This window comes from Sphingomonas sp. GV3 (assembly GCF_031082075.1).
In the GTDB taxonomy this organism is placed as follows: domain Bacteria; phylum Pseudomonadota; class Alphaproteobacteria; order Sphingomonadales; family Sphingomonadaceae; genus Sphingomonas; species Sphingomonas beigongshangi.
Window position 1 is genome coordinate 425781 of the sequence record NZ_JARWLE010000001.1, and the last position, 230686, is coordinate 656466.

The window sequence follows — 230686 nt, forward strand, 5'->3', positions numbered from 1 at the left end:
TTCAGGGCCTCGGAGGCGACGACCGGCTGACCGGGCACGAAGGTGCCGACGTTCTCACCGGCGGGGCCGGCTCCGATACTTTTGTCTATCTTACGCGTACCGACAGCGGCAACACCCGCTCAAGCGAGGACCTGGTCTCGGACTTCTCCCAGGCGGAAGGGGATCGCATCGACCTCTCGGCTCTCTCGGTACAACGACCGCTGCTCTTCAATGGCATCGGGACGCCTGCTGTTGGCCAGGTCGGGGTTCGATACGATAACGGCGAGACACTGGTGCAGATCAATCTGAGCGGAAGCGGGGCGCCGGACATGATCATTAGGCTCACCGGACTGGTGAGCCTCACGTCGAACGATTTCGTACTCACCGCACTCGGGCGCAGCTGAAGCTGCCCGTGGCGGCCAATATCTATGTGCCGATGATGGCGTTCCACCGAGAGGAGGTGGGGAAGTGCCTGACTTAGGGGGTAACCTTCTTCCTGTTGGCTTCGCCACCTATCTAACCTGTATGACGACCCCGACCATCCAATCGATTATCCCAAGAAATCCACCGACAATGCAGCGCGTGCAGCAAGTGCGGGGCCGGTTCGTAGTGAAGGACAGTTCAAAGCAGCCGGCTTGACGTTTGACTTCAAGATTGTCGGTTATTTCGACGTTGCAGAACAGCTCAGAATCGGGAGGCCCGACGGCCAACACGCCCGCGCCCTTCAGGAGGGCTACCCGTACTGCTATCGATTGTTGGCCGTTGGCCCGACGGGGGCTGTCTATGCGGTTTGGGAAGTCTACTCAGCTCATATAGGTACGCTGGCGCAATCCAAATCGCGGACGGTCGAAGTCGACGCAGACTGGATCGGAAAGGGCATCGGCAGCGCTTTCGTGAAGGCGGTTCGCGTTCGTCATCCCGCTCAATGGAGCGGTGAATATAGCCCCGCCGGGGCAAGGCTCAAAGATCGCGTCGAGGCCGACCTCGCAGGGTAGCTATGCGGTGCCACATTCGTCGTCAGGCCCTGCCGACGTCACTCTCGAATACATCGCTGATCGATTTGGCGAAATGGGCGTCCATCAGCGCCTCTGCCGATTGGGCGTCCCTATCCGCGACGGCTTCCGCGATCTGACAATGTATGATGAGGACGGCGTCCCTTTCGGCGGGCGTCGAACGCGTATTCCATGCCGTCGGGACGGCGATCCGCATCAGCTGCTCGAAGGAGCGTACGATCTGGTGGAACAGCGCATTGCCACCCGCGCGGGCGATCGCCTGATGGAAGGCAATGTCGTGGCCGATCAAGCGATCCACGTCGCCATCGCTGGCCGTCATCTCGCGGGCGTGCTTCGTGATCTCGACCGCATCCGCATCGCTGCGGTTGGACGCCGCGAGGGCGACGGTGCGCAGCTCCAGCGACCGGCGAACGTCCCAGACTTCCGCCGTCGTGATCTGCGCCGTCGCGACCGCATGATCGATCGACGCCGCCATCACCGATCCGTCGATCGCGCCGACGCGGGCCTTGCGCCCGTTGCCGACGTCGATCAGCCGCAGCGCGGCCAGCGCACCGAACGCCTCGCGCATGACGGCGCGGCTGACGCCGAGGTCAGCGGCGAACTGCCCCTCGCCGGGCAGCGTGTCGCCGACTTTCAGGTCGCGCTCGCGAATGTGCTGGCGGACCCGCCGGACGGCCTGGTCCACGAGCGATCCGGTGACGGCTGCGGTCATGCCGCGAGACGCCCGGTCCGGAAGTGCGACGGTGTCTGGCCGAAGCGCTTAGAGAAGGCGCGGCTGAAGCTGGCGTTGTTAAGATACCCGCATCGGTAGCCAATCGACGACACCGGAAGATCGGTGGCCAGAAGCAGCTCGCGGGCACCGCCCAGCCGCCGTTCCAGGATCGCATCGGCGACGCTCATGTCGAACATGCTCCGGAATCCCCGGGTCAGCTTGACCCTGTTGATGCCGCAGGAGCGGGCGATGGAATCGAGAGTGAGCTTCTCGTTCCAGCGCTCGTCGATCAGACGGCGAGCGGCGGCGATGCGCTGAGCCTCCATCGCGGAGAGATCGCCTGCGCCGTCTGCGGGGATGAGGCTACCACCCGACAGCTTTTCGAACGCAATGCAGAGAAGTTCTATGCTCTTGGCCATCCGCAGGGTCATGCTGGCCATGCAGTCCGATCGCCCCTCGAGGATCGCTATCGCGATCGTGCGCATGTCGCTTGGAAGATGCCACGTCGAGCCTTCCCCTGGAGTGCCGCCGAACACCCGCCGACATCCGTCGATCGTCACCATGAAGACAATGTCGAAGTCCGCAGCGTCCTCATCCGCAACGAGTTCCGGGCAATATGCGAAGATGGCATCGGAGAGCCGGAAGCCGAAGAAGACCGCATCGTCAAGGCGCTCGCCGGCAGGCAGCTGACCTGCACCAAAAAACGCCTCCATCTCCGAAGAGACCTCAATCCGCGTCTTCATCGTCACCTCTCGACTCCTGCTCTCGTCAGGTTGATCGAGGCATACAGCTATCAGATAGCTGTGGCAACAGCTTTCAGATAGGCTCGGCAGTCGCAGAGCGTGGCGCACTGCGCATCGCGAGTGCGAAAGCGAGCAGCGACATGGCACTGGTGATGACGCCAACAGTCGCCAGCCCCTGGTCGAGATGTCCTTCACCACCGAGCAGGCCGCTGGCTGCGGCGACCAGCATCGGTGCGATCCCAAAGCCGATGAGACCGGCGATGGCGATGAAGGCGCCGATGCACAGACCGCGCAGCTCATTGGGGATGAGTACGGTCAGCGCGACGGATGTCACGACCCCCGTGATCGATCCGCAGAGGATCAGCATCCCGAGCGCCATGGCGAACAGCGGGACAGAGGGCGCGACGGGGAAGAGCGCTGCTGGTATGCCCACGGCCGCGGCCGCGACGGCGCCCAGCAGAAGGCCGCCAGGCTTCGCCCGTCGCTGACCCCAGTCGGCAGACACGCCACCGACGATCGTTCCGACGACCCCCGCCGCGAAGATCAGCGGCCCCATCCAGGCGGCGAACTGGTCGGGCTGCAGATGAAAGCTGCGCGATAGCACCGGCGCCGCCCAGATGCCCGCCGCCGCATCCGCCATCACGACGCTCACCTGACCCAGGAACAGCGGCACCAGAAAGGCGCGCCGCGCCCAGAGTTCGGCAACGACGATGTGAAAAGGAGCATGCGTGCTGGCGGCAACCTCGTGCCGTGGCGGTTCCCGCATGAGGAAGAGCGGCAGTGCCGCGACGACACCGATCAACGCTAAGGCAAGGTGGGCACTACGCCACGGTGCGCCGTAGTCGAGCCAGTTGGGCGCGGCCTTGTGCACGAACAGGCCGAACAAAGCGCCGGTTAGGCCGAAGGCCATCGCCTGGCCGAGCGACTTGCCCAGGTTCACGACGAGCAGCGCCCGCCCACGCTGCGTTGGCGCGCATAGGTCGGCGCACAGCGACAAAGCGGCGGTCAGCGCCCCCGTGGTGCCTATGCCGGTCAGCATGCGGCCTACGAACAGCGTCCATACGCCCGGTGCGACCGCGGTGAGCAGCGTCCCCGCCACGAAGGTGGCGACGAGGGCGATCATGATCACGATGCGGTTGCGCCGATCGATGAGGATGCCGATCGGGATGGAGAAGAGGGCGAGGGGCAGGGCGGCGCTGACGCCCTGGATCAGGCTCAGCGTATAGTCGCTGAGATGAAGTTCGGCCTTGGCGCCCTCCTGCACCGTGCCGAACGACCCCATCATCGTGAAGCCCAGCGTCATCGCCAGGGCGAGCGCGAGCAGGGGAAGCAGCGACGCTCCGAACGATCGCTCCGTCGTCGTCATGCGGTCACCTGGAAGCTGATCCGCGGACAGGATGCGGCCGTCCCAGCCCTGGCGGTGGGGAACCGGACGCAATCACGATGGGAACCGCTGGGGGTCATAGGCTGAAGATCTTCCCGGGATTGAAGAGATCCTGAGGGTCGAGGGCGCGCTTCAGCGTCCGCATGACGTCCACGGACTCGCCCAGCTCCTGCACCAGCCAGTCCTGCTTGCCGATGCCGATGCCATGTTCGCCGGTGCAGGTGCCGTCCATCTCCAAGGCGCGCGCCACCAGGCGGGCGTTCAGCGCCTTCACCTCCCTCATCTCGTCGACCGAATCGGGATCCATGGCGAAGATGACGTGGAAATTCCCGTCGCCGACATGGCCGAGGATCGTCGCGGGCATGCTGGCCCCGGCAAGATCCCGCTTCGTCTCGATGATGCATTCCGGCAGGCGGCTGATCGGCACGCAGACGTCGGTGGTCCAGCCGACAGCGCCGGGACGCAGCGCGACCGCGGCATAATAGGCCTCGTGCCGCGCCTTCCACAGCCGGGCGCGCTCTTCGGGAAGGTTGGACCAGTCGAAGCTGCCGCCGCCGTTCTCGGCCGCCAGCATTCCCACCAGCTCGATCTGCTCGGCGACGCCGCCCGGCGAGCCGTGGAATTCGAAGAAGAGGGTGGTGACCTCGGGCAGGGAGAGCTTGGACCAGGCGTTGACCGCGCGGATCTGCATGTCGTCCAATATCTCGACGCGTGCAAGCGGCACGCCGGACTGGATCGACTGGACGACGGTGGTGACGGCGCCCTCCAGTGTCTCGAAGCCGCAGACCGCGGCGGAGATCGTCTCGGGGATCGGGTGGAGCCGTAGCGTCACCTCGGTGATGATGCCCAGCGTGCCCTCGCTCCCGACATAGAGGCGGGTCAGGTCGTATCCGGCCGCCGACTTGCGGGCGCGGCGGGCGGTCGTGATGACCTTGCCCTCGGGGGTGACGACTTTGAGGCTGAGCACGGCCTCGCGCATGGTTCCGTAGCGTACGGCGTTGGTGCCGCTGGCGCGGGTCGAGGCCATGCCGCCGATCGTCGCATTGGCGCCGGGATCGATCGGAAAGAACAGGCCGGTATCGCGCAGATGCTCGTTCAGCTTCTCGCGCCGGCACCCCGCCTGCACGGTGCAGTCGAAATCCTCGGCATGGACCGCGAGGATCGCGTCCATCTCCGACAAGTTGACGCTGACGCCGCCGCGGATCGGCACTGCATTGCCCTCGATGGACGTGCCCGCGCCGAAAGGGACGATGGAAATATGCGCGGCGACGCAGAGGTTGACGAGATCGACGACGTCCTCTGTCGACCGCGCGAAGACCACCGCATCCGGCAGCACGACGTCGAAATGAGCCTCGTTCGATCCATGCTGGCGCAGCATCGCCTCGCCGAAGTGCAGGTCCTTGCCGAACCTGCTCTGCAGCCGCTCGATGAAGGCGGTGTCGAGCGGCTGGCGGGTGACGGGGGTTCCCAGGTCCATGACCGCTCCTAGAATTTGAAGCTCGCGCGGGCGCCGTAGCGTCGGCGGTCGCCCTGGATCGCGAGGTTCGAGCCGATGATCGGCCCGAGGGCCGGCCCGAGCGCCCGGTCGAGGGCAGAGCGGTCGATGTAGCTTTCGATATACTTCTCGTTCAGCAGGTTGGTGCCGAACGCGGCGATTTCGAACCCGCCCGAGAAGCGCAGCGCTACCGATCCGTTGACCAGCGCATAGGGCGAGAGGCGCGGCGCTACGTTGGGATTGAGAGAAGCGCCGATGCGGCTGCCCTTGCCGACCACGCCACCATCAAAAATCAGCGCGCTGCTGCCGATCGGCACGGTGTAGGTAGTGCTCGCGTTGAAGTTGTAGTCAGGGGTGAAGATCACGCGGTTCGATGGGACGTGGACGCCCGTCGTGGCGAAATACTGGCTGTCGTCGGTGATGCGCGAATGAAGATATGAAGCGCCAGCATCGATCCGCCACTGATCGGTCAGCCGCAGATGCGCCTCGAGCTCGGCGCCGTAGCTTTCGACATGGCCGGTGTTGAGGTTGATGGCGACGAAGCCGGCGCCGGTCGAGCTTGGCGCCAGCGAATTCTGGCCGATGAAGTCGTTGTAGTCGTTGTAGAAGACGTCGGCATTGACGGTCAGCCGGCTGTTCATGCCGCTGAACTTGGTGCCGAGCTCGTAGGTCCAGACGTAGTCGCCCCGGTAGGTGGAGTCCTGAGGACGTGTGCCCGGACCGTTCTGGCCGCCCCCGCGAATGCCCTTCGCGACCGAAGCGTAGGTCATGAAGTCCGGGGTCCACCGTTCGGTAAGGGTGACGCGCGGCTGGAAGGCGTTCTTGTTGTAGTCGGGGGCGGTGTAGAAGGAGGGCGTGCCACCGATGGTGGTCCGGCTGACCTGGCTGGCCTCGAGCGCCTGATGGTCGTACCGGCCGCCGACGGCGAGATCAGTCCGCGAACCCAGTTTTACGAAGATGGTCCCGAAGATGGCGCGGGTGTCGTTCCTGGCATAGGTGCTGCTCGGCGACCGCTGGGCGGGCAGGGGTAGACCGAGGGCGGCGAAGTTCAACGTGCTCAGGTTGTCGGCCGTCTGGACGTAACGGTTCCCGTAGACGCCGATCAGGGTGGAGATGGCGTCCGACCACTGAGTATCGAAGCGCGCCTCCACCGTCTTGGTGACGAGCCGCGATCCACCGGAGGTTCGCAGCAGATCGATCGGGCCGAAGTCTCCGTCACCGACCGCGGAAAAGTCCTTACGATTGTAGGCGAGGATCACGGTAGCCTTGGTGTTGAGCGAATCCGACGTGAACTCGCTCTTCAGGTTCGCGCCGTAATAGTCGATGGTGGCGAGGCTGCGCTGATTGGTCGCGCCGTTGAGGGTGTAATCCGTCGGACCCGCGACGTGGATGTAGCCGGTGTTGCCGCCGAAGGTGCGGTCGTAATTACCGTTGGCGGTGAAGGTGGCCCAGTTCGCCGGCGTGAAGCGCAGCGTGCCGTTGACGCCCTTCTGCTCCAGCGGGTTCTGGTTGCCGATATCCAGCGTGTTGCGCATGAAGCCGTCCTGGACGTGGTAGGACGCACCGACCCGGAAGGCGAGCACGTCCTTGACCAGCGGGCCGCTGATGCTGCCCGATACGGAGGCGTAATTGTCCGGCCCGGCGACCGCGGAATCGAAACGGCCTTCCCAGACGTTGCCCGGCTGGCGCGTGACGATGTTGATCGCGCCGCCGAGCGTGTTGTTGCCGAACAGCGTACCCTGCGGCCCGCGCAGCACCTCGATCCGGGCGATGTCGACGATCGGCGAGTTCAGATAGCTGGTGTTGGGCTGGTAGATGCCGTCGATGAAGATGCCCACGCCCGGCTGGACGGTATCGATCAGCGTGGTGCCGATGCCACGGATGGTGACGAAGGCCCGGCCGACGCTGTCCGAATTGATGCTGAGGCCCGGCGTATAGTTGGCGATGTCCTTGACGGTGTTGACCTGCAGCTCCTTCAGCCGGTCGCCCGTGATCGCGGTCACCGCGATCGGAACGTTCTTCAGCGATTCCTCCCGCCGCCGCGCGGTGACCACGATGTCGTCCGGGTTCGCATTCGCGCCGACCTGCGCGCTGGTGTCCGGGCTGGTCTGCGCGTCTCCCGGAGTGGTCTGCGTATTCGTCGGCGCCGTCTGCGCTGCGACTACCATCGGCAGCGCGACGGAGATCGAGGTCGATAGGGCGAGCAGCGAGATTAAGCGCATTGATGATCCTCTCGAGTTCGATGGATCTACGTCCACCTGTCTGAAAGGTACCATGCGCTGATCACGACCTGTCCGAAAGGTAATCGAGTGTGCCGATCGGATCAGAAAGTTGATCTGTCGAGGCTCCGGAGCTTGAGGCTCTCGCCCTTGGCGCGGCGGATTACACAAAGCGTCCACTAAGTCGCGCCGTAGATATTGATCCACCGAGCTCTGCAGCGAGGGCGGGAGCTGATGAGTTGAAAACGCTCATAGCTGACGCGATTTCGGGCGTACCGGCACGCAAGCATCCAACAACAAGGCAGATGCATAAGGGAACGGGGTCGGCTTTTACCGCTACCTGTGATCCGTCAGCGCGCAGAGGGATAGACGAGAGCCACCACTTTTGCGCGGCCGTGATCTTCAAACACGAGGTGTAAGCCGCTTAGCGGGTCTAGGCCGCCTTTTAACGGGTCTATTTCGCTCTCGAGCGAGTTTGGTCATCAGCTGAAAGGTTGATCGCGCACATCAACGATTGCGCGTTGCCCACTTAGAGCCTTGAGGGAGACACAGCAACAAATGTGGGCGAAAACACATCAACGGACGCCTGCATTATGGCGAGACACATCAAGGGACGTCGCCCCCTTACCTCGACTGATCTAAAAAGGCGCCGCGACCCGCCCCGCAGGGATCAACGGCGGACGGCTCGGTCGATCCGCCACGCGTTTGCGACGAGGCGGTTGGCTATCATGCGGAGGGCAGGCCACCGCCGACCGGGTCAATCTGGCGTCTTGAATCCAACGTGGCCATCACGCCGACCTGATCGAGAAGCTGGCTCGAGTAATGCGAACGTGGCAGCTCGATCCGGCATGACGTGACCCCCGGCTTTCATCCAGCCGGGACCAGAGACCGGCGTTTGTTTGAGCCTCACCCCGTCTCTGGTCCGGTCTTTATGAGAAAACCGGCTCTCTTTTCGTCAGGGCAGGCATGCCTGCCCTGACGAAAAAGCGCGCTCCATCGGGGTCTGGTTGCCGAGGGAGCTATGCGGACGGCGCTCATTGTAATCGCGTCGCCACGCCTCACATTTTATCCGTGCGTCGTCCAAGCTCAAGAACCAGTATGCGTTGAGGCATTCGGCCCGCACCCGGCCATTGAACGCCTCCGCGAACGCATTGTCGGTCGGCTTTCCAGGCCTGCTGAAGTCTAGCACTACATCATGCTGGTAGGCCCACAGGTCGAGATCCTTCGAGATGAATTCCGGGCCATTATCCAGGCGAATGCGCTTGGGGCGACCGTGTACCGCGGCAATACGGTCGAGCGTCTCGACCACGTCAGAGCCGCGGTAGCTCGTCCGTACGTCGAGCGCTGGCGACACACGGGTGAAGTTGTCGATGATCGACAGCACGCGGATCTTGCGCCCGTCGAACAGCTGGTCCGACAGGAAATCCATCGACCAGCACTCGTTGGGGGCCGTCGCCGGCGTCCGGTCATCGCGCAACTTTGCTTTCACCTTGCGCTTGGGTGTCTTGTTGCGCAGCTGCAGCCCGAGTTCGCGATACAGCCGATGGGTACGCTTGTGGTTGATCTCCCAGCCCTCCCGTCGGAGCAGCACGTGGATGCGTCGGTACCCGTAGCGAACACGGGTCGCAGCCAATTCCTTGATCCGCATCTTGAGGCCGGCCTGATCGAGGCGGCGGGACTGATAGCGCTGGGTCGATCGATTGATCGGAAACGCGCCGCAAGCTGGCCGTTCGCTAACCTGGTAGCTCGCCTGCAAATAGCCGACGATCTCCCGGGCTCGACCAGGCCCTACATTTTTCGGCGGATGACGTCCTGCAGCATCTCCTTGTCCAGGCTGAGGTTCGCCACCAGCCGCTTCAACCGGACGTTCTCCTCTTCCAGCACCTTCAGACGCTTCATCTCCGACGGCATCAGCCCACCGTATTTGCTGCGCCATCGGTAATAAGTCTGGATGGAAATGCCGGCCTTCCGGCACACCTCCTCAACGGTCGTTCCATCCTCAGCCTGCTTGAGAATGAAGGCTATCTGCTGCTCGCTGAACCTCGACTTCTTCATCGGCGGATTCCCTCGTCTGGCATCTGCAGACCTAACCGGGAATTCCTCACAAAGAATGGACCAATCCGAAGGGCTCAGGTCAAGCGTTCACGCGGCAGCCAGTCTCATTGCCGCGCTGGCGACCATGACACCTGTCCGGGCTGGAGCCGCACCACGTCCGCCACTCACTCTGCCTGACACGCGATCCCATCCAGCTTCGCCATCGTCGCGTCCGACAACGTGAGGTTCGCCGCTGCCAGGTTCTCGCGCAGGTGCCCGATCGACGACGTGCCCGGGATCAGCAGGATGTTGGGCGCCCGGCGCAGCAGCCAGGCGAGCGCGATCTTGAGTGGCGTCGCATCCAGGCTCCGCGCGACCATCTCGAGCTGCGAGGATTGCACGAGGCTTAATCCGCCGAGCGGAAAGAAGGACACATAGGCAATGCCGTCCGCCGCCAGCGAGTCGATGAGCGCGTCATCGTTGCGGTGGGCGATGTTGAACTGATTTTGCACGCAGACGATCGGCGCGACCGCACGCGCCTCCGCAACTTGATCGGCAGTCACGTTGCTGACGCCCAGATGCTCGATCAGCCCTTCCTGCTGCAGCTTCGCCAGCGCTTCGATCGGCGCGGCAATCGATCCGTTGACCGGACCCGCGCGGCTTCCACCCAGCATTGCCCTGAAGTTGACGACTGCGAGCCGGTCCAGACCCAGATGCTGGAGATTGTACTCGACGGCGCGTCGTAGCTCGTCGGGCGAGGTCGCGACCTCCCACGAGCCATCGTCGCCCCGCGCCGCGCCGACCTTGGTCGCGATCACCAGCCCTTCGGGATAGGGGAACAGCGCCTCCCTGATGAGATCGTTGACAACATGGGGCCCGTAATAGTCGCTGGTGTCGAGGTGATCGACCCCGGCGGCCACCGCCTCGCGCAGCACCGCCAGCGCGCCGTCCCGATCCGCCAGCGGTCCGAAGGGCCTGCGGACCGGACAGGCGCATTGTGCCATAGCCCATGCGCCGGACCCTGCGGTTTCCGAAAGGGAAGAAATCCATATTGCGCAGGGGTGTCACTCCTTCGTTGCCGAGAACAGTCGCCTCAATCAACGATCGAGAACCTTGTCGAGCGCAGCGGCTATGGCGTTCATGCCGGCCTGGTTCGGGTGATATGGGACGGGCGTGGGCCATCCGGGATTGGCCGCGGGGTGGAAGCCGGCGACGAAAGGCTGCGGTGCGCATGCGTCATGTCCTTCGCCGACCAGCGTCGAGCGCACGACGTCAACGCCATTGCGCTTCGCGGCGCCGCCAATCGCTTGGGCGAGGCGGATCGCCACCCCCCGCATTCGCGATGCATCGGCCGGTGTGAGCGGAACCGCCGCACAGTTGCCGGGGCCGCTAGCCGGGATGGCGGGTAGATAGCCGACGAGGACAATCCGCGCTGCAGGGGCGCGTTGCCGCACGGCGGCGATCACGCGGTCGAGTGAGGTGGGAAGCGCGGCGAGCCGGGCCTCGACGTCGCCGGCGTCGCGAACATGGCAATTTGCACCGCCGGTGTCGCGGCAGGTCAGCCCTCCCAGATTGCCGACATAGTCTATATCGTTGCCGCCAATCAGGACCGTCACCAGTCTTGTGTCAGAGGTCACCGCCGCGATCTGCGCCGAAAAGCCGTGCTGGCCATGGTCGAGGATGTTGGCGGTCGTTGCACCAGAACAGGCGGCGTCGACCAGTCGTAGGTGGCGACGCGCCGCCACTTGCCGGGCATAGTTGGACATCGACCGCGCACAGGCGCCGCTTGCGGGATCGGGTATGCCCACGCCGGGCCCGGCGGCATAAGAACTGCCGAGCGAGACGTAACGGCTGCCGACTGGAAGGTCGGCGGAGGCAGCGGCAGCGAGCGCGGCCATCAGGGGCAGGATCACACGGTCCTCCTATTGGTTCAGCGGCACCACTGCTGGCCCCGCCTCACGGTTGGGCCGCACCGCTATCGTGTTACTATCGGCGTCGAACAGCACGTCATAGGCGTAGAAGGGGAGCGTGCCCGCATGGATAGTGACGCGGTCGCTGCCGCCCGGCTTGAACGTGGCGTGCGCACCATGCGCCTTGTCGCCAGTCACGAAGCCAAGCGCCGGCGGCGGTCCGCCGCGCTTTGGAGCGAAGTCGATCCTTGCCCGGCTTCCCTCCTGCCACCGCGGCGGCGCCGACGCATCTAGCACGGTCAGCCCCGGCGCGCCGGTATCGAGCAGGGTCGGACCGCACAGCCGCTCTGCCCCGGGGATGGCGAGCGAGACGCAGCCCGCAACGGTGCCGCGCGGATTGGCCGCGCCGGGCTGCAGCGGCACGAAGCCGGTAAGGTCACGCGCGTCGGGATTGAGGACCAGCGCGCCCGCTCCACCGCCGCGCTGAGGCAGGTGGACGATCCAGCGACGGACGCCCAGCGCCCGGAACGGGTTGTCTACGCGTTCCGACATCAATCGGATGCCGATGATCGCGGGAAATCCTTGCCCCGGCTGCCCGGACCCCATCAGGCCGTAGGCATTCGCGGGCACGCGCGCGGCGGGACAGTCGGGCTGGCGGGCCACGCACGTCACGTGATCGATCGCCTGGATTGCCACGCGCCCGCGTGCGCCACCGATCGCGACATCGGCCTCGACGCGCCGGCCGTCGAGTTCGACGCCGCTGCCGTAGGAATAGGTTTCCGCCTCTCCACCCGGCGCGACCCGTGCCCGGGCCGCGGCACGAGGCAGCAGCCGCAACCCGGTCGAGCCGGTATCGAGCCCCGCCATCATCGGCGCGCCATTGACGACAACCTCGATGATGTAGCGCGGCGTACCGACTGGGCGGATGTCGACCTCGCGGATCGGGACGATGCTGCGCAGCGCCTCCTGCGCCTGCACGCCCGTCGCCGTGAGCATACCCGCAGCGATGACAGCGACATGACGGATCATGGCAGCTTGGCCTTCATCTCGGCGACAGCCTTGCTCGAGCCTGCCAGTGCTCGGGCGACCAGCCGCCCATTGGGCGATGCGGGATTGGTGGCATAGTCGCTCGACCAGCTGCCGATCGCGGCATTGGAGAAATTGAGGGCCGCCAACTTGTCGCCGACCTGACGCGCGGTCAGGAAACGGCGCGCGTCTGCGGCGCCCATCGTCTTGGGGTCGGGATCGAGCCGATAGTCGCCGTTTCCGATCGACTTCCCCGGACGGCAATTGATCAGCCGCACGACCTGCCGGCCGCGGACGCGCTCGGGCACGCACGTTCCGCCGTGCGCGCAGTAGGAGACGCCGTGCGCGTCGCGGCGCAGAATATCGGCTGGCAGGATCGTCCCCGCCGGGTTGCGATAGCCGCCGTCATCGGTGACGGGTGCCAAGGTACGCACCTTGCACTCGGGAAAGTCGGCGGCGCTGGCCGCGCCGGCGGTCGTCATAAGGATGAGCATCGCAATCGTCTTCATGCGCAGTCTCCGGGCTGAGTGAGGCCATATCAGCTCTCGCCTTCACCGGCTTGTGACACGTTGCCCGGCTAGCGTAACAATTTGTAACGCCGCTTGCTTCCACACGCGGCCGGGCGCTTGATGCGCCGATGCCTGACCAGCCGCTCATCGCCGTCTGCGAGGACGATGCGGACATCCGCGAGTTGCTGGCTGCCTTTCTCGCAGCGAATGGCTTTACGGTCGCGACCGCGCGTGACGGGGCGGCGCTCGATGCCGTGCTGGCCCAACGCAGGGTCGCGCTCGTCGTGCTCGATTGGATGCTGCCCGGCGAAGACGGCCTGGCGATCTGCCGCCGGGTTCGAGCGGGCGGCGGCCCGCCGGTCGTGATGCTGACCGCGCGCGACGAGGACGGCGACCGGATCGCGGGGCTTGACGGCGGCGCCGACGACTATGTGTCAAAGCCGTTCAACCCGCAGGTCCTGCTTGCCCGCATCCGCGCGGTGCTGCGCCGTGGGGCACCGATCGAGGGCGAGCGGCTGATCCTCGCCGATCTCGCGATCGACCCAGCCGCGCGGCGCGTCCTGATCGGCGACGCCGAGCTCTCGCTGACCGCCGCCGAGTTCGACCTGTTGCTCAGCTTTGCACACGCGCCGCAACGCGTCCTGTCGCGCGATCGGCTGCTCGACCTGACCCGCGGCCGCGCCGCCGATGCTTTCGATCGGTCAATCGACATGCAGGTCAGTCGCCTGCGCCGGCGGCTGGAAGAGGCGGGCAGCGAAGTCGCGGGTCTGATCCGCACGGTGCGCAACGCCGGCTATATCCTGGCCGCTGCGGTCCGCCGAGGATGATCCGCCGGCTCGATCTGTTCGGACGGCTGATCCTCATCCTGCTCGGCGCGCTCGTTCTGCTCGGCACGCTGGGCGTCACGCTATTCTACATGCGCGAGCAGCATCGCCCGACCTTCAGGCAGGGGCCGTTCCCGCGTCTGCAGCTCGCCGCCGGCATTATCGATCTTGCCGCGACTGAACCTCCGAACAGGCTGCCGCTCGTGTTGCGCAGTGCGAACGGGCTCGATGTCGTGACGAGGATCCTTGCCGCCGAACCGGCGACCCCCGACCTGCGCTACGCGCCGCGGCTCACCACGCGTCTGCGCAGCTTCATCCGCAGCGGCATCTCGGTGCGGGCCTTTGTCAGTACTGTCTTCATACCCCGCGACAGCTCTTCGGGGGTCGAGGGTTTCCTCGCCCGGGCATCCGCCCGGCTCCCCGATGGCCGGTTCATCGTGATCGACACAAATTCGACCGGCGACAAGGACGCGCCGCGCTTGCTCGGATGGCCGGCAAGTCAGTGGATGGGTGCCGCGGCGACGCTGCTGGTGCTGCTCGCGCTCTGGGCCACCGCGCGCGAGACACGGCCGCTGCGTCGGGTCGTTCGCGCCATGCTCGACTTCGACGGAACACGGGTGACGATCGCCGGCTCCGTGTCCGCAGCCGCTGATATACGCCGGACCAGCGAAGCCGCCGCGGCGATGCAGGAGCGCGTCGTGACGTTGCTCGGCGAGCGCTCGCTGATGATCGGCGCGATCTCGCACGACCTGCGCACCGTGCTCACGCGAATGCGCTTGCGGGTCGCGGCGCTGGGTGACACGGCCGCGCGGGCACCGCTTGAACGCGATCTCGAGCGAATGGACGCGATGCTGTCCGACGCGTTGGCGTTCGCGCGTGGCACGGCGACCGGTCCCGAACGCGTGCCGGTCGACCTTGCCGACATCGCCGCCAGCGAGGCGGCGGAGCGCGACGCTCGCGGCCAGCAGGGCGCCATCGACCTAGCGCTCGACGACGCCCCCTGCCTCGGCGACGCGCTCGCGCTGCGCCGGGTCGTCTCCAACCTCATCGACAACGCCATCAAATACGGCGGCGGACGCGTTCACGTGGCGACCGGCTCGACCGCCGATCACGCCTGGCTGAAGGTCGAGGACGATGGGCCGGGTATCTCGCCCGATCAGCGCGCCGAGATGCTCCAACCCTATCGCCGCGGCGAGCAGGCGAGGCGGGCAGGGCTTGCCGGCTCGGGGCTAGGGCTCGCGATCGTTCAGCAGATTGTCGAGGGACATCGCGGGACGATTGAGTTCGGAGTCTCGAACTATGGCGGCGCGCAGGTGACGATCAGCCTGCCGTTGACTGCACGCGCGGTGGAGCACCTCAATCGATTTTGAGCGCGCGCAGCGTGTCCGCTACGGCGACCCGCAGTGGCGTTCGCGGTTCCTCGCCGAGGAACGCGACGAGCTTGCGGTTGTCGAGGCGCAGGGGGACGCGCCAGAGATGACGCATGCCATACAGACCGCGTAGCGTTTCGTTGAACAGGCCGAGGACGGCGAACAACGGCCATGGCAGCGGCTTCATTCGCGTCTCTAGCCGGCCCACCGCCCTGGCGATGGCGTCGACCATCACCGTGCCGTCGGCGTCCCACACCCCCTCGGCATGGAATCGCGCGAACCGCTCCAGATCGTTCTCCTGATCGAGCAGCCGCGCGATCGTCTCCGCGGCGTCGGGCAGATAGATCCAGCTATGGCCGACGCCTCTGCGGCCCGGATACGTGATCGAGGCGAGCCGCCGGCCGGGCGTCACCAGCCCCTGGCTGAACCAGTTGTTGCCGGCATGCGGTCCAAAGAAATCGCCGAAGCGGACGATGAGCACCCGGCCTCCTCGATCGACGGCGCGGGCGAGGCGCTGCTCCAGCTCGACACGAAGCCGTCCCTTTTCGGTCGCGGGGTGCTGCGGCGCGTCCTCGGCCACATCGGCCGGCACGTCGGCCCCGTAATTGTAGACGGTGCCGGGCAGCACGATGCGTGCTCCGGTCGCTTCGGCCGCCGCGATGGTGTTGTCGATCATCGGCAGTACCAGCTCGCCCCAGCCGCGATAGGCGGGCGGGTTCACCGCGTGGACGATCACGTCCACCCCGTGCGCTGCACGCAGGACGTCGGCCGCAACCATCGCGTCGCCTTGCGTCCACGCGACCCCGCGCAGTCGCTCTCCCGATGCTGCGGCGGCCCGCTCCGGATCACGCGCCATCGCCACGAGCTTCCAGCCGTGCCGCAACAGCGCCGCCGCCGTCTCCCCGCCGATGCCACCCGTCGCCCCCAGAACCAGCGCGGTTTTGCCTTGTTTCATGACCATTCTCCTTCCGGGATGGATTTGGCGTGCTGGGTGATAGAAGGTAATTGAGGAACTGCGTTCAGCTGCTGGAGCATTTTTGATGAAGAGCCTCGATTGGGAGGACCAGCGCGCCTTTCTCGCCGTACTCGAGGAAGGCAGCCTGTCCGCCGCCGCACGCCGGCTTGGCGTGACGCAGCCCACGATGCGAGCTCGGCTCGAGGCACTGGAGCAGGCGCTCGGGACGGTGCTGTTCACGCGATCGGTACGCGGGCTGGTCCCGACCGAGCAGGCGCGATCGCTCGGCGCCGCGGCACGGGCGATGGCGCGCGCGTCGGAGGCGTTTGTCCGCGCGGCCTCCGCCCCGCCGGATCGCGTCGCGGGGCGGGTCAGGATCAGCGTCCCCCAGTTCATCGGGCAGGAGGTGCTACCGCCGATGGTGGCGGAGCTGCGTCGCCGGCACCCCGACCTCATCCTTGAGATCGAGCTGAGCGATGCCGTCGCCAATATTCTCGAACAGGAGGCGGACGTCGCCGTCCGTATGCAACAGCCGTCGCAAGGGGCGCTCGTCGCCCGAAAGGTGCCGCCGATCGAGCTCGGCTTCTTCGCCCATGTCGATTACCTCGCCAAACACGGCCGACCCGACACCGTCGGGGACCTTGACGACCATGATCTCATCGGCCCCGATCGCCACCGGTACGACCTCGCCATGCTGGAGGCGCACGGTAGCGACATCCCGCTCGAGCGGTTCGTCGCCCGCGTCGACAGCCACCCGGCCCAGCTGGCGCTCATCCGCGCCGGCGTTGGCATCGGCGTAACGCAATGCGGCGTGGGTAGGCGCGACTTGTCACTCCGCCAAGTTTTGCCGGAGGTAGGCCTGCCTCCACTGGAGACTTGGATAGTCACGCATGAGGACTTACGGTCTCTGCCGAGGATTGCCGCCGTGTTCGATTATTTAGTCGGCACATTCGACAGGCTAGCTATGACGTGATGTGATCGCGCCCGGCGGCCGGTGGAATTAAGAACGGCTCCGGCCGCAGGCGTTCCTGAGGCAGCATGACCGCAAACATCTCCAACGACCGGGATGAACGGACATCATCCTCAACGCCTGCGCTGGCACCGCGGGATGGCCTCCGCATCGGACTACCGAAGCTCGAGTGCCGCCTTCCGGTTCAGCGTTACTTCTAGGGTATCATGAACTGGTGTCCGCTTTCGGGAAGGCAGACAAGCTCGTTCCATGTCCGACGTTTAGGTCATGGCATCGTCCGCAGCGCACCAATAATCGTGCGTGCTAGACCCTGCACGTAATACCGATCTGCTCGCTGTCCCAACACCGCGATGCGCCAGTAGATTGGGGCGGCGAGCAAATCGCCGACTAGGTTGCGGTCGATCGTCGCTTGCAGCTCGCCTCTCTTGATCGCCCGGTCGATGATTTCATACGCCCGCGCCCGACGCGCATCCTGGAACGGACGCATTGCTGCTGCCAAGCTGGGGTTGCGTTCAAGCTGTGCGTGTATGTCCGACACTATCCGTCGGATGGTGGGATGGCGAAGAACGCGACGTACCGCAAAAAGAAACGCTAACACGTCATCCTCCAAAGATCCTTGGTCATTGATCATCGTGAGGGAGAGGCCGATCCGCGAAAGCAGGTCTGCCATCATCGCCGCCTTGTCCGGCCAACGGCGGTAGAGCGCCGCCTTGCCTGAGCCGGCCAACCGCGCAACCCGCTCTAGGCTGATGTCGGCATAGCCAACGCGCGCCCATTCCATGAAGAACGCCCGCGTCAGCGCTTCCGTCACGTCGGCTCGCTGAACGGCAGCACCCCACGTCTGTGATGTCACGTTTTCGGCGGAACGCTTGCGTTCCATCGACGAACTCCTAAATGGACGAGACGATGGCGTCTCGACGAAAGGACATAGCCGATGTCTGATAGTGTTCAAGACTTTCCGAAAATGCTGCGCGAGGCCCTAGGCAATCGCGTGGTAGCCGATGCCGTCAGCTTCACGGACATGCTCGCGGACGATGCCGTCATGGAGTTCCCCTTCACGCCGCCTGGCATGCCGGAGCGACTAGAGGGCCGGGACGCGGTGGCCGAACACCTCGTGAAACTCGCACGCCTCATCTCCTTCGACAGGATCGGTCCGGCCACGGTGATCGCGAGCGACGCTCGCACGTCCGTACTGGCGTTCGAGGGCATCGGGCGCGGGATCCACACGGGCGTCCCCTACGAACAGCGTTACCTTTCGGTCATCACTACCTGCGGCGGCCGCATAGTGCGCTACGTCGACTATTGGAATCCACTGGCTGTCGTGCGCGCCGTGCTGTAGATGAACAAACGGCAGAAAGTGGGTAGCGGAAGGGGCCCTCTGAATGGCCGCTTTTGGGTGGTTCAGTATCCTGAGCGATCAGCGCTAACGCCTCGTATTCGAGCGCCTGGCCCAAGCTCCATTGGTCACGACCTTAATGCAACATTGCGTCCGATCCGGCACCTCGCTTACGATCTTTAGCGGGGGAAACGAGTCGGGGGAAGATGATGAGAACGTTGCTCGCTGTCGCACTATTTGCAGCCGCCGCGACAACGGCGCAAGCCGCCGAGCGACCGATCATCGCCACCCGATCGGATCTGCCGCCGACCCGTTTCACGTTCGCCGCGCCGCCCAGCGCGCTCATGGACAAGCCGGAATTCGCCGCGATTTTGCCGGCGATCCGCAGCGAGGCCGAGCGCCTGCTGCGCGACTATGATATCAGGGACGCGACGATCAAAGCCGATCTCGCGTTTGGCCTCGCCGCAATCGCGGTGCTCGACGGGCGGAAGGCGGACGCGGACCGGTTCGTTGCAAACTATCGCGCCTTACAGACCAAGCCACAGGGCAAGGCGATCGGCGCGCTGTCCATGGACCTTGCCGCCGCGACCCTAGCGCCGGGTGGCGGGTGCGATGCCGCGGCGGCGCGACTGACCGAACGATTGCGGGACGTCGATCCGGTCACGGTGCGGGACCAGATCCTGCAGAGCTACAGCGGCCTGCAAACCGTCAGCGTGGCCTTCATGGCCGGCACGGCGGTCGGCCTATTCGATCCGGTCGTCAAGGAACGCGGATCGCTCGACGTGCTGCAGGCCATACGGCTCGCGGCGTTTCGGGCGTTGGCAACCAAGATTCCGCCCTGCCGCGCGCCGCTGGTCGCGGCCGCACGCGCGTGGATCGACGCGCCCGCCAATCGCCCGGTTGATATCTGGCAAGACCGCCAGCCTCCCGCCGCCGCCTTTGCCACGGCGCGGCCGGTCACCGTTGCGGTCTGGGACAGCGGATTCGACGACACGCTGTTCCCGGGCCAGCTCGCGCGTGATCCGGCCGAGCCGCTCGACGGTGTCGACAATGATGGCAACGGCGTCATCGACGATACCAATGGGCCGACGTACGATACCGCGCTGAAACCGCGTGCTGGCGCGATCATGCAGCCCACGCAATGGCTGCGCACGCGCCTCGGCTCAACCGTCGCGCTCGCGAAGGGCGAACTCGACCTGAATTACGGTCTGGACACGCCGGAGGCGACCCTGTTCGCCTCCTTCTCCCGATCGGCGTCGAGCCGTGAACAGGGCGATGCGTTCTTGGCCGTGCTGGAAAATGGCGGCCGGGTCCACGGCACCGCCTGTGCGAGCGAGATTGCGGATGGCGCGCCCTATGTCCGGCTCTACAACATCGCTGCGCTGCCTTGGGGACGGGATGAGAACCGGGAAGACATCCCCTACGACGAAGCGACCGTAACGCGCTGGGCAGCCGCGATCGACCGGCTTGCCGCCCGCCTCAAGGGGGCGGATGTGCGGATCGTCAGCATGAGCTGGGGGTTAACCGCAGACGAGATCACGGAAGAGCTGCTCGATCATAAGCTGGAGAGCGATCCGGCCAAGGCGAAGGCACGCGGGATCGCGATGCAGAAAACGATCGGCGATGCACTCGAACGGCTGCTGCGGGCGGCATCGAACACCCTCTTCGTGGTCGCCGCGGGCAACAGCAATCAGGCGGACGACGTCCAGTCCGACTCTGTGCAACGGCTCAAGCTGCCCAATCTCATCATCGTCGGGGCGACCGGCACGAACGGCCGACCCACGAACTTCACGGTTTTCGGTCCTTCGATCGGTGTCTACGCGCAAGGCGAGGCCGTGCCTTTGCGCTGGCCGGGCGATATCGCGGTGCACATGTCGGGCACGTCGATGGCGGCCCCGCTCGTTGCGCGCGCAGCCGCGCAGATGGTCGCGGTGAATGCGAAGCTGACGGCCGCCCAAATGCGGATTGGCTTGGTCGAGACGGCGACGGGCGAGGTGAAGCTGCTTCATCCTGCCGCGGCGGTCGCATGGGCAGTGCGGCACTGAGCACCGAATGCATGGGTGCTGCGGCTGTCGGAGACGGAGAGGGCCGCTGCCTGCCAACGCGAAACGGATGCCGCAAGATCAGACCTATCGCGACATTGCGTGCTGGACCTTCGCGGGCGTCGTCCCGAATTCGCGTCTGAATGCCTGGATGAAGCCCGCATAGGTCGTGAAGCCCGCAGCAAGCGCGATGGTGAGCAGCGCTGCCTGCTCGTCGCGCATCAGCAAGGCGATCTCAAACGATCGCTTGCAGAATGCGCGCGCAAGAACCTCTACGTCACGGGCAGCGGCATGTGGAGCGAGACCTATCTACAGCGCTGCATGGAAATCTCAGGGCCGGAACGCCTGCTGTTCTCGACCGACTTCCCTTACCAGTACCGGCCCGGCGGCAAACCTCGCCGCTTTCTGGAGGCAGTCAAGCTCGACGACGCCGCGCGCGACGGCTTCGCGCACGGAAATTGGGAAAGGCTGAGCGGCGATGCGAGAAGCCAGCGAGATCGAATTTACGACCAAAGCGATCCCGACCTGAACCGACGTCTGCTTCCAAGCGATGACAGGTTGGTTTTGAACGTCCGTTTCTGGATCATTGTGGCTGGCCCGGCTCGACGGGCCAGCCACCACAGCGTTTATGCTAAGGTACGAACGCTTGGCTCTCGGTTCCAATAGCGTTTCTTGGCCGCTTCCACAAAGTCAGACAGGTCGGTAATGCCCTCGTCTGGTTGAACACCGGCCTTGTCGAGCAGAGGCTTGGCGTCCGCATTGTGCCCGATCGCCTTCAAATGGCCGAAGGCGTCCATCACCCATTGGACCGCGGCGCCTTCCTTGACGAGCTTGGTGCAGGCCGCGTCCGCCAGGATCACCGCGCAGGCATCGACCGTCACTGAAGGTTGGCCGAACAGCTGAGCGTCCGCGGCGATGGCGGTGCCGTCGGACAGCGGCACCTTGCCGACCTTGGGTGCTATCGTCATCGGTGTCCCGCCGGCGGCCTTCACCGCGTCCCTCACCGTCTTGAGATCGTCGGCGTCCGTGCCGTCGGCGATCAGGATGCCGATCGTGCGGCCTTCCAGCGTGTGCTTTTCGAGCGGTCCGCGGATGATCCGCAGCGCCGGCGAAGGATCCATGTCGAGCACGGGCGCAGCGGTCTTCGACGCCGGCGGCAGCTCCATGGCGAGCCCGTCGGCGACGCGTTGTGCCAGACCCTCATCGACGTTGCGCAGATTGGCCATCATCGCGACGCGGATATGCTCCAGGCTGACCTTGCTCAGCTCGAACACCAGCGCTGAGGCGATATGCGCCTGTTCGGCTGGGTCCATTGATCGAAAGAACAAGCGCGCCTGGCTGTAATGGTCCGCGAAGCTTTCCGGGCGGATGCGCAGCTTCTGGCCCTGCTCGTCCGATGGGAAGGTCTTGTAGCCGCCCCCCGGGTCCTCGCGCGCGCCGGCTTCCTCGCCGGCCTGCGCCAGGCTGTTGGGCTCGTAATTGGCGCGGCCCTTGGGCACTGCCATCTGCATGTGTCCGTCGCGCTGCTGGTTCATGAACGGACAGCCCGCCGCGGCGGCACGGCCCTTGGCGCTGTTGATGGGAAGCTGGTGGAAATTGACCGAGCCCAGCCGCGACATCTGCGTGTCGGTATAGCTGAACAGCCGGCCCTGGAGCAGCGGATCATTGCTTAAGCCGATCCCAGGCACGACATGGCTCGGCACGAACGCGGCCTGTTCGGTCTCGGCGAAGAAATTGTCCGGGTAGCGATCGAGCACCATCCGACCGACGATGCGGACCGGGAGCACTTCCTCGGGAATGATCTTGGTCGCATCGAGCACGTCATAGGGCTGGCTATCGGCGAACTCTTCGTCGAACAGCTGGACCCCGAGATCCCAGGTCGGAAAATCGCCACGCTCGATGCTTTCGAACAGGTTGCGGCGCTGGAAGTCGGGATCGGCGCCGGCGATCTTGACCGTCTCGTCCCAGATCGTCGAGGCAAGCCCTGCCTTCGGCTTCCAGTGGAACTTGACGAAGGTGCTCTTGCCCTCCTTGTTGATGAAGCGGAAGGTGTGGACGCCGAACCCCTCCATAGTGGCGAAGGTGCGCGGCAGCGTGCGGTCCGACATCGCCCACATGATCATATGGGTGGATTCGGGCATCAGGCTGATGAAGTCCCAGAAGGTGTCGTGCGCGGTCGCCGCCTGGGGATAGCCGCGATCGGCCTCCATCTTCGCGGCGTGGATCAGGTCGGGGAACTTGATCGCATCCTGGATGAAGAAGACGGGGATGTTGTTGCCGACGAGATCCCAATTGCCCTGGCGGGTGTAGAACTTGACCGCGAATCCGCGCACGTCGCGCGGCGTGTCGACCGACCCCGCACCGCCGGCGACGGTCGAGAAGCGGGTGAACACCTCGGTGCGCTGGCCCTTCTTCTGGAACAGGTCGGCGACGGTGATGTCGGCCAAGCTTTCGGTACATTCGAAATAGCCGTGCGCCGCCGATCCGCGTGCGTGGACGATCCGCTCGGGGATGCGCTCGTGGTCGAAGTGGTTGATCTTCTCGCGATAGATTTCATCTTCCAGCAACACAGGGCCACGAGGGCCCGCCTTCAGCTGGTTCTGGTTGTCCGCGATCGGGGTGCCATGGTTGGTGGTGAGCACCGGATGCGCGTCGTCGGCGACCTGATGGGTCTCGCCGCCCGAACCCGGCTTGTGTGGCGTGAAATCAGTCATGGACGCTCCTTCAATTTTGACGAAGCTAACGTGCATAGATACGGATCGGGTGCGATGATGATCTGGATCAATACGATTGCAGGTATCACATACCGGTGCAGTTGATCCCGTGACGATGACGATGGACCGAACGTCCTGTCGTCTATCATTGTGCTCCTTGATCCGTATCAATGGCATGGATTGAACGGCTCGCTAAACACGGCTTATGAGAGCAGGCTCGCTTTGACTGTCCCCACGAGCCCGGTTCCGATCGCCATCTGCGTGCCGGCTCGTAATGAAGCAGCGTCGTTGCCCGTGCTGTTCACGGCCCTGGATCGCCTCGACCGGCGCGGCGTGGACCTGAAAATCTGCCTGCTTCTCGATAGCTGTCACGATGCGAGCGTGCAGGTGGCGCAGGCGTATGCGGCCCATACCGTGCTGCCGGTGATCGTCGAGCAGATCGTGCAGGCAGATCCGAACGCCGGCCGCGCACGCCATGCGGCCGTGCGGCTCGGTATGGTCGCGCTCGCCGGGCCGGGGCTGCTCCTCAGCACCGATGCCGACAGCGTGCCCGACGCCGGCTGGTTGCAGGCGATGGTCGTCGGATGCCGGGCGGCCGAGGTCGTCGCGGGCAGGGTGGTGCGCACGGTCACGCAGGCGCATGCGGTGCAGGATCGGATCGAAGCCTATTACGACACTCTGCATGCCCTGCGCCGGACCCTCGATCCGGTGAGCTGGGAGGCGAGGGCGACCCATCATCACGCGAGTAGCGCCAATCTGGGCATGTCGGTGGACAGCTATCAGGCGCTGGGCGGGTTCCTGCCGCTGACGCATGGCGAGGATGGGCGCCTGATTGACGATGCGACCCGTGCGGGGCTGCGGGTGCGGCGCGATGCAGCGAGCGTCGTCTATACGTCGGACCGCCGTGTCGGCCGTGTCGCGTTGGGCTTTGCTGGCAGTCTTCGGGCGCTCGATCGGGGCGACGAGGCGGTCGAAGTGGCGCATCCCCGCGATGCGATTTGGCAATATCGTCGTCATGCAATCGCGCGCGCCGCCTTCGCCACCGGCGACTTCACAGCGCTGGCGATGGCGATCGGGCTGACTGACGACCATGTCCTGGGCGTCGCCCGCGACTGCTCCAATGCCGAAGCGTTTGCGATGCGCGTCGTTCCCACGCCACCGGCCGGCATGCGGCGCGTGCCGCTCGCCGTCGCGGAGGCGGAAGTGTCTGTCCTGTGCGCGGCGATGCCGCCCGGGCGGCGTGCGGCATGACCGACCTGCGTCGCGCCATCGCCGCGCGGTCCACGTTGCTGCCCTGCCTCGGCGATCCGGCCGATCATGACTCGCTCCTGCACCTGTTGCGCTTGCTGTACGAAACCGGGCGAGCCGATCTGCCGCTCGGCCGCTTGTTCGAAGGGCATGTCGACGCGGTCCAGATCGGGCTGCGGTATGGGACGGCGGATCAGGCCGAGCGGGTCGTCGCGGCGGTGGCGGACGGCGCGGCATTCGGCGTATGGAACGCCGATCTGCCGGGCGAGGCGCTGCACCTGCATGACGGACGGCTCAGCGGTGGGAAGAGTTTCGCGAGCGGAGCGGGGCTGCTGACGCACGCGCTGGTCGGCGTCGACCTCGCCGGGGGGCGCCAGTTGCTGTTGCTCGACCTTGCCCGCACACCGCCAACGATCGACCGGTCGTTCTGGCGCGTGACGGGGATGCAGCGATCGGAAACCCATGTCGTGCGCTGGTGGGATACGCCGGTCGCGCCGGGCGATCTGATCGGCGCGCCTGGCGATTACGTACGCGAGCCCTGGTTCAGCGGTGGCGCGCTGCGCTTCGCTGCGGTGCAGGCCGGAGGCATCGCCGCGCTGCTCGACCATTGCACGGCGCATTTGGCTGCGGCGGGGCGCGCCGACGATCCGCATCAGGCGGGTCGGTTGGCGGCGCTTTATGGCCTTGCCGAGACGGCGGCGGGCGCGATCCGCACCGCGGCGGCCGGCTGGTTTGCCGATGACGCTGCCCGGCTGCCCCTGGTCGCCGCCGCGCGCGCTGCAGTCTACGCGGCAGGCGGACTGGCGATCGAGATGGCTTCGCAGGCAGTCGGCGTGCAGGCGCTGTTTTCCGCGCACCCACTGGCTGCCGCGATCACCGACCTGACGATGTACCTGCGCCAGCCCGCACCGGACGCGCAGCGGATGCGCGTCGGCGCTGCGGTTGCGGCGGGCGTGCTGACGGCGGGGCTGTGAGGACATGAGGTGATGAGGCTGCACCTCGGCGCGCCGCGCCGGCTTCTGGTCGTCGCACCCCATCCGGATGACGAGGCGATCGGTGCCTATACGCTGATACAGCGGCTGCGGCGGCGCGGCGTGTCCGTGCGCGTCGTCGTAGTGACCGATGGCGCTGCTTCGCACCCGGCGAGCGAGCGGTGGCCGCGCCGACGGCTGGTGGCGGAACGGCAGCGCGAAAGCCGGGGCGTGCTTCGACGGATCGGCGTGGCAGCCGGCGCGGTGGCGTTTCTCGGGCTGCCCGACGGGCGCCTCCACATCCGCACCGCCGCGGCGCGACGCGGCCTCGCCAAGGCGATCGGCCATAGTCGTCCGGCGCTGGTCGTGCTGCCCACAGGACACGACGATCATCCCGATCATCGCACGGTGGCAGCCTGTGTTGCGGCCTTGCGCCGACCGGGCCTCCGCATGCTCGCCTATCCCGTCTGGCCCGCTGGCCAGCGGCCCGCCGGGGCGCGGGTCGTGTCCCTGACGGCGCAGGAGCGGCTGGCCAAGCGCCATGCGGTGCGCCGCTATCGAACGCAGTCCGGGCTGATCGCCGACGATCCGCATGGCTTTGCGATGACGCCCGCGCAGATCACGGCCTTCACGCGCCCCTACGAAACGTTCGTCGAGCAGCGCCGGTGAGGCCGATCACCCTGGCAGGGTTCGACCGCAAGTTCGCCAGCGATGCAGATCCGTGGTCGACCTTCTCGAACCGGGACGAGGCGGTGAAGCGTTGTGCCATTCTGCACGCGATCGGACCGGGGCCTTCGGGCCGCGTGCTGGAGGTCGCGGCCGGTAACGGTTCGAACAGCGCCGCCATCGCTCCGCGTGCGCTCAGGCTCGATGCCACCGAGGCGACGGTGACCGGCACCGCCCTCGTCGCCAAGGCGCTCGGAAATAACCCGCGCGCCCGGGCCCTTACCCTCGCCGTTCCCGGTCGATGGCCTCGACCACGATATGATGTCGCCGTCGTGGCGGAAGTGCTTTACTATCTGCGCGGACGAGACATGGCGCGGACCGCGCGTGATCTTGCCGCCGCGCTTCGCCCCGGGGGCGTGCTCGTGCTGGCGCACCACCGGGTCGACTACCCCGATTTCGCGCAGCACGCCGGGCGGCTGCAGCATGCGTTCCTTCTGGCGACACGGCGCCGCTGGCAGGTTCGGGTCGTCCGGCGGACTGGAAGATGGGTCGTACTGTCCTGTCGTCGCGCGACGCGGAAACAGGACCGGGACGTGGTTCCGGTTCAGACGGCGAAGCGCGGGCGCTAATCCCTTAGCGCTGCTCCAAACGCTCCGTATGTTGCCGGTGACGCTTGGGCCGGACGTCAGCCTCGTAAGGACGCTGCATGCTCGTGCGGCGTAGGCATTGGCGTTTCTAGATCACTGCTGATCAAGCGCGGCGGGATCAGCGAAAGCGGGAGAGCCATGTAATCCGCTGTTCCGTCTGTTTAGCCAGGCACGCTGGATGGTTTGACATGGTCCTGTCGGAGCAACGTGCCGGCCCGCCCCAAAAGGCCTGTAGGCTGGCGACATTGGTGGTCAGTGTTATACGGACCCTGCTGTCAGTGCCGCGAACCAGCTTGGTATTTCCCGAGATCAGTCGTCGTTTGCCTGCTGATTAGTAGCCAAACGGTGAAGCGGCTCGCCTTCAAGCAGCCATGTGCAATTGCTTTGACAGCACCGGCTAGGGGGTTGGCCAGGCTATTCGCCCCTTCTTGATCAGGCTGCTCGGGTCGGCCAGCCAAGCGCTGCCTTTCTCGTTCAACCGTGCTGTTAGGAAACGGCCGCGATCGGACCGGCGTCTGCTATTGCGACCCGTCTTTGCCAATAGCGGCCGTTCCGCTTCCCCCCCCCAGTGCCAGACGTTCGGTCATTTGAATGCGCGGTGGAAGAGGCGCCTCTTGCACGGTGAACGAACGGCAGAAACCGGGAAGCGGCACCTTCGAGATGAATGACCGCTACTGGATCACGTTATCCAGCTGTTGATCGAATCAAACACCCAACGTCGGTTTACCAAGCGCAGCCGGTAGGTACCTCCCGCCCAACCTGTGGACCAACGCGCGAAACCGCGATCTCCGGTGCGGTTGAACACGATCGGCGGCAGCTCGAAGGCGTGGAAGTCGGGCGTCATCCGCGTGATGGCCGCGATCTGCTCGTGGCGGTAGACCAGGATCGGTCTTGCCGCGCGCAGGCATCCGAAATCTGCGGGGTTTCCGAGGAGGAACAGCGGCTGGTCGTCCGGTGTGCTCGCCCGCGTCACCTTGCCGACGATCATGGCTGGCGGTCGGTCGACTGGCTCTACTATTGCCTTCCCGCTCGGGTCCACCAAGCGCTGCAGCAGCGCTATGCGCGCCATCGTTGCCGCCGTCGTCGGCCCGCACGGAGCCGAAGCATCGCTACCGACCCGGAACGGCCGTTCAGGCGCGGGCCGGTCGAGCAGCAGATGGTGGGCTGCAACATCGGAGATGCCATCGCCGTCGCTGTCGCGGGCCATGGCGATGAGCGGAATTGTCAGCAAGAGACCGTGCGCCCGCCGTCGTGTGCGTAAAGCCACGGGCGGATAGGTGATGCTTGCGGTGTCGATCTCCGCAACGCTGACCGCAAGTTGAAGTGTTTCGTCGACCAGCAGCGGCGCAGATGCTCGTTCTTCAACCACATAGGGGAAGCGCTCGGCGAGACCGGTGTACATCGGCCGCGCCCAATGGCGCCCACCGTCAGCCGATAGATGAACCCAATACCCTCCGCGCGACACCTCGCCGGTCGGATCGAGTGCCTGCGATACGCTGATCGCGACCGCTCGGGAGCCCTGCTGCTCGGCGCGGACGAGCTGAAAACCCGGCGGCAGCGGTGCCAGTGCCACCGCGGCCGCGGCCGTGGCGGGGGTATGATCGGCGGCGGTGATCGAACGTTCGGCGAACGGCGGCGGTTCAGCGATGATCGTTGCGCGCAGGGTGGACGCAGGGGAATGAACTGGCGGGGCATCCCGCTGCAGCGCAGCCCTAGCGGCCGCGAAGCCGGGAACAGCGGCGACGAGGGCCTTGCTCTCGAGTACGCGCATGTCGGCCGTGTCGCCAGAAGTGAACTGCTCGTCGAGGTTGTTCGGTCCGCTGAGTTCCGCCTGTTTGCACAGGCCGGGGTAGTCAGCGGCTGGGTAGACACGGCAAACGATTGCCGCGCTCGGCGACGGCTCACCGACGTAGCCGCCCGAAAGCGCCGCTTCGGCCACCGGGTAGGGGTCGCCTTCTGGGTCGTTCAGCAGGTGATCGAGCACGAGCGCCCCGGTGGGCAGGTCTCTATTCCCCGACTTCGGACAGGCCGGCTGTTTGCCAGTCGAACGATAGATGCACGCCGCCGCAGCCCGCGCACCGTCCAGCCCAGGCAAGGTCTGCAGCAAGCGGCGAGCCTCGGTCGTACGTCCCGCTTCGGTCAGCGCCTCCGCTACCGCGTAGATCGGCGCTTCCGTGGGTATAACAGCGGGCGGCGGTGATTGATTCGCCTCGCTGCCGAACATCAACTCGACACCGTCCATTACCACCGGCCGGGCAGTGATGCCCTTCGGAGACAGCACCGCCGCGCGCAGGTCGGGCGCCATCGCATCGAGCACTGCCAGGGCGCGGCTTGCCATTCCCGCCTTGAACAGCACCGAGAGGTAACGCTGCGAAAGCAACGCTGCGACCATTGGTCGATTGGCCTCGCGCACGCGCGCCAGGGCGGCGGGGCTGGTAAGCCAAGCATACACCGCGATGCTGTCCCCCAGCGACAGTCCACCGTAGTGAGACAGCCGTACCAATGCCGGCAGTGCGCGATCGGGGGCGGCGAGCACGGCGCGCACCCAGTTGCCGTTGCACGTCGCCGCAGCCGCGACGTGGTAGGCTTCCGCCGCGCGATCCGGAGCAGCTGCTACCAGCGCTTCGAAGTCGTCGGCCTGGCACTCTTCGATCGCATCCAGCGTCTCCGCTAGCACGCCGACGCCCAGCCTCGAGCGGCTTAGGACGGGCGCCATCGTGCGCAGCTCCGCTCCTGCCGGCCTCTTCCAGCTCGCATGATCCTGGCCCGGCGCATATTGACGCGCGTGTGCGACGATCCACAGTTCGACTAGCCGTCGCATCACCGCCGGGTCGACTTCGAACCGCGTCGCCAACGCCGCCGCGGCGACGTCAGGCGCGCCGCGGGCCAGCCGCTCACGCAAGTCCGTCTCCCAATCGGCGGATGCGTCCTCCGGATAGGTTCGAAGGTTGGGACTGCTTTCGCGCACCTCTCTTAAGTCTGCCGCGGTCGGATGGACCGATTGCGGCGCGGTCGCCGATACGGCCAAGAGCGCTGCCACCGCGACACTAAATTTCATCGCTTGGCTCTTTCGGCTCAACGCTTGAAGTCCGCCCGTCATTGTCGCTGCATCCCCCCTTACCGAGGCGGGCTTGCCGTTGGCGGCCCTTCGGTTTCAGGCGACAGAGTACCTTGATGAGCGTCGGACTCCAGCCTGCTCAAGAGCAAACGTCGAAGTGGGATATCATCAGACTGTACTGGTCTAACGGACGGGCGGGTTGCGGGGCGGATCGGCTGGCTCGCGTCGTTACGGCCGAACAGTGCGATCGCGCATTGTTGGCATGAACGAGTGACCGGTTTCGGTCAGCGTCTGGTGATCGCTTAACGCCCGGAATTGGGTCTTTCAGTTCCACAGTCTCTCCTCGTCGAAGGCTAACCACGCTGCCCCGGCGCCAGCGCACGTCTAGTTTTCCCTTGTGTCCAGCGCCCATACGGCGGCGGCTTCCAGCGCCGGATCGGCGCCTGCGGCTATCGCCGCCGCGGTCGTCGGGATGGAAACATCGGGCGCAATGCCGGCGTCGGGTTGCGGCTTATCGGGAAAGTAGCCGATCAGCGGAAGATCGAACTCTATCGCGCTCCCAGGCAGCTTGGTGAAGAAGAAGCCGCCACCATTGATGCCGCGTCGATTGCCGCCGGTAGGTTCGCCGAACAGGCGGATACGACCACTGTTCCGCGCGGCGTTAACGAAGCCGAACGTTGCCGAGCTGTTGGCGGGACCAATCAAGGCAGCGACGGGCACGCGCAGTCTCTTGGTATCCGGACGAATGGGTGCGAGCGCTTCGCGCTTCGGCAGGGCGAACCACCCGTCGCCCAGGTCTTCCCCGCCAACGCCCAGACGGCGGAAACGATCGTCCCAGGTGGTCACGAGCGGCGCGAGCGATGCAGGCACCTCGCGAAAACGCACCTTGGGCGTGAAAGGCCAGCCTGCGAGATCGCGATCGATCAGCCGCGCCAGGATCGGGTCGCCGCAGTCGTCGCCTCCCTCGTTGCGACGCAGGTCGATGATCAGCCCGCGCGTGTGGGCGGCATCGTCCAAGCGATCGGACAGCCAGCTCCGCCAGTCCCACTTGCTGTTCCACATCGCCCAGCCGGGCATGTCGAGCACGGCGACGCCGTCGGCTCGAACGGCATACGACCATCGTGCCGAGTCGCTCGTCTCGCGCACGCGGGTCATCGTGGCCTGGCGAGCGGCAAGCCCGATCGCGGGCACTTCCACCTGCGTCTCGCGCCCGTCGGGCCGGGTGGCGGCGATATGGTGGACGCCGCCGGCAGGCGGCATCAACAATCCTTGGAAGACATCGAAATATTCGATGTCCTCGGCACCGCGCACGCCGAGCAGCGAGCGCCGCTTGCCATCATTGTGACCGTCCGCGCGCGTAAACGGCATGAGCCGTTCGAGCATCCGAGCCGTCGAGCCGCCGTTCACCGCGGTAATCCGGGTGCCGCGCGGCAGCGCACCCGTGTCGCTGTGATCGGCCGTGACGACCATCTCGCTGCCTAGCCACTCGAAGTCGAACGGCAGGCGGGTGGGACGGTCGAACAGCGCCTTCACCGTGGGATCGGTCTGGTTGAAGAAGTTCGGGTAGCTGTGGCCGCAGCGCAGCGCCGTCAGGAAACGCGACAGAGCCAGATAGCAAACATCGAGGGAGCCCCTTTGCATCCCCGCAAGATAGTCGTGCTCGAAGGCGGCGAACGCACGTTCAACGTCGTGGGGCGTAAGATACCGGTATAGGCCGGGGTGTATCGACATCGCGGCACGCAGCACGGCGACGTCGTCGGCCGCCGGTGCGGCCGGGCGCTCTGCAAAAACGCGGGCGGGACGGGCGAGGAGCGGCATCGCGACGATGCCGGCGAGCAGGATGCGTCGATTCATGCCCCGCTTGTGGGGGGCGGCCGGTCCGTGTGTCGTCTCGTTGCCGATGAAGGCCTCACCTTTTCGGCTTTTGAGACGCGTGCCCGGTAGGCCGATGGGGTCATGCCCGTCGCGGCGCGGAAGGCGCGGTTGAAGCTCGCCTTGGAGGCGAAGCCCGCATCGAGCGCCAAGGCGAGCACATCCTGCGAGCTGCCCGCTTCCATCGCCTCGACCACGAAGCGGCATCGCAGATCGTTGACGAACGTCGAGAAGTTCACCCCCAGCCCCTCGTTGAGCGCACGTGACAGATAACCGCTGTTGGTACCGAGCCGACGGGCAAGGCCGGTGATGTCCAAATCCGGATCGCGCACCCACCCCGCCTCCGCGACCTGATCCGCCCACAGGCGTCCCTGGGTCGACCAATCCCGAGCGGCCTTGGTCGGCTGCCCGGCGGCTTCCAGCATCGCGAGCGTCGGGAAGGGGTCCGTCGCGTGCCGCCAGCCTTCGATCGCCAGGAACAGCGCGACCGCGGCGATCAGCAGGTACAGCCACATGAGCCCGGTATAGCCGAGCGGCCACAACCAGTCCCAAAGGAGGACCACGCCCCAGACGCTCCACAGGAAGGCGAACGTGACCAGCGCGGTGGCTAGCCACCGGGCAGCGAAGCGCCCTTCGTCGCTAATCGCGTTGTTCAGGGACAGTCGGTAGCGGCGAAGAAGGCGGAGGGAGGCGGTGACGTGCCACCCGAAGCTCGCCACCAGCGCGAAAGCGAACAGCGGCCCTGCGATCGGCAGCGCGGCCGTCGCCCAGCGATCCTTGGCGGCAAGTGGCAGGCAGAAGCTTACCGCCTGGAACGCGAACTCGACTAAACCCGGAAGCAGCATCCAACGCCATCGAGGCGGCAGCGCGCCCGTGGTCAGCGCGGTCACGTAGAAGCGCAGCACGGCTGGAACGAGCAACGGCACGGCGACCGGCAGGAAGGTGAGCCAGCGCCAGCGATCGTAGAAGCCGGCGAAGCCGATCAACCAAGGCGTGAAGACGCCGATCAAAACCAGGATCAGCAGGGCGAGCGTCCGATTGGCCAGCCGGTTCCGAAGTGTGACGAGCAGCGCGAAGGCTAACGGCACCAGTACCGCTGCCGCGGTCAGCAAGGTTGCGCTGCGCCAGCCGAAAACAAGATCCATGCGCCGAGGCTAGCAAAGGCAGACCTGCTGGCTAGAGGGGCGCTGTCGCGATCGCCTCGTCATTGCGGTGTAGAGCGCGATCGCCAGCAGGCATCCCAGCGTTAGCGCGAGCCAGAAAGGCAGGCCGTGGCGCAGCATCGCAGGAATCGCGAGGAACATCGGCAGCGACGGCAGGACGTACCAGAAGGTCGCGGCAGAATGCGCGGCCATGTTCTCCGCATCGGGCTTCGCGTTCCACAACCAGATCATCCCCAGCACCGATACGAGCGGCAGCGACGCGATCAGCGCGCCGAAACCGTGGTAGCGCTTCGCTAGTTCGGAAGCGGCGGCGATGAGGATGCCCGAGATCGCCGCCTTGAGAGCCAGATAAATCACGATTTACTTCCCCGAGCCGGCGCGCCCGTCTGCGCCAGTTTCGTCAGTCGGCGCGGCAATTCGTCGAGCACTCGGCGCACATCACCGGGGCGCAGATTGCGCCAGCGCCGCACTTCGTCACGCGACCGGCCGCACCCCCGGCACCAGCCGCTGCGACCATCGAAGCCGCACAATTCGACGCACGGCGACTTCATCGCTCCGTTCGTCCGGCCAGCGTCATCGGTCGCGCTACTTCGCGTAGCGGCGGATCACCGCCAGCAGTTCGTCGGCGCCCTCGGCGCGTTCCGCGTCGGTCAGCCCGGCACGCGCGACATGCGCCTCCAGATGCTCGGCGATAATCTCGTCCATCAGGCCATTCACCGCCCCGCGGACGGCTGCGACGAGGTGCAATACCTTCGTGCAGGAGGCGTCGGCGGTGAGCTCGCGTTCGACGGCGTTCACTTGCCCCGCGATGCGGCGAACGCGCGCGACGAGATCGGCGTTGGTTCCAGTAAGTTGTGACATAGGGATACCCCCTATGATTATTTTTTGCGTCATGCAATCGGATGGGATTGATCTGATTACCCCGTCCCGCTAGATGCCGCCCCGTTCCTTGGGGAGTAGCCACCCGCTGTGCGGGGTCCTCGTCAACATGATCGCCGGCGTCCTTGGATTGCCGTCGTGGCGTGGACAGCAAGCCGTTTGGCTTGCCCGGCAAGACCAACGACGTGTCGCCTCTACGTGGCCGGAGGTGGGCTCGTCGTTGTTCATCAGGCCTTCGAGAAACGTTCAATGACCGGTATCCTCACGCTCGGCGCGCTCGGCGCCAGCCTGTCCGTCGACGCGTTCGCCGCATCGCTCGGCAAGGGCGCAACCGAGCAGCGCAGCGGGTGGTCGGACGCGATGCGCGTCGGCATCGTCTTCGGCTTCTTCGAGGCTCTGACGCCCGCGATCGGCTATCTTCTGGGCTATCTGCTGAACGACTGGATCGCGAGCTACGACCATTGGGTGGCCTTCGGTCTTCTGCTGGCGGTCGGTGCGTACATGATCCGCGAGGCGGTCCAGCACGACGACGTGGCCGCTGCGGAAGGACCGTTGCGTCCAGGGTTCTGGCGTCTGGCGGCGACCGCCATCGCGACCAGCATCGACGCCGCGGCCGTCGGGGTGTCGCTCGCGCTCATGGACGTCAACCTGTGGATCGCCTGCGCGGTGATCGGCGGGATCACGACCATAGTCGCGACGAGCGGCATGATCCTCGGCCGTCATGTCGGCCCGTATCTCGGCCGCTACGCCGGTATCCTGGGTGGTTTCGTCCTCGTCGCGATCGGCGGTTCGATCCTGTTCCAGCATCTGTCCGGCGCGGCGTAAGAGAGGGCATATAACCGTGGCAGAGATGCGAAACGATGGCCGTGCAAGGGGCGGCGATGGGCATAAGCAAGCGCCAGTGGCGGGTGAGGCAGCGACAAAGCCAACGAACATCCTCAAGCTGGCAGCTGGAAGCATCCTCATCAGTCTGATCGTTCTCGGTCTTAAATACCTCGCTTACGCTCTGACTGGCAGCGTTGCGCTCTACTCGGATGCGATCGAGAGCATCATCAACGTCGTAACGGCCGTGGCCGCGTTCTTCGCAATACGAATCAGCATGAGGCCTGCTGATGCTGATCATCCCTACGGTCACTCGAAGGCGGAATATTTTTCGGCGGTTCTGGAAGGTGTGCTGATCCTTGTCGCTTCGCTCGCAATCCTACGCGAGGCGTATGGCGCGTTCCGCGATCCGCATCCGTTGCAAGCCCCTGCGCTGGGACTGGCGGTGAGTGCGGGTGCCTCCGCATTGAATGGCCTGTGAAGCTGGCTGCTCATCCGCACCGGGCGGCAGCGTCGATCACCAGCACTGGTGGCGGACGGCAAGCACTTGCTGACCGACGTCTACGCCTCCGGCGGTGTCATTGCCGGCGTGCTGTTGGTGGCACTTACCGGTTGGGAGATACTCGACCCCATTCTTGCTGCGCTGGTGGCGCTCAACATCCTGTGGGCCGGTTGGCAACTCATCAAGGAAAGCGTCGGAGGTTTGATGGATACGGCACTGCCGCCGGAGGACCTGGCGGTCGTAGAAGCAACGATCAATGCGCATATGGCCGGGGCGCTGGAGGCACATGACCTTCGCTCCCGGCATGCTGGCCGTATGACGTTCATAGACTTCCACTTGATCGTGCCCGGATCGATGACCGTCGATGCCTCGCATGCCATCTGCGATCGGATCGAAGCGGCACTGAAGGTTGACCACCCAGACAGCATCATCTCCATTCACGTCGAGCCGGAAGCAAAGCGGAAGCACGGCGCGATGACGATCGGCTCGACTAATTGAGAACCGGGGCTCGCTAGTAACAGCCTCCACAATGGCCATTGTGTTCGACAGTCGTCGGTGTCACAACCGTGCGAGGCTGTTGAAAAAGGCCTGCGCGAAAACGGCTTGACGGATGGCTGGTGACGCCGGTCACCGGAGGATACGCCGCGTATCAGGCCGGCCCGGCCTGCCGGGCGAGCAGCTGAAGGTTGTATGCCGCGGCGGCCATGGTGAACTCCTCGGCGGCTCCTGACAGGCCCCGCAGCTTGAGCGTTCGTAGCCCCAGGTTGCGTTTCAGGTGGCCGAACACGCGCTCGATCCGCTGTCTTCGACGCCGTGCGTGCACATAGGCGTCGGTGCCGGCAAGGGCACGCACGGTATCGCGGGCTTCCTCGCTGATGAGCCGGGTGACGCCCCGCTTTGGACTGGAGGTGCATTGCGGCTTCAGCTCGCAGGCGGCGCAATCGGCCGGCCGGCTTCGGTAGACGCGCACCTGCTTGGTCCGGTTGGTGCCGCAATAGCCGAGCAACTTGTCCGCCGGACAGCGGTAGGAATCAGCCTTCCGGTCGTAGCGGAAGGCATCCCGAGTGAAGAAGGCGTCCCGCTGGCGGGTTCGGTCGATGACCGGGATGTATGGCGTGATGTTCCGGTCGATCAACCAGCCGAGCAGTGGACCGCTACCATACGCCTTGTCGGCCGAGAGACTGGCGGGTTCGATGCCCAGCCTGGTTCCGGCGCGTGACACCAGCGTCCGGGTCGCCGCCACTTCGGCTGCGAAGCGGGCGGGCGTGGCCTCCACGTCGAGGATGCAGTCGGTGTCGAGGTCAAGCAGGGGGTTGATGGCGTATGCGTAGCGCGCCGGTCCGTGCTTACAGGTGAGTGCCGCCTGCGGGTCGGTCGGCGAGATGCTGGTCGGATCGACGGGCGCCGGTTCGTCGGGGTCCGGCGGCAACGCGGCATCGAGCGCTGCCAAGTATTCGGCGACGGGCCGCGATACGGTATCCTTGGCGCGGAGTTCGTCTGCGGCGTCTGCGCCCTTCAACCTCCGCTCCCGACTGGCGTCAGCCATGATCGTGCTGCCGTCCACCGCCAAGTCGCGCCCCGTTACCAGCCCGGCCGCGGCGCACCGCGCGACCACCTGCTCGAATAGCAGACGATGTAGGTCGCAGGCGCGGAAACGGCCGTGCCGGTTCTTGGAGAAGGTGGAATGGTCGGGCACTCGGTCAGCCAGATCGAGCCGGCAGAACCAACGATAGGCGAGGTTGAGGTGCACCTCGTCGCACAGGCGGCGTTCCGAGCGGATGCCGAACAGATAGCCAACCAGCAGCATCCTAAGCATCAGCTCCGGATCGATCGACGGTCGCCCACTCGCGCTGTAGCTCGACGCCAGCGCCTCGCGCACGAAGCCGAAGTCCAATACGCCGTCGATGCGTCGGAGCAGGTGATCAACCGGCACATTCTCATCGAGCTGGAAGCCGTAGAACAGCGCGCCCTGTGCCACCTGCCGACCCATCATGTCCGTGATCCCCTGCCGCCTTGCAGGAGTGAATCACGCCCTCGTCACCGTCGCAAGCAGCCGTTTTTCAACAGCCTCGTGCGGTTCTGACACCAACGTTCAAACGGCCGTTTCCCGCAAGGTTCGAGGCGTCAGAACCCCACGTTAAATCGGCTACACGGGAAGATCATCGACCATCCGGCGCAAACAGACCATCTGCACCTTTTTCGTACATGCCAAGATGAACAAGCGTCGCTTCCGGAAAGGGGAAAGATGCCGCTTGGTAACCGCAACTGGGTCTTAGCCATCGCTTCCAGCCGCTTCCACGATTTCGATAAGGGAGTGCTTCTCAGCGTCGGCTAACAATGCGTGATGAGCGCCGCATGCAGCCGCCATCGTGCACCCGGAGCATAATGCCTTTCCATCGCTCAGCAAACGACATTTTTCCAGATGAAAGCGAAACATGACCTCGTGAAGAGCTGCGACAGCTCCTTTTGAAGTTCATTTCATGCCAAGCTCTTGCGTCGCGCGCCGGTGGTGGTGATTGCGATTTCGCATTGTCACCTCTAGCTAAGTTCCATTAGAAAATCTCTTTTTCTTTGAGATGCTGATGCGCTGTTCCTCAACGGAGGCCACGGCCGTTCCAATATGTGGTGATGAAGCAGGTTTCTCCTGCGCCTATGGCATTTTGCAAGATTGGCCTGAATTCAAGCCGTGGCGTCCTTCGAATGCCCTATCGACGAACATCCTAAATTTTCTGGCTATTCTTTCGCTCGGTCGTTCAGTGTTGCTGTCGGGCGTGGTGCCAAGATGGGTGAATCGCTGAAGCCAGTAACCTGTTTGGCGTTCATAAATGACCGCTTCTGGAGTATTCGCTGCTCTGCGATGCTCGGCTCGCGGGCGACTTCTCGCCGCCCGTGAGGTCCGAGATCGCCTTTACTTTAGATGTTGCGCCGGCTGCATCTCTAGCGCACGCGATCGGCGGCGGAGGACCAGCCCGGCAACCAGCATGCCCAGCAACATAGTGGCCCAAGTGGCGGGTTCGGGCACGGCACCCGCCGCCAGTGTCGCATTCTCGGGCGCGAAATCGGTAATTTGATTATTGTTGCCCGTGCCGATCCGCGGCCAAAGGTTGAAGCCATATTGTTCCGGGGTGAAACCGGTGCTGGGGAGTAACGACAGCGCGATCCGTGCGGTGATGATGTTGCCGGCAATGCTGATCAAGTTCGGGTCGAGGACGGTGGCGCCGATCGAACCGGTGCCGTCTTTGCGGAGCGTTATCGCCTGGTTGAAGATGACGTTGCCCTGCCCGATCGAGGCGAATGGCCGGATCGTTCCGGTGCCCGTGTTGACGCCGATGACGTAGATGCCCGCGGTGGTCGGATCGATGTCGCCGGCGAGCACCGCGCCCAGCGTAAAGAATTGGCCGACGTTGCTGTAATTTACAGAGAAGCTTGCGACGTCAAGGTCGGCGAGACGCGGGCCGGCGGTATAGCTGGGAAGGAAATCGCCGATTGCGTCGACAACCGTCGCAGCTTGGGCGGGCGCCGCGAACGTGGCGGTCAATGCTGCGGCGGCGAAGATGATGGTGCGCATGTCTTGCTCCCTGGTCCGAAGGCCGAGCAAGCCGGTCGCCTTGCCCGGGATCGATCCCGTCGAGCTCGAGGCGATCGATCCATGCGTGAGTGTGCCGCAGCGGCAGTAAGGTTCATCCTCAACGATAGATTTACCGACCTGTCGATGGCGGCCATGGCGGCACGCCTCATTCGACGACGATCTCGCCCTTCATGCCGAAGGTCGTACGTAGGAAATGGCTGCAATGGACCTCGTAGCTTCTGGTGGCCGGCGCCGTCAGGCGCAGATCCACCACCTCTCCGCGCCGCAGCGCTACGCCGCCGGCAGCGATCCGGCCCGCGTCCCGCGGGTCGATCGTGGCAGCGGCGAAGAATGCTTTAGCCGTGAAATCATGGCTGCCGCTGCTGCCATTCGAGAGGTGGAGTAGATACCGCTGACCGGCATGCAATACGATGCGCTCGGGCCGGAACCGGAAACTCGACAGTTCTATGTCAATCCGATGGGGAGACTGTCCCTCCGGCACCTGCGCGGCGACCGGGGAGAGACTGAGGATGGTGGTGAACACGATCGATCGAAGTGGCATCGTTCGTTTGTCCTCGGCTTTTTATGCGGATGACCGGTTGGGCACTATTCGGGCTTGAGCGGTTCCGACCACATCTCTGCGGTATGGATGTTGGCCGATTCAGCCACGGACAATTGTCTCGGGGCCTCCGGCCGCGGAAGCATTGGCGCAGGCTGCGCAGCGGTCGCAGGGGCGGCGATCATCCGCGCCGCGGGCTTCGTCGTGCTGCCGGCGATCACCGCGACCGCATCGGACCGCGCCGTTGCCGGGGCGCGATCACAAGCCCCAAGCGACGCGAGTGCGGCAAGAACGAGCAAGTATCGAAGCATTAAACGTCTTTCGAGGGCGGGTTCGACGGGCGCCCCGGTTTCGTGCCGAAGCGCCCGATGGCTGGTTCAGGGGAACATCGGTTTGAGACGCGACGGTTCCGGCACCATGGCCGGAAAGCCGAGGACGGTCGATTGCCCCTTCACCTGGTTCTGCGCCTGGCACTTGTGGGTGCAGATGGTCGGCGGGGGCGCTACCTCGGTCGCATCCTCGCCCGTCACGAAGCCCATGCGGCCACCGCTCGAAACGTCCCAGCGCGATACCATGCCGCAATGGCGCACGATGCCGACACCGCCGCTGCGCGTGGCGATGGTGTTGGAACAGGTCGGATCGTTGACGCGGGTCGCGACCTGGGCGCTGTCGCGCGCGATTAGGCGCGGTGCCGCATCGGAACCGATGTTGATACGCGGGGTGACGGCGATACTGGTGTCCTTGAAGGGTACGGCGTCGCCTTCGCGCGCGCGGAAGTTGGGATTGTCGTAGTAGAAGACGCCCGGCGCGAGCACATGCGTGACGCGCGTCGCGCTGTTGTCGGCGCGCTCGACCTCCATCTGGAAGATGCCGCCCGCCGCGCAATCCTTTGCCTGGATCTGCATAGAAAGGCCCGGGCCGGTGCGGGTCAGCACGATGCTGTCGCCGTCGATCTCGATCGTCACTGCCCCGGTCAGCGAGAGGCCGCGGTGATCGGGTGTCTTTTCCGTCCAGATGACCGTCCGTCGGCCGCCAGTCATGTCCTCCGCGCTGGCCGCGCCGGTGAAGGCATAGTTGCGGATTCCGAAGCTCGCGGCATTCACCTCAAAACTGTTGAAACGCCCCGTCACGACCAGGGTCTGCCCTACGACGGCCGGCTGCGCGGTGGTCTTGAGCCCGTTTGTGCCGATCTGCGCGCCGTTGGTGAACCCACTCACGACGAACCCGCCTCCCGTGCAGCCCTCCGACGTGGCGGCATGCGCCGTTCCCGACACGGCCATCCCAACCATCGTCGCCGCGACGGCGGCCCAGCGCCGGCCCGTGTTCCAATAAGTCACTATGAAATCCCCCGTGTTACGCGCGGCCGATCCCTGCGTCGGTCGCAGGGCTTGAGTGGCCCGCCGCGTCCGTCCGGTTCAACGGTGAGGAAATTTTTGCAGGTATCAGCGGGTTGTGAGCCATTGCCGGCTGATTTGCCTATGCCGATGAACCATTTCCGTATCGGACGGCACTCATCATGGATACGCAGGGGCAACACAGGCAGGCAGGCCGATTTTGGCGAGCAGGGAGAAGGTCACGGCACACGGTGAGGCAGAGTTGCTCGAACGGATTCAGGCGGGCGACCGGCGGGCGTTCGAGGCCCTCTACCGGTCGTATCACAGTCGTCTGAGCCGGTTCCTGCTACGGCTACTGCGACGCCCGCATCTGGTGGAAGAGGTGCTGAACGACACGATGATGGTCGTGTGGCGGCGGCTCGACCGGTTCGACGGGCGCAGCCGCTTTTCGACATGGCTGTTCGGGATCGCGTATCGGCAGGGCTTGGCAGCTTTGCGCAGGCTCGACGAGCCGGTTGACGACGAACGTCAGGATTCGGTTGACGACGCCGCGGCGGGGCCTGGCGCAAGTGCCGAGGCGGCGATGGTTCAGCGAGGTCTGGCGGAAGCTCTGGCGACGCTGTCGCCCGCACACCGAGCCGTGGTCGAACTCACGTACTTCCAGGAGTTCGGATATCGGGAGATCGCAGAGATCATGGACTGCCCGCCCGATACGGTGAAGACGCGGATGTTTCACGCGCGGCGCAACCTGCGCGCAGTATTGCCGGGTGCTCCCGGTGATTGGTATTGAGGAAAGCGCACGGTGGGACAGGTTATCGCGATGCCCAAGGACCAATGCGATGCTGTGGCGCTGCTGCTGCCCTGGCACGCGGCCGGCACGCTGGATTCGCATGACGCGGCGATAGTGGAGCGGCATCTGGCGCAATGCGAGCGCTGTCGCGCCGATCTTGTCGTCGAACGCCGGCTCGTCGACGCGATCGCAGCGGATGGCGTCACGGCCGACGGCGGCTGGTTTGCCCTGGACGCGCTTCTCGACTCTCAGGGCGATAAGGCGGAGCACGAAGAGGCGATCACGATCGCGCCGCTGCCGCCGCGTAGAATGGCGCGTTCCTCACGACGCCGAGGTGCACCGCTGCGCGCGCTGTCGAAGGCAACGACCCTGCGTTGGGTCGTGGGGGGGCAATTCGCGGCGCTGCTTGTCCTCGGGACGATCGTCGCACTACCGCTGGAGCGCGAGGGTCCGTATCGAGCGCTCGGCGAAGCCCCAGCCACTGGGACGCGACCGGGCAACACATTGGCCATGTTCCGCCCAAACCTGAGCGAGGCAGCACTGCGGCGGGCGTTGATCCGTGTGGACGCGCGTGTCGTCGACGGCCCGACCGCAGCCGGCGCCTATGTGCTCAACGTGCCGGGCGGCGCGACCGGCCCGCAGCTCGCGATCTTGCGCGCACAGCCTGGGGTGACCATGGCCGAGCCGGTCGGCGAGGGGGCGGCTGAATGACCCTTCGGCCCGCCATTCTCACATGGTTGGCGCTGATTGCGGTTCCAGAGAGCGGGGCTGCTCAGAGCCGAAACCCTGCGCCGGCCGCGGTGGTTACGCCCCTCACAGCGGACGAGCCGCAATCAGCGAATCCGACCGTCATCGATCGTCGTATATTGGTGATGCTCGACATGCCGTCCGAACATTATCGGCCCGGTTCGGATTACGGCGCGACGGGCGGGTACGGCGATCCGGCCGCGGCGGGCGCGCGCCGACGTCTGGCCGCCCGGATCGCGCGCGACCAAGGACTGACCCTCGGCGACGCCTGGCCGATGCCGGTGCTCGGTATCGATTGCGTCATCATGACGGCGCCGGGTGATGAACCACTGGCAGCCGTGATCGAACGGCTGTCGCACCTGTCCGGCGTCGCCTGGTCGCAGCCTCTGAACGAATTCGTCGCGCGTGGTGATCCGGAACCAGCCAATATGCGCCAGCCGAACGACCGCCTTTTTGCGGCACAGCCCGCGGCACAGGCCTGGCATCTTGCGGACCTTCATCGAATGGCGACCGGCGCCGGGATCAGGGTCGCGGTGATCGACAGCTTGGTAGATGCGCACCACCCCGATCTGACCGGGCGGATCATGGTGGTGCGCGACTTCGTTGGTGCGCCCGCGGCTGGTGCACCGGAAACGCATGGCACGGCGGTTGCCGGGATCATCGCCGCGGATGCGGACAACGGCGTTGGGATCGCCGGCATAGCTCCAGGTGCACACTTGATGGCGTTGCGCGCCTGCTGGCAGCAGACCGTCTCGGCGACCGTCTGCGATTCGCTCAGCTTGGCACGTGCTCTCGTCTTTGCGGTCGAGAACGGGGCGCAAGTCATCAACCTCAGCGTCACCGGCCCCGAGGACCAGCTGATCGCCCGGCTGATCGCCGCGGCGCGGCGGCGCGGCGCCGCCGTCGTGGCCTCTGTCGATCCGCGCACCGGCGCTGGCTTTCCCGCGTCGGCGGCCGGCGTCGTTCGCGTGTCGCAGGAAGGATTGTCGAGAAACGAGCCGGGCGTCTACAACGCCCCCGGTCGCGATGTGCCGACGACGGAACCGGGGGGGCAATGGCATCTGGTGAGCGGCAATTCCTATGCCGCCGCGCATGTCAGCGGCCTCCTGGCGCTCGCCCGGCAAATCGGGCGGACTGATCGTGGCCTGGTTTCGACCCGCCCGGATGGCGGCACGGTGGACGCCTGTCGCACGCTGCTGCGCGCGGGAGCGAAAGGGCGCGGCTGCTGATCGCCGGGCTTTCGGCGCGGCTTTCCTGCTGTGTTTTGGACTGGTCGCGCCTGCAGCCCACGCCGAGCTCGGCTACTCGCTGACCGTCGCGAGCGACGATCGGTTCCGTGGCACGTCGACGAGCGACCATTTGCCGGTCGGCACGCTCGCCATCTCCTACGACGACATCAGCGGCCTTTACGGCGGAGCATCGGCGAGCATCGGTCCGGTTCGCGGTGACGGCGTGCGGGTACTACGAACCGTAGAATTCATAGGGTTCGCGCGGCGGATCGCGCCGATGGTGTCGCTAGACGTCGGAGTCAGCAATCGGCTCTATGACCGCCACGCGACGGTGGAATATGCGCATCGGTTCGCACAATTTTATGCCGGCGTCATCGGGCGGCGGGTGTCATCCCACATCTTCTATGCGCCCGATTACGACGGTTCAGGCAACGCGGCCACTTACGCCCAGGTCGACGCGCTGCTCGTCGAACGCAGGCGCCTGTCGCTCACCGGCCACGTCGGCGCACTGCGCCCGCCCCGCAGCGAACGCTACGGCCGGCCCCTCGAATTCGACTGGCAACTTGGAGCCACGCGCCGGATCGGCGCTCGCTCCTCGATCGGACTGAACTGGGTAGGTGGCGGCCCTGAGGTGGACGAGGAGCGTACCGCGCCGCGATGGCGAGGGACGCTCCTTGTTACCGCAAGCCACAGCTTTTGAGAGGGGACTCCGGCGGTCGCCCTCGTCGACAGGATCGGGGATGCTGGCACCCATGCGTGCGTTCAGCGAGATCGTGCTCGCGCATTGCTTAGCCATAATGGCTTGGTCGTCCTTGGACCCAGTCCATGTGCCTGATGAACGAGCAACCGGAAGCAGATCGCGGGACGATGGAGCACTGCGTCTGCTTGTGCGTCGGCTAGGCTGCGCTCCCGGTGAATATCGCACGCTGAGCATCGAACGCGCGACCAAAGGCGGGTCGCGCTTCGCCTCTTGCGACATAGGAAGCGACCGTCGGCTGCTCGTCCAGAAGCGCTGACCCGCTCAATCGGCGCAGCACCGTCACCATCACGATGTCGGCCGCACAAAAGTCGTTTTCCAGCCAATCGCGATCAGTGAGCCAGCGGGACAGATCGGCAAGCCTTGTCCTCACTCGTTCATCTAGCATTGTGAGGCGCTCGGCATGCCACGGCCGATCTGCCTCGAGCAGCAAGGCCATGCTTCGTTCGACGATCGGCGGCTCGACCGTGCTCTTGGCGGCGAACATCCATGCGATCGCCCGCGCACGGCCTTTGGCATTCTGCGGCAGATGGAGCTGATGGGGCTCGGCAACGTGGAGCACAATAGCAGCGGACTCGAACAGCGAGAGCGTCCCCTCCTCGTATGTCGGAATCTGGCCAAACGGCTGAAGCGCGATATGGCTCGGCTCCTTCATTGCCGCGAAGGAAACGAGCCGCACGTCATAGGGCTGATCCACTTCTTCAAGCGCCCACCGGACTGCCATGTCTCGCGCCAGTCCTTGGCCACGGTCGGGCGATTGCGCAAAAGCGGTGATAGTCGGGATCATGCGGTTCTTCCGGGCAACTTGCGACGTGATGCGTCGGAGGAGGCGTGACGACAAGAACATCGATATGGAACGGGGAGGCCGATGGCAGAGCGCCCGACGCCGCCTCCGGGGGGCATTCCTCGTCCGACTATCAACAGTTCGAGAATCTTGTCCGGCGCGCGACGGGGCTGGTGCCCACCGCAGTGCACGCCGCAGTTCCTGTTCGTCGCCAAAGCCCGATTGCGTCGCGATGCCCTCCAGCGGCGGGTCGGTTTCAAGAAGCCAGCATTGCCGCGAGCAATATGCATTGTGAGATGAACGAACGGCAGGAAGCGAGAAACGACCTGGCAGCCTCGAATGGCCGGGTATGGGTCGAGTGCGTGCATCATAAGCACGGACTTAGCGCAGGCACGGCGTTCCTGAGCGCTGCGCTCCTACGCACGCAGCTGGGCGGCCGAACTCGCACCCCGTGGCATCCGTGTCAACGTCGTCGCGCCGGGACCGACGGACACCGACATGATGGCCGCGGTGTCCGAAGAGATGCGCCAAGCGCTCATCGCCCCCATCCCGCTCGGCCGCATGGCGCGCGTCTAGGAGGTCGCAGCCGCCGCCCTGTTCCTCCTGAGCGACGAGGCCGGCTTCGTGACGGGGGCCGAACTCTGCGTCGATGGCGGCATGCGGCAGGTCTGATCCAACGCCCCCGGACGGACGCCCGCAACGGCTCATCGGTCTTAGGTCGGTTCTCTCCGTTCAGGTGCCGCAGAAGGTCGCTGCGACACGCTCGTGGGGGAGGGGGGGCTGCGCCAGATCCTCGGCCGTCAGCTGCTCGTCGTAGGGCCTCGACAGCACATCCAGCATGCGCCTGAACGGCGCAAAGTCGGCGTCGCTGACGGCGGCCGCGATCATCGCCTCGACCTGATGGTTTCGGGGGATGAGGGCGGGATTGACGGTGTCCATGTGGGCGCGGCGGTCGCCTGCGTCCTGCCGCTCGCGATCCAGACGCAGGCGCCAGTCATCTGCCCAGGCGTCGAAGGCGGTGGGATCGATGAAGAGCGCGCGGGCGGGTTCGTCATCGCCTTCGACTGCCCGTCCGAGCGCGCGGAAGAACAGGGTGAAGTCGACCTGGTTCGCCGTCATGCGGGTCAGCAGGGAGTTGATGAGCTCGACGTCGCCGTCCTCCTCGATAGCGAGACCGACCTTCCGGCGCAGGCCGCCGAAGTAGGCGCGCTCGAAGATGTCGCCGAAGGCGGCGAGCGCGTCCTGCGCCTGTTCGATCGCCGCCTCCTGACCGCCGTCGAGCAGCGGCAGCAGCGTCTCCGCGAACCGCGTGAGGTTCCACTGCGCAATGCGCGGCTGGTTGCCGTAGGCGTAGCGTCCCGCGCGATCGATCGAGCTGAAAACCGTCGACGGATCGTAGACGTCCATGAAGGCGCAGGGACCGTAGTCGATCGTCTCTCCGGCGACCGACACGTTGTCAGTGTTCATGACGCCGTGGATGAACCCGACCAGTAGCCAGCGGGCCACGAGATCGGCCTGTGCCGAGATCACCGCATCCAGAAGCGAACGGTAGCGGTTCTGTGAAACCGCAGCGGACGGATGGTGCCGAGCTATCACATGATCCGCTAGCACCCGGATCGCCTCGACGTCACCGCGCGAGGCGAAGTACTGGAACGTACCCACCCGGATGTGGCTCGACGCGACCCGCGTCAGCATGGCGCCCGGGAGGAGGGTCTCACGGGCGACCGGCTCGCCCGTGGTCACGGCGGCGAGGGCCCGGGTCGTCGGCACGCCCAGCGCCGCCATGGTTTCGCTGACGAGATACTCGCGGAGCACCGGACCGAGCGCGGCCCGACCGTCGCCACCGCGCGAGAACGCCGTGCGGCCGGCCCCCTTGAGTTGAATGTCCCGTCGGCGGCCCTGGCCATCCATGACCTCACCGAGCAGAATGGCGCGCCCGTCGCCAAGCTGCGGCACGAAGTTGCCGAACTGGTGACCGGCGTAGGCCTGGGCGATCGGCTCCGATCCCTCTGCGATGGTGTGGCCGGAGAGCACGTCCAGACCTTCGGCGCTTCTCAGCCAGGCCGCGTCGATGCCGAGATCGGAAGCGAGGCGCTCGTTGAGCTCGATCAGTTGCGGCGAAGGGCTCCTCAGGGGCCGCGCGGCCGCGAAGAACCTGTCGGGAAGCCGTGCGAAGCTGTTGTCGAAGGGCATCGCCATTCTGGCGTCAACCATCTGCGATCCTTGCGGTTTCTTGAAGACGACCCATATCGCGGTTCCTGTTCAACAACGGAAAGGAGGTGGTCGAATGTCTCATTGTCACGTGCCGCAGAAGGCGGATCGTCAGGGCTCGGCCGACCTCGTGGCGGGTCGCAGCCTTTAACGAACCGGCCGTGAGCGGCTGGCAATGGAAGGGCCGCTCCAGCGATGGAGCGGCCCTTCGTGCATCCGCGCGTATCCGCCCGGTGATCCCCCTGGGAACGATGGGCGAGTGGAGATGGCGGACCGAGGGACCGGGCGGCCGCCGCTACGCCGGCGCGACCCCCTCGGCGACGACGGGGTCGCGGGCGACGACGAGGTCGCGGGCGACGAGCGTGCCCCGCAGAAGCACCCGCTTCTCCGCCAGGTCCACCGGGGTGCGCTGGAGCTCCAGTTGATAGCGGCCGCCCGCATCGCGACGCAGGTAGAAGGCGCCTCCGTCACGGATCAGGGTGCCGGTCTCGTCCACGCGGCTGCCGATCGCCGCCATGGGCGCTGCGATCCGGAATGCGCTGGCGGAGCTCCAATCAGCTGTCGCGTTCCATACGCTTGCGGTCGGCCTTGCGCGCCCGGCTGATCGCCGCCGCCCGTTCCCGCGCCCGCTTCTCGGAAGGCTTCTCGTAGTGGCGGCGCAGCTTCATCTCGCGATAGACGCCCTCGCGCTGCAGCTTCTTCTTCAAAGCCCTGAGGGCCTTATCGACGTTGTTTTCGCGAACGGTGATCAGCATGCTGTCGTACCCAGGAGTGTTCGGTGCCTCGGGCCCTCGTTATCGCCGGTCCGGCCCGCTGCCAAGAAATTGGTGACGGCGCGAACGGTGGGTCTCGATGCGTGATCTCGGTGACCGTGCCGACGGTCGAGCGGCATCATGCTCGGGGGGACGCGTCGAGGTCGCGCTCTACATGCGCAACGCCTCCGCGTAGCCGGTCAGCTCGAGATAGCCTCTGCCGCCGGCGGTCCGTACCGCACCTTCCCAGTAGACCGGCTGACCGGCGGCGCGGGCGTCCACCTCCTGATCGGGGAAGACCGGGCGGAGCGGGAAAGAGCGCTCTCCCTCGGGCAGGCGCACGCGCAGGAGCTGGGCCACGGGGTACGTGGCGCCGGTCCTTTTCGAACGCCACCTCGCCGTGGGTGTGAAGACCACGTCGTCCGGTGCGAAGCGGGTCGTCCGCCCGTCGGGTCGGCGGTAGGAGCCCCCGGCCCAGATTTCCCCGCCTCCCTTGCGACGGATGCGGAACGCCATCAGCGCGCCGCCGTCGTCGAGGTTCAGGCCGGTCCAGTCCCAGCCGGCGGCGTCGCGCGCGAGATAGTCGGACGACCACTCGCGATCCAGCCAAGCCTCGCCGACCATCCTCTCGCGCTTGCCGGCTCTGACCACGGATCCAGCGACGGAGAGATGGGGCACGGAATAGTAGTAGCTCGCCTGCTCGGGCCTTGGTCCCTTGCGGCTGTATCCGCTCTGCCCCCGAGCCAGCGGCGGCTGGGTCGGCCGGAACGTCAGGTCGAGCGAGAAACCGCGGCCGCCAACGCGACTGGCGAAACGCCCGTCGGCCAGGCGGCGAAACGTCCAGCCGTTGAGACGCACGTCCGCGTCGCCGGCGGCGGCGCCGGCCAGGCCGAAGCCGGCGCGCGCCGCTCGTTCGGCGTGGAGGATCCGACCCACGTGCGGATCCGACAGTGCGGCATGGGCGAAGATCACCTGACCGGGCGCGAAGCGGCTCGGGTTGCCGGCTCCGGCATGCGGATTGACGCGGAAGAAGGTGACCTGGAATCCGACGTCGCGCCCATCGGAACCCTTTAGCCAGCCGGTGACGTACCACCATTCGGTGCGGAAGGCGGGGTGTGCGCCATGGTCCGCAGGGAAGGACAGCCGGATGCCGGGGCGCACGGCGGGGTAGGGGGAGGGCGCCGCCAATCCGGCCGCCGCGACCGCGCCTAGGAGCACGCGCATCACCAGTCCTCCCGCACGGCCGTGACGGCATCCGCGGCGGTGGCACGTCGTCCGGCCAGCATCGCGGTGAGCGCTGCAGCGCCAGTCAGCGCGGCCGTTACTCCGGCGATCGTGCCCACCGGCCAGATGGTCGTCATGGTCCAGTTGAAGGACTGCGGATTGACGACGTGGATCAGCACCTGGCCGAGGACCGCGCCCAGCAGCGCGCCCGCGATGGCGCCGATCAATCCGAGGAGGGCGCCTTCGCTCGCCAGCATCGAAGTCACCTGCCCGCGCGTCAGTCCAAGGTGGCGAAGCATGCCGAACTCCTTCGATCGTGCTATGGTCTGCGCGGACATCGTCGCCGCCACGCCGGCCAGTCCGACGAGGATCGCCACGGCCTCAAGTACGTATGTGATCGCGAAGCTGCGATCGAACAGCTGCAGCGCGAAGCGGCGGAGCGACGCGGGCTCGGCCACGGAGACTGCGGCCGGCAGCGTCGGCGCCAAGGTGCGCCGCACCGTCGTGGGATCGACGCCCTCGTCGACGATGATCGCCGCCTCGTCGCGTCCGCGATCGCCGGTCAGGCGGACGTAGTCCGCGTCGCGGATGACAAGAGCGCCCTGCTGGCGGGCGTAGTCGCGCCAGACCCCGGCGACCACGAAGCGGGCGCTTCGTCCTCCGATTGGGAGCGTCACTGTGCGGCCTGATGTCCAGCCGTAGAGACGTGCGGCCGGTTCGGACGCCCAAGCCGGAGTCGCACCCGCTGGAACCGGCGCCTCGTCGATCAGCACGAGCAGCGGGTCGCCGTCATCGCCTCGGACCGGACGGGCGATCAAGTTGACCGGTGGTCGATCAGCCGCGACCGTCAGCGGCAGTTGGCGACTGAATGCGACGCGCCGTACGCCTGGCGTGGCGGCGATCCGACGCTGGACCTCGGGGTCGAGGTCGCCGTTCTCCGCGCGCAGGTAGAGGTCCGCCGAGAGGACTTGGCCCAGCCAGCCGTCCACGGCGCCCCGGAAGCTGGTCACCATCGTCGCCATCGCGATCATCAGCGCGGTGGAGGCGACGATGCCGCAGAGCGCGATCGCCGCCTGACCCGGCGCACCCTGCACGTGGCGGATCGCGAGCAGCCGAGGCACGGAAGCGATCTCCCGCCGTCTCCATGGCGAGAGAAGCCGACGGACCAGCCACGGCACGCCCGCGACGCCACCGGCGAGGAGAAGCGCCATGCTGACGAAGCCGAACACCGGCAGTCCGCCGATGGGCGGCAGAAGCGCCGCTCCGCCGCCGACGAGCAGCATCAGCAGCGCGGGACGCCAAGGCACCGGCGTACGGGGGTCGAGCACGTCGCCGACGTTCCTGAGCGCCGCCGCCGGCGCGGCCCGTGCGGCGGCATGCGCGGGCAGGACGCTGCCCAGGAGAGCCGCGGCCAGACCGAGCGCGAAGAAGCTCGCCGCCGCAACCGGCTGGAACACGACGTCCTTCGTTCCCGAGCCGAAGTAGCCGCCGCCCAAATCACCGCCGAACAGCCGGAGCGCGGCCGCCGCCATGGCGTAGCCGGCCGCCAGGCCGAGGCTCGCACCCGCGATGCCGATGACCAGGCCCTCCAGCGCCACCGCGGCGATGATGCCGGTGCGCGGCAGCCCGAGGGTGCGTACGAGCGCGAAGGCGCGCAGCCGCCGCGCCACGGAGAGCGTCTGTGCCGAGAAGACCAGGAAACCGCCGGTCAGCAACGCCACGAGCGCGAGCATGTCGAGGTTGACGCGATATGCCCGGCTGAGCGCATCGCCCTGTCGGGCCTGGCTCTCACCAGAGACGATTGTGGCATCGGCCCCGAGCAGGCCGGGAAGCGTCCGTTCCGCGACGCCGCGATCGTCCAGCTTCAGGTCGAGCCGATCGAGCCGGCCGAGCCTTCCGAACCGCCACTGCGCCCCCGCGATGTCGATCGTGCCGAGTGCCTGGCTTTCGGGAGCACCGGGCAGCGTTCCGGCGATGAGCAGATTGGCGGTGCGGCCGTTGGCGGTGACCGGGACGCGGTCACCGACCTTGACGCCGGTGGCCCTCAGGGCGGCTCGCGACATGAACACAGCGTCCTCGGCGAAGACGTCGTCACTTCGTGCGTCGGGGCCGGACGGCCGTGTGCCTACCAGGCTCGGGGTGACCGCCGCGGCTCGTATGACGTCGAGGCCGAGCAGCGTGAACCGCCCGGGGCCTATCCGAGCGGACAGGCTGATCACGGGGCTCGCGTCCCCCACGCCGGACGCGGTGGTGATCCGGGGATAGAGCCGTTCGTCGAAGCCCAGCGGCGTGCGGGCGCGGACCTGAAGGTCGGCGGCGCCGTTCACACCGGTCACGGCCTGTTCGAACGAGGTCAGTGCGGAGCCGTTCACGAGGTGCACGGCGAAGCCGAGCGCTACGCCCACGGCGATCGCCAGGGCGGTGGCGACGAAGCGGCCGGGATGCCACCGCCATTCGCCAAGGACCAGCCACGCCAGCGCGAGACGCGATCGAAGAAGGCCGGTCTCAGCCATTCACCGACCGTGCCTGATTGATCAGCCCGTCCGCGGTCAGCCGGAGTACGCGATCAGCCACGGCGGCGGTGGCCGAGGAATGGGTCACGATCACGGCGGCCGCGTTGCGCGAGCGAACCGCGCGTGCGAACAGGTCGAGCACGCGGGCAGCGGTGTCGGGGTCGAGGTTGCCGGTGGGCTCGTCGGCGAGGATCACCGCCGGGCGGTGGACGAGCGCGCGGGCGATCGCGACGCGTTGCAGCTCGCCGCCCGACAGGTCGCGGGCGTAGTCGTCGCCCCTTTCGGCGAGCCCGACGTCGTCCAGCATCTCACGCGCGTGCGCTCTGGCGGCGGCGCCGTCCGGCGAGATGAGCGCGAGGGGAAGGGCGACGTTCTGCTCGAGCGTGAGATAGGGGAGGATGTGGAAGGCCTGGAAGACGAAGCCAATCCGCTCTCGCCTCAGTCGAGTGCGCGCGGTCTCGTCCAGAGGACCGAGCGCGGTGTCCTCGATGCGGACCTCGCCCGCATCGGCATCGTCGAGACCGGCGAGGATGTTGAGAAGGGTCGACTTGCCGACGCCGGACTCGCCTGTGACGGCGACGAGCTCGCCTGGACCAACCGACATGGAGAGGTCATGGAAGAGCCGTCGTCCGGGGCCGACCGCCTTCGTCAGTCCTCGGGTCTCGATCGCGTGCATCGCCGTTGAACGGTCTCACGTCGTCTTCGGTCCGGGTTGCCATGATTGGTCAGGCGCGGGCCTCCACGACGATCAACGGATCGCCGCTTGTTCCGTCCGCGAGCACCAGCGCTTCGACGGCGGCGAAGCCCGCCTTCTCAAGGTACAGGGTGATCAGAGCGGCCTGACCTCGCATGTCCAATGAGCGCCAGACGGCGACCGCCTTGGTGGGGAAGCAGCGGTTCGAGTAGCTGGCGACCACGCGGCCGCCGGATCGGAGGACGCGCCGCACCTCGCGAAATACCGACAGCGGTCGTTGCAGGTACTGTACGCCCACGCAGATCAGAACGGCGTCAAACGCGTCGACCGGTTCGGAGAGAATGGGATCGCGGTTCAGGTCCTGGACGAACCAGCGGCCGAGACGGGGATTGGCTGCGAGCTCATCCGCGTTCATACCGTGGCCCACGACTTCGAGATCGAGACCTTCCGGCAGGGGGCTGACCCAGCTCGACATCAGGTCAAGGACGCGGTCTCCCGGTTCGAGCAGCGAGGCGTAGTGACGGGTGAGGGCGGCGACGGCACCGGCATCGATGTGCGTGACGAGACGCGGCGGCGCGTAGAAGCCGAGGTCGGCTCCATCGTCCTGCTTGTCGAAGGCTCGCGCGGGCAGCCCGAGTTCGTCGGCCTCGTTCACCGTCGAAGGCTCCGGCTACATTTGGGGCGCAGTGCCGGGTCGCAGGGGGCTTCAGTGATGGTCATGATGATGTTGGCGACTTCCATCATCCAACGAAGCTCGCCGTGAAGTCGCGTTCCCTGATTTTGGGGGCAACCTAGCTCTACTCGCCGCAGCAACGAAAGTCCGCCGCTAGGACAGATGATGTCCACGTCGAGGAAATGGGACGTTCGAAAGCCTGCAAGACGTTTAGAAGCTCGCATCCTTGCGTCCGATCGTTGCCGGCAGACTTTGGGGGTGCCAGTCCTTGGTGGAAAGCGGAATGGCCGCTTTAGGATTTCGGCCGATCTAAACGCCCGTTTGGTCACGCGGTCGAGCGGGGCACCCGGACGCCGGCCGTTGGTACTAAGCGGCATGGCTGCTTTCAGGTGTCGGCCCTGAAAAAGCGCAATTTCGTTGATCTGGCAGGTAGGTGGCTGACGACTAGAATAGATAAAAGGCGCCTGTTCGCTTCCGGGCGACTTATCCAATGGCCTGACGGCTTCTTGATTAATAGAATAGAATGCGGTCACCCACAAATCATCGTGGACGGTGTGCCTTTTTAAAGCGATGGCCTAAGCCTCAAAATTTCACTCGGCAGCAAAGCCCTATCGTGCGCGTGAGTTATGAACGGTCAGTGTCATAAGGCTGTAACACCGCGTCACTTCGTTTAATTGACCTCACGTTCGATCACCATTGCGACGCCCTGCCCTCCTCCGATACACATAGTGACTAAGGCATAATGGCCGTCCATCCTTTGAAGTTCGTAAAGCGCCTTGACCGTCAAGACTGCGCCGGTCGCGCCGACGGGATGGCCGAGAGAAATGCCCGATCCGTTGGGGTTGACCCTCGCCGGGTCGAAGCCGAGCGACCGTGCAACCGCGCACGCCTGTGCCGCAAAAGCTTCGTTTGATTCGATGACGTCGATCTGGTCGAGCGAGAGGCCGGCCCGCTCAAGGGCGATGGGCACCGCCTCGATCGGCCCCAGGCCCATGTGGCTGGGCGCGACGCCGGCATGGCCCCAGCCGAGGATGCGCGCCATCGGTGTAAGGCCACGCGCCGCCACCGCAGCGGCCGAGGCGAGGATCACGGCGGCGGCGCCGTCGTTGATGCCCGACGCGTTGCCTGCGGTGACGGTGCCCTCCTTCTGGAAAGCGGGGCGAAGGGCAGCCATCGCGGAGAGGTCCGCGTCGGGGCGGACATGCTCGTCGAACGCGAAGGGCCGGGTGCCGCGACCATGTTTGACCTCGATCGGCAGGATCTGCGTATTGAAGCGTCCCTCCGCCTGCGCCTGCGCAGCCCGGCGATGGCTCTCGACGGCGGCGGCGTCCTGATCGGCGCGGGTGATGTGATAGTCGCGCGCGACATTCTCTGCGGTGATGCCCATGTGATAGCCGTCGAGCGGATCGCTCAGCACCTCGATCAGCGCGTCGGCCATCACGACCGGTCCCATCTTCTGCCCAAAGCGTGCCGCCGTGACGTGATGGGGGGCGCGGCTCATCACCTCGGCGCCACCGGCGGCGGCGATGTCGACCTCGTCGAGTGCGATCATCTTGGCCGCCGCGACGATCGCCTCCAGCCCCGATCCGCACAGGCGGTTGAGCGTCAGCGCGGGCACCCGCACCGGGACGCCGGCCTTCAGCGCGGCGACGCGGGCGAGATAGGCGTCCTTCGGCATCGTCTGGATCACCTGGCCCATCACCACATGGCCAACATCGTCGGGTGTCAGCCCGGCGCGGTGAACCGCCTCGCCGATCACCGCGGCGCCGAGATCGGCGGGCGCGTGATCCTTGAGGCTGCCGCCGAACGTGCCGATCGCGGTGCGCACGCCGGCGACGATGTAGATGGGTGCCAAAGCGTTTCTCCCGTTGCCGCCCCGATCAGTAGCGGAAGCTGGCCTGTAGCAAGACCTCGCGCCCACGCGCCACGACGCCGCGCTGTTCGCCCTGCGTCAGCGGAACGCTGGTGCCGCCGGTGCGATCGCCCGCGAACAGCAGATAATATTTGTTGGTGAGGTTGCGCCCGATCAGCGACAGTTGCCACCGGCCGTCGTCGGCGCCGATGCGGGCGCTGGCGTTGAACCGCCAGAACGCGTCTTGGCGCGACGCGGGCGCGAAGGCGTCGCTGGCGTAATAGCTCGAACTGTAGAAGGTGTCGCCGGTGAGGCCGAATTCGAGGTCGCGGTTCGTCGGCACGTTCAGCTCGAAGCCGGCGTTGCCGGTGACGTCGGGCGAGCGGGCCGGCGCGCGACCGTCGAGCACCTGTTGCAGGACCGGCGTGCCCGCTGCGGTGAGCTGGCGATTGCCGGCGGCATTGGTGACGAACGAGCATCCCGGCGGCGCGGCGGCGGTCAGCGCAACCGCAGCAGGAATCGTGTAGCCGTAGCACTGGCCGGTATAGTCGCGGAACCGGTTATGGACATAGGCCATCGCGCCGTGCAGCCGCAGCATGCGCGTGGCGTCGAACGACGCCTCCAGCTCGGCGCCGCGCTGGCGCACCTGCCCGGCATTGCTGATCTGGAAGCGGATCGTGCTGGCGTCGTATTGGGTGACCTGGAGGTTACGGAAGTTGTAGTCGAACGCCGAGGCGGTGAGCCGCAGCCGGCGGTTGAACAGCTCGCCTTTCGCGCCCGCCTCGACCCCCTTCACCGTTTCGGAACCGAAGTCGATATCGGCAAGTGTCGTGCTGGTCTGGATCGGACTTGTGATACCGAACCCACCCGATTTGAAACCGGTCTTGTATGCGACGTAGAGCGTCGAATTGGCGACGGGGTGATAGGACAAGGTCGCCTCGGGCGACACATTGTCGTCCTTGAACCGACCCGCGAGGATGCCGGGTGTGGGGTCGGTCGACCCCGGAAACACGGTATTCGCCGTGTTGAACCGGCCGAGCGCGGTGTTGACGCCATAGAGGTTCTGGTTGCGGGTCAGCTTTTTTTCCGACGTGTAGCGCCCGCCGGCGGCGAGCTCGAGCCGCGGCAGGATCAGCCAGGTTGCCTGCGCAAAGGCGGAATAGGTCTTACCGGTGAGATAGGCGTCCTTGATGTAGGTCGTGACCTGGTCGGCTGCGGCATTGTAGCTGAGGTCGGCGCGGAAATTGGTATTATTGAACAAGGCGTCGCGCGTGCTGCCGTAGAAGGCGCCGAAGAGGAAGTTGACCGGCCCGTCGAGCTTGGTCAGCAGGCGGAATTCCTGGCTGAAGCTCTCGTAGCTTGTATTTTCATAGGTGGTCAGCGCGTTGTCGACGGTGTGGGTCAACCCTGAGACGCTGCGATAGCGGTTGAAGATGCGCCCGGTCAGCGACGACAGCGTGAAGGCGTCGGAGTCGTATTTCATCACCAGCGACGCGGTGTAGGCGACGTTGACGCCGCGCGAGCGGTTGTCGCCGTGCAGTTGCGGGATGCGGTTAGCGATCGCGGGCACGATATTGCTGAAGCTGGTCTGGTTGTCGGCACGGCAATCGCCGAACGGATCGACGACCCCGAACGAGCGTGGCCGCCCGTCGCTGCACGGGCCGATATTCTGCGAGAAGGATCCGCCGCCCTGGTCGTGCGCGAGCAGCGCGAACAGCTTGGCGGTCGCCGAGAAATTGCTGACCGGTTTGTATTCCAGCGTCACCCGGCCCATCGTCTCGTCATCGCCGACACGGCGGTCGGGCGCGCCGGGCAGCGTGCCGGTCGAGGCGGGCAGCGCCGCGGGGAAGAACGGGTTCGGCGCGACCTGCGCGTTGTTGTACAACCAGCCCTTGGCATCGCGATACTTGATCGCGACGCGGCCACCCAGCGTGTCGGTGATCGGGCCGGACACATGGCCTTCGCCCGACACCTCGTCCGCGACGAATTCGTAGCCGACGCGGCCGCCGACCTCGAACCGGTCGGTGGGGCCGGCGGTGGTGATTGAGATCACGCCGGCCGGGCTGTTCTTGCCGAAGAACAGCGCCTGCGGACCTTTCAGCACCTCGACCTGCTGAATGTCGAAAAAGCCCAATGTCGCGACGCGGCCTGACGACGACTGGATACCGTCGATCGCCACGGATACGGGTTGTTCGTAGCCGACCTGCGTCGGCGGCGAGCTGATGCCGCGGATCGCGATCGAACCGCCGCCGATCGTGCGATAGTTGCTGACGATCACCGTGGGCGTCAGTTCGCCGATCTTGGTGAGGTCGGTCGCATTGTATTTGCCGATGTCGGCCGCGGACAGCACCGAGACGGCGACGGGCACGTCGAGCAGCCCTTCCTTGCGGAGGCGGGCGGTGACGACGATGTCGCCGCCGGCGTCGAGCGGCGCCGGCGTGGTGGCCTGATCCAGCGGACGGGGCGCGGCGGACTGGGCGGCAGCGGCTGGAAAGGCCGGCTCCGAAGTCGCGTCGGGTGCAGGGACGGGTGTTGCGGCGGCTGCCATCTTGGTCTGCGCCGCTGCGGTGCCTGCCATCAGTGCCGGCATGGCTACCGCTGCCAACGCAGCGAAACGGACCGATCGATATGAACGAACCCTCATGTCATCCTCCTCCAGCGCGGCGCGTCTGTCCGGCGCGATCTCCAGCTTTGGATGATCCGCCAGCACCGCTGGCCGGAATGAAGCGATCGACTCCATTTCCGACGATGGAAAGCTACGCTTGGGGGCGATGTATTGTCAACATTGTTGTTGACTGATTCTATAGCGATATTCTCCGGTATCGTGACAATATACGAAGCGACGTCCCCATCGTGGGACGCGGGGGTCGTATGATTGTCCACGATAGTGTTGATAATGTTCCTGCGATGCCGGCGGCTAGTCGAGGATAGCGACGGCCCGCGTCCATCCGGCCGAGGCCGCGCGGACCTTGACGGGGAAGCAGGCGATCGTGAACCCGGTCGCGGGCAGCCGTTCGAGGTTGTGCAATTTCTCGATGTGGCAATAGCCGATCGTGCGACCGGCCTTGTGCCCTTCCCAGATCAGCGCGGCATCACCGCTCGCGGCATAAGCGGCGGCGGTGTGGACGAAGGGGGCGTCCCAGCTCCAGCCGTCGGTGCCGGTGACACGCACCCCGCGCGCGGTCAGGTACAAGGTGGCGTCGCGTCCCATGCCGCAGCCGGAGGCGATATAATTGTCGTGCCCGAACCGTGCGCCGGCGCGCGTGTTGACGACGACGATCTCGAGCGCGGACAGCGTATGGTCAATCCGCGCGAGTTCCGCCTCGACATCGGCGGCGGTGACGACATAACCATCGGGAAAATGGCGGAAGTCGAGCTTCACGCCGGGCTGGAAGCACCAGTCGAGCGGCACTTCGTCGATGGTGATCGCGCGGCGGCCGCCATCCATGGTCGAGGCGTAATGGTATGGCGCGTCGAGGTGCGTGCCATTGTGCGTGGTCAGGTTCACCCGCTCGATCGCCCACGCCTCGCCATCAGGCAGGTCGGCGGCGGCCAGCCCGGGGAAGAAGCCGAGAAGGCCCGGCACCGATGCGGCATGGTCGATATAGTCGATCGACGGGCCGTAGCCGGGGGGATCGGACAGGACGTCGTTTTCGAGAAAGACCGACAGGTCGAGGATCGTACGGGGCATGATATCAGAACTCCACCCGGTCGCCACCCTTGAGGCCGAGCGTCGCTCGCACCTCGGTCGGGGTGGCGGGTTCGTGTCCCATCTCGGCAAGGATGCGGACGATCTTGGCGACCTGTTGCGCGTTCGACGTGGCGGCGACACCGCGTTCGATGAAAAGGCTGTCCTCCAGCCCGACGCGGACGTGGCCGCCCATCAGCGCCGCCTGCGTCAGGAACGGCATCTGGTGCCGCCCCGCCGCCAGCACCGACCATTGATAGGCGTCGCGGCCGAACAGGCGATCGGCCGTCGCCTTCATGAACATCAGGTTCTCGAGGTCGGGACCGATGCCGCCGAGGATGCCGAAGATCATCTGGATGAAGAACGGCGGTTTGACGATCCCCGCATCGACGAAATGCGCGAGGTTGTAGAGGTGGCCAACGTCGTAGCATTCATGTTCGAACTTCGTGCCGCGTTCGCGCATCGTCGTGATGATGCCTTCTATGTCGCGGAAGGTATTGCGGAAGATATAGTCGTCGGAATTGAGGACATAGTCCTTCTCCCACGCATGTTTCCACGTCGCGATCCGCCGGCCCGCGCCATGGAAGGCGAAGTTGATGCTTCCCATGTTGAGCGAGCACATCTCGGGCGCGAAGCGGGTCGCGGCGGCCAGCCGGTCGGCGAGCGGCATCGTCGCCGAGCCGCCGGTCGTTAGGTTGACGACCGCGTCGGTGCGCTGGCGGATGACCGGCAGGAAGCGCGCATAGACATCGGGATCGCCGGTCGGCTGCCCCGTCTCGGGCACCCGGGCGTGGAGATGGAGGATCGCGGCGCCGGCCTCCGCCGCGTCGATCGCCTGGGTGGCGATCTCGTCCGGCGTCACCGGCAGCGCGTCCGACATGCTGGGTGTGTGCGCGCCGCCGGTGACGGCGCAGGTGATGATGACCTTGGCCATGTCAGCCCTTTCATCCGCGGTGTCGGTTGATCAGGTCGCGGTGCAGGCCCAGACGGTCGCCCGACACCTGCGCCCGCGTCACCCGGCCCTCGGCGGTATCGATCATCGCTGCCAGCCGCAGGACAACGGGCTCGCCCACCAGCGCTGCATCGATGTCGGTAAAGCCGCCGGTGTAGCGGCCGTCGCAGACGATGTGGCATGCCGCGCGCGGCCCTGCGGTGAAGAGGTGCGAGAGCGTCGCCGTCTCGACCGCGACCAGATCGTCAAAGGACGGACCGTCGACCAATACCGCTTCGGTCGCCGGATCGGTATGCCATCGCGGCAGCCAGTCGCGCACGATTGCGTCGGTATCGGTGTCGGGCGGCAGGACGGGGCGGTCCCAGGGCGCGAGCGCGGGCGGTTCAACCGGATCGGCGATACCGCTCTTCAACTGGCGTTTGCGCGCGAAATAATCCTCCTCCGCCCAACCGTGAGACAGGCGATCGCCCGCCAGGCGGAACAGCGTGATCCCGCGCCACGCCGCCATGCGGCCGTCATCGCGCAGGGAGGCGCCGTGTTCGGTGAAGCGCATCGCCACGCCCTCGGTCCCAAGGATCGTGTCGTGGACAGTGACGGTGAGGCCGGGGAACTGGTCGAGCTGCGCCACGGTCGCGGGCAGATAGCGGTCGTCGCGCCCGTCGAAGAGATGGCCGCCGATCGACAGGCGATAGGCGGGATCCATCACCCAGGCGACGGCGGAGGGATCGTGCGCGGTCAGGAAATCGATCGCGAACCCGCGCAGCGCGCGCGCCTGTGGCGACGGCGTCATGCCGCACCCTCGCGGTTACTATCGAGCGCTCGCAGGTCGTTCTTCAGGATCTTGCCCGAGGCGGTCTGCGGCAGTGCGCCGACGAAGCGGATCGAGGTCGGGCATTTGTAATGCGCGAGGCGCGTGCGGGTATAGGCGATCATCTCTGCCTCCTGCGGGTCGGCACCGACGCGGGGCACGACATAGGCGCGCGGCGTCTCGCCCCATTTGGGGTGCGGCACGCCGATCACGGCGACCTGGCCGACATCGGGATGCGCGCCGAGCACGTTCTCGATCTCGGTCGGATAGACGTTCTCGCCACCCGACACGATCATGTCCTTGTAGCGATCGTGGATGAAGACGAAGCCGTCTGGATCGCGATAGGCGGCGTCACCGGTCCTGAGCCAGCCATCGGGCGTCACGGCCGCGGCGGTGTCGTCGGGCTTGCGCCAATAGCCCAGCATGACCATTCCCGACCGAATGCGGATTTCGCCGACCTCGCCGACGCCGACCGGGCGTTCGGTTGCGGGATCGACCAGCGCAAGCTCGACCCAGGGCAGGGGCTTGCCGCACGAACGCAGCCGGTCTGGCGTCGGGCCGTCGGGATCGTGCTCGGCGGGGGGCAAGGTAATGACGGTGCCCGCGGTTTCGGTCGCGCCATAGGCATGGCTGAACTCGCAGCCGAACAGCGCCAGCGCACGGCGCAGCAGCGGCTCGCCGATCGGTGCGGCGCCGTATAGGATGCGGCGCAGCCCCTTGGGCGCCACGCCGCCCGCCTCGACATGATCGACCAGCCGCTGCACCACCGTCGGCACGAAGAAGGCGTGGGTGACGTGATGCTGGTCGATCGTCGCGGCGATGCTCGCAGGATCGAGCCGGTCGAGCAGCACCGTATGACCGCCCTGGCTCAGCGCCATCATGCCATAGCCGATGCCGCCGATATGGAAGAGCGGCATCGCCACGAGGTTGACGCTGTCCGACGTGAAATCCCACGCCTCGCGCGCCATCTGCGCGACATAGGACAGGTTCGCCTGGCTGATGAGCACGCCCTTGGGCAGGCCCGTCGTGCCCGACGTGTAGAGTAGCAGCGTCGGCGCATGTAAATCGACGGCGATGTCGGGCAGCATGGGCGACGCAGCGTCGCGCAGTGTGGCGAGCGTTACGAGGTCGATCTTGTTGACGATCCCGCCCGCGACCTTGTCGGCCAACCTATCCTGCACCAGCAACAGCGTCGGTTCGCCATCGGCCAGGATCGTGGCAATCTCGCCCGCCGCCAGCCGCCAGTTGAGCGGCATCATGATCGCGCCGATCTTCGCGCAGGCATAGGCCAGTTCGTAGAAGACCGTGCCCGTATGCGACAGCAGTGCGACCCGATCCCCCTCCGTGACGCCGTGTGCGAGCAGCACGTTCGCCAGTTGCGTGCTGCGCCGGTCGAGGTCGGCGAAGGTCAGCCGCTCATCCTCGCAGGCGAGGCACGGCGCTTCCGGCGTCGCGGCGGCGAACCGGCGCATCAGCGCGAGCAGGGTCGGCTGCATCGCTCGGCCCCTCAATAGCTCTTGGGCAGCCCGAGGCTGTGTTGGGCGACATGGTTCAGGATCATCTCGCGACTGACCGGCGCGGTCTTGTGCAGGCGGGCAATGAACCACAGGTCGGCGAGGCCGTATTCGTAGCTGAGGCCGTTTCCGCCATGCACCTGGATCGCCTGGTCCAGCGCCTTCAGCGAGGCGTCGGCGGCGGCGAATTTGGCCATGTTCGATGCCTCTGCCGCGTCCTCCTGCAGGTCGAACAGCTGCGCGGCGCGGGCGTTGAGCAGGCGTGCGGCCTGGACGTGGACATAGGCTTCGGCGAGCGGGTGCGAGACGCCCTGATGCTGCCCGATCGGCACGCCCCACACCGATCGATCGCGGGCATATTGCGCCGCCTGGTTGAGCGCGAACCGCGATATGCCGTTGTTGATCGCCGCAGCCGATATGCGTTCGGGGTTCAGCCCGACGAACACCTGCTTCAAGCCCGCCCCACGCCGACCGATCAGTGCGCCGGCATCGAGCGCGATGTTGTCGTAGAAGGTCGTGAATTGCTTCTCCGGTGTCATTACCGCGGCCTCGATCGGCTGGTAGCTCAGCCCTGCGATGTCGGTCGGCAGCAGGAACAGCGACAAGGCGGAGCGGCCGTCGCCCGTTTCCATCTCGGGATCGCGCGCGACGACCATCACCGCGTCCGACACGTCGATCCCCGACGTCCAGTATTTGGCACCGTTGAGCAGGAAGCCGTCGCCGTCCGACACGACCTGGGTCTTGACCTTGTGGGTGTTCGATCCCGCGTCGGGCTCGGTGATCGCAAAGCAGATTTTCCTGGTGCCCGCCGCGATGCCGGGCAGCCATTCGGCCTTCATTTCGGGCGTGCCATGGGTGGTGATGATCGGCGCGGTGATCGAGTTGATGACCAGTTGCAGCATCGGGCAGCCCTGGGCTGCGCACTCCTCGACTACGACATTATAGTCGGCGACCCCGCCGCCGCTGCCGCCGAATTCCTCGGGGATGTGGACGCCCAAAAACCCCGCCGCGCCGAGTTCGGCCCATAGAGCCTCGGGCTCCTCGCCGCGCTTCACGCAGTCCTGGTAATATTTGCGCCCGAATTTGCTGACCAAGCGGCCGACGCTCTCGCGCAATTCGCGATGGTGATCGGCGGTATCGACCAGAGGCGAGAAGAACATGGGCTGTGCAGACATGCGGGCGCTTTCGTTAAAAGGGTGGTCAGGCGGGCCAGTCGAAGAAACCGCGGCCAGTCTTGGCGCCGAGGCGACCCTCGGCGACCATCGCCGCGAGCAGGGCAGGGGGGGCGAAGCGGGGGCCATGCGCGGCCGCCAACGTGCGCGCGACCTCAAGCCGGACGTCGAGGCCGACGATGTCGCTGAGCCGCAGCGGCCCGACCGGGTGGCGGTACGCCAACACGGCGGCGCGATCGATATCCTCGGCGCTGGCGACGCCATCCTCCAGCATCCGCATCGCCTCGAGCGCGGCGGCGAAATCGAGGCGGCTGGTCGCGAAGCCGGGCACGTCGCGGACGGTGATCGTCTCCTTGCCGATCGCAGTGCCGAACGCCCGCGCCTGCGCCAGCGCGGCGTCGCTGGTGGCGGTGCCGCGGACGATCTCGAGCAGCTTGATCGACCAGACGGGGTTGAAGAAATGGAGGCCGAGGAACGTCGCGGGATCGCGCACGCTCTGGACCAGCGTATCGATCGACATCGCGCTGGTGTTAGTCGCGAGCAGGTGTGGCGTGCGGGCGGCGGCGCGCGCGAGCACGTCGCGCTTGAGGTCGAGGCGTTCGGGGACGGATTCGACGACCAACGGCAGGCCGGCGTCCAGCGCCTCGACCGTCGCGACGCGGATGACGCGCCTTGCGACCGCTTGCGCGGCATCGGCGTCGAGCTTGCCGCGCGTCACCGCGCCGTCCAGCGTTGTGGCGATCGTCCGCGTCATCGTCTCGGCGCGCGCGGCATCGGGTTCGACGACCTGGACGGTGCCGCCGGCCAGCGCCGCGACATAGGCGATGCCGACGCCCATCGTGCCACCGCCGATCACGGCCATATCCTGCATCACGGCCAACTCCCTGCTATGCACCGCGCCATACCGGCGGACGTTTCTCGGCGAAGGCACGCGCGCCTTCCTGCGCATCGGCGGAGGCGAGCACCGCCTCGACCAGCCCGCGCTGGCGCTGCCACCGCTCGTCGAGCGCCCAGTCGGGCGACTCTGCCATGATCCGCTTGCTCGCGAGCACCGACAGCGGGGCGTTGGCGGCGATGTCCTGCGCCAGCGCCAGCGCCGCCTCCAGCGCGCCGCCGGTCGGCGCGAGCCGGTTGACCAAGCCCCAGCGATGCGCGGTCGGGGCATCCATCCGCCTTGCCGTCAGCGCATATTCCAGCGCGATCGCTGGCGGGATGCGCTCGCGCAGTCGCACCAGCCCGCCCGATCCGGCGACGAGGCCGCGAGCGACCTCGGGCAGGCCGAACATCGCGTCCTCGCCCGCGACGATCAGGTCGCACGCCAGCGCCAGCTCGCATCCGCCGGCCAGCGCATACCCCTCGACCGCGGCGATCAGCGGCTTGGCGGGGGGCGCTTCGGTGACACCGGCGAAACCACGCCCCTCCAGCTCGGGGCGCTCGCCGGCGACGAACGCCTTCAGGTCCATCCCCGAACAGAAATTTCCGCCGGCGCCCGTCACGATACCGGCGCGCAGCGCGGGGTCGCGATCCAACGTATCGAGGGCCTCGGCAAGCGCGAGCGATACCGCACGGTTGACGGCGTTCCGCTGCGCCGGGCGATCGATCGTCATCACCAGCACCGCATCGTGGCGGTCGACGCGCAGGCTCATGCCGGCACCCGATCATGGGCATAGGTCAGGCGATAATCGGTGAGGTCTGCCGTCTCTGTCATCCGCCACATGTCGAGGATGCGGAACGGATTGTTGACGACGATCCGCCCCTTCGAATTGCGGACGTAGCCATCGACACCGGGATAGGTCCACACCAGTCCCGCATGCGTCGCGTCGACGCGCGCGTTATAGGCTTCGTACACCTCCGGTCGCACATCGACGGTGGCGATGCCGCCTGCGAACATCTGGCGCAGCAACGACATGACATAGTGCATCTGACGTTCGAGCACCGAGATCAGGCTGCCGCCATGGCCGTATTGCGTATTCGGCCCGTAGAGGCAGAAGAAGTTGGGATAGCCCGGCACAACCGTGCCGAGGTAGGCGCGGGCGTCATCGCCGTCCCAGTCCCCGTGAATGGTACGCCCACCGACGCCGACGACGCGCATCGGCGCCAGCAGGTTGACGACGTCGAACCCCGTCGCCCAGATGATCGCATCGGCAGGATGTTCCGCGCCGTCGCTGGTGACGACGCCATGCTGCTTCACGGCCGTGACCGCACCTTGCACATAAGTGACGTTCGGGCGCGCCAGCATGCGATACCAGCCGTTGTCGAGCAACATCCGCTTGCCGAACGGCGGGTAGGGCGGGATCATCGCGGGGATCAGGTCGGGCCGCTTGCTGAGCTCGGTTTCGATATAGCGGGTGAGGCCGCGGCGATGCGAATCGTTGATCGCGTTGATCGAGCGCCCCTGCCCATCCCAGTCGGGATCCTGACGCAGCGCCTCATATTGCTTGTCGTTGAATGCCCAGCTCAGCCGCAGCCGATACCACAGGCGATAGAGCGGCATCGCCTGCATCAGCCGTTGCAGCGCGTCCGGGATCGGCTGGCCGAACTTCGGGAAAGGGGCGACCCACTGCGGCGTACGGTTGACGATGGTCAGCGACGCGACGGTGTCGACGATCGCTGGGCCGACCTGCATCGCGCTGGCGCCGTTGCCGACCAGCACGACATGTTTGCCGGCGAGGTCGAGGCCGGCGTCGGGATAGCGCGCGGTATGGACGCTCGGCCCTTCAAACCGGTCGAGGCCGGGGACGTCGGGCAGGCGCGGCTTGTTGAACGCGCCGACGCCGCTGAGGATCATGCTGGCGGTCAGCGTTTCTTCGTGGCCATCGGCATCGGCGATGTCGACATGCCACGCTGCTGCTTCTGCATCCCAGCGCGCTTCCGTTACTTCCAGCCCGAAGCGGATGTGACGGCGCAGGTCGAACCGATCGGCGACGTCGTGCAGATAGGCGTGGATTTCGCGGCTGCCGGCGAAATAGCGAGACCAGGCGAAGGGGGCGTAGGAAAAAGAATAGAGGTGGCTCGGCACGTCGCAGGCGGCGCCGGGATAGCGGTTTTCGAACCATACCCCGCCCAGATCGCCGCGCCGCTCGACGATGGTGAATGGGATGCCCGCCGCGGCGAACTGGATCGCCGCCGACAGGCCCGAGATTCCCGCGCCGATGATGAGCGCGCGAAAGCCGGGTGGGGGTGCGATGCCGTTCGCGGCCTCAATCGCCGGCTCTTCGCCGGGCAGTTGCAGCTCGTGCCGGATCATCGCCGCATAGCCGGCGGGAATCGCCTCGCCGAGCGACACACTCATCATCCGGACTAGCAGCGCATCGTCGGGAACGGGTAGCGCGGGCGCGCGGCCGGCGAACCAGTCGGTGAAGGCGTCACGCGCCGCGGCGCGGATCTCATTCTGCACTGCGGTCGGCAAACCGCCGTCGTCATTGTCGTCGAGCCCACGGGTGCGTGCGGGGATGAAGCGCCCCTCAATCCAGCCGGTATCGCCGGTCAGCTGCACCAGCACGCAGGCGAGCGTCGGGATGTTCGCCTGCGCGATTGCCTCTGCGAGCCAGGTTGGCGCGCCGCCAGCCGCGGCATCCTCTCGTATCGACTCGGTCATCGAGTTCTTCTTTCCTCGCGCGCCGGACGACGGGGCGTCCGGCTGCTCTCCTGGAACGAGATATGGCCGGGTCGTCGAATGTAGTCAACACTGTTGTTGACTAAGAAGCGTCGTGGCCATTTCCGTGATGGCGCGGTCGGCCAGCGAGGTGAGTCTCGGCAGGCTGACGAAGCCGTGGATCATGCCCGGATAACAGGTGAGCGTCGCCGTGCCGCCCTGCGCCGCGATCGCCGCGACGAACGCTTCGCCTTCGTCGCGCAACGGGTCAAAGGCGGCGGTGATGACATGCGTCGGTGGCAGGTGGCCGAGGTCGGCGGCGAGCAGACCGTCACCTGCCTTGTTGGGGGCAGCGCACAGATAGGTGCTCCACGCCCATCGCATCCAGTCGCGCGTCAGCATGTGGCCCTCGCCCAGTCGCTGCCATGATGGCGTTGCGCAGGCGGGAGAGATTGCGGGGTAGAACAGGCCCAGCCCCGCCACGGCGATGCCGTCGCGGGGGGCGTGCAGTGCCGTCATGGCCGCCAGATAGCCGCCGGCGCTGTCGCCGCAGAGAAGGAGGCGCGCCGAACTTTGTGTTGTCGCAACCCAGCGGAGCGCCGCCGCGCAATCCTCCTGCGCGGCGGGCTGCGTAGCCTCTGGAGCGAGACGGTAGCCGACCGACACCACCCGCGCGCCGCTAGCCAGCGCGAGCATCCGGCACAGCGCATCGTGCGTCTCCAGCGAGCCAGCGACGAACCCGCCGCCGTGCATGAAAAGGATCGTGGCGGCAGGGGGCGGCGTGGGCCGGTAGAGCCGCATCGGCACACCGCATGGCGTCCATGCGGATGTAACTTCGGGCAGGGCCGGGCCAGTCGCGGCGATCATCGGACTATCCAGGCGCGCGCGATACGCCGCCATCGGCATGTCGGCGCGTGGCGGACGGAGCGCGGCACGCGGATCGGCGAGCAGTGCGGCGAAGGCGGGCGCGAGCGATGCGGGATCGGTCATCGGCGGCAGCTTGCACCGCCATGTCTGCAAACGTCAACGTCGATGTTGACACGCTGGCGGGGGATCGTTTGATCTGCCCAGCGGGCTGGTGCAAGAGGCGCTATGGACGACAAAAATCAGGACAAGCCGGTCAAGCAAAGCGGCATCGGCCGCCGCCGCTCGGCCGCGCGCACCGATTCCAGCGCGACCTATCAAGCCAAGCGCAAGGAGATCGCCGAGGCCGCGGTGCGTGTCTTCAATCGCTTGGGTTTCAAGCAGGCCAGCATCGCTGCGGTGGCGGAGGAAATGGGCGTCGACCGCGCCTCGCTCTATTATTACATCTCTTCGAAGGAGGAGTTGTTCGACGAGGTCGTCCGCACCGTGGTCGAGCGCAATTGCGCGATGGCCAAGCAGATCGAAACCAGCGACCTAGCACCGCGCCGCAAGTTGCGCGACCTGATCGTCATGTTGATGACGTCCTACGGCGATCATTATCCTCTGTTCTACATCTATATCCGCGAAAACCTGAGCCACGTCAGTGATGCGCGATCGCAATGGTCGAAGGACATGCGCGAAGTGAACCGGCTGACGACGCAAAGCATGATCGCGATCATCGAGCAGGGCTATGCCGACGGTAGCCTGCGCAATCTCGGGCCGGCGCAGATCGTCGCTTTCGGTATCTTCGGCGTCATCGGTTGGACGCACCGTTGGTTCCGCCCCGGGGAGAGCGATGCGAGCGCGCAGGAGATTGGGCGAACGTATGCAGAGATGATCCTGTCGGGTTTAGAAAACCCCTATGACTAATTATAAATACAAAATGATTTGCTCTAATCGGTCCTGCGTTGACGCTGGCAGTAACCGTTAATGATCTTATTCGTGGCACATGACGGTGGGCAAGGGCGCCACAGGCTCCGTCAAACCAAATGCACCTGCTGTTGAATGGATAATCGTGGCATAGCGGCGGGGCATCGCGCACCTCGATTCATGAATGCCGACGAATTGTTTAGGTGGCGATGATTGTATGCGAGGTGACCAGCACGTGCCACTTCTTTCAAGTGATGGGGGCGGCAAGGTTCACCCCAAATCAATTGCCGCCGGCGGTGGCAACGGCATGATCTGCGACTGCTAAGATTGCGGCAAGGGCAGCCTGATGACGACAGCACAGTTGGTGACGGCCGCTGCGGTCACGACATCGTTCGCCGCACCGATGCCGCTCAACGTTAGAGAATGGCTCGGGCCGAACAATTTATCTCCCCCGCTCACTCGCATTCGACGAAGAGGGTCTAATCCAGGCAGTCGTCTACATCGACGTCACCGGCCAGCCGATGCCCGGCATCTACCGGCTTCGTGCCGATTGGCGGCTTACCAATGGCCGTCCAGCACCGTCGTCGGCCGATGTTACGCTCGCCGCTGCCCGGCTTCCTAGCGTCACGGCTCGCCCAACACCATCACGACCGACGGTCTACGCAGCTATGGTGCAGCGATGGATGAATTGGCCTACCGGGATCCCGAAAGATTGGCCGCTGGGCCAACAACCGGATCGAGAACAGCCACCTGCCATTCCGACAAAGGGACCGGGCAATGCTGCGCTTCAGACAGATGAAGACGCTACAGAAGTTCGCCTCCGTCCACGCCAACGTCCACAACCACTTCAGCCTGGAACGTCACCTCGTCGACCGAGTAACCTACCGGGAACGACGCTCTGCCGCGCTTGGGGAGCGGTAGGCGCTTATCAGCTGAACGTCGGCGTCAAAGACTGAAATGCATCGTGTGGAGAGCGGTTCGTATTAGGCTGACAGCACCAGCAGGAACGTTGAAAAGCGGACTAAGCGCGCCCGATCTGCTATGGTAAACGAATGGCGGATGTTGGAAGGCATCAAGGGCAACGCGAACGTCTGGAAATGGGTCGTCGCGGCAAAGCGGCGGCCGGCGGCTTTCGCCCCCAAACCCGGTCGTTCGAGGCAGGCTTGGTGCTTGCCGATTTCCGCCTTTCGTTCGGCAAGGCATCATATCGTAATGACGATCACGCCAGCCGTCCTTGCTCAGTTACCGCTGCCCGACGTCCGTGCGGTGGTCTTTTTCAAACAGGATGAAATTACGACGGATTTGATCTGCTGCGATGTGGAGGTCGCTGGGCATGTATGGTCGTTTCACGAGGGAGCGGCCGGCTGGCCAGACCTGATCGCGCATCTATCCACACTGCCGGGCTTCCGTACCGATTGGTATGAAGCCGTGGTCAGTCCGCCGTTCGCTACAGCCGAGACGATCGCGTTCGATCTGCGGTGATCGCCCCAAATGCCGACGTTCGTGCGCAGCATCAACTTACCTAAAACCGGTATTTCATTCAGCCTTGGTAGATGGGGACCTTAAAAATCCTGCTGTCGCTGTTGCCGGCCGCAATGGCTACCATGCTCATCGTCGCATGCTCGCGACATGACACTCGTGCATGCAAGGCCCCGAGATCGTATTGGCAAAAGCCCCATAACTTTGGTGGCATTGAGCCGATCGTGAGTGTGGTTGCGCTCACACATGGCGGAACGATATATTGGAACGGCACTGCTGTTTCTCGGGCGCAGCTAAGCGAGTACCTTAAAATCTCACATGGCTTAAACCCCGAACCGCATATCTTTCTCGAAACGGAGATGGGCGTGTCCTGCAATGCCCTTGAAGCAGTGCGCGACCAAATCGATCGACAGCTTGATTGCAGGAAGCCTTATTCGCGCTGCTCGGAAGGCATCCGCTCCGTATGGGAGAATTTGCCTTCGCCACCGGAAGGTCCCGTCTCGTAACGTGTAGCTCTGGGTGACCGCTTTCCGCAACCGACGCTTAAAAGCGGACGGGCTGCCCCCCCCCCCAACAGCGGCCATTCCGCTTCCCGCCCAATGGGAGCGAGTCGCGAACAGGAGCGGGTTGCCCTAAACTTGCCGTTCGTTCACGCTCGTTAGATGGAGCAACGAAATCAATCATCCCCCACGACTCTCGGCCCGCTGATGGCGCTCGCCATTTTCGTAGTGCTAGCTGCAATCCTTGGTGGAATGGCTTTGCTCGCCTTGGGAGATGTATGAGACCTCTAAAGAGCGGACCGTCCACCCGCAGCATGGCCGCCCTTGCGATCGGCATCGCTGTTGAATTCATCGCCGCGCTTTGCTGGAAATCGGCACGCCCTTCATCGTCTCTTACAACGGACTTGCCGAGCGCTTGGAGCGACGCCTCTTCTCAATTCGATAAGCGCGTTAAGACACGCTTTCCCATTGGCAGTTCGGCCCGAAACCTAACGGACGAGCTCGGCGCGGAGGGGTTTAAGCCGACATGGTTTGAGGCAGGTGGCGAGGACGGGGCAAAGCGTGACGAGGGCAGCTTCGTATGCAACATCGCCGCACGGGTATTTTGGCGGGTGGGTCAAAACGGCGCGGTGTCCGCTATTCATGGGACCTTCAACGAGGAGGGCTTTCTATAGGCCTCTTCAAGGGTGTCTGCTTTGGCATGGTCCTGACCGTAAGCTGCCCTTCCGCTTACCTCCCAATGCCAGACGTTCGCTCATTCGATTTGGGGATGGAAGAGGCGCCTTTTGCAATGTGAACGAATGGCAGAAATCGGGAAGCGGGCAGGGCGGCCTGAACGTCCACTTGTGGGTCGATGCTACCGTCATCGCGCAATCAAGCCGCCCAGCAGGTAGAGCATCACCGCGTCGCGTCGAGAATGACGGCGACGGTTTCCTCCGGCATGTCCCACATCGGAAAGTGGCCGCTGCCATCAAACCAGTGGAGCTCGGCGCCGGGAAAGGCTGCCTGCGCGCGCGCAGCCTGCCTGGGGAGGCAAAGCCGGTCGTGCCTGCCCCACCCGATGACGACCCGGCCGGTGCCGGCAGCGGCGGGACCGGACTGCTCAGGTCCCGTGGCAAGGCTCCGCACCAGCGCATCAAACGTCGGCGTTGTACTGAGACCTTCCAGCTCGGTCGCGACGGTCTCCCCGTCAAGCGCCCAAGGACGCGCGGAGAGCTGAGCGAGCAGCGCCGTGCGCGACGCTGCATTCCGGCTCAACGCCGGCAGGCCTGGTCGGATGGCCCGCAGCAAGCGCCCGGAGGCGCCGATGGTTGTCCTGAAGAAGGTGCGCTCCCAGCCTCGCCAGAAACCGCCCGGATCCAGCGCGACAACGTTGCCGACGAGTCCGCGCCGCGCGAGCTCCAGCACGATGCGCGCGCCCATCGAACTGCCGACGACATCGACGCCGGACAAGCCAGCCTCCGCGATGTGACGCTCGACGCTGCCGACCAGACCATCGAATGTCCCGCTGTCGGATTCGGCAAGGGTAGCCCCATGGCCGGGAAGGTCGACCGCGATGACCTTCCGCGAGGCGCTGAGTGGCCCCAAGACGGTGCTCCACGATCGCCAACTCCCGCCCAGGCCGTGAATTAGAAGCAGCGTGCGGCCAGTGCCGCGCTCGATCGTGTTCATGCCGTCTCCGCCTCGTCGTTGTGAGACGCTCAACGAGCCCGGTTGCTTCACGGGCCCGGCCTTTATTGGCCTCGGGCGCTAAAGATCGGCTCATAGGCCTGCGCCGGCAGGCGGCGAGGCCGGGAAAAGCTGCCTGTTCAGAAGAGGGTCATTGAACATGAACAAGCGACCGCTTGCGAGTAAGCGCTACGCTTGCACTGAATGGGCGATTTTGGGTCGTCTCAGCCGAACGGCTGCTAGGGGTTTTGAACCCGATTCCGGCCGCTAGGTAAATCATCCAGATATCCCCAAACCGGCGGTCTCACCAATGACAGCAGTCCCGTTTCTCCGTGCCCAACCGACCGTTTCGGGAAAATGCAATCGGGAACAGGTTTCGGGAAAACGGCTCAAACCTCAGCACATCGGAGACTGAGCATGCCCTTGCTGTCCCGCTGACCTTCCCAATCGAGAAGGCTCAATCTAGCCGGCAGTCACGCTCCGTTTGTCGGTCACGGCGTTAGTCGGCGAACATACAGTCCGCCAGATATTATGGCGCTATGTGGCGAAGGCAGCGGTAGGGACACCGTTCTGCGGATCAGTAGTCCGAGACAAGAGCTTTGCGAGCTTCGTTGCCAGGTCAGCGTGCCGGAACGGTTTTTCGAGCCGTGGAAATCCTGCCTCGATGCCGATCGCATCCGAATAGCCCGATACGACAAGCACGGGCAGGCCGGGACGCTCGGCAAGGACGGTGCGGGCCAGTTCGACGCCGGTCATCTCAGGCATAAGATGATCGGTCACGAGTATATCAACGTGCCGGGCTTGGCGAAGCGCCGCTAGCGCCTCTTCGCCGGAGCGCGCCTCGATGACCTCGAAGCCGATTTCAGCGAGCATGTCCGCGGTGCTGGCTCGCACGATATCCTCGTCATCGACCAAGACGGCGATACCCGCGACCATCGGCTCCATGATAGCGGCCTTGTCAGGGATAGTCGCGAAGCCCCCGCTCAGCGGCAGCCACAGTCGGACCGTGGTGCCTTCACCCGTACCGCTCTGAATCGTCAGCGCCCCGCCAAGCTGCGACACCAGGCCGTGCGCCATCGACAATCCGAGGCCGGTCCCCTTGCCGATGCCCTTGGTCGAGAAGAACGGTTCGATCGCGCGCAGGCGCGTCTGCTCATTCATGCCAGTTCCGGTGTCGGTGACGGCGATAACGACGTAGCTGCCTTCCGCGACGGAGGGATGGTCAGTTCCCGGGCTCTGCAAATGCGCCGACAGGATCAGCCTGCCGCCATCGGGCATCGCATCCTTGGCATTCACCGCCAGGTTGAGGATCGCCATCTCCACCTGGTCCGTATCTGCCAGCGCAAGCGGCAAATCGTTGGCGATATTCAGTTCCAGTGTAACGCGTGGACCAAGCGTGGTCGCAACCAGCTCGCTCATGCCAGTGAGCAGCGCCGAGGTGTCGGTGGCTTCGGGTTTGAGCGGCTGACGACGAGCGAAGGCCAGCAGGCGCTGCACCAGCGTCCGCGCACGCTCGGCCGATTGTAACGCACCGTCGATCAGCCGCTGTTCGCGCTCGCCGCCTACCTTGCGGCGTTGCAGGAGATCGAGACTGCCCAGAATCGGCGTCAGCAGGTTGTTGAAGTCGTGCGCTACCCCGCCGGTGAGTTGCCCCATCGCTTCGAGCTTCTGTGACTGGCGGAGCGCTTCCTGCGTCGTCAGCAATTCGCGGGTCCGCTCGGCGACCAGATGCTCCAGCGTGGCGGCCGAGGTGCGCAGGGCATCCTCCATCCGCTTGCGTTCGGTAATGTCGATCGACAGACCGGCCAGCGTCACGGGCGTCCCGTCAGACCCGTAAGCTGGCTGCCCCCGGATGCCGATCCAGCGCGTCTCACCCTGTGGCGTCAGCAGCCGGTATTCGATGTCGTAGTCACAGCCGGTGTGCAGACTGGTTTCGATGGCACCCTGCACCCGCGCCTTGTCCTCGTCATGGATGGCGGCGTGCAGATCGGCATAGCTGAAGGGTAGTTCGGGATCGCGGCCGAAGTTCGTCCGGCACGTCGCCGACGTTTCCAGCTCGCCGGTCGCGACGTCGAACGACCACATGCCCATCCTGCCGGCGGCGATCATGAGCGCGCGCTGACGGCTGCTTTCCTCCGCTGCCCGGAGCAGCCGCGCCTTGTCGATCGCGATAGCGGCAAGACGCGCCAGGCTTTCCAGTCGCCGGATCGTCTCGGGATCATGGTCGCGAACCTCCGACCAATAAGCCCCAAGTGCCGCGATGGCCCTGGGCTTTCCGATCGGCGCCATCAGCAAACTGCGAACGAATGTGCCCTGATAGGTTTCGAGCGGAACGCGATCATCGTGGGCGATATCGGGAATGGCCACGGTTTCGAGGTGCTGGATCGCCCAGCCGGACACGCACACGCCAAGGTCGAAGCGGTTGCCAGCCCATAACGGGCTGATCGCATCTTCCGCGGCATAGAAGCAGCGTTCGCCCTCCCGGATGACGACGGCGATACCCTCCGCCCCGATTGCCTCTCGTGCGGTTTGTCGGAGAACCTCGACGACTTCGTCCAACGATCCGGCATCGGCAAGCCGTTCGCTGGCATCCATCAGGACCGCTTGTGCGGACAGGCTATGACCGGGTGCCGGACTGTGATTGATTGCCAAAATGTCTCTCCGATCGCCTCTTACCACATTCGTGAGCAAGCGTCGGTGTTTCGCTTGGACAAACCGCATTTCTACCGATCGACTATAACGCATAAGTCGATGATCTGGCGCATTTCCGATATATCTCGCTTCCGAACGTCGATCATCCCCCTCATGTGATCGCAAGGCCTGCAAGATCGGTCGCCGTATCGATCGATATGCCTGCCTGTCCGCAAAGCTGGGATTACCTGTTCCACCGTCGAATGGTTGGTCTGCCCCGTCGCGTGCACAGATTGGTGCGGCCAGCGCCAATGAAGTGTCAGAACCGCGCCGGGTTCGGTGGAGGCTGCCGACATAGTCAGTTGCGGCTCCCTTGAAGCGGTTCCAATCCGGCCCTGTTTTGATCTAAGGCTTGAGGACCAATCGGCAGCGATCGCCCAGTGACGCTGTCGAGCGGCTGGGGACCACGCACATATGTATTTCGGCGATGATGAACGCGGGGCTGATTTCGATAGTCCCGCAATGATAGAGCGGGTTCGAACTTTCGATTGGGCATCCACACCGCTCGGGCCGATGGCGCAGTGGCCGCAGAGCCTTCGCACCGCTGTCGATATGGTCCTTCACTCCGGTCACGCCATGTGCTTGATCTGGGGCGCAGATCGCATTCACATCTACAACGACGCCTATGCCCCGATCCTGGGCGCACGCCATCCCGCCGCCCTTGGGTCCCCCACCGTAAACGTGTGGCCGGAGCTGTGGGATCAGGTCCGACCGCTCATCGACCGGACCTTCGCCGGAGAGTCGATCGTCGTGCGCGACCAGCCCCTCACCATGACCCGTTTCGGGTTCGAGGAAGAAACGTGGTGGAGCTATGCCTATTCGCCGGTGCGCGGCGAGAATGGCGAAGCGGCCGGGCTGTTGAACGTCTGCTCGGACAGCACCGAACGGATGCGGGCGATCCGGGAGCGCGATGTAGCGTTCGAGAACCTGCGCGAACGGGAAGCTTTTACCAGCAGCGTCCTCGCCAGTTCGACCGACTGTATCAAGGTGCTCGACCTCGACGGTCGCCTGGCCTTCATGAGCGAGGGCGGGCAGCAGGTGATGGAGGTAAGCGATTTCAACATGATCGCGGGTTGCCCATGGCCGGATTTCTGGGCTGGCATCGGCAACGAGCAGGCGGTTGCAGCGCTTGAGGCGGCGCGTCGAGGCGAGGCGAAGGCCTTCATCGGCAAGGCGTCCACGATGGCCGGCACGCCCAAATGGTGGCACGTCGCCGTCAGCCCGATCGCCGGCATCGATGGACAACCGGATCGCATCCTGTCGGTATCCCGCGACATCACCGACCTGCGAGCGAGCGAGGAAGAGCGTGAACGCTTCGTACGCATGGCGGAAAACAGCAGCGACTTTATCGGGATGATGCAGGCCGATGGTCGCGTCTTCTATATGAACGAAGCAGCCCGGCGCCTTGTCGGGCTTGAGGGCACCGACATCGGTTCGGTCGCCATCGCTGATTTCATCCAGCCCGACCAACTTGAGACCGTCTACAACGACGTGCTGCCGACGGTTGACCGGGCGGGCCATTGGGCAGGCGAACTTTGCTTTCGCCATGTTACCACGGGCGACCCGATTCCGGTCCTATCCTCGGTTTTCCCGATCACAGATACGGACGGCACGCAGATCGGCTACGGCAGCGTGACGCGCGATTATCGAGAGTTGAAGCGTGTCGAAGAAAACCTGCACCTGCTCAACGGTGAATTGGCGCATCGTCTGAAAAACGTCCTGGCCGTCGTGCAGTCCGTCGTTCAGCAAACGCTTCGCAATGCCGATGACATGGCAAGCGCCTCGCAAGCGCTGGGCGCGCGTCTCGTCGCGCTCGGCTCCGCGACCGATGTCCTGACGGGAACGGCATGGCGCTCCGCCGATCTCCGCAATCTGGCAACGAGAACGCTCATGCCACATGGGACGATCAGAGAACGCATTCTGATCGACGGCCCATCGGTCATGCTCAAGCCCGAGATTTCCGTCGCCTTTGCGCTGGCGCTTCACGAACTGGCGACCAATGCCGTCAAGTATGGCGCGCTGTCGAACGACACCGGCATCGTGACGCTGTCCTGGACCGTGGATGGCGATGGCACCGACGCGGCCTTCTCCCTGAAGTGGCGGGAGCAAGGGGGACCGCCTGTGACGCCACCGCAACGAAGGGGCTTCGGCTCTACGCTGATCGAACGATCGCTTCGATCCTACTTCGGCGGGAAAGCCGCAACCGACTATCGTTCGGACGGTTTGGTGTTCGAACTGCAAGCGCGGCTTGGAGACGCCGCTTTCGTGACCGGGAACTGAATCGTGGGCCAGAGTATGCCGATCGGCAGCAAGACCATCCTGATCGTAGAAGACGAGCCGCTGGTACGCTTCGACCTGATCGATCTCTTCGAACATGCGGGCTGGCGGGTCTTTGATGCAGGCAACGCCGATGAGGCAATTGCCATCCTAGACGGTCACAAGGAAATCCGGGCGGTTCTGACGGATGTGCAGATGCCGGGCTCGATGGATGGCGTGAAACTCGCTCATTATGTGCGGGATCGGTTTCCCCCTACCGTCCTGTTCGTGGTGTCGGGCAACGTCCCCATCCCGCAGCATGAGCTGCCGGTGCGCACGACCTTTCTCTCCAAGCCTTTCGATCATCATCGTCTGTTGCGCCAGTTGGAAGCTGGTTCCGCTCAGAACATGTAGTCCGCGCTATGCCGAGCGCATGTCTTTCCCGAAATTCGATCCTTTTCGGGACGGCTAGCGACGGTCCGGCCCACTCTTATGCTCGCTGCACGACGTCTCACCCCGAACATGAATGAACGTCTAATGTTAGGAAGCAAGGAAGACGGCGCGAGTGACCGGATGTGGGTCAAATTGCTGCGACGTGAATCAATCGGCTTAGGGTCAGGACTCATTGGTCACAGTCAGAAGATGCCAGTGGCCGCGAGGGCAACAGCCGAGAAGAAGACCGTTGGGCATCGGTCGTAGCGGGTGGCGACGCGACGCCAGTCTTTCAGGCGGCCGAACATGATCTCGATGCGGCTGCGACGCCGGTAGCGGCGCTTGTCGTATCTGACCGGTTCGTTGCGCGATCGCCGACCTGGGATGCAGGGCTGAATGCCTTTGGCTTCCAGGGCATCCCTGAACCAGTCGGCATCATAGCCGCGGTCGCCGAGCAGCCATTGCGCCTTTGGCAGATCGTTGAGCAGAGCTGCCGCGCCGGTGTAGTCGCTGACCTGCCCGGCGGTCATGAAGAAGCTCAAGGGCCGTCCGTCCGCATCGCTGACGGCATGCAACTTGGTGTTCATGCCGCCTTTCGTGCGGCCGATCAGGCGGCCGAGATCCCCTTTTTAACCCGCAGGCTCGATGCCGTGCGGTGTGCCTTCAGGTAGGTCGCATCGATCATGACGGTCTTTGGCACGGCCTCCGCTGCCGCGAGACCCTCCATCATGCGCAGGAAGACGCCTCGTTCACCCCAGCGCTTCCATCGGTTGTACAGCGTCTTGTGCGGACCATACGCGCTCGGTGCATCACACCAGCGCAGTCCGTTGCGATTGACGAAGACGATGCCACTCAGCACCCGCCGGTCATCGACCCGCGGCTTGCCATGGCTCTTGGGGAAGTACGGCTGCAGGCGCGTCATCTGCTCATCCGTCAACCAGTGCAAGTCGCTCATCCACGGTCTCCCTGCGGAGCCTGATGATGTGGACGCCCCCGCACCGACCGCCAGTTGCTATGCTGCCGGCCGGTCAACCGAGAGGAAGAGGAGCGTTTACAATGGCGATCACCACGATTGGGCTCGATCTGGCGAAGAGCGTATTCCAGGCACATGGCATCGACGAGAGCGGCACCACAGTGCTGGTAAAGAAGCTGCACCGCAAGCAGATGGTGCCTTTCTTCTCGAAGCTACCACCCTGCCTGATCGCGGTGGAGGCTTGCGGAACCGCTCATTACTGGGCTCGCACGCTTGCAGCGATGGGCCACGAAGTCCGCCTGATACCGCCATCGTACGTCAAGGCTTACGTGAAGCGGGGGAAGAGCGATGCGCTGGATGCCGAAGCGATCTGCGAAGCCGTGCAGCGGCCCACCATGCGGTTCGTGCCGGTCAAGACGATCGAGCAGCAGGGCATTCTTATGACCCATCGCGCCCGATCGCTTCTCGTACGGCAACGAACCATGCTCGCCAACGCCCTGCGAGCGCATCTTGCTGAGCTGGGCCACGTTGCCAACCCCGGCATCGGCAACCTCGCCAAGCTGGCCGAGCAGGTGATGGCTGACAGGGATGCCATGCCATCCTACGCTCGTACGGCATTGGGATATTGATCCGTCAGATCATGGCCGTCAGCGCCGAGATTGCGGAACTGGATCAGCAGCTTGCCACTTGGCATACCGAAAGTGAGGCCAGTCGCCGACTCGCCACGATCCCCGGCCTCGGTATCGTCACGGCGACAGCAATAGCTGCAACCGTTACGGATGCCGAGCAATTCTCTTCAGGCAGACAGTTCGCCGCCTGGCTCGGTCTGACACCGCAACAACACTCAACCGGGGGAAAAACCAGACTTGGCGGCATCTCCAAGCAGGGCGACCGATACCTGCGCCGATTGCTCGTCGTCGGAGCCACCGCAGTCATGCGCCACGTCAAGGATAAGCCAACGCCGATGGCGGACTGGATCAGGAAGCTCTCCGAGAAAAAGCCCTTCCGGCTCGTCTCGGTGGCCCTGGCTAACAAACTCGCTCGGATCGCTTGGGTCGTGCTGACCCGCAAGGAGGCCTATCACCCTTACGCCAATTTGACCTAATCACCCCAGGTTACCCGAAATGGTAATGGCAGTCGATGATGAGTAACGATCGAGCCAATGGTGAGACCAACCCGTCTGATTCAATGCGCTTCAACGCGCGCCAGCCTGTTTAGGGACCTCACCGGCGGATTTCCATCAGGGCCAGCGGTCATCACAACGCCGCACAAACAGGCCGGACATATGAAAGCAACCGATCAAACCCATCCCGACAAAATGCCCTTGCCAAGGGGGCGTCCACATATGAATCAGATCGCGACGCTCACATCAATGGGTCCTGACCCTAGCGCGGCGCCAACGACTGTTGTCGCCAATTCGTTGTGGTTAACCTGGTTCGCTCCTCTGCCGCTACGTGCGTCGTGCGACAATAGCCGGCCGCCGTTCCACCCTAACGTCGTATCCCTCGAAAGAATTAGGGATATTGGGGATCGGCCCTCGGAAACTCGGATCGATCCAAACCTTCAAGCCGCAGAAATCGTCGGCGTTCCACGTGAGGACAGACGCGACGCTGCTGGCGAGCCCTAGGCCGCTTTGTAGTCGTCGAGCTGCCTGCACCATGTCCATTTAGACGTTGTGGCCACCTACCAAGGTGACGCCGAAGTGAGCAAGGACCTTATCAATCGGCAGAATGAACGTCAAACTGCCGTCAGCGCTGCCAGCGAACAGCAAGCCAACGGCGTGCGTCGTTCCTGCGGCGTCGGTGTGGACCACCAAGGAGCCAGAGTCCCCACGGTCGCTGAACGGCTGACCTGAGGCACCTTGCACTAAGAAAACATCGTCGAAGTAGATCACCCCTTTGAACTGGGGAACATCCATCATCACGGGCGTGAAACCGACTACCTGCCCGATCACTTGGCCCTTGGTGTCACCCGTTGTTCTCCCGACCTTACGAACGGCCAAGCCAGGAGCAAGCGGTAGCGTCGTCGTCGGGGTATCGAACAGGCCCCTCTGCATGGACGAAATGGTCGTCTCATCTTTGATCTTGAAGGTGGCCGCATCAATATTCTTCGTCACGTCGACGTTATCGGGAATGCCTGCAATCCAAGATGCGACATTTAGATGATGCCCCAGCGTGAAAGGATCATGACCCGTTGGGCGCACGTCTAACAGCCCCGGCGCGACAATCGGGAAGTCGACATCGGTGTAGCAGCATCCGCCGCTCACATGGTTGTTCGTAAGCGCAAGGAGATCGCCCGCAGCATTACGAACCAGCGCACCCAAGGTACCCGCCGAGACGGAGTTCGCCACTGAGATTGAAGAGCCACAGGTGTAATAGGCGCCGTGGAGAGCCATGCCGGATCCACCTCCCGCTGCGGACAGAGGTAGGCGGACTTGTGGTGGGTGCGACTTGATATAACGGAACTTGTGACCGCCTTCTGCCTCAGATGGCAGCGTCTCAATGTCCCTCTTCGTCAGCTTCTGGTGAGTGACGACAAGGATTTCATCCTTTGCCGGATTTACAGCAATAAGATTGATTTTCCGGTGATTGAGGATCGCAGAAGCCGCGGCGGCGTGATTCGTCTCAGCTAGGTCATTCAGGCTATCATGACGATCCTCGAATTGATCGTCTGGCGGCTGAAATGTCAGGATGCCTTGCTCGGCTGCCCAGGAACGGAAACGTTCGGCTACTACGCGAAGGCTCCGTTCGCGGACCGACGCGTCCTCTTTGATGTTGTCAGCCATTTCCGACCAAGTCCCCTCGTGCTTTGGCCGCAGGCTAAGCAACGGAAGCTAAGGTGTCGATAGTGTCAGTCTGTTCCCGCTTGGCTCAGACCGTTTCAACGCGCTTATTCCCCATTCATTACCCAAGTCACCTGAGCAATGCCTGATGTAACCTGCTAAGTCGCTGTAATCGCTTGGTGACCCCTACGGGAGGAGCAATGTGGAGGGATAAAGACTGAGAAACAACGACTTAGCTCAACCTCAAATCGGTCGTTTGTACCACCTGTGTACCTTGATGAGAGTTTAAAGATAGCGTGCCCCGCTGGATGGTCAATCAGTTCCACTATGCCGCTTTTATGGTGGATAGCGGAATGGCCGCTTTCGGGCGGTGATCGGGGTGAGCCGCCATTCGGTCATGTGCTACAGCAGACGGATCGAACGCCTGCCGTGGCGGGAACTTAGCTGTTTGTTTTGCGCGCCGAGGGCCCCGATCGGACATTCACGCCTGTTAATGGACGGAGGGCGAGAGCACCTCGCCGCAGCCGAACAGGCCAGGTTCGGTTACGACAAGGAGTTGGGCGGCTGGCCTGACGCTCACTCAATCACGTCTGCGGAAACGCTGGCCTACGTAGAGGTGCATCTGGCTTGGCGTGAGCTCCTGCGTTGAGTTGCCCGATCTGACGAAGAAGCGTTCGGTCACGGTTCCGCCCCGGTCCGGCAGTGACACGAACTGCGCCTCGACGGCCGGCCCAACCTCTATCCGGCACACGTCGACGCCTTCGTGCTGCGGGAAGGTCACGCCGATTCGTGCCGCACGGAATGCCGACCCGAAATGCTTGCCGAGCAGATTGGTCAGGTGGAGCTCGAGCTTGTCCCGATTACCGCCGAGACACGCATAGTCGCGTTCAAGCCCTTTCACCGTGCCGTCGTCGGCGACGCCGACCAGGAGCGTTCCACCCGCACCGTTGGCGAAGCCCGCGATTGTCTTCACGACGACATCCTCCAGCTTCTTGTTGAGGGTGTTGTTGACGACGTCCCAGCGCAGCGTTTCCTTGAATTCGAGCCGCTCGCTCTCGCCCGCCGCAATCAGCTGGGCGAGTGGACTTGGTGCCCGCGCCGGCCCGCTGTCATTCGCGGCCGCAGGACCGACAACCAGCATGCCGTTTCGCCGAGTCAGGCGTTCGCCCGCCACGGCTGCAGCAATGACTTCCGCGAGTAGGTCCCGCAGCTGGCTGCTCGTTGCCTTGAAGCCAACGGCGCGGGCGGCGGCCTGCACGACCTGATCGTCCGTCGCACCGTAGTTCTCCCGCACCACGCCGAGGATGGCGGCTTCGAGTTCCGCCGGTGGCAGGCTGTCGCACTTGCGGAGGGAGGCCGACCGCACCTCGCTGCGGTCCCGCACGCGAGGAGGTCTGCCCGGGATGGTCAGGAAGTCGCCGTCCTCGGCCAGCCTGCCCTCGCGCACGGAAACCTCAACGGCCCTCTCGACCGCCTCCTGGATGCGACCGCCGGCCCGCTTCAGCCCCCACGCGTCGCGGATGCGGTTCACCACCTCGCAGACGTGAACGGGTCCCTCGATCCCCACTACCTCTTCGGCAAGCGCGGACAGGGCGCCGCGCGGTGCCTCGTGTAGTTCGCAGACGAGGTGCCGGGGGCGCTCGATCATGGCCTCCTCGTAGAGGGCGGTAGCAGGCGGCGCTTCCGCTTCCGCGAGGCCCACCTCGGTATAGCCTTCGCGCTCGACGGTGACGATCTCGACATGGCTTCTTCGACGGGCGGAGACGCCCTGCGCCTCGGCGCCGTGCTCCGCCTTCGCCGCCTCGATACGGGCGACGACGAGATCGATCTGCTCCTTGGGACGCTGGAACCAGTCGGTGCTCCAGATGCGATGGATCGTCCACCCATGGCTTTCCAGCACCGACTGGCGCAACCGATCGCGATCGCGCGCGGAGCGGGCGTCGTGGTAGGACGCGCCGTCGCACTCGATTCCGAGCAGGTAGCGGCCGGGCCGGTCCGCGTCGGACACGGCGAGGTCGATGAAGAAGCCGGCCAGACCGACCTGGCGGTGCACCTGATAGCCTCGCGCCTGCAGTGCCTTCGCCACCTGCTCCTCAAAGACGCTGTCATGATCGCGGCCGGTGCTCTCGGACATTGTCATGCGGCCGGTGCGGGCGAAGTGCAGGAAGAGCTTGAACGCCAGCACGCCCTTGCGCGTCGACGCGAAGTCGGGATCGATGTCCTCGTCCGACATCGACGCGAACACCTCGCAGCGTTGCTTGGCGCGGCTGATCAGCACGTTCAGACGTCGCTCGCCGCCGTCGGTGCCCAACGGTCCGAAGCGCATCGGCACCTTGCCGCCCGGAACGGGCGGCCCATAGCCGACCGAAATGAAGATGACGTCGCGCTCGTCGCCCTGCACGTTTTCGAGATTCTTGACGAAGAACGGTTCGGCGGGATGGGACTGGAAGAAGGCTTCCGTTTCCGGTGGCAAGCCACGCCGCAACACCTCGAGCTGGTCGAGGATCGCGCGACGCTGCGCCGCGGAGAACGCCGCCACGCCGAGCGATAGTTCGGGATGCTCGCGGGCGTGCGCGACGATCGCCTGCGCGACGATCTTCGCTTCGACCTGGTTCGTCCGCGTTCCGCCCGCGTCGAATACGCCCTGCGGCACCCGGTGGAAGCGCAAGCCCATGCCGGCCTCAGCAGTGTAGGGGCTTGGCACGATGAATAGCTTGTTCTCGTAGAACTGCCGGTTGCTGACGGCAATCAGCGACTGGTGCTTGCTGCGGTAGTGCCAGCGAAGCATCCGCATCGGCAGACCACGGGCAGTGAACAGGCCCAAGATGCTTTCGATGTCTGCGACGCGCGTGCCCCCGTCATCGTCGTCCTCCGGGGCCCCGCCGGTCATTTTGGAGAAGAACGCCGTCGGCGGCAGTTGCTTCGGATCGCCGACCACGACGACCTGCTTCGCGCGGGCGACCGCGCCTAGGGCGTCGACGGGCTGGATCTGGCTGGCCTCGTCCATGACGAGCAGGTCGAAGTCGAAGATACCGGGAGTGAGGAACTGCGCCACCGAAAGCGGACTCATCATGAAGACGGGCTTGAGCGCCTGAACAGCGGGAGCCGCCTTCTCCATCAGCCGCCTGATCGGCATGTGACCGCGCTTTCTGGCGATCTCGGCGCGGAGCACGCCCAGAGGCCCGACCGAACCGCCGTCGCGCGCCGGCACCTTCTCGTGATGTGCCCGAACGACCTCGAAGCTCGCACTCGCGATGCGTTGCCGGTCCATGTCGGCGAATTCGCGGGCCAACCTGCCGTGGAGCGTGCCGTCGAAGGTGCCGAGTTCCGGATCGGCGCGGATTTGATCGGCGTAGACGGCCTCGTAATACGCCATCTCGAACGCGGACACCGCGCCGTTCGTCGTGAGCCGTCCGTCCCCAAGCCTAACGACGACGTCCTTGCATCCGAGCGTGATCGCGCGCCCTGAGCGATCGCGATAAGCGGTCCACTGGAAGAGCTGCTCTCCGGATGTCCGCCAGCGTTCCATGTGGCGGCTCAGCGTTTCGAGCGGAACCTCGGCGAAGGTTTTCGCCGCCAGTGCCGCGGCCATATCGAGATTAAGATCATCTGCCAGGGACTGCAGGTCCGCCCCCAGCGACGAGGCCTCGGCACCGAGCTTCGCCGCCGCAGCGGCTGCGGCCTGCCGGTCGGGAACGCGGCTGGCCAGCAGGCGGATGTCGCCGTTTCCGCTGATCCAATCGGCGGCGGACCGGAGATCGCTCCACTCGGACGACGTGCTGCGCCATGCCGTGCCGAAGGCGGACGTCCCGAGGTCGTGCAGATCGCGCAGCTTCGCCGCCTTCGACTGCAACTCGTCGAGTTCGGCCAGCCGCGCTCTACGAAGATCGAGGTCGTCCGGCACTTTGACGAACGTCTCCTCCGTGGCGGAGTCGGCGGAACGGATGCGGACGGTAAAGGTGAGTAGGGCAGGAAGATCAGCGCGTTCGGCCGCGAGGGAATCGCCGAATGCGATCGGCTGTGAGGAACCCAGCGCTGCCCACAGCCGCTCGACGGGCGGAGAAACCTGATCCGATAGGTCGGCCGCGCGCTTCGCCCGGATGCCCACTTCGGTCTTGTCCGGTCGTCTAGCCGCCACGAGACGCGGCTCGTCCCCGAGTCCGCGTAGCGAGCGCATCCAGTCGACGATGTGGCGGAGCGGTCCCGCCGTTGATCTGATCCCGCGCCAATCCGACCCGAACGCAGAACGTGCGAACGCTTCCTCTTCCTCGATCGTCCGCTTGGCGGCCTGCCCGGCTGAAAGGGCATCCAGAAGACCCAGAGTGTCGGGCAACGGCGTGTTCTGCTCGGTCATGACCGAGCGCACGAGGGCGTTGGCGCGGCGCCAGTCGCCGCTGAAGAATCGGAAGAAACCGGTGCCGTGCGAGGCCAGGGTCGACCGGGCGGCAGACAGATCGAGATCCCAGGACGCCGTGGTGAGCCGGTTCTCGACGGTTGAGACCGCCTCCTCGTGAGCCGCCACGGCTTCGACGAGGTCGGAGGCGCGTTCCACGCCGGCCACCCAGACGTCGGATGCGAAGGCCTCTGCGTCGCCTTCGGGCGCTTCGGCGACGCGTTCCGCCACGGCGGCCACGCGCCGTGCACCGTCCAACGTGTTCGGCGTATCTCGCGTCATGGCACGGGCGAGCGCCTCCGCCTCGGCCTGCAGCCGCGGCAGGAGATTAGAGAGCGTCTCCACGTCGCGGAAGTCTTCCGGCGAGAAGCCGGACGGCAGGATCGCGAGGGCGGCGATGACTTCCGCGAGGTCGGCGGTCCAACCGGCGTCCACAACGAGGTCCGCCAACTGACCTTGCAGATAGGAGTGCCGCTGTCCTGACGCGATTAGCTTTTCGATGTCGTCCACGCGGTCCGTCCAGACAGCTTCGGCGAGAGCGGCGGCGTCCAGATCCGGTGCACCCGCCACGCGTTTGGCCAGCGTCAGCAGCGGCTCAAGGTCAGCGAGGGACCGCGGTGGTGAGGTTTCCATGGTCGAAGCGAGCACAACCCCGGCCTCGTCGAAGGAGGTCAGGCGGGCGAGAATGGCGGCGATCCGATCCTCAAGGCGCTCTACGTCGGTCGGGAGGATCGAGGAGAGGCCCACGCCGCGCCAGGCATGATCCGCAGGACGGCCGATCACGTCGATGCGCTCCGCTAGGTCGCGGATCACGTCGTTTCGCTCGGCGAAGTCGTCGGCGGACCAGGTTTCCGGTTCGATCAGGCTTATGTCGTTGGGCTTCTCGCCATCGAGGCGCAGACGGCTGAGCTGACCGACGACCTGGAACGGCGTCAGGCCCGATGCCTGGTGCGGCGCGTGCATGCGCCGGGCGTGGTCGTTCAGACGGTCGCGCGCGGCGGTTAGCCGCGCATGGAGGCTGCCGGGATCCTGATGCCGGGGTGCGCCGAGTTCCCAGGTGCGTCGGAGTTCCTCAAGCAGAGCCTTCTTGTTCGCCTTGTTGCTGTGGAGCTCGAGGCACGCGTCGCCCACGCCCGTCGCGTCGAGCCTGCGCTTGACGACCTCCAGCGCCGCCATCTTCTCGGCAACGAACAGAACGGTCTTTCTGTCGGCCACGGCGGAGGCGATGATGTTGGCGATTGTCTGGCTCTTGCCGGTGCCCGGCGGTCCCTGGATGACGACGTCACGCCCGCGCCGGACCTCGTGCACGGCAAGCGCCTGCGAACTGTCGCTGTCCACGATGTGCAGCATTTCCGAGGGCGGAATGAACGGATCGATGTTCGCGTCCTCGGGAACCATGCCCTCGGCGCCGGCAAAGCCGTCCGAGAGGAGGCCGCGGACGAGATCCCGGTCGGTGATCCTGCCGCCCTCCGGCCAAGTCTGCGGGTCCAAGTCGCGATACATCAGGAACTTGGCGAAGGAGAAGAAGCCGACGGCGACGACGTTGGGCTGGACCTCCCAGCCGGGCTTCGCCGACACGGCGTCGGCGACCTCAGCGAAATAGGCGCCCGGATCAAAGGTGTCGCCCGCCTCGAAGGCGGGCAGCCGGATGCCGTGAATGCGATCGAGAAACGCCTCGAGCGAGAGGTTGGAGGCGTAGTCCTCCTGCCGCATGCGCAGCTTGAACTTCTCGCCGGCGTTGCCCCGTTCCAGTTGCACGGGGACGAGTACGAGCGGTGCGAACCGCACGTTCGCCGCGTTGTTGGGATCGATCCACTTCAGCGCGCCGAGCGCGAGATAGAGGATGTTGACGCCCTGTTCCTCCTCCAGTGTGCGGGCGTCGAAGTAGAGTTCAAGCAGCCGCTTCTGCAGACCCTTCGGCGTCAGGCGTGTTTGAAGCCGGGTGTCGGCGTGCCGGGAGAAGACGCCGCGATCGTCGGCGACGTCGTCGTCGGGCTGGGCCAGATCCGCGATCTCGTCGACCTCCTCGACCGGAACATCGTCCTCCGCCGGATCGCTACTTGCCGCCGCCTTGCCAGCCAGGAAGGTGAAGGGACGTCCCTCACTCACCAGCAGCCGGAAGATCTCCGTGCTGACCTCGTCGACGATCTCCACCGCCTTTGAACCCTTCGACGACCGCGGCATGTTCAGCAGTCGGTTTCGTGCGGACAGGTCCAACAGCTCGGTGCGAGCCCGGTCCAGCTTTTCGTCAAGCGGCAGATCGCTTTGGAAAACCGAAGTAGGGACCTGGCCCTCTTCTAAAATCGGACTCGTCGCCACCCCAACCCCCAAAGCGTTGTACTTAACTGATTAGGCTTCAGATCAACTTCCATGTCCAGTCCATCGCGACACGAAATTGGATCCGCTAAGATTGTCAGCCCCGACGAGGGGCATCGCCAATGTCAGGTGCCATGCGAACAAGAATGAGCCCAGCGCTCGGGATTGCACGAGCTATCTTCGGGTATGCAGCACACATCCATGGATGTCGCCAGTCAGGATTTGAGTTCGCCGCACCGCGCGTTCGAAACCGGGTCTGTCGTCGTGGTCCGGCGAGGCGTCTGCTCAAGACCAAACTGCGCCATTCCGATGAGGTGCTGGAAATGTCGTCTTATGCCGAAAATCGGCTACACTCGCTGATATCCTATAGCTGGGGCTTCAAAGTGACACAGCCGGCAAATACCATATCAGTTGGATTGCTGTTGGCTCTCGCCTGCGCCTGTTCCCTGTCCTAAATTCGAAAGATGTCAGGATCGAAACAGCACTTCATCCCTCGCATGTTGCTCCGCGCGTTTCGAATGAACGCAACCGGCAAGGTGGCGCGAGTGCGTGTGTTCCGCGCTGATCGAAGCTATACCTCGCCCGTCGAGGACGTCGCGGCTGAGCGTTTCTTCTATTCCGACCTGGCACAAGGCGGTGCCGACACACTCGACGATGTGATCACCCGTTATGAAAACGGGTTGGCAAGCGACTTGGCTGAACTGAACGCGACGAGCGGTTCAGCGTCCCCCCAAACGGCCGCGCGAGTGGTGACGCATCTGCTCGTCCGGAACGACCATGTTCGTGGCATCATGCAGGCCGGCGCTTCGGCTATGGCTGGCTTGGTTGGCGACCTATTCGGCAGTGAGGAGAAGGTTGCCGCGCTGCTCGGCGCGGCTGACAAAACACCCGGTCCCCAGTTTCGCAAGGTGTTCGAGGAACACATTGCCGACAACCCGATCATCTCCGCCATGGGAGTGCCACCAGCCGCATTCATGCCGATTGCCCACGCCATGCTGCGTGAAAACGCTTCCGCCAGCTATGGCGAGATGTCAGGCGCCATCGAGGAGGTGGTTTCACGATTCCAAGCGCACGGCCCCCTTGAGGCAAGGGACGCGCACGCACGCGCGCTCAGTGCCTCGCTCGCTCCGCAAGGACGGGTCGAGATGCTGGAGCAATTCACTTGGCGCGTCGACGACATCGACGGCAATCGTCTGATTTTGCCCGACTTCGTAGCGCTCGGCTGGAATAACGATGGCGTTGCCGGGTCGCTGCTGGAGCATGGAAAGGACGAACTGGCGGTCGTGATGATGCCGCTGTCACCCCGGCGTGCTCTGATCGGCAGCCTCGGCGAGGTCACTGCGGACACGTTCAACTTCAACGAAGCCGCGATACCTCATTGCCTTTCCTTCTTCGTCGGCTCCGAGGTCAGCCCGGCACTAGAGTTCGCGGCTACAAAGATGGGATCCGGGGCCGCGGCGTTGCTCAGGCAGTCGCTTGAGCAATCCGCGGCCAGCTTCCGCGCGACCGTTGCACAGGCACCCCCGGCTCGCACCGAGCAGCCTGCCGATTGGGCAAGCGAACCGCTGGGTCGGGTTGAGTTGCATACCGACTGTGTCGATCAGGAGGGAGGGCGGCGGCTAAACGTCGTCATCGGCCAGATTTTGGGATTGGCAAAATCGCGGTTCGACATCTCGACCCTGCGACGTATCATCATCAACTCTGACTATGACGGTGCGTTGAGCTCGCTGGTTCGAGGCAGGTTCGACACCATCGAGGCTCCTCCCGTACCTTCTGCGGCGGGACTCAGCATCGCCTACAACGTCAACATCGAGCAGGACGGCGTAGATGGTGTCGCCATTGTGCTGAGGGACGGCGTAGCGGCAGGTCTGCTCGGCGAGGACGATCTTTCGTTCGGATGGGCAGCAAGCGTCGTATTGGGGCAGCTAGCCCGCCTCGGCGCCACGGCGTTGATCAACAAGGTCTTCGACGGTGGGGTGACTGAGGGTGATCAGATCGACGCGCTGCTCTTCCGGTACTCCCTCCCCGGCTGGAAGGCATGGTTGGTCAGCGGGTATGCTGGGCTTCTTGATCCTGAGTTGAAGAACATCCACCGAGATCGACTTCGCGATCGTTTGGCCACGATCACCGACGATCTCGTTGGTATCCGCCGAGCGTATCGTATCCACGGTGATGTCGACAGATTGATCCATGATGCGGGCGAGGCCGTGTCCGATTTGTTCGAGCTAGCGTGTGCAGTCACAAGTCATAGCGGGGACGACCGTGATTTAGCTCTGGAAGGGATGCTCTCCGAGCGGGGTCTAACAAACTGGTTCGATCTTCTTCGTAGCGATCTACCTTCGATTTGGAGGGATGGCACGAAATACCCTGCGCAGGTGGAAATGCTGGTGCTGAACCAGCATATTCGTCGCCTCCTTCTCCTCGGCGCCATCTTCTTCTGGGATGACGACGGCCGTGGACGCGTTGAGGTCCCGCACTGGTCCGACTTCGATTGGATGCTGGCCCATTCTCAGCTGCCAGCCGATAGCGCGGACGCTGCCGATGCAGCTACTATGTAGCTAGTCCGAATATGACATCAGCGTACCCACAATCGAACTACCGCTCAGTCCCCCTTTTCCCCATTGCGAGTTGAGGTGTCGGGCGAACATGAATGGGCGTCCGAAGTTGGGGAGCGCGAAACGACCGCCGAACGTCGTGTTGTGGGTCAATGTGGTGCCAATCCCAACTCGACGCCGGTCTTGTCGTGCAACGCGAAGCGGTCGACGAGATCGGCGCTGGCCTGGTTGTAACCGATCACCTCGACGTCACGTCCGTCGCGGCGCAGGCGGGCGACGATCTTGTCCAGCGCGGCGACGCCGGAAATATCCCAGAAGTGCGCGTGGGTCACATCGATCACCACGCGTCGCGTCGGTCCCTCCGCCCGGAACGCGCGGGTAAACCGGTCGACCGAGGCGAAGAAGATCTCTCCGGCGACGCGATAGGTCGCCTCGGCGCCGTCGGCGGTGTCCCGGCGCTCGACGGAGAACATCCGCCGCACCTTGCCCGCGAAGAAGATGCCGGACAGCAGAACACCGGCGAGGACGCCGAGGGATAGATCGCGCGTCGCGACGACGACCACGACCGTCGTCAGCATGACGACCGACGACGTCGGCGGATGACGACGCAGGTTGGCGATCGAGTTCCAGCTGAAGGTGCCGATCGACACCATGATCATGACGGCGACGAGCGCCGGCATCGGCACGCGCCCGACATAGGGGCCAAGCACCGCCAGCAGGAACAGCAGGAAGCCGCCCGCGACGAAGGTCGACAGGCGGCCGCGGCCGCCAGAAGTGACGTTGATGACTGACTGGCCGATCATCGCGCAGCCGCCCATGCCGCCGAAGAGGGCGGCGACCATGTTCGCTCCGCCCTGGCCGGCGCACTCGACCCGCTTGTCGCTGTCGGTATCCGTCATGTCGTCGACGATCTGCGCGGTGAGCAGCGATTCGAGCAGGCCGACCGCCGCCATCGTCAGCGAGTAGGGCAGGATGATCCGCAGCGTGTCGAGCGTCAGCGGCACGTTTGGGAGGGCGATGCTGGGCAGCCCTTCGGGCAGCTTGCCCATGTCACCGACCGTATGAACGCCCAGGCCCATGCCGATGCTGATTACGCTCAGGACGAGGATGGCCACCAGCGGCGACGGCAAAGCCGTGGTGACGCGCGGCAGACCGTAAATGATGACGAGGCCGGCAGCCACCATCGCATAGGTATCCCATCCCACGTTGGTCAGCTGCGGCAGTTGCGCCATGAAGATCAGGATGGCGAGCGCGTTGACGAAGCCGGTGATGACCGAGCGAGAGACGAACTGCATGACGAGGTCGAGCCTCAGCATACCGGCCACGATCTGGATGAGCCCCATCAGGATGGTGGCGGCGAAGAGGTATTCGACGCCGTGTTCGCGGACGAGCGGGATGACCACGACGGCAACCGCTGCCGTCGCCGCGGAAATCATGCCGGGCCGCCCACCTATCATCGAGATCGTGAGGGCGATGGCCACCGACGCGTAGAGGCCCACGCGCGGGTCAACGCCCGCGATGATCGAGAAGCCGATCGCCTCCGGGATGAGGGCAAGCGCGACGACGATGCCTGCGAGGACGTCGCGGCGAGCGGCGGTGCCGTCAGTGAACCACTGGCGGCGGTAGGAAGCGAGATCGAATGTCATCAGGAATCCACATCAGGGCACATGGCGCGGCGGGGCAGCGCGGACGGGTTGCATGTGTGATGTTGTCCGGCGGATCGGCGGCCGGAATAGCCACCCGGGATTTCACCGGGTCCTTGCGATTAGTCGCGCCTACTAGAGAAGTTCCCGGTTCAGGTGCAACCGCCTTTTCTCGGCTTCGAGGCCGCGGCGGTTTGCCGACGCTGCTAACTTCGGAATGCATGACCGGCGTCCGAACGCCGGCATTCGTGTTCGAGCGACCAGGATTCCGTCTCGTTAGCCAGGGAAGCGACATCCCTCTGAGACTTCTGCCGGTTCCAGACGTTGGTGGCGAAACAGGCAAAAGGAACGGCGATGGCGCGGCTCTATAGGCTGGTGCTCGCATGGTGCGTGGCCATTCTCGGTGGCTTTTTCGCTGTTGCCGGCGGCGTTCTCGCCTCGCTTGGCGGATCGCCTTATTATCTAATTGCAGGCATCGCGCTCATCGTCAGCGGCGCGTTGCTTGGCCGTGTGCCCCGGCTGGGGCGGTGGTTGTTTGTCGCGATCTGGTTCGGCACGCTGGTTTGGGCTGTGTGGGAGGTTAGGCTGGACGGACTGCAACTCGTCCCGCGTCTGCTCGCGCCGACGGTGCTGCTGGCGCTGGTGCTGCTGACCGGATGGCGGTCCCGGTCGTGGCGGTCGCATGCCCGGGCGATACCCGTCGCGGCGGCGGTGCTGCTGGCGCTCGGGACTGGCGGCGTGCTGCTCCATGGCGAGGGCGTGGAGGCGCAAGGTGCAGCCGGCACCGCGCCATTGGCCGCCGCTCCGACCGGGGAAGCGGATGGCGACTGGCGCGATTATGGCGGCACGTTGTCGGGCCGGCGCTATTCGGCGCTGGCCGATATCACCCCGCAGAATGTCGGACGGCTGCAACTCGCCTGGACCCAGCGCACGGGCGACCTGCCGATGGCGGCCGAGACGCAGGAGCACAAACGGGAATATCATTCCGAGGCGACGCCGATCCATATCGGCGACACGCTCTTCACCTGTACGCCGCACTCCTTCGTTCAGGCGATCGACGCGACCACGGGCAGGACCAAGTGGAGCTGGCACGAGGATGCGCCGATAGCCGGCAACAATTATCTGGTCTGCCGCGGCGTCACCTATTTCGAGGCGCCGGCGGGGACGCCGTGCCCGCACCGCATCTTCGCGCCGACGTTCAACGCGCGGCTGGTGGCGCTCGACGCCGAGACGGGTCGGCCATGCCCGAGCTTCGCGAACGGCGGGGCGATCGATCTGCGCACCAACATGGGGACGTCGAAGCCGTCGGATCAGATCGGCACCACGCCGCCGGTCGTCGTCAATAACCGGCTGATCATCGGCGAACGGATCATCGACAACGTCAATCGCGATATCCCCTCCGGCGTCGTGCGCGCCTATGACCCGGTGTCGGGTGCACCGGTCTGGGCCTGGGACGTCGGCCGCTCGCAGGACGCGATCATGCCGTTGCCGGAAGGGCAGACCTATACGCGCGGCACGCCCAATGTCTGGGGCGCGATCACCGCCGACGCCGCCAACGGCCTCGTCTATCTCGGGACGGGCAACGCCTCGCCCGATTATTGGATCGGGTATCGCCGGCCGTTCGACGACCGCTTCGGCTCGTCGATCGTCGCGCTCGACATCGCGACCGGCAAGCTGCGCTGGACGCGGCAGCTGGTCCACCGCGACATGTGGGACATGGACCTGCCGATCGGTCCGTCGCTGTTCGACTATCGCGCCCCCGACGGTCAGGTGATCCCGGCGCTGATCCAGACCACGAAGATGGGGCAGGTCTTCTTCCTCAACCGCCTGACGGGCGCGCCGCTCGCCGCGATCACCGAACGGCCGGTGCGCACCGACGGTGCCACCCCGGGCGTCCGGGTCTCACCGACCCAGCCCTTCTCGACCGGCATGCCCAGCTTCACCCCGCCTGCACCGACCGAAGTCGCCACCTGGGGCGCGACGCCGATCGACCAGCTCTTCTGCCGGATCGACATCCGTCGCGCGCAGGGTGCCGGCATCTACCAGCCGATGGGGCTGAAGCCGATCATCGGCCATCCGGCCTTCGACGGCGTCACCGACTGGGGTGGCGCGGCGGTCGACCCGGTGCGCGGCGTGATGACCGTCAACACGATGGAGATGCCGTTCAAGCTGTGGCTGATGCGCCGCGACGACCCGCGCGTGGCGCCGCTGATGAAGCAGAAGCAGGGCGGCGAGAACGCGATGCAGGCGCAGCTGCAGACCCAGTACAACACGCCCTATGTCGCGGTGGTGAAGGCTTGGGTCGGTATCTTCGGTGCGCCGTGCGTCGCGCCGCCCTGGGGTCATCTGACCGCTGTCGACCTCGGCACGCGCAAGGTGCTGTGGCGCAAGGTGCTGGGGACCGCGCGCGACACCGGCCTGTTCGGGTCGCATCTTGGCGTGCCGGTGAAGACGGGCGTGCCCAATCTTGGCGGCTCAATGATCACCGCGGGCGGCCTCGCGTTCATTGGTGCGACGACCGACCAGTATCTGCGCGCCTTCGACCTCAATACGGGCGAGGTGGTGTGGAGGGCGCGGCTGCCCGCCGGCGCACAGGCGACACCGATGACCTATCGCGGGCGCGACGGGCGGCAATATGTCGTCATCACCGCAGGCGGCCACGGCGCGTTGGGGACGCGTTACGGCGACTACACGCTGGCGTATGCCCTGCCGAAGAGCTGACGCTATCGCCCGCGTCAGTCTGCGAAGGCATCGCGATGCGTCCGCTCGACCAGCTCCCGGTCTGCGTCGCTGGTCAGCGCGGCGCGTGCCCGATCGACCGCACCGGAGGCTTCGTCCGCGATGACCTGTCGTGCCGCCGGCGCATGCCGCGCTAGCGCCCCAAGCGCCTTTTGCAGGCGAACGCCGACTTCGACGAGTCCGGCGCCGTCGCGCGCAATGGGTCTGCACCAGTCGTCGAGCAATGCGGCTAGCGGAATCGGTGAAACATGAACTTTGGCGGGTAGCGGCGTGATCTGCTGCGACCGGAAATCGAGCAGCCGCAGCATCACCCGGCTGCCCGCTTCGATCACCGCAATGGCGGTGCCGGGATCGTTGACCGCCGGTGACAGCGCCCGCGACGCGATCTCCGACAGCACCACCAGACCGAAGCGCGGATCGTGATCGAAGGCGCGCTGGTGCGCCAGCGTGAAGGCCTGTTGCACGTCGTCCACCGCCGCCTCATCGGCGGCGCCGCCGATCAGCGCCATCGGCCGTCCGGGTTCGACCAGTCTGCCAGGGAGGGCGATCACGTGGATATCGGCATCCATCGCCTCGGCAATCCGGCCCAGCAGCGCGATGTCGACGTGGGTGACCCGCGCCATCGTCGGCGCTGGCACGGCCGTCATGCCGCTCTGCTCGACCGTAGGCGGTTCGCCATCCAGTGCCAGCGGTACGGCGATCGTCTCCACCGCGGCCAGCGCTGCGCGCTCGACCCGGTCGATCGTGTCGGACACGCGGCCGAATCGGGCGATATGCTCGATCCAGCGCAGCAGGGTCACGACGATGAACAGGATGACCAGGATAGTGCCGAAGAACAGGATGACGCGGCCGGTGTCGCCATAGAGGCCGGTCGACAGCGCGACGATGCCGACGATCGCGAACAGGAAGCTGCCGAGGAAGGTGGCGAGCGCATTCTGCGCGGTGCTGTCGTCGATCAGCAGCTGGACCGCGCGCGGCGTGATCGTGCTGGTTGCCCCCGAATAGGCCGACACCATCGCGGTCAGCGAAAAGGTCGTCACCGCCAGCATGCTCGAGGCGAGCATGGTCAGGATGCTGTCGACCGACTTGGATCCGACCGTCGCGGCAAAGTGATAGGAGATGGTGTGCCCCACCAGCGCGCCGGCAAGCGCCAACGCCCCGCCGAACCCGCACATCAACGCGGCCCTGAACCACATCCTGCGCGTGATGAGGCGGATCAGCCACTGCCATTGGGTCATCGCCGCTCCCCTTTCGGCCTTTCCAAGCCCTGGCGACGGCGCGGAGTTCCGCAGCAGCGGCGCGTTAGTGTTCCGCCTCGTCCGATCCGGTCAATTGCCAGCGTCGGAGCAGGCGCGGCATCGTGAGCCCCTGTGCAAAAATCGAGAAGGCGACGACGCCGAAGGTGATGACGACGATCTGCCCGCGCTCCGCGATGCTGGCGGGTACCGCCAGGGCGAGCGCCAATCCTACCGCGCCCCTGAGGCCGCCCCAGACCAGCACGTGCTGATAAGTCGCGGGTAGTCGCAGCCCCGATCGCGCGAACGGCAGCGCCAGCGGATAGACTGCCGCCGCGCGGCCGATCAGCGTCAGGACGATCGCGACGACCAGCGGCAGCGATACCAACGCGATCGGCTGGTGCGCCTCATGGCTGCCGATCAGCAGGAACAGGCAGGAGTTGGCGAGAAAGGCGGCATAGGTCCAAAAATCCTGCACATGCTGGCGCCCGGCGACCGAAATCGAGCCGCGTGGCCCGACGTTGCCGACGATGAGGCCTGCCGCGAGCGCCGCGAACACGCCCGACGCATGTACATGTTCGGCGAGCAGGAACGATCCCCAAGCGACGACGGTGGTCAGCGTCACCTCGACCAGATGATCCGTCGTCCGCCCGGCGACGGTCAGCACGACGAACCCGATTGCGGCTCCGATCACCACACCGCCCGCAACCGTCCACAGCAGCGCGAGCGACGCGCCGGACCAAGTCAGCGCCTCGCCGTTGGTGATGCCGACGAGGATCGCGAACCCGACCGCCGCGACACCATCGTTGAGCAGGCTTTCGGATTCGACCACCATGCTGAGGCGCGGCTCGGCCTTCATCTCCTTAAAGGCGGCGATCACCGACACAGGATCGGTCGCGGCGATCAACACCCCGAAGAAGGCAGCGCCGAGCAGGCTCCAGCCGAGCAGCAGGTGCATGCCGCCCGCAACCACGGCAGCGCTGATCGCCACGCCGAGAAAGGCGAGCACGGCGGTCAGCGGCATCTCCTGCCTGAAGCGCGACCAGCGCAGCTGCATCGCCGCCTCGAAGATCAGCGGCGGCAGGAAGACGTTGAAGATCAGCTCGCGCGACAGCGGCAGCTCGGCACCGACCGGCAGATAGGCGAGGCCGATCCCGGCAAGCACCAAACCTGCCGTATAGGGCAGCCCGATCCGCCGCGACACCATCGCCACGAGTGAGGCGACGATGAGCAGCGTGCCGAGTTCGGTTAGGCCGATGTCGCCGCTCATCGGCCGCCCCCCGCCACCGGCGTCAGCGCGAACTGCCGGCCCGCGGCGGGGGCGGGCTGTGGCGTGATTCCCTGCTGCCGCAACAGCGCAGCGATGGCCAGGGCGCGCCGCTGACTGAGATTGGGCGCGGCGGGCGGCGTGCCGGCGGGCAGGCTCGGCACGGTGAGCGCCGATACGTTCCAGCGATGCGCCGCCCAGGCCGAGGTGGCGACCGCATCGCTCGCCAGCGCGTCGAGCGTGTCGGCGCCGTCGGCGAAGGCGATCTCTGGCAGCGGCCCCTGCGGCGGGACGATCGCGACGTCCCAGTCATCGCTTTGCTCGGCAGCGCGCCGTTCGAGCGCGCGATAGGTCGCGACGCTGGCGCCGGGCAGCGGGGCGGCCGCCGCCACCGCACGATGATGGTCGCGGTCGATCGTCACCGCATCGGGGGTGATACCGGTGATCAGCGCGATACCGTTCGCCAGATCGGTCACCCGCTGCGCGGCGGTATTGGTAGCTTCGCCGGCCTGGCGCAGCTCCTCGCGCTGCGCAGCGAGCGCATCGGCTCCCGCGCCGAGCAGGATCTGGTCGAGATTGAGCCGCACCGGCCGATCGAGCGCCTGCGCCAGCGCCGCCTGGATCGCGCTGGTCTTCTGCATCGAGCGGCGCGGGGTGATGACGACCGCGCGCACGACGATCGGCTGTGCGGTAAAGTCGATGTCGAGCTGGGTCACGCGCGCGTCGGCGCCGAATCGGTCCGACAGTAAAGAGCGGGTCTGCGATGTCGCGAGCGCCTCGCGGCCGATCCGGTTGAGAGAGATGCCGAGCGGGATCGCCATGGCGACGAAGACCAGCGTCAGCACGAGGGTCTGCATCCAGCCCTGGCGGCGGGACAAATGATGGCCGAAGCCGTAGAAGCGCGCCATGACCGTCGCCGACAGCGCGATGGTGATGAAGTTGGTCACGAACAATGCGAAGGCGCCCATGCCGACCGGCGCGTTGCGCGTGGCGATGCCGTATCCGACTACCGCGAGCGGCGGCATTAGCGCGGTCGCGATTGCGACGCCGACGATGGTGTCACCGCGCCCGCGGATGATCGCGAACGTGCCGGCCAGCGCGGCGAACAGCGCGACGGCCAGGTCGAACAGATTGGGACGCGTGCGCGCGACGATCTCGGCGGTCGGCGCCTGCAGCGGCGAGGCGAGGACGAGCAGCGCGGTAAAGGCGATCGCGAGGGCAGAGCCGATCGCCAGCGCCTTGAGCGACCGCCGGAGCTCGCGAAAATCGAACAGCGCGAGGCTGAAGCCGAAGCCGAGGATCGGGTTCATCAGCGGCGAGATCAGCATCGCGCCGATGACGACCGCCGGCGACGACAGCAGCAGCCCCAGTTCGGCGATGCCGGCCGACATCATCGTCATGAAGGCGAAGCGCGGGCTCCAGCCGCTCTCCTCAACGACGCGCGCCAGCACCGCTTCGTGATCGACTCTGCCCACCACCGACCTGCGCCACCAGCGATAGAGCGCGAGGCGGCCGAGCTGTCCGGCGGCTGCGTGCCGGTCGACGAGGAGGGTGGGTGAGGTCATCGGCGACTATATTTCCTGCATGCGCGTCGGGAGGGAGGTCAGCTTTCGGCCGGCGCGCCGACCGCGGCGGCGGTCAGGCAGATCAGGCCGATGACGATGAAGCCGCAGCGGTGACGCCAGTCGCCGACGCCGTTGCGCCGCGCCACCGCGAACGCCAGCGCGCATTGCAGCGCGTAGAACAGAGCGAAGGCGCGCGACGACAGCGCCACCACCTGGAACGGATCGGTCAGCCAGACGACGGCGATCGCCAGCAAGCCGGCGAGTGCGAATGCCAGCGGCACGGGCACCCGGCGTCGCGACACCTCGTTGATCAGCCCGCCCGCGCCGATCGAATCGGCGACGGCTGCGCTAAGCTGGCTCGATACCGCGCCGGCGAGCACGAACACACCCAGCGCTGGGGCGATCAACTCCATGATGTCGAGAATGCCCGCGACGCCCTCCGTCTGCGCGGCGCGCGACAAGAAGGGTGTCAGCAATGCGATGAAGGCCAGATAGATGGCAGAGGCGATCCATTGCGCATGGCGCATCGTCCTGATCCGCAGCTCGGCGGGATAGTCGTGGCCAAGATAGCGCGACGTCTCGAACCCCTGCACCGTGATGATCAGTCCGAGCAGTATCGTCAGGCTGGCCCAGCCCACCCGCGCCGGTGGCAGCGGCTGGACTGCGCCGCTCGTCGCCCAGGCGATGCCAAGGGCCACCAGCAGACCGGCGATGATGCCGATCTTGATCGACACCGTACCATGCGCGACATGCTCGACCTTGCGCAGATCGCCGCCGAGCGCGAGCAGGGTCATTGCCGCGATCAGCACAGTGACGACGATATTGGCGATGAGCGGTTGCCAGGCCGGATCGACCGCGATCGGCTTCAGCGAAAACTCCGCCAGCAGCTTCAGATAATAAGCGACCGACACGGCATAGGCGAGGGCGAGCACGCCCTGGGTGATGCGCGCCGCCCAGGCGATCGGATCGGCGAATGGAGCGGTCGCCAGATGATCCTCGACATGGCGGATGTTGAAGCGGATCACCCATCCGGCGGCATAGGCAATCACGAGCAGCGCCGCCATGGCAAGCAGGGCCGCGCCGCCGAATTCGCGTGCTAGCAACGGCCCGCAAATCAGAAAGCCCGAGCCGATGATCGACGCCAAAGGGGTCACCGTCGCGCGCCAGGCGTCCGATCGCGCAAACGGACTGAAGGTCAGCAATGCCGCCACGATGATCGAGACGCCAAGCGCGATGATGACGATCATGGAGAACTCCGGCGACTGGATCAAAGCGGCAGCTCTGAAGCCACGGCAGGCGGGCGTGCTATCCTCGGGATCACGCCAGTGCCTGTCAACCGCCGCGCCATATCTCAGCTGTCAGCGGCCTTTCGATCTCTGTCAGGCACGACGCATAACGCGCAATTGCCGCTACATCGCATCCTTGACGCCTGTCCTCACGAGCAGCCAGTTCATCGGGTAGCTTGTACAGAAGCCGGCCAGCATTGCGATCTGCATGGCGAACCAGAATTCTGGCTGGTCGGCTGTGGCCAGGCCGCCGAACTGCCGCTGGAACCACAGGAACTGGATCAGCGCCATTCCGCCGTACATGCCCACTTGCCAGGCACTGATCGACAATATGTCAGCTTTGACGGCCGCCTTCAGGCCGTCGCTCGGCGAGAGATGCCGCATCGGAACGATACTCCAATATTGGAATCCAATACCGAACAGGAAGGCCAGCAGGAAGTCCGGTATCCACAGGGCGAACATCCGCGTACTGAACAGCGTGCCGTAGCCGAACCATAACGCTATCGAAGGCAGGGCAAGGGCGATCCCCTCCACCACGATGTCGCCGAGCGTGCAGCCAGCGCCGCAGTGGCTGGCCCCTTTCAAGATGGAAACGGCAAACGGATCGTCATTGTCCTGCCGGGTAGAGCGCCCCCAGCGGTAGTAGATTGCGAGCCACAACACGCTCCCGAAGAGCGCGGTCAGTGGCCACACCACCGCCATAACGGCCATATTCGGTGGATGGCGCCACACATCCAGCGCGATGGTGACGACGCAGATTACCGCCAGCGACAGTGACAGGATCGCCGCGAGGTGGATGGGGGCAGGAAAGTGCGGCATCGTGGCATAACGTTCCGTCAACCTTCTAGATGCGGCGCGCGATGCGTGCGGCTACAGATGGAGCGTCGATACGGTCGTTCGGCCTGTCGTTGCACTCCGCCCGACTTCCGCTTCATTAAAAGCGGAGCCATGCTCTTTGGCTGGACGACATCAGCGCCCACTTTTAGCTGACCCCAGCGCAACCTCTTCGGTTGTGCACCCCGAAGCGCAGTCGAAGCCTCTTCAACCGCGGCATCGAAGATGAACAAATGGCAGAAGATGGGGAGTAGGCGGATGGGGACGAATGACCGCTTCTGGGTCGTTCTCGCAGGACGCACGGCCTTGGTGTCGGACACGGTCACGAGAATTCTTGTCCTCTATGAGGTGCCGAGCCCAGAGCTGCCGGCTAGATCAGGCTGCCGAGCGAAGACTTTCCATCGGCACGGCCTCGGCCAAGGTCGCGCCGGCTGGGATAAATCGTGATCCCGATAGGTGTATGCCATGCACCTGTCCGGCAAGTTCCCGCCAGCGGCGATGAGCCCGCTCGATGCCACGCTTGATCCGGCTGCGTGGCGGCAGCGGGGACGCGGTCAGGACCGAGCGGGGTCCGACCGACCAGCGCTGCGTCCCGGTCAGCAACTCGATGCGGCTGCCATCGCTGGCGAGCCATGGCTGCACATCGTCATGCCAGTCGACGTGAGCGATCGCGCGAGTGAACAGCGAGATGTCGACCGGCCCGTCGACTATGGGCAGATCGAATCCCACCAGCACCATGTCTTGGCCACTTTGCTTGACGATCGCGGCGACTTCGAGCGCGCCGGCGAGATCCTTGCGCCCGCTTGAGGCGAAAGCCGTTGGATCCCCGATGGGAGTGACTTGTGGGTAGCCCATGCCGAGGCGCAAGGCGTGAGTCCACGCCTGCATGGTGTCCATCGATTCGTTGATGCTCATGTCGTTATACTCCTTAGGGTCTTGGCCCCGATTTCTTTTCCGCCCCGTCGTAGAGGCCATCACCGCCGCTCAGCCGCAGGACGCGGGTGCGAGCGCTGCGAGCTTTTGGGTTTCGGCTGCGAGAGCGGCAGCGACGATGTCGTCGCCATATTTCTGCCAGTCTGCGGCATAGGGGCCGTGGCCGCAGTGTTCGGCAACGAAGGCCGCGAGCCGTCTCGCAGCCTCCAGCGTCGAGACGGTACCGCCCAGCAGGTGCCGCCATCGCATCAGCAGCATGCACGTGGTCAGCACGTCGCCCTCCGCGACGGCCTTCACCGACGACCATTTGCCTTGATCCATTAAGCCGCTGACCAGATCGGGCCGGCAGGTCAGCTTGGCGGGAACGCCGATCTTGGCCGCGACTTCGGCGAGATGCGGCGGCCTCGCGCCAGCACACATCTCGGTCATGAGGTCACAGTGCCCGCTGGCCTCGCGGCGCCACGGTGAGTGCAGGCCGGCCAGCGATGTCGGCAGTCGCAATCCCGCGGCTGCCGCAGCGAGAAGAATTTGCGGCACGTCGGCGTGGAATCCGCCCCAGGTCGTCAGTTGAACGTGTTGCAGCCGGTCCATGTCGGCAAGAAAGGCGCCGACGATCCCGGCTTCGTCGAATTCAGGGAAGCCCCTGGTCTCCATGCGGACGGGGCGGAGGCCATCATCGCCGTCGGTGAGTACAAGCCAACTCAACGCCACGATCTGCCGACACGGCCAGCGTGGCGTCGCGCGAGGGTCATGCCGGCGGTCGCGTGGATGAAGATCGGCAAGGTCGGCGGGCGTGCAGCGCTCGGCAGCGAGGTAGCGCCCGTGGACGGCATGGTCGTATCGAGTTTCGGCATCCAGGACGACGACATAGCTGGGCTTGTCGGTCTTCCAGATGCGGGCAGGATCGAGGTACATGGTTTGTCTCCTGTCGGACGTAATGTCCGTCTTGGTTGGGGCGGCGTGAGATCAGCGGGCCGGGCGTTGATCGGCTCGCCACCGGTCGAGGGCACGAAGCGCTGCCTGGGCGGGGTGGTCGGCGTCGTCGAAGTCACCAAAAATCGTGGCCCATGCTTGCCAACCGGCGATCGCCTCTCCCACCAGCTCGATGGCAGTGGCCTCAGGGCATGGCAGTAAGACCGCGGGTCTTGCCGCCTCGCACTCATCGACGGGTGTGCCCAGCGGACATAGGCATGGCAGGTGACGCGCCCGCGCTTGGCGAACGCTCCAGGTGTGGCCCCGCGGTAGATCGCGCCATCGTCCTGCGGTATCGGCCGCCGCCGCCCGGATACGCGGGTGCCGCTCCGGATCAGCTAGTGCGAGAAAGCGGCGGGGTACCGAGCCCCAATTGTCCCAGCTGATGATTGCACCGCGTGCCGGGATCTGCGGCTCCAGCCAGTCGAGGAGATCGGCGACCTCAGCGTCTTCGCCAAGGTAGCGGGCGCCGGTGGAGAAGCGGTGGCCATTATTCACCGGCGTGACGGTCAGCGTGCCGACACCGACGAGGAGGCGGGCATCCGGGCGGTGTCCTGCGGCGGGACAGGCGCCGATGGTACGGACAGCGAGCGCAATCGAGGTGGGCGCAAAACCACGCGCGTCGATCGTCAGATCGATGGAATACATGTTCGTTTCCTTGATGATGGCCGCAGTGCGGCCGTGGTGATCAGCCGGCGGAGGACAGAACGTCGTCGACGTGAGCCTTTGCGGCAGGATCATCGCGCTGGTCGAGCCAGACGCGGAGGTGATTACCCAAGGCGTCAGCGATGCTGCGCCCGACCTGATTGATCGAGGCGAGCCGCCGGAGCAGCAGCCGGAACGTCGCAATCGCGTCCGCCTGTGCATGCTCTTCGATGCTGGCGACGTCATAGCGCACCCAGGCGCCAAAGATTTGCTCGGGCTTGGCGGGCGAGCAGGCCACTCCCGTTTGCTCGCATGCCTCTCGGAACGACACTGGCCTTCCGGCGCTGGTCGCCGATAGGTCGAGCAGATATTGGCGATGGCAGGCCGTCATTGCGCGGAGCGCGGGCGCGTCGTCTCCACCCGGTAGACTGGCGAGCGACGTGATCGCGGCCTTCAGCCGGTAGCCGGTGATCGTCGCACCTTCACGGATCACGTGTTGGCCAAGCCACGCGAACAGTGTCTCCGCCATGTCCGTTGGCCGCAGGATGCAGCTGTCGATGGTGAAATCGACCGCCGTTCCGCGCAGTTCGGCTGTCAGAATGGCGGCACCAATGGGTATGCGCTGATCGATGCCGAGGTGACGGCCTATGTCGAGTTCGACAACATTCAGAATTGTCATGATGGGTGATGGAAGCATGGGACTTGGGTTCCGGGTGCGCGCGGCCGACCCCAGCCGCACAAGGCGGTGGGGTGACGACACGGATGCTGAAGATGACCGGTCTGAACCGGTCGACGACGAAGATCCTGGCGAGGGCTAGCCGGCAGATGCCGACCTTCTTTTCCCTTCCATTAGAACCTTCGCCGTTGCCGCCGCTGAGGAACGACGGATCTCGCGCCGCCTTTTCCATGCTGCGGACATGGTCGGACGAGCATGTCCGCGATGGCTAGTGCCAGGCCATCAGCGCTTCATGGGGTCACCCGCCTGACCGAGTTGCCAAGCCGCGGCGCGACGGTGCAGCTTCGCCGCAGCTGTGGTTTCAACAGCTGGTGACGTTGAAGCAGCCACTTCCTGCTCCATCACCGACGTGAGTGGGGGTGACTTGGCCGCGTCGGCGAGACGACGCTCGTCGGCCAGCCGCCGGTGGTGGGCGTCGGCTTCGCGGATGGCCCGCGCCCGCAGATCCGCGTCTAGAATTGCGAGATCGTCTTGCTCGAGGAGACGTGCGGCAAGCGCCTGACTGTCCCGCTGAGCAGCGTCGGTCCTGGCGTCGTACGTTGCGGCTAGCCACTTCGCGATGAGCGACACGCTGGGCTTTACGACTGGCCGAGGCGTGACGATGCGGTCCGCAGGAACCGCCACGGGGGCTTCCCTCGGTGTGGGCGGCGCAAGGTCCTGATTGTCGAGCGTTGCCGGAGCCGACGCTGCCGTCGTCGGGATCGAAGGAAGTGTCCGGGGCGGCGCGGTGGACACGACATTGGCTTCGTGTCGCGGTGCCGTTTCTTCGGAAACGGGAGCGCGTAGATCGGCACTACGACCCGGCGCTCCCGCTGGTGAGCGCGGGGCCTTCATCATCGCCATGGCTGCAAGAACCTCAGCGTGCGGCACATTCGGTTGGGACCCAGCCGTTGGTGTGGGCTTGGAAGGCCGTGCGGCCGCCGATGCCACGGGCAGCGAAGAATCCGCGCGGCGCTCGCCAGCGGAAGTCGCAGCTTCTTGGGCGTGAGGGCTGATTGTCGGCGAGCCGGCGGCAATCCGAGTCGGTGCCGAGACCGTTGTCGGCGATGGCGGTCGTGACGACGCGGGTGCAGGCGCATGTGTCGTAGTCGCCGTCGATGCCGGGGTGGAGGTATGCATCGGCCGTGGGTTTGGCCTTTCTTCCGGTCGGCTAAAGGTCGACGTGGGTGGAGCGTCGTCTCGTCGCTCGCGATGTTGCTCGTCGTCCACTTGCCAGCCTCGCCGGATGGCCTTGTCCTGAGCGGGGGTCAGCCAGCGCGTCGGCACCGGCATTTTCCAGAAGCGCTGCAGCCAGGACGCTGGGTCTTCGCCGCGCTGAGGTGCGAATCCGTCGGCATGGCGGATCACGACCGCAAGCACAGCTTCATCCTGGACCTGCGTTAGATGCGTCGCCTTGGCCTGCTCCAGCACGGCATGCGCCGACGGGGACGCCGGCAAGCTCATCATCGTTGCGTCATCGACCTTGATCGCGTCACGCTCGACCCGGACCCGCTGGGTCTGTCGATCCGCCTCGAGAATCAGTTCGACCCCGATCTTGCTCAGCCGCTTGGCGAGCGCAGCGACAGCGGTGTGCTGTCGGAGTATCGACGCCTCGGCCATGAGGTTCGCGGCAGCGACTTTCAGTCGTTCCTGCTCAGCGACCATCGCCGCTAGTTCGGTCGGTGAGTATGACCGAGCCGTCGACGCGGCTTGGGGTGACGGCGCGGTGGACACCGACATTGCGGGAGCCGGCTGAGCTGACCGAACAACAGCGCCGCGCCCTCGAAGTTGGAGCAGCTTCCGGGCAGCGACAGGATCGGCGTCGGCCTGCGTCTCCAGCCAATCGACGAAATCTAGGCGGCGCATTTGGCGCCCATCGATCGCGTCACGCTGCCGCGCGGCTTCCTTGTCGATCCGTTCGCATTCGAGCCGGTAGGTCGTCATCGCTGCGGCGCGGTGGACACGCGTGCTCCGCGATCGCGTCACCGGCATGGCTGCTTTCCTGCGCGCCAGCGCTTTGCCGCGCTCGCGCTTCTGCCATGCCGCCACCGTTATCCGCTCCTCACGGAGCCGCTGTTGCCGGGCGACGAGGTCGCGGACATTTTCCTCATAGCGCCGCCGCAGCGTCTCAGCGGGTTCGACGGCTGGTGCGGCCGCCACCTCGGGTGTTGTCGGATGGCTGCGATACCAGTGCACGAACGTGACCGGTGATCGCGCATCCATGGCCTTCAGACTGTATCGATCGCCAAGCGCGGATGCCGGGCAGTGCCGGGTGGGATCCGATATTCGGTGCAGACGAAGACCGATCAGATCGCCGTTCTTGCGGATGAATGGTCGCAGTTCGAGGTCGAGGGCGGCCAAGGCGATGCGCCGTGCATCATAGTCGCGCTCATCCAACGCGGCCTGCGTCGCGCTCAGATCGAGCAGGTCGGCGAGCGGCGCGATGCCCGTCCGTCGTTCGCGGTCTCGCTCGCCCTGGCTGACCCTGCCGACGGTGCGGCACGGCTCTGCCAGGACGTTTCGGTCTCTTGCCAGCGGCCGCAGGCCGAACTCGTCTTCGAGGTGCCGGGCGACCGTCATCAGGCGCCGGCCCAGATGGCTGTCCCAGGCGCGGCTGACCACGTCACCCTTGGGGAGAGTTTTAGCTTCCTCGCGACTGACCTGGCGGTCGAGCGACTTCGATCGCAGGATGCGGCTTGGCGCGGCGCCGTGCCGGTCAGCGGCGACGGCAGCGATGTGCATGTGGTCGCCGGGATCATCGTCGTCGTTGTTGTGGCGGAAGGCAGCCCAGGCCTGGCTGGCAAGTCCGGCCTCCTCCAGCGCCGCGTTTATCGCGGTGCGCCACTCATCATCGCTGAGCCCACGTTCGGCACGGATGATGATGTGGACGATAGGGGCAGCACGGCCGCTGCGCATCGCCGCCCGGTTGAGGACGGCGGCCGCGCTGTCGACGTCGCGAATGCCATTCATGGCGAAGAGGCGGGCGCCAGCCTGTTCCTCCGGCGTTCCTTCAAGCCGACGCTGATAGATCAGCAGCGCCTCGGCGGAATCGCCGCGTTTGACCTTGATGATCATGGGGCGACGCTCCGGCAGTGCAGCTCGCTAATGACCCTGTCGGCCTTGACGAGTAGCTGGGCGATGATCGCCGGGAAGGTCACGCGGAGACGATCGGCATCGTCAAAGCGCAGGACGCCCGTTTGCATGCGTTCGAGCAAGGGCGTCAGTCCTGCGATCTCGTCCGCCAGCCCATCGATGGCAGCGACGGCGTCGGCCCACGGGTGGACCGTCGGTGGTGGCGGTAGCGGCACCGGGCGGATGACGACGCCAGGAAGATGGCTGCGAAGCCAGTCGCCGCGAGCATGAGCGCCGTGGTAGCCGGCGTCACGTACGAGTTGATCGAACTGCGCGACTTCGTCCTCGTCCCGCAGGCGAATACGAACGTCGTGGCGCCGCTGCCGCCGTTCAGATCCTGATGAGCGGCTCATCGGCCCGTCCCCCGAGCCTGAGGCTGGCGCTGATCCGATGTGCCGCGCATCGGAGTATCGAGCGCGTGACGACCTTGCGGGACGTCACGTCGACGGGGCGTCGTCGGGATTGCGGACGCGGGTGCGGACGTTACGTCGCGGGAGGGTGTGGGAGGGGCACCGCCGCCCGCCAAGGCATGTCGTTCCACCGAGGACCGGACAGAGCGCAGCGACAGACGGTCCGGTCGCCAGCGGCGCGGTGGACACGACACGACTTGCTGTTCTTTTCCATGCCGGGCGCACGGTCCCCGGCACCATGTCGCTGGCCCCCCGCCGGGGACCAGCGTTCCGTGGTCTAAGACTTTGTAGTACAGGCGAAATGACTTCTTACTGCCCTTTTCGGGGAAACGGAGATGCTTCCCGAAAATGGGCATCGAAATGTCGGGCTCATTCATTGCGTCAGCGACGCCGAATACGGCCGCTGACTTTTTATGATCCATTATAGGGGAAGGCAAACTGTGGGTTCTGGGCGAGCTCAAAGTCGCCGGGCTGGCGGGAGCGATCCGCTCACGGGCGGATTGGGCGAGGTCGATCACGAAGGAACTCCGTCAGCAGCAGCGCGAAGGCTGCGGTTGAGGAGAAGGTCCGGCCCCTTTCCGATTGTCTCCAACAGCGAGGCCGCGGTCTCACTGCGAAGCTACCGATCCACTCGCCTGGGGATCGGTAGAAGGGCGAACGTCCGACACGCTATGGCCACATGATCCGCCTGCCCGGGCGGTATCGGGCGACATCACGCCTCGGCCACGACGCGCATGTAGTGACTATCGCACGGTGCGGAAAGGTGGGGGAGCGGGACGGCCGCTTTCCTCGATCACGAGGGCGTGGCCGGCCGTCCATTCGTATGATCAGACTGAGTCAGCCGGCAGCGATGAATAGCTCACCCCATCCGCTCTCGCCAGCGAGCCACGCGGGCTCGGGCGCAGTGGACGACAGCGTCCCAATGCACGCTGCGGAACTCGAGCCGGTCCATATCCTGCTTCAAGATGTCGAGGGGAACCCCCTGTCCATAGGCTTCCCCGGTGTTCCTCGTTGCGTGTCCCGCAGCCTGAGCCAAGTTCATCTCGGGGATCCGGCGACGACGGCCTTCACGCTTCATGCTATGCCGGGTGGAGTAGAACGCCTTGTCCGTTTGGGTTATGCCGAGTCGGCGAAGCTCGCGATTGATGGCCTGCGACAGATAGGTGTACCGATCGCCGTATTTCGCGGGCTTGAGGTCGTCGAAAAGCCAGGGTGAGCGCCGGGCCTGCTGGGCCGCGACGAAGTCGAGGAAGCCACCCTCCAGAACGATCCAGTGGAGCGGCACATCTCGCTGCGACTGCAGCGTCTTAAGATGCCGGACGGGCATGGTCTCGCCGTCCACACCCCGCTGCGGCCGGCGATCGGCGCGGAAGCGCATGATCCAGTCGCCATCGTCCTGCACGATCTCGCTCGGCTTGAGCTGGCAATGCTCGCCGGGTCGCGAGCCATGGAAGGGCGCGAGGAACAGGATCCAGAACATGGTGTCGGAACAGGCGTCCGGATCGGTCATCAGCCGGGAATTGTAGATCAGCGCCATCTCTTCGTCGTTGAAGTGGTCGCGCTCGGTGCCGGTATGCCGCGCACCATCGACCTTGATGCCTTGCGCGACGTTGACGGGCACCCATTCGTATTCCTTGGCGACGGCGAGGAGCGCCTTGATCGCCGCGACCTGCTTGCCGACCGACGGCGCCGACAGGGTCGGCAACTTCTTCGCGGCAGCGATGGCGATCTGTTCCCTGGCAGAGAGCTTCTTGATGCTCTTTTCCACGCGTGCTGGAAGGTTGAAGCACTGATCGCGGAACGTGCGGATGTCCCCGCTGGTGATCGCCGTCACCGGCTTCGGGCCGATCAGCTCCTCAAAACGCCGGACGGCAAGCAGCCACTCGTCAGCGGATTTCCGCGCTTCGCCGTCCCCGAGACGACGCGCGTCCCGCCACAGCTTGTACAGCGCCCCCAGCGAGCGATCGGGCGCGTCTGGAACGGCCAATTGCGGGGCTGGCACGTCCTGCTCGACGAGGTGGGCGGCCATAGCCGCCGTCATGGGGTTGAGGACGAGCTCGGCATCTTCCGGCCAATGGCTAAAGCGGTGTTCCGCCAGACGCCGCAGAACGCGTTCGGCAACCGCTTCGAACAGGACACCGTGCGACGGCAGCGCTTCGCCCGCCGCGTTGGCGACGAGCAGCGTCTCGAATGCGGCAGCTTTCCAGTCGCGCGCAGCGAGAAGCCCGCGAGCGATCTCGCGGAACGCAGCGCCCTGATAGCTGGGCTGTTCTTCGAATGCCTCGATCTGCGCCGAGGTGAGCTTGCGATGATCGAGCGCGGAGAAGGCCGATCCCAGCCGAGGCGGCAGATCGGTCACGAACTCGAGACGATCATCCTCTAGATCGGTGTCTCGCATGATCCGACACTGGCGCTCTGCCGCGGCCGCGTGCTTGCCACCCCAACCCTGTCGGACCCGGAGGCTGAGGAACTTCAGCATTCCGTAGGACACGTTATCGACACCGCGGGCCACGTCGAAGTGGAGGTCGAACGACGCCTGATGCGCGATGTTCGCGCGTGCGAGCGCCACCATGCCCTTCGCGACGATCTGATCCGCCTGTTCGCCGATGGATGCGGCTGCGAAGGCATCGAGGCCCGCCATGTAGCGCCGGATTTCCGCCAGCTTCTCGGCATGCCGAAGACGCGCTTCGTTCTCGTCGGTGGTGGCGAGGGAGTACTTCCACTCGCGCTTGTTGGCGGCAAGCCGATAGCGTTCCGGCACGACCATGCGGAACCACCACATCTTCGACTTGGGATGACGATACAGCCCAGCCACTCGAACCCTCATTTGTACCACCCCTTTGTACCACCGGGTGGGCTGAGCGTCGATAGTTTGAGCCTAAATCCGCCGATTTCCGCCAGAAAGAGCCGGAAATGGTGACCCCTACGGGACTCGAACCCGTGTTTTCGCCGTGAGAGGGCGACGTCCTAGACCGCTAGACGAAGGGGCCGTCCGTGGTGGAGGGGCGCCTCTACGGGGTGGGCGCGTCGGCGTCAAGCGGGGGCGCGGAATTTCCCATTCGCGCCCCTGCTTGACGTCAGGCGCGTCAGGCCGCCGCCTTGCGGCGCTCGGCCATTTCGGCGTTGAGCATCTCTGCGAGCAGGAAGGCGAGCTCCAGGCTCTGCCCGGCGTTCAGCCGCGGGTCGCAGTGCGTGTGGTAGCGGTCCGCCAGCGTCTGTTCGGTCACGTCGATCGCACCGCCCGTGCATTCGGTGACGTTCTGGCCCGTCATCTCCGCGTGAATGCCGCCCGCATGCGTGCCCTCTGCGCGATGCACCGCGAAAAAGCCGCGCACCTCCGCCAGGATGCGGTCGAAGGGACGCGTCTTGTACCCCGTGACCGCCTTGACGGTGTTGCCGTGCATCGGATCGCAGCTCCACACCACCGGATGCCCCTCGCGCGTCACCGCGCGGACCAGGCGCGGCAGCGCGGCCTCGATCTTGTCGAAGCCGTAGCGCGTGATCAGCGTGACGCGCCCGGCCGCCCGCGCCGGATTGAGCGTATCGAGCAGCCGCAGCAACACGTCGGGCTCGAGGCTGGGGCCGCATTTGACGCCGATCGGATTGCCGATGCCGCGCAGGAACTCGACATGCGCCGATCCTTCGAAGCGCGTCCGGTCGCCGATCCACAGGAAGTGCGCGGACGTGTCGTACCAGTCGCCGGTAAGCGAATCCTGCCGGGTCAGAGCCTGCTCGTAGGGGAGATGCAGCGCCTCATGGCTGGTGTAGAAATGCGTCTGCGCCAGCTGCGGCACGGTCTCTGGATCGATGCCGCACGCCGCCATGAAATCCAGCGCCTCGCCGATGCGATCGGCGGTTTCGGCATATTTCTTCGCCCAGGGGCTGCGCCCCATGAAGTCGTGCGTCCAGCGATGGACCTGGTGCAGATTGGCATAGCCGCCCTGTGCGAAGGCACGCAGCAGGTTTAGCGTCGCCGCTGACTGCGTGTAGCCGCGGATCAGCCGCTGCGGATCCGGGATGCGTGCCTCGGGCGTGAAGGCGATGTCGTTGACATTGTCGCCGCGGTAGCTGGGCAGTTCGACGCCGTCGATCACCTCGGTAGGGGCCGAACGCGGCTTGGCGAACTGTCCTGCCATGCGGCCGAGCTTCACCACGGGCAGTTTCGAGGCGAAGGTGAGGACGACCGCCATCTGCAGGATGACGCGGAACGTATCGCGTATGTTGTTCGGGTGGAATTCGGCGAAGGATTCGGCGCAATCGCCGCCCTGCAACAGGAAGCCGTTGCCGGCCTGCACCTTGGCGAGCTCAGCCGTCAGATTGCGCGCTTCGCCCGCGAATACGAGCGGCGGAAAGCTCCTGATCTGATCGGTGGCGCGTTCGAGCGCGTCGATGTCCGGATAGTCGGGCAGCTGGCGGGCCTCGGCCTTGGTCCAGCTGTCGGGGGCCCAATTCGCGGCCATGATACAAACGTCCTTCGGGAAAGTGTCTTCGCCAATCAAAAAGGCCATGCGCTCAAATGCGGGCGAGCGCAACGAAGGAACGCTTTCGGGTACTTTGACGCAAGCTACGGTCGCACATGCCGACCGTCGACAGTCGGCGCGCCGGACCTGTTCAACGCTTCGGCGTTGCACCGGGGCGTTTCGTCGCAGCGCACGTGGCGGTCGTCCGGAGTTCATCCAGACGCCGCCACTACCCCATGGTGAGAACGACGTTCATGACAATTCCGCGGCGCGGTCGCGTCGGCGCGATCGCCTTCGTGCTGGCGGCGACGGCCATGCCGGCGCTGGCGCAGGACCAGACGCAGGCGCCTGTCCCCGCGAGCACGGCACAGCCTCAGGCCATCCCGGGTCTCAACAACTACCGGTTTTCGCTGCCCGATCCGCAGGGATCGCCGACACCCGCGCCGACCCCGACCCCGACCCCGGCCCCGGCGCCCGCGCCGTCGCCTTCGACGGTCCGGACCCAGCGACCCGCGCCGACCCCGCAACCGACCGCCACGCCGGAGGCGAGGCGCACGCCGCGCGGTTTGCCTTCACCGTCACCTACACCAACGGCGGCGGCAACGCCGTTGCCCGGGACGGGCGCCACATCCACGCCCGAAGCGCGTCGGCCGACCGCGCCGGCGGACGCGCCGTCGCCCGTGCCGAACGGCGCGGCGGCGACCGCGCCCGAAGCCGTGCCGCCCTCAGCATCCGAGCGATCCTCCTCCGGCGAGGGTGGAGGTGTGTCGCTCTGGCTTGCCGGCTTCGTCGCCATCGTTGCGGTCGGCGGCGGCATCCTCCTGCTGCGTCGCCGTCGCAGCGAAGCGGCCTCGTCGGCAAGGCCGGCCGAGGACACGATCGAGTCGGAGCCGGTGGAACCGGCGCCGGTGCTTCTCCAGCGGGCGGCGCCGATCCCTGCCGTGTCCGACGCCCCGGGTGCGGATGCGCCGCCGTCGATGCTGGAGCGAGGCCGCGATCACCTGCCGGCGTCGCGGTCGCGCCTCGTGCTCCGGTTCGAGCCGCGGCGGGCAGGCTTCAACCTGATCACCGCCACCGTCGAGGGCGAACTGGTCGTGCGCAACGACGGCGATGTCGCGGCGAGCGGCGTCCGCATCGGAACCGCCTTGCTCGAGGCCGGCAGCGGACGGGAGAGCGAGGTCGCGGCTTTCTTCGCGCAACCCGTCGTGAGGCCGGCAGCGCCGCCCTTCGCGCTCGCGCCGGGCGAGGAGCGGCGCGTACGGATCGTGGTGGCGCATGGACGCGAGGCGATCCGCGGCATCCCGGCGAACGGCAGGGCGATGTTCGTGCCCGTCGTCGCGATCAACGCCCTACATGGCGGCGGTGATGCGCCGGGGCAGGCGGGGCGCGCCTTTGCCGTGGGCGTCGAGCGCGCCGATAGCGACAGGTTGATCCCGTTCTGGCTCGACGTGCCGCCACGCATGTACGACGGTCTCGCGGCGCGCCCCTACGGCCCCGTCGTCGAGCAATAGCTTCTTTTGGATGCGAGGACCGGTACCGTCCAGGTCCAGCCTTGCTTGATCGCACCCTAAGGCGACACGGCGAAGCCGCCGAGCGCGATGGGTGTCGCTCGCGGGGGCGCCGCCGGACGTTGGCTGTCGCGGAATGCGAGGACGACGGGGATGAGCACCGCCGTCGCGGGAAAAGCTGGCCTTTGCGCCTCGTCGAACGGGAGAGGGGTGTCGGCCGACGCCCTGGCATCGGCAGCCGGTGCGGGCCTTGCGAAACCGGGACGATGGCGCCGGCCAGGCTTGTGGATCAGGACCATCGGTTGATCGAGTGCCGTGTCGACCGCAAGATCGTCGTAGTGGTCGGCGATCAAAGCACCCGCGACGCAAGGCGCCAGCGACCGAAAGCCGGTAAGTCCACCGACGCTGACGAGCGCGTCGAGCGTTTGTCTGCGGTCGAGGCCGAGCGCGATGCGGCTGTAAAGGCGATGACCCGGTACCAGAAGCGCCTGTACCCGGCATCTGTATGCGCCTCAGCTTAGACAGCGCCTATGTGGCGGGATCCAGCTCGCTCGGCGGGCGGGCATTCGTCGAATAGCAGGGATCTTCCCTCGCCAGGACGCCGTGTCCCCGCCGGATGAGCGGCGGCAGCCATGCCATACCGGCGGCCATTGCCCTGGCGTTCGAGCAAGGTCGGGTAACCCTCGCGCGCGACAGGGCGGGGCCGGCGAGAGACAGTCCATCGGACGTGGCGACGGTCATGCGCCCTGTGCCGGCGACAATCCGGCGGCAGCGAACGGCGCCGTCAGCGACGGGAAGGGCCAGTGTTGGATCATGCCGCCGCGATCGTGTCTGATGGGCTGTGCGCAAAGAAAAGAGCGGCAACCCCAAAGGGTGCCGCCCTTGTTCTTCGGCAGACGACGCGAGTGCATCGCCGGCCGGCTTCGGACGGCGCAAGGCTGGCGTGGCCAGCGCTTGCCCCGTCGCGCAGCTTACTTGAGCTCGACGGTCGCGCCGGCTTCCTCGAGCTGCTTCTTGATCTTCTCGGCCTCGTCCTTGTTGACGCCTTCCTTGACCGGCTTCGGCGCGCCCTCGACGAGCGACTTCGCTTCGGTCAGGCCCAGGCCGGTGATCGCGCGGACTTCCTTGATGACGTTGATCTTCTTGCCACCGTCGCCGGTGAGGATCACGTCGAACTCGGTCTTCTCTTCAGCGGCCGGGGCGGCAGCGCCACCGCCAGCAGCCGGAGCCGCCGCAACCGCCGCAGCGGCCGAAACGCCCCACTTCTCTTCGAGCATCTTCGAGAGCTCGGCGGCCTCGAGGACGGTCAGCTCGCTCAGCTGGTCAACCAGCGCGTTCAGGTCTGCCATGTGTACTTCCTTTTGCGTGTCAGATCGGAGCCAGAAACTGCTCCGGTTAAGTCAAACAATCACGTTCCAAGCGCCTGAAGAATCAGGCGTTTTCCTTCTCGGCATAAGCCGACAGCACGCGCGCGATCTGCGCCGCGGGAGCCTGGGTGATCGTCGCGAGCTTCGTCGCCGGAGCGACGATGAGGCCCACGATCTTCGCCCGGAGTTCATCCAGCGAGGGCAGGGTGGCGAGCGCTTGCACGCCGGCGACGTCGAGAGGGGTCGCGCCCATCGCACCGCCCACGATTTCGAACTTGTCGTTCGTCTTCGCGAATTCCACCGCGATCTTCGCGGCGGCAACGGGGTCGATGGAAGTGGCGAGACCAACCGGGCCGGTCAGCATGTCGCCGATCGAGCCATAGTCGGTGCCGTCGAGCGCGATCTTGGCAAGCTTGTTCTTCGAGACCTTGTAGGTCGCGCCGGCGTCGCGCATCCGGTTCCGGAGGGTCGTCGACTGTGCGACGGTCATCCCGTTGTTACGGGTAACCACCACGACGCCGACCTCCGAAAAGGTGCGGTTCAGCTCGGCAACGGCCGCGGCCTTTTGAGCACGATCCATGCCATTCTCCACGTTCTGAACCTGCCGCGAACGGCAGGCCCGGTTACAGACCGACGCGACATGCGCCGCATCGGGTTTGTCCAGCGATGGGGAAGGCACCCGCAAAGGGGCAGCAGGCCGGACGCGCAGCGCGCATGCGCTGGCCGTGCGGCTTGTGAAAATCCTGTCCCCGTCTCGGCAGGAGATTAAGCCGCGGCAAATCCACGGCACCTGCTGTCTCGGACGGCGGTCGTCGGGCAAGCCCGCCGACACGAGTGCGCCCATAGCGGAACGGCAGCGCAAGTCAACCACCGACGAGCGCGGTGCCTTCTGGCCCGCCGTCGGTTGGCGCCAGGGAAACAATCGGTCGGCTATTCCGGACAGCGGACAACGAGATCGTATCCCCGCAATATCCGGTATCTCGGCACGACGGGCGCTGACCAAAATGAGCGCTGCTCTAAGTGATTGTTAAGGAGTGACCTTTATCGGTCCACCACTGACACACTGACGGGGCGGGCGACATGAGACAGCGAGAGCCGAGGCGCAAGGTCCTGGTTCGTGCGCGCATGCGCTCGGGCGTCGAATGGCACGACGTCCTGATCCACAACATGTCGTCGCGCGGTCTCCTTGCGACGTCGAAGGTCGAATGCCGGCCCGGAACCGTGATCGAATTGCGGCGCATCCATCACGTGATCGTCGGCCGCGTGGTTTGGGAAAAAGACCAGTATTTCGGGATCCGGACGCAAGATCGGATCGACATCGATGCGATCGTGGAGGCCAAGCCGCCGGCGTTCAAGCCCGGCACCGCCGTCGCGGATGGTACGGAACGCCGTGCCGACAGCCGCAAGATCACCGCGGCGTCCATCGTCGATCGCGAGGCGCGTAGTCGTCGTTTCTCGGCCACCTTCCAGTTCGCGATCCTGCTCGGGGTGGTTGCTGTGGCCGGCTTATGCATCGCGGAGCGGGTCGGGCAGGTGCTGTCACGTCCCTTCGCGGCGGTCAGCGCGCAACTCGGCGGCGAGAACCCGTCCTCCTGACCGGAACCGCAGCCGTGGCCGGGGCATTGGCGGGCTTCTCTGCCAAGAAGGTTCCGTCATGACGCTTCCCGAAACTCCGACATGGTTCATCACCGGCTGTTCGACCGGCTTCGGTCGCGATCTCGCGCGACTGGTCCTGGATCGCGGCTGGCGCGCTGTCGTCACGGCGCGCGATGCCGACCGCGTTGCCGATCTGGCCGAAGGGGCGGCCGACCGCGCACTCGCCCTGGCGCTGGACGTCACGCGGGGAGACGAGATCGCGGCGGCCGTCGAGGCTGCGGAGGCACGATTCGGCCGCATCGACGTCCTCGTCAACAATGCCGGCTATGGGTATCAGTCCAGCGTCGAGGAGGGCGAGGACCATGCGATCCGCGCGCAGTTCGACACCAACGTCTTCGGCCTGTTCGCGCTGACGCGGGCGGTGTTGCCCGGCATGCGCACCCGGCGCAGCGGCCATATCGTCAACTTCACCTCCGTCGCCGGTCTCGTCGGCTTTCCCGGGTCGGGCTATTATGCGGCGAGCAAGCACGCGGTCGAGGGCTGGTCCGACAGCCTTGCCGCGGAGGTCGGCCCGCTGGGCATCGCCGTCACCTGCGTCGAGCCGGGACCGTTTCGTACCGATTGGGCAGGACGATCGCTGCAGCAGACGCCCAATCGCATCGTCGACTATGCCGAAACCGCCGGCAAGCGCATGGAGGCGACCAAGGGATATAGCGGTAGCCAGGCAGGCGACCCGGTGCGTGCGGGCGAGGCGATCATCGCCGCGACGATGGAGCCCAATCCGCCGCGACACCTCGTTCTGGGCAAGTTCGGCATCGATGCGGTGACCGACAAGCTGCGCGAACGGCTGGCAGAGATGGAGTCGCGCCGCGACCAGGCGCTGGCGGCGGACTTTCCGGACTGAACCGACCAGACCAAACCGACGGAGATGCGGGGCCCCTGCGCGATGCTGGCGCCCGCCGGCTCATGCCGCTCGTATGCGATCCGGCAAGGCTGGATCGCAGCACCGCTTCCACGCACGCGGGTCGGGCTTCAGACGAAAAAAGGGCCGGGATTGCTCCCGGCCCCCTTTAATGGTCGTGATCGCAGCTGAGACGGGCTCAGGCGCCCGCGACTTCCGCGGTGTCGACCTTGATGCCGGCGCCCATGGTCGAGCTGACGGCGACCTTGCGGACATACTTGCCCTTGGCGCCCGACGGCTTCGCCTTGACGACCGCGTCGACCAGCGCGTCGAAGTTGCGGCGCAGGTCTTCCTGGCTGAACGACGCCTTGCCGATGCCCGAGTGGATGATGCCGGCCTTCTCGACGCGATATTCGACCTGACCGCCCTTGGCGGCCTTAACCGCCTCAGCGACGTTCATCGTCACGGTGCCGAGCTTCGGGTTCGGCATCAGGCCCTTGGGGCCCAGCACCTTGCCGAGACGGCCGACGACGCCCATCATGTCCGGCGTCGCGATGCAGCGATCGAAATCGATCGTGCCGCCCTGGATGGTCTCCATCAGATCTTCCGCACCGACGACGTCGGCGCCGGCGGCGCGCGCTTCGTCAGCCTTGGGACCGCGGGCGAAGACGCCGACGCGGACGGTCTTGCCGGTGCCGGCGGGCAGCGTGACAACGCCGCGGACCATCTGGTCGGCGTGGCGCGGATCGACGCCGAGGTTCAGCGCAACCTCGATCGTCTCGTCGAACTTCGACGTCGCCCCCGACTTCGCCAGCGCGATCGCCTCGTCGACGCCGTGCAGCTTCTCGCGGTCGATGGTGACGGCCTTCTGCTTCTTGGTCAGCTTTGCCATGATCTTAGCCCTCCACCACTTCGAGGCCCATTGCGCGGGCGGAGCCTTCGATGATCTTGGTCGCAGCCTCGATGTCGTTGGCGTTCAGGTCCTTCATCTTGACCTGCGCGATCTCGGAAAGCTTCGAGCGCGCGATCTTGCCCGCCGACACCTTGCCCGGCTCCTTCGAGCCCGACTTCAGGTTCGCGGCCTTCTTGATGAGATAGGTCGCCGGCGCGGTCTTGGTCTCGAACGAGAACGAGCGATCCGCATAGACGGTGATGACGGTGGGCAGCGGCGTACCCTTTTCGACGTCGCCCGTCTGCGCGTTGAACGCCTTGCAGAATTCCATGATGTTCACGCCGCGCTGACCCAGCGCCGGACCGATCGGCGGCGAGGGATTGGCGGAGCCCGCAGGCACCTGCAGCTTGATGTAGCCGGTAATCTTCTTTGCCATGTCACTCTCTATTCCGGGCCGGCGAACCGGCCCATTTCAAGTCGAGCGGTCGTGACGGGCGATGGGTTGCCCCGGCGCCCTGCCGCTTGGATTTTCCAGCCATTGGTTGGAAGCGCGGGCGCATAGCGGAAAGGGGGGTGGGAGGCAAGGGGCGCGGCGCGCGTGCGCGCATCGGCCGCTGCCATGCGGTCTTGCGAGGCCATCTTGCGAGGCGGCTGGCCCCGGATATGATCCGGACGGCGCGATTTCCCGCGCCCCGGGGGACAATAGATGAATTGGAAGGGGAGCGTCTGCGCGCTAGCGATCGCCGTGGCCGGGACGGGGCCTGCATCCGCGCAGTCGGCGGCGTCAAAGGCTGAGGGTGGATCGCTGGCGGAACGCTTCGGTGCGCGGGAATCGGTGCGTGACATCAGTCTTGCGCCCGATGGCGGCCACCTTGCGGTGGTCGGCGCCGGCGCCGGGCGCGACACGATCGTCATCACGGACACGGCGACCGGGCAGAGCCGCCAGATCGGCGGTGGATCCGGCGGTCCGCTACAACTCACCAGCTGCGGTTGGTCGTCCGCCCAGCGGCTCGTCTGCCGCTATCGCGGGATCAGCGAGCTCGATGGTCTCAAGGTAGCGTACACGCGGACGATCGGTTTCGACATGGACGGCGGCAATGTCCGCTACCTCGGCCGGCGCGCAGGATCGGACGCGTTACGCGCCAGCCAGTTTGACGGCGACGTCATCGACTGGCGCGGCGGCGACGGCTCGGTGCTGATGACGCACGACTTCGTTCCCGAGGGCAGCACCGGCACCATCATCGCCAGCAAGGGTGATGGCCTGGGTGTCGAGATGGTCGATACCCGCACCGGCCGCGCGTCCACCGTCGAGACGCCGTCGTCGAACGCGACCGACTATATCGCGGACGGTCTGGGCAACGTCCGCATCCGCGTCAGCGCGACGCGCGGCAGCGATGGCGTGATGACGGGGCAGACCATCTACCAATATCGCCTCGCCGGTAGCCGGTCATGGCGTACGTTCAGCCAGTCGACGCCAGACAACAATGTCCTCGAACCCGTCGCTGTCGACGGCACCAGTAACGTCGCTTATGCGGTCCGCTCGCTGAACGGCCGCAAGGCGCTGTACCGCGTCGCGCTCGACGGGACGATGAAGGAGGAGCTGGTATCCAGTAATCCGGAAGTCGATGTCGCCGCGGTGGTGCCGATCGGCCGCCGCGGGCGCATCATCGGCGCGACCTACGTCACCGATCGTCGTCAGGTCGACTATTTCGATCCTGACTACCGCAAGCTGGCCGCTTCGCTGGCCAAGGCTTTGCCGAAGACGCCATTGATCCGTTTCATGTCCGCCAACGCCGACGAAAGCCAGCTGCTCGTCTTCGCCGGCAGCGACGTCGATCCGGGCGTCTATTATCTGTACACCAAGGCGAACAAGCATCTCGACACGCTGGCGCTGGCCCGACCCGAGTTGGAGGGGCTGCCACTGACCGAGATGAAGACGGTTTCCTATACCGCCGCCGACGGCACGAAGATCCCCGCCTATCTGACGCTGCCGCCGGGCGGCAAGACGAAGGGGCTGCCGACGATCGTCATGCCGCACGGCGGACCGAGCTATCGCGACGAATGGGGTTTCGACTGGCTGGTCCAGTATTTCGCCCAGTCGGGCTATGCGGTGCTGCAGCCCAATTTCCGGGGGTCGAGCGGCTATGGCGACGCCTTTTTCGCCAATAACGGCTTCCGGTCGTGGAAGACCGCGATCGGCGACGTCACCGATGCCGGGCGTTGGCTGGTCAAGGAAGGAATCGCCGACCCGGCAAAGCTGGCAGTCGTCGGCTGGTCGTATGGCGGCTATGCGGCATTGCAGGCGAACGTCGTGGATCCCGATCTGTTCAAGGCTGCGATTGCGATCGCGCCCGTCACCGACCTCGCCATGACCAAGCGCGAGGCCATCGGCTTCGACAACGAGAAGCTCGTGGCGATGCAGGTCGGATCCGGTCCCGCGATCGCCGAGGGATCGCCGGCGCGGCACGCCGACCGGTTCAAGGTGCCGGTTTTGTTGTTCCACGGCGACCAGGACATCAATGTCGGCGTCGACCAGTCCAAGGCGATGAACGCGGCGCTGCGCAAGTCGGGCAAGGACAGCACCTTGGTCGTCTTCCCGAAGCTCGACCACCAGCTCGACGATGCCGCCGTTCGCGCGAAGATGCTGGCGGACAGCGACGCATTCCTGCGGAAGGCGATGAAGATGTGAAGGGGGGAGCTGGCGGTTCAGGCCGCCAGCTTGCCCTGCCAATCCTCGGCATGGGCGAAGGCGGGGGCGTCGTCCACGTCGATCCATGCAAGGTCGCTGCAATCGACGACGCGCGCGCGCCCTTTCCCGGCAAGGGCGCGAACCCCATCGGTCAGGGACGGGCTATCGAGGCCAGCCAGCACATCGAGGAATCGCGGTCCGATCGCGAAGACGCCGGTATCGTAGCAATCGTGCGGGGCCAGCCCCTTGCCGATGGCGACGATACGGTCGTCCTTGGTCGCGACGCAGGTTACGTCGAGCGGGTCGACCCAGGGATGGCCCAGGCGCCGATCGATACCCAAGGTGAGCCCCTTGCCCGGGCCGGCCTTCGCCAGACGACGGTAGTGGCGCGGCTGGACGAGGTGATCGCACATCGCCATCACCGCGCCGTCAGGGCCGATCCAGTCGCGCGCGGCGAGCGCGGAGACGCCGTTGGGCTGGTGCCAGTCGGTCATCACCACAGCGACCGCCAGCGGCCAGCTGCGCGCCACCAGATGCGCGGCGATCGCGTCCGCTCCGTAACCGAGCGAAACGATCGCGCGGGTCAGTCCGGCTGCCGCCATACCTTCGAGCGCATGGTCGATCAGCGGCCGACCCGCGACGGGACACAGCGGCTTGTACGGTGCGACACCGCGCAGGCGGCTGCCGGCACCGGCGGCGAGCAGCAGGCCCGTGGTCAGCATGCGACTCAGGCGGCCTTGATGAACGCCTCGACCTCGGCGTGCGCGATGTCGTCGGTCATCTGCGTGCGGGGGTGCTTGCAGAAATAGGCGCTGGCCGGATCGATCACGCCCTTCAGACCACGGTCACGCGCGATCTTGGCGCAGCGGATCATGTCGATGGCGACGCCCGCGCTGTTCGGCGAATCCTCCACCGACAGGCGCAGCTCGAGGTTCATCGGCACGCCGCCGAACAGCTGCCCCTCCATGCGCAGGAAGCAGACCTTGTTATCGTTCTGCCACGGGACATAGTCCGACGGGCCGATGTGGACGTTATCGTCCTCCAACCGCTCCGCGGCAACGGACTGCACGGCCTCGGTCTTCGACACCTTCTTGGACGCGAGGCGGCGATGGTTGGCCATGTTGAGGAAGTCGGTGTTGCCGCCGGTATTGAGCTGGTAGGTCCGGTCCAGCTTCACGCCGCGCTTCGCGAACAGATCGGTCAGTACGCGATGGACGATCGTCGCGCCGAGCTGCGCTTTGATGTCGTCGCCGATGATCGGCACGCCCGCCGCCTCGAACTTCGCCGCCCATTCGGGGTTCGATGCGATGAAGACGGGGATGTTGTTGACGAAGGCGACGCCCGCCTCGAGCGCGCATTCGGCGTAGAATTCGGTCGCTTCCTGGCTGCCGACGGGCAGGTAGTTCATCAGCACCTCGGCGCCCGAGCGCTTGAGCTCGGCGACGACATCGGCCTTCGAGGGCTGGATGTCGTTGGCGACGAGGAAGGTCCGCTCGTCTTTGTAATCGCCCATATGGTCTGCGACGCCGTCCAGCACCGCGCCCATCCGCACGATCGTGCCCGTCGCGGATACGTTCGGCGCGAAGACGGCGGTGCAGTTCGGCTTGGCGAAGATCGCCTCCGCGACGTCCTTGCCGACCTTGCGTGCATCGACGTCCCAGGCCGCGACGACCTTGATGTCGCTGGGCTTGTAGCCGGCGACCTCCCAATGCATCAGGCCGATCGTGTCGTTCGTGCCCTCGCGATAATATTCGAGGCCCTGGACCAGCGAGCTGGCGCAATTGCCGATTCCGATGATCGCGATGTTGATGGACGTCATGATTGACCCTGTTCACTGGAAAGGAAGGTTGGAACGGGCGCGTTGGCGTGGACGAAGCCACGCTCGACGCGCCGGTGTCGGTAGAGGCCGATCGCGCAGATCGCGCTGAGCGGCAGGATTTCGAACCACCAGAACAATGACGGCCGCGCGGCAAGGCAGGCGAGCACGATCGCGAGCACGCGGACGTTGGCTGTAAGCAGCGCCTCGAGCCGCATCACCGGCACCGCACGCGTCGCATAGGCTGCGGCGAAAGCCTCGCGGTCGGATGCAGCGGCGTAGCGGCGCTCAAACGGCATCGCCGCGCGATCGACCGACAGCGCGACGGAATCATAAAGCCGCACGAACCAAGGGCCCGTCGGCGTCGGTGCGGCGGCCAGCGGCTGGCCGCGGACACGCCGGTGGAAACGCGCGCGTTCGCCCTCGTACAGGCTGGACTGCACCGCATGCGCGACGCCGGCAAGAACGGCGAGCACCCAGGCCTCGACGGTCCCGATCGAGAAGGCGAGCGAGAGATAGATGAGCGTGAAGACGCCGTGATCGCACAACCCGTCAAGGATACGCCCGAGCGCGCTGGCGGTGCCGGTGGCGCGCGCGATCATGCCGTCCAGCCCATCGGCGACTAACCAGACGACCGCGAAGACGAGGCCGACGATGGCAGCGGCCGGATGGTGCCATTGCGAGAAGGCCGCCGCCGCCATGCCACCGCTGACCAGTCCGACGATCGATACGCTGTTGGCCGACACCCGCCAGGCCAGCGCGCGCCCCAGCAAAGCGTGGGCCGCCGGGTGGATCAGGTAGAGGTTGGATGGGTCCTCGATCCGTCGATCGCGCGAGCCATCCCGCGGCGGGGTTGTCATCGGACTGTCACCTTGCGCTCATAGCTCCATCAGCGCAAGCACCTAGGGCAAGGGTGTTGCCCATCCCGTCGCATAGCACGCCCGCCCTCGGCGCCTGGAGTATCGTGTCGCGACCGGCCGCCCGCATCGTTCCGGACGGCGTCGTGGCGCCGCGCTATCGCGCGCCGGTCAGGGGACGTTGGCTTGGAGTTCCGCCAACCATACCGCTGCCGTGCCGTCCGCGGGGGCGCGCCAGTCGCCGCGCGGACTGAGAGCGCCGCCCGCCGATACCTTGGGCCCGTTGGGAAGCGCGGACCGCTTGAATTGGCTGGTCTGGAAGAACCGGACGATGAAGCGCTCCAGCCAGTGCCTGATCGTCGGCAGATCATAGGCCGTCCGCGCGTCGGTAGGATAATCGGCCGGCCAAGCACCCGCCGAGGCGTCGCGCCAGGCGTGCCAGGCGAGGAACGCGATCTTCGACGGGGCGAGACCGTGGCGGATCACATAATGCGCGAAGAAGTCGTTGAGGGCGTAGGGACCGATCAGCTGTTCGGTCGACTGCATCGCGCCCGTGTCGGCGTCGGCGGGGACCAGTTCCGGCGAAATCTCCTGCGCCAGGATGTCGGCGAGGACACGATTGGTGGCGTCGTCATACTGGCCGGTGCGAATGCACCAGCGGATCAGGAACTGGATCAGCGTCTTGGGCACGCCGGCATTGACGGCATAATGGCTCATCTGGTCGCCGACGCCATAGGTGCACCAGCCGAGCGCGAGCTCGCTGAGGTCGCCCGTACCAAGCACCAGCCCGCCGCGCTGATTGGCGAGGCGGAAGAGATAGTCTGTGCGCAGGCCTGCCTGCACGTTCTCGAACGTCACGTCATAGACCGGCTCGCCGCGACCGAAGGGATGACCCATGTCCTCCAGCATCCGCTGCGCGGCGGGACGGATGTCGATCTCCTCCGCGCCCGTTCCGAGCGCGCGCATCAGCGCCCAGGCGTTGCCTTTCGTCGTGTCGCCGGTCGCGAAGCCGGGCAGGGTGAAGCCGAGAATGTCGGTTCGCGGCCGTCCCAGCCGGTCCATCGCCTTGGCCGCGACGATCAGCGCATGCGTCGAATCGAGTCCGCCGGAAACCCCGACCACCAGCGTTTTCGCGCGTGCCGCATCGAGCCGCTTGGCGAGCGCCTCCACCTGGATGTTGAACGCCTCGTAGCAATCCTCGTCGCGGCGGGCGGGGTCGTTGGGGACGAAGGGGAAGCGGCGGATGCGCCGCTCGAGCCCGATGTCGCCGGGCACGGGACGAAGGGCGAAGACGATGCGGCGGAACCGCGTCTCCGGATGCCCCGCGAGGATCGCCGCATCGTTGAACGTGCCGTTGCGAAGCCGCTCCTGCGCGAGCCGTTCCAGATCGACGTCCGCGACCGTGATGCCGCCGTCCCGCGCGAAGCGGTCGGATTGCGCGATGCGCTCGCCGAGTTCGTGGATCAGGCCCTGACCGTCCCAGGCGACATCGGTGGTGCTCTCCCCTGGCCCGGCGGCGCTGTAGACATAAGCGCACGACAGGCGCGCGGACTGAGCCGCCGCCAGAAGGTCGCGCTCGCGCGCCTTTCCGATGACGATATTGGAGGCCGAAAGGTTGCAGCAGACCAGGGCACCGGCGAGCGCGCCGACCGTGGAGGGCGGCGTGGGTGCCCAATAGTCCTCGCAGATCTCCGCATGGACGACGAAACCGGGCAGGTCATCGGCGGCGAAGAGCAGGTCGGTGCCGAAGGGCACGTCGGCGCCGCCGAGCCGGATCGAAAGGCCCGCCAGGCCCATGCCGCTCGCGAACCAGCGCTTCTCGTAATATTCCCGATAGTTCGGCAAAAACGTCTTCGGCACCACGCCCAGGATTGCGCCGCGCGCGACGGCGACGGCGCAATTGTAGAGCCGTCCCTCGCGCACCAGCGCGGCGCCGACCAGCATCAGGGGCGCAAGATCGCGTGTCGCCTCGGCGAAGGCGACGACCGCGGCGGCACTGGCTTGCTGCTGCGCGGTCTGGAGATGCAGATCGTCCAGGGCGTAGGATGTGAGATTGAGCTCGGGAAAGACGACGAGATCGACACCGCGCGCGTCCGCATCCCTCGCCAAAGCGACCGCCGCCGCCAGATTGGCCTCCACATCGCCGACGCTGGCGCGCGGCGTGGCGGCGGCGACCCGCGCGATGCCGTGGCGGTGGATCGAGGCGAAGGCGGCAGGGTCGGCGGTCATGGCGTTCCGATGCTAGGGGCGGGGAAAGCGTAGGGGTAGGGGGCGAGGGGATCAACTCGCGCCATGGGCGCCGGATTCTCGGCGATCAATCGCCCAACGGCCACTCTGCCGCCACATGCCGCCCGCCGCGCGGACCTGATGGTCATCCCCAGCACTTTGCAAGGAACCGGGATATCTCCCGGTCAAGGTCCTCGTCCTCCGGCGTGCTTCCGGTGAAACCGCCGTGCGGCATCGCCTCGAAAACGTGTAGATCGGCCGCCACGCCCGCATCGCGCAGGCGGCGATGCAGGCGCACCGTATTGGACAGGAACAGGTCGCGGGTGCCGGCTTGGAGCAGCGTCGGCGGAAACCCCATAAGATCGCCGAACAACGGCGACAATAAGGGGTCGGAGAGGTCGGCGGCGCCGGCATACAGCCGGTTGCTGGCCATCAGAGATCCCGGCAACACGACATCGATCAGGCGGTTGGTCTGGAAACTGTCGCCTGATTCGGTGAGGTCGACCTCCGGCGAAAGCAGGATCAACCCGGCGGGCATCGCAAGCCTCTCAACCTTCGCGCGCAGCATGAGGGCTGCGGCGAGGTTGCCGCCCGCGGATCGTCCGGAAACGACGATACGCGCCGGATCGTAGCGGGCGAGCAGATCGCGATAGGCGGAAACGGCATCGTCCAGCGCGGCCGGAAAGGGGTATTCGGGCGGCATCCGGTAATCGACGCCATGGCAGACCATGCCATGGCGATGCGCCATGCCGCGCGTCTGGATACGGCAGGCTTCACCGCCACCGAACACAAAGGCGCCGCCGTGGAAATCCAGCAATACCCGCTTGGGGTAGAGGGCCTCGTCGGGAGTGGCGACATGGATCGTCGCGCCGTCCGCCCGGATCGTCTCGACGCGGGCGCGCAGCGTAGCCGTCAGCGCATCGGTCGCGGCGGCATAATGCTGTTCCGCGATCGTCTTGAGCGCCATCCATCCGTCGTGATCGTTTGGGAGCGGCATCATATGGCGGGCGTTATGAGGCACACCATCCTCGCCGATCTGGCGCGCCAATGCGGCACGCGCCTGCTGACTGATCGACGCGGGAATGGGGATCCGTCGGGCGGGGACGGCGACGCCGCCCCTCTTGTCATGTTCATCCATAACGACCTCACCAATTATCGGTCGGCCACGGACTGTCGTTCAGGACAATCGATCGAACCGCCTGCGACGCCTAAAGCAGAGATGCTCCGCTACACTCCTGCCTTGCCCCGGCGGCGCGGGCGTGCGGCAAGAGGCCGCCCGTGCAGCGTCTGCGACCTGCCGCGTTCCGCTTTATCGGGGGAGACGATCGGCTGACGCGCCGCTTACGCTGCGATAGGGGCGGCGCCAACACGACCTTGGGGAAGTACGATGACGGTCACGCTCTACGGCATCAAGAACTGCGATACGATGAAGAAGGCGCGCGCCTGGCTGGACGCGCATGGGGTAGCCTACACTTTCCACGATTATAAGGCGAAGGGCGTTGCGGAGGCGCGCGTCCGCGGCTGGGTCGATCGGCTCGGCTGGGAGACGGTGCTGAACCGCGCGGGCACGACCTTCCGCAAGCTGCCCGACGCTGAAAAGGCCGCGATCGATGCGGAAAAGGCGGTCGCGTTGATGGTCGCCCAGCCTTCGATGATCAAGCGCCCCATTCTCGAGCATGGCGATACGCTCGCCGCCGGATTCACGCCGGAGCGATACAGCGGGATCTTGGGATAGGCCCCGACGCCGGGCTGGGCATCGAAGCGCCCCCCTTTGCGGCGAGGGCTTATCGCCTTCCACTTGCGTCGAGGCCGCCGATTGCGCACGTTCGACGGCAAAGGGGAGGGGGAAATGATGACGAACACGCCGCGGGTGCCGTTGTGGTTTCGGATCGTCACGCTGCTGCTCATCGCCTGGGGGCTCGTCGGCTGCTTTGCCTGCATACAGCAATTCCGGTTGGGCGCCGAGGCGATGGGGCCAGCGACGGAGTATCAGCGCGCGCTCTATGCGTCGCTTCCGATTTGGTACAATGCGGTCTACGCCGTCGCCACCGGGACCGCCCTGCTGGGGGCGTTCGCACTGCTGCTGCGATCGGTTCTCTCGATCCCGCTTTTCGCGATCTCGCTGGTCGCGGTGCTTATCCAGTTCGGATGGCTGTTCCTCGCCACCGACATCGTCGCCGTCCGCGGGGCGGGGCAGGTGATGCCATTCCCGGCGTTCATCGCCGGGGTCGCCGCGGCGAGTCTGTGGCTGGCGCGCCATGCCCGCGCCCGGGGCTGGATCGCGTGAGCGGGCGCGCCTAGAAGCCTCGCTCATGTCCACGACCTATACGCTCGACACCGCGACCAGCCGCGCCACGCCCACGCCCGTGCCGCTGAAGCGGCTGACCGTGCCGGCCATTCTCCGGCGCAAGGGTGGCGAGCCGCTGGTCATGCTGACCGCCTATACGGCGCGCACCGCGCAGCTGCTCGATCCCCATTGCGACATGCTGCTCGTCGGCGACAGCCTGGGTCAGGTTATCTATGGCCTGCCCTCGACGGTGCCGGTGACGCTCGAGTTGATGGCGGCTCACGGCGCGGCGGTGGTGCGCGGCAGCTACCACGCGCTCGTCGTCATCGACATGCCGTTCGGCAGCTACGAGACTTCGCCGGCGCATGCTTTCGACAGCGCGGCGCGGCTGATGAAGGAGACGGGCGCGGCCGCGGTCAAGCTGGAGGGCGGCGAGGCGATGGCACCGACCGTCCGCTTCCTCACCGAACGAGGCATCCCCGTATGCGGGCATGTCGGGCTGACACCGCAGGCGGTCAACGCGCTGGGCGGCTATGGCGCGCGCGGGCGCAGCACGGCGGAGGCGGCGAAGATCGTCGCCGACGGCAAGGCCATCGCCGACGCTGGCGCCTTCGCGCTGGTGATCGAGGGTGTGATGGAGCCGATCGCGATCGCCCTGACGCAGGCCGTCGCCTGCCCGACGATCGGCATCGGTGCGTCGGCGCACTGCGACGGACAGGTGCTGGTCGCCGAGGACATGCTCGGCATGTTCGAGCGCACGGCGAAATTCGTGAAGCGCTACGACGATATCGCCGGCCGCATTTCCGCCGCAGCCGAAGCCTATGCCGGCGAGGTGCGTGCACGGACCTTCCCGGGCGCGGAGCAGGTCTACGTGCCAAAGGAGTAAGCGTCGCGCAGCGATGCCGACCACCAGTCTTTCGTTTCGTTGCCGGCGCGGCTACAAGTCCGCGCTCTCCCCATTCCCCGCCTGACCGGAGCCCGTCTTGGCCCTGACCCCGAATACCAACGAAGCGTTCCTGCGTGAGGTCGACGACGAACTGCGTCGCGATCAGCTGCTCACCTTCTGGGAACGCTACGGTCGCGCGCTCATCGGCGCGGTCGTCGTCGGCCTCGCGCTGTTCGCGGGCTTTCTGTATTGGCAGCACCGCAAGACCGTGGCGGCGGGCGTCGCCGGCGAGCAATTGCAGATCGCCTACGATTCGCTTGCCGCACAGCAGCCTGCGAAGGCAGCGCCCGTGCTGGCGGACCTCGCCAAGTCGAACCGCCCCGGTTACAGCGCGCTGGCCCGTTTCACCGAGGCGGATATCCTGCTTCAGAAGAACGACCTGAAGGGCGCCGCCGCCAAGTTCGCCGCGATCGCGGCGGACACGCGCGTCGCGCAGCCGTTTCGCGACCTCGCGCTGGTCCGCCAGACCAGCGCGGAGTTCGACACGCTGAAGCCGCAGGTCGTGATCGAGCGGCTGCGTCCGCTCGCCGTCGCCGGCAACCCCTGGTTCGGCAGCGCGGGCGAAATGGTCGCGATGGCTTATCTCTCGAGCGGCCGGCGCGACCTCGCCGCGTCGCTGTTCAGCCAGATCGGGAAGGAAGACACCGTTCCCGAAACGCTCCGTCAACGCGCGGTTCAGATGGCCAGCGTATTGGGATCGGATGCATCCGCCGTTCCCGCCGCGGCGAACGTCCGCATCGTCAAGCCCGCGACCAGCAAGGAAGCCCAAGCGAAATGACACCTAAGTATCGGGCGTCCGTCGCGCTCGCCGCGCTGATGGCGCTGTCCGCCTGCGGCGTCTTCAAGGGCGGCGGGCCGAAGCGCACGCCGACGGTCGGCGAACGCGTGCCGATCCTCTCGTCGGAAAATGCGATCGAGCCCGACCGGTCGATCGCCGACATCCAGGTGCTGCTACCGGCGCCGGCCGCCAATGCGGATTGGCCGCAACCGGGCGGCAATCCCGCCCACTCGCTGGGCCAGCTGGTGCTCGCCGACAGCCCGACGCGCCAGTGGCAGGCGTCGATCAACGGCGGATCCAATCGCGAGCGGCTCGCCGCGGCGCCGGTAGTCGCGGACGGCAAGCTGTTCGTCGACGACGTCACCGCGACGGTCCACGCCCTGGCCGCCGACACGGGCAAGACGCTTTGGTCGACCAGCCTGACCGAGGGCAAGGTCAACCGCGCTGCGCGGTTCGGTGGCGGCGTCAGCTACGATTCGGGCAAGGTCTATGCCACCGACGGCCTGGGCGACGTCGTCGCGCTCAACGCCGCGGACGGCAAGGAAGTCTGGCGGAGCAAGCCGGGCGGCCCGCTGCGCGGCGCGCCCACCGTCGCCAACGGATCCGTCTACGTGCTCAGCCAGGACAACCAGATCTTTGCGCTCAGCGACGCCGACGGCAAGGTGCAATGGGTCCAGTCCGGCACGCTGGAAAGCCAGGGCGTCTTTGGCGTCGCGGCGCCCGCGTCGAGCCAGGGAACCGTCGTCGCCGGCTTCTCGAGCGGCGAGCTCAACGCCTATCGCTACGAGAACGGTCGCGTGCTCTGGGGCGATGCCCTGTCGCGCACGTCGATCACCACCTCGGTCTCCAGCCTGTCCGACGTCGACGCCAGCCCGGTCATCGACAACGGTCGCGTCTATGCCGTGGGCCAGGGGGGCCGCATGGTCGCGCTCGACCTGGCAACCGGCCAGCGGCTCTGGGAGCAGAATTTCGCCGGCATCTCCACGCCATGGATCGCGGGCGAGTGGCTGTTCGTCGTCACCGACGATGCGCGGCTGATCTGCCTCGCGCGCTCGAACGGCAAGGCGCGCTGGATCGCGCAGCTGCAGCGCTTCGCCAACGCCAAGAAGAACAAGGGCGCGCAGGTCACCTGGTTCGGCCCGGTGCTCGCAGGCAATAAGCTGGTGCTGACCAACTCGCTCGGCGATGTCGTCTTCGCCAATCCGAGCGACGGCAGCGTCACCGGGCAGATCGACGGCAAGAAAAAGGAGGGCTACGCCCTGCCGCCGATCGTCGTCAACGGCACGCTGTACACGCTCAACCAGCGGGGCCGGATCACCGCCTACAAGTGATCGCTGCCCGTCAGGGGTGACGACGGGACGTCGCTCGGCTAGGGGCGTGGTTTGAATGCCGCCCCCGACGCCTTGCGGGCCCGTTTCGGGTGGCGGCGGCTGCCCTAGGACTCTGTCATGTCTCGTCTTCCCAACGTCGCGATCGTCGGCCGACCCAATGTCGGCAAGTCGACGCTGTTCAACCGCCTCGTCGGCAAGAAGCTGGCGCTGGTCGACGATCGGCCCGGCGTGACGCGTGACCGGCGCGAGGGTGATGCGCATCTGCTCGGCCTCGACTTCCGTGTCATCGATACGGCTGGTTACGAGGACGAGGATCCGCAGACGCTGCCCGGCCGCATGCGGCGGCAGACCGAGGCGGCGGTCGCCGATGCGGATGTCGCGCTGTTCCTCGTCGATGCGCGCGCGGGAATCGTGCCGCTCGACGAGGAGATCGCGCGGTGGCTGCGCGGATCGACGACGCCGATCGTCCTCGTCGCCAACAAGGCGGAAGGCCGGGCGGGCGAGGCCGGTATCATCGAGGCGCTGAGCCTCGGCTTCGGCGATCCGGTGCAGATGTCCGCCGAGCATGGCGAGGGCATCGCCGACCTGTTCGAGGCGATCCTGCCGCATGTCGAGCGCGAGGACGACGAAGCGTTCGAGGATGAGGAGGACGAATCACCCTCCGCGCCTCTCAAGCTCGCGATCGTCGGCCGGCCGAACGCCGGCAAGTCGACATTGGTCAACCGCATTCTCGGCGAGGAGCGGCTGATCACGGGGCCGGAGGCTGGCATCACGCGTGATTCGATCGCGATCGACTGGATCTGGCACGACCGCGACGGCAATCCCCGTCAGGTACGGCTGATCGACACGGCGGGCATGCGCAAGCGAGCCAAGGTGCAGGACAAGCTCGAGAAGCTTTCGGTGGCGGACGCGTTGCGCGCGGTCGATTTCGCCGAGGTCGTGGTGCTGTTGCTCGACGCCACGCTCGGGCTGGAGGCGCAGGACCTGCGCATCGCGGACAAGGTGCTTGAGGAAGGGCGGGCGCTCATCATCGCGCTCAACAAATGGGACGTTGCCGAAAACGCCTCCTCGCTGTTCAACGGCGTCAAGAAGGCGTTGGAGGACGGCCTCAGCCAGGTGAAGGGCGTCACGCTGCTCACGGTGTCCGCCGCGACCGGCAAGGGGCTGGACGTGCTGATCCAGGCCGCGTTCGAGACCCGCGAGGCATGGTCCAAGCGCGTGCCCACCGGCGAGCTGAACCGCTGGTTCGAGCGCGCGATCGAGGCAAATCCGCCGCCCGCGCCCGGCGGCAAGCGGATCAAGATGCGCTACGTGACGCAGGTGAAGACGCGGCCGCCGAGCTTCGTGATCTTCGGCACCCGCGTCGACCAGCTCCCCGCCAGTTACGAGCGCTATCTGGTCAATTCGATGCGCAAGGAGCTCAATTTCGGCGCTGTGCCCGTCCGGCTGACGCTGCGCGCGCCGAAGAACCCGTTCGACCGCAAAGATTGAGCGACGACGGAAACGTCATGTTTACTACCGCTACGCTACATCCGCCGAAATGAGGGTGGGCCATCGCGGCCGCCCATGGGAGGTTCGCGGTGTCGTTCGAAGGCAGCACGTTGGTGGATTGGACCGTATTCGCGCGCGCGCGCAGCGAACTCGGTGCCGGTTTCGTGCGCATTCTCGGCTATTTTCGCGAGGATGGCGTCAAATCCGTGTCGGCGATCGAGCAGGCGATGCGCGCCAAGTCGGCCGCCGCGATGGTCATTCCCGCCCATACGCTGAAGGGCGAATCACGCCAATTCGGGGCTGAGCCGCTCGCGGTGCTGGCCGAGACGATCGAAGAGATCGCGCGCGATTGCGTCGAGAAGCACGACACGTGCGACGAGGCGCTGGAGCATGTCGTGCGGCTGCGTCCCCTGTTCGTCGAGACGCTGGCGCTTCTCGAGCGCGAGGCGAACCCGATCGTCCCGCGTCGTCCGCTCGCGGGCGCGGGCGGATTCGGCCGCAAGCTATCCTGACGTCTGCTGCGGGGGAACGCGCCCGCCGCGCGAACAGGGCCCGCCGGCCGCAAACGATCGGCCCCGCATAGCAAGACCTGATCGAGCGGCCGCGTCGCCGACAATGCAACGCGCCAATCCGCGGCCGCGTTATTCCGCTCAGGCCAGCGCCGCGTCGGTGCCCATCAGCGCCGGAAAGAAGGCCTCGTGCGCGCTGCGCAGGTCGGCGAGGCTGACCACGTCGTCGCGATCGGGCCGTTCGAAGATAAGCCGCTTGCCGCCGGTCCGACCGAGCGGCTCCGCCTCGACGCCGGCGGCATGCGCCTCGCTGAGGAAGTCGACGAGCGCATGGTCGTGCACGGTGACGACGTAGACGCCCTGGTCCTCCGCAAAGAAGGAACGGGCGCAGCCGAACGGCTGCTTGCGATCGATCATCGCGCCGACGTCGCCGGCCAGCGCCATCTCCGCGATCGTCACCGCGATGCCGCCGTCGGATACGTCATGGACGGCCGACAGATGCCCCTGCTCGATGCCGCGACGGATCAGGTCGCCGGTGCGGCGCTCCGCGTCGAGATCGACCGGCGGGGGCGGGCCGGCATCCTTCCCCTCGATGCCGTGGCATTCGCGCAGGTAAAGCGACTGACCGAGATGGCCGCCGCGCGTACCGACCGCGAGGATGACGTCGCCCGTCCCCTTGAACGCGATCGTCATGTTGCGCTGCCAGTCCGCCAACAGGCCGACGCCGCCGATCGCGGGGGTCGGCAGGATCGCCGAACCGCCGCCGGTCGCCTTCGATTCGTTGTAGAGGCTGACGTTGCCCGACACGATCGGGAAATCGAGCGTGCGGCACGCGTCGCTCATTCCCTGAAGACAGCCGACGATCTGGCCCATGATCTCGGGTCGCTGGGGATTGGCGAAGTTTAGGCAGTTGGTAACCGCGAGCGGCTTGGCGCCGACGCTCGTCAGGTTACGCCACGCTTCCGCAACCGCCTGGCGGCCACCCTGAACCGGGTCGGCGAAGCAATAACGCGGCGTGCAATCGGTGGTGATCGCCAGCGCCTTCTGCGTGTCGTGGACGCGCACGACCGCCGCATCGCCGCCGGGCCGCTGGACGGTGTCGGCGCCCACCATGTGGTCATATTGTTCCCAGATCCAGCGCCGGCTGGCGACGTCGGGCGAGCCGATCAGCGTCAGCAGGTCCTTGGCGATGTCACGGCTTTCGGGCAGCTCTGCGGGCATCGCGGGCGGCACGGTCGGCACGTGCGGGCGATCGTAGAGCGGTGCGTCGTCGGCGAGCGGTGCGAGCGGGATGTCGCATACGACTTCGCCATGATGCTTCAGCACCATGCGGCCCGTGTCCGTGACATGGCCGATCACGGCGAAGTCGAGTTCCCACTTGCGGAAGATCGCTTCCGCCTCCACCTCGCGGCCGGGCTTCAGCACCATGAGCATCCGCTCCTGGCTTTCCGACAGCATCATCTCGTACGCCGTCATGCCGGTTTCGCGCTGCGGCACATCGTCCATGATCAGCTCGATGCCGACGCCGCCCTTCGACGCCATCTCTACGCTGGACGAGGTGAGGCCGGCGGCGCCCATGTCCTGGATCGCGACGATCACGTCCGTCGCCATCAGCTCAAGGCACGCCTCGATCAGCAGCTTCTCGGTGAAGGGGTCGCCGACCTGGACGGTAGGGCGCTTCTCCTCCGCGTCCTCGCCGAAGTCGGCGGAGGCCATGGTGGCGCCATGGATGCCGTCGCGGCCGGTCTTCGATCCGACATAGACGATCGGATTGCCGATGCCACTGGCGGCGGAATAGAAGATCTTGTCGGTGTCGGCGACGCCGACCGTCATCGCATTGACCAGGATGTTGCCGTCATAGGCCGGGTGGAAATTCACCTCGCCGCCGACGGTCGGAACGCCGACGCAATTGCCGTAGCCGCCGATGCCATGGACGACGCCCGCGATCAGGTGGCGCATCCGGGGATGGTCCGGCCGGCCGAAGCGCAGCGCATTCATGTTCGCGACCGGCCGCGCCCCCATGGTGAACACGTCTCGCAGGATGCCGCCGACGCCGGTCGCCGCTCCTTGATAGGGTTCGATATATGACGGATGGTTGTGACTCTCCATCTTGAAGATCGCGGCCTGGCCGTCGCCGATGTCGATGACGCCCGCGTTCTCGCCGGGGCCGCAGATCACCTGCGGGCCCGTTGTCGGCAGCTTCTTCAGATGGATACGCGACGACTTGTACGAACAATGTTCGGACCACATCACCGAGAAGATGCCCAGTTCGACCAGATTGGGCTCACGGCCGAGCGCGTTCAGGACGCGCTGATATTCCTCGGGGGACAGGCCGTGTTCGGCGACGATCTCGGGCGTGATGGCGGTCATGGCCGCGCCCTTTAGGCGAGCGCGGCGGTTTCGTCACTAGCCGTGGCGCATCAGCACGACACCGCCGATGACGAGCGCGGCTCCGGCGAGGCGGGGCAGGGTGACGGGGTCGGTCTTCAGGCCCAGCAAGCCGAAATGATCGAGGATCAGCGCGGTCGCCAGCTGGCTGGCGATCGCGATCGTCAGCGCCGTGGCGAGACCGAGCCGTGGCGCCGCGAACGCCATGGCGGCGACGAAGCCGGCCCCATAGAATCCGCCGAGCCACGCCCAGCCCGGCGCGCCCTTCAGCATCGTCGGGGCGGTGCGGTCGAACGCGGCCCATGCCGCAGCGAGCGCGGCCGACCCGATGACGAAGGAGACGAGCGCGGCGAGGACGACCGACCCCGATGTCCTGGCCAGCGCGGCATTGGTCGGTGCCTGCGCAGCGATGCCGATACCGGCGAACAATACGGCGATCAGCGGAAGCAGGGCGGCCATGCCGCCTGTTACGCGTAAGGCGGCTGGGTGTATCCCTTCGGACTCAGCGTGAAGATCTCGCAGCCGGTTTCCGTGATGCCGATCGAGTGCTCGAATTGCGCCGAGAGCGAACGGTCGCGCGTCACGGCGGTCCAGCCGTCGTCGAGCAGCTTCACGTCGGGCCGGCCGATGTTGATCATCGGCTCGATCGTGAAGATCATGCCGGGCCTCAGCTCCGGACCCGTGCCCGGCTTGCCGACATGCACCACTTCCGGCGCGTCGTGAAACAGGCGGCCGAGACCATGCCCGCAGAAATCGCGCACGACGCCATAGCGATGCTTTTCGGCGTGGCGCTGGATCGCGTTGGCGACGTCGCCCATGTGGTTGCCGGGCCGTGCCTGTTCGATGCCGAGCATCAGGCATTCGTAGGTCACCTCGACCAGTCGCTTGGCCTTCAGCGGCACGTCGCCGATGAGGAACATGCGGCTGGTGTCGCCGTGCCAGCCGTCGACGATCGGCGTGACGTCGACGTTGACGATGTCGCCCGCCTTCAGCGTCTTTTCGGAAGGAATGCCATGGCAGACGACATGGTTGATCGAGATGCACGTCGAATGGGTATAGCCGCGATAGCCGAGCGTCGCGGGCACGCCGCCGTTCGCCGTGATGAAGTCGTAGATCAGCCGGTCGAGCTCCGCGGTCGACACGCCCGGCACCATGTGCGGCACGAGCATGTCGAGCGTCTCTGCGGCGAGGCGTCCCGCCTTGTGCATGCCGGCGAAGGCGGCGGGGCCATGCAGCTTGATGGCGCCGGTGCGCCCCTCCGGCGCGTCGGAGGTCACAGTCACATATTCGGTCATCAAGGCCATATAGCGTAGCGGGCGCGGCATTACGAGGCTATGGCAAGCGCATGGCAGACGAGCGCATCTGGACCGCCGCGCTGGTGGTGATCGGCGACGAAATCCTCTCCGGCCGGACGCAGGACAAGAATATCGCGCAACTCGCCGCCTGGCTCAACGTACAGGGCATCAGGCTGGCGGAGGTGCGCGTCGTCCCGGATCGCCAGGACGCGATCGTCGAGGCGGTGAACGTCCTGCGCGCCCGCAACGATTACCTGTTCACCACCGGCGGCATCGGGCCGACGCACGACGATATCACCGTCGATGCGATCGCCGCGGCGCTTGGCCTCCCGGTGGTTCACCATCCGGACGCGATGGCGACGCTGGAAGCCTATTACGCCAGCCGTGGTGGCCTGACCGAGGCGAGGGCGCGGATGGCGCGGGTGCCGGACGGCGCGAGCCTGATCCCGAACCGCGTGTCCGGCGCGCCGGGTATCCGCATCGGCAATATCTTCGTCATGGCGGGCGTGCCGCACATCACCGCGGGCATGCTCGATGCGCTGACCGGCACGCTGGAGGGCGGGCGCCCTGTCGTGTCGGGCACGATCGGGTGCTGGGTCGCCGAAAGCGAAGTCGCCGACCTTCTGCGTGACGCCGAGAGAACGCATGCGGGCGTCGCGATCGGCAGCTATCCCTTCTTCCGCGACGGCCGCACCGGCGCCAATTTCGTCGTGCGCAGCCCCGATCAGGCGCTGGTCGACCGCTGCCTCGCCGACCTTACGCGGGATCTGGAGGCGGACGGACGCGTCGTCGTCGCGGGCGGCATCTGACGCGAAAGGCCGTGGGCGACGGTCGCCGCCGTCCCGGCGCGGCCGTCTGTCGGCGCATCAGAAATGCGCCAGATAACCGCCATCGACGGCAAGGACCTGGCCGGTGACATAGGAGGACGCGGGCGAGGCGAAGAAGAGCGCGGCTCCGACGATCTCCTCCGGCCGGCCCCAGCGACCAAGCGACGTGCGCCGCGCAAGATGCTCCGCGACGGCCGGATCCCCGACCATCGCCGCATTGGCCTCGGTCGCGAAGAAGCCGGGCGCGATCGCATTGACGGTGATTCCGCGGGGGCCGAGTTCGGCGGCGAGCGCGCGGGTCAGCGCGTCGAGACCACCCTTGCTCATCGTATAGCCGGCGTCGCCCGATCGGGCGACCTGGCCCGCTATCGACGTCACGTTGATGATGCGCCCGCCTGCCGGCATGCGGGCGGCAAGCAGGCGGGCGAGCTCGAAGGGCGCCATCAGGTTCACCTCGAGCAGTCGCAGGACGGCTTCGCGATCCAGCTCGATCAAGGGGCGCCGATCCCTGTCGCCGGCGGCGTTGACGATGATGTCGGGGACGCGGCCGGCCAAGGCCTCTGCGACCGCCTGGGAATCACGCAGGTCGGCGATCACGGTCTGGGACGCGCCGCCGGCCCTGTCGATGTCGGCCCTGGTCGCGGCGATCCGGCCGATGTCCCGGCCAAGCAAGAGCACGGTGGCGCCGGCCGCCGCGATTCCCTTCGCGATTTCACGTCCCAGCCCGCCGCCGGCTCCCGTAACGAGCGCTGTCTTTCCGTTGAGCATAGGCTAGGCCAATAGCCGCTTCCGACACGAATTGCAGGGGCGGCTCAGGCCGAAACCGCCCGCAGGCAGGGCGGGATCAGGGGCGGTTCGTCTCCCAGGCGATCGTCAATCACGCGCCCTGCCCATCCGTCAGTCGCACCGCCGGTCCGCCGCGCCCGTCAGACGGCTATCGTTCGGGTCGGGCGAGCCAACGCTTCACGGCGATCGCCACCATTGCGGCCATGGTTCCGATGAGGCATCCGACCGCGATCGGGATGGGTAGCATCGCCGCCATGACGGCGAACATGCCCGCTTGCCGCCACGAAGCGATGAGCCAAGGCTGCATGGACAGGACTTGCAGGCCGTACGATAGCAGGAACGGAAGGCGCAGAGTCGGCGCCTTTGACGACAAGCCTGCAACGCCGATCCACAGCGCAGTGATCAGCGCCGTCATTGGTATCAGCAACAGGCCCGAAACATCCATGCGCCATGCTAGTCGCAACTTCGCCGCATTCCAGCGCGGATGGCGAGCGCCCGGTCTCCACAATTCTGGAAGGCTGGTTCGTGTCCAGCGATTGCAGCAGCAAAATCAGTCTTCCGGTGTACCGGAGCGGACTGCGGGCTGGGGGGGGAACTGCTTCCACGGCCTGTGCCTGGTTGCCGGATGCCGATGTCTTCCATCGGTCCGAAGCGTCCAGCCAGGCGATCGATCATGCCGTCCTTGCTGGGCGCGGCTCCCGACGACCCGACAGGATCACCGAAACGCCACCGTCATGGCCGGCGCCCGCCCGCACGGCGTCAAGCCGCGCGGGCGAGGTTCAGGACTTGATCGCCGCCGCGACCTGTTCGGGCGACAGCGCCGCCTTGAACTCCAGGCCCGAGCAGCCAGCGTCCGTCCATCTGACCGTTGCTTCATGCGCCTCGCCGTTCAGATTGACATAGGCATCGGTGCCGAGCGGCTGGGCGGCGCCGGTGTGGACCCGCGAACCCGCCGCCGAAAGGTCGAGCAGATGCGCCCGCACCGGTACATCGGCGACGACCAGTTCGGTCGGGATGAAGACCTTGGCGCGGCGGGTCCTGCGCTTGTCGCCCGCGGTGCCGACGGTGGTCTCACGATCGTCCATCTTCGCTTCACCCCTTTCCCTTCGTGAGGGCATCCAGAGCGGCCTTCGCAGCGTCGTCCGCTTTCTTGGCGGCATCCTGCACGGCCTTGGCGGCGGCCTTGGCCGCATCGTCGGCCTGCTTCGCCGCATCCTTCGCCGCCTTGGCGGCCGCCTTGGCCGCGTCGTCGGCCGCTTTCTGGGCGGCCTGGGCGGCATCCGCCTGCTGCTTGGCGAGCTTGTCCGCGGCCTCCGCCGCCTGCTTGGCGGCATCCTTGGCGGCCTTTTCCGCCTCCTTCGATGCCTTGTCCTGCGCGGCCTTGTCGGCAGCAGCGGCGGCCTGCGCGGCATCCTGCGCCGCCTTTGCCGCCGCCTGATCCGACGCCGCCTTGGCCGCGTCCTTCGCCTGCTTGTCGGCCGCTGCCTGCGCGGCGTCGGCGGCCTTGCGATTGGCGGCAGCCGCCGCATCCGCCGCCGCCTGTGCGGCCGCAGCGGCGGCCGCGCGCGCGGCGTCGTCCGCGTTCGACTGTGCCGCCGCAGCGGCTGCGTCCTGCGCCGCCTTGGCCGCGCGCGCCGCATCGGCGTCGGCCTGTGCCTGAGCGGCCGCCTTGGCGGCGGCGTCGGCCTGCGCACTGGCGGCGGCGGCCGCGTCGGTTGCCGCTTTCCTGGCGGCAGCGTCGGCCTGCGCCGCGGCGGCGGCCTTGGCCGCGTCGCTCTTCGCCTGATCGGCCGCGGCCTGGGCAGCGGCGTCGTTCGCCCGCTGCGCGGCGTCGGCGGCATCCTGGCGTGCCCGCTCCGCCGCGGCTTGCGCGTCGGTCGCGGCGGCGGCGGTCTCGGCCTGCTTGGCGGCGGCGGCGCTCGCCTTCTGCTCTTCGGCCGCGGCGACCGCCGTTGTCTGCAGCACATGGACGGCCTTCGCGGCGCTGATCGTCCCTTCCGAAGCGATCTTCGTTGCGGAGGCGACCGCCGCTATCTCCGCTCCACCACCGATACTACCCGAAACCAGCCCGCCGGTCGTCGACGCGAGCGATACCGGCGCTTCGTAGATGGCGGCCTTGATCACCCCCGCCGATACCGGGGAAGTCGGCGGCAGCACCGCCGGCGTCGTGGCGATAGCGGGGGTGGCGGTGGCAGCGGGAGCAGCGCCGGCAGGCTGGGCGCCGCCGGCCTCGGGGGCGGCGGCATTCGTCGCGGCCGGCGCGACGAGCGTTGGCCCCGCGGTGCTGCCCGTTGCCGGACGCGACGGCGATTCGATCGTCCGGCGCACGCCTCCGGCCTCGATCTGCAGCCGATAGATGTTGCTCGCGCCGACGACGGCCACGGCGCCTGGCCGCAGCATGTCATGGGCGCCTCCGTCTCCGGTGGCGACGTCCACCGCGCCTTCGAGCACCTGGACCGAGGAGCCCTGCGGGGTGACGCCGATGCTGAACGTCGTGCCCTTCACCACGGCGGCGAGATAGGGGGTCTTAACCTCGAAATGCGGCGTCAGCTTCTTCTTGATCATGAAGACGACGTTGCCGAAATCCTGCACGATCCGGGTGAAGCCGGTCGGCTGCGCCTCGGCAGGCAGCCGCAGCTGCGAGGCGGGCGCGACCATCATGAACTCGCTGCCCCGGACGAGCACGGCCCGCGCGCCCGATCCGGTGGTGACCGTGTCGCCGGCGACGACGGCATTGCCGCGGGTAGCGACCTTGGTCAGCCCGGCATGGGCGATTTGGACCGGGCCGCTCGCCTCGCTGATCGTCCAGCCGCGCTCTTGCGCCATGGCCATGGTCGAACAGCCGGTGGCCAGTATCGCCAGCGCGCGCTTCACCATCAAAAACCCCTTTCGCCGCGGAAAACGACCGCAATTCGAACCGATTTGAGGCCGATGGCTTATTTTCGGGTTCAGCAATCGGGTTAATGCCGTCTCAAGCCTGGCATAACCTTTTGCAAACGCTTGGCCTTTAGGCGCTCCTTCGTTCACCAAAGAGGAAGTCGATGCGCCGAAACCATGTCCTGGCGATAATTGCCGCCGGCGCCTTGCCCCTAGCAACCCCCGCCATCGCGCAGGTACGGCTCGACCGGGCCGACCCGACGATCGCCGAACAGACGCTGCCCAGGCCGACGGTCGCCGCCGAAGGGCAGCCGGCGACCGTCGTCGCCGCGCCGGCGACTCTCGCGCGCGAGACGAAGGTGGTCCTGCCGACCCCGCGCGCGATCATCGTCGTCGGCAACGCGAAGGTGCCGACCGAAGCCTTCGCCCCGGCGCTGGCACCCTTCCTCGGCCGGACATTGGACGGCGCAGACCTGTCGCGGCTCGCCGGCGCCATTGCCGCAATCGCCCGACAGCGCGGCTATCCCTTCGCCAGCGCCACGGTCGAGCCCCAGTCGACCGCGGACGGCGTGCTGCGCGTGACGCTGGACGAGGGACGGATTTCCGCGGTCCGCGTCATCGGCGCGAGCAACCCGCTTGCCGACCGGCTTTTGAGCCGCGCGCTGGTGACCGACGGGCCCGTCCGCCAGGCGACGCTGGAGCGGGCGATCCTGGAGGTCGGCGACATCGCCGGGGTCACCGTCACCGACAGCCGCTACGTGCGCGAGAACGGTTTCGGCATCCTGCTCGTCACGATCGCGCAGGACCGGGCAACCGCCTATGCGCAGATCGACAATCGCGGCTCGCGAGAGATCGGCCCGCTGCGGGCGACGATGCTGGCGAGCCTGCGCGGGGTCGCGCAATCGGGCGACGACCTGCGCCTGGTCGCCGCCACCACGCCGCTCGCGCCCCATGAATTCGCTTTTCTCCGCGCCGCTTATGCTGCGCCCGTCGACCTCGACGGTGGCCTGGTCACGGTGTCCGCGTCGGTCGGGCGCGCCAATCCCGGCGGCTGGTTGAAGCCGCTCGACATTGTCGGCAACAGCGTCGACGCCGCCGTCGCCTATGCGACGCCGCTGGTCCGCAGCCGGGCGCGCAGCATATGGGCCAGCGTCGAATTGCGCGCTTTGCGCACCGACCAGACGCTGCTTGGTGGCCGCCTTCGGGATGACCGCATCGCCACCGCGACGGCGTCGTTGAACGGCACGTCGCGGCTCGGGCCGGGGACGCTGAGCGGCGAGGCGGCGATGGTGGTCGGCCTGCCGCTGGCCGGGGTCACGCATCAGGGCGATCCCTATGCATCGCGGCCCGACGGGGATGCTCGCTTCGTCAGCTGGGGCTATACGGTGGGATGGACCGCGCCGCTCGCCGGCCCGCTCTCGCTCGCGCTCGCCTCCGCCGGACAACTGGCGTCGCGGCCGCTGCTGGCCACGGCACAGCTGGGGATCGGCGGCCCGGCCTTCGGTCGCGCCTATGATTATGCTGAGCGGACCGGGGACCGCGGTGTCGTGGGTTCGGCGGAACTGCGCGCCAGCCTCGGCCGGATCGCCAGCCTTGTCGACCGCACGTCGCTCTACGGGTTCGTCGATGGCGGGTATGTCGACATGCTGCACGGCGGCGGGGGCGGCGGCGCGCTGGCGTCGAGCGGTGCGGGCGCGCGGCTCGGCCGCGGTGCGCTGGACGGCATGGTCGAGATCGCCTTTCCGCTGAACGCCGATCGGTATGACACGGGATCGCGTGCCCCGCGACTGTCGTTCCGGCTGGCGCGGAGCTTCTGAACCATGCAGCGCTCCGTCCGCGCCTCGACCTGGATCATCGCGGCGCTGGTCCTCGCGCTTGGCGTGGCGATGATGGCCAGCGCCACCGGCGACGCGCTCGACCGGGCGCTGATGCCATGGCGCTTCGCCGTCATCGACCGGGTGGCGAGCGGGCGCATCGTGGTGGTCGAGATGGACGCGGAAAGCGCCGCGGCGATCCAGCGCTGGCCCTGGTCGCGAACCCATTATGCCGCCGTCGTCGACCGGCTGCGGCGGGCGGGCGCGGCGTCCATCGTATTCGACGTCGACGTATCCTCTCCCTCCGACGCGGAGGGCGACAAGGCTTTCGCCGCCTCGATCGCGCGTGCGCCGGGACTGGTCGTACTGCCGACCTTCGCCCAGGCCGCGGCGAGCGATGACCGGCGGACGATCGATGCCCTGCCGATCCCGATCCTGCGCGGCCATGCCGCGCTCGGCTCCGTCAGCATTCGCCCGAGCCGCGACGGACAGGTGCGCGAGATGCCGCTGGCGACGGTGACGGCGGGTCAGCCGCGACCGTCGCTGTCGGCGTTCATCGCCGCGCGCTCGGGCACCGTCGACCAGCAGTTCCCGATCGACATGTCGATCGATCCGGCGACGATCCCGCGGCTGAGCTTCGTCGCGGTGCGCGACGGCCGGTTCGACCCTGCCGCCGTGCGTGGACGCAACGTACTGATCGGGGCGACCGCGATCGAGATGGGCGATCGCTACGGTACCGCGCGCTGGGGCGTCATTCCCGGTGTCGTCGTGCAGGCGCTCGCCGCGGAGACGCTGTTGCGCGGCGTCCCGGTCTATGGATCGCATGTGGCAATGCTGGTGCTGGCGGTTCTGGTCACGGCCGTGATGCTGCGCATACGCAGCTACGCCGCCAGCGTCGCGTTCGGCACGGCGGCGGCGGCGGCGATCGTCGCGGCTGTGCTCCTTGCGCAATATCAGGCGCTCCTCGTGCTGCCGCTGGCGACGGCGCTCGCGATCATCGTGGCGACCGGCGCCGGCACCGGCGTGCGCGAGGTGGTGCGCCGTTTCCGGGCGCAGCGCTTGGTCGACGAGGTGACAGGGTTGCCCAATGCGCGCGCGCTGCTGCGCCAGGACGCGCGCGACGGCGCCGTTACGCTCGCGGTTGCGCAGATCGGCAATTTCGACACGCTGCGCGCCGTGCTCGGCGTACGGGGCAGCGCCGACGCGATCGTCCGGCTCGGCGAGCGCATCGCGCTGACGGCGGCGGGGCAGGCGGTCTTTCGCACCGCCGAGCATCAGCTCGCCTTCGTACCGGGCGATGGCCTGGCGATCGACGATGCGATGTATGCACTGCGCGCGCTGCTGCTGCAGCCCGTTGAAGTCGGCGGCCGACGGGTCGACGTGGCATTGACCATCGGGCTCGCGACAGGGCCGTGGCAGGACGTGGAGCGGCTGGTCGCAGAAGCGACGCTCGCCGCGGAGGAGGCGCGAACCGGCGACGGTTTCTGGCGAGTCGCGGCGGCCGATCTTGCCGACCTAGACCGATCGATCTCGCTGATGGGCGAACTCGACGAGGCGATCGCCAATGGCCAGATACAGGTCTTCTACCAGCCGAAATTTCATTGCCGCACGCAGCGGATCGCCAGCGTCGAGGCGCTGGTCCGCTGGCGTCATCCGGTCCGTGGCTTCATCCGGCCCGACCTGTTCATCCCGATCGCGGAGAAAGCCAACCGCATCGCGCCGCTTACGCTGCACGTACTTGCGCAGGTTCTCAGCGACCTGGGGGGCTGGCAGGCGGCGCATCCCGGCGTCACCGCCGCGGTCAACATATCGGCCAAACTGCTCGCCGACGGGCCATTCAACGCGATGGCGGAGCGGCTCGTGACGGAGGCGCGCGTCCTTGCTGGCTCGATCATGTTCGAGGTGACCGAATCGGCCGCCATGTCGGATGCGGACGCGTCGATAGCGGCGCTGCACCGCTATCGGGCGCTCGGGATCGGCATCTCGATGGACGATTACGGCACCGGCCAGTCGACCCTGACCTATCTGCGCCAGCTGCCGCTGAGCGAGCTCAAGATCGACCGCAGCTTCGTCCAGCATGCGCATCGCGACCATGACGACGCCGTCCTCGTGCGCTCGACGATCGAACTTGGCCACCAACTCGGCCTCAAGGTCGTGGCCGAGGGCGTCGAGGACGAGGCCTGCCTCGCATTCTTGCGCGAGGCGGGCTGCGACCTGGTCCAGGGCTATCTGATCAGCCGGCCGGTGCCGCTGACGGACCTGCTCGCGCTGCTCGCCGAGGAACGGCGGCGCGCCGCCTGAACGCGGCTCCCACGCTTCTGCGCGGCACGCGCGGCACCTTCGCGACCAGGCTGTTAAAGCGCGAGCGGCCTGATCGACGGAGAGGTCGCCGGCATCTCGGGTTGGTGGTGAGGCGCGGTTCGCCGGACCCAATGATCGACGTTGACGACCACGCGGGGAGTGTGGCACTTGCCCGTCCCATCGAACGCGGGCGTGTACGCCGGAAGCTCGCGGGCGACCATATCGACGCCAGTCGTCGATTTGCGGGTGTAGCTCAATGGTAGAGCAGAAGCTTCCCAAGCTTACGACGAGGGTTCGATTCCCTTCACCCGCTCCATACCCGGCCTGGCTCAGCCACGCGACGGCTTCGGCCGGCGCTCGGTAGCGCCGACCGATCTGGCAGAGTCAGCGGCAGCGCACGTTGTTGCGATCGATCGCCTGGCCGGCAATCGCGCCGCCTGCCGCGCCGAGCAACGTGCCCAACGTCTGCGATCCCCCCGCGGTAAGCGCCGCGCCCAAGGCGCCGCCGGCCACGCCACCCACGATCAGTCCAGTCGTGCCGTCGCTGCGGCGGCAATAGTAACGCCCGTCCTGGCCGGCGTAGACGCGGTCGCTGGCGCGCAGGCGCCGTTCGCGATATCGTTGATTGTCGACGTAATAGCGGTCCGCATAATAGCCGCCATAGGACGGATCCGGTCTGTTCCAGTCATAGGCGTAGCGGGGGCCACCGTAACCGCTGTCATAGGTGGAGCAGCCCGACGCAAGCGTCGCGGCACCGATCAGTGCGAGGGTGATTGCACGCATCCCGACCTCCCTTGGTTGTGAAGCGGATCAATCGCGCGGGGGCGACAAAGGTTGCGCGGCGGCCAGTCTCATCCGCCGGAGGAATCGCGCGACAGCGCGGCGGCGACCAGCCGCCGGGCCATCGTCCAGGCGGCGGTGCCGGGGGTGATGAGTTCGACATGCCCCGTCGCGGGAACCGTGTGCAATGCAACGGCGTCGCCCGCCGCTTCGGCCGCGGCGCTATAGTCCGTCGCGAAGCGGTAGGGGATGATCCGATCTTCGCGTCCATTGACCAGCTGTTGCCGGACGCCGAGCGGCAGGAGCGGCGGGATCGACGTGTCGGTGAAACGATTGGCACGATCCGTCCCGATCAGACGGTCGATGACCGCCGTGCCGCAGCCATTGTCGGGGCTGGCCGCCACGGCTTCCAGATCGGGCAGGGCGCCGAGCGCGATCACCTCCGGTACGCCGAGCGCGTCCGCCGTGAACAATGCGCTTGCTGCGGGAATGCGCCCGCGTGCGGCGAGCCATAGCGCCAGGTGCCCGCCCGCAGAATGTCCCACCGCGACAAGGCGCGACGTGTCCAGTCGCCACTCGGCCGCCGACGCGCGAAGATGGTCCGTCGCGGCCGCGACGTCGCGGAACGTGCCCGGATAACCGCCGCCCGGCCGGTCGACGCCGCGATAGTCGATATTCCACACGGCAAAGCCCGCCGCGCGCAGGTCGTCCGCCGCCCAGTCCATCAGCCGCCGATCGGCGATCGCCGTCTGCCAGCAGCCGCCGTGCACCATCAGCACGACCGGATGCGGTCCGTCCCCCGCCGGCCGCCACAGGTCGATGCGATGCATCGCGTCCTCGCCATAAACGATCGTCGCGTCGCAGGCGGGGCGGGGGCGGCTGGTCAGGTCATCCCAGGTGAGCATCCGCCAGCTCTAGGATAGCCGGCGCCGTCACGCAAAGCGGCGTCTCAGAGCGGTGACGCACGACGCTTTGACGCCCGCTCCGCACCTGCTAATCGTTCCCGTTATGGCCACCGATTTCCAGGAGCCGCCGATAGGCGTGCTCGACGCGCCCTTCGACAGTGCCTTGTCCGAACGCTACCTCGTCTACGCATTGTCGACGATCACCGCGCGTTCGCTGCCCGACGTGCGCGACGGCCTGAAGCCCGTGCACCGTCGCCTGCTTTGGGCAATGCGTCTGCTCCGTCTCGATCCCGCGGCGGGTTACAAGAAATGCGCGCGTGTCGTCGGCGACGTGATCGGCAAATATCATCCCCACGGCGACCAGTCGGTCTACGACGCCATGGTCCGCCTCGCGCAGGATTTCGCTTTGCGCTACCCGCTCGTCGACGGGCAGGGCAATTTCGGCAACATCGACGGCGATAACGCCGCCGCCTATCGCTACACCGAGGCGCGGCTGACGCAGGTCGCGATCGACCTGATGGAGGGGCTGGACGAAGACGCCGTCGCCTACCGTCCGACCTACAATGGGGAGGAGCAGGAGCCAGAGCTGTTCCCCGGCCTGTTTCCAAACCTCCTCGCCAACGGCGCCGCCGGCATCGCGGTCGGCATGGCAACCAACATCCCCCCGCACAATGCCGCCGAATTGCTGGATGCAGCGATCATGCTCGTCGACCGTCCGGATGCCACGGACGCGATGGTGCTGGAGCATGTGAAGGGACCCGATTTCCCGACCGGCGGCCTAGTCGTCGATCCGCAGGCGGTGATCGCCGAAAGCTACGCCACGGGGCGCGGCTCGTTCCGCATCCGCGCGCGGTGGGAGATCGAGCGCGAGAAGGGCGGCGGTTGGCAGGCGGTCGTCACAGAGATTCCCTACGGCGTCCAGAAGGGGAAGCTGATCGAGCAGATCGCCGCCCTCATCAACGAACGCAAGCTGCCGATCCTCGCGGACGTTCGCGACGAATCGGACGCGGTCGTCCGCATCGTGCTGGAGCCGCGCAGCCGCACCGTCGATCCGCAGGTCCTGATGGACGGCCTGTTCCGCTTCTCGGATCTGGAGACGCGTTTCGGCCTCAACCTCAACGTCCTCGATCACGATCGGACGCCGCGCGTCATGTCGCTGCGCGAGGCGCTGAAGGCCTGGGTCGACCATCAGTTCGTCGTCCTTCGGCGCCGTACCGAGCATCGCCTCGCCAAGATCGCGGACCGGATCGAACTGCTGGACGGCTATCTCGTCGCCTATCTCAATCTCGACCGCGTGATCGAGATCATCCGGACGGAGGATGAGCCCAAGCAGGTGATGATGGCCGAGTTCGGGCTGACCGACCGGCAGGCGGAAGCGATCCTGAACATGCGGCTGCGCTCGCTGCGCCGGCTGGAGGAATTCGAGATCCGGGGCGAACGCGGCAAGCTCGACAAGGAACAGGCCGAGCTGACGACGCTGCTCGGCTCGGAAGCGCGGCAGCGCACGCGTCTGAAGCGCGACCTCGGCCGGATCCGCGAGCGCTACGGTCCCGAAACCGCGCTCGGCAAGCGGCGTACCGCGATCGAGGAGGCAGGGCCGACGCGCGACATCCCGCTGGAGGCGATGATCGAGCGCGAGCCGATCACCGTCATCCTGTCGCAGCGCGGCTGGATCCGCGCGATGAAGGGCCATGGCGATCTCGCCTCGGCGGAGACGCTCAAGTTCAAGGAGGGCGATGGCCCCGCCTTCGCCTTTCATGCGCAGACCACCGACAAGTTGCTGCTCGCGGCGGAGAACGGGCGTTTCTACACGCTTGCCGCCGACAAGCTGCCGGGCGGACGCGGGTTCGGCGAACCGGTTCGCGCGATGATCGACCTCGATGGATCGGTCGGCGTCGCCGCCTTCCTCAATGCCCGCGCGCAGGAGCGGTTGTTGATCGCGGCCAGCGACGGACGCGGTTTCATCGTTCCGGTGGCGGACACGATCGCGGAGACACGCAAGGGCAAGACGGTGATGACCCCGCGCGCCGGCGCCAAGCTGATCGTGGTGCGCCCGGTCGCCGCGGACGCGGATTATGTCGCCGCCGTGGGTGACAACCGCAAGTTCCTGGTCTTCCCGATCAAGGAGCTGCCGGTGATGAGCCGCGGGCAGGGGGTCCAGATCCAGCGGTTCCGCGAGGGAAGCCTGTCGGATGCCACGACCTTCGTGTTCGCGCAGGGACTGAGCTGGCCGATGGGGGGCGAGACGGGCCGTATCCGTACGGAAGCAGATTTGTCGCTGTGGCGCACCGCGCGTGGTGCGGCCGGGCGTACGCCGCCGACGGGCTTCCCGCGCGACAATCGCTTCTGGGGCTGATCGCGCCCGTATGGCGAGCGCTTTTCGCGGGCGGCCTTCAGCGCGTCTTAACGATCGTGCGGTAGCAGGCTCGCATGGCAAGCGCCCCGACCGATGTCGCGACGACGCAGTCTGCCGAGCTGGAGATGCTCGCGCAGGACCTGGAGTTGATCCCGATTCCCGCGGTGCAGGTTGTTCGTAACGGCGAGGGCTTCGGTTTTCTGAGTTTCAACCGTGCCTATCGGCTTGCCGGACTGGGGGTCGTCGCGGAACGATCCGCGATGGTCCATGCGCTCGCGCCGCGAATCGACGCTTTCCTGCGTTCGACGGATCTGCGAAGCGATTTCGACTGGTCGATCGGCGAGGTGATCGACTGTCGCTATTACCGGGTTACGCTCGCCCGGCCCGCCTTGGCGGTGCGCGACCGGTGCCAGATCGGGCTCGTCGATCTGACCACGCAGATCCACACGGAACGCTCGCTGCGGCGGGAGATGACGACGGACAGCCTGACCGGTCTTCCGAACCGCGAGGGGTTCAGCGACCTCATCGAAGCGATCCAGGCCGATGGTCGCCGGCATGCGGTGCTCGTCATCGATCTCGATCGCTTCGGACGCCTCAACGCCTGTCTCGGCGGACTGGCCGGTGACGAGCTGCTGATCACGGTCGCGCGGCGGATCAAGGGCGCGCTGCGCGCGCGCGATTCGCTCGCGCGGATCGGCGGCGACGAATTCGGCGTCCTGATGGGCATCGATACGGTGCAAAGCGAGGCGGATCAGCTAGCGGACCGTATCCGACGCGCGCTGGCCGCGCCGTTCCGACTTAGCGATTATGAGATCGGCGTCGATTGCGCGATCGGCATCGCGCACGGCGACGACGCGATCGACGATGTCGAGGAGCTGATCCGAAACGCGCAATTCGCCGTCAAGGCGGCCAAGGCCGGGACGCAGGTCGAGTCCTACCAGACCGATGCCTTCGCCATCGCGCGCGAACAGTTCGCGATGGAGACCGCGCTGCGGCGTGCGATCGAACAATCGCGGCTCCGGCTCGCGTTTCAACCGATCTGCGACCTCTCGAGCGGCGAGATCGTCTCCTTCGAGGCGCTCGCGCGTTGGTGCGACACCGACGGGGTGGAGCAGGATCCCGGCACCTTCATCCCCGTGGCGGAGGAATCGGGGCTCATCGTGCCGCTCGGCCGCTGGGCGATGGAAGAGGCGGCGCGCACGCTCGTCTGGCTCGACGAGGCATGCGGGGGCCATTGCGGCATGCGCATGGCGGTCAACCTGTCGGCCATCCAGATCCAGCGCGACGACATCGCCTCGGTGGTCGAGGGCAGCTTGATCCGGCATGGGTTGCAGGGCGAGCGCTTCACGCTCGAACTGACCGAAAGCGCGATCGTCAGCGATCCGGATCGCACGGCGCAGGCGATGCACGCGCTGCGCTCGCTCGGCACCGTGCTTGCGATGGACGATTTCGGAACCGGCTATTCCAATCTCGCCTATCTGCAGCAGCTTCCGATCGACATTCTCAAGATAGATCGCAGCTTCGTGACCGAAATGCTTGCAGATAGGGACAAAATTGCCATCGTCCGTGCGATCCTCAGCCTCGCGCAGGCGCTGGGCATGAAGACCACGGCCGAGGGCGTGGAGTCGAACGAGCTTGCGCAAACGCTCGCCGCGCTGGGCTGCACCTATGGTCAGGGCTATCTCTATGCCCGACCGCTCGAAGCGGCGGACGCGCTCGCGCTGGTGAAGCGCATCAGAGGGCAATCCACCGTCGCATAGGGCCTGGCGGCCGGTGGGTCGGCCCGGCCATTGGCACCGCGCCGAACGGTCTCGAACGCATCCGGAACCGATATCAGGCGTCGAGCCCGATCGCGACCTCGCGATCCGCGATGGCCGCCACGCGTGCCGCATCGGGAAAGCCTTCCGCGATCCAGGCCGTCTCGATCCTCTTTAATGCGGCGGCGACGGCCGGACCCTTCGCAAGCCCGCGCTGCACCAGCGCACCACCGCCGATCGGCAGTTGCGGCGGCTGCCAATCGCGCAATGCCTCCACGGAGCGTCCCGCGAGCAGCAGTCGATCGATCGCGCTCTCGGATCCGACGCGATAGGCGAGGGCGCGAGGGCCTTCATCGCCTTCGCCCTGTGTAGCGGCGATCAGCCGCTTGCGGTCGGCGTTGGACAGTTTCAGCCGCGCACCGATCGCGTCCGCCGCTTCTGCGGGAACGAGCGCGGCGAGGCGACGGATCGGATCGGGCGTGATGCCGGCTGCCGCTTCGCGCGCGGCAAGCGCCGCGAGCGGCGCGGCATCGATAATCTCGGGCAGCACCGCGCGCAGCACGCCGTGTTCGATCATGACGTCGACGACGTCGATCGCCTTGGCAGCGACCAGCAGCTTAAGCAGCTCGGCGGCGATCCGTTCGCGTGACAATGCCATCAGGTCGTTGGCGCGCAGGCGACATGCGGCCAGCCCCTCTTCGTCGATCGCGTCGCCGAATCGCGCATGGAAGCGGAAGAAGCGCAGGATGCGCAGATGATCCTCGGCGATCCGCTGCAGCGGGTCGCCGATGAAGCGGACGCGCCCGTTGGACAGGTCGTCGAGGCCGCCGAAATAGTCGAACACTTTACCGGAGCGGGGGTCCGCATAGAGCGCATTGATCGTGAAGTCGCGGCGGGCAGCATCCTCGCGCCATGTGTCGGTGAAGGCGACGATCGCATGGCGGCCGTCGGTCGCCACGTCGCGGCGCAACGTGGTGATCTCGACCGGTCCCGACGGCAGCACCGCGGTAACCGTGCCGTGCGCGATGCCGGTGGGGATCGCCCGGATGCGGGCGGCTGCGAGCCGCTCCATCACCTCGGCGGGGGGCACCGTAGTGGCAAGGTCGATATCCGCCGGCGCGAGCCCTAGCAGCGTGTCGCGAACAACGCCGCCGACGAGGCGCGCGGCGTCGGGGCCGCCGATCGCGTCGACCAGCGTGTCGAAGCCGTCGCGGCTGCGGATGGCGTCCAGGGGCAAGCTCATGTCAGGCGGCCTCGCGTGGCCAGGCTAGCCTGCGCGACAGGTTGACGATCATCGCGGCGGTCGCGCCCCAGATGCGGCGATCTTCCCAGAGAATTTCGTAATAATGACGCCGCCGGCCCTTCCACATCGCGCTGGCTTCCCGCTGATTGGCCGGATCGAGCAGGAAGTCGAGCGGAACCTCGAATACGGAGGCCACCTCCGCCTCGCTCGCGCGCAGCGGCAGGTCGGCGGGGACGGTGGCGAGCACCGGGGTCACGGCAAAGCCGGTCACGGTCAGATACCGGTCGATCGGTCCGATCACGCTGACGGCGGAAGGAGGCAGCGCAATCTCTTCGGCGGCTTCGCGCACCGCAGCCTCGACGGCGGTTTCGCCGGGGTCGAGACGTCCGCCGGGAAAGGCGACCTGCCCCGCATGATTGCGCAGCGTCTCCGTGCGCTGCGTCAGCAGCACGCCCGGCCTCGGGCGATCGGTGATAGCGACCAGCACGGCGGCGGGGGTCAGATCGGCGCCCTCCCGCGTCTCGAGCTCGCGATTGTCGCCGGTCAGCAACACCGGCGCAGCGCGGCTCCCCGCGTCGAGCGCGTCGCGCAACCGCTTGGCCAGCATCATGCCGCGACGTCCAGCGGGAAGAAGGCACCGCCGCTCCATACGCCGGCCGGCGTCGTATCGCTGGCGAGGGCACGCTCCGCCAATTCGTAATAGACCGGACGTGCGAGACGCGCCTCCAGCCCGGCGCGCACGTGCAGATAGGGGCGCGGGCCGTCCGAGCCTTGCGCGAAGCGCAGCGCATGATCGGCATCGGCCGTGACCAGATCGCCGGTATTCAGCTGGAAGGCCAGCCTCGCGTCTCGTCCCTCGCCCTCGGCCTTCATCCCGACCGCCACGAACGGCACGTCATCGACGGCGATGTCCAGTTTCTCGACCGGGGTGACGAGAACGTAGCGCCCGTCCGCCTCCCGCCGCAGGATCGTTGAGAATAGCCGGACCATTGCAGCGCGACCGATCGGGCTGCCCTGATGAAACCAGGTGCCGTCGGCCGCGATGCGCATCTCGCTGTCACCGCAATGCTGCGGATCCCATTTCTCGACCGGCGGGAGACGTCGTTGATCGACGAGGGCGGCGATCTCGGCGAGGCTGAGCGAGGCAAGATCAGGCAATGCGTCCATCGGCATGGACCGGGAGGTAGGGGTGCGCGGCGACGTCGTAAAGGTTCAGGCGACCGCCGCGTTTGCCGGGGACACCATTCCCGCCTGCGTCGGCACGGCATCGCCCTTGGCAAGCAGGCGCCGCATCTCCACAGGACCGGGAAGACGCCAGGCGCCCGTGCGGGCGGCGTCGAACCCGAAAAAGCGGCCGTAATATTCCGGATCGCCGATCAGCATCATCGCGCCGTCGCGGCCGGTGTCGTGCGCGGCCCGCAGGGTGTGCGTCATCAGCATGCGGCCGATGCCGTCACGTTGCCGTTCGGGTGCGACGGCGACGGGGCCGATCATCACCATGTCGTGCTCGGTCCCGTCATCCGCCTTGAGGAGGACCGGCCAACACTGGATCGTACCGACGAGGACGGCATCGTCGACCGCGGCGAAACTCAGCGATGCGATCGCCCTGCCGTCGCCGCGGACCCTGTAGGCGGTGCGCTCATGGCGCCCCGGACCGAAGGCGCGGTCGAGAAGCGCCTCGACGGCGGTGGCATCGACGGTGCTGAGCGGCACGAAGGCGATCACGGACGAGCTCCGGACATGAAGCGGACGAGGGAAGGCGGAGGCGCGCGCATGCCGCCGCCGTCTCGCGAGCGCAAGCACGATCGTGGCGGGGCGGGACGCGCCGGCACGCGCGGCCATTGCCGTGCTCGTCCGCCGGGCCTAGGGGCGGCGCCATGCAAGACACGCTTCAGCTGGAAGTCCACGATCTCGAGGTCCAGGTTCTCACCGGCATATATTCGGAGGAAACGCACCTTCCGCAGCCGTTGCGCATCTCGATCACGGTCGATCTCGTCTGTCAGGACCATTTCGCGCCGGACACGCCGCTGACGGCGTCGAAGAACTACCTCGACCTGAAGCACGCCGCGACGAGCGCGCTGCCGCCCGGCGTGCACTTCACGCTGGTCGAAGCCGTCGCGGACCATATCTGCGAAACCTTGCTGATCGGCGACCCGCGCGTGCTGCGCGTCGAGGTCAAGATCGTCAAGCTGGCGATCGCGGAAGCGGGAGAGGCGATCGGGATCAGGCTGGTCCGCCATCGCCGCCAGGCGCCGGCGTAGCGCCGTGCGCGCGTCCGCATCGGCCCAGCCGCGCGATCACCAGCGCGTAATCCTCCTGCGCTGCGGCCGCGTCGGCGGCGGCGAGCGCCGCGGTGCTGCGCGCCGGTAGGGCCGCGGGGAGCGCGCAGGCGAGGCGATACCACAGCAATGTGTCACGCGCGGGCGGGGCGGCGGCTTCGTCGACGATCTCGGAGAGCGCGACCGCCCAGCGCGGCTGTTCGCCCGGCCGGCGCAGGATCGACAGCGAGACGGGCGCGCCGTTCGCCGTCGTCAGGAACACCTGTGTCTCGCTCTCACCCGGCAGGGCGCCGGGCACGTGGAAGGCATTGCCGACTCCGGTGATGACGGGCGGCGCATCGGTCGCCACCAGATCGCGCGCGATCTGCCGCACGCGCCCGTCGTCGTCGGCGTTCCACCACCTCTGGCCGTCCAACGTGACCAGCTGGACCTGTCCAGGCGTCGACGGCACCGGTCTCGCGAACAGCAGCACCCGCGCCTTCTTTAGACGCGGCGGACTGCCGTTCGCGTCGGGAAGCACGTCGACGATATAGCCGATGCGGGGCGGCAGCCCGTCGGCACCGCGGACGAGGGCGGAGACGTCCGCCTCGACGTAGAAGCGGCTCCGGCCGGGGGAGACGCCGGCCGCGTCCGCGCCTTTCAGCCGGGTGGCGGACCGGATCGTGGCGTCGGCGATGATCGGCGAGGCCGAAACGAGATCGACGAGGTCGGCGTAAGGCGTTGCATCGCGGGACATTTCCGATTCGCGATCCGCAGAGGCGATAGCTTGAGCCCGAATCATGGCGGAATTGGGGAGAGCGAGCAGGAAGCCCGCGAGCGGGAAGGCGAGGCGAAAAGCGCGATTCATGCGGCTTTCCCTAGCCCTGACGCCCTGAACGATACAGAAATAAAAGTGTCGCAAGCCGATTGTACGTTTGTTGCGTCCGACAAAGCGTTTGCGTGTCGACGGGCGTGGCGATAGGACTATGCCACTGCGAAGCGCGGCGACAGCCGTGGCAGGGGTCGCGTGCGTTCTCCCCCGGGGCGACCGCGAACCGAGATTTAGGGAGTGTCGTTGCTGAATGGCCTATGCTGACCAGAAGATGTCCGGTGGCAGGGTGGTCGCGATCGTCATCGTCGCGCTGATCCATGCTGCACTGGGCTATGCCTTCGTCACTGGTCTTGCGACCAATTTCGTGAAGAAGGCCCAAGAAAAGCTTAACACGTTCGACGTCGAGGAGCCGCCGCCCCCGCCGCCGGACGAACCGCCGCCGCCGCCGCCCGATACGCCGATGACGCCGCCTCCGGTCGTCTCGCCGCCGCCGATCGTGCAGAATCCGAACCCGCCGCCCGTCGTCATCGCGACGGTGCCGACGCCGCCGCCGGTCATCAACATGACCCCGATCGCGGCGCCGCCTGCACCGCCCGCGCCGCCGGCCGCGCCGCCGGCTCCGCCGCGCGTCGCATCGCCGGTGAGTCCCCGTGGCGACCAGAGCTCGTGGTTCCCGCAGGACAGCTATCCGCCCGCGGCGCGTCGCGCCGGTGCGGAAGGCCGAGTCAGCGTGTCGGTTACGGTCGGGACCAACGGTCGCGTCACCGCCTGCTCGGTAACGTCGTCCAGCGGCAACTCGGATCTCGATACGGCGACCTGCAACCTGGCAAAGCGCAACGGCCGCTTCAACCCGGCCAAGGACGCCAGCGGTAACGCGATCGAAGCGACCTACGCGCTCCGCGGCGTTCGCTGGAAGCTCGAGAACGAATGATCTTTACGGTGGCCGGACGGGGTCCGGTCACCGAATTACCAATTGAACGAGAGGGATTACTCACAATGCTCACCACCATCCTCGCGGCGGGCGGCACCGCGGCCGCCGAGAACCAGTTCGGTCTGCAGCAGGCGCTCAAGGAAGGCGGCCTGATCTCGCAGTCGGTGTTCTCGATCCTGGTCCTGATGTCGGTCGTCTCCTTCTACATCCTGTTCTCGAAGCTTTTCGAGCAGCAGAAGATCCTCAACCAGGCGAAGCGCGTCCGCCAGGGCTTCTGGCAGTCGAACAGCCTGAAGGAAGGCTCGGCCAAGCTCGAGAAGAACTCGGCCTACAAGCAGCTGGTCGACGACGGCCTGGCCGCGCAGGAGCAGCATGCGAAGCTGACCGATCCGGTCGAGGCGCATGACTGGCTGCACGGTTCGCTGGCCCGTTCGGAAGCGGCGATCAACTCGAAGCTGGGCGGTGGCCTGGCGTTCCTCGCGACCGTCGGCGCGACCGCGCCGTTCATCGGTCTGTTCGGTACCGTGGTCGGCATCTACCGCGCGCTGATCAAGATCGGCGCGTCGGGCGATCCGTCGATCGACAAGGTCGCCGGTCCGGTCGGTGAGGCGCTCATCATGACCGCGCTCGGTCTGGTCGTCGCGGTTCCGGCCGTGCTCGCCTACAACTGGCTGCAGCGTCGCAACAAGTCGATCGCGGAAGACCTGTCGGCCTTCTCGAACGACGTGCTGGGCTTCCTCGCCTCGAACGGCGCGGTGAAGCCGTCGATCGCCGGTGCGGCGCCCAAGGCGCCGGTGAAGCCGGCGGCGGCTACCACGACCGCCGGTCAGGCGGGCGGCGTGCAGACCCGTTCGTAAGAATGAAAGAGGGGCGGGACGGCGTCCGCGTCGTCCCGCACCCCGGCCGATGTATCAGGCGTCGGCCACATTGAATGGATAGGATGGATCGCGCATGGCGATGAGTGCTGGCGGGGGCGACCCCGAAAAACCGATGTCGGACATCAACACCACGCCCCTCGTGGACGTGATGCTGGTTCTGCTCATCATCTTCCTGATCGCGGTTCCTGTGGCGATCCAGACCGTCAAGGGCATCAAGCTGCCCCAGGTCCGCTTCGACCCGACCGTGACCAAACCCGAGAACGTATCCCTCTCGGTCACGACCAAGCCGGACGGCAGCTGCGCGGTGTATTGGGGCACGGCGCCGGTGACGAGCAAGGAATTGCTGGATCGCGCCGTTGCCAAGCTGAAGGCGGAGATCGATCGCCAGGGCGGCCCCGGCAACCCTGCGCTCGAACTGCCGGAAGCGCATATCCGTGGTGACGTGAACACGCCGTACAAGTGCGTGGGCGGCACGATCTACACGATGCAGCAGGCGGGCTTCGCGCGCGTCGGCTTCATTTCGCAACCGCCTGCCGGCGGCGGCGCATAAGCTGCGGCCAGGAGTGGAGTAAGCCGATATGGCAATGAGTGGTGGCCGCGACGACGGCGAGCCGATGATGGAGATGAACACGACGCCGTTGATCGACGTCATGCTCGTGCTTCTCATCATGTTCATCATTACCCTTCCGATCCCGACCCATGCGGTCAAGGTCGACTTGCCGGTCAACGACCCGCGGCAGCAGAAGCCGCCCGTCGACCCGCAGAAGAACAAGATCACGATCGATGCGGCCGGTACCGTGTCGTGGAACGGCACGCCGGTGGATCTGGTGACGCTGCGTCAGTATCTGGACGTTGCGGCGAACATCAATCCGGAGCCGGAGCTGCACTTCCAGCCCGATCCGACGGCCAAGTACGAAAAGGTCGACGAGACGCTGGCGGTGATCAAGCGTTCGAACGTGACCAAGCTCGGTTTCATCGGGAACGAGCAGTATCGCAACGACTTCTGATACGTTTCTGTATCGGACGTGAGCGGGGCGGCCTCTTCGGAGGCCGCCTTTCTTTTGCCTGCGACGATCGCCGCCCGGGGCATTTATCGGGCGGCCGGGAGGCGAAGGCGGTCTAGGTACGCGCGGCGACTTTCTAAGCGCCGCTTTGCCTTCGCTCGCAACCGCTGTGCCGTCGCCGGTCGGATATGCAGGGCTCATGCACCGGCAACGTGTTGAGGCGTCGCTGTCGTGTGCCAGCCGTCCGCGGTAGCGGGCCGAGGGCACGCGACGTCATTCGCTCTCGCGTTATTTTGACAGCGGCGTGCGCCGACGCCAATTGCAGCGGCGCGCCACATCGGACCGAGCCCGCATTAGCCGTCGCGATGACGATGGCCGGCCCCGCCGATCGCATCACGGTAGCCGGGTAATGCACCGTACCGACCTGACGTCGACGGTTCCACCAACGATGGCGTTTGGATCGGTCGCAACACGAATGTCGCACGGCATGGGGCTGACGATCGGCGAACCGGCCTGCGATGATCGTGTCGGAAGTGGGGACGCGGCCGGCACGCCCACATTCCGCTTTCCCCGATCCGTGCTGTCGCGATCGGGGCTGTCGCGGACGAAGTCTACAACCTGGGCAGGGTGACGCCGCGCTGGCCCATGTACTTGCCGGCGCGGTCGGCATAGCTGACCTCGCACGGTTCGTTGCCTTTGAGGAAAAGGAACTGGCACGCGCCCTCATTGGCGTAGATTTTCGCGGGCAGGGGCGTCGTGTTGGAGAATTCGAGCGTGACGTGACCCTCCCAGCCTGGTTCGAGAGGGGTCACGTTGACGATGATCCCGCAGCGCGCATAGGTGGACTTGCCGAGGCAGATGACCAGGACATCGCGCGGCACGCGGAAATATTCCACCGTACGCGCCAAGGCGAAGCTGTTGGGCGGGATGATGCATACGTCGGTCTTGCGATCGACGAAGCTGTTCGAGGCGAAGTCCTTTGGATCGACCAACGCATTGTCGACGTTTGTGAAAATCTTGAACTCATCCGCGACGCGCGCATCATAGCCGTAGGAGGAGAGGCCGTAGCTGATGCAGCCGTCGCGCCGCTGCGCTTCGACGAACGGCTCGATCATGCCCTGCTGCTGCGCGGCCTCACGAATCCAGCGATCGGACAGAATGGACATCGGCACTTCCCCCAGGCGGACGCGCGTTCCATCGCCGGATTGCGCGTCGAGGGCAAGCGCGCGCCGGGCGTGGCTGCGACGAACGCCCCGAGCAGGGTCGGCTTCGCGGATTGCCGGCACTAGGACCACCGAGCGCGCGTGCAGGCGCATTGAGGGCAAGCGCGCGAGGGGCGGTTGAGACAAACGCGTCGAGCTGGGTCGGCCTTGCCGATGGATGGCGCTAGGACCGCCGATTGGGCGTGCACGCCCAGATGTCGCTAACCGCCCCGAAACACCCGTGCGTGCACGTGTCCAGGCGTGATACTCGGCGACCGGGCGGAGCCTTGCAAACGGGAAGGCGAGGGGAGGCCTCAAGCGGCTGTGCGCATGGGAGGCAGCGAGCGGGGACGAACCCGACACCGTGTCAGCCCGGCGGCGTATCCATCATGCTCTGCCGCCGGATGGTCCGACGAAGCGTCAGCCGATCCCCAGATCCGCAGGCCCGAATGCGGCCGGGAGGAGCTGCGACAGGCGGTAGCTCGCGACCGCCTCGCCCTCCGCCGCGCCGCAGTGGATCACGATGTCGCGACCGCCCATTTGCGCGGCTTCGTTCAGCACCTGGCGGCACCGGCCGCAGGGGCTGACGGGCGCGGTTCCGGTCGCGCGTCCGTCCGCATCCATCGCACCGCCGATGACGCCCACCGCCACCACGTCGCGCAGCCGTCCCGCCGCACTGGCCGTGGCGATCGCGACCGTTTCCGCGCAGAGCGACAGGCCGTAGCTCGCGTTCTCGACATTTGCCCCCTGGACGATGCTGCCGTCGGTCATCAACAGCGCGGCCCCCACCGCGAACCGCGAATAGGGGGCATGGGCATTCGCCGCCGCGGTCCTGGCAGCGGCGATGAGCCGGCGGATGTCGGAGTCAGGCGTATCGATCATGATGCTACTACGTCCCAGTTCACGGGGCCTTCGATGCCGTCGATGCGGCGGAAATCGCTCGATCGCCACATGCGCCACGGGCGTGTCGCGTAGGACGGCGCAAGGATGTTGCCGATCGCCCACAAGGGGCGGTCGATCGCGCCGCTGATCTGATACGCCCGCTCGACGGGCTTGGCGACGCGCAGCAGCACGGGTTTGCGCATATGCGTCTCCACCATCGCGATGAAGCGCGTCAGCTCCGCGACCGCCTTCGTGCGCTCGGGGCGATCGGGACAATCCTCCCTGAACGAAATGTCGACGGCCGGCGGCAACGCATCCGCCGCGCGGGGAACGAACGCGTTGAAGGCGTTGGCCTGCGCGACGGCAGGCTGACAAAAGGAATAGAGGTGGACGGCGCCCCGCCGCAGACCCGCCTCGGGAAGCGCGGACCAATTCCATTCGAAGGCCGCATCGCGGACATCGGCGCCGTCGGTGGCGACGAGATAGGCGAAATCCGCGCCGCGTGCCCGCACCATTCCCCACTCGATCGGGCGCGGGTTCCGGTCCAGATCGATGCCCTGCAACGGGTAACGCTCGGCGCCGGGATGCCACGCCGTCGCATAGCTCCAGCCGGCGATGGCGATCGCGCCTGCCGCGATCAAAGCGCCGACGCCCTTGAGGAATGCGTAGGCCATCAGCCGCGCAGATGCAGGACGCAAATGAGGGTGAACAGACGCCGCGCGGTGTCGAAATCGACGTCGATCTTCCCGGCGAGGCGGTCGCGGAGCATGTCGGCGGCATCATTGTGGATGGCGCGGCGGGCCATATCGACGGTCTCGATCTGTTGCGGGGTCGCCGCCCGTATCGCCTGGTAGTAACTATCGCAAATGGCAAAATAATCTTTGATCGGCCGACGGAATCGGCCGAGCGCCAGGACCAGCGTCTCGAGATGCGAGTCGTCGGCGCGATGGATGTGGATGCCCAGCCGCCCCTCCGCCGATTCGAGCCGTATGCGGTAGGGACCCGCATAGCCGTCCGGATGGACGCGCTGCGGGGCGAAGTAATTCCCTTCGAGAATGTCGAAGATCGCGATCCGCCGCTCCTGCTCGACGTCGGCGGAGCGCCAGCCGATGCTGGTCTCGTCGAGGTCGATGGCGATGATGCGCGGATCGGGCATCGTCGTCGGATAGAGGCGTTGGCCGCATACGACAATTCCGAGTTTGTCGCGCACCGATCCCCGGGGGTATGAGAGGCGGATGGCGACTCTGGCATTCCCGACCCCCACGGCTGCGGCCGAACCGATGCACCTGCCCCGCAACGTCGAGGCGGAAGCCGCGATGCTCGGCGCGATGATGATCGACAATCGGCTCGCCGACGACCTGGTCGACCGACTGGAGCCCGCGCATTTCTACGAACCGGTTCACGGGCGTATCTTCGCCGCAATTAAAACGCTTCGTTCCAATGACATGCTTGCGACTCCTGTCACGCTTCGACCGATGTTCGAGGCCGACGAGGGCATGAAGGAGCTGGGCGGTCCCGCCTATCTGGCGCAGCTGACGGGATCGGGCGCCGGCCTGATCGGCGCCCGCCAGTTCGCCACCCAGATCTACGATCTCGCAATGCTCCGCGCGCTAGTCAGCGTCGGCCGGACGCTGGTCGAGCGGGCGATGGACACGTCGGAGGAGGTCAATCCCCGCGCTCAGATCGAGGCCGCCGAGGAGGAATTGTACAAGGTCGCGGGTGACGGCGGGGTCGAGAACTCGATCAAGAGCTTCGCGCAGGCGACGACCATGGCGGTCAAGATGGCCGAACGCGCGCTGAATTCCGGCGGCAACCTGTCGGGCGTCACGACCGGCCTCGATTCGGTGAATGCGAAGATCGGCGGCATGCACCATTCGGATCTGATGATCCTTGCCGGCCGCCCCGGCATGGGCAAGACGTCGCTGGCGACCAACATCGCCTTCAATGCGGCGCGGCGCTGGATGCGCGACATGGCGGACGGCATTCCTCCGAGCGAATCGGTCGGCGCGAAGGTCGCGTTCTTCAGCCTCGAAATGAGCGCGGACCAGCTGGCGACGCGTATCCTCGCGGAACAATCGGGCATCAGTTCCGAGAATCTGCGCATGGGCAAGATCAGCAAGGCGGAGTTCGGCCAGCTCGCCGCCGCTGCCGCCGAACTGGAAAACCTGCCCTTCTTCATCGACGACACGGGCGGCCTATCGATCAGTGCGCTGCACACGCGCGTCCGCAGGCTGCAGCGCCGGCACAACAACCAGATCGGCCTCGTCGTCGTCGACTATCTGCAGCTGCTGACCAGCGGCAAGGGCAGCAACGAGAATCGCGTGCAGGAGATTTCCGAAATCAGCCGCGGTCTGAAGACGCTGGCCAAGGACATGAACGTGCCGGTGCTGGCGCTGTCGCAGCTGAGCCGCGCGGTCGAAAGCCGCGAGGACAAGCGGCCGATGCTGTCCGATCTGCGCGAATCGGGATCGATCGAGCAGGACGCGGACATGGTCTGGTTCGTGTTCCGCGAAGACTATTACACCGCGCAGCGCGAGCCCAAGCGTCCGATGGAGGGCGACGATACCAAGATATTCGAAGATCACGCCAAATGGGCAGCCGACATGGAGCGCGTCTATGGTCTCGCCGAGTTGATCGTCGCCAAGCAACGTCACGGCGCAACTGGCAAGGTGGTGCTGAAGTTCGACCCGACGATCACGCGCTTCTCGGACTATGCCGGCTATTGAGCGATAGGGCCGCGGCGGAACCTGCGCGGATGTGAACTCGTTTGCGCCTCCTGTTCATTGCAGGAGGAGCGAAGATGCACAGGATCCTGAAACTGGCGACCGCCGTGTCCGGTCTGGCGCTGATCGCCGGCCCAGCCCTTGCCGAAGGCAAGACGGATCGCGCCCGGGCCGCGATCGCCGAGGCGCGCGGCAAGGTCGAGACCCTCGGTACGATCAATGCCGCTGGCGACGTGCCCCGCCTCGTCGCCCAAGCCCAGGCCGCATTGCGGACCGCGGAGGACGACCTGAAGGGCAGTCACAAGGAACAGGCGATCGCCGATGCGCATCGTGCATCCGAACTCGCCGATACCGCGATAGGCCTGTCGCAGAAGCAGCAGCAGCAGTCGCAGGCGGCGGACGTCGCCGCGGCGGCCGCGACGACGGCCGCGGCGGAGCGTCAGGCCGCCGATGCGAATGCCCGTGCCGCTGCCGCCGAGCAGGCGGCTGACGCGGCGGCCGCGGATGCCGCGGCGGCGCGCACCGCCGCGGCGACTCCCGCGCCGGCGCCCGCACCGCAGCCGGTGACCGTGACGACCGAAACGACGAAGGTCGCGTCGGCCAGCACGACGCAGGCCGCCCCCCGCCGCACGGTTCGCCGCGTCGTACATCATCGTACGACCAAGCGCGCGCCGACGGTGACGGAAAAAACCACGACGACCGTATCCACCAACTGATCCGGACGCCGCCTCCCTCGCCTGGGGGCGGCGGCCCCGACTTCAGGCGGCGCGCGCGATCACCCGCGCGCGCTTCGCCGCATAGAGTTCACGGTCGGCCCGACCGATCGTCGCTTGCAGCGCATGATCGTCGTCGCTCCAGCGCGCGATCCCAAAGCTGAACCGCCACGCGGGTACTTCGTCGTGCGACTTGCTCATCGCTGCGAACCGTCCGGCCAATCCGGTCATGCCGGTCGGTTGCGCCGGCAGGAGGACGAGGAATTCGTCGCCGCCCAGACGTATGGCTTCGCCGCCGAACCCGTCCGCCTCGGTCTTCAAGACCTTGGCGATCCGCGCAAGGACGATGTCCCCGGCCTCATGACCGTGTGTGTCGTTGATTTGCTTGAAATGATCGACATCGATGATGACGATGGCCGTCCCGTTCCTGGCCCATGCCGGGCCGTGGTCGGTCAGCCAGGCCCGGTTCCGCAATCCGGTCAGCGCGTCGCGATAGCCACTGGCACGCAGTCTTGCGATGGCGCGGGCGCCCGGCATCGCCAGCAGGCCGACATAGACGATCAACAACAACGGAATGTGGCTGAGGTAGGCGACCCGGGCAGCCGCATCGAGCGCCGCGTCCTGATGGAAATGGCTGGCGAGCGAAACGAGATAGCTCGGGACGAAGCCGAGCATCGTCCAGCCGACGATCCGGCGCCAGCCGGTGTGCGGCACGGGCAGGGCGCGGGCGAGGCTGACGCCACCCATCGTCAGCGAGAGCGTCAAGGCGATCGCCGCGGGGATGGTGATGCTCCCGGCGGGAAGGTACAACGATCCGAGGGCGAAGGCGGCGGGCGGCGGTAGCGCGATGACGGCGGTCATCGCCACGGAAAGCGGTGTCCGCTCGAACCGGCGGATGCCGCTGACGATCAGTGCCGTCGATCCGGCCAGCAGCAGGTAACTGAGCACGCCCAACGGCCGCGACACGGGCGCCGGCGGCATCAGCTGGGCCAGGATGCCCGCGCCATAGGCCAGGCCCGCCGCCGACCATTCCAGAAGGTATCCCGCGTAGAGGTAGCGCGTCCACAGCACCAGAAAGGCCGCGCCGAACGTGAAGGCGATCAGCGCGGCGGCAAAGCAGATGGTGAAATTATCGATCGGCAACATCATCACCGCGATGATGATCCAGATCAATTAAACATTGCTTGATGGCGACGGCACACGCGCCGACTTTTACTCAGGACGCGGCGCATCGCCGACAATTGGGGCAACATGGATGCCGCATTCCACTTTGTCCCAGCCGCGCCAACGACCCGCGCGGGGGTCCTCGCCAGGTCGCACCTTGCTGGTGCAGGGCGCACATCCGATCGACAAATATCCCTGTGCCTCCAAGGGGTGGCGGGGAAGGTCGTGGTAAGCGAAATAGGCGTCGAGGTCCGCCTTGGACCAGTCCGCGAGCGGATTGATCTTTATACGACCCGCATCGTCTTCGAACCGGGGCAGGGCGGCGCGGGTACCGGCCTGGAAGCCCTTGCGGCCTGAAATCCAGGCGTCGAAGGGCGCCAGCGCGCGCGCCAGCGGCTCGACCTTGCGCAGCGCGCAGCAACCGTCGGGGTCGTAGGACCAGCGCGTGCCCGCGGGGTCGCGATCGGCGATCCGTCGGGGATCGGGCCGATAGACGCGAAGGTCGGTGAGGCCGAGCCGCTCGACCAGCATGTCACGATAGGCGAGCGTCTCTCCGAACATCTTCTGCGTGTTGGTGAAGATGACGGGGAGGTCCGGGTCGATCGCCGCGACCATGTGGAGCAGCACGGCGGATTCGGCGCCGAACGACGATACCGCCGCGACGCGACCGTTCAACGGCCCCGCGAGAAGGTCGCGGAGCATCGCCGGCGCGGCGACGCCGGCGTACCTGCGCTCCAGTGCCTCCGCATCGGCAGGCGTGAAGGCGGGAAGCGTATCGATGACGTCGACCTGTCGCCGGGGCTCACCCATGACGGCGCTTCCACACCGGTACGATTTCGTCCGCGGCGGCCTGGTAGCGGTAGGCATAGCGATCGAGCGCGCGCGCGACGGCCGCATCGTCGAGCGGCACCTGCGGCGCGAACCCGTCGAAGCCGCAGCGCCGCATCAGCGGCAGCTGATCGACGAGGACATCGCCGGCGGCGCGCAGCTCGCCCGTATATCCCGCCTCGCGCAGGATACGCGCGGAGGAATAGCCGCGACCGTCGCGGAACGTGGGGAAGCTCACCTCGACCAGCCGCAGCCGATCGAGATGCGGGACGAGCGCCCGCGCATCTTCTCCGGCCTCCAGCCGCACGGCGGTGGCGTTGCTCTGGCCGAGGAAGGCGTCGAGCGTGACCGCGGGTTCGTCCTGCGCTTCGTCGTCGCGGAAGCGGAGCATTGCCTCAGCCATAGATCGCGTCCTTGAACGGTGCGAAGCCGACGCGCCGATAGGTGTCCAGGAAACGCTCTCCCGCCTTACGCTCGGCGAGATAGCGGTCGGTGACCCGCTCGATCGCGTCGACCACCCCGTCCTCGTCGAATCCCGGCCCGGTGATCTTGGCGAGGCTGACGTCCTCGGCGCCCGAGCCGCCCAGCGACAATTGGTAGTTTTCCGTGCCTTTCCGATCGACGCCGAGAATGCCGATATGCCCGGCGTGATGGTGGCCGCAGGCGTTGATGCAGCCCGAGATCTTGAGCTTCAGTTCGCCCAGCTCCCGCTGCCGGTCGCGATCGGCGAAGCGGGTCGCGATCTTCTGCGCGAGCGGGATCGAGCGTGCGTTGGCGAGGCTGCAGTAATCGAGGCCGGGGCAGGCGATGATGTCGGTGATGAGGTCGAGGTTGGGCTCCGCGAGCCCCGCCTCGACGAGCGCGCGCCACAGGTCTTGGAGATCGCGCTGGCGGACATGCGGCAGCACGATGTTCTGCGCATGGGTGACGCGCAATTCGTCGAACGAATAGCGCTGCGCGAGGTCGGCGAGACGGTCGATCTGGTCCGCGGAGGCATCGCCCGGAATACCGCCGACGGGTTTGAGGCTGACGTTGACGATCGCATAGCCCGGCGCCTTGTGCGACCGGACGTTCTGATCGATCCAGACGGCGAAATCGGGGTCGTCGCGCTCGACATGCGCCGATAGGCCGGTCTCGAAGGCGGGGGCTGCGAACATCGCGGCGATCCGCTCGAGCTCGGCGCGGGGCGGATCGAGGCCGAGCTGCTTGACCGCGACGAACTCCTCCTCGACCTGGCGACGATATTCGTCCGCGCCGATCTCGTGCAGCAGGATCTTGATGCGCGCCTTGTAGATGTTGTCGCGCCGTCCGTATCGGTTGTAGACACGTAGACACGCTTCGAGATAGCTCATCAGATCGTCGGCGGCGACGAAGTCGCGGATCAGGTGGCTGATCATCGGCGTGCGGCCCATGCCGCCACCCACGTAGATCTGCGCGCCGATCCCGCCGTTCTGCGCGACCAGCCGGATGCCGATGTCGTGCAGCCGCATGGCCGCACGATCTTCCTCAGCGGCGATCACCGCGATCTTGAACTTGCGCGGCAGATAGCTGAATTCCGGGTGGAAGGTGCTCCATTGCCGGATCAGTTCCGCCCAGGGGCGCGGGTCCGCCACCTCGTCGGCGCTGGCGCCCGCATATTGATCGGCGGAGATGTTGCGGATGCAATTGCCGCTGGTCTGGATGGCATGCATCTCGACCGTCGCCAGCTCGGCGAGGATATCTGGCGCGTCCGCCAGCTTGATCCAGTTGAACTGGATGTTCTGCCGCGTCGTGAAGTGGCCGTAGCCCCGGTCATAGGTGCGCGCGATGTGCGCGAGCATCCGCATCTGGCGGCTGTCGAGCGTGCCATAGGGCACGGCGATTCGCAGCATATAGGCGTGCAACTGCAGATAGAGCCCGTTCATCAGCCGCAGCGGCTTGAACTGGTCTTCCGTCAGTTGCCCCGACAGGCGGCGTTCCACTTGATCGCGGAATTCGTCGACGCGCGCGTCGACGATGCTCTGGTCATATTCGTCGTAACGATACATCTTGCGTCTTCCTCCCGCCCCGAGCGGGGCAGGGAATGGTTGGGCCGACCCGCGCGTTAGCGGGAAGGGCGTTCGTCAGATGACCCAGTTGCCCGCCAGCGGATCCGCGGGCTTCAGCGTCAGGTCCGGCCGCACCGTGGGGCCGAGCGCCCGGATGCGGTCCTTGATATGCGCGGGGCGAGGTCCGTCGGGCGTGGGCGTCGCATCGATCAGATAGGGGACGTTAACGCGCCGTGCGCCTTCCTCCGCTTGCAGGATCGCCTCACCGGACGCGCCGACGTCGACCGCATCCTCGACGTGTCGCGACCAGCCCTGTCCGCTCCACCAGACGACGTCGCCGGTCGCGAGGTCGTTGCCCGTCAGCAGCCTCATGCCGTCAGGCCCTCGGCGACGCGCGCCCATCGGGCGAGCTTGTCCTGGGCGTCGGACAGCTCGACGACCTCGCCGACGACGATGATCGCGGGGCTCCGCACCGTCTCGCGCGCGACCATCGGGCCGAGGTCGGCAAGCAGCGTCCGCAGCGCGCGGCTTCCGGACAGCGTGCCGCGTTCCAGCACCGCGACCGGCATGTCCGGCGCGACGCCGTCCGCCATCAGCTTGTCCGCGATGTCGCCGGCGGTGGCGACGCCCATATAGATGACGAGCGTGCGCCCCTGGCCTGCGAGGCCGGCCCAGTCCTGTTCCGACAGGCCCTTGCACTGCCCGGCCACGAAGCTCACCGCGCTGCTATGGTCCCGGTGCGTCAGCGGCAGCATCGCCTCGGCCGCGCAGCCTAGCGCGGCGGACACGCCGGGGATAACCTCGACCGGCAGGCCTGCCGCGCGCACCGCCTCCACCTCTTCGCCGCCGCGACCGAAGATGAACGGATCGCCGCCCTTCAGCCGGACGACGACGCTGCCCGTCTTCACGTGGGCCACGATCAGCGCGTTGATCGCCTCCTGCGGCAATGTGTGCCGGGCCCGGCTCTTTGCCACGGAAATGCGCTGTGCGGCCTGCGGCGCGAGGTCGAGGACGCGTGGGTCGATCAGGCCGTCGTGCACGACGACGTCCGCCCCGCGCAATGCCTCCACGGCGCGCACGGTGAGCAGCCCGGGATCGCCCGGCCCGGCACCGACGAGTATAACGCGTCCGCGCGCGCCCGGATCGAGAAGCGTAGCCATGGTGGGGAGATGCGCTTGCCGCGCCACGCCGGCAACGGAGCGATGCTTGGGCCGGCGGTAGGGCAGCTATCTCATGCGTCGCGAAGGCCGATCCCGATATTGGCGCGGGCGGAGTCCGCCTCGTTGCTGACCACCGGATAAGCGCAATAATCGGCGGCGTAATAGGCGCTGGGCCTATGGTTGCCCGACCAGCCGATACCGCCGAAGGGCGCGGCGGAACTCGCGCCATTGGTCGGACGGTTCCAGTTGACGATTCCCGCCCGTATGTTCGCCCAGAAGCGGTCGTAGAGCGCGGGCGTCTGGCTGATCAGCGACGCCGACAGGCCGTAGCGGGTATTGTTCGCCTCCGCGATCGCCTGATCGAAGTCGTCGGCACGGATGACCTGCAGGATGGGGCCGAACAGCTCGATGTCGGGCCGGTCCGCCATGCCCGTGGTGTCGATCAGCGCGGGGACGAGGAAGGGGCGGTCGTCGGACAGCCTCTGAAGATGGCGGATCGGACGGCCGCCGCGCATCATCAGTTCCAGGAAGCTCTCGGTGAGCATGTCGGCGGTCGCATTGTCGATCACCGGCCCCATGAAGGGCTGGGGATCGTCGAACGGGCTGCCGACGATGAGCCGGCCGATCATCTGGTTGATCGTGTCGACCAGCGGATCGAACATCCTGGTGTCGACGATGAGGCGGCGGGCGGCGGTGCAGCGCTGGCCCGCCGTGGTGAAGGCGGATTGGATGACGAGCGTTGCGGCGGCGTGGAGGTCGGGGGTATCCCAGACGACGATGGGATTGTTGCCGCCCATCTCGAGCGCCAATATCTTCTCCGGCTTGGCGGCGAAGGCCCGGTTCAGCGCGATGCCGGTCCGCGCCGAACCGGTGAAGAGCAGGCCATCGATGTCGGGATGCTCGGCGAGGGCCTTGCCCTCCGCAGGTCCGCCGATGACGAGCCCGGCGCAGCCCTGCGGTACCCCGGCGGCTCGGTAGCAATCGATCAGGAATGCGCCCGTCGCCGGCGTCTTCTCAGAAGGCTTGAAGATCACTGCATTGCCCGCGAGCAGCGCCGGGACGATATGCCCGTTGGGCAGATGCGCGGGGAAATTGTAGGGGCCGAGCACCGCCAGGACGCCATGCGGCTTGTGACGCAGCGCCATGCGGCTGCCCATCGGCGAGTCGAGACGGCGCTGCGCGGTACGTTCCGCATAGGCGGTGACGGAAATATCAACCTTGGCGATGACCGTGTCGACCTCGGTTCGCGCTTCCCACAGCGGCTTGCCGGTCTCGCGCGCCAGCAACTCGCTGAATTGGTCATGACGTTGCCGCACGACATTGGCGAAGCGGCGTATCGTTTCGATGCGCACGGCGAGCGGCTGCGCCGCCCAGGTCGCCCAGCTCGCCCGCGCGGCGGCAACTTCCGCGCCGACATCGCCGACAGGGGCACGCCACAATTCGGCACCCGTGGCGGGTTCGTGGGAAATGATCTCGGCCATGTCGCCCCTCTCGCTCAAGCCTAGCCGGTTAGAATAAGGCCGGCATGGCGGCAAGACGCCGTCATGCGAGCGCTTCGCCCATCGTGCGGATGGCGGCGACCTTCGCATGCAGGCGCGACCAGTCGTCTCCGTCGGCGATCGGAGCCCAGATCGCCTCGACCTCGTCGATCAGCATCGCGCATGGCTCGCCCCGCCAATAGGCGTGGTCGCGGGACTTGCGGGGGGCATGGGAGGCCAGCGCGGTGCGCAGATCGTCCCATTCCGGGCCATAGTCCTCCGGCAGCTTGCCGCCGAACAGATCGAAGAACAGTCGGTCGAGCGGCGCGGACGTGGCGCGCGCCGCACGTTCGAACGTCTGGACCAATGCGCGATCGGCCTCCGCATCGCGCGGCAAGACCCCGATCCGCCAAAGCAACGCCCTGGCGACGGCAGCCTGATACTGTGACGCGAAGGTCTGCAACGTCGCGATCAGCGGCTCGCTCTCGGCCACGAGGCGCAACGAGGCGGCAAGCTGCATCACGTTCCAGTGAATTGCCTCCGGCTGGCGGCCGAAGGCGTAAAGACCGGCATGATCGAAATAGGCGGCGGTGAAGCCAGCATCCCAGGTCGGGGCGAACCGCCACGGGCCATAGTCAAAGCTTTCCCCGGTGATGTTGATATTGTCCGAGTTGAGCACGCCATGGACAAAGCCGGCCGCCATATAGGAGGCGGCGAGCGTCGCCGCGCGCTGCACGACCAGTTCGAGCAGACGGACGGGGTCGGCGCCGTCCTCGCGATACAAGGCCCGTAGCACGTATCCGACCAGGCGCCGCATGCCCTCCTCATCCTGGAGATAGGCGAGCCGCTGGAACGTCCCGATCCGGATATGGCCATGGCTGAGCCGCACCAGCACTGCCGATCGCGTGGGCGACGGCTCGTCGCCGCGTGCGAGTTCCTCGCCGGTCTCGATCAGCGAGAGCGTGCGGCTGGTCGGTACGTTCAGCGCCTCGAGCATCTCGGTGGCGAGGATCTCGCGCACGCCGCCCTTGAGAGTTAGCCGCCCATCGCCGAACCGGCTGTAGGGGGTCTGGCCCGACCCCTTGGTGCCCAGGTCCATCAGCCTGCCGCTGCCGTCGCGCAGCTGCGCGAAGGTGAAGCCGCGCCCGTCGCCGATGTCGGGATTGTACTGGCGGAACTGATGCCCGTGATAGCGCAGCGCGAGCGGCTGTTGCAGCGTACCGGGCAGCGACGAGAAGCGACCGAAGTAACGGATCCATTCCTCGTCGGTAAGACCGGTGAGTCCGACCTCGTCCGCCGCGCGGTCGTTGCGGAACCGCAGCTCGGCAGCAGGAAACGCCGCCGCCTGCACCGGATCCGAGAAGGTGTCGCCGAGATCGAGCAGGGCGGTCTCGGGGCGGTAGGCTTGCGGCGTCACGGGCATGCGTGGATATGGAGGGCGCCACTCCGGGGACGCAAGGCATGCACGCGTACGAAAACTGCTATTGGATGTCCGCGGACGGATTGAAGCTGCACTATCGGCAATATCCGGGGGATGAGAGCCGGCCGCCGATCCTCTGCTTTCCGGGGCTGACGCGCAATGCGCGTGACTATGACGCCCTCGCCGCCCGCCTGGCGGGGCGGTGGCGGGTGCTGGCGATCGATTTCCGCGGTCGCGGGCGCAGCGAATACGCCAAGGATCCGATGACCTATGTCCCGACCACCTATGTGGCGGACGTGCAGGCGCTGCTGGCGGAACGTGGCATCGATCGTTTCGTCGCGATCGGGACATCACTCGGCGGGATCGTGACGATGCTGCTGGCCGCCGAAGGCGCCCGCATCGCCGCGGCGCTCATCAACGACGTCGGACCGGAGATCGACCCTGCCGGGATCGCGCGCATCCGCGGATATGTCGGCAAGGGCGGCAGCTGCCCGACCTGGATGCACGCCGCCCGTTCGATCGCGGAGACCAATGCCGACGTCTACCCCGATTTCGAGATCGAGGACTGGCTGGCCATGGCGAAACGGCTGTACCGCCTGAACAGCGGCGGGCGGATCGTTCCCGACTACGACCTCAAGATCGCGGAGCCGTTCCGCGTCCCCGGGAACGAGCGCGGGCCCGACATGTGGGGCGCGCTCGCCAGCCTGAGGGACGTGCCGACGCTGATCGTTCGCGGCGGGCGGTCGGACGTGCTCGCGCCCGCCGTTGCGGATCGGATGGTGCAGGCGCTGGATCGCGCTGAGCTGGTGACGCTGCCCGGCATCGGCCATGCGCCGATGCTGACGGAGGAGGCGCTGCGCGATCCGATCGACCGCCTGTTCGACCGTGTGGCGTAGACACCGTCTTAGCGTAGTGGTACACTTTCGGCAGCAACGACGCGGGGGTGCGTGATGGCTGGAACGGGGGCGCCGCATGCGGCGATCGCGGGGGCGATCGAACCGGATGGTGCGCCGCGGATCGCCGTTCTCGACATGCTGCGCGGGGTGGCGATTCTCGGCATCCTGTTCATGAACGTTAACGACATGGGCGGCTCCATCACCGCCTCCGAATCCGATGTCCGGCATCTGGGCTGGACGTCCGCCGACCAGATCGCGTGGCTGGTGCGGCAGGTGCTGGCCGACGGCACGGCGCGATGCCTGCTCGAAATGCTGTTCGGCGCCGGCATGCTGATCCTGACCGACCGGATCGCGCGCCCGGGCGAGGCACGATGGGGCGTGCTGCGACGCTATGGCTGGCGCAATCTGATCCTCTGGGCGTTCGGCATGGCCCATATGTTCCTGCTGATGTGGCCGGGCGACATCCTGCACACCTATGCCGTCGCAGCGATGGTCGCATGCTGTTTCCGGGCGCTGCCGGCACGATTGCTGCTGACGATCGGGCTCGCGATGACCGCGCTCAACCTGGTCGGTGGCACGATCGGAATCATCTACACGCAGGCGAGCAACGCGAAGCAGCCGATGCTGGAACGGAAGGCCGCCGCGCATGAGCGGCTGTCGACCGCAGAGACCAGGATGCTCGCCGACATGCGGAAAGCGGCCTCAGCACGTGATCAGGCAAAGGCGGAGCGGAAAGCCGCCATCGTCGCCGAGGACGCCTATGGGCGAGGCTCGCCCGCGCAATGGGTGCGCGGACAGTGGGCAATGAATCTGCAGCGGCTTGGCCCGATGGAACTGGGGTCGATCTGGGAAGCGGCGTCGGTGATGCTGATCGGGGCTGCGCTGTTCAAGCTCGGGATCCTGCAGGGACGGCGGCGGCGGCGCGTTTATCTCGGAATCATGGCGGTCGGCTGGATCGGGGGCGGGGGGCTGCGCCTTGCGGCGGCGCTCGCGATGATGCGGTTCGACGGCCAGCCGCACATCGGCTGGGCGACCTATGAGGGCGCGCGGATCCTGATGACGCTCGGCCATGTCGGCGCGATAAACCTGCTCGCGGGCTCGCGCCTGATGCGGCCGTTCGTCGCCGCGGGCAGAACGGCATTGACCCTCTATGTCGTGCAGACCCTGCTCGTGTCCTGGCTGATCTTCTCGCCCCTCGGCCTTGGTCTCTATGGCCGTTTCGGCTGGGCGGAGATGATGATCCTGTCCGTCGCGGTCGACCTGTTCCTGCTGCTCGGCGCCAATCTGTACCTGCGCCATTTCCGGATGGCGCCGGTCGAATGGGCATGGCGGTCGCTCGTCGAGCGGCGGCGGCTGCCGTTCCGCCACGTCGTGCCGGCGCGGCACGGCGCCGTGCTCGCCTGATCGCAGCGACGGCATGGTCGGGCGCAGGCGCAGCCGCTAAGGCATCGGCATGGCGGCTCCGATCAACATTCTACATTTGCATTCCAGCTTCGATCTCGGGGGCAAGGAGGCGCGCGCGGTCCGGTTGATGAACGCGTTCGGCGATGCGGCGCGCCATACGATCGTATCGGGCATGCCCGACCAGCTCGGCGCGCGCGGGGCGATTGCCAGAGGCATCCGCTACGAGATCGCGCAGGATCCGCCGCCGCTGACCGGCCGTCCGTCGGTCGCGCGCTACGAGGCGCTGGCGCGTTACATGCGGCGGTTCGATCTCGTCCTAACGTACAATTGGGGCGCGATCGACGGCGTCATGGCGCGGCGCGTGTTCGGCAGGGCCATGCCGCCGCTGGTCCACCACGAGGACGGGTTCAACGCCGACGAAGCAGCGGGGCTGAAGGTCGAGCGCAACATGTACCGCCGCGTCGCGCTGCCCGCGGCGGCGGCGCTGGCGGTACCCTCCTTCGTCCTGGAGGACATCGCGCTGCGAACCTGGAAGCAGCCGCCGGCGCGCGTGCATCGCATCGCCAACGGCATTCCCACGGCACTCTATGCCGCCAAGCCCGATCCGCGCGCCATTCCGGGCTTCGTCCGCACCGGGAAGGAGGTGGTGATCGGCGCGCTGGCGGGGTTGCGGCCGGTCAAGGACCTGCCGATGCTGATCCGGGCTTGTGGCGGACTTGCCGGTCGCATCCGTCTGGTCATCATCGGCGAGGGCCCGGAGCGGGACGCGATCGCCGCCACCGCGCGGCAGATGGGCATGGACGCGACCGTCGTCCTGCCGGGGTTCCTCGAGCGACCCTATCGCTTCGTCGGTCACTTCGACATCCTCGCGCTCTCCTCGAAGAGCGAGCAGCAGCCGATCAGCGTCATCGAGGGGATGGCGGCGGGATTGCCCATCGCCAGCACCCCGGTCGGCGACGTCGCGCAGATGGTGGCCGCCGAGAACGCGCCGTTCATCGCCAGGGAATCATCCGAGATTCGGCTCCGCGACGCATTGCAGCCGCTCATCCTCGATGCTGCGCTGCGTCGAACGGTCGGGATCGCCAACCAGGCGAAGGCACGCGCCGAATTCGACGAGGGCGTAATGATCAGCCGTTACAGAGCGTTGTACGAAGCGGTGCTCGCGCGCCCGGGCGCCCTGGGGTGATCGCGTGGATCTGGTGCACTGCAGCGACGCAATCGTTTGAATTTCGGCGATCCTATGCTATGATGCTGGCGGCCGGGACACCCCGGGTGAACGCGAGGGCCCGGCTCCTTTTGGAGAGGATGGGCCATGACCACGATCAAGCATATGGGCGAATATGGCGTCGTCGCACTCGTCGGGGCGGCGCTGATGGTTGCTGCGACGGGCTTCGCAAAGGTCGCCGCCGACGCGGTGGTGCTACTGGGCGAGACGCTGATGCGGTGATCCGCCTCGGCCGGAACGGCGGCTGCGGCGTCCCCGGCTGCACGACGCAATTTCTTCGCATCGCCGGAACCTTTCGGATATAGGCTCGTGGTTTGTTTCCTGAGAGGTGCCGTTTCCCGTGTTCAAGGGCCTGAAGCCGATCGTCTACAATGGCCGCGAAGTCTGGCCGCTCGTCGAAGGTGGCAAGGGAGTTGCGGCGACCAATCACGCATCGGCCGGCGCCTGGGCGGCGGCGGGCGGGATTGGCACCGTCTCCGCGGTCAATGCCGACAGCTACGATCCCGACGGCAAGATCATTCCGCAGATTTACCGCGCGCTGACCCGGCGCGAGCGGCATGAGGAACTGATCGAATATGCGATCGAGGGCGCTGTTCAGCAGGTGCGGCGCGCGTTCGACATCGCCGGCGGCAAGGGCGCGATCAACATCAACGTGCTGTGGGAGATGGGCGGCGCCCAGCGCGTGCTGCACGGCGTGCTCGAGCGGACGAAGGGGCTCGTCTCCGGCGTCACCTGCGGCGCCGGCATGCCCTACAAGCTCTCCGAGATCGCAGCGTCCTACCAGGTCAGCTACCTGCCCATCGTCTCGTCGGGCCGTGCGTTCCGCGCCTTGTGGAAGCGCGCCTATTCGAAGGCCGCCGAGTGGCTGGCGGCGGTGGTCTACGAGGATCCGTGGCTCGCGGGCGGGCATAACGGCCTGTCGAACGCCGAGGATCCGCTCAAGCCGCAGGATCCCTATCCGCGCGTCAAGGAACTGCGCGAAACGATGCGCGAAGGGGGTATCCCCGACACGACGCCGATCGTGATGGCCGGGGGCGTCTGGTATCTGCGCGACTGGAACGACTGGATCGACAATCCGGAGCTGGGCACGATCGCGTTCCAGTACGGAACGCGTCCCCTGCTGACCCAGGAGAGCCCGATCCCCGAGGAGTGGAAGGCGCGGCTGACGCAGATCGAGGAGGGCGGGGTGCTCCTCCATCGCTTCTCCCCAACCGGCTTCTACTCGTCGGCGGTCCGCAACCCGTTCCTGCGCAGCCTCGAGGCCCGGTCCGAGCGGCAGATCGCCTTTTCGACGCAGGAGGCGGGTGACCACGTCTTCCAGCTCGACGTCGGCGTGAAGGGCAAGAACTTCTGGGTGACGCGGGGCGATTTGCTGCGCGCACGCGAGTGGTTCGGCGCCGGCTTCACCATGGCGTTGAAAACCCCCGACAACACGCTCGTCTTCGTCACGCCCGAAGAGGCGAAGGAAATCCGCAAGGATCAGGCGGACTGCATGGGCTGCCTCTCGCAGTGCCTGTTCTCCAGCTGGGCGGACACCGAGACGAACTCGACCGGACGTCTCGCCGACCCGCGCAGCTTCTGCATCCAGAAGACGCTTCAGGACATCGCGCACGGCGGCGACGTCGACAACAACCTGATGTTCGCCGGTCACGCGGCCTATAACTTCAAGCGCGATCCTTTCTATTCCAACGGATTCGTGCCGACGGTGAAGCAGCTGGTCGACCGCATCCTGACGGGCGATTGATCGGGTCGCGGGATCCATCGCTGATCGAGACGCTGGCGGCGATCGCAGACGCGATGTCGCCGGCGTTGCGGCCATGGTGGGTCATCGGCAGCGCGGCCGTCGCCTTGCATGGGGCGGATGCCGGGAAGGTCGGCGATGTCGACATCCTCGTCGATCCGTCGGATGCGGACGCGCTCTTCCGGCGCCTCGGCGTGGCGGCACTTGACCTGCCTCCGCACCCCCTTTTCCGCTCGGAGCGCTTCGCGCGATGGGCCGTGCATCCCGTGCCGGTGGAGATGATGGCGGGATTCGCCATCGCGACCGATGGCGGATGGCAAAGGCTTGAGCCGACGACGCGACACGGCATCGCGGTCGACGGGCGGATCATTCACGTGCCGGCGCGAGAGGAGCTTATCGCGATTCTGCGGCGCATCGGGCGCCCAAAGGACGTGGCGCGCGCCGCTGCGCTGGAGGCGCGGGAGCCGGGTTGAGGCTGTCGACTCCCGCCCGTCCGCTTATTTGGCAACGGTGCCCACGACCGCGCCGGCTGTCCCGCCCACGGCGGCGCCCTTTTCGACGCTGCCGCCGGTCGCCGCGGCGACCCCCGCACCGCCCACGGCGCCGATGCCCGCACCCTTGAGGGTCGAACATCCCGACAAGGCGGTGGCGGCGACGAGCAAGGCGGCCGAGGCCGCACCAAGCTTCCGGGTCATCACGATCATCCTTTCGCTGTGAACGGCGAACCGAATGCCCTGGCGCGGTCGCAGGTTCCCTGGACCGGGAAACGTCAGACCCAGCCGTCCAGCACCTGGTCTGGCGGCCGGTGTCCGTCCGCCCACATGCGGATGTTCTGGATGACGCGATCCCCCGACGCCTGCCGCCCTTCGAAGGTCGCGGAACCCATGTGCGGCGTCATCACGACATTGGGCAACGCGAGCAGGCGCGGATCGATGCGCGGTTCGTGCTCCCAGACGTCCAGCCCCGCGCCGGCGAGACGGCCGGCCTCGAGCGCCTCGACCATGGCCACTTCGTCGACGATGCCGCCCCGCGACGTGTTGATCAGGTAGACGTGAGGCCGCATCAGCGCGAGCCGGCGTCGATCGATCAGGTCGCGGCTGTCGTCGTTGAGCGGCGTGTGGATCGAGACGATGTCCGCATCGGCCAGAAGGTCGTCGAGCTCGGCGTGGAAGATCGCGCCGAGGTCCTGCTCGACGATCGCGGGCAGGCGATGCCGGTTGTGATAGTGGATCGACAGGCCGAAGGCGCGGGCCCGCCGTGCGACGGCCTGCCCTATCCGACCCATGCCGACGATGCCGAGGGTCTTGCCGCCGATGCGGTGGCCGAGCATGCCTCCGGGGCTCCAGCCGTGCCACTCGCCCGACCGGACCAGCTTCTCGCCCTCCGCCAGCCGACGCGGCACCGAGACGATCAGCGCCATCGCCATGTCCGCGGTGTCCTCGGTCAGCACGCCCGGCGTGTTGGTGACGATGATGCCGCGAGCACGCGCTGCCCTCAGCGCGATGTGGTTCACGCCCGCGCCGTAATTGGCGATCAGGCGCAGCCGCGGTCCCGCCTGCTCGATCAGCGCCGCATCGATGTCGTCGGTAACGGTCGGCACCAGCACGTCGCAGTCCGCCATCGCCGCGGCCAGCGCCTCGCGCGTCATCTTGGCGTCGCCGCGATTGTTCGTCGTGTCGAACAAGGCCTCCAGCCGCGCCATCACACCCTCGGCCAGCTCGCGGGTGACGATCACCTTGGGATGGGGGCAGCGGCGCGTGTCTGTCATCGCGATCATGGCTTGGCGGAGGGGAGCCGCCCCGTCAACGGAAGGTTGAAGCCGTCGGCATGCACGCTATGCAGGCGGCTTACAGGGAAAAGGACAGGGAAGATGCGCCTTATCGCTCTCGCCGTCGCGGCGCTCGCGATGGTCTTCGCCGACGCAGGTGCGATCGCGGCCGATACGAAGAAGGCGCCGCCGTTCTTCGGATCGATCGCGGCGGGTCGGGCGCGGATGCGGACCGGGCCCGGCCGGACCTATCCCGCCAATTGGCTCTACCAGCGCGCCGATCTGCCGGTGCGCGTGATCGCGGTCTTCAAGGAATGGCGCAAGGTCGAGGATCCCGACGGCGCGCAGGGATGGATGCTCGCGGCGCTGATCAGCGAGCGGCGGACCGCGATCGTACGCGGGTCGCAACCGATCGATATGCGCGAGCGCCCGTCGCCCGGCGCGCGGTTGATGTGGCGCGCCGAACCCGGCGTCGTCGGTCGTCTGAGCCAGTGCGGCGGCGGCTGGTGCCGCCTCGACGTGAAGGGGCAGGCGGCCTATGTCGAGACCCGGGATCTGTGGGGCGTCGATCCGGGCGAAACGCTACCCTGAGTTGCAATCAGGCAAGGCCGGATAGGAGCGGTAAAGCTCCAGCACAGAGGGACCAGCCGCCAGTTGCAGCGCTTGTCGAGCCTTCGCCGATAGCGCCCGTTCGCCTCAACGGACAGCAAGGAGCCGCGGTGTGAAGCGGGTGGGCCCGGCCTCCAAGAGACCGGGCCGTGCGATACCCTGGAGTGCCGGTCGCGCTTACAGCAGTTCCACCGCCATCGCAGTGGCTTCGCCGCCGCCGATGCACAGGCTGGCGAGCCCGCGCTTCTGGCCGCTGCCCTGCAGCGCCGACAGCAGGGTCGCGAGGATGCGCGCCCCGCTCGCGCCGATCGGATGACCCAGCGCGCAGGCGCCGCCGTGGATATTAAGGCGCGCATGGTCGAGGCCGAGATCGTGCATCGCGATCATCGACACCGCGGCGAAGGCCTCGTTGACCTCGAACAGGTCGACCTGATCCTTGCTCCACCCCGCCTTTTCCAGTGCCTTCTGCATGGCGAAGACCGGCGCCGTGGTGAACAAGGCGGGCGCATGGGCGTGCGCGGCATGGCTGACGATGCGGGCGACGGGCGACAGGCCCAGCCGCTCGGCGACGCTTGCACGCGTCATCACCAGGGCGGCGGCGCCGTCCGAGATCGAGGAGGCATTGGCCGCCGTGATCGTGCCGTCACGCGAGAAGGCGGGCTTCAGCGTCGGGATCTTGGCGACATCGCCCTTCGCAGGCTGTTCGTCGAGCGAGACGGTCGTCGTGCCCTTGCGGCCCGCGATCTCGACCGCGACGATCTCGCGATCGAAGGCGCCGGACGCCTGCGCCTTCTGCGCCCGATGCAGCGATTCGATGGCATAATCGTCCATCGCCTTGCGCGTGAACTGGTATTCGGCGGCGGTATCCTCCGCGAAATTGCCCATCAGCTTGCCGGGTTCGTAGGCGTCTTCCAGCCCGTCGAGGTACATGTGATCGTACAGCGTATCGTGGCCGATGCGCGCGCCGCCGCGATGCTTCTTCGACAGATAGGGGGCATTGGTCATGCTCTCCATGCCGCCCGCGACGAGCAGCTCGGCCGAACCCGCGGCCAGAGCGTCGGCCCCCATGATCGCGGCCTGCATGCCCGATCCGCACATCTTGTTGACGGTCGTCGCCTCCACGTGCGTGCCGAGTCCGGCGTTGATCGCCGCTTGGCGTGCGGGTGCCTGGCCGAGGCCGGCGGGCAGCACGCAGCCCATGTAGATGCGCTCGACCGCCTCCGCCGTGATACCGGCGCGCTCCACCGCCGCACGCACCGCCGTCGCGCCCAATTCGGTGGCGGTCGCGCCCGCCAGTGCGCCTTGGAAGGACCCCATCGGCGTACGCGCGTAGGACAGGATCACGATCGGATCGGTCGACATCATTCTCTCCGGACTTTGTGTTGCTGCGCGATCTAGGCGGTCGGCAGGCGTGCCGCAACGTGCTTGATCTGGCTCAACCTCGAAGTGGTCGACTTGTCGCGAACGTCGCCTAAGCCACCGACGATGGAACAGTTTGCTGAGCCAATCCGGTGGTTTGCCTCGATCAGCGGCATGATCGCGGCAACGATCGTGTCGCTCGACTGGGGTAGGCGCGACACAGGTTGGGGCATGGTCCTGTTCTGTCTGTCGGCCGTCGCATGGATCGCGGGAGCGGTCTTGACCCGCGACTGGGCGCTGGGCACGCAGAACAGCGTGCTGCTGCTCATCGATCTGCTCGGCGTTTACCGGTATCTGCTGCGCGACCGCGGCGCGGCGACGGACGACGATGGCTGAGCACTGGGTCTGGTCGATCGGACTCGGCGCGGCAGGCCTTCTTGCAGGCAGTTTCGTCGCGGCCCTGGCGGTGCGCTGGCCGGACGGACGATCGGTCTTGCTCGGCCGCTCCGCCTGCGATCATTGCGGAGAGACGCTGGCGCCGCGCGAGCTGATACCGCTGGCAAGCTTCGTGCTGCAGCGTGGGCGATGCCGCCACTGCGGCGGCAGGATCGCGCCGCTGCATCCGATCGTGGAGGGGGGCGCGCTGGTGATCGGCGGCACGGCGGGTCTGGTCGCGCCGGGACTGGTCGGCGTGGCGGGCGCGCTGTTCGGCTGGCTGCTGCTGGCGCTCGCGACGATCGACCTGCGCGCCTTCTGGTTGCCTGACCGGTTGACCGGGACGCTGGCGATCGTCGGCATCGGCAGTGCGTGGCTCGCTGTGCCGCCGGATGCGACCGACCGGTTGCTGGGAGCTATCGGCGGCTATGTCTCGCTTGCGGGGATCGCGTGGTGCTATCGCGCGGTGCGCAAGCGGGACGGCATGGGCGGCGGCGACCCCAAGCTGTTCGGCGCCATCGGCCTGTGGCTGGGATGGCGGATGCTGCCGGCGGTGCTCCTGATCGCCGCCCTGATCGGGTTGGGGGCGGCGCTGTTTGCGCATGTTCGCGGCCGCTCGATCGGCGCCGCGACGGCGATGCCCTTTGGCGCCCTGCTGGCAGCGGCGGCTTACCCTGCCTGGCTTGCGATGATAGGGGGGGCGCCATGATCGCGCTGCTCCTTCCGATCGCGCTTCAGGCGGCGACGCCGGCGCCTCCGATGCTCGGCCCCATCGGTCGGCAGGCGCTGCCGGCCAAGGGGTGCGCCGCGTATCTGTGGAGCATCGCGGATCGGCAGCTGGTCGCCATGGCGTCCGCGACGCCTGCCACGCTGCGCATCGCGCCGGACGGCAAGGTCGCCGATCTGACCAAGATCGGGGAGGCCGGAGTGGGCGACCTGGGCTTCGCGGCATCGACCAGCTATCGGGCGGGCGACATGAGCGCGACGCTCGACTTGACGATCGTCCGGCAACAGGCGTTGACCGACGGCGCCCGCGTTGGATCCGCGACGCTGCGCATCGACCGGCCGGGCCAGGACAGCGTCATCCTGCCGCTCGCGGGCCTCGTCGGCTGTGCGCATGCCGCGCCCTAATCGTCGCGCAGACGCCGCGCACGGCCCGTCGCGAAAAGCCTGACCCGCCTGCAACCATATGCCTGTCGTTACGTTTGCCGTACGATCGGGGTGAGTCGAACGCGAACGCTCCATGCGTAGCAAAGGGGGGTCGTTCGCGCGTGTCGGGAGTTTCGGGAAGACATTTCTGGCTGGCGGCCGCGCTGCTGGCAGCGTCGCCGGCGGCGGCGCAGTTGTCGCAGCAGCAAGGTCGCGCGCCCGCCAAGGGTCCGGATGCGCCAAAGTCGCAGACCCCGCCCGAGGAAGACCAGGGCGTCGATCCCAAGGGCGATGCACCCATCGTTCCCGACGCGACGTTCAATGCCGCCTTGCCGCCGCTGAGCGGCGACATCAACGCGCCGCTCGAACCGATGCCGCTCCTCCCTGCCTCGCCCGGTGCGACCGCCGCGCCGCAAACGGTTACGCGCCCCACCGAGGGCGTCGGAGCGGCCGCGGCAATGCCGCCCCCCGCCGCCGAGAACCCGGAGTTGGCCCAGCCACTGGTGCCGCTGTCGAGCTTCGATTCGACGCCTCTGCAGACGGCGGCCGACGTCAAGGACGCGGCGGCCCCGCAGATCCGGTACGATACCGTCCTCAAGGGACTGGAGGGCGTGAACCTCGAGTCCGAGTTCAAGTCGCTGTCCGCGCTGCGCGAGGGCGGCGGCAAGGCCGCGAACGCGACGCAGGTCGCCGCACGGGCGCGCGAGGATGAGGCGCTCGCGGTGCGGCTGATGAAGTCGCTGGGCTATTACGACGGGACGGCGATATCGACGATCGAACCGATCGCGGGCGAGGCCGGCCGTCTTCGTGCCACGGTAAGCGCGACGCCGGGACGGCTCTATCGGCTGTCGTCGGTTGCGGTGAAGGCCGACCCTGTCGTGCCGGCCGACCTCATCACGCACAATCTGCCGCTCAAGATTGGCGATCCGATCGAAGCGGCGCGCATCCAGGGCGCAGAGGCCAATGTCAGCCTGGTGCTGCCGCAGCAGGGCTATCCTTTCGTCAAGGTCGGCGAGCGGGACATCCTGCTCGACGACCAATCGGAGAAGGCGACGGGTGCCTATACGCTGCCGGTGGATACCGGGCCGCGCGCCACCTTCGGACAGCTGACGACGAGCGGCGATGCGGTCTTCGGGCTCGATCATCTCAATGTCTTCCCGCGCTTCAAGCAAGGGGACCTTTACGATGCGCGCAAGACCGACGACCTGCGCGATGCGCTGGTCGCCACCGGCCTGTTCCGCGGTATCGCCGTCACGCCCGAGCGGACCGGTCGCCCGGGGCCGGACGGCACGGAACAGGTCGATCTGCTCGTCCGCCAGACGGAAGGGCCCGCGCGCAGCCTCGGCGGCACGGTCGGCTATTCGACCGGCCAGGGCTTTCGCGCCGAAGGCACCTGGACGCATCGCAACCTCTTCCCACCCGAGGGTGCGCTGATCGCCAGCGTGATCGCCGGCACGCAGGAACAGGGCCTGTCGGGCACGTTCCGCCGCTCGAACGCGGGCAAGCGCGACAGGACCTTCCAGATCATCGCCTCTGCCAACCGCAACAGCTATGACGCCTATGAGGCGTTCACCGGCACGCTCGGCGTCCGGTGGAGCTACGACTCGACGCCGATCTGGCAGAAGCGGATCACCTATGCCTATGGCGGCGAGCTTGTCGGCACCAATGAGAGCGTGTGGGACTTCACGCGCAACGAACGTGTCCGCCGGACCTATGGCATCGTCGCGTTGCCGAGTCAGGTGCAGTGGGACACGTCCGACAGCCTGCTCAACCCGACGCGCGGTTACCGGCTGAAGCTCAATCTCAGTCCCGAGACGTCCGTCCAGGGCAAGGTGAGCCCCTATGCCCGCACGATGGTGGAGGCGACCTTCTATTATCCCCTGTCTACCTCGCTGACGCTGGCGGGTCGCGCCCGCGCCGGGTCGATCTTCGGCATCGCGCGGGACGATCTGGCGCCGTCGCGGCGCTATTACGGCGGGGGCGGGGGCTCCGTACGCGGCTACGGCTTCCAGCGGCTGGGGCCGCTCGATCCGCAGGGCAATCCGGTCGGCGGTCGCTCTCTCAACGAATTCGCGGTCGAGGCACGCTATCGCTTCGGGAATTTCGGCATCGTGCCGTTCGTCGACGCCGGCAACAGCTACGCCTCGGTCTTTCCCACCGCCTCCGACCTGCGCTTCGGCGCCGGTATCGGCGGCCGGTTCTACACGAATTTCGGTCCGCTGCGGCTCGACGTCGCCACCCCGCTCAATCCGCGCAAGGGTGACGGAAAGGTCGCTCTGTACATCTCGATCGGACAAGCCTTCTGATGGTGGACGAGACGCAAGCCGAGGCGCCGCGAACCGTCGTCATCCGCCGTCCGCTGTGGCAGCGCATCGTGAAATGGATCGGCGTCGCGATCCTCGGCCTGCTGCTGCTGGTCGCGATCGTGGTGTTCGGGATCAATACCGATCCCGGCCGACGCTTCGTCGCCAATCGCATCGGCGGCTACACCACCGCGTCGGGTCTCAGCATCAAGGTCGGGCGGATCGACGGCTCGCTCTACGGGCAGATGGTGCTCAGCGATGTGCGCGTCTCCGATCCGAAGGGCGTCTTCCTCACCAGTCCCAAGCTCAGCGTCGACTGGCGGCCATTCGCGTTCGCGCGCAATCACGTCGACGTCCGTGCACTGTCGACGGACCTAGTCACGCTGGCCCGTCGACCCGCGCTCAAGGCGACGCCGCCGAGTCCCGAGAACCAGCCGCTGCTTCCGGATCTCGACATCGACGTGAACCGGCTGCACATCGGCCGCCTGGTGCTGCAAAAGCCGGTGACCGGCCAGACGCACGTCGTCCGTGTCGACGGATCGGTCCATATCGCCGACCGCCGTGCACAGCTCGTCGCCGACGCCGCCGCACTGCGTGGGCCAGGCGTCGCGGGCGGCGATCGCCTTCGGCTCAGGCTGGACGCGGTGCCCGACCAGGACAAGCTGGACGTCGACCTCAGGCTTGCGGCTCCCGTCGGCGGCGTCGTCGCGACCATGGCTTCGCTCAAGGCGCCGCTCGCGGTCAGCGTCGGCGGCCGCGGCAGCTGGGCGTCGTGGCAAGGGCGTGCCTCCGCCACGCTGGGTCAGGGGCAGCTGGCCGACCTGAGCGTGACCGCGCGAAACGGGCACATCGCGGTGCGCGGCTACGCGACGCCCGGCCTGTACCTGCAAGGTCCCGTCGAGCGCCTGACCTCGCCGCGGCTCGATCTGGCGATCGACACGACGCTCGACCAGCGGCGGGCCGATACGCGGCTGACCGCCCGATCGCGCGCGCTGGCACTGGAAGCCGGTGGCATTCTGGACCTCGCGAACAGCCGTTTCGGCAATTTCGCGGTCGACGCACGGTTGCTCACGCCCGGCGCGATCGCGCCCAACCTCAACGGCCGCGACGTCCGCGCGCGCCTGGTCCTTGATGGCGCCTTCGCGACGCCGACCGTCAACTACAAGATCAGCGGCGCGTCGATCGGGTTCGGCACGACCGTCGTACAGGACGTCTACGCCGAGGGTCTGGCGCGGGTGAATGCCGACAGGATCCTGGTTCCCGTGCAGGCGCGTGCCCGCCGGGTCACGGGGCTCAACGCGGCCGTCGGCGGCCTGACGAACAATGTGCGCATCGCGGGCGATTTCGCGATCTCGATGCCCAATATCCTGTCGGATAATCTGCGCATCCGCTCCGATAATATCGACGCGGCGGCCGTCGTCGTCGCGAACGTCAGCACCGGCCGTTACACCGGCGCGCTGAAGGGGCGGATCAACAATTATCGCGTCGAAAGCATCGGTATCATAAGCCTGACGACCGATGCGAGGCTCGTGCCGGGGCCGAACGGTGGCTTCGGCATCACCGGGCGTGTGGTCGCGCGCACGCAGCAGCTGTTCAACACCGGCGTGCGGTCCTTCCTGGGCGGCAATGCGATCGTGCGCGCCGACATCGGATACAGCCCCGAAGGCATCGTGAGCTTCCGCAACGTACGGCTGAACGCGCCACAGTTCCACGTCACCCGCGGCGAGGGCAGGTTCGATCCCGCCAACGGTGCCCTGCTGGTCAACGCCGACGCCGATTCCAGCCAATATGGCCCGCTCTCCGCGCGCGTGACCGGCAGCGCCACCAACCCCGTGGTCCTGTTGCACGCGGCACGTCCCGGCGTCGGCATCGGCCTGGTCAATCTCGATGCGCGGGTCGTCGGTCGCGACGGGGCCTATGCCGTCACGGCAAAGGGCGGGACCAATTACGGCCCGTTCACCGCCGACGTGCTGCTGCGACCGAGCCCGAGGTTGACCGTGGACGTCCGCAGTCTTGTCCTGGCCGGCATCACCACGCGGGGACAGATCGCCGCGACGCCGCGGGGTCCGTTCGCGGGCCTGCTGACCTTCACCGGTCGCGGGATCAGCGGAACCGTGCGTCTGGCGGACCAGAACGGCGTCCAGCGTGCCGATATCAACGGCCGCGCCTATAATGCGACGATCCCCGGCGCGGCAGATTTCACGATCGCGCGCGCGCTCGTCAGCGCCAGCGTCGTCCTCTACCCGAAGGCGCCGCAAGTGATCGCGGACGTCCAGGTCGCTGATACCCGCTATAATGCGTTCGTCATCGAGGCGATGCGCGCCAAGGTGAACTACACCGGCGGACGCGGCACCGCCCAGGCGCTGCTGACCGGATCGAGCGGCGTGCCGCTGCGCGTCGCGCTCAACGCGCGGTTGTCGCCCGGCGATTACCTGGTGGCGTTGCAGGGGCAGGCCAACGGCATCCCGTTCCGCACCGGCAACCCGGCGCGGATCACGCAAGGCCGGCAAGGCTATGCGCTGGCACCGACGCGGATCGATTTCGGCCAGGGTTCGAACGCCGGCGCGGCCCGCCTCGCGGGATCCTATGGTGGCGGGGTGACGGCGGCGCAGATGCGGCTCGATCGGATGAACCTGTCGATCCTGTCCGCCTTCGTACCGAACCTCGGCCTGTCGGGAGCCGTCAGTGGCAGCCTCGACTACCGCCAGCAGGGTGCCGCCATCCCGCAGGCGGACGCGCGGCTGACCGTCGCCAATTTCCAGCGCACCGGCATCGCCGCGGTCTCGGAGCCCGTCGACATCCAGTTCGTCGGTCGCCTCCTGCCCGACGGGGGCGAAGCGCGCGCGCTGGTCAGGCGCGGCTCGATGACGGTCGGCCGGATGCTCGCGACGCTGCGTCCGCTGCCGCCGGGCGACGGATCGTGGACGACGCGTCTGATGCAGGCGCCGCTTGCCGGCGGCTTGCGGTACAACGGTCCGGCGGCGGTGCTGTTCAGCCTGGCGGCTCTGCCGGGACAACAGCTGACGGGTCCAATCGCGGTCGCTGCGGACTTCTCCGGACGTGTCTCAGTACCGCAACTTAACGGTCTGATCCGAGCCGATAATCTTACCTATGACAACGAGACTTATGGCACGCGCCTGTCGCAGATGAAAATCGCGGGGCGGTTCAGCAATGACCGGCTCGAGCTCACCAGTCTGACCGCGCGCGCCGGCGACGGCAGCGTGCAGGCCCAAGGCACTGTCGGCCTGGCATCGGACAGCGGCTTCCCCATCGACGTCACCGCGCGTCTCGACAATGCGCAGCTCGCCAAGAGCGATGCACTCGCGGCGAAGACGTCGGGCACGATCCGCTTCACGAACGGCAAGGACGGCGCGCTGCTCAAGGGTGACTTGACCGTGCCGGATGCCCGCTACCAGATCATCCGCCAGGGCGCCGCCGAGGTCCCCGAGCTGACGGGGGTCCGCCGCAAGAGCGAAATCCGTGTCGCACGGCCGACGGACCGACCGGCGGCACCGCCGAAGCCCGCGATGCTCGTCAAGCTCGACCTGCGGGTGCGCGCGCCCAACCAGCTCTACGTTTCCGGCATGGGGCTCGAATCGGAATGGTCGATGGACCTGCGGATCGGCGGCACGTCGGCCGCGCCGACGATCGGCGGAGGCCTCGACCTGATCCGTGGTACCTATTCGTTTGCGGGCAAGCGTTTCGACGTCAGCCGCGGTACGATCCGCTTCCGCGGCGGTGCGCTGACCGATCCGGACATCAACATCCAGGCGACGACGACCACCAACGGCATCACCGCGGTCATCAACATCACCGGTACGGGCCAACGCCCGCAGATCGCCTTCACCTCGACGCCGGCACTGCCGCAGGACGAGGTGCTGAGCCGCCTGCTGTTCGGCACCAATCCGGAAAACCTGTCCGCCATCGAGGCGATCCAGCTGGCGAGCGCGCTCAATTCGCTGCGCGGATCGGGCGGCGGGGGGCTCAATCCCCTGGGCAAGCTGCGCTCGGCGGTGGGCTTCGACCGGTTGCGCGTGCTCGGCGCGGATCAGGCGACCGGCCGCGGCACCAGCCTCGCGGCGGGCAAATACCTGACCGACAATATCTATGTGGAGGTGGTAACGGATGCGCGCGGGTTCACCGCGACGCAGCTTGAAATCTCGCTGACCAAGTCGCTCAGCATCCTGACCTCGACAGGCTCGTTCGGCGGATCCGACGTACGTCTCAAATATTCGCGGGACTATTGAGCGCGGAACAGGATGGTTGCATCCTGCCACTGACAAAAGTGTCAGCGAGAGGGTGAGGCGTATGGCGGAGCATGTCGATGTCGTGATCGTCGGTGCAGGCCTGTCCGGCGTCGGCCAGGCCTATCACCTGCAACGGCGCTGTCCCGATCGTCGCTACGTCATCCTGGAGGGACGGGCGGCGATGGGCGGGACCTGGGATCTGTTCCGCTATCCCGGCATCCGCTCCGACAGCGACATGCACACCCTAGGCTTTGCGTTCCAGCCGTGGACGGAGGCCAAGGCGATCGCCGACGGCCCATCCATCCGCCGCTATATCGAGGCGACCGCGCGCGAACATGGGATCGACGGGAACATCCGCTACCGCCATCACGTGCGTTCGGCGTCCTGGTCGACGCCGGATGCCCGCTGGACGGTGGAGGCGACGGGCCCCGACGGGCAGCCCGTGACGATAACCTGCGACTTCCTGTGCATGTGCTCGGGCTATTACGATTACGCACGAGGGTACGCGCCCGATTTCCCGGATCAGGAAAGCTTCGCGGGCACATTGGTGCATCCTCAATTCTGGCCGGAAGACCTCGATTATGCTGGCAAGCGCGTCATCGTGATCGGCAGTGGCGCGACGGCGGTGACGCTGGTGCCGGAGATGGCGAAGACAGCGGCTCAGGTGACGATGCTGCAGCGTTCGCCCACCTATGTGGTGTCGCGGCCGGCACAGGATGCCGTCGCCAACTGGCTCCGCGCGCGGCTACCGAGCAAGGCGGCCTATGGCATCACGCGATGGAAGAACGTCCTGCTCGGCATGCTCTTCTATCGGATCGCGCGAAAGCGGCCCGAGAAGTTCAAGCAGCGGCTGATCGGCATGGTGCGCGATCATCTGGGACCCGATTATGATGTGGGTATCCATTTTACGCCGAGCTACAATCCCTGGGACCAGCGGCTGTGTCTGGTTCCCGACGCCGATCTGTTCGAGGCGATCAAGCAGGGGCGCGCCTCCGTCGTCACCGGGACGATCGACCGTTTCGTCACGGACGGCATCCGCCTGTCGTCTGGCGAGACGCTGTCGGCCGATATCGTCGTCACGGCGACCGGGCTGCAGTTGCAGCTGCTGAGCGACGTGACATTCTCGCTCGACGGGCAACCGATCGATCTGTCGCAGGCCGTCCAGTACAAGGGCATGATGTTTTCCGACGTGCCGAACCTTGCCTATACCTTCGGCTATACCAATGCGTCCTGGACACTGAAGGCCGATCTCGTGGCCAATTACGTCTGTCGGCTGCTCAACACGATGAAGCGCCGAGGCCTGCGCCAGGCGACCCCGCGGATCGCCGACCCTGCGATGGCCCGTGCCCCCTTCGTCGATTTCACATCGGGCTATGTCGCGCGGGCCGCGCATTTCCTGCCCAAGCAAGGGACGCGCAAGCCATGGCGGCTCAACCAGAATTATGCGCTCGACGTGGTGGCGCTGCGCTTCGGGTCGGTGGACGACGAACTGGAATTCTCCAATCCGGTGCCCGCCGGCGACGCACGCGCGGCGTGAAGCCGGTGCGCGGCACTTTTCGGGTGCTCCTGCGTCTTAGCGCATGTTAACACGCGGGCAACAAAACCGCGGGGGTCATAAGGGGCCGGCATGAGCGAAAACGAACCGCGCGACGAGGCGCAGTCCGATAGTTCGGACGCGCGGCGCGAAGACGAGGGCAAGGCGCACGGCTCTCGCGAGCGTAGGAGCGAGGGCGACGACAAGGACGACGACAGCGGTTCGGACGATGGCGGGCCCGAAGACGGCGATTCCGGCGACGAAGATGAGCAGGACGGCGACGAACGGAAGAAGCCGTCGATCTTCAAGAAGCCGCTGTTCTGGATCATCCTGATCGTCGTCGTCTCAGCGCTCGTGATCGGGGGCACGCTCTATTACCTCCATGCTCGTCAGTTCGAGAGCACGGACGACGCGTTCGTGGACACGCACATCGTGCGCATCTCCGCCCAGTCGCCGGGACGGCTCGTGCAGGTCGCCAATCTCGACAACCGGCACGTGGAGGCCGGTCGCCTGCTGGCGGTGATCGAGCCATCGGGTCCCGAGGCGCAGGCGGCGGAGGCGCGCGCCAATGTCTTGCAGGCGCAGGCGCAGGTGCAGCAGGCGCTCGCGCAGGTGTCCGCCGCGATCGCCAACCGCGAGCAGGCCGCGGCCGCGGCGCGCGTGCCCTTGGCACAGGCGCAGAAGGCGCAGGCCGATCTGTCCCGATACGAGACACTGCTCCGCCTAGATCCGAATGCGGTCGCGGGCCAGCAACTCGATCAGGCGCGCACCCAGGCGCGCGCCACGGCAGCCGACGCGGCGGCCGCACGCCGCCAGGTTGCCGCGGCGGAGGCGCAGGTCACCGTCGCCACCCGTCAGGTCAAGTCGGCCGAAGCGGTCGTCGGGGCTCGACAGGCGCAGGTGTCGCAGGCGAACACGACGCTCGGCGATCTGCAGATCAGGGCGCCCGTCCCGGGACAGGTGGTGAACCGTCAGGTCAATCTCGGCTCCTACGTCCAGGCGGGGTCGCAGCTGCTGGCGATCGTCCCCGACCGGATGTGGGTTACCGCCAATTTCAAGGAAACGCAGCTGACGCTGATGCGCATCGGTCAGCCGGTGACGATCAAGGTCGACGCCTATCCGGACGTCAAGTTCGTCGGCCGGGTCGATTCGATCCAGCGCGGCGCGGGCCAGGCCTTCGCGCTGCTGCCGCCGCAGAACGCTACCGGCAATTACGTCAAGGTCGTGCAGCGCGTCCCCGTGCGCATCCTGTTCGACGTGTCCAATGGTCATCCTGATCCGCGCCGCTACCCGATCGGGCCCGGCATGTCGGTGGTGCCGACCGTCAAGGTCCGCTGAGCGTGGCCAAGGCGGGCACCGCGAAGGGCGGGGGCAAGAGCAAGGGCGGCGGCGGGGCGGGCGAGTGGAGCCCCAGCCGTTCCGCTGCCGGCCGCTATTCCCCGTGGCTGATCGTCGCGATCATCTCCATCCCGACGTTCATGGAAGTGCTCGACACGTCGATCGCGAACGTCGCGCTCGACCATATCGCCGGGGGCCTGTCGGTATCCAACGACCAGGCGACCTGGGTGCTGACCAGCTACCTCGTCGCCAATGCGATCATCATCCCGATCTCGGGCTGGCTATCCGACGCGATCGGACGCAAGCGCTATTTCCTCATCTCGATCGCGCTGTTCACGCTGTCATCGCTGCTGTGCGGCCTTGCCCCGAACCTGTCGACGCTCGTGCTGGCGCGCGTGTTGCAGGGGGTCGGCGGCGGCGGCCTTGCGCCCGTGGAGCAGTCGATCCTCGCCGACACGTTTCCGCCCGCCAAGCGAGGCATGGCCTTCGCCGCGTTCGCGATCGTCGTCGTGGTCGGTCCGGTCCTGGGACCCACGTTGGGCGGCTATATCGTCGAATATTCGACCTGGCACTGGGTGTTCCTGATCAACGTGCCCGTCGGCATCGCCGCCTGGTTCCTGGTCGAGGTGTTCGTCGACGAACCCGAACAGGTGCAGAAGGACCGCAAGGAGAAGTTCAAGAACGGCCTGCGCATCGACTATGTCGGTGTGGCGCTGGTCGCCCTCGGGCTCGGTTTCCTGGAAATCACCTTCGACCGGGGCGAACGGGAGGACTGGTTCTCGAGCCCGCTGATCCTGGCGTCGGCCATCATATCGGCAACCGCGCTGATCTCGCTCATCGTGTGGGAGCTCAACCACGACGATCCGGTCGTCGACCTGCGCCTGCTCAAGAACCGCAACTTCGCGCTGACGATCGGCGTCATGGCGATCACCGGCATGATCCTGTTCGGCACGACGCAGCTCATTCCGCAGATGCTGCAACAGGTGCTCGGCTATTCCTCGCTCGACGCCGGCCTCGCGCTGACCGCGGGTGGTCTCGCCACATTGGTCGCCGTCCCCTTCGCGGGCAGGCTCGCGGGCGTCGTCGACGTGCGCTTTCTGTTGTTTCCCGCGCTGATCGTGCAGGCGGCGGCCCTGTGGAACATGTCGCATCTGACCGCCGACATCACGTTCTGGGACGCCGCCACCGCCCGCCTCTACCAGGCCATGGCGCTGCCGTTCCTCTTCGTGCCGATCAACGCGATCGCCTATGTCGGCCTTCGGCAGAACCAGACCGCGCAGGCGTCCAGCCTGTTGAACGTCGCGCGCAATCTTGGCGGGACGATCGGCATCAGCCTGTCCCAGACCTTGTTATCCAACGGCCTGCAGAAACATCAGAGCGAGCTGGTCCAGCCGCTCAACCCCCTCGACCCCAATTACAACCAGTGGCTGGCCACCGCCGGCAAGGCCTTCGCGGGCCAGGGCGATCCGTCCACCACGCCGCTCGCCGTCCTGTACAGCCAGGTCCAGCGACAGGCTTCGATGCTCGCCTTCCTCGACGTGTTCCGCACGCTGATGATCGTCGTGCTCGTGGTCGCGCCGCTGGTGCTGTTCATGCGTGCCAACAAGACGGGCCAGGCCCCGCAGGGAGGACATTGATGCGCCGGTCGACCTCGATCGCGCTCGCGGCGCTGCTCGGCGGCTGCACCGTCGGGCCCGACTATACGCCACCCAAAGCGGAGGTGCCGAATGCGTTCGTCGGACCGCAGGCGGCTGCCAGTACCATGGACCTGTCGCAATGGTGGCGCGCGTTCGGCGATCCGCGGCTGGACAGCTTGGTCGCGCGCGCACTCAAGGACTCGCCCGACATCGCGATCGCTGCGTCCCGCGTGCGCGCCGCGCGATTGCAGGAAATCGCCGCCCGCGCGCAGGGCCTGCCGCAGGTCAATGCCAGCGCCAACGTGACGCATGTCGAGTTCAGCAAGAACGCGGGCTTCTCCTCGCTCGCGCGGCTGTTTGGCGGCCAGTCGGGCGGCGGCTCGAGCGGCGGCGGCAGCTCCGGTGCAGGGTCGGGATCGAGCGGTGGCATAGCCCTGCCGGGCAGCGGCATCACGACCTATGCGGCCGGCTTCGACGCGAGCTGGGAACTCGACGTGTTCGGGGGTGTCCGCCGACAGGTGCAGGGCGCCGTCGCACGGACGGAAGCCGCGGAGTGGAGCCGGCGCGACGCCGCCACGATGATCGCGGGCGAGGTGGCCCAGGCCTATTTCGCGCTTCGCTTCGACGAGCAGCAGATCGCGATCGTCGAGGCCGAGCTTGCACGGCAACGCGGCGCGCTGAAGATTGCCGGCGATGTTGCGCGCGTCGGACTGGTGCCGCCGATCGACGTCACCCGCCAGCGAGGGACGATCACCAGCACGGAGGCGCGGCTGCTACCGATCCGGGCGGATATCGCGGTGCGCCGCCACGCCCTCGCGCTACTGCTCGGCCAGTCGCCGGGATCGCTCGATGCCGAACTGGCGGCCCCGATCCCGGCGGCGCTGCCGCCAGTCCCCGCGATTCCCGCCGGGCTTCCGTCCGACCTGTTGCGACGGCGGCCCGACGTCCGCGCGGCAGAGCGCAATCTCGCGGCGGCGACGGCGGATATCGGCGTGGCGGTGGCCGATCTCTACCCGCGGTTCAGCCTGACCGGCATGGCGCAGCTGATCTCGACGGCACTCTCCAACCTCTTCAGCGGCGACAGCCTCCAGTTGACCGGCACGGGCGCCGCACAATTCCCGCTGCTCGATTGGGGCCGCCGCAAGGCGACGGTGGGCATCCGCAAGGAGGCGCGGGAGCAGGCCTATCTGCAATATCGGCAGACCGTGCTGCAGGCGCTGCGCGACGTCGAGGACGCCTTGGTTGCCATCGACGCGGAGCGTAGCCGGCGTGTCGTCCTGACACGCGCGGTGGCGGATGCGGAGGCCAGCGTGCGGGCGACATCCGCACAATATCAGAGCGGCTTCGTCGCGCAGGACGCCGTGCTGAATACCGAAGCGCAATTGCTGTCGGCGCGGGAACAGGTGGCGATGAGCGACGCACAGCTCCGCCAGCAGACGGTGGCGTTGGCCAAGGCGCTGGGGGGCGGCTGGGACCAGTCGGAGGACCAGCCGGAAGTTGCTCGGCACTGACGGCCGACCTGGCGGTATTGCAGAATTCCAGACAACCGGCCCGGGCTCCCGATGAGGGGGTCCGGGCCGATCTATACGATTACCAGGGCTTGATATCGATCCCGATGACCGCCTTGATGATGAGCGCCAGCATGGTTTTTCTCCCTTATGGTGCGACCCGAAAGCCGCACCACGATAGTTAATAGAAGATTTACCATTTTACAATCCGCTGCGTCTTTCCTTGATTAACGCTATCTTAGGGGGCGGCGCATAGTGCGGGAGGGTGATGATCCCTGCAGAGCGCCTCGTCGCCCCGGTCGGACCCGTCGAATCCTCCGTCGCCACGGAGCGTGACGCGATCCACTGTCACCTGCTGGTCGAGCTCGCCAATTTCGGCGCGCTGCGCCGGCGCCTGGGCTGTATCCGTGCCGATCTGCTGGCGGGTCTCGCAGCGGAACGTCTCGGTCGGCTGCTGCCGACCGCGAGCGTGGCCAAGGTCGGACCATCGCTCGTGATGTGCCAATTTCGGGTCAGCGATGTCGAGGATTGCGATCGTCGTATCGCGGCGATCGAAGCGGGCTTCGTCCGCCACTTCATCATCGACGAAATGTCCGTGCGGATCGAGCTGACCTTCGGCGCCGCCAGCGGTCCTACCTGCGTCGACGACGTCGCGCTGGTCGAACAGGCCGAGGCCGCGCTGGCGGAGGCGCGGACCGCCTATCGCGCGGTGCGTCACGACGTTGCGCCGCGCGCGCAGGGCGACATCGTCCGCATCGCGCGTGAGCTCGATCACGCCATCGACGCGGACGAACTGATGCTGATGTATCAGCCCAAGGTCCACGTCCGCCGGCAGGAGATCACCAGTGCCGAAGCGCTTATCCGCTGGCGGCACCCCGAGCGCGGTCTGGTCATGCCGGGCGACTTCGTCCCGGTGGCGGAACAATGCCAGCTGATCGACCGCATGACCCTCTGGACGATCCGCCGGGTGATCGACGATCAGGCGACCCTGGCCGCGCGGGGACATGCGCTCCGCCTGTTCATCAACATATCGGGTCAGCTGCTGGGCGACGCCGCGTTCGTCGAGGAAGCCTGCCGTCTCGTCGGCGCGAGCGACGCGAAGCTCGGCTTCGAGATCACCGAAACCTCGGTGATCCGCGATCCGGAAAGCGCCATCGCGAACCTGCAGCGCTTCGCGGATTTCGGCATCACGATCGCGATCGACGATTATGGCGCGGGCCTGTCGTCGCTCGCCTATCTCAAGCAATTGCCCGCACGCGAGCTGAAGATCGACAAGTTGTTCGTGACGCAGCTGACCAGTTCCAACCGCGATCCGCTGATCGTGCGATCGACGATCGACCTTGCCCATGCACTGGAAATGGAAGTGGTCGCGGAGGGCGTGGAGACGCACGCCGCGCTGGCGCTGCTGACGGTCATGGGCTGCGACATGGTGCAAGGCTATCTCATCAGCCGCCCCGTACCCCTGGATGCTCTCGTCACCTATCTGAACGAGGGGGCGCATCGTCGCCCCGGACCTGATCCGCTGACTATGTTCGGGGGACTGAATCCGGTCAGGCGTGAGGCATAGGATGCGAGTGACCCGCAGCACGCTGCGCTGTCTTTGCATCGCGACCCTGTTCGCCGCGCAGCCCGTCGCGGCAGCGGCGTCGTCGGAGCATTTCGACGAACTGATCGCGGAAGCCAGAGCTGCCATGCTCGCCGACCCCAACGTCGCAATCGACAAGGCGAAAGACGCGGAACGCTTTGCAGATACGCGGCCGCCGTCGTCGCCACGGGAAATCATGCGAGCCACAGCCCTGTGGCTTCGCGGCGAAGCTCTATTGCGGCTGAACAAGGGAACTGCCGCTAAGCCGCTCATCGCCCAGGCGTTGGCGATTGCAACGCGCCTTTCGCCAAAGTCGAAGCTTCAGGCCGACCTCCTCCTTTCCGACGGTTGGATCAACACAGCCGAAGCGAATGTCGCCAAAGCGCTCGTCGATTATCAGCAGGCCCATGCGTTGTTCGTCACGCTTGGCGAAGTGCGCAGCCAGTCCAAGGCGCTTCAATCCATCGGCGCGCTCTACAGCAGCGCGCGAGACTTCAACAATGCGCTGAAATATTACGATCAGGCTATCGCGGCCTACAAGGCCGACCCGAACCTGTTGCTGTCCATCTACAACAACCGCGGCAATGCCCTGCGCGAGCTGCGGCGCTACCGCGAGGCGGAGCAGCAGTTTCGCGAAGCCTTGAACCTGGCCGACTCGATGCAGAGCCCGATGCTGCGCGCGACGGTGCTGGGCAATATCGCCGAGACACAGCTTGCGGCCGGCAATGTGGCGGGGGCACAGCGCAATATCGACGAGGGCCTGCGACTCGCCAAACGGCCGGAAGCCGCGGCCTTCCGTTCCTTGCTCGACTCGCTCGAGGCACTGGCGGCACAGGCCGCCTTGCAACGAGGCGATCCTTCGGCGGCCGAGCGGTTGATCGAGCAACGCTTCGCGGGGCAGGATCTCTCGCGGACGACCGTCCTCGACCGGCCAGCGTTGAAGACCGGCTATGACGTCTATCGCGCCGTGGGGCGCGACGACCGTGCGCTTGCCCACCTGAGCGCGCTCAAGCGGCTCGACGACGAAGCGACCGACCTGGCGCGATCCACGAATGCCGCGCTGATGGCGGCACGCTTCGATTTTGCGAACCAGGAACTGCGGATCGCCAATCTCCAGCGCGACGAAGCGCGGCGGAACGTCGCTTTCGCTCAGGCCCGTGCGCGGACGCAGCAGACGATCTTCATCGGGGCCGCCGCTGCCACCGCGCTTCTGATCGCGATGCTTGCGATCGGCCTGTTCACCATCCGGCGCAGCCGCAACCAGGCGCGCGCCGCCGCGGCCGACCTTGCCCGGAGCAACCGTGCGCTGGGCAAGGCACTGGCCGCCAAGACGGAGTTCCTGGCCACCACCAGCCACGAAATCCGTACGCCGCTCAACGGCATTCTCGGCATGACGCAGGTCATGCTCGCCGATCCGGCATTGCCGGGTCATGTGCGCGAGCGGGTCGCGGTGGTTCATGGCGCGGGCACGACGATGCGCGCGCTGGTCGACGATATTCTCGACGTGGCGAAGATGGAGACCGGCAACCTGACCATCGAGGCCGTGCCGTTCGATCTCGCCGCGATGCTGATCGAGGCGAGCCGCATGTGGGAAGAACAGGCGCGCGCTAAGGGGATCGCATTCGACCGTGACTTGGGCGACGCGCCCGGCCGGATCATCGGCGACGCCGCACGGGTGCGTCAGATCGTGTTCAACCTCATGTCCAACGCGCTGAAGTTCACCGCTGATGGACGCATATCGCTTCATGCCGCCGCTGTCGGCGATCGCCTCCGCATCGTCGTGGCGGACACCGGAATCGGCATCGCGGCCGACAAGCGCGACCGGATTTTCGAATCTTTCCAACAGGCGGACACGAGCACGACGCGCCGCTTCGGCGGGACGGGGCTTGGCCTTGCCATCTGCCGGAACCTCGCCCGCGCCATGCGGGGTGACGTGTCGGTGGAGAGCGAGCCGGGCGTCGGATCCCGCTTCATGCTCGATCTCCCGCTGACGCCGGCGGAGGACGCGGACGCCGCTGCGATCCACCACGGTCCGGCCGCGATGCTGGTGGTGGACCGGGGACCGATTTCGCGCGCCATGTTGCGATCGATCGTCGCGCCGCACGTGGCCGACGTAGCCATGGCGGCGAGCGTCGACGAAGCTCTCGAACGACTGGCGGCGGGGCCCGTCGCGCGCCTGCTGGTCGACATATCCGTGCTGGGGGAGGCTGACGTCATGGCGGCAAATCTCGAGCGGCTCCGGCTTGCGGCCGGCGACCGGCCCCTTGCATTGCTCGCGCCGCCGGATATTCTTTTGAAGGCAAATGGTGTGTCAGTAATTGCCAAGCCGATCAGCGGGATGGCCTTGGTTGCACAACTTTTCACATCCGGCGATCTGCCGCTTGTCTCCAAGGCAGCATGAGGCGTAGACGCGCGAATATGCCTTCGTCGGTGACGCCCAGCGGGCCTGAAAAACGGCCATGAACGTCCTCTTCATCGAAGACGACCGGATGAATCGCCGCGTCGTACGCGATATGCTGGACGTGGCGGGTGCGACGATGGACGAGGCGGAAAGCGCGGAGGAAGGGCTCGCGAAACTGGCGGTCCAGCCCTACGACATGTTGCTGGTCGACCTTCGCATGCCGGGCATGGACGGCATCACCGCGATCCGCCACATCCGCGCGCGCGAGGACGAGCGGGCCGTGGTGCCGATCGTCGTCATCACCGCCGATACGGCGCTGGACCTGCGCGAGCGCTGCCTCGAGGCCGGGGCAGACGAGGTTCTGTTCAAGCCCGTGGCGATGGACGCGCTGTTCGAGGCGATGGGACGTCTGCTCGCCCGGGACTCCGGCGGGATGATCCGCTAGGCGCCTAGTCGCGCGTGCCGCGCAGCGCCTGCGCGAGCGAGGCGGTAGCGCTGCCGCGCCGGGCCGGGCGAGGCTGGGATTCGTCCGGCGCCCAGCCCGTCAGGAAGATGATCGAGAAGCGTTCGGTCGTGCGGCCGTCCGGCCCCGCCGCGTCGGCGAAGGCGGCGCCGGCTCGCGCCAGAGCGCCGCGCGAAAGCGGGCTGCGGTTGGCGAGCAGGTTGGTCGCCGCCATGCCACGCAGATCGTCGAGCAGGCGCCCGAAGTTCGCGTAGCGCACGTCCAGCGTTTCGACATCTGCGACCGGTAGCGTGAATCCGGCGCGTACCAGCAGATCGCCGGCCGAGCGGACGTCGATCTGCGGGTGCAGACGCGCCGCAGGCCGATCGCCATCGGCGGCACGCATCGCGGCCCGCAACGCTGGCAGGCTGCCGGCGCCGAGAAACGCGCCGACGAACAGGCCGTCCGGCCGCAAGGCGCGGCGGATCAGTGTCAGCGCGCCCGGCAGATCGTTGACCTGATCGAGGACGCCGGCGCTCACCACGCAGTCGAAGCTTCCGTCGGCGAACGGCAGGCGATCCTCGTCCGCCTGCAGACCGCCGGTCGCGCGGGCGAATCCGAAACCGGGATCCAGCCGCGCCATGCGGGCACCGGGCACGATCATCGAGCGGTCGCTCGCGCCGATATCGAGGGCTTCCGCGAACGGACGCTTCACGGCGTCCAGCCGCTCCAGCAATCCTTCGACCATCGCATCGCGGAGAAAGGCATGTGCGGTGGGTTCACCCGCTGCGGCGCGGTCGCGGCGGCGCCGGCGGGCGGCGCGATCGAAAATGTCGGTGGCGGTCACGACGGCGGCTTGTGCCGACATCGGGCGCGGGCGACAAGCGGCTATGTCGGTCATACGCGCGATCGCAGCACGGTGGGCCGGCGCGGCGCTCGCGCTCGCGCTGCCGCCGCGTTGCCCGGGATGCGCCGTGCCGGTGGAGGCGGATCACCGCTTCTGCGCCACATGCTGGTCGGGACTGCGGTTGCTGGCACCGCCCTGGTGCGCGGCATGCAACCGGCCCTTCGCATACGACCGGGGAGGGGACGCGCACTGCGCCGCATGCGTTGCGTCGCCGCCCGTCCATGCCGGCATTCGCGCGGCCGTCGGTTATGGACCGGTCGCCCGCGCGATGGCGCTGCGTCTGAAATACGGTGGACGGATCGGTATCGCGGCGACGATGGCGGCACGCATGGCGCCGATCGTGCCGGATGGGATGGACCTCCTCGTACCAGTGCCGCTGCATCGGTGGCGGCTGTGGGGCCGGGGATACAATCAGGCTGCGCTGATCGGCGCCGCGCTCGCGCGGCGGACCGGGATCCCGCACGATCCGCTTGCCCTGGCGCGAACGCGGGCGACGCCGCCCCTCCGCGACCTCGGCGGCCGGGAGCGGGCGAGGACCGTGCGCGGCGCCTTCGCGGTGCCAGACGGGGCCCGCGTCGCGGGACGGGCGATCGGGCTGGTGGACGACGTCTATACGAGCGGTGCGACGACCGATGCGTGCACGCGGATCCTGCTGGCGAGGGGGGCACGATCGGTCACCATCCTGTGCTGGGCGCGGGTTCTGCCCGAAACCGACGATTGACAACTGCCCATCCAGTCCACACCTCTCACCCATGGCGAAGGTCGAGATCTACACCAAGGCATACTGTCCCTATTGCAGCCGTGCGTTGCGCCTGCTCGCAAACAAGGGCGTCGAGCCGGTCGAATATGACATCACCCTGGGCGGGCCGAAGCGCGCCGAGATGATCGATCGCGCGAACGGCCGCACGACGGTGCCGCAGATCTTCATCGATGGCGCGCATATCGGTGGCTCCGACGATCTCGCCGCGCTCGACGGGCGGGGGGGACTCGATCCGCTGCTTGCGGGCTGAGGGATTGGTGCGCATCGCGCTTTGCCAGATGACGAGCGGGATCGATCCCGCTGCGAATGCGGGCATGCTGATCGACGCCATCGAGGCGGCGGCGGCCGGCGGCGCGGGGATGATCTTCACACCCGAAATGTCCGGCCTCGTCGATCGCGATCGGGAGCGCGCGGCGCGTTCGATCCGGGGCGAGGGGGATGATTCGGTGCTCGCCGCGGTCCGGTCTGCCGCCCGGCAGCATGGGATATGGGTCCATCTCGGCTCGCTGGCGATCAGGCGGCCCGATGGACGACTGGCCAACAGGGGCTTCGTGATCGACGCCACGGGTGCCATCCGCGCGCATTACGACAAGATGCATCTGTTCGACGTGGATCTCCCGACCGGTGAAAGCTGGCGCGAATCGGCCAGTTACGCGGCGGGCGAGCGAACGCTCGTCGTCGACACGCCGGTCGGCCCGCTCGGGCCGAGCATCTGCTACGACCTGCGCTTCGGCGCCCTCTATGCGGCCATGGCGGAAGCGGGAGCCGATGTGCTGGCCGTGCCCGCCGCGTTCACGCGGCCGACCGGCGCGGCGCATTGGCATGTCCTGCTGCGCGCGCGCGCCGTCGAGAATGCATGTTTCGTCGTCGCCGCGGCGCAGACGGGAACGCACGCCGACGGTCGCGCGACCTACGGGCATTCGCTGGTCGTCGACCCGTGGGGCGAGATCATGCTCGATATGGGGGAGGCACCCGGACTGGGCTTCGCGGAGATCGACACCGCCCCTGTCGTCGAGGCGCGATCGCGCATCCCGGTGCTGGCGCATCGTCGCCCCATTCCGCGGCCCTCGCGCGCATGATCGTTTTCGATCTTCGATGCGCTTCTGGGCATGTGTTCGAGGCCTGGTTCGGATCCAGCGACGCCTACGCGGACCAGCGAGCGGCGGGGCAGGTTGCGTGCCCCCTCTGTGGCGATGTGGCGGTCGACAAGGCGGTCATGGCGCCCAACATACCCGCTAAGATGAACAGCCGTCCCGAGCCCGCCGCGCGCGGCGCCGAAGCGGTAAAGGGGCTGTTGCGCGACCTCGCGCAGGCGCAGGCGCAGCTGCTGTCCACCTCGACCTGGGTCGGCGCCGATTTTGCCGATCGCGCCCGCGCGATGCATGATGGCGACGAACCGCACGCGACCATACACGGCCAGGCGTCCGCAGGTGAGGCCAAGGCGCTGATCGACGACGGCGTGGCTGTCATGCCGCTGCCGTTCCCGGTGATCCCTCCCGAGACCGCGAACTGACGTCGCTCGTCCGACAGCAACAGCCGCGATTGACCCGCGCGGGCCACAAACCTAGGAACGGCGACGTTGCCCCCGTAGCTCAGCCGGATAGAGCGACGGTTTCCTAAACCGCAGGTCGGAGGTTCGAGTCCTCTCGGGGGCACCAGAAACGATCCGGACGCCCGATGTGGCTCTGTCCGGGCGGGTGCTCGGTCCCGGCGTAGCCCTTGTACCCCTAAGCCGCTAACACACTCCCGTGCCGCGACATTCCTGCAGCGTGCCGCTTGCGCCCGGGGACAGGACGCGTCAGGCTGGCGGCATGATCCGCTGGCTTCCGCTTCTGCTCCTTTCCGCGACGAGCGTCGCTCCCAATGAACCGCGCGCGCCGATCCTGTCGCCCGACCGCATCAAGGCCGATGTCCGGACGCTCAGCGCCGACGACTTCCACGGCCGCGGCCCAACCCAGGCGGGCGAACCGATCACGCTCGCCTTTCTCGAAAAGCGCTTCGCGCAGCTCGGCCTGAAGCCGGGGGGGGACGCGGGATATCGCCAGACGGTGCCGCTGCTGCGCTGGACGCGCGAAGCGGCGAGCTTCGACCTGACACTGAACGGTATGTCGCGCGCGCTGCATCCCGGGGTCGAGATTGCGGCCTCGTCGCGCGTCGTGGGGACGAGCGCGCTCGCCGGCGCACCTGTCGTCTTCGTGGGCTATGGCGTGGTCGAGCCGCGGCTGGGCTACGACCCCTATCGCGGCCTCGACGTGCGGGGCAAGGTCGTGGTCGCGCTGGCAGGGGATCCGGATGTCGAGGCGGGTCGCGATCTGGGCTTCGGCGGGCGCGCCTCGAGCCCGGCTGCGCGCACAAAGCTCGCGGAGGCGCAGAAGCGCGGCGCCATCGCTTTCTTCCAGATCCACGATACCTTCCCGTCCAGCTATCCCTGGCTGCAGCTCGCCAATGGCGACGCCGTGCCGGGCTATGCGCTCGACACGGGGACGATACCGCCCGCGTTCGGGATCCGCGGCACGCTGCGCAACGACATCGGCGTCGCCATGCTCCGTACCGCCGGACTGGATTATGCGCAGGCGAAACGGGCCGCGCAGTCCGCCGCCTTCCGCGGCGTCGAGTTGAAGGGCGTCGCGCTTTCCGGCACCGTGCGCACCAGCCTCGATCGCGCCGTCAGCCACAATATCGTCGGCATCCTTCCCGGTACCGATCCGGCGGCCGGCAGTATCCTCTATGGCGCGCACTGGGACGCTTATGGCGAGAACGCCTTCGATCCGCCGGCAGACCGTATCCGCAACGGCGCCGTCGACAACGGTACGGGCACCGCGACCTTGCTCGAGATCGCGCGCAATTACGCGCGGGCGCCGCGTCGGCGGCGGTCGGTCGTGTTCGCGCTATGGACCGCCGAGGAAAAGGGGCTGCTCGGCGCGACCTGGTATGCCGACCATCCCGCCCTGCCGCTGGATACCACCGCGGCGCAGTTCAACCTCGATCCGCACGTCGTCCTCGGCCGGACACGCGATCTGGAGCTGATCGGTGTCGGCCGCACCCCGCTGGAGGCCGAGCTGACGCGGGTCGCGGCGGCGCAGGGACTGCGGATCGTCCCGGAGGAGAATACCGAGGCGGGCTGGTATTACCGCTCCGACCATTATGCGTTCGCGGTGAAGGGTGTGCCGGGTGTCTACTTCCGCGCCGGACGCGATCTGGTCAACGGAGGGCTGGCGGCGGGCGAGCGCGAGCGGGCGCGGTACAATGCCCAATGCTACCACCAGACCTGCGACGCCTTCAATCCGCGCTGGGACATGACCGGCGCGGCGCAGGAGGGCAGCGTCGCCTATGCGCTCGGAAGGGAGATTGCGGGCAGCTCGCAATGGCCGGTCTGGAACGCCACGGAGCCCTTCGCTGCCGAGCGCGCGAAAAGCGACCCGGCCCGTCGCTGACGACGCTGCCGCGGCGGCGCGCTTCTTCCCGCTTTGGCGAGGTCGCGCGCTACTCGCCGGGACGGTAGCGGCGCTCGATATGCCCGGTGAGCTCGTCCGGATAGAAATAGATCTGGCGCAACTGCCCTGACGCGTAGCGGGCGATCTGGTCGGCGAAATGCGGGGAGCCGGGATCGCCGCTCTGTCCGCCCGCCATCACCGCGCTGGCGCGGACGCGGGGGCCGAACTCGACGACGGCGACGAAGCTGTTGCCGCTGGTGCCGTAATAGCGTTTCGTCCCTGGCCACGTCCTTGCGCCGAACGACGCAAGGCTGCCCCATTGGGCAGAGGTGAAGGGGACCGGCAGCGACGGGCGAGCGTCATCGAAATGCGGCTGGATTGCATCGTCGAGGCGCTGGAACCGGTTGATCGTCTGCCAGGGCGTCCGCCATGTGCCGAAATCACGCGTAAGGCGTGCAACCGCCGCATCCAGCGCGGCGAGTCTGGTCCGCGCGTCGACGCGGGTCGCGATATAGTCCGGCACGTTGACGCGCTCGGCCTGGGCGAAGCTGCCGACCTCCCGCCATAGTTCGTCGCCCCAAAAGACCGCGAGGCTGGTCGCGATCGAAGGTCCGGCCCAGCGATAATCCCAGTTCGAGAGCGTCGCGATCGGCTCGGCGAGCGCCCGACGGCGCGGATCGCCCGGCGGCAGCGCTCGCCATGCGTCGACCAGGCCTGGCACGAGCCGCACGAACGCAGGCAGATAGGGATCGTAGGCGGCATCGCGCAAACCGGCCGGCGTCCAGCCGCGCTTGCCCGTAAGCAGCAGGTCGGCGTGCTCGCCGCGCGCGTTGCCGCCGATCTGGTCCATATAACGGGGATAATCCTTCGCCTTCGGACTGTCGGGTCCGGCGGCGCTCCAGGGCCAGTCGTTGGTGTTGTGCACCCAGCCGACGCGCGGATTGGCGACGCTGGGCAGGCTGGCGAGGCTGTGCAGGCCACGCCAGTCGGTCGCGGGATCGCTGCCGTCGACGGGGCGCGTATAGTCGAACCGCGGGTCGCGCACCGGCATGAACTGCGGCATCAGAAAGGCGATCTCGCCGCGGTCGTCGGCAAAGAGCGTGTCGTTCGAGGAATTGGCCTTTCGCTCCGAGACGCGCAGGAAATCGGCGAGATTGGCCGTCTTCGTGCGCAGCCAGCTCTGCTCCAGCGCGGGTACGGGCCGCCACATCAACGCGATCGCGATCCAGCGACCGTCCTTCGCCGCCACGATCGGGCCGTGATGCGTGCGCCACGTGTCGAAGCGGCGTTCGCCCAGGCTGCCGTCGGCGCTGCGATAGCGCAGCGTGACCTTGGCCGCCGTCACCGGACGCAGCGCTCCGCCATGACGGTAGGCCCAGCCGTTCGACCGGCGGATCACGCGCTCGGCGAACTGGTCGACGTTGTCGACGGTGGACGAGGTGTGCATCCAGCCGGCATGCGCATTGAACCCCTGGTAGACGAAGAACTGCCCCCAGGTGCTGGCGCCGTAGGCGTTCAGGCCGGCATCGCTAGTCACCTGCGCTTCGGACCGGAAATAGAAGCTGGTATGCGGATTGATCAGCAACAGGGCATGGCCGTCGCGGGTCAGCCGGGGCGCGATGGCGATGCCGTTCGAGCCCGATGGCTCGCGCGGGACCATGCCGAGCTCTTCCGGGCTGGGCGGAGTCGGTTGTCCGTAAAAGGTCTTGAGGTCGGCGAGCGAAATCCGTTCGATGTCGCCGCCGATGCTGCCCTCGGTGAAGCTTAGCGCCATCCACGGTTCGAACCGCGTCAGCACGCGCGGCTTCGTCCCGGGATGCGTCGCGAGATAATAGTTGAGGCCGTCCGCCCAGGCTTGCATCAGCGCGCGCAGCCAGCCGGGGCTGGTCGCATAGCGTGCGCGCAGGTCGTCCGGATCGACGAACAGCCGCTGGCGCAGGTCCGCCCAGATCGCCTCCTCGCCGTCCGCTTCCGCGGTGCGGCCGAGCGCGGTCAGGTAATTGGCCTCGACCCGCGCGAAATCGTCTTCCGCCTGGGCATAGGACATGCCGAAGACAGCGTCGGAATCGCTGCGGCCATGGATGTGGGGAATACCCCAGTCGTCGCGCGTGATCGTCACCCGTCCGGCCTCCGCCCGCCAGCGTGCCATTTCGGCATCCGGCGGCGCAGCTGCCGCGGTCGCCAGCAGCATGGTGAGGATCAGCGGATTGCGTGCGCGCGGAAGAAGCCTATCCATGTCCTTGGTCTATAACGGGGAGGGGACGATGACCAAGCGCTGGCTGACGGTCGTGGCGGCGTTGCTGCTGGGGGGTGCGACGCTGCCCGCCGAGGAGCCCGTGCCCGCGACCTTCCTGCTGCGGCCGGCGGGCGTGTTCGACGGTGTGGATGGCCAAGTGCATGCCGGCTGGCAGGTGCTGGTGCGGGGTGACAGGATCGTCGCGGTCGGGGCCGCCCTTGCCGTTCCGGCGGGCGCACAGATCGTCGACCTCGCCGGCGATACGCTCATGCCCGGCATGATCGAAGGCCATGGGCATCTCTTCCTCCACCCCTATGACGAGGCGAGCTGGGACGATCAGGTCCTCCACGAACCGCTCGCGCTGCGCACCGCGCGTGCGGTTGCCAGCGCGCGCGCGACGTTGCGCGCCGGCTTCACCAGCGAGCGCGATCTCGGCACCGAAGGCGCGGGCTATGCCGATGTCGGGCTGAAGGCAGCGATCGACCAGGGGATCGTCGAAGGTCCGCGGCTGCATGTCGCGACCCGCGCAATCGTGGCGCTGGGCGCTTATGGGCCCAAGGGTTTCGAACCCGGCGTGGCCATCCCCCAGGGCGCGGAGGAGGTGTCGGGCGCGGAGCAGATGGTCGCGGCAGTGCGTCGTCAGATCGCGGCCGGCGCGGATTGGGTGAAGCTCTATGCCGACTATCGCTGGCGAGCGGGCGAGGACTCACGTGCGACGCTGAACCTCGACGAAATCCGGGCGGCGGTGGCCGCGGCGCACGATGCGGGACGTCCGGTCGCGGTCCATGCCGCGACCGCGGAGGGCATGCGCCGCGCGATCGCGGCGGGGGTCGATACGATCGAGCATGGCTATGGCGGCACGCCCGCCGTATTTGCATCCATGGCGGCAAAGGGCATCGCGCTGTGTCCGACCCTCGCGGCGGCCGATGCGAGCGCGCGCTATCGCGGCTGGACCGGATCGGAGCCAGCCCCCGCGGCGGTGCGCGCCGCGCGGGACAGCTTTCGCCTCGCACGCGCCGCCGGCGTGCCGATCTGCATGGGCGGAGACGTCGGCGTCTATGCGCATGGCACGAACGCGCGCGAGATGGTGCTGATGGCCGCGGCCGGCATGCCCGCGGCCGAGGTGCTGATCGCGGCAACATCCGGTAACGCCCGCTGGCTGCGCGTCGGCGACCGCCTCGGCACCGTGAAGCCCGGCATGATAGCCGATCTGGTCGCCGTCGCCGGCGACCCGAGCCGCGACATCGCCGCGGTCCGGACCGTACGATTCGTCATGAAGAACGGCGGGATCGTCGTCCGTTAAGGTTTGATCCGGCAACCTTGGAGAGTGGCGGTGAGGGCCGGCAGCGCTTGCACACAAGCGGATCGGACCCTGCTGTCCGGCGGCCGATGCCGCCCGCCCGTCACGGAATCAGACGGCCGGCCCGCAATCGCTCGAAGAGCGCGAAAAAGGCGTCATCGGTCGGCTGATAGTCGGTGAAGCCGAGGCGACGGCTCTTGGACATGTCCGTGACCACCTCGATCGGCCGGCCTAGGTCTGCGTCGGTATGCCAGGGGGAGGCGAGGCGTGCGAGCTCCGGTTCGGCAAGCCCCTCCCGCACGGCGATCTCGCGCCACGTACCGGCATCGTCCGCCATCTGCTGCTCCAGCGGTCGAACGACGCCGTCGAACGGCGCCGGCTCCAGCCCGAACCATTGCGCGATGCGACCCCACATCCATTGCCAGCGGAAGACATCGCCGTTTACGACGTTGAAGGCCTCGTCATGCGCTGCTGGCGTCTCCGTCGCCCAGAGGAGGTGGCGCGCGAGCAGGCCGGCGTCCGTCATGTCGGTCAGTCCCGACCATTGCACGGCCGAACCGGGGAAGGTGAAGGGGCGCCCGGTCTCGCGACAGAGGGTCGCATAGGTGGCGAGCGTCGTGCCCATGTTCATGGCGTTGCCGACCGCGAGGCCGATCACGGTGTGCGGCCGATGGACGGACCAGGTAAAGCCGTCGCGCTGCGCCGCGGCGAACAGCGCATCCTCCTGCGCGTAATAGAAATTCTCCACGTCGAGCCGCCCCTGTTCCTCGCGGAACGGCGTCTGCGGCAGACTGCCTTTGCCATAGGCCTCGAACGGCCCGAGGTAATGCTTCAGGCCGGTGACCAGCGCGACGTGGCGCGGTCGCGTGCGCGGGGGCAGGGCGTCGAGCAGGTTGCGGACCATCGCGGCATTGACGCGGATGTTTTCGGCCTCGCTGTCCTGCCGCAGCCAGGTGGTGATGAAGACCGCGTCCGCATCCACGTTGCGGAGCGCGGTCGCGGTCGCCGCCCGATCCTGCAGGTCGGCGGCGATGGGCCGCATGCCGGGCTGGGTTCCGGGACGGCGGGCCAGTCCCAGTACCTTCCAGCCGCGATCCGCCAGCAGCGTGGCGGTCGCGCCACCGACGATCCCGCTCGCGCCAACCACCAAAGCCGTCTTCGTCATGAGCATCTCCTTGTCGCGGCGGACCTAGGCATCGGCGTGCGGCGCTTCTAGACGGCACCATTTGGGGGCCCAGGCACCAGGAGGTAACCGCATGTCGCCCGGAACGCACGACGACGAATGGCGGGAGGATTGCGCGCCGCGCCGCGTCCTCGAACTGTTCGCGACCAAATGGACCAGCATGGTGTTGCACACGCTCCATGCCCGCCATGGCGGCGTCGCGCGCACAGGCGTTCTCCAGCGCAGCCTGCCTGGCATATCCAAGAAGATGCTGACCCAGACAGTGCGGGAAATGGAAGCGAGCGGACTGCTGAGCCGCCATGTCCGCAGCACCATTCCACCGATGGTAGAATATCGGTTGACCGAACTCGGCCGGCGGTTCGTCGAGCCCGTCGAACTGCTTTACGCGTGGGGACGCGACAATGCCGATGCGCTCGACCAGCTCGTGCCGCGGCCGAGTTCGCGGCGAACGTAGCGCATCCTACAGACCGCCGCGGTCGGGCGTCAGGCGGTCGATTGATCCTCGTTCGCGGCCGCCGCGCCGGCTGTTGCCGCCAGCAGCGTGCCGATAAGCGCATGCTCGACCTCAAGATGCCGCATCAGCGTCTGGCTCATCGCGATCATCTCGTCGCGATAGGTCTGCCAGTCGCCCGACACGTCGATGTGCTGCCACCGATCGAAATAGGCGCCGAACGTTTCGCCCATGAGGAGACATTCGCACTTGAGGGCGCGTGCCGTCGCGGATCGCGCCGTGTCGCCTTCCTTGATCACCGGATCGAAGATCGACGCATGCTTGAACCGCTGATAGCGTCCCAGCAGGGCATGGACCCGCACGCGGTCCGCGTGCAGCAGCCGGGCGGCGCCGCGCTGATCGCGTACGACGCAGGATTGGGCGCGCGTGATCAGGTCCACGGCTTCGTGCAAGAAGCGATCGGCCGCGGCCTGGAGGCACGCGGCAGATCCCGACGTCTGGTGGATAAGCTCCATTTCCGCCGCGTTGAATGACGCAGGTTAATATAATCGTACGGTGTCGGGATTGCGTGCTCTGGCGTGCGGTAACGCACCAACGCATAGGGGACGCATGACCCGTCCCCGCAAAGCGCCAGACATGCGCGGCTTTCTCGCGCTTGCGATCTTCCTAGCCGGATTCGGCGCGATGATCTGGGCTTTGTCCTCGGCTGCGGGACTGTTCTGATGACCTGTCAGGCGCGGGTGCGGGGCGCGCTTGTCCGCGTCGAGGTGGCTCGATAGGGTCCGACACCTCCCCTGGAAACGGCGCCCACCGCCTTTTCGACACGAAGCGCAAGGTTGCCGTCATGATCGATGATCCCTCCGCCCTGTGGAGCCGCCGCGGCGTGATCGGCGCGGCGGCGGCCGCGGCCGTGCTGCCCACGCGCGCGCTCTCGGCGGCGCCGGAGACCTTGTTTGCCGGAACCTATGCGGCCGAGGGCGGCGCGGGACTCGTACCGCTCTCGGCCGCCTCCAGCGGCTGGACGCCCGGCGTGGCGCGGGCCGCGACCCGCAATGCGTCCTTTGGCGTGCGCAGTCGGGCACGCACGCTGCGCTATCTGGTCGACGAGCAGACCGCGGGTAGCCTGCGCATCTACGATGCGGCGTGGCGACACCGGGCGTCCGTGTCCACGCTCGGCGCCGACCCTTGCCACGTCGCGCTTTCGCCTGACGGCGGGATGCTCGCCGCGGCCAATTATTCGAGCGGCAGCGTGGCGACGTGGCGGCTGGACCGGGCCACTGGCCTGCCGCGAGGAGAGGCCATGGTGGTGCGGCACGAGGGTCATGGCCCCAACACCGCGCGCCAGGCCGGCCCCCACGCCCATTGGGTCGGCTTCACCGCCGACGGCGCCGTACTGCATTCGGTCGATCTCGGCGCGGACAGCGTCTTCGCGCATCGCATCGATCGAGCAGGCGGTCGGATCGCGGATACCGGCATCGCCTACCAAGCCGCGTCTGGGTCCGGGCCCCGGCACCTGACGCGCCATCCGCACAGGCCGGTCGCCTATCTGGTTGCCGAACTCGCCAATACCGTCACGGTGCTGCGCTCGCTGCGTGACGGGCGTCTTGTCGAACGCGCGGTCCATTCGACCTTGCCTCCCGGCTTTCGGGGCGAATCGTTCGCCGCGCATATCGCGATCGATGCATCGGGACAGCGGCTCTATGTCTCCAACCGCGGCCACGACAGCGTCGCCGTGTTCGCGATCGATGCTCTCGGGGCGCTGACCCCGCTGCAACATGTAGCCAGTGGCGGGCACTGGCCACGCTACTTCCGTCTGATGGAGACGCGCGGCGAGATGCTGGTCGCCAACGAACGGTCGGGCGGGATCGCGCGTCTGCCGCTGCGGCCGGACGGCACGCTCGGCACGGCGGCGGAGGCCCTGCGATTGCCCGGCGTCGTCTTCCTGATCGATTAGGAATATGCAATCGATTGTTGCCTGATGCATGTCGGCCCTCTATGCAGGTTCGATCCCGCGTAGACGGGCGGACCCATGCGAGAGGCGCCGATGCGATACCCGGACTCCAAGCCAAGATTGTCGCTGCCGCGCATTCTCGAGATGAATCTCGGCTTCCTGGGCCTGCAATTCAGTTTTGGGCTGCAGCAAGGCAACATGGCGCCGATCTACAGTTACCTAGGCGCATCCGAGGCCTCGCTGCCGCTGCTGCAACTGGCCGGCCCGATGACGGGCCTGCTCGTCCAGCCGCTCATCGGGGCCCTCAGCGACAGGACCGATTCGCGCTGGGGCCGGCGGACGCCCTATTTCCTGTTCGGTGCCGTGCTGTGCGCGGCGGGGCTCTTCTTCATGCCGCTGAGCCATTCGATCCTGATGGCGGTGTCGCTGCTCTGGCTGCTCGATGCCGGCAACAACATCACCATGGAGCCCTATCGCGCCTATGTCTCCGACCGCCTGGACGAAAGCCAGCACGAGATGGGCTTTCTGACGCAATCCGCCTTCACCGGGCTGGCGCAGATGCTGGCCTTCCTGACGCCGTCGCTGCTCGTCTGGGCCGGGATGAACCAGGACTGGGTCGATGCGCACAACATCCCCTACACTGCGCGGATCGCGTTCATGGTCGGCGCCTTCCTGTCGCTGTCGACCATCGTCTATTCGATCCTGCGCGTCCCGGAGCTGCCGCTGACCACGACCGAGCGGGCGCGGATTGCGGCGCAGCCGCGCGGGCTGGCCGCGGCGGTGCGCGAGATCGGCGCGGCGATCGCGGACATGCCGCCGGCGATGCGCAAGCTGGCGGTGATGAGCCTGTTCCAATGGTATGCGATGGCGGCCTATTGGGCCTATGTCATCTATGCGATCGGCCGCTCGGTCTACGGCACCGCCGATCCGAACTCGACCGGCTTCCACTCCGCGGTGCTGACGAACGGCGTGATGGCCGCCTGGTACAATGGCGTCGCCTTCGTCGCAGCCTTCGCGATGGTGCCGCTGGCGCGGCGCGTCGGCGCCGCGAAGCTGCATGCCGCCTGCCTCGTCCTGGCCGGACTGGGCATGGTCGCGCTGCCTCACGTCACCCAGCCGTGGATGCTCTTCGTGCCGGCGATCGGCGTCGGCATCGGCTGGGCCAGCATCATGGGCAATCCCTATGTCATCCTCGCGGGCGCGATCCCGGCGGAGCGGACGGGTGTCTACATGGGCATCTTCAACATGATGATCGTGATCCCGATGCTGCTCTTCTCGCTGACGCTGCCGCTCGTCTACCGGCCGTTGCTGGGTGGCGACCCGCGCAACGTACTGACGCTGTGCGGCCTGCTGATGCTCTGCGCGGCGGTGGCGGTCTATCGTGTGCGCAGCCGCGCCGGCCGCGCCCAGGGCGCTGCGGCATGAGCGCCAGCGTCTGGACCCGCGCCGCCGCCGCCCGCGCGCGCTTCGACGAAGGCGCCAGGCTGCCGGTAATCATCGCGCACGACGTCGTGCCGATCGATCCGGCGCACGACGTGTGGGACATGTGGCCGATCGCCCGCCGCGACGGCCGCACGGCGATGATCGGCGGTCGCGACTGGTGGTTCTTCCTCGCCGTCCCCCACGCCCCCGATCCGGAGGCGCGGCACGATTCGGCGCGCATCCATCTGTACAGCCGCGGCACAGACGGCTGGCACGCGCATGGTCCCGCCTTTCCGGACGGTTTCGCGCCCGGCACGCGCGAATGGTCGGGCAGCGCGGTGATCGACGACGACGATATCAGGCTGACGATGTATTTCACCAGCACCGGCGATCCGGCACGCTTTTCGCAGCGCCTGTTCGAGACGACGGGTCGCTTCGATGGCGGGCGGTTGAGCGGGTGGAGCGCGCCCGCCGAAACCGTGCAGGCGGACGGCATCGACTATGCCCGCACCGATCAGGATGCGCCGCTCGACGACAGGATCAAGGGCTTTCGCGATCCCGGATATGTCCGCGATCCGGCGACGGGGGAGGAGCATCTGCTCTTCACCGGCTCCGCCGGAACGCCGGGCGAGGTGCATGACGGGATCATCGGTCTCGCCACGCGGGTGGAAGACCGATGGGCGCTGAAGCCGCCGCTGCTGGCCGCGATCGGCGTCAACAGCGAGCTCGAGCGACCGCATGTCCTCGTCCGCCATGGGCTTTACTATCTGTTCTGGTCGACGCAGGCCAAGCGCTTCGCGCCCGGCCTCGACGCGCCGACCGGACTCTATGGCATGGTCGCCGACCGGTTCGCCGGACCGTGGCGCCCGATCAACGGCAGCGGACTGGTCGCGGCCAACCCGGATGCGGAGCCCACGCAGGCTTATTGCTGGTGGGTGACGGGCGAGGGCGAGGTAATCAGCTTCGTCGATTATTGGGGGCTTGGCGGGAATGCCGTCGGCGATGACATCGCCCGTCGCCGCGAGCGCTTCGGCGGCACCGCCGCGCCGACCTTCCATCTCGCATTCGACGGCGACCGGGTGCGGATCGCACGATGACGCGCCGTGGGTCGATCTGGCTCGCAACAATCGTCGCCGTGATGGGGAGCGTAAGCGTGGATGCGAAGGTAACGGCGCCGGCGGGCGCTACGATGTTCCGGCTCGATGGCGCGGGCGTGACCTATGCGCTGGGCATCGACGACAAGGGGTATCTCCAGCCTTTGTACTGGGGGCCGCCGCTCGGGATCCAGGATCCGCTCGGAACGATCGATCCGGCGCGTTCCGGCGAGCCCGTCTTGATCAAGGCGCCTGGCGAGCTGTCGGGGTTCGATCCCGCAGGATCGGTGACACCGCAGGAATATCCCGGGCAGGGCGAGGGACTCGTAAACGAGCCAGGCGTCAAGGCCGTCTTCGCCGACGGCAATCGGGACCTCGTCCTCAAATATCGGTCGCACCGCGTCGAGGGCGAGACCTTGCTCGTCGAACTGGCCGATATCCGTCGGCCGCTGACGGTCGTGCTGCGCTATGCGATCGATCCGGAGACGGGCGTGCTCGCGCGCTCCGCCACCGTGCGCAACGGCGGCGACAGCCCGGTACGGATCGACCAGATCGCCGCCGCGGTCTTCACCCTGCCGGCGCGAGACGATTACACCCTCCATTATCTCACCGGTCGCCATGCCGCCGAATGGCAGAAGAAGCGGATCGCGGTCACGCCCGCGCTGACATTGCTCGAAAGCCGGCGCGGATCGACGGGGCATGGCAACAATCCCTGGTTCGCCATCGGGCGAGACGGTGCGACGGACGAGGATCACGGGCCCGTCTGGTACGGGGCGCTCGCCTGGTCGGGATCGTTCCGGATCAGCGTCGGCCAAGACAATCTTGGCCGCGTCCGCATCGCCGGCGGCTTCAATCCCTACGACTTCTCCTGGTCGCTGAAGCCGGGCGAGACGCTGGACACGCCGACATTCTATGCCGGCTACACCGACGGGGGCATGGGCGCGGCGTCCCGCGCCTTCCACCGGTTCCAGATGGCCCATGTCATCCCGCACGGCGACCGGGCGAAGCTGCGGCCCGTCCTCTACAACAGCTGGGAAGCGACCGCATTCGACGTCACCGAGCGGGGGCAGGAGGCGCTGGCTGAAAAAGCCGCCAGGATCGGCGTCGAGCGCTTCGTCGTGGACGATGGCTGGTTCGGCGCGCGCGACTCCGACCGGGCCGGCCTGGGCGACTGGACCGTGAACCGGACCAAATTTCCCGACGGTCTCAAACCGCTGATCGACAAGGTGAAGTCGCTCGGGATGGAGTTCGGCCTGTGGGTCGAGCCGGAGATGGTCAATGTCGACAGCGACCTCTATCGTGCGCATCCCGATTGGGTGCTCAACTTTCCCGGTCGGCCGCGGACGCAGGGACGCAATCAACTCGTCCTCAACCTCGCCCGTACCGACGTCCGCGACCATGTGCTGGACGTGCTCGACCGGCTGGTGCGCGACAACGACATCGCCTTCCTCAAATGGGACTATAATCGCAACTGGACCGAGGCGGGCTGGCCGGAGATGCCGCTCGTGGATCAGCAGCGCGTCCATGTCGAATACGTCCGCAACCTCTATCACATCCTCGCCGAACTGCGCCGGCGCCACCCGTCGCTGGAGATAGAGGCCTGTTCGGGCGGAGGCGGCCGTATCGACCTCGGCATCCTCGCCTATTCGGATCAGGTGTGGACATCGGACAATACCGATCCCGCCGACCGCCTCATGATCCAGGACGGCTTCACGCAGGCCTATGCGCCCGCGGTGATGATGGCCTGGGTGACCGACAGCCCGAACTGGGCGAACACGCGCGTCACGACCCTCGACTATCGGTTCCTATCCGCCATGCAGGGAGGGCTCGGCATCGGCGCCAATCTCAACCACTGGCAGGACGCCGATTTTGCCACCGCCGCGAAATGGGTGGCGGCTTACAAGACGATCCGGGCGACGGTGCAGCGCGGCCGCCTGTATCGCATCGCGCCGCCGTCGCGCGACGACGCCACGTCGGCGACGATGTACGTCGCGGCGGATGGCCGGCAGGGCGTGTTGTTCCAGATGCTGCACTCGTCGATGTGGCGCGACAATCCCGCCGCGCTCCATCCGCAGGGCCTCGACCCGGCGCGACTGTACCGCGTCCGCATGCTCGGCGACGGTGCGCTACCGGAGGGGATGGCCCGGCAGGCCAGCGGTGCCTTCTGGATGAACATGGGGCTGCGCGCGCCGCTGAAGGGCGATTTCGTCGGCGCCGCCTTCGTCTTCGACGCGGTCGACTGAACCGGTCGGCATCGACCACGTCCGATCGCGTGCCGCGGCGCGCGGCGGCGGAGGGTCAGGCGCTGTCGCGCAGGACCAGTTCGGGCTCCATTGCCACGGACGGCCGATCCTCGCCCGAGATGCGGGCGAACAGCGCATCCAGCATCGCGGCCGCGCCGGCGGCGAGGTCCTGGCGCACCGTGGTCAGTCGCACGCGGGCCTGCGCCGCGATCGGCAAGTCGTCGAAGCCGGTGACGGGAATGTCGTCCGGCACGCGCATGCCGCGCGTTTCGAGCGCGTCGATCGTCGCCATCGCGATCACGTCGGAGGCGGCAGCGATACCGTCGACCTGACCCGCTACGCGATCAAGATTGGTTGCGATCTCCGCCGCCATGATGTCGGACGCCAGGTGCGTATCGAGCTGCAGCGGCGGCGCCAGCCCGGCGGCCTCTGCCGCCGCGCACAGACCGCGGTGTCGTTCGATGAGTTCCAGCGTGCGGATCTCGCCCATGAAGGCGAGGCGGCGGCAGCCGCGCGCGATCAGGCGCTCGCCCGCGCGCCGGCCGCCCACGAAATTGTCGACGCCGATCGCGCAATGCACCTGGCCGGGGAGGGCGCTCCCCCAGACGACGAGCGGTCGATAGCGGCGCGCGACCGCCTCGATCACCTCGAGCTGGTCGGACTGGCCGATCAGCAGCACGCCGTCGAGCATGCCCGACAGCACGATATCGTCCAGCCAGTCGTCGCTGTCGGGTTCGACGCGTGACAGCATGACGTCATAGCCCCGCTCGGTGATCCCGTCGGCGAGATGACCCAGCAGCGCCATGAAGAAGGGGTCGGAGAGGTGCTGCCGGCGTTCATGGCCCAGCGGCACCGCGATGCCGATCACGCCCGTGCGCTGCGTCCGCAGGCGACGGGCCATCAGATTGGGGCGGAAACCGTGTTCCGCCGCGATGTCGATGATACGCTGGCGCGTCTGCTCGTTGACGAGCGAACTGCCCGCAAGCGCGCGGGATACGGTGCCGGCGTTGACGCCGGCAAGGCGGGCGATGTCCTTGAGGGTGCGGATGGGCCGCTCGGCCGTGACGGTCATGCAGGTGACATAGGCCGCTTATCGATCAGACAAAAGGCGGAACCGCGGGGAAGAGCGCGGTTCCGGCCAGGTGGGGAAGCGTTCGCATGGGCGGGTGCCGCTCGCCTTGCGATGTTGGAACCTGTTCGCGCCGGCAGGCATCGACTCCAGGCCCGTTGATCAGACCCTAGAACCGGTACCGGACCGAGCCGGTGACCGTCCTGCCGTAGAGCGCGGTATTGCTGAACACCGCGCTCGTCGACGACAGGATCGGACCGAGGTTCGCGTTGCCGTTGCGGAAGCCGAGCGTGTTGAACAGGTTGTTGGCGTTGAGGCTGAACTCCAACCTCTCAACCGGGCGAACGGTCACGAACCCGTTGACCGTGGTCGTGCCCTTGATCGTGTAGAGGTTGAAGTCGTCGGACTTGGTGCTCGACTGACCGTTGACGCTGACGCCGAAGGCCACGGTACCCGCGTCATAGGACGGCGAGACGACGAACTGGAACCGCGGCAAGCCGCCCGGCCATTTGTCGACCAGATTGGCGGTCGCACTCTTCGTGATTTTCGACGAGGCGTAGGTGGCGTCCGCGGCGAGGTGGAAATTGCCGGTGTTGAAGCGGCCGGTGAACTCGACGCCGATCGAGCGATAGCCGTTCGAGATGTTGGGGTTGTTGTTTGGCGCCGGATTGTTGATGCGCGTGAAGTCGTAGTTGTTCTCGGTCAGCGTGGAGTGGAAGCCGGTGATCTCGACGGAATAGGAGCCACCTGCGATCGCGCCGCGCTGCTTCAGGCCGATCTCCTGCTGGTTGAGGAAATTGACCGACGTCGCCTGACCCTGCGCATTGAGCGAGCCGTCCGCATTGAAATTGCCCGACAGCACGCGCCGGTCCGCGTTGAACCGGCCGCCCCGGCTGACGCGGCCGAAGATGCTGGTGTCGCGGCTGAACGCGTACAGCGCGCCGAACGACCAGCTGACGTAATGGTCGGTGTAGTTGATCTTTTCCGCCGTCGGGCTGAGCACCAGCGAGGGCAGGGTGGCGCTTCCCAGCGCATCGCTGACCCGGGTGTTCGGACCCGCGACGCCGCCCTGCGCGGTTCCTTCGCCGTGCACGCTGTCATAGCGCACCGAGCCGTCGAGGTTGAGGCCGCCAAGCTCGTAGCCGACCTGGAGGAAGGGCGCGGTATCGGTATAGGTCAGATCGACCCGCCGCGCGCAGCAGCTGCCCCAATTGTCGTTGAAGCCAGCCTGGCCCGCCGCCGTCAGCTGCGTCCCCGTCGTGGAGAACAGGTCGAGGGGCACCGCATTCTCGCCGCTCAACGTGCTGTACTGGCGGTTGACGTGCCAGTCCTGGCGGATGTTCTGCTTCATCACGAACAGCCCCGCGGTGACCCGCGCCCGCCCCGACCCGACGTCGAACTTGCCTGTCGCCGTCAGGTTGTTGGCGAAATTGTCCATGTTCTTCATCAACGTGTTGATGTTCGGGTTATTGTTGACGTAGCTGCCGGTGTAGGCCTGTCCCTGGTTGGGCCCGGTCGCGTAGCGCACGGCGCCGACGACCTGGCCGTTGACCGTCGATCCGATCAGGCCACCGCTGCCGGTCAGCGGCTGCACGTTGACGAATTGCGTGGTGAAATTGCCGCTGATCCACTGGTAGCGGATCGTGTCGTCGATCGTCAGCCAGTCGTTGGCGTCGACGTGCAGCTGTGCGCCAAGGCTCGTGACGCGCGGGTGGATGCCCTCGATCTCGGCGCTGCGCACCTGCCCGTCGAAGTCCAGATACTGGAAGGACCGGTTGTAGATCGAATAGGACGAGCCGTTGCGGCCGTCGAAGGTCGGCAGCGGCGCGAAGCCGGTCACCCTGTTGCCGTCCAGCGTCGCCAGCGACGGGGTCGTCGTGTTGGTCGGCGCATGTTCGTCGAGACGCTTGAAATACAGCCGGATGAAGCCCTTGCCGTCGGCGAAGTCGCGCGTCAGGTTCGCCTTGATCTGGTAGCCGCGCAGGATGTTGAACCGCTCGTTGGTCAGGCCGCCGCCCTCGCGCGCATAGCCGCCGATGTGGAAGCGCGTCGCGTCGTCGATCGGCGCACCATAATCGAAGTCGAGCCGGTGCTCGCGATAGCCGAGGCCGTTCGAATAGGCGATCTGGCCGCCCGCGACGTCGCCGGTCTTGCTGATATAGTTGATGACCGCGCCCGGCGCCTGGCTCGCGAAGGTGGAGGCGGAACCGCCGCGCACCGCCTCGACGCGCTGCACGTTCTGGTCGAAGCGCAGCCAATAGTCGTTGTTGCCGAAGTTGATGTCGCCGAACAGCACGGTCGGCAGGCCGTCTTCCTGCAGCGCGACATATTCGGATCCGCCCGTCGACACGGGGATGCCGCGAACGCCGATGTTGGCGTTACCGCCCGGGCCGGCGGTGTCGCCCGGCTGGATGCCGGGGATGTTGCGCAGCACCTCCGCCTCCGAGCGCGGCGTGAAGTTCTGGATCGCCTCCTGGCTGATCTGGCTGACCGAGATGGAGCTGCGGAAGCGCGAGCGGTCGCCGGCCGTGGCGGTGACGACGATGTCGTCGGTCGGCTGCGGCGGCTGCGTGGCGGCGGCGTCGCCCTGCGCCGTGGCCGGCGGCGCCACCTGTGCGATGGCCGGCAGCGCGATCAGCCCGGCGGCCAAGGCGCCCATGGAAGCACACGCATTGAAAATGGATCCCCGCATCATCCCTCTCCTGCTTCGCGCCCCGAGTCGAGGTCGCGTTTGAGCATGAGGTAACGAACCCAACAATCGATTGCAATCAAAACTGCAAAGGATTGCATCAGGGACTTACCCTGTGGCCAATCCGCAACATAGATCAGCAACGGCTCGCTCGGCCCTTCCGCCGGATCGTCAGGCGCGCGCGCCGATCCGTGCGATCCAGTCTGCATGCGTCGGCATGGATCGTCCCATCGACTCGATCGCCGCGGCCAGCCTGGTGACGAACGCGCCGCTGGCTGCGGGATCGGCGCGGTAGGCGAGCAGCGGGTCGAGGTCCTGCGGCAAATTGCCCTGGCCGATGTGCACCGCCAGCCAGCTGGCGGCGCCGAACAGGTCGTTCTCCCGCTGCACCAGGCGGCCGCGGGCGCGGAAATGCTCGATCTTCGCCGCGAGCGTGTCGGGCACGGACATCGCGGCCGCCGCCTGCCACATCGGCTCGGGCCGATCCGCGTTGAGCTTGTAATGCAGGATCAGGAAGTCGCGGATCCGCTCGAATTCGGCGATGGCGACGCGATTATACTCTTCGATCGCTAGCGGATCCGGCTGCCGCGTCGGCAGATAGGCGAGGAGCTTGGCGATCCCCGCCTGGATCAGGTGGATCGACGTCGACTCGAGCGGTTCCATGAACCCGCCCGCCAGGCCGATCGCGACGACGTTGCGGTTCCAGAACTTGCGTCGCCGCCCAGTGACGAAGCGGAGGAAGCGCGGCTCGCCGAGCGCCGGGCCGTCCAGATTCGCCGCCAGCGTCGCCGCCGCCTCGTCGTCCGATACATGCGCACTGGCATAGACATAGCCGTTGCCTGTGCGGTGCTGCAGGGGGATGCGCCATTGCCACCCGGCAGGGCGCGCGGTCGACCGCGTGTACGGCGTCATGCCGTCGCCGCCCGTAACGCAGGGCATCGCCACCGCTCGGTCGCAGGGCAGCCAATGCGTCCAGTCCTCATAGCCCGTCGCCAGCGCGCCCTCGATCAGCAGACCGCGGAAACCCGAGCAGTCGACGAAGAAATCGCCGGTGAGCGCCCGTCCGTCCGCCAGCCGCAAGGTTGCGACGTCGCCGCCCAGCGGATCGCGCTCCGCCGCGAGCACCTTGCCCTCGATCCTGGCGACGCCCCGCGCTTCGGCATAGCGCCGCAGGAATGCGGCATAGAGCCCCGCATCGAAATGATAGGCGTAATCGAACGTCGAGGCGACGCTGCGCGGATCGGCGACCGGCGCGGCGAAGCGGCCGTGCTTCGCGGCGCCCCAGGCCATCGACAGCGCGTCGAGCGGCGGCAGGGCGCCGTCCGGCGACGAATCGCGCGCGGCCAGCCAGTGCTGGTGCACCGCGATCAGGTCGAACGGCTTGCCGTGGGTGCCGAAGGGGTGGAAATAACGGCGGTCGGGGCCGCCCCAGCCGACGAACTCGATGCCCAGCTTGAAGCTGCCCTTCGTGTTCTTCAGAAAATCGGCCTCGGCGATCCCGAGCGTCTCGTTGAAAAGGCGGATCGGCGGGATCGTCGCCTCGCCGACCCCGACCGTGCCGATCTCGTCGGATTCGACCAGCGTGATCGCGCAGCCACGCGGCATCGCATGTGCAAGGGCGGCCGCGGTCATCCAGCCGGCGGTGCCCCCGCCGACGATGACGATCGAACGAAGTGCCTGATCGTGCACGACTACCCCTCCTGCAACGCGCTTTCTGCAATCCATTGCAGGCGCCTTGTACGACGACAAGCGCCATTTTGGTCCCGGACATGATTTACCGGCGTTCGCCCCTTGTTCCATGGGAACAAACATAGTACGTGCCGTGGCAACCGCGTTGCCCTGGGCCAACGCATGGCTTAAGCGAGGGAGATTCCCAATGGCCGCCAATCTGAAAGTGATCGACACCGGCATGGCAACCGCAAACGCAGACCGTCAGAAGGCGCTCGACGCCGCCCTCGCGCAGATCGACCGCGCATTCGGCAAGGGCTCGGCGATGAAGCTGGGCCAGAAGGAGGCGATGCAGGTCGAGGCGATCTCGACCGGCTCGCTCGGTCTGGACATCGCGCTCGGCGTGGGCGGTCTGCCGCGCGGCCGGGTGGTCGAGGTCTATGGTCCGGAAAGCTCGGGCAAGACGACGCTCGCGCTGCATGTCATCGCCGAGGCGCAGAAGATGGGCGGCACCGCCGCCTTCGTCGACGCCGAACACGCGCTCGACCCCGTCTATGCCAAGAAGCTGGGCGTCAATATCGACGAGTTGATCGTGTCGCAGCCCGACACGGGCGAACAGGCGCTGGAGATTACCGACACGCTCGTGCGATCGAATGCGATCGACGTGCTGGTGGTGGACTCGGTGGCGGCGCTGGTGCCGCGTGCCGAGATCGAGGGCGAGATGGGCGACAGCCACGTCGGCCTGCAGGCACGCCTGATGTCGCAGAGCCTGCGCAAGCTGACCGGCTCGATCAGCCGCTCGCGCTGCCTCGTCATCTTCATCAACCAGCTGCGCATGAAGATCGGCGTGATGTACGGCAATCCGGAGACGACGACGGGTGGCAACGCCCTCAAGTTCTACGCCTCCGTCCGTCTCGACATCCGTCGTACGGGTGCGATCAAGGACCGCGACGAGGTCACGGGCAACGCCACTCGCGTCAAGGTGGTGAAGAACAAGGTCGCGCCGCCGTTCAAGCAGGTCGAGTTCGACATCATGTACGGCGAGGGCATCTCGAAGATCGGCGAGATCCTCGACCTCGGCGTCAAGGCGGGATTGGTCGAAAAGTCGGGCGCGTGGTTCAGCTACGATAGCACGCGCATCGGCCAGGGGCGTGAGAATGCCAAGAACTTCCTGCGCGAGAACCCCGACATGGCCGATCGCCTCGAACGGGCGATTCGCCAGCGGACGGAAAAGGTCGCGGAGGAGATGATGACCGGCCCGGACGCGGACGACGATCTTTGATCGCTGCGGCGTGCATGACGGAGACAAGTGGAGGCTCGCCGGTGACGGCGGGCCTCTTTCCGTTCTGACAGGATGCATTCGCATGACCGAAACACCGTGACTTTTGTGACCTTTCGGAAACAATCCGGAAACAATCGACGTGCCGCTGAAGGCGTGCGTCCGTCGATCGCGGTCGCACGCAGCATCGCCGCGCCATGTGGCTCGTGTGTCACGCGCGTCTCGGCATCGTCGGACCCTGTATGGATCGCGTGCTCCGGCCAGAGACGCGGCTGCGGAGGCCTATCGAAAACAGGCCTGCGACGGCTACGATCCGGGCGGCCGCACGCGTCCGTCGACGGGGCCTTGCACCCGGGCGTTGCGATGACGAGGTGACACTATGACGAGCCATTTCGACTGGACCGGTCGCGTCGGCGACGTATGGGCGGAGGAGTGGCGTCGCACCGACCGTGCTTTCGCCGATCTCGCCAGGCATCTCGACGCGGCGATCCTCGCTGCGGCCCCCGCAGGCCCGATCGCGGCGCTCGACCTCGGCTGCGGCGGGGGGGCGACGAGCGCCGCGCTTGCTCGTGCGCGACCCGAGGCCCGGGTGCTGGGTGCCGACCTGTCCGACGCGCTGATCGCCATCGCGCGGGACCGATTTGCCGACGTGCCCAACCTAGGTTTCGAACAGGGGGATGCGATCGCCATCGCCGAGGATCATGCCCCGCTCGACCTCGTCGTCTCGCGACATGGCGTCATGTTCTTCGCCGATCCCGTCCTCGCCTTCGAACGGCTGCGTCGCACGATGACGCCTGGCGGCGCGCTGGTGTTCAGTTGCTTCGCGCCCGCTGCGGAAAATCCATGGGCCGTCCTGCTTGCGCCCGCCGCGCCAGCTACCGCCGCCTATGTGCCCGGCCCCTTCTCGTTCGGGGATCCGGACCGGGTCGGCGCGATGCTTCGCCAAGCCGGCTGGGAGGCAGCCGCGCCGGCTCGCGTCGCCTTTGCCTATCGCGTCGGCGCGGGGGAAGACCCGGTCGCCGATGCGACGGCTTTCCTTACCCGGATCGGGCCAGCGGCTCGACTGCTGCATGACGCCCCGCCCGCGGATCGGCCCGCGCTGGTCGAGCGCCTCGCGGATCGCTTGGCGGCGCAACGAAACGCGTCCACCATCGATTTTCCTGCCGTGGCGTGGCTATGGACCGCGCGGGCAAGAGGGGAGCTGTCATGATCGTCGTCCACCATCTGGAGAATTCGCGCTCGCAGCGCGTGCTGTGGCTGCTCGAGGAACTGGGACTGCCGTATCTGGTCAAGCGCTATGATCGGAACCGGCAGACGATGCTCGCGCCGCCGGAACTGAAGCGGGTCCATCCGCTCGGCAAGTCGCCGGTCATCGAGGATCTCGATGCCGATGGCGGGCGGGTCGTCGCGGAGACGGGCGCGATCGTCGAATATCTGGTCGAAAAGGCGGACGGCATGCTCGGGCCGCCGGCGCATCGCGAGTCGGCGCTGCGCTACCGGTTCTGGCTGCATTATGCCGAAGGGTCGCTGATGCCGCCGCTCTTCGCCAAGCTGGTGCTGAGCCGCGTGCCGATCTTCGGCAAGGCGGGGCAGAAGCGCATCCAGCCGATGATCGACGTCCATCTCGATTACGTCGAGGCGGCGCTGGCGCAGCGGCCTTGGTTCGCGGGCGATGCCTTTACCGCCGCCGACGTGATGATGAGCTTCCCGCTCGAGGCGGCGCGCAGCCGGGCGGGCCTCGATGCGTCGCGTCCCGCCACGACGGCCTGGCTGGACAAGGTCCATGCCCGCCCTGCCTATCAGACGGCGCTGGAGAAGGGCGGGCCGTACGCCTACGCCTGAGGCGCCGTCAGCCGCCGATGTCGCGGAAGCTGTCGGGCGCGCCATGCGGCGGCGCGGGAACGGCGGCGACCGCGATCTCGGCGGGTTCGGCGGGGTCGAGGCCGCCCTCCCATTTGGCGATCACCGCACTCGCCACCGCATTGCCGACGACGTTGGTGGCGGTGCGGCCCATGTCGAGGAAATGGTCGATGGCCAGGATCAGCAGCAGGCCCGATTCGGGGATCTTGAACACGGGCAGCACGGCGGCGATCACCACCAGGCTGGCGCGCGGCACGCCGGCGATGCCCTTGGACGAGATCATCAGGAACAGCAGCATCGCGATCTGCGTGCCCAGCGGGATGGCAATGCCATACGCCTGGGCGATGAACAGCGACGCGAACGTCATGTAGATCATCGACCCGTCGAGGTTGAACGAATAGCCGAGCGGCAGGACGAAACTGGCGATGCGCGGCGGCACGCCGAACCGGTCCAGCGCCTCCAGCATCCGCGGATAGGCCGCTTCCGACGAGGCGGTGGTGAACGCGACGAGCAGCGGCTCGCGGATGTAGCGCACGAGCGCCCGGATACGGCCGCCGATGAAGAGGAAGCCGATGCCGAGCAGGATCCCCCAGAGGATGACGAGCGCGAGGTAGAAACTGCCCATGAAGAAGGCCAGCTGCCCGATGACGCCGGCGCCGCGCTCGGCAAGGGTCGCGGTGACCGCGCAGAAGACCGCCACCGGCGCGAAGCGCATGACATAGTCGGTGATGCGCAGCATCACCGCGACGAGGCCGTCTATGCCACGCACGAGCGGCTGCGCCTTCTCGCCGACCGCGGTGATCGCGACGCCGACGAAGACGGAGAAGACGACGATCTGCAGGATCTCGTTGGTCGCCATCGCGTCGACCATCGAGGCGGGCACGATGTGCGTGATGAACTTGTCCAGGCTGAAGCCGGCGGTGGCGACGCCGGCATCGGCGGTGACCGGCGGCAGCGGCAGGTTGATGCCGACGCCGGGGCGCAGCAGGTTGACCAGGACGAGGCCCAGGCCCAGCGACAGCAGGCTCGCACCCAGGAACCAGCCGATCGCGCGCGCACCGACGCGGCCCAGTGCCGACGTGTCGCCCATCTGTGCGATGCCGGAGACGAGGGTCGCGAACACCAGCGGCGCGATGATCATCTTGATCAGGCGCAGGAAGACGGTGGTTCCGATCGAGAAATAGCCGGCGATCGCCTTCAGCCGCGCCGCCGCCGCGGGCGTGCCGTCATCCAGCCAGCCGTTGAGCACCAGTCCGAGCACTATGCCGAGCAGCAGCCCGATCAGAATGTAGAAGGTCAGCCGCTTGGCCATCGGTACGCTCTCCCCAATCGCGGGCTAGAGAGGGGATTGCGACGTCCGGGTCAAGCGCCCTATCCGTTGGCCTCGATGACCTTCACGCCTTCCCGCCGCTCGCTCCTCGCCGCCTGCGCGGCGGTTCCCCTCGCGTCTGCCGCCGTCCTGCGTGCTGCCGAGCCGGACCTGTCGGCGCTTGCCGACATCACCGGCAATGCCGTGCCGATCGGCGCGGCGGAGCGGGCCGGGCGGCTGGCGCGGGCGCAAGCGCTGATGAAGGCGGCCGGCATCGGCGCGATCGTGATCGAGCCCGGCTCCAGCCTGATCTATTTCACCGGCGTCCGCTGGGGGCGAAGCGAGCGGCTGACCGCCGGGATCATTCCGGTCGAGGGTGAGCCCTGCATCGTCACACCGTTCTTCGAGGAGCCTTCGGTCCGCGAATCGCTGGCGGTGCCCGCCGAGGTGCGGGTCTGGCAGGAGGACGAGAACCCGCTCGCCGTCGTCGCCGGCTTCCTCCGCGACCGAAAGCTCGACCAGCGCGCGGTCGGCATCGAGGAGACGGTCCGCTTCTTCGCCTCGGACGGGTTGGCGCGGGCGCTTGGCCATGCGCGGCTGGTGTCCGCCGATCCCGTGGTGCGCGGTTGCCGGATGATCAAGACACCGGCGGAGATCGCGCTGATGCAGTGCGCCACCGACGTGACGATCGCCGCCTATCGCTGGCTGCATCCGCGTGTCGAGCCCGGCATGACCGGCACGGAGATCGGCGCGCTGATGAACGCCGCGACGCGCAAATTGGGCGGCAGCCCCGAATTCGCGCTCGCATTGATCGGCCCCGCCGCGGCTTTGCCGCATGGCAGCCGCGAGGTGCATAGGGTGACCCCCGGCGAGATCCTGCTGATGGACTGCGGCTGCACGGTGCAGGGCTATCAGTCCGACGTCTCGCGCACCTGGGTGCCGCGTGGCAGTGCCAGCCGGGCGCAGCGCGACGTCTGGACCCTCGTCGCGCGGGGCCAGCAGGTCGCGCTTGCCGCCGCGCGTACCGGCGCGCCGGCGGGCAGCGTCGACGATGCGGTGCGCGCCTTGTACGAACGCGCCGGCTACGGCCCGGGCTATCGCCTGCCGGGTCTTTCGCACCGGACCGGCCATGGCATCGGCATGGACGGGCACGAGCCGGTCAATCTCGTCCACGGCGAGGCGACGCGCCTGGCGGCGGGCATGTGTTTCTCGAACGAGCCCGGCCTCTATCTTCCCGGGCGGTTCGGCGTGCGGTTGGAAGACTGTTTCCACATGACCGCCGCGGGTCCGCGCTGGTTCTCGACACCGCCGCGCTCGATCGACGAACCGGTGGGATGACGAGCCGCCTTGAGGCGGGGCGCGCTCTCGCCTAAGTCGCCAATCCTATGACCTCGACCAACGACATCCGCCGCGGCTTTCTCGACTTCTTCGGCAAGGCGGGGCACCAGATCGTGCCGTCCGCCCCGCTCGTGCCGCAGAATGATCCGACGCTGATGTTCGTCAACGCGGGCATGGTGCCGTTCAAGAACGTCTTCACCGGCCTGGAAAGCCGTCCGTACAGCACCGCGACCTCGTCGCAGAAGTGCGTGCGCGCAGGCGGCAAGCACAACGACCTCGACAATGTCGGCTATACCGCCCGGCACCACACGTTCTTCGAGATGCTGGGCAACTTCTCGTTCGGCGACTATTTCAAGGAACAGGCGATCCTCAATGCCTGGACGCTGCTGACGCGCGACTGGGGCATCGCCGCCGACAAGCTGACCGCCACCGTCTATCACACCGACGACGAGGCGTTCGCGCTGTGGAAGAAGATCGCCGGGCTGCCCGACCACCGCATCATCCGCATCCCCACCAAGGACAATTTCTGGGCGATGGGCGACAGCGGACCCTGCGGTCCCTGTTCGGAGATCTTTTACGATCACGGCGAGCACATCTACGGCGGGCCGCCGGGAAGTCCGGAGGAAGACGGCGATCGGTTCGTCGAGATCTGGAACCTTGTGTTCATGCAATATGAGCAGGAGGCGAACGAGATCGTCGGCGAGCTTCCCAAGAAGTCGATCGACACCGGCATGGGGCTCGAGCGCGTCGCGGCGGTCCTGCAGGGCGTCCACGACAATTACGATACGGATACCTTCAGGGCGCTGATCGCCGCATCGGAATCGCTGACCGCGACGCATGCGCAGGGCGCGCAGATGGCCTCGCACCGGGTCATTGCCGATCACCTTCGCTCGTCGGGCTTCCTGGTCGCGGATGGCGTGCTGCCCGCGAACGAGGGCCGCGGCTACGTGCTGCGCCGGATCATGCGTCGTGCGATGCGCCATGCGCATCTGCTGGGCGCGAAGGAGCCGCTGATGCACCGCCTGGTGCCGGCACTGGTCGCAGAGATGGGCGCCGCCTATCCCGAGCTCGTCCGCGCGCAGCCGCTGATCGAGGCGACGTTGCGGCAGGAAGAGACCCAGTTCCGCAAGACGCTCGACAAGGGGCTCAAGCTGCTCGACGAGGCGACCGTCGGCATGACGGAGGGCGCGACCCTCGCGGGCGAGACCGCCTTCAAGCTCTATGACACCTATGGCTTCCCGTACGACCTGACCGAGGACGCGCTTCGGACGCAGGGGCTGCACGTCGACCGTGCCGGTTTCGACGCGGCCATGGCCGAACAGAAACGCGCCGCCCGCGCTGCGTGGAAGGGCTCCGGCGCCAAGGCCTCGGACGACCTCTGGTTCGACATCGCCGAGGAAACCGGCTCGACCGAGTTCACCGGCTACAGCGCCGATACGGGCGAGGGCGCGGTGCTGGCATTGGTCAAGGACGGTGCGCGGGTCGATCACGCAGCCACCGGCGACACGGTTGCGATCATCGTCAACCAGACGCCGTTCTACGCGGAAAGCGGCGGCCAGGTCGGCGACACCGGTACGATCAGCACCGATGCCGGGCTCCGGGCGATCGTCACCGACACGTCGAAGCAGCTTGGCCGGCTCTTCGTGCATCATGCCGAGGTGCAGAACGGTTCGATCAAGGTCGGCGACGCGGTGCGGCTACAGATCGATACCGCGCGCCGCGCGCAGATCCGCGCCAATCATTCGGCGACGCACCTGTTGCACGAGGCACTGCGCCAGCGGCTCGGCGGCCACGTCGCGCAGAAGGGATCGCTCGTCGCGCCGGAGCGACTGCGCTTCGACGTGTCCCACCCGGTGGCGATGACCGCCGCGGAGCTGGCGGACGCGGAGGCGGCCGTGAATGCGCAGATCCGTGGCAACGGCAGCGTGACGACGCGCTTGATGACCCCCGACGAGGCGATCGCCGAGGGCGCGATGGCGCTGTTCGGGGAGAAGTACGGCGACGAGGTGCGCGTCGTCTCGATGGGCACGGAAGACGGCGGCAAGACTTATTCGCTCGAATTATGCGGCGGTACGCACGTTGCGGCGCTCGGCGACATCGGCCTGTTCAAGGTGGTGGGCGAGGGGGCCGTATCGTCGGGTGTCCGACGGGTCGAGGCGCTGACGGGCGAGGCGGCGCGTGCCTATCTCAACGGTCGCGACGACAAGCTGCGCGAGGCGGCCGCGACGCTGAAGACCACGCCGGACGAGGTGCCCGCGCGCGTCGCCGCGCTGGTAGAGGACCGTCGCCGGCTGGAACGCGAGCTCGCCGATGCCAAGAAGGCGCTGGCGATGGGTGCGGGTGGCGGTCAGGCGGCCGGTCCCGAGCAGATTGGCGATGTCGCCTTCATCGGCCAGGTGCTGGAGGGCTTCGAGGCCAAGGGGCTCCGCGGCGCGGTCGACGAGGCGAAGCAGCGCCTAGGCTCCGGCGTCGCGGTGATGGTCGCGGTCAATGACGGCCGTGCGTCGCTCGCGGTCGGCGTCACCGACGACCTCGTGGGCCGGTACAACGCGGTCGAATTGTTGCGCACGGCGGTCGCCGTGCTGGGCGGACAGGGCGGCGGCGGCCGTCCCGACATGGCGCAGGGCGGCGGCCCCGACGGTAGCAAGGCGGCGGACGCCGTGGCAGCCGTCAGGACGGTGCTTGCCGGCTGACCGACTCGTCGCTCCGCCGACACGAAAAAGGGGCCCCGGCTCGCGCCGAGGCCCCTCGATAAG

At 66.7% G+C, this 230686-nt stretch carries 190 protein-coding genes, 3 tRNA genes, 3 pseudogenes and 1 other annotated feature (1 of these 197 running past the window's edge); of the genes and pseudogenes, 88 read left to right on the top strand and 108 right to left on the bottom strand.

Features of this window, described 5'->3' with window-relative positions; translation table 11 throughout:
* Positions 1-383: the end of a M10 family metallopeptidase C-terminal domain-containing protein gene (locus RF701_RS01985; RefSeq protein ID WP_308813905.1), read on the top strand. It extends 1066 nt beyond the left edge of the window; the window shows 383 of its 1449 coding nt (coding positions 1067-1449); its start codon lies beyond the left edge, outside the window; it ends in the stop codon at positions 381-383.
* 231 nt (positions 384-614) lie between these two features.
* The gene (locus RF701_RS01990; RefSeq protein ID WP_308813906.1) at positions 615-974 is read left to right on the top strand and encodes a hypothetical protein; all 360 of its coding nucleotides are present in this window, start codon (positions 615-617) and stop codon (positions 972-974) included.
* Between the two features lie 22 nt (positions 975-996).
* Here the strand turns inward: RF701_RS01990 and RF701_RS01995 are convergent, their stop codons facing one another.
* The 10 genes from RF701_RS01995 to RF701_RS02040 all read right to left on the bottom strand — a co-directional run bounded on the left by RF701_RS01995 (position 997) and on the right by RF701_RS02040 (position 13024).
* The gene (locus RF701_RS01995; protein ID WP_308813907.1) at positions 997-1704 is read right to left on the bottom strand and encodes an FCD domain-containing protein; all 708 of its coding nucleotides are present in this window, start codon (positions 1702-1704) and stop codon (positions 997-999) included.
* Positions 1701-2447: an AraC family transcriptional regulator gene (locus RF701_RS02000; protein ID WP_308815600.1), complete on the bottom strand. Its 747-nt coding sequence runs from the start codon at positions 2445-2447 to the stop codon at positions 1701-1703. Before RF701_RS02000 ends, RF701_RS01995 begins: the two co-directional genes overlap by 4 nt.
* Before the next feature lie 73 nt (positions 2448-2520).
* A complete protein-coding gene (locus tag RF701_RS02005) occupies positions 2521-3813 on the bottom strand; it encodes an MFS transporter (RefSeq protein ID WP_308813908.1) in 1293 nt (430 codons plus the stop codon).
* Between the two features lie 94 nt (positions 3814-3907).
* On the bottom strand, positions 3908-5308 hold the full coding sequence (locus RF701_RS02010; protein WP_308813909.1) for an FAD-linked oxidase C-terminal domain-containing protein: 1401 nt from the start codon (positions 5306-5308) through the stop codon (positions 3908-3910).
* Between the two features lie 8 nt (positions 5309-5316).
* Complete coding sequence (locus tag RF701_RS02015; RefSeq protein ID WP_308813910.1) at positions 5317-7548, bottom strand: TonB-dependent receptor; 2232 nt, start codon at positions 7546-7548, stop codon at positions 5317-5319.
* A 952-nt stretch (positions 7549-8500) separates the two neighbouring features.
* Positions 8501-9600, bottom strand: a protein-coding gene (locus RF701_RS02020; RefSeq protein WP_308813911.1) for an IS3 family transposase whose coding sequence is annotated in 2 segments (ribosomal slippage) — positions 8501-9339 and positions 9339-9600 — 1101 coding nt in all. Because the reading frame shifts where the segments join, the coding sequence is not laid out codon by codon here.
* 164 nt (positions 9601-9764) lie between these two features.
* Positions 9765-10583, bottom strand: a complete 819-nt coding sequence (locus RF701_RS02025; protein WP_308813912.1) for an oxidoreductase — start codon at positions 10581-10583, stop codon at positions 9765-9767.
* 93 nt (positions 10584-10676) lie between these two features.
* Positions 10677-11492 (bottom strand): SGNH/GDSL hydrolase family protein, encoded by an 816-nt coding sequence (locus tag RF701_RS02030; RefSeq protein ID WP_308813913.1) that lies wholly within the window; start codon positions 11490-11492, stop codon positions 10677-10679.
* Between the two features lie 9 nt (positions 11493-11501).
* The gene (locus tag RF701_RS02035; RefSeq protein WP_308813914.1) at positions 11502-12518 is read right to left on the bottom strand and encodes a hypothetical protein; all 1017 of its coding nucleotides are present in this window, start codon (positions 12516-12518) and stop codon (positions 11502-11504) included.
* Positions 12515-13024 (bottom strand): hypothetical protein, encoded by a 510-nt coding sequence (locus RF701_RS02040; RefSeq protein WP_308813915.1) that lies wholly within the window; start codon positions 13022-13024, stop codon positions 12515-12517. Before RF701_RS02040 ends, RF701_RS02035 begins: the two co-directional genes overlap by 4 nt.
* A gap of 128 nt (positions 13025-13152) precedes the next feature.
* On the opposite strand from RF701_RS02040, the gene RF701_RS02045 reads away from it, so the two are divergent.
* The gene (locus RF701_RS02045; RefSeq protein WP_308813917.1) at positions 13153-13851 is read left to right on the top strand and encodes a response regulator transcription factor; all 699 of its coding nucleotides are present in this window, start codon (positions 13153-13155) and stop codon (positions 13849-13851) included.
* Entirely contained in the window at positions 13848-15218 is a 1371-nt protein-coding gene (locus RF701_RS02050) for an ATP-binding protein (RefSeq protein WP_308813918.1), read from the top strand. Before RF701_RS02045 ends, RF701_RS02050 begins: the two co-directional genes overlap by 4 nt.
* Here RF701_RS02050 and RF701_RS02055 read toward each other — a convergent pair.
* Positions 15205-16173 (bottom strand): SDR family NAD(P)-dependent oxidoreductase, encoded by a 969-nt coding sequence (locus tag RF701_RS02055; RefSeq protein WP_308813919.1) that lies wholly within the window; start codon positions 16171-16173, stop codon positions 15205-15207. The two genes, RF701_RS02050 and RF701_RS02055, sit on opposite strands and share 14 nt — an antisense overlap.
* An 85-nt stretch (positions 16174-16258) precedes the next feature.
* Here RF701_RS02055 and RF701_RS02060 point away from each other — a divergent pair, with 85 nt between their 5' ends.
* A complete protein-coding gene (locus tag RF701_RS02060; protein WP_308813920.1) occupies positions 16259-17146 on the top strand; it encodes a LysR family transcriptional regulator in 888 nt (295 codons plus the stop codon).
* Between the two features lie 262 nt (positions 17147-17408).
* Here the strand turns inward: RF701_RS02060 and RF701_RS02065 are convergent, their stop codons facing one another.
* The gene (locus RF701_RS02065) at positions 17409-18023 is read right to left on the bottom strand and encodes a TetR/AcrR family transcriptional regulator C-terminal ligand-binding domain-containing protein (RefSeq protein WP_308813921.1); all 615 of its coding nucleotides are present in this window, start codon (positions 18021-18023) and stop codon (positions 17409-17411) included.
* 54 nt (positions 18024-18077) lie between these two features.
* Between RF701_RS02065 and RF701_RS02070 the strand changes: the two genes are divergently transcribed.
* The 3 genes from RF701_RS02070 to RF701_RS02080 all read left to right on the top strand — a co-directional run bounded on the left by RF701_RS02070 (position 18078) and on the right by RF701_RS02080 (position 21187).
* Positions 18078-18482: a nuclear transport factor 2 family protein gene (locus tag RF701_RS02070; RefSeq protein ID WP_308813922.1), complete on the top strand. Its 405-nt coding sequence runs from the start codon at positions 18078-18080 to the stop codon at positions 18480-18482.
* 203 nt (positions 18483-18685) lie between these two features.
* Positions 18686-20524: a S8 family serine peptidase gene (locus tag RF701_RS02075; RefSeq protein ID WP_308813923.1), complete on the top strand. Its 1839-nt coding sequence runs from the start codon at positions 18686-18688 to the stop codon at positions 20522-20524.
* Between the two features lie 99 nt (positions 20525-20623).
* The gene (locus RF701_RS02080; RefSeq protein ID WP_308813924.1) at positions 20624-21187 is read left to right on the top strand and encodes an amidohydrolase family protein; all 564 of its coding nucleotides are present in this window, start codon (positions 20624-20626) and stop codon (positions 21185-21187) included.
* Here the strand turns inward: RF701_RS02080 and RF701_RS02085 are convergent.
* Positions 21148-23235 carry a catalase gene (locus RF701_RS02085; RefSeq protein ID WP_308813925.1) on the bottom strand — a complete coding sequence of 696 codons (2088 nt, stop codon included), beginning with the start codon at positions 23233-23235 and terminating at the stop codon, positions 21148-21150. The two genes, RF701_RS02080 and RF701_RS02085, sit on opposite strands and share 40 nt — an antisense overlap.
* Positions 23236-23523: 288 nt before the next feature.
* On the opposite strand from RF701_RS02085, the gene RF701_RS02090 reads away from it, so the two are divergent.
* The 4 genes from RF701_RS02090 to RF701_RS02105 are packed head-to-tail and all read left to right on the top strand — an operon-like array spanning position 23524 to position 26749.
* On the top strand, positions 23524-24486 hold the full coding sequence (locus tag RF701_RS02090; protein ID WP_374758579.1) for a glycosyltransferase family 2 protein: 963 nt from the start codon (positions 23524-23526) through the stop codon (positions 24484-24486).
* Entirely contained in the window at positions 24483-25457 is a 975-nt protein-coding gene (locus tag RF701_RS02095; protein ID WP_308813926.1) for an acyl-CoA dehydrogenase, read from the top strand. Before RF701_RS02090 ends, RF701_RS02095 begins: the two co-directional genes overlap by 4 nt.
* Positions 25458-25469: 12 nt before the next feature.
* Positions 25470-26123: a PIG-L family deacetylase gene (locus tag RF701_RS02100; RefSeq protein WP_308813927.1), complete on the top strand. Its 654-nt coding sequence runs from the start codon at positions 25470-25472 to the stop codon at positions 26121-26123.
* Positions 26120-26749, top strand: a complete 630-nt coding sequence (locus RF701_RS02105; RefSeq protein WP_308813928.1) for a methyltransferase domain-containing protein — start codon at positions 26120-26122, stop codon at positions 26747-26749. The genes RF701_RS02100 and RF701_RS02105 overlap by 4 nt, the downstream gene beginning before the upstream one ends.
* A gap of 697 nt (positions 26750-27446) precedes the next feature.
* Here RF701_RS02105 and RF701_RS02110 read toward each other — a convergent pair.
* From RF701_RS02110 to RF701_RS02135, 6 genes are all read right to left on the bottom strand, one after another.
* Positions 27447-29825 carry a hypothetical protein gene (locus RF701_RS02110; protein WP_308813929.1) on the bottom strand — a complete coding sequence of 793 codons (2379 nt, stop codon included), beginning with the start codon at positions 29823-29825 and terminating at the stop codon, positions 27447-27449.
* Positions 29826-30209: 384 nt separating this feature from the next.
* Positions 30210-31679, bottom strand: a complete 1470-nt coding sequence (locus RF701_RS02115; protein ID WP_308813930.1) for a S41 family peptidase — start codon at positions 31677-31679, stop codon at positions 30210-30212.
* The gene (locus tag RF701_RS02120) at positions 31676-32842 is read right to left on the bottom strand and encodes a helix-turn-helix domain-containing protein (protein WP_308813931.1); all 1167 of its coding nucleotides are present in this window, start codon (positions 32840-32842) and stop codon (positions 31676-31678) included. Before RF701_RS02120 ends, RF701_RS02115 begins: the two co-directional genes overlap by 4 nt.
* Before the next feature lie 9 nt (positions 32843-32851).
* Positions 32852-33217: a DUF3147 family protein gene (locus tag RF701_RS02125; RefSeq protein ID WP_308813932.1), complete on the bottom strand. Its 366-nt coding sequence runs from the start codon at positions 33215-33217 to the stop codon at positions 32852-32854.
* The gene (locus tag RF701_RS02130) at positions 33214-33411 is read right to left on the bottom strand and encodes a DUF1289 domain-containing protein (protein WP_308813933.1); all 198 of its coding nucleotides are present in this window, start codon (positions 33409-33411) and stop codon (positions 33214-33216) included. Before RF701_RS02130 ends, RF701_RS02125 begins: the two co-directional genes overlap by 4 nt.
* Before the next feature lie 34 nt (positions 33412-33445).
* Entirely contained in the window at positions 33446-33721 is a 276-nt protein-coding gene (locus tag RF701_RS02135; RefSeq protein WP_308813934.1) for a metal/formaldehyde-sensitive transcriptional repressor, read from the bottom strand.
* A gap of 267 nt (positions 33722-33988) precedes the next feature.
* Here RF701_RS02135 and RF701_RS02140 point away from each other — a divergent pair, with 267 nt between their 5' ends.
* Positions 33989-34564: a manganese efflux pump MntP family protein gene (locus RF701_RS02140; RefSeq protein ID WP_308813935.1), complete on the top strand. Its 576-nt coding sequence runs from the start codon at positions 33989-33991 to the stop codon at positions 34562-34564.
* Between the two features lie 25 nt (positions 34565-34589).
* Positions 34590-35561 (top strand): annotated as a pseudogene (locus RF701_RS02145) (cation diffusion facilitator family transporter).
* Between the two features lie 151 nt (positions 35562-35712).
* Here RF701_RS02145 and RF701_RS02150 read toward each other — a convergent pair.
* From RF701_RS02150 to RF701_RS02165, 4 genes are all read right to left on the bottom strand, one after another.
* On the bottom strand, positions 35713-37056 hold the full coding sequence (locus RF701_RS02150) for an IS1182 family transposase (RefSeq protein WP_308813936.1): 1344 nt from the start codon (positions 37054-37056) through the stop codon (positions 35713-35715).
* A gap of 915 nt (positions 37057-37971) precedes the next feature.
* The gene (locus RF701_RS02155; RefSeq protein ID WP_308813937.1) at positions 37972-38631 is read right to left on the bottom strand and encodes a PEP-CTERM sorting domain-containing protein; all 660 of its coding nucleotides are present in this window, start codon (positions 38629-38631) and stop codon (positions 37972-37974) included.
* A 166-nt stretch (positions 38632-38797) separates the two neighbouring features.
* On the bottom strand, positions 38798-39175 hold the full coding sequence (locus tag RF701_RS02160) for a copper-binding protein (RefSeq protein ID WP_308813938.1): 378 nt from the start codon (positions 39173-39175) through the stop codon (positions 38798-38800).
* Between the two features lie 392 nt (positions 39176-39567).
* Positions 39568-40527 (bottom strand): hypothetical protein, encoded by a 960-nt coding sequence (locus tag RF701_RS02165; protein WP_308813939.1) that lies wholly within the window; start codon positions 40525-40527, stop codon positions 39568-39570.
* 259 nt (positions 40528-40786) lie between these two features.
* On the opposite strand from RF701_RS02165, the gene RF701_RS02170 reads away from it, so the two are divergent.
* From RF701_RS02170 to RF701_RS02185, 4 genes are read left to right on the top strand one after another with little or no spacing between them, the layout of a single operon-like run.
* Positions 40787-41314, top strand: a complete 528-nt coding sequence (locus RF701_RS02170; RefSeq protein WP_308813940.1) for a sigma-70 family RNA polymerase sigma factor — start codon at positions 40787-40789, stop codon at positions 41312-41314.
* A 54-nt stretch (positions 41315-41368) separates the two neighbouring features.
* Positions 41369-42025, top strand: a complete 657-nt coding sequence (locus tag RF701_RS02175) for a zf-HC2 domain-containing protein (RefSeq protein WP_308813941.1) — start codon at positions 41369-41371, stop codon at positions 42023-42025.
* On the top strand, positions 42022-43290 hold the full coding sequence (locus tag RF701_RS02180; protein WP_308813942.1) for a S8 family serine peptidase: 1269 nt from the start codon (positions 42022-42024) through the stop codon (positions 43288-43290). Before RF701_RS02175 ends, RF701_RS02180 begins: the two co-directional genes overlap by 4 nt.
* On the top strand, positions 43226-43990 hold the full coding sequence (locus RF701_RS02185) for a TorF family putative porin (protein ID WP_308813943.1): 765 nt from the start codon (positions 43226-43228) through the stop codon (positions 43988-43990). Before RF701_RS02180 ends, RF701_RS02185 begins: the two co-directional genes overlap by 65 nt.
* A gap of 196 nt (positions 43991-44186) precedes the next feature.
* On the opposite strand, the gene RF701_RS02190 is transcribed toward RF701_RS02185, so the two are convergent.
* On the bottom strand, positions 44187-44834 hold the full coding sequence (locus RF701_RS02190; protein ID WP_308813944.1) for a glutathione S-transferase family protein: 648 nt from the start codon (positions 44832-44834) through the stop codon (positions 44187-44189).
* A 405-nt stretch (positions 44835-45239) separates the two neighbouring features.
* Between RF701_RS02190 and RF701_RS02195 the strand changes: the two are divergent.
* Positions 45240-45503, top strand: a pseudogene (locus RF701_RS02195) (SDR family oxidoreductase).
* Between the two features lie 60 nt (positions 45504-45563).
* Here the strand turns inward: RF701_RS02195 and RF701_RS02200 are convergent.
* The 18 genes from RF701_RS02200 to RF701_RS02285 all read right to left on the bottom strand — a co-directional run bounded on the left by RF701_RS02200 (position 45564) and on the right by RF701_RS02285 (position 67469).
* Positions 45564-47045, bottom strand: coding sequence for a protein adenylyltransferase SelO family protein (locus tag RF701_RS02200; RefSeq protein WP_308813945.1), 1482 nt, complete (start codon positions 47043-47045; stop codon positions 45564-45566).
* Positions 47046-47337: 292 nt separating this feature from the next.
* Entirely contained in the window at positions 47338-47559 is a 222-nt protein-coding gene (locus RF701_RS02205) for a DUF5818 domain-containing protein (protein WP_308813946.1), read from the bottom strand.
* A gap of 37 nt (positions 47560-47596) precedes the next feature.
* Positions 47597-47797 (bottom strand): 30S ribosomal protein S21, encoded by a 201-nt coding sequence (gene rpsU, locus RF701_RS02210; RefSeq protein WP_308813947.1) that lies wholly within the window; start codon positions 47795-47797, stop codon positions 47597-47599.
* Positions 47798-47965: 168 nt separating this feature from the next.
* A complete protein-coding gene (locus RF701_RS02215; protein WP_308813948.1) occupies positions 47966-49018 on the bottom strand; it encodes a lipocalin-like domain-containing protein in 1053 nt (350 codons plus the stop codon).
* Entirely contained in the window at positions 49018-51531 is a 2514-nt protein-coding gene (locus tag RF701_RS02220) for an FtsX-like permease family protein (protein ID WP_308813949.1), read from the bottom strand. The genes RF701_RS02215 and RF701_RS02220 overlap by 1 nt, the downstream gene beginning before the upstream one ends.
* Positions 51524-52207, bottom strand: coding sequence for an ABC transporter ATP-binding protein (locus tag RF701_RS02225; protein WP_308813950.1), 684 nt, complete (start codon positions 52205-52207; stop codon positions 51524-51526). The genes RF701_RS02220 and RF701_RS02225 overlap by 8 nt, the downstream gene beginning before the upstream one ends.
* 49 nt (positions 52208-52256) lie before the next feature.
* Positions 52257-52880 (bottom strand): methyltransferase domain-containing protein, encoded by a 624-nt coding sequence (locus RF701_RS02230; RefSeq protein WP_308813951.1) that lies wholly within the window; start codon positions 52878-52880, stop codon positions 52257-52259.
* A gap of 688 nt (positions 52881-53568) precedes the next feature.
* Positions 53569-54753 (bottom strand): beta-ketothiolase BktB, encoded by a 1185-nt coding sequence (gene bktB / locus RF701_RS02235; RefSeq protein WP_308813952.1) that lies wholly within the window; start codon positions 54751-54753, stop codon positions 53569-53571.
* A 25-nt stretch (positions 54754-54778) separates the two neighbouring features.
* Positions 54779-57394 carry a TonB-dependent receptor domain-containing protein gene (locus tag RF701_RS02240; protein WP_308813953.1) on the bottom strand — a complete coding sequence of 872 codons (2616 nt, stop codon included), beginning with the start codon at positions 57392-57394 and terminating at the stop codon, positions 54779-54781.
* A gap of 273 nt (positions 57395-57667) precedes the next feature.
* Entirely contained in the window at positions 57668-58441 is a 774-nt protein-coding gene (locus tag RF701_RS02245; RefSeq protein ID WP_308813954.1) for a cyclase family protein, read from the bottom strand.
* 4 nt (positions 58442-58445) lie between these two features.
* Positions 58446-59372, bottom strand: a complete 927-nt coding sequence (locus RF701_RS02250) for a 3-keto-5-aminohexanoate cleavage protein (protein ID WP_308813955.1) — start codon at positions 59370-59372, stop codon at positions 58446-58448.
* Between the two features lie 10 nt (positions 59373-59382).
* On the bottom strand, positions 59383-60180 hold the full coding sequence (locus RF701_RS02255; protein WP_308813956.1) for a nuclear transport factor 2 family protein: 798 nt from the start codon (positions 60178-60180) through the stop codon (positions 59383-59385).
* On the bottom strand, positions 60177-61694 hold the full coding sequence (locus tag RF701_RS02260; protein ID WP_062126664.1) for a class I adenylate-forming enzyme family protein: 1518 nt from the start codon (positions 61692-61694) through the stop codon (positions 60177-60179). Before RF701_RS02260 ends, RF701_RS02255 begins: the two co-directional genes overlap by 4 nt.
* A gap of 11 nt (positions 61695-61705) precedes the next feature.
* The gene (locus tag RF701_RS02265; protein ID WP_308813957.1) at positions 61706-62887 is read right to left on the bottom strand and encodes an acyl-CoA dehydrogenase family protein; all 1182 of its coding nucleotides are present in this window, start codon (positions 62885-62887) and stop codon (positions 61706-61708) included.
* A 25-nt stretch (positions 62888-62912) separates the two neighbouring features.
* Positions 62913-63755, bottom strand: coding sequence for a 3-hydroxyacyl-CoA dehydrogenase family protein (locus RF701_RS02270; protein WP_062126657.1), 843 nt, complete (start codon positions 63753-63755; stop codon positions 62913-62915).
* A 16-nt stretch (positions 63756-63771) separates the two neighbouring features.
* Positions 63772-64530, bottom strand: coding sequence for a crotonase/enoyl-CoA hydratase family protein (locus RF701_RS02275; RefSeq protein ID WP_062126654.1), 759 nt, complete (start codon positions 64528-64530; stop codon positions 63772-63774).
* Positions 64527-66482 (bottom strand): NAD(P)/FAD-dependent oxidoreductase, encoded by a 1956-nt coding sequence (locus tag RF701_RS02280; RefSeq protein WP_308813958.1) that lies wholly within the window; start codon positions 66480-66482, stop codon positions 64527-64529. Before RF701_RS02280 ends, RF701_RS02275 begins: the two co-directional genes overlap by 4 nt.
* A gap of 84 nt (positions 66483-66566) precedes the next feature.
* Positions 66567-67469 carry an alpha/beta hydrolase gene (locus RF701_RS02285; protein ID WP_062126649.1) on the bottom strand — a complete coding sequence of 301 codons (903 nt, stop codon included), beginning with the start codon at positions 67467-67469 and terminating at the stop codon, positions 66567-66569.
* Positions 67470-67571: 102 nt separating this feature from the next.
* Here RF701_RS02285 and RF701_RS02290 point away from each other — a divergent pair, with 102 nt between their 5' ends.
* The 4 genes from RF701_RS02290 (at position 67572) to RF701_RS02305 (ending at position 70905) form a co-directional block, all read left to right on the top strand.
* Complete coding sequence (locus tag RF701_RS02290; protein ID WP_203310407.1) at positions 67572-68252, top strand: TetR/AcrR family transcriptional regulator; 681 nt, start codon at positions 67572-67574, stop codon at positions 68250-68252.
* Positions 68253-69002: 750 nt separating this feature from the next.
* Positions 69003-69173, top strand: coding sequence for a hypothetical protein (locus RF701_RS02295; protein WP_231902870.1), 171 nt, complete (start codon positions 69003-69005; stop codon positions 69171-69173).
* Between the two features lie 138 nt (positions 69174-69311).
* Complete coding sequence (locus RF701_RS02300) at positions 69312-69734, top strand: hypothetical protein (RefSeq protein ID WP_308813959.1); 423 nt, start codon at positions 69312-69314, stop codon at positions 69732-69734.
* 811 nt (positions 69735-70545) lie between these two features.
* Entirely contained in the window at positions 70546-70905 is a 360-nt protein-coding gene (locus RF701_RS02305) for a hypothetical protein (RefSeq protein ID WP_308813960.1), read from the top strand.
* 223 nt (positions 70906-71128) lie between these two features.
* Here RF701_RS02305 and RF701_RS02310 read toward each other — a convergent pair whose 3' ends face one another.
* A complete protein-coding gene (locus RF701_RS02310) occupies positions 71129-71902 on the bottom strand; it encodes an alpha/beta fold hydrolase (RefSeq protein ID WP_294271947.1) in 774 nt (257 codons plus the stop codon).
* Between the two features lie 534 nt (positions 71903-72436).
* Positions 72437-74494: an ATP-binding protein gene (locus RF701_RS02315; protein WP_308813961.1), complete on the bottom strand. Its 2058-nt coding sequence runs from the start codon at positions 74492-74494 to the stop codon at positions 72437-72439.
* A 510-nt stretch (positions 74495-75004) separates the two neighbouring features.
* On the opposite strand from RF701_RS02315, the gene RF701_RS02320 reads away from it, so the two are divergent.
* The gene (locus RF701_RS02320; protein WP_308813962.1) at positions 75005-76870 is read left to right on the top strand and encodes a PAS domain-containing protein; all 1866 of its coding nucleotides are present in this window, start codon (positions 75005-75007) and stop codon (positions 76868-76870) included.
* Positions 76871-76885: 15 nt separating this feature from the next.
* Positions 76886-77260, top strand: a complete 375-nt coding sequence (locus RF701_RS02325) for a response regulator (protein WP_308813963.1) — start codon at positions 76886-76888, stop codon at positions 77258-77260.
* A gap of 221 nt (positions 77261-77481) precedes the next feature.
* On the opposite strand, the gene RF701_RS02330 is transcribed toward RF701_RS02325, so the two are convergent.
* A protein-coding gene (locus RF701_RS02330; RefSeq protein ID WP_308813964.1) for an IS5 family transposase occupies positions 77482-78233 on the bottom strand; the annotation gives its coding sequence in 2 pieces (ribosomal slippage) (positions 77482-77900 and positions 77900-78233; 753 coding nt in all).
* Between the two features lie 101 nt (positions 78234-78334).
* Between RF701_RS02330 and RF701_RS02335 the strand changes: the two are divergent.
* Positions 78335-79356 (top strand): annotated as a pseudogene (locus tag RF701_RS02335) (IS110 family transposase).
* A gap of 561 nt (positions 79357-79917) precedes the next feature.
* Here the strand turns inward: RF701_RS02335 and RF701_RS02340 are convergent.
* Entirely contained in the window at positions 79918-81036 is a 1119-nt protein-coding gene (locus tag RF701_RS02340; RefSeq protein WP_308813965.1) for a hypothetical protein, read from the bottom strand.
* A gap of 577 nt (positions 81037-81613) precedes the next feature.
* A complete protein-coding gene (locus tag RF701_RS02345; protein WP_308813966.1) occupies positions 81614-87745 on the bottom strand; it encodes a DUF3320 domain-containing protein in 6132 nt (2043 codons plus the stop codon).
* Between the two features lie 461 nt (positions 87746-88206).
* Here RF701_RS02345 and RF701_RS02350 point away from each other — a divergent pair, with 461 nt between their 5' ends.
* Complete coding sequence (locus RF701_RS02350; protein ID WP_308813967.1) at positions 88207-90300, top strand: DUF4238 domain-containing protein; 2094 nt, start codon at positions 88207-88209, stop codon at positions 90298-90300.
* A gap of 146 nt (positions 90301-90446) precedes the next feature.
* Here the strand turns inward: RF701_RS02350 and RF701_RS02355 are convergent, their stop codons facing one another.
* Positions 90447-91943, bottom strand: coding sequence for a SulP family inorganic anion transporter (locus tag RF701_RS02355; protein WP_308813968.1), 1497 nt, complete (start codon positions 91941-91943; stop codon positions 90447-90449).
* A gap of 60 nt (positions 91944-92003) precedes the next feature.
* Positions 92004-92059, bottom strand: a sequence feature (sul1 is cis-regulatory element that is thought to sense ions involved in sulfur or methionine metabolism; They are found in Alphaproteobacteria).
* Between the two features lie 235 nt (positions 92060-92294).
* Here RF701_RS02355 and RF701_RS02360 point away from each other — a divergent pair.
* On the top strand, positions 92295-94661 hold the full coding sequence (locus RF701_RS02360; RefSeq protein WP_308813969.1) for a membrane-bound PQQ-dependent dehydrogenase, glucose/quinate/shikimate family: 2367 nt from the start codon (positions 92295-92297) through the stop codon (positions 94659-94661).
* Between the two features lie 14 nt (positions 94662-94675).
* Here RF701_RS02360 and RF701_RS02365 read toward each other — a convergent pair whose 3' ends face one another.
* From RF701_RS02365 to RF701_RS02430, 14 genes are all read right to left on the bottom strand, one after another.
* On the bottom strand, positions 94676-95917 hold the full coding sequence (locus RF701_RS02365) for a DUF2254 domain-containing protein (protein WP_308813970.1): 1242 nt from the start codon (positions 95915-95917) through the stop codon (positions 94676-94678).
* Between the two features lie 64 nt (positions 95918-95981).
* Positions 95982-97184 carry a cation:proton antiporter gene (locus RF701_RS02370; protein ID WP_308813971.1) on the bottom strand — a complete coding sequence of 401 codons (1203 nt, stop codon included), beginning with the start codon at positions 97182-97184 and terminating at the stop codon, positions 95982-95984.
* Entirely contained in the window at positions 97181-98746 is a 1566-nt protein-coding gene (locus RF701_RS02375; RefSeq protein ID WP_308813972.1) for a DUF389 domain-containing protein, read from the bottom strand. Before RF701_RS02375 ends, RF701_RS02370 begins: the two co-directional genes overlap by 4 nt.
* Before the next feature lie 38 nt (positions 98747-98784).
* Positions 98785-99993, bottom strand: coding sequence for a hypothetical protein (locus RF701_RS02380; RefSeq protein WP_308813973.1), 1209 nt, complete (start codon positions 99991-99993; stop codon positions 98785-98787).
* A gap of 162 nt (positions 99994-100155) precedes the next feature.
* Positions 100156-100872, bottom strand: coding sequence for a DUF4396 domain-containing protein (locus RF701_RS02385; RefSeq protein WP_308813974.1), 717 nt, complete (start codon positions 100870-100872; stop codon positions 100156-100158).
* 369 nt (positions 100873-101241) lie between these two features.
* A complete protein-coding gene (locus RF701_RS02390; RefSeq protein WP_183984952.1) occupies positions 101242-101781 on the bottom strand; it encodes a hypothetical protein in 540 nt (179 codons plus the stop codon).
* Positions 101782-101850: 69 nt separating this feature from the next.
* Entirely contained in the window at positions 101851-102714 is an 864-nt protein-coding gene (locus RF701_RS02395; protein ID WP_308813975.1) for a hypothetical protein, read from the bottom strand.
* A gap of 51 nt (positions 102715-102765) precedes the next feature.
* Positions 102766-103419, bottom strand: a complete 654-nt coding sequence (locus RF701_RS02400; RefSeq protein ID WP_308813976.1) for a hypothetical protein — start codon at positions 103417-103419, stop codon at positions 102766-102768.
* 40 nt (positions 103420-103459) lie between these two features.
* Positions 103460-104155 carry a hypothetical protein gene (locus tag RF701_RS02405; protein WP_308813977.1) on the bottom strand — a complete coding sequence of 232 codons (696 nt, stop codon included), beginning with the start codon at positions 104153-104155 and terminating at the stop codon, positions 103460-103462.
* Positions 104156-104374: 219 nt separating this feature from the next.
* The gene (locus RF701_RS02410) at positions 104375-107206 is read right to left on the bottom strand and encodes a hypothetical protein (RefSeq protein ID WP_308813978.1); all 2832 of its coding nucleotides are present in this window, start codon (positions 107204-107206) and stop codon (positions 104375-104377) included.
* Entirely contained in the window at positions 107203-107616 is a 414-nt protein-coding gene (locus tag RF701_RS02415) for a hypothetical protein (protein ID WP_308813979.1), read from the bottom strand. The genes RF701_RS02410 and RF701_RS02415 overlap by 4 nt, the downstream gene beginning before the upstream one ends.
* A 916-nt stretch (positions 107617-108532) precedes the next feature.
* On the bottom strand, positions 108533-110488 hold the full coding sequence (locus RF701_RS02420) for a DUF6538 domain-containing protein (protein WP_308813980.1): 1956 nt from the start codon (positions 110486-110488) through the stop codon (positions 108533-108535).
* Between the two features lie 99 nt (positions 110489-110587).
* Positions 110588-110663: transfer RNA gene (locus RF701_RS02425), tRNA-Glu, on the bottom strand.
* A gap of 96 nt (positions 110664-110759) precedes the next feature.
* A complete protein-coding gene (locus tag RF701_RS02430) occupies positions 110760-112133 on the bottom strand; it encodes a class II 3-deoxy-7-phosphoheptulonate synthase (RefSeq protein ID WP_210358786.1) in 1374 nt (457 codons plus the stop codon).
* A 254-nt stretch (positions 112134-112387) separates the two neighbouring features.
* Between RF701_RS02430 and RF701_RS02435 the strand changes: the two genes are divergently transcribed.
* Positions 112388-113644, top strand: coding sequence for a hypothetical protein (locus RF701_RS02435; RefSeq protein ID WP_308813981.1), 1257 nt, complete (start codon positions 112388-112390; stop codon positions 113642-113644).
* A gap of 968 nt (positions 113645-114612) precedes the next feature.
* Here RF701_RS02435 and rplL read toward each other — a convergent pair.
* The gene (rplL, locus tag RF701_RS02440) at positions 114613-114990 is read right to left on the bottom strand and encodes a 50S ribosomal protein L7/L12 (RefSeq protein ID WP_115379637.1); all 378 of its coding nucleotides are present in this window, start codon (positions 114988-114990) and stop codon (positions 114613-114615) included.
* 82 nt (positions 114991-115072) lie between these two features.
* Positions 115073-115588: a 50S ribosomal protein L10 gene (gene rplJ / locus RF701_RS02445; protein WP_210358919.1), complete on the bottom strand. Its 516-nt coding sequence runs from the start codon at positions 115586-115588 to the stop codon at positions 115073-115075.
* 500 nt (positions 115589-116088) lie between these two features.
* Between rplJ and RF701_RS02450 the strand changes: the two genes are divergently transcribed.
* The gene (locus tag RF701_RS02450; RefSeq protein ID WP_210358789.1) at positions 116089-116604 is read left to right on the top strand and encodes a PilZ domain-containing protein; all 516 of its coding nucleotides are present in this window, start codon (positions 116089-116091) and stop codon (positions 116602-116604) included.
* A gap of 58 nt (positions 116605-116662) precedes the next feature.
* A complete protein-coding gene (locus RF701_RS02455; RefSeq protein ID WP_210358790.1) occupies positions 116663-117508 on the top strand; it encodes an oxidoreductase in 846 nt (281 codons plus the stop codon).
* A 196-nt stretch (positions 117509-117704) separates the two neighbouring features.
* On the opposite strand, the gene rplA is transcribed toward RF701_RS02455, so the two are convergent.
* Together rplA and rplK are read right to left on the bottom strand one after the other, a co-directional pair.
* Complete coding sequence (rplA, locus tag RF701_RS02460; RefSeq protein WP_203311464.1) at positions 117705-118397, bottom strand: 50S ribosomal protein L1; 693 nt, start codon at positions 118395-118397, stop codon at positions 117705-117707.
* A gap of 4 nt (positions 118398-118401) precedes the next feature.
* On the bottom strand, positions 118402-118833 hold the full coding sequence (rplK, locus tag RF701_RS02465) for a 50S ribosomal protein L11 (protein WP_203311463.1): 432 nt from the start codon (positions 118831-118833) through the stop codon (positions 118402-118404).
* Positions 118834-119103: 270 nt separating this feature from the next.
* Between rplK and RF701_RS02470 the strand changes: the two genes are divergently transcribed.
* Entirely contained in the window at positions 119104-121086 is a 1983-nt protein-coding gene (locus tag RF701_RS02470; RefSeq protein ID WP_210358791.1) for a S9 family peptidase, read from the top strand.
* Between the two features lie 17 nt (positions 121087-121103).
* Here RF701_RS02470 and RF701_RS02475 read toward each other — a convergent pair whose 3' ends face one another.
* The 5 genes from RF701_RS02475 to RF701_RS02495 form a co-directional block, all read right to left on the bottom strand.
* Positions 121104-121808 (bottom strand): NTP transferase domain-containing protein, encoded by a 705-nt coding sequence (locus RF701_RS02475; RefSeq protein ID WP_203311461.1) that lies wholly within the window; start codon positions 121806-121808, stop codon positions 121104-121106.
* 5 nt (positions 121809-121813) lie between these two features.
* Positions 121814-122905 (bottom strand): inositol-3-phosphate synthase, encoded by a 1092-nt coding sequence (locus RF701_RS02480; RefSeq protein ID WP_210358792.1) that lies wholly within the window; start codon positions 122903-122905, stop codon positions 121814-121816.
* A complete protein-coding gene (locus tag RF701_RS02485; protein ID WP_308813983.1) occupies positions 122902-123762 on the bottom strand; it encodes a CDP-alcohol phosphatidyltransferase family protein in 861 nt (286 codons plus the stop codon). The genes RF701_RS02480 and RF701_RS02485 overlap by 4 nt, the downstream gene beginning before the upstream one ends.
* 168 nt (positions 123763-123930) lie before the next feature.
* Positions 123931-125988 (bottom strand): NAD(+) synthase, encoded by a 2058-nt coding sequence (locus tag RF701_RS02490; protein WP_308813984.1) that lies wholly within the window; start codon positions 125986-125988, stop codon positions 123931-123933.
* A 142-nt stretch (positions 125989-126130) separates the two neighbouring features.
* Complete coding sequence (locus tag RF701_RS02495) at positions 126131-127123, bottom strand: alpha/beta hydrolase (RefSeq protein ID WP_308813985.1); 993 nt, start codon at positions 127121-127123, stop codon at positions 126131-126133.
* A 249-nt stretch (positions 127124-127372) separates the two neighbouring features.
* Here RF701_RS02495 and RF701_RS02500 point away from each other — a divergent pair, with 249 nt between their 5' ends.
* The 7 genes from RF701_RS02500 (at position 127373) to RF701_RS02530 (ending at position 133330) form a co-directional block, all read left to right on the top strand.
* Positions 127373-127720 carry an ArsC family reductase gene (locus RF701_RS02500; RefSeq protein WP_210358796.1) on the top strand — a complete coding sequence of 116 codons (348 nt, stop codon included), beginning with the start codon at positions 127373-127375 and terminating at the stop codon, positions 127718-127720.
* 117 nt (positions 127721-127837) lie between these two features.
* The gene (locus tag RF701_RS02505; protein WP_308813986.1) at positions 127838-128272 is read left to right on the top strand and encodes a hypothetical protein; all 435 of its coding nucleotides are present in this window, start codon (positions 127838-127840) and stop codon (positions 128270-128272) included.
* A gap of 25 nt (positions 128273-128297) precedes the next feature.
* The gene (gene panB / locus RF701_RS02510) at positions 128298-129158 is read left to right on the top strand and encodes a 3-methyl-2-oxobutanoate hydroxymethyltransferase (RefSeq protein ID WP_210358797.1); all 861 of its coding nucleotides are present in this window, start codon (positions 128298-128300) and stop codon (positions 129156-129158) included.
* A 97-nt stretch (positions 129159-129255) separates the two neighbouring features.
* Positions 129256-129996, top strand: a complete 741-nt coding sequence (locus RF701_RS02515) for a tetratricopeptide repeat protein (protein ID WP_308813987.1) — start codon at positions 129256-129258, stop codon at positions 129994-129996.
* Positions 129993-131327, top strand: a complete 1335-nt coding sequence (locus tag RF701_RS02520; RefSeq protein WP_203311453.1) for a PQQ-binding-like beta-propeller repeat protein — start codon at positions 129993-129995, stop codon at positions 131325-131327. Before RF701_RS02515 ends, RF701_RS02520 begins: the two co-directional genes overlap by 4 nt.
* Positions 131328-131444: 117 nt before the next feature.
* Positions 131445-132818, top strand: coding sequence for a ribosome biogenesis GTPase Der (der, locus tag RF701_RS02525; RefSeq protein WP_308813988.1), 1374 nt, complete (start codon positions 131445-131447; stop codon positions 132816-132818).
* A 110-nt stretch (positions 132819-132928) separates the two neighbouring features.
* Positions 132929-133330 carry an Hpt domain-containing protein gene (locus RF701_RS02530; protein ID WP_246848330.1) on the top strand — a complete coding sequence of 134 codons (402 nt, stop codon included), beginning with the start codon at positions 132929-132931 and terminating at the stop codon, positions 133328-133330.
* 138 nt (positions 133331-133468) lie between these two features.
* Here the strand turns inward: RF701_RS02530 and purL are convergent, their stop codons facing one another.
* Genes purL through map form a run of 3 tightly spaced genes read right to left on the bottom strand, consistent with a single transcriptional unit; the run spans position 133469 to position 137010 of the window.
* Entirely contained in the window at positions 133469-135697 is a 2229-nt protein-coding gene (purL, locus tag RF701_RS02535; protein ID WP_308813989.1) for a phosphoribosylformylglycinamidine synthase subunit PurL, read from the bottom strand.
* A gap of 36 nt (positions 135698-135733) precedes the next feature.
* Entirely contained in the window at positions 135734-136174 is a 441-nt protein-coding gene (locus RF701_RS02540) for a DMT family transporter (RefSeq protein WP_308813990.1), read from the bottom strand.
* 8 nt (positions 136175-136182) lie between these two features.
* On the bottom strand, positions 136183-137010 hold the full coding sequence (gene map, locus RF701_RS02545; RefSeq protein ID WP_203311448.1) for a type I methionyl aminopeptidase: 828 nt from the start codon (positions 137008-137010) through the stop codon (positions 136183-136185).
* Between the two features lie 50 nt (positions 137011-137060).
* Between map and RF701_RS02550 the strand changes: the two genes are divergently transcribed.
* Positions 137061-137819: a molybdopterin-binding protein gene (locus RF701_RS02550; protein WP_203311447.1), complete on the top strand. Its 759-nt coding sequence runs from the start codon at positions 137061-137063 to the stop codon at positions 137817-137819.
* Positions 137820-137876: 57 nt separating this feature from the next.
* On the opposite strand, the gene RF701_RS02555 is transcribed toward RF701_RS02550, so the two are convergent.
* From RF701_RS02555 to RF701_RS02570, 4 genes are all read right to left on the bottom strand, one after another.
* Entirely contained in the window at positions 137877-138605 is a 729-nt protein-coding gene (locus tag RF701_RS02555) for an SDR family oxidoreductase (protein ID WP_308813991.1), read from the bottom strand.
* A gap of 166 nt (positions 138606-138771) precedes the next feature.
* Entirely contained in the window at positions 138772-139038 is a 267-nt protein-coding gene (locus tag RF701_RS02560; RefSeq protein WP_308813992.1) for a hypothetical protein, read from the bottom strand.
* Positions 139039-139402: 364 nt separating this feature from the next.
* Positions 139403-139708 carry a PilZ domain-containing protein gene (locus RF701_RS02565; RefSeq protein WP_210358804.1) on the bottom strand — a complete coding sequence of 102 codons (306 nt, stop codon included), beginning with the start codon at positions 139706-139708 and terminating at the stop codon, positions 139403-139405.
* Positions 139709-139715: 7 nt separating this feature from the next.
* Positions 139716-141500: a FecR family protein gene (locus RF701_RS02570; RefSeq protein WP_308813993.1), complete on the bottom strand. Its 1785-nt coding sequence runs from the start codon at positions 141498-141500 to the stop codon at positions 139716-139718.
* Between the two features lie 164 nt (positions 141501-141664).
* On the opposite strand from RF701_RS02570, the gene RF701_RS02575 reads away from it, so the two are divergent.
* From RF701_RS02575 to RF701_RS02585, 3 genes are all read left to right on the top strand, one after another.
* On the top strand, positions 141665-143317 hold the full coding sequence (locus RF701_RS02575) for a ShlB/FhaC/HecB family hemolysin secretion/activation protein (protein ID WP_308813994.1): 1653 nt from the start codon (positions 141665-141667) through the stop codon (positions 143315-143317).
* Positions 143318-143320: 3 nt separating this feature from the next.
* On the top strand, positions 143321-145615 hold the full coding sequence (locus RF701_RS02580) for an EAL domain-containing protein (protein ID WP_308813995.1): 2295 nt from the start codon (positions 143321-143323) through the stop codon (positions 145613-145615).
* A gap of 242 nt (positions 145616-145857) precedes the next feature.
* Positions 145858-145931 (top strand) — tRNA-Gly (locus RF701_RS02585).
* 68 nt (positions 145932-145999) lie between these two features.
* Here the strand turns inward: RF701_RS02585 and RF701_RS02590 are convergent.
* Positions 146000-146398 (bottom strand): glycine zipper 2TM domain-containing protein, encoded by a 399-nt coding sequence (locus tag RF701_RS02590; protein ID WP_210358807.1) that lies wholly within the window; start codon positions 146396-146398, stop codon positions 146000-146002.
* A 68-nt stretch (positions 146399-146466) separates the two neighbouring features.
* Positions 146467-147300 (bottom strand): alpha/beta hydrolase, encoded by an 834-nt coding sequence (locus RF701_RS02595; protein ID WP_210358808.1) that lies wholly within the window; start codon positions 147298-147300, stop codon positions 146467-146469.
* A 103-nt stretch (positions 147301-147403) separates the two neighbouring features.
* Between RF701_RS02595 and parC the strand changes: the two genes are divergently transcribed.
* Complete coding sequence (gene parC / locus RF701_RS02600; protein WP_308813996.1) at positions 147404-149656, top strand: DNA topoisomerase IV subunit A; 2253 nt, start codon at positions 147404-147406, stop codon at positions 149654-149656.
* 74 nt (positions 149657-149730) lie between these two features.
* Entirely contained in the window at positions 149731-151416 is a 1686-nt protein-coding gene (locus RF701_RS02605; RefSeq protein ID WP_210358810.1) for a bifunctional diguanylate cyclase/phosphodiesterase, read from the top strand.
* Between the two features lie 73 nt (positions 151417-151489).
* On the opposite strand, the gene RF701_RS02610 is transcribed toward RF701_RS02605, so the two are convergent.
* The 4 genes from RF701_RS02610 to RF701_RS02625 are packed head-to-tail and all read right to left on the bottom strand — an operon-like array spanning position 151490 to position 154381.
* Positions 151490-152656, bottom strand: coding sequence for a CCA tRNA nucleotidyltransferase (locus RF701_RS02610; RefSeq protein ID WP_308813997.1), 1167 nt, complete (start codon positions 152654-152656; stop codon positions 151490-151492).
* Between the two features lies 1 nt (position 152657).
* A complete protein-coding gene (locus RF701_RS02615; RefSeq protein ID WP_308813998.1) occupies positions 152658-153266 on the bottom strand; it encodes a CoA pyrophosphatase in 609 nt (202 codons plus the stop codon).
* On the bottom strand, positions 153263-153829 hold the full coding sequence (locus tag RF701_RS02620) for a DUF1285 domain-containing protein (protein WP_210358813.1): 567 nt from the start codon (positions 153827-153829) through the stop codon (positions 153263-153265). The genes RF701_RS02615 and RF701_RS02620 overlap by 4 nt, the downstream gene beginning before the upstream one ends.
* A 39-nt stretch (positions 153830-153868) precedes the next feature.
* Positions 153869-154381: an N-acetyltransferase gene (locus RF701_RS02625; RefSeq protein ID WP_308813999.1), complete on the bottom strand. Its 513-nt coding sequence runs from the start codon at positions 154379-154381 to the stop codon at positions 153869-153871.
* Positions 154382-154533: 152 nt separating this feature from the next.
* Here RF701_RS02625 and RF701_RS02630 point away from each other — a divergent pair, with 152 nt between their 5' ends.
* Positions 154534-154917 carry a dihydroneopterin aldolase gene (locus RF701_RS02630; protein WP_210358815.1) on the top strand — a complete coding sequence of 128 codons (384 nt, stop codon included), beginning with the start codon at positions 154534-154536 and terminating at the stop codon, positions 154915-154917.
* Here the strand turns inward: RF701_RS02630 and RF701_RS02635 are convergent.
* Complete coding sequence (locus tag RF701_RS02635; protein ID WP_308814000.1) at positions 154880-155782, bottom strand: hypothetical protein; 903 nt, start codon at positions 155780-155782, stop codon at positions 154880-154882. The genes RF701_RS02630 and RF701_RS02635 overlap by 38 nt on opposite strands.
* A 214-nt stretch (positions 155783-155996) precedes the next feature.
* Between RF701_RS02635 and RF701_RS02640 the strand changes: the two genes are divergently transcribed.
* The 4 genes from RF701_RS02640 to RF701_RS02655 all read left to right on the top strand — a co-directional run bounded on the left by RF701_RS02640 (position 155997) and on the right by RF701_RS02655 (position 158562).
* Entirely contained in the window at positions 155997-156677 is a 681-nt protein-coding gene (locus RF701_RS02640) for an energy transducer TonB (protein WP_288935577.1), read from the top strand.
* 65 nt (positions 156678-156742) lie between these two features.
* Entirely contained in the window at positions 156743-157534 is a 792-nt protein-coding gene (locus tag RF701_RS02645) for a MotA/TolQ/ExbB proton channel family protein (protein WP_203309819.1), read from the top strand.
* Positions 157535-157628: 94 nt separating this feature from the next.
* Positions 157629-158105 (top strand): biopolymer transporter ExbD, encoded by a 477-nt coding sequence (locus RF701_RS02650; RefSeq protein WP_203309820.1) that lies wholly within the window; start codon positions 157629-157631, stop codon positions 158103-158105.
* A 28-nt stretch (positions 158106-158133) separates the two neighbouring features.
* Positions 158134-158562 (top strand): biopolymer transporter ExbD, encoded by a 429-nt coding sequence (locus RF701_RS02655; RefSeq protein WP_203309821.1) that lies wholly within the window; start codon positions 158134-158136, stop codon positions 158560-158562.
* Between the two features lie 608 nt (positions 158563-159170).
* Here the strand turns inward: RF701_RS02655 and dcd are convergent.
* The 4 genes from dcd to RF701_RS02675 all read right to left on the bottom strand — a co-directional run bounded on the left by dcd (position 159171) and on the right by RF701_RS02675 (position 161799).
* Positions 159171-159725, bottom strand: a complete 555-nt coding sequence (gene dcd / locus RF701_RS02660; protein WP_203309822.1) for a dCTP deaminase — start codon at positions 159723-159725, stop codon at positions 159171-159173.
* A 456-nt stretch (positions 159726-160181) separates the two neighbouring features.
* Complete coding sequence (locus tag RF701_RS02665; protein WP_308814001.1) at positions 160182-160643, bottom strand: cytidine deaminase; 462 nt, start codon at positions 160641-160643, stop codon at positions 160182-160184.
* Positions 160640-161317, bottom strand: coding sequence for a GH25 family lysozyme (locus RF701_RS02670; protein ID WP_308814002.1), 678 nt, complete (start codon positions 161315-161317; stop codon positions 160640-160642). The genes RF701_RS02665 and RF701_RS02670 overlap by 4 nt, the downstream gene beginning before the upstream one ends.
* On the bottom strand, positions 161317-161799 hold the full coding sequence (locus RF701_RS02675; protein WP_203309825.1) for a UPF0262 family protein: 483 nt from the start codon (positions 161797-161799) through the stop codon (positions 161317-161319). The genes RF701_RS02670 and RF701_RS02675 overlap by 1 nt, the downstream gene beginning before the upstream one ends.
* A 79-nt stretch (positions 161800-161878) precedes the next feature.
* On the opposite strand from RF701_RS02675, the gene RF701_RS02680 reads away from it, so the two are divergent.
* Together RF701_RS02680 and RF701_RS02685 are read left to right on the top strand one after the other, a co-directional pair.
* The gene (locus tag RF701_RS02680; protein ID WP_287978123.1) at positions 161879-163369 is read left to right on the top strand and encodes a replicative DNA helicase; all 1491 of its coding nucleotides are present in this window, start codon (positions 161879-161881) and stop codon (positions 163367-163369) included.
* A 74-nt stretch (positions 163370-163443) separates the two neighbouring features.
* Positions 163444-164082 carry a hypothetical protein gene (locus tag RF701_RS02685; RefSeq protein ID WP_308814003.1) on the top strand — a complete coding sequence of 213 codons (639 nt, stop codon included), beginning with the start codon at positions 163444-163446 and terminating at the stop codon, positions 164080-164082.
* Positions 164083-164124: 42 nt separating this feature from the next.
* Here the strand turns inward: RF701_RS02685 and RF701_RS02690 are convergent, their stop codons facing one another.
* The 8 genes from RF701_RS02690 to RF701_RS02725 form a co-directional block, all read right to left on the bottom strand.
* Positions 164125-165252 carry a GGDEF domain-containing protein gene (locus RF701_RS02690; RefSeq protein WP_308814004.1) on the bottom strand — a complete coding sequence of 376 codons (1128 nt, stop codon included), beginning with the start codon at positions 165250-165252 and terminating at the stop codon, positions 164125-164127.
* Between the two features lie 39 nt (positions 165253-165291).
* Positions 165292-166053, bottom strand: coding sequence for a phosphoadenylyl-sulfate reductase (locus tag RF701_RS02695; RefSeq protein ID WP_308814005.1), 762 nt, complete (start codon positions 166051-166053; stop codon positions 165292-165294).
* Entirely contained in the window at positions 166046-166474 is a 429-nt protein-coding gene (locus RF701_RS02700) for a DUF934 domain-containing protein (RefSeq protein WP_308814006.1), read from the bottom strand. Before RF701_RS02700 ends, RF701_RS02695 begins: the two co-directional genes overlap by 8 nt.
* Positions 166467-168098: a nitrite/sulfite reductase gene (locus tag RF701_RS02705; protein ID WP_308814007.1), complete on the bottom strand. Its 1632-nt coding sequence runs from the start codon at positions 168096-168098 to the stop codon at positions 166467-166469. Before RF701_RS02705 ends, RF701_RS02700 begins: the two co-directional genes overlap by 8 nt.
* Before the next feature lie 75 nt (positions 168099-168173).
* Entirely contained in the window at positions 168174-168470 is a 297-nt protein-coding gene (locus tag RF701_RS02710; RefSeq protein ID WP_203309832.1) for a DUF2849 domain-containing protein, read from the bottom strand.
* Complete coding sequence (gene cobA, locus RF701_RS02715; protein ID WP_210358825.1) at positions 168467-169258, bottom strand: uroporphyrinogen-III C-methyltransferase; 792 nt, start codon at positions 169256-169258, stop codon at positions 168467-168469. The genes RF701_RS02710 and cobA overlap by 4 nt, the downstream gene beginning before the upstream one ends.
* A gap of 71 nt (positions 169259-169329) precedes the next feature.
* The gene (astD, locus tag RF701_RS02720) at positions 169330-170739 is read right to left on the bottom strand and encodes a succinylglutamate-semialdehyde dehydrogenase (RefSeq protein WP_308814009.1); all 1410 of its coding nucleotides are present in this window, start codon (positions 170737-170739) and stop codon (positions 169330-169332) included.
* 61 nt (positions 170740-170800) lie between these two features.
* Positions 170801-172159: a protein adenylyltransferase SelO family protein gene (locus RF701_RS02725; RefSeq protein ID WP_308814010.1), complete on the bottom strand. Its 1359-nt coding sequence runs from the start codon at positions 172157-172159 to the stop codon at positions 170801-170803.
* Positions 172160-172197: 38 nt separating this feature from the next.
* On the opposite strand from RF701_RS02725, the gene RF701_RS02730 reads away from it, so the two are divergent.
* The 6 genes from RF701_RS02730 to RF701_RS02755 all read left to right on the top strand — a co-directional run bounded on the left by RF701_RS02730 (position 172198) and on the right by RF701_RS02755 (position 177895).
* The gene (locus RF701_RS02730) at positions 172198-173052 is read left to right on the top strand and encodes an alpha/beta hydrolase (protein ID WP_308814011.1); all 855 of its coding nucleotides are present in this window, start codon (positions 172198-172200) and stop codon (positions 173050-173052) included.
* Between the two features lie 54 nt (positions 173053-173106).
* Positions 173107-174456, top strand: coding sequence for a DUF418 domain-containing protein (locus RF701_RS02735; RefSeq protein WP_308814012.1), 1350 nt, complete (start codon positions 173107-173109; stop codon positions 174454-174456).
* A gap of 49 nt (positions 174457-174505) precedes the next feature.
* Positions 174506-175642, top strand: a complete 1137-nt coding sequence (locus tag RF701_RS02740; RefSeq protein ID WP_210358830.1) for a glycosyltransferase — start codon at positions 174506-174508, stop codon at positions 175640-175642.
* A gap of 126 nt (positions 175643-175768) precedes the next feature.
* Positions 175769-175903: a hypothetical protein gene (locus tag RF701_RS02745; protein WP_275298319.1), complete on the top strand. Its 135-nt coding sequence runs from the start codon at positions 175769-175771 to the stop codon at positions 175901-175903.
* Positions 175904-176021: 118 nt separating this feature from the next.
* Positions 176022-177425, top strand: coding sequence for a nitronate monooxygenase family protein (locus tag RF701_RS02750; protein ID WP_210358831.1), 1404 nt, complete (start codon positions 176022-176024; stop codon positions 177423-177425).
* The gene (locus RF701_RS02755) at positions 177422-177895 is read left to right on the top strand and encodes a hypothetical protein (protein ID WP_308814013.1); all 474 of its coding nucleotides are present in this window, start codon (positions 177422-177424) and stop codon (positions 177893-177895) included. The genes RF701_RS02750 and RF701_RS02755 overlap by 4 nt, the downstream gene beginning before the upstream one ends.
* 24 nt (positions 177896-177919) lie before the next feature.
* On the opposite strand, the gene RF701_RS02760 is transcribed toward RF701_RS02755, so the two are convergent.
* Together RF701_RS02760 and RF701_RS02765 are read right to left on the bottom strand one after the other, a co-directional pair.
* Positions 177920-178117, bottom strand: a complete 198-nt coding sequence (locus tag RF701_RS02760) for a hypothetical protein (RefSeq protein ID WP_203309840.1) — start codon at positions 178115-178117, stop codon at positions 177920-177922.
* A gap of 74 nt (positions 178118-178191) precedes the next feature.
* The gene (locus RF701_RS02765) at positions 178192-179190 is read right to left on the bottom strand and encodes a D-glycerate dehydrogenase (RefSeq protein ID WP_308814014.1); all 999 of its coding nucleotides are present in this window, start codon (positions 179188-179190) and stop codon (positions 178192-178194) included.
* Positions 179191-179292: 102 nt separating this feature from the next.
* On the opposite strand from RF701_RS02765, the gene RF701_RS02770 reads away from it, so the two are divergent.
* Positions 179293-179781: an SH3 domain-containing protein gene (locus RF701_RS02770; RefSeq protein WP_287978149.1), complete on the top strand. Its 489-nt coding sequence runs from the start codon at positions 179293-179295 to the stop codon at positions 179779-179781.
* A 195-nt stretch (positions 179782-179976) separates the two neighbouring features.
* Here RF701_RS02770 and RF701_RS02775 read toward each other — a convergent pair whose 3' ends face one another.
* Positions 179977-181161 (bottom strand): acetyl-CoA C-acyltransferase, encoded by a 1185-nt coding sequence (locus RF701_RS02775; RefSeq protein WP_210358834.1) that lies wholly within the window; start codon positions 181159-181161, stop codon positions 179977-179979.
* 63 nt (positions 181162-181224) lie between these two features.
* Here RF701_RS02775 and RF701_RS02780 point away from each other — a divergent pair, with 63 nt between their 5' ends.
* The 12 genes from RF701_RS02780 to RF701_RS02835 all read left to right on the top strand — a co-directional run bounded on the left by RF701_RS02780 (position 181225) and on the right by RF701_RS02835 (position 199740).
* Positions 181225-181554 carry a hypothetical protein gene (locus tag RF701_RS02780; RefSeq protein WP_308814015.1) on the top strand — a complete coding sequence of 110 codons (330 nt, stop codon included), beginning with the start codon at positions 181225-181227 and terminating at the stop codon, positions 181552-181554.
* Positions 181547-182302, top strand: a complete 756-nt coding sequence (locus RF701_RS02785) for an A24 family peptidase (protein WP_210358835.1) — start codon at positions 181547-181549, stop codon at positions 182300-182302. Before RF701_RS02780 ends, RF701_RS02785 begins: the two co-directional genes overlap by 8 nt.
* Positions 182299-182724 (top strand): hypothetical protein, encoded by a 426-nt coding sequence (locus tag RF701_RS02790; protein ID WP_210358836.1) that lies wholly within the window; start codon positions 182299-182301, stop codon positions 182722-182724. Before RF701_RS02785 ends, RF701_RS02790 begins: the two co-directional genes overlap by 4 nt.
* A gap of 140 nt (positions 182725-182864) precedes the next feature.
* On the top strand, positions 182865-185048 hold the full coding sequence (locus RF701_RS02795; protein WP_308814016.1) for a BamA/TamA family outer membrane protein: 2184 nt from the start codon (positions 182865-182867) through the stop codon (positions 185046-185048).
* Positions 185048-189292 (top strand): translocation/assembly module TamB domain-containing protein, encoded by a 4245-nt coding sequence (locus RF701_RS02800; protein WP_308814017.1) that lies wholly within the window; start codon positions 185048-185050, stop codon positions 189290-189292. The genes RF701_RS02795 and RF701_RS02800 overlap by 1 nt, the downstream gene beginning before the upstream one ends.
* Positions 189293-189353: 61 nt before the next feature.
* Positions 189354-190829 (top strand): NAD(P)/FAD-dependent oxidoreductase, encoded by a 1476-nt coding sequence (locus tag RF701_RS02805; RefSeq protein ID WP_308814018.1) that lies wholly within the window; start codon positions 189354-189356, stop codon positions 190827-190829.
* Positions 190830-190919: 90 nt separating this feature from the next.
* Positions 190920-192164 carry an HlyD family secretion protein gene (locus tag RF701_RS02810; protein WP_210358840.1) on the top strand — a complete coding sequence of 415 codons (1245 nt, stop codon included), beginning with the start codon at positions 190920-190922 and terminating at the stop codon, positions 192162-192164.
* Between the two features lie 2 nt (positions 192165-192166).
* Positions 192167-193801, top strand: a complete 1635-nt coding sequence (locus RF701_RS02815; RefSeq protein ID WP_308814019.1) for a DHA2 family efflux MFS transporter permease subunit — start codon at positions 192167-192169, stop codon at positions 193799-193801.
* Positions 193801-195312, top strand: coding sequence for an efflux transporter outer membrane subunit (locus RF701_RS02820; RefSeq protein WP_308814020.1), 1512 nt, complete (start codon positions 193801-193803; stop codon positions 195310-195312). Before RF701_RS02815 ends, RF701_RS02820 begins: the two co-directional genes overlap by 1 nt.
* Positions 195313-195664: 352 nt before the next feature.
* Positions 195665-196876 carry an EAL domain-containing protein gene (locus tag RF701_RS02825; protein ID WP_374758645.1) on the top strand — a complete coding sequence of 404 codons (1212 nt, stop codon included), beginning with the start codon at positions 195665-195667 and terminating at the stop codon, positions 196874-196876.
* Positions 196877-197000: 124 nt separating this feature from the next.
* Positions 197001-199295: an ATP-binding protein gene (locus RF701_RS02830; RefSeq protein WP_308814022.1), complete on the top strand. Its 2295-nt coding sequence runs from the start codon at positions 197001-197003 to the stop codon at positions 199293-199295.
* A 58-nt stretch (positions 199296-199353) separates the two neighbouring features.
* Positions 199354-199740 carry a response regulator gene (locus tag RF701_RS02835; RefSeq protein WP_203309853.1) on the top strand — a complete coding sequence of 129 codons (387 nt, stop codon included), beginning with the start codon at positions 199354-199356 and terminating at the stop codon, positions 199738-199740.
* 4 nt (positions 199741-199744) lie between these two features.
* On the opposite strand, the gene RF701_RS02840 is transcribed toward RF701_RS02835, so the two are convergent.
* Positions 199745-200605: a class I SAM-dependent methyltransferase gene (locus tag RF701_RS02840; protein ID WP_210358843.1), complete on the bottom strand. Its 861-nt coding sequence runs from the start codon at positions 200603-200605 to the stop codon at positions 199745-199747.
* A gap of 22 nt (positions 200606-200627) precedes the next feature.
* On the opposite strand from RF701_RS02840, the gene RF701_RS02845 reads away from it, so the two are divergent.
* From RF701_RS02845 to RF701_RS02870, 6 genes are all read left to right on the top strand, one after another.
* Positions 200628-201365, top strand: coding sequence for a ComF family protein (locus RF701_RS02845; RefSeq protein WP_308814023.1), 738 nt, complete (start codon positions 200628-200630; stop codon positions 201363-201365).
* Positions 201366-201396: 31 nt separating this feature from the next.
* A complete protein-coding gene (grxC, locus tag RF701_RS02850) occupies positions 201397-201654 on the top strand; it encodes a glutaredoxin 3 (protein WP_308814024.1) in 258 nt (85 codons plus the stop codon).
* Between the two features lie 7 nt (positions 201655-201661).
* The gene (locus RF701_RS02855; RefSeq protein WP_308814025.1) at positions 201662-202483 is read left to right on the top strand and encodes a carbon-nitrogen hydrolase family protein; all 822 of its coding nucleotides are present in this window, start codon (positions 201662-201664) and stop codon (positions 202481-202483) included.
* A complete protein-coding gene (locus tag RF701_RS02860; RefSeq protein ID WP_308814026.1) occupies positions 202480-202917 on the top strand; it encodes a DUF1178 family protein in 438 nt (145 codons plus the stop codon). The genes RF701_RS02855 and RF701_RS02860 overlap by 4 nt, the downstream gene beginning before the upstream one ends.
* A 68-nt stretch (positions 202918-202985) precedes the next feature.
* Positions 202986-203062: transfer RNA gene (locus RF701_RS02865), tRNA-Arg, on the top strand.
* Between the two features lie 153 nt (positions 203063-203215).
* On the top strand, positions 203216-204838 hold the full coding sequence (locus tag RF701_RS02870) for a M28 family peptidase (protein ID WP_308814027.1): 1623 nt from the start codon (positions 203216-203218) through the stop codon (positions 204836-204838).
* A gap of 49 nt (positions 204839-204887) precedes the next feature.
* Here RF701_RS02870 and RF701_RS02875 read toward each other — a convergent pair whose 3' ends face one another.
* Positions 204888-207074 (bottom strand): penicillin acylase family protein, encoded by a 2187-nt coding sequence (locus tag RF701_RS02875; protein ID WP_308814028.1) that lies wholly within the window; start codon positions 207072-207074, stop codon positions 204888-204890.
* Between the two features lie 28 nt (positions 207075-207102).
* Here RF701_RS02875 and RF701_RS02880 point away from each other — a divergent pair, with 28 nt between their 5' ends.
* The gene (locus RF701_RS02880) at positions 207103-208377 is read left to right on the top strand and encodes an amidohydrolase family protein (RefSeq protein WP_308815602.1); all 1275 of its coding nucleotides are present in this window, start codon (positions 207103-207105) and stop codon (positions 208375-208377) included.
* A gap of 100 nt (positions 208378-208477) precedes the next feature.
* Here RF701_RS02880 and RF701_RS02885 read toward each other — a convergent pair whose 3' ends face one another.
* The gene (locus RF701_RS02885) at positions 208478-209539 is read right to left on the bottom strand and encodes an SDR family oxidoreductase (protein WP_308814029.1); all 1062 of its coding nucleotides are present in this window, start codon (positions 209537-209539) and stop codon (positions 208478-208480) included.
* Between the two features lie 91 nt (positions 209540-209630).
* Between RF701_RS02885 and RF701_RS02890 the strand changes: the two genes are divergently transcribed.
* A complete protein-coding gene (locus tag RF701_RS02890; protein WP_210358851.1) occupies positions 209631-210011 on the top strand; it encodes a helix-turn-helix domain-containing protein in 381 nt (126 codons plus the stop codon).
* A gap of 29 nt (positions 210012-210040) precedes the next feature.
* Here the strand turns inward: RF701_RS02890 and RF701_RS02895 are convergent, their stop codons facing one another.
* On the bottom strand, positions 210041-210460 hold the full coding sequence (locus RF701_RS02895) for a hypothetical protein (RefSeq protein WP_308814030.1): 420 nt from the start codon (positions 210458-210460) through the stop codon (positions 210041-210043).
* Between the two features lie 392 nt (positions 210461-210852).
* Between RF701_RS02895 and RF701_RS02900 the strand changes: the two genes are divergently transcribed.
* The 4 genes from RF701_RS02900 (at position 210853) to RF701_RS02915 (ending at position 216718) form a co-directional block, all read left to right on the top strand.
* Entirely contained in the window at positions 210853-211962 is a 1110-nt protein-coding gene (locus RF701_RS02900) for a lactonase family protein (RefSeq protein WP_308814031.1), read from the top strand.
* A gap of 141 nt (positions 211963-212103) precedes the next feature.
* Positions 212104-213384: an MFS transporter gene (locus RF701_RS02905; protein WP_308814032.1), complete on the top strand. Its 1281-nt coding sequence runs from the start codon at positions 212104-212106 to the stop codon at positions 213382-213384.
* Positions 213381-214478, top strand: a complete 1098-nt coding sequence (locus RF701_RS02910; protein ID WP_308814033.1) for a glycoside hydrolase family 68 protein — start codon at positions 213381-213383, stop codon at positions 214476-214478. Before RF701_RS02905 ends, RF701_RS02910 begins: the two co-directional genes overlap by 4 nt.
* Before the next feature lie 92 nt (positions 214479-214570).
* Complete coding sequence (locus RF701_RS02915) at positions 214571-216718, top strand: alpha-galactosidase (RefSeq protein WP_308814034.1); 2148 nt, start codon at positions 214571-214573, stop codon at positions 216716-216718.
* A 55-nt stretch (positions 216719-216773) separates the two neighbouring features.
* Here RF701_RS02915 and RF701_RS02920 read toward each other — a convergent pair whose 3' ends face one another.
* The 3 genes from RF701_RS02920 to RF701_RS02930 form a co-directional block, all read right to left on the bottom strand.
* The gene (locus tag RF701_RS02920) at positions 216774-217790 is read right to left on the bottom strand and encodes a LacI family DNA-binding transcriptional regulator (RefSeq protein WP_308814035.1); all 1017 of its coding nucleotides are present in this window, start codon (positions 217788-217790) and stop codon (positions 216774-216776) included.
* A 166-nt stretch (positions 217791-217956) separates the two neighbouring features.
* The gene (locus tag RF701_RS02925) at positions 217957-220446 is read right to left on the bottom strand and encodes a TonB-dependent receptor domain-containing protein (RefSeq protein ID WP_308814036.1); all 2490 of its coding nucleotides are present in this window, start codon (positions 220444-220446) and stop codon (positions 217957-217959) included.
* Positions 220447-220647: 201 nt separating this feature from the next.
* Positions 220648-222165, bottom strand: a complete 1518-nt coding sequence (locus tag RF701_RS02930) for a tryptophan halogenase family protein (RefSeq protein WP_374758580.1) — start codon at positions 222163-222165, stop codon at positions 220648-220650.
* Positions 222166-222352: 187 nt separating this feature from the next.
* On the opposite strand from RF701_RS02930, the gene recA reads away from it, so the two are divergent.
* From recA to RF701_RS02945, 3 genes are all read left to right on the top strand, one after another.
* A complete protein-coding gene (gene recA, locus RF701_RS02935) occupies positions 222353-223426 on the top strand; it encodes a recombinase RecA (RefSeq protein ID WP_203309870.1) in 1074 nt (357 codons plus the stop codon).
* A gap of 376 nt (positions 223427-223802) precedes the next feature.
* Positions 223803-224633 (top strand): class I SAM-dependent methyltransferase, encoded by an 831-nt coding sequence (locus RF701_RS02940; RefSeq protein ID WP_308814038.1) that lies wholly within the window; start codon positions 223803-223805, stop codon positions 224631-224633.
* A complete protein-coding gene (locus tag RF701_RS02945; RefSeq protein ID WP_308814039.1) occupies positions 224630-225265 on the top strand; it encodes a glutathione S-transferase in 636 nt (211 codons plus the stop codon). The genes RF701_RS02940 and RF701_RS02945 overlap by 4 nt, the downstream gene beginning before the upstream one ends.
* Positions 225266-225272: 7 nt before the next feature.
* On the opposite strand, the gene RF701_RS02950 is transcribed toward RF701_RS02945, so the two are convergent.
* Positions 225273-226595 carry a dicarboxylate/amino acid:cation symporter gene (locus tag RF701_RS02950; protein ID WP_308814040.1) on the bottom strand — a complete coding sequence of 441 codons (1323 nt, stop codon included), beginning with the start codon at positions 226593-226595 and terminating at the stop codon, positions 225273-225275.
* A 75-nt stretch (positions 226596-226670) separates the two neighbouring features.
* On the opposite strand from RF701_RS02950, the gene RF701_RS02955 reads away from it, so the two are divergent.
* Together RF701_RS02955 and alaS are read left to right on the top strand one after the other, a co-directional pair.
* A complete protein-coding gene (locus tag RF701_RS02955) occupies positions 226671-227930 on the top strand; it encodes a Xaa-Pro peptidase family protein (RefSeq protein WP_308814041.1) in 1260 nt (419 codons plus the stop codon).
* Positions 227931-227977: 47 nt separating this feature from the next.
* Positions 227978-230623 (top strand): alanine--tRNA ligase, encoded by a 2646-nt coding sequence (gene alaS / locus RF701_RS02960; protein ID WP_308814042.1) that lies wholly within the window; start codon positions 227978-227980, stop codon positions 230621-230623.
* Positions 230624-230686: the final 63 nt, after the last annotated feature.

Excerpts from the sequence above, each read along its gene's own strand:
- RF701_RS02505 (WP_308813986.1), top strand. The coding sequence starts at position 127,838 with ATGACGAACACGCCGCGGGTGCCGTTGTGGTTTCGGATCGTCACGCTG.
- RF701_RS02135 (WP_308813934.1), bottom strand. The coding sequence starts at position 33,721 with ATGTCACAACTTACTGGAACCAACGCCGATCTCGTCGCGCGCGTTCGC.
- RF701_RS02200 (WP_308813945.1), bottom strand. The coding sequence starts at position 47,045 with ATGGTTGACGCCAGAATGGCGATGCCCTTCGACAACAGCTTCGCACGG.
- RF701_RS02635 (WP_308814000.1), bottom strand. The coding sequence starts at position 155,782 with ATGAATCGCGCTTTTCGCCTCGCCTTCCCGCTCGCGGGCTTCCTGCTC.
- RF701_RS01995 (WP_308813907.1), bottom strand. The coding sequence starts at position 1,704 with ATGACCGCAGCCGTCACCGGATCGCTCGTGGACCAGGCCGTCCGGCGG.
- RF701_RS02250 (WP_308813955.1), bottom strand. The coding sequence starts at position 59,372 with ATGGCCAAGGTCATCATCACCTGCGCCGTCACCGGCGGCGCGCACACA.
- RF701_RS02300 (WP_308813959.1), top strand. The coding sequence starts at position 69,312 with ATGTTGGAAGGCATCAAGGGCAACGCGAACGTCTGGAAATGGGTCGTC.
- RF701_RS02225 (WP_308813950.1), bottom strand. The coding sequence starts at position 52,207 with ATGCACGCGATCGAGACCCGAGGACTGACGAAGGCGGTCGGCCCCGGA.
- RF701_RS02870 (WP_308814027.1), top strand. The coding sequence starts at position 203,216 with ATGATCCGCTGGCTTCCGCTTCTGCTCCTTTCCGCGACGAGCGTCGCT.
- RF701_RS02785 (WP_210358835.1), top strand. The coding sequence starts at position 181,547 with ATGGCTGAGCACTGGGTCTGGTCGATCGGACTCGGCGCGGCAGGCCTT.
- RF701_RS02605 (WP_210358810.1), top strand. The coding sequence starts at position 149,731 with ATGGCAAGCGCCCCGACCGATGTCGCGACGACGCAGTCTGCCGAGCTG.
- RF701_RS02310 (WP_294271947.1), bottom strand. The coding sequence starts at position 71,902 with ATGAACACGATCGAGCGCGGCACTGGCCGCACGCTGCTTCTAATTCAC.
- parC (WP_308813996.1), top strand. The coding sequence starts at position 147,404 with ATGGCCACCGATTTCCAGGAGCCGCCGATAGGCGTGCTCGACGCGCCC.
- rplL (WP_115379637.1), bottom strand. The coding sequence starts at position 114,990 with ATGGCAGACCTGAACGCGCTGGTTGACCAGCTGAGCGAGCTGACCGTC.
- RF701_RS02255 (WP_308813956.1), bottom strand. The coding sequence starts at position 60,180 with ATGACGCCGTCGCCACAGGCGCGCGCGCTGCGCGGGTTCGCGATCGAT.
- rplK (WP_203311463.1), bottom strand. The coding sequence starts at position 118,833 with ATGGCAAAGAAGATTACCGGCTACATCAAGCTGCAGGTGCCTGCGGGC.
- RF701_RS02480 (WP_210358792.1), bottom strand. The coding sequence starts at position 122,905 with ATGACGTCCATCAACATCGCGATCATCGGAATCGGCAATTGCGCCAGC.
- RF701_RS02265 (WP_308813957.1), bottom strand. The coding sequence starts at position 62,887 with ATGTCTGCACAGCCCATGTTCTTCTCGCCTCTGGTCGATACCGCCGAT.
- RF701_RS02095 (WP_308813926.1), top strand. The coding sequence starts at position 24,483 with ATGACCGACCTGCGTCGCGCCATCGCCGCGCGGTCCACGTTGCTGCCC.
- RF701_RS02380 (WP_308813973.1), bottom strand. The coding sequence starts at position 99,993 with ATGATCGTCATCATCGCGCTTGGCGTCTCGATCATCGTGGCGGCATTG.
- RF701_RS02430 (WP_210358786.1), bottom strand. The coding sequence starts at position 112,133 with ATGGCCGCGAATTGGGCCCCCGACAGCTGGACCAAGGCCGAGGCCCGC.
- RF701_RS02890 (WP_210358851.1), top strand. The coding sequence starts at position 209,631 with ATGTCGCCCGGAACGCACGACGACGAATGGCGGGAGGATTGCGCGCCG.
- RF701_RS02650 (WP_203309820.1), top strand. The coding sequence starts at position 157,629 with ATGGCGATGAGTGCTGGCGGGGGCGACCCCGAAAAACCGATGTCGGAC.
- RF701_RS02945 (WP_308814039.1), top strand. The coding sequence starts at position 224,630 with ATGATCGTCGTCCACCATCTGGAGAATTCGCGCTCGCAGCGCGTGCTG.
- dcd (WP_203309822.1), bottom strand. The coding sequence starts at position 159,725 with ATGTCCATTCTGTCCGATCGCTGGATTCGTGAGGCCGCGCAGCAGCAG.
- RF701_RS02205 (WP_308813946.1), bottom strand. The coding sequence starts at position 47,559 with ATGGCGGCGATCGGCAGCCGCGTGGACGAGACCGGCACCCTGATCCGT.
- RF701_RS02070 (WP_308813922.1), top strand. The coding sequence starts at position 18,078 with ATGTCTGATAGTGTTCAAGACTTTCCGAAAATGCTGCGCGAGGCCCTA.
- RF701_RS02280 (WP_308813958.1), bottom strand. The coding sequence starts at position 66,482 with ATGACCGAGTCGATACGAGAGGATGCCGCGGCTGGCGGCGCGCCAACC.
- RF701_RS02260 (WP_062126664.1), bottom strand. The coding sequence starts at position 61,694 with ATGCAGCCGACCCTGCTCGCGCTGATGCGCCGGTTCGCCGCCGCGACG.
- astD (WP_308814009.1), bottom strand. The coding sequence starts at position 170,739 with ATGGCCGAGATCATTTCCCACGAACCCGCCACGGGTGCCGAATTGTGG.
- RF701_RS02695 (WP_308814005.1), bottom strand. The coding sequence starts at position 166,053 with ATGGGTGAGCCCCGGCGACAGGTCGACGTCATCGATACGCTTCCCGCC.
- RF701_RS02840 (WP_210358843.1), bottom strand. The coding sequence starts at position 200,605 with ATGTCGGCACAAGCCGCCGTCGTGACCGCCACCGACATTTTCGATCGC.
- RF701_RS02555 (WP_308813991.1), bottom strand. The coding sequence starts at position 138,605 with ATGCTCAACGGAAAGACAGCGCTCGTTACGGGAGCCGGCGGCGGGCTG.
- RF701_RS02830 (WP_308814022.1), top strand. The coding sequence starts at position 197,001 with ATGCTCGCCGACCCCAACGTCGCAATCGACAAGGCGAAAGACGCGGAA.
- RF701_RS02820 (WP_308814020.1), top strand. The coding sequence starts at position 193,801 with ATGCGCCGGTCGACCTCGATCGCGCTCGCGGCGCTGCTCGGCGGCTGC.
- RF701_RS02035 (WP_308813914.1), bottom strand. The coding sequence starts at position 12,518 with ATGATCCGTCATGTCGCTGTCATCGCTGCGGGTATGCTCACGGCGACG.
- RF701_RS02925 (WP_308814036.1), bottom strand. The coding sequence starts at position 220,446 with ATGGGCGCCTTGGCCGCCGGGCTGATCGCGCTGCCGGCCATCGCACAG.
- RF701_RS02765 (WP_308814014.1), bottom strand. The coding sequence starts at position 179,190 with ATGACAGACACGCGCCGCTGCCCCCATCCCAAGGTGATCGTCACCCGC.
- RF701_RS02940 (WP_308814038.1), top strand. The coding sequence starts at position 223,803 with ATGACGAGCCATTTCGACTGGACCGGTCGCGTCGGCGACGTATGGGCG.
- grxC (WP_308814024.1), top strand. The coding sequence starts at position 201,397 with ATGGCGAAGGTCGAGATCTACACCAAGGCATACTGTCCCTATTGCAGC.
- RF701_RS02000 (WP_308815600.1), bottom strand. The coding sequence starts at position 2,447 with ATGAAGACGCGGATTGAGGTCTCTTCGGAGATGGAGGCGTTTTTTGGT.
- RF701_RS02550 (WP_203311447.1), top strand. The coding sequence starts at position 137,061 with ATGGCAGACGAGCGCATCTGGACCGCCGCGCTGGTGGTGATCGGCGAC.
- RF701_RS02315 (WP_308813961.1), bottom strand. The coding sequence starts at position 74,494 with ATGGATGCCAGCGAACGGCTTGCCGATGCCGGATCGTTGGACGAAGTC.
- RF701_RS02040 (WP_308813915.1), bottom strand. The coding sequence starts at position 13,024 with ATGAAGACGATTGCGATGCTCATCCTTATGACGACCGCCGGCGCGGCC.
- rplA (WP_203311464.1), bottom strand. The coding sequence starts at position 118,397 with ATGGCAAAGCTGACCAAGAAGCAGAAGGCCGTCACCATCGACCGCGAG.
- RF701_RS02740 (WP_210358830.1), top strand. The coding sequence starts at position 174,506 with ATGGCGGCTCCGATCAACATTCTACATTTGCATTCCAGCTTCGATCTC.
- RF701_RS02700 (WP_308814006.1), bottom strand. The coding sequence starts at position 166,474 with ATGGCTGAGGCAATGCTCCGCTTCCGCGACGACGAAGCGCAGGACGAA.
- RF701_RS02595 (WP_210358808.1), bottom strand. The coding sequence starts at position 147,300 with ATGCTCACCTGGGATGACCTGACCAGCCGCCCCCGCCCCGCCTGCGAC.
- RF701_RS02415 (WP_308813979.1), bottom strand. The coding sequence starts at position 107,616 with ATGAGCCGCTCATCAGGATCTGAACGGCGGCAGCGGCGCCACGACGTT.
- RF701_RS02360 (WP_308813969.1), top strand. The coding sequence starts at position 92,295 with ATGGCGCGGCTCTATAGGCTGGTGCTCGCATGGTGCGTGGCCATTCTC.
- RF701_RS02835 (WP_203309853.1), top strand. The coding sequence starts at position 199,354 with ATGAACGTCCTCTTCATCGAAGACGACCGGATGAATCGCCGCGTCGTA.
- RF701_RS02885 (WP_308814029.1), bottom strand. The coding sequence starts at position 209,539 with ATGACGAAGACGGCTTTGGTGGTTGGCGCGAGCGGGATCGTCGGTGGC.
- RF701_RS02560 (WP_308813992.1), bottom strand. The coding sequence starts at position 139,038 with ATGACGGCGCTGATCACTGCGCTGTGGATCGGCGTTGCAGGCTTGTCG.
- RF701_RS02055 (WP_308813919.1), bottom strand. The coding sequence starts at position 16,173 with ATGAAACAAGGCAAAACCGCGCTGGTTCTGGGGGCGACGGGTGGCATC.
- RF701_RS02570 (WP_308813993.1), bottom strand. The coding sequence starts at position 141,500 with ATGGTGAAGCGCGCGCTGGCGATACTGGCCACCGGCTGTTCGACCATG.
- RF701_RS02010 (WP_308813909.1), bottom strand. The coding sequence starts at position 5,308 with ATGGACCTGGGAACCCCCGTCACCCGCCAGCCGCTCGACACCGCCTTC.
- RF701_RS02140 (WP_308813935.1), top strand. The coding sequence starts at position 33,989 with ATGACCGGTATCCTCACGCTCGGCGCGCTCGGCGCCAGCCTGTCCGTC.
- RF701_RS02775 (WP_210358834.1), bottom strand. The coding sequence starts at position 181,161 with ATGTCGACCGATCCGATCGTGATCCTGTCCTACGCGCGTACGCCGATG.
- RF701_RS02395 (WP_308813975.1), bottom strand. The coding sequence starts at position 102,714 with ATGTACCTCGATCCTGCCCGCATCTGGAAGACCGACAAGCCCAGCTAT.
- RF701_RS02245 (WP_308813954.1), bottom strand. The coding sequence starts at position 58,441 with ATGCCCCGTACGATCCTCGACCTGTCGGTCTTTCTCGAAAACGACGTC.
- der (WP_308813988.1), top strand. The coding sequence starts at position 131,445 with ATGTCTCGTCTTCCCAACGTCGCGATCGTCGGCCGACCCAATGTCGGC.
- RF701_RS02540 (WP_308813990.1), bottom strand. The coding sequence starts at position 136,174 with ATGGCCGCCCTGCTTCCGCTGATCGCCGTATTGTTCGCCGGTATCGGC.
- RF701_RS02665 (WP_308814001.1), bottom strand. The coding sequence starts at position 160,643 with ATGATCGATACGCCTGACTCCGACATCCGCCGGCTCATCGCCGCTGCC.
- RF701_RS02060 (WP_308813920.1), top strand. The coding sequence starts at position 16,259 with ATGAAGAGCCTCGATTGGGAGGACCAGCGCGCCTTTCTCGCCGTACTC.
- RF701_RS02615 (WP_308813998.1), bottom strand. The coding sequence starts at position 153,266 with ATGATGCTGGCCAAGCGGTTGCGCGACGCGCTCGACGCGGGGAGCCGC.
- RF701_RS02085 (WP_308813925.1), bottom strand. The coding sequence starts at position 23,235 with ATGACTGATTTCACGCCACACAAGCCGGGTTCGGGCGGCGAGACCCAT.
- RF701_RS02905 (WP_308814032.1), top strand. The coding sequence starts at position 212,104 with ATGAATCTCGGCTTCCTGGGCCTGCAATTCAGTTTTGGGCTGCAGCAA.
- RF701_RS02860 (WP_308814026.1), top strand. The coding sequence starts at position 202,480 with ATGATCGTTTTCGATCTTCGATGCGCTTCTGGGCATGTGTTCGAGGCC.
- RF701_RS02370 (WP_308813971.1), bottom strand. The coding sequence starts at position 97,184 with ATGAGCGGCGACATCGGCCTAACCGAACTCGGCACGCTGCTCATCGTC.
- RF701_RS02845 (WP_308814023.1), top strand. The coding sequence starts at position 200,628 with ATGTCGGTCATACGCGCGATCGCAGCACGGTGGGCCGGCGCGGCGCTC.
- RF701_RS02435 (WP_308813981.1), top strand. The coding sequence starts at position 112,388 with ATGACAATTCCGCGGCGCGGTCGCGTCGGCGCGATCGCCTTCGTGCTG.
- RF701_RS02910 (WP_308814033.1), top strand. The coding sequence starts at position 213,381 with ATGAGCGCCAGCGTCTGGACCCGCGCCGCCGCCGCCCGCGCGCGCTTC.
- RF701_RS02915 (WP_308814034.1), top strand. The coding sequence starts at position 214,571 with ATGTTCCGGCTCGATGGCGCGGGCGTGACCTATGCGCTGGGCATCGAC.
- RF701_RS02675 (WP_203309825.1), bottom strand. The coding sequence starts at position 161,799 with ATGCCCGATCCGCGCATCATCGCCATCGACCTCGACGAGACCAGCATC.
- RF701_RS02400 (WP_308813976.1), bottom strand. The coding sequence starts at position 103,419 with ATGTATTCCATCGATCTGACGATCGACGCGCGTGGTTTTGCGCCCACC.
- RF701_RS02590 (WP_210358807.1), bottom strand. The coding sequence starts at position 146,398 with ATGCGTGCAATCACCCTCGCACTGATCGGTGCCGCGACGCTTGCGTCG.
- RF701_RS02685 (WP_308814003.1), top strand. The coding sequence starts at position 163,444 with ATGCACAGGATCCTGAAACTGGCGACCGCCGTGTCCGGTCTGGCGCTG.
- RF701_RS02630 (WP_210358815.1), top strand. The coding sequence starts at position 154,534 with ATGCAAGACACGCTTCAGCTGGAAGTCCACGATCTCGAGGTCCAGGTT.
- RF701_RS02185 (WP_308813943.1), top strand. The coding sequence starts at position 43,226 with ATGGCGGCACGGTGGACGCCTGTCGCACGCTGCTGCGCGCGGGAGCGA.
- RF701_RS02150 (WP_308813936.1), bottom strand. The coding sequence starts at position 37,056 with ATGATGGGTCGGCAGGTGGCACAGGGCGCGCTGTTCTACGGCTTCCAG.
- RF701_RS02770 (WP_287978149.1), top strand. The coding sequence starts at position 179,293 with ATGCGCCTTATCGCTCTCGCCGTCGCGGCGCTCGCGATGGTCTTCGCC.
- RF701_RS02325 (WP_308813963.1), top strand. The coding sequence starts at position 76,886 with ATGCCGATCGGCAGCAAGACCATCCTGATCGTAGAAGACGAGCCGCTG.
- RF701_RS02355 (WP_308813968.1), bottom strand. The coding sequence starts at position 91,943 with ATGACATTCGATCTCGCTTCCTACCGCCGCCAGTGGTTCACTGACGGC.
- RF701_RS02270 (WP_062126657.1), bottom strand. The coding sequence starts at position 63,755 with ATGCAGGATATGGCCGTGATCGGCGGTGGCACGATGGGCGTCGGCATC.
- RF701_RS02495 (WP_308813985.1), bottom strand. The coding sequence starts at position 127,123 with ATGGATGAACATGACAAGAGGGGCGGCGTCGCCGTCCCCGCCCGACGG.
- RF701_RS02800 (WP_308814017.1), top strand. The coding sequence starts at position 185,048 with ATGGTGGACGAGACGCAAGCCGAGGCGCCGCGAACCGTCGTCATCCGC.
- RF701_RS02760 (WP_203309840.1), bottom strand. The coding sequence starts at position 178,117 with ATGACCCGGAAGCTTGGTGCGGCCTCGGCCGCCTTGCTCGTCGCCGCC.
- RF701_RS02950 (WP_308814040.1), bottom strand. The coding sequence starts at position 226,595 with ATGGCCAAGCGGCTGACCTTCTACATTCTGATCGGGCTGCTGCTCGGC.
- RF701_RS02565 (WP_210358804.1), bottom strand. The coding sequence starts at position 139,708 with ATGGACGATCGTGAGACCACCGTCGGCACCGCGGGCGACAAGCGCAGG.
- RF701_RS02005 (WP_308813908.1), bottom strand. The coding sequence starts at position 3,813 with ATGACGACGACGGAGCGATCGTTCGGAGCGTCGCTGCTTCCCCTGCTC.
- RF701_RS02290 (WP_203310407.1), top strand. The coding sequence starts at position 67,572 with ATGGACGACAAAAATCAGGACAAGCCGGTCAAGCAAAGCGGCATCGGC.
- RF701_RS02730 (WP_308814011.1), top strand. The coding sequence starts at position 172,198 with ATGCACGCGTACGAAAACTGCTATTGGATGTCCGCGGACGGATTGAAG.
- RF701_RS02575 (WP_308813994.1), top strand. The coding sequence starts at position 141,665 with ATGCGCCGAAACCATGTCCTGGCGATAATTGCCGCCGGCGCCTTGCCC.
- RF701_RS02375 (WP_308813972.1), bottom strand. The coding sequence starts at position 98,746 with ATGACCTCACCCACCCTCCTCGTCGACCGGCACGCAGCCGCCGGACAG.
- RF701_RS02155 (WP_308813937.1), bottom strand. The coding sequence starts at position 38,631 with ATGCGCACCATCATCTTCGCCGCCGCAGCATTGACCGCCACGTTCGCG.
- RF701_RS02620 (WP_210358813.1), bottom strand. The coding sequence starts at position 153,829 with ATGCCGATGGACGCATTGCCTGATCTTGCCTCGCTCAGCCTCGCCGAG.
- RF701_RS02190 (WP_308813944.1), bottom strand. The coding sequence starts at position 44,834 with ATGATCCCGACTATCACCGCTTTTGCGCAATCGCCCGACCGTGGCCAA.
- RF701_RS02220 (WP_308813949.1), bottom strand. The coding sequence starts at position 51,531 with ATGGCTGAGACCGGCCTTCTTCGATCGCGTCTCGCGCTGGCGTGGCTG.
- RF701_RS02810 (WP_210358840.1), top strand. The coding sequence starts at position 190,920 with ATGAGCGAAAACGAACCGCGCGACGAGGCGCAGTCCGATAGTTCGGAC.
- RF701_RS02100 (WP_308813927.1), top strand. The coding sequence starts at position 25,470 with ATGAGGCTGCACCTCGGCGCGCCGCGCCGGCTTCTGGTCGTCGCACCC.
- RF701_RS02920 (WP_308814035.1), bottom strand. The coding sequence starts at position 217,790 with ATGACCGTCACGGCCGAGCGGCCCATCCGCACCCTCAAGGACATCGCC.
- RF701_RS02875 (WP_308814028.1), bottom strand. The coding sequence starts at position 207,074 with ATGGATAGGCTTCTTCCGCGCGCACGCAATCCGCTGATCCTCACCATG.
- RF701_RS02075 (WP_308813923.1), top strand. The coding sequence starts at position 18,686 with ATGATGAGAACGTTGCTCGCTGTCGCACTATTTGCAGCCGCCGCGACA.
- rpsU (WP_308813947.1), bottom strand. The coding sequence starts at position 47,797 with ATGCTGATCACCGTTCGCGAAAACAACGTCGATAAGGCCCTCAGGGCT.
- recA (WP_203309870.1), top strand. The coding sequence starts at position 222,353 with ATGGCCGCCAATCTGAAAGTGATCGACACCGGCATGGCAACCGCAAAC.
- rplJ (WP_210358919.1), bottom strand. The coding sequence starts at position 115,588 with ATGGATCGTGCTCAAAAGGCCGCGGCCGTTGCCGAGCTGAACCGCACC.
- RF701_RS02340 (WP_308813965.1), bottom strand. The coding sequence starts at position 81,036 with ATGGCTGACAACATCAAAGAGGACGCGTCGGTCCGCGAACGGAGCCTT.
- RF701_RS02305 (WP_308813960.1), top strand. The coding sequence starts at position 70,546 with ATGGCCGCCCTTGCGATCGGCATCGCTGTTGAATTCATCGCCGCGCTT.
- RF701_RS02320 (WP_308813962.1), top strand. The coding sequence starts at position 75,005 with ATGTATTTCGGCGATGATGAACGCGGGGCTGATTTCGATAGTCCCGCA.
- RF701_RS02450 (WP_210358789.1), top strand. The coding sequence starts at position 116,089 with ATGAGACAGCGAGAGCCGAGGCGCAAGGTCCTGGTTCGTGCGCGCATG.
- RF701_RS02045 (WP_308813917.1), top strand. The coding sequence starts at position 13,153 with ATGCCTGACCAGCCGCTCATCGCCGTCTGCGAGGACGATGCGGACATC.
- RF701_RS02490 (WP_308813984.1), bottom strand. The coding sequence starts at position 125,988 with ATGACCGCCGACCCTGCCGCCTTCGCCTCGATCCACCGCCACGGCATC.
- RF701_RS02240 (WP_308813953.1), bottom strand. The coding sequence starts at position 57,394 with ATGAGGGTTCGTTCATATCGATCGGTCCGTTTCGCTGCGTTGGCAGCG.
- RF701_RS02350 (WP_308813967.1), top strand. The coding sequence starts at position 88,207 with ATGTCAGGATCGAAACAGCACTTCATCCCTCGCATGTTGCTCCGCGCG.
- RF701_RS02645 (WP_203309819.1), top strand. The coding sequence starts at position 156,743 with ATGCTCACCACCATCCTCGCGGCGGGCGGCACCGCGGCCGCCGAGAAC.
- map (WP_203311448.1), bottom strand. The coding sequence starts at position 137,010 with ATGACCGAATATGTGACTGTGACCTCCGACGCGCCGGAGGGGCGCACC.
- RF701_RS02710 (WP_203309832.1), bottom strand. The coding sequence starts at position 168,470 with ATGAGGCTGCTGACGGGCAACGACCTCGCGACCGGCGACGTCGTCTGG.
- RF701_RS02520 (WP_203311453.1), top strand. The coding sequence starts at position 129,993 with ATGACACCTAAGTATCGGGCGTCCGTCGCGCTCGCCGCGCTGATGGCG.
- RF701_RS02115 (WP_308813930.1), bottom strand. The coding sequence starts at position 31,679 with ATGAATCGACGCATCCTGCTCGCCGGCATCGTCGCGATGCCGCTCCTC.
- RF701_RS02705 (WP_308814007.1), bottom strand. The coding sequence starts at position 168,098 with ATGTATCGTTACGACGAATATGACCAGAGCATCGTCGACGCGCGCGTC.
- RF701_RS02410 (WP_308813978.1), bottom strand. The coding sequence starts at position 107,206 with ATGATCATCAAGGTCAAACGCGGCGATTCCGCCGAGGCGCTGCTGATC.
- RF701_RS02015 (WP_308813910.1), bottom strand. The coding sequence starts at position 7,548 with ATGCGCTTAATCTCGCTGCTCGCCCTATCGACCTCGATCTCCGTCGCG.
- RF701_RS02640 (WP_288935577.1), top strand. The coding sequence starts at position 155,997 with ATGGCCTATGCTGACCAGAAGATGTCCGGTGGCAGGGTGGTCGCGATC.
- RF701_RS02485 (WP_308813983.1), bottom strand. The coding sequence starts at position 123,762 with ATGACAACCCCGCCGCGGGATGGCTCGCGCGATCGACGGATCGAGGAC.
- RF701_RS02390 (WP_183984952.1), bottom strand. The coding sequence starts at position 101,781 with ATGAGCATCAACGAATCGATGGACACCATGCAGGCGTGGACTCACGCC.
- RF701_RS02130 (WP_308813933.1), bottom strand. The coding sequence starts at position 33,411 with ATGAAGTCGCCGTGCGTCGAATTGTGCGGCTTCGATGGTCGCAGCGGC.
- RF701_RS02880 (WP_308815602.1), top strand. The coding sequence starts at position 207,103 with ATGACCAAGCGCTGGCTGACGGTCGTGGCGGCGTTGCTGCTGGGGGGT.
- alaS (WP_308814042.1), top strand. The coding sequence starts at position 227,978 with ATGACCTCGACCAACGACATCCGCCGCGGCTTTCTCGACTTCTTCGGC.
- RF701_RS02500 (WP_210358796.1), top strand. The coding sequence starts at position 127,373 with ATGACGGTCACGCTCTACGGCATCAAGAACTGCGATACGATGAAGAAG.
- RF701_RS02805 (WP_308814018.1), top strand. The coding sequence starts at position 189,354 with ATGGCGGAGCATGTCGATGTCGTGATCGTCGGTGCAGGCCTGTCCGGC.
- RF701_RS02580 (WP_308813995.1), top strand. The coding sequence starts at position 143,321 with ATGCAGCGCTCCGTCCGCGCCTCGACCTGGATCATCGCGGCGCTGGTC.
- RF701_RS02120 (WP_308813931.1), bottom strand. The coding sequence starts at position 32,842 with ATGGATCTTGTTTTCGGCTGGCGCAGCGCAACCTTGCTGACCGCGGCA.
- RF701_RS02215 (WP_308813948.1), bottom strand. The coding sequence starts at position 49,018 with ATGCGCGTGCTCCTAGGCGCGGTCGCGGCGGCCGGATTGGCGGCGCCC.
- RF701_RS02275 (WP_062126654.1), bottom strand. The coding sequence starts at position 64,530 with ATGAGCCTGCGCGTCGACCGCCACGATGCGGTGCTGGTGATGACGATC.
- RF701_RS02180 (WP_308813942.1), top strand. The coding sequence starts at position 42,022 with ATGACCCTTCGGCCCGCCATTCTCACATGGTTGGCGCTGATTGCGGTT.
- RF701_RS02475 (WP_203311461.1), bottom strand. The coding sequence starts at position 121,808 with ATGCTGACCACGGGCCTGCTGCTCGCCGCCGGTGCCGGCAGCCGCCTG.
- RF701_RS02065 (WP_308813921.1), bottom strand. The coding sequence starts at position 18,023 with ATGGAACGCAAGCGTTCCGCCGAAAACGTGACATCACAGACGTGGGGT.
- RF701_RS02655 (WP_203309821.1), top strand. The coding sequence starts at position 158,134 with ATGGCAATGAGTGGTGGCCGCGACGACGGCGAGCCGATGATGGAGATG.
- RF701_RS02610 (WP_308813997.1), bottom strand. The coding sequence starts at position 152,656 with ATGAGCTTGCCCCTGGACGCCATCCGCAGCCGCGACGGCTTCGACACG.
- RF701_RS02365 (WP_308813970.1), bottom strand. The coding sequence starts at position 95,917 with ATGACCCAATGGCAGTGGCTGATCCGCCTCATCACGCGCAGGATGTGG.
- cobA (WP_210358825.1), bottom strand. The coding sequence starts at position 169,258 with ATGGCTACGCTTCTCGATCCGGGCGCGCGCGGACGCGTTATACTCGTC.
- RF701_RS02285 (WP_062126649.1), bottom strand. The coding sequence starts at position 67,469 with ATGACCGATCCCGCATCGCTCGCGCCCGCCTTCGCCGCACTGCTCGCC.
- RF701_RS02110 (WP_308813929.1), bottom strand. The coding sequence starts at position 29,825 with ATGAAATTTAGTGTCGCGGTGGCAGCGCTCTTGGCCGTATCGGCGACC.
- RF701_RS02735 (WP_308814012.1), top strand. The coding sequence starts at position 173,107 with ATGGCTGGAACGGGGGCGCCGCATGCGGCGATCGCGGGGGCGATCGAA.
- RF701_RS02955 (WP_308814041.1), top strand. The coding sequence starts at position 226,671 with ATGACCTTCACGCCTTCCCGCCGCTCGCTCCTCGCCGCCTGCGCGGCG.
- RF701_RS02745 (WP_275298319.1), top strand. The coding sequence starts at position 175,769 with ATGACCACGATCAAGCATATGGGCGAATATGGCGTCGTCGCACTCGTC.
- RF701_RS02680 (WP_287978123.1), top strand. The coding sequence starts at position 161,879 with ATGGCGACTCTGGCATTCCCGACCCCCACGGCTGCGGCCGAACCGATG.
- purL (WP_308813989.1), bottom strand. The coding sequence starts at position 135,697 with ATGACCGCCATCACGCCCGAGATCGTCGCCGAACACGGCCTGTCCCCC.
- RF701_RS02470 (WP_210358791.1), top strand. The coding sequence starts at position 119,104 with ATGAATTGGAAGGGGAGCGTCTGCGCGCTAGCGATCGCCGTGGCCGGG.
- RF701_RS02050 (WP_308813918.1), top strand. The coding sequence starts at position 13,848 with ATGATCCGCCGGCTCGATCTGTTCGGACGGCTGATCCTCATCCTGCTC.
- RF701_RS02455 (WP_210358790.1), top strand. The coding sequence starts at position 116,663 with ATGACGCTTCCCGAAACTCCGACATGGTTCATCACCGGCTGTTCGACC.
- panB (WP_210358797.1), top strand. The coding sequence starts at position 128,298 with ATGTCCACGACCTATACGCTCGACACCGCGACCAGCCGCGCCACGCCC.
- RF701_RS02790 (WP_210358836.1), top strand. The coding sequence starts at position 182,299 with ATGATCGCGCTGCTCCTTCCGATCGCGCTTCAGGCGGCGACGCCGGCG.
- RF701_RS02900 (WP_308814031.1), top strand. The coding sequence starts at position 210,853 with ATGATCGATGATCCCTCCGCCCTGTGGAGCCGCCGCGGCGTGATCGGC.
- RF701_RS02025 (WP_308813912.1), bottom strand. The coding sequence starts at position 10,583 with ATGGCACAATGCGCCTGTCCGGTCCGCAGGCCCTTCGGACCGCTGGCG.
- RF701_RS02725 (WP_308814010.1), bottom strand. The coding sequence starts at position 172,159 with ATGCCCGTGACGCCGCAAGCCTACCGCCCCGAGACCGCCCTGCTCGAT.
- RF701_RS02670 (WP_308814002.1), bottom strand. The coding sequence starts at position 161,317 with ATGGCCTACGCATTCCTCAAGGGCGTCGGCGCTTTGATCGCGGCAGGC.